Source organism: Rhodopseudomonas boonkerdii (genome assembly GCF_021184025.1).
In the GTDB taxonomy this organism is placed as follows: Bacteria; Pseudomonadota; Alphaproteobacteria; order Rhizobiales; family Xanthobacteraceae; genus Tardiphaga; species Tardiphaga boonkerdii.
On the sequence record NZ_CP036537.1, the window covers coordinates 513,281 to 743,966 of the forward strand.

The 230,686-nt window shown below is 62.7% G+C and carries 214 protein-coding genes, 1 tRNA gene, 1 pseudogene and 1 riboswitch (2 of these 217 cut by a window edge); of the genes and pseudogenes, 132 read left to right on the forward strand and 84 right to left on the reverse strand.

All coding sequences use genetic code 11. The features are described 5' to 3' along the window. Positions 1-191, forward strand: the final stretch of a protein-coding gene (locus tag E0H22_RS02415) for an MFS transporter (protein ID WP_233024172.1). It extends 1,000 nt beyond the left edge of the window; only the last 191 of its 1,191 coding nucleotides appear in the window; its start codon lies beyond the left edge, outside the window; the stop codon is at positions 189-191. Positions 192-209: 18 nt separating this feature from the next. Beyond that, positions 210-665, forward strand: a complete 456-nt coding sequence (locus E0H22_RS02420; RefSeq protein WP_233024173.1) for a hypothetical protein — start codon at positions 210-212, stop codon at positions 663-665. A 22-nt stretch (positions 666-687) separates the two neighbouring features. Here E0H22_RS02420 and E0H22_RS02425 read toward each other — a convergent pair whose 3' ends face one another. Continuing rightward, positions 688-1,347, reverse strand: a complete 660-nt coding sequence (locus E0H22_RS02425) for a cation efflux transmembrane domain-containing protein (protein WP_233026073.1) — start codon at positions 1,345-1,347, stop codon at positions 688-690. Here E0H22_RS02425 and E0H22_RS02430 point away from each other — a divergent pair. Together E0H22_RS02430 and E0H22_RS02435 are read left to right on the forward strand one after the other, a co-directional pair. Next, positions 1,301-1,450 (forward strand): hypothetical protein, encoded by a 150-nt coding sequence (locus E0H22_RS02430; protein WP_233026624.1) that lies wholly within the window; start codon positions 1,301-1,303, stop codon positions 1,448-1,450. The two genes, E0H22_RS02425 and E0H22_RS02430, sit on opposite strands and share 47 nt — an antisense overlap. A 37-nt stretch (positions 1,451-1,487) precedes the next feature. Then, on the forward strand, positions 1,488-1,892 hold the full coding sequence (locus E0H22_RS02435) for a MerR family transcriptional regulator (RefSeq protein WP_233024174.1): 405 nt from the start codon (positions 1,488-1,490) through the stop codon (positions 1,890-1,892). Between the two features lie 141 nt (positions 1,893-2,033). On the opposite strand, the gene E0H22_RS02440 is transcribed toward E0H22_RS02435, so the two are convergent. Continuing rightward, complete coding sequence (locus E0H22_RS02440; RefSeq protein WP_233026075.1) at positions 2,034-4,538, reverse strand: heavy metal translocating P-type ATPase; 2,505 nt, start codon at positions 4,536-4,538, stop codon at positions 2,034-2,036. Between the two features lie 413 nt (positions 4,539-4,951). Between E0H22_RS02440 and E0H22_RS02445 the strand changes: the two genes are divergently transcribed. The 34 genes from E0H22_RS02445 to E0H22_RS02615 all read left to right on the forward strand — a co-directional run bounded on the left by E0H22_RS02445 (position 4,952) and on the right by E0H22_RS02615 (position 40,003). After that, on the forward strand, positions 4,952-5,227 hold the full coding sequence (locus tag E0H22_RS02445) for a metal-sensitive transcriptional regulator (RefSeq protein WP_233024175.1): 276 nt from the start codon (positions 4,952-4,954) through the stop codon (positions 5,225-5,227). Positions 5,228-5,316: 89 nt separating this feature from the next. Then, on the forward strand, positions 5,317-5,823 hold the full coding sequence (locus tag E0H22_RS02450) for a hypothetical protein (protein ID WP_233024176.1): 507 nt from the start codon (positions 5,317-5,319) through the stop codon (positions 5,821-5,823). 386 nt (positions 5,824-6,209) lie between these two features. Then, positions 6,210-7,658, forward strand: coding sequence for a TolC family protein (locus tag E0H22_RS02460; protein ID WP_233026076.1), 1,449 nt, complete (start codon positions 6,210-6,212; stop codon positions 7,656-7,658). 8 nt (positions 7,659-7,666) lie between these two features. After that, positions 7,667-9,037 carry a multicopper oxidase family protein gene (locus E0H22_RS02465; protein ID WP_233026077.1) on the forward strand — a complete coding sequence of 457 codons (1,371 nt, stop codon included), beginning with the start codon at positions 7,667-7,669 and terminating at the stop codon, positions 9,035-9,037. A gap of 29 nt (positions 9,038-9,066) precedes the next feature. Continuing rightward, entirely contained in the window at positions 9,067-9,555 is a 489-nt protein-coding gene (locus E0H22_RS02470; RefSeq protein WP_233024178.1) for a cupredoxin domain-containing protein, read from the forward strand. Between the two features lie 18 nt (positions 9,556-9,573). Beyond that, entirely contained in the window at positions 9,574-9,879 is a 306-nt protein-coding gene (locus E0H22_RS02475) for a copper-binding protein (protein WP_233024179.1), read from the forward strand. Positions 9,880-9,946: 67 nt separating this feature from the next. Further along, on the forward strand, positions 9,947-10,933 hold the full coding sequence (locus E0H22_RS02480; RefSeq protein WP_233024180.1) for an FkbM family methyltransferase: 987 nt from the start codon (positions 9,947-9,949) through the stop codon (positions 10,931-10,933). Further along, complete coding sequence (locus E0H22_RS02485; protein WP_233024181.1) at positions 10,930-12,798, forward strand: DUF4396 domain-containing protein; 1,869 nt, start codon at positions 10,930-10,932, stop codon at positions 12,796-12,798. The genes E0H22_RS02480 and E0H22_RS02485 overlap by 4 nt, the downstream gene beginning before the upstream one ends. Before the next feature lie 58 nt (positions 12,799-12,856). Then, positions 12,857-13,222: a copper homeostasis periplasmic binding protein CopC gene (copC, locus tag E0H22_RS02490; RefSeq protein ID WP_233024182.1), complete on the forward strand. Its 366-nt coding sequence runs from the start codon at positions 12,857-12,859 to the stop codon at positions 13,220-13,222. Beyond that, complete coding sequence (gene copD, locus E0H22_RS02495; RefSeq protein ID WP_233024183.1) at positions 13,222-14,154, forward strand: copper homeostasis membrane protein CopD; 933 nt, start codon at positions 13,222-13,224, stop codon at positions 14,152-14,154. The genes copC (E0H22_RS02490) and copD (E0H22_RS02495) overlap by 1 nt, the downstream gene beginning before the upstream one ends. A gap of 50 nt (positions 14,155-14,204) precedes the next feature. After that, a complete protein-coding gene (locus E0H22_RS02500) occupies positions 14,205-15,371 on the forward strand; it encodes an OpgC family protein (RefSeq protein ID WP_233026078.1) in 1,167 nt (388 codons plus the stop codon). Between the two features lie 8 nt (positions 15,372-15,379). After that, positions 15,380-15,979: a c-type cytochrome gene (locus E0H22_RS02505; RefSeq protein WP_233024184.1), complete on the forward strand. Its 600-nt coding sequence runs from the start codon at positions 15,380-15,382 to the stop codon at positions 15,977-15,979. A 50-nt stretch (positions 15,980-16,029) separates the two neighbouring features. Continuing rightward, entirely contained in the window at positions 16,030-17,304 is a 1,275-nt protein-coding gene (locus tag E0H22_RS02510; RefSeq protein WP_233024185.1) for a type II restriction endonuclease, read from the forward strand. A 67-nt stretch (positions 17,305-17,371) separates the two neighbouring features. Continuing rightward, positions 17,372-17,851, forward strand: a complete 480-nt coding sequence (locus E0H22_RS02515; RefSeq protein WP_233024186.1) for a DUF411 domain-containing protein — start codon at positions 17,372-17,374, stop codon at positions 17,849-17,851. Between the two features lie 101 nt (positions 17,852-17,952). Then, positions 17,953-18,309, forward strand: coding sequence for a hypothetical protein (locus tag E0H22_RS02520; protein WP_233024187.1), 357 nt, complete (start codon positions 17,953-17,955; stop codon positions 18,307-18,309). A 100-nt stretch (positions 18,310-18,409) separates the two neighbouring features. Next, positions 18,410-18,814, forward strand: a complete 405-nt coding sequence (locus E0H22_RS02525; protein WP_233024188.1) for a FixH family protein — start codon at positions 18,410-18,412, stop codon at positions 18,812-18,814. After that, positions 18,811-20,055, forward strand: a complete 1,245-nt coding sequence (locus E0H22_RS02530) for a TolC family protein (RefSeq protein WP_233024189.1) — start codon at positions 18,811-18,813, stop codon at positions 20,053-20,055. The genes E0H22_RS02525 and E0H22_RS02530 overlap by 4 nt, the downstream gene beginning before the upstream one ends. After that, entirely contained in the window at positions 20,052-21,482 is a 1,431-nt protein-coding gene (locus tag E0H22_RS02535) for an efflux RND transporter periplasmic adaptor subunit (protein ID WP_233024190.1), read from the forward strand. Before E0H22_RS02530 ends, E0H22_RS02535 begins: the two co-directional genes overlap by 4 nt. Then, a complete protein-coding gene (locus tag E0H22_RS02540) occupies positions 21,479-24,676 on the forward strand; it encodes an efflux RND transporter permease subunit (RefSeq protein ID WP_233024191.1) in 3,198 nt (1,065 codons plus the stop codon). Before E0H22_RS02535 ends, E0H22_RS02540 begins: the two co-directional genes overlap by 4 nt. 103 nt (positions 24,677-24,779) lie before the next feature. Continuing rightward, positions 24,780-25,337, forward strand: coding sequence for a sigma-70 family RNA polymerase sigma factor (locus E0H22_RS02545; protein WP_233024192.1), 558 nt, complete (start codon positions 24,780-24,782; stop codon positions 25,335-25,337). Next, positions 25,334-25,975, forward strand: a complete 642-nt coding sequence (locus tag E0H22_RS02550) for an NrsF family protein (protein ID WP_233024193.1) — start codon at positions 25,334-25,336, stop codon at positions 25,973-25,975. The genes E0H22_RS02545 and E0H22_RS02550 overlap by 4 nt, the downstream gene beginning before the upstream one ends. A 107-nt stretch (positions 25,976-26,082) precedes the next feature. Beyond that, positions 26,083-26,343: a hypothetical protein gene (locus E0H22_RS02555; RefSeq protein ID WP_233024194.1), complete on the forward strand. Its 261-nt coding sequence runs from the start codon at positions 26,083-26,085 to the stop codon at positions 26,341-26,343. Positions 26,344-26,787: 444 nt separating this feature from the next. Next, positions 26,788-27,087, forward strand: coding sequence for a hypothetical protein (locus E0H22_RS02560; protein ID WP_233024195.1), 300 nt, complete (start codon positions 26,788-26,790; stop codon positions 27,085-27,087). Between the two features lie 55 nt (positions 27,088-27,142). After that, on the forward strand, positions 27,143-28,420 hold the full coding sequence (ihpA, locus tag E0H22_RS02565; RefSeq protein ID WP_233024196.1) for a divalent metal ion exporter subunit IhpA: 1,278 nt from the start codon (positions 27,143-27,145) through the stop codon (positions 28,418-28,420). Further along, positions 28,417-29,361, forward strand: a complete 945-nt coding sequence (ihpB, locus tag E0H22_RS02570) for a divalent metal ion exporter adaptor subunit IhpB (RefSeq protein WP_233024197.1) — start codon at positions 28,417-28,419, stop codon at positions 29,359-29,361. The genes ihpA and ihpB overlap by 4 nt, the downstream gene beginning before the upstream one ends. Then, complete coding sequence (locus tag E0H22_RS02575; RefSeq protein WP_233024198.1) at positions 29,354-29,719, forward strand: P-II family nitrogen regulator; 366 nt, start codon at positions 29,354-29,356, stop codon at positions 29,717-29,719. Before ihpB ends, E0H22_RS02575 begins: the two co-directional genes overlap by 8 nt. Then, entirely contained in the window at positions 29,712-32,921 is a 3,210-nt protein-coding gene (locus E0H22_RS02580) for an efflux RND transporter permease subunit (protein WP_233024199.1), read from the forward strand. The genes E0H22_RS02575 and E0H22_RS02580 overlap by 8 nt, the downstream gene beginning before the upstream one ends. After that, positions 32,918-33,289, forward strand: a complete 372-nt coding sequence (locus E0H22_RS02585) for a hypothetical protein (RefSeq protein ID WP_233024200.1) — start codon at positions 32,918-32,920, stop codon at positions 33,287-33,289. Before E0H22_RS02580 ends, E0H22_RS02585 begins: the two co-directional genes overlap by 4 nt. Positions 33,290-33,326: 37 nt before the next feature. Next, complete coding sequence (locus tag E0H22_RS02590; protein WP_233024201.1) at positions 33,327-33,785, forward strand: hypothetical protein; 459 nt, start codon at positions 33,327-33,329, stop codon at positions 33,783-33,785. A 138-nt stretch (positions 33,786-33,923) separates the two neighbouring features. Beyond that, a complete protein-coding gene (locus tag E0H22_RS02595) occupies positions 33,924-35,066 on the forward strand; it encodes an OpgC family protein (protein ID WP_233024202.1) in 1,143 nt (380 codons plus the stop codon). Between the two features lie 26 nt (positions 35,067-35,092). Next, the gene (locus tag E0H22_RS02600; protein ID WP_233024203.1) at positions 35,093-37,312 is read left to right on the forward strand and encodes a heavy metal translocating P-type ATPase; all 2,220 of its coding nucleotides are present in this window, start codon (positions 35,093-35,095) and stop codon (positions 37,310-37,312) included. A gap of 23 nt (positions 37,313-37,335) precedes the next feature. Next, positions 37,336-37,929: an MgtC/SapB family protein gene (locus tag E0H22_RS02605; protein ID WP_233024204.1), complete on the forward strand. Its 594-nt coding sequence runs from the start codon at positions 37,336-37,338 to the stop codon at positions 37,927-37,929. A gap of 39 nt (positions 37,930-37,968) precedes the next feature. After that, positions 37,969-39,228: a sodium:proton exchanger gene (locus E0H22_RS02610; RefSeq protein ID WP_233024205.1), complete on the forward strand. Its 1,260-nt coding sequence runs from the start codon at positions 37,969-37,971 to the stop codon at positions 39,226-39,228. A gap of 301 nt (positions 39,229-39,529) precedes the next feature. After that, positions 39,530-40,003 carry a hypothetical protein gene (locus E0H22_RS02615; RefSeq protein ID WP_233024206.1) on the forward strand — a complete coding sequence of 158 codons (474 nt, stop codon included), beginning with the start codon at positions 39,530-39,532 and terminating at the stop codon, positions 40,001-40,003. Between the two features lie 71 nt (positions 40,004-40,074). Here the strand turns inward: E0H22_RS02615 and E0H22_RS02620 are convergent, their stop codons facing one another. From E0H22_RS02620 to E0H22_RS02630, 3 genes are all read right to left on the reverse strand, one after another. Beyond that, positions 40,075-40,542 carry a 2'-5' RNA ligase family protein gene (locus E0H22_RS02620; protein WP_233024207.1) on the reverse strand — a complete coding sequence of 156 codons (468 nt, stop codon included), beginning with the start codon at positions 40,540-40,542 and terminating at the stop codon, positions 40,075-40,077. A gap of 113 nt (positions 40,543-40,655) precedes the next feature. Next, positions 40,656-41,867 carry an RES family NAD+ phosphorylase gene (locus tag E0H22_RS02625; protein WP_233024208.1) on the reverse strand — a complete coding sequence of 404 codons (1,212 nt, stop codon included), beginning with the start codon at positions 41,865-41,867 and terminating at the stop codon, positions 40,656-40,658. A 6-nt stretch (positions 41,868-41,873) separates the two neighbouring features. Next, entirely contained in the window at positions 41,874-42,599 is a 726-nt protein-coding gene (locus E0H22_RS02630; RefSeq protein WP_233024209.1) for an SOS response-associated peptidase, read from the reverse strand. 175 nt (positions 42,600-42,774) lie between these two features. Here E0H22_RS02630 and E0H22_RS02635 point away from each other — a divergent pair, with 175 nt between their 5' ends. The 4 genes from E0H22_RS02635 to E0H22_RS02650 all read left to right on the forward strand — a co-directional run bounded on the left by E0H22_RS02635 (position 42,775) and on the right by E0H22_RS02650 (position 50,995). After that, positions 42,775-43,527, forward strand: coding sequence for an ImuA family protein (locus E0H22_RS02635; RefSeq protein WP_233024210.1), 753 nt, complete (start codon positions 42,775-42,777; stop codon positions 43,525-43,527). Continuing rightward, a complete protein-coding gene (locus E0H22_RS02640) occupies positions 43,448-44,968 on the forward strand; it encodes a Y-family DNA polymerase (protein ID WP_233024211.1) in 1,521 nt (506 codons plus the stop codon). Before E0H22_RS02635 ends, E0H22_RS02640 begins: the two co-directional genes overlap by 80 nt. Next, on the forward strand, positions 44,965-48,231 hold the full coding sequence (locus tag E0H22_RS02645) for an error-prone DNA polymerase (protein WP_233024212.1): 3,267 nt from the start codon (positions 44,965-44,967) through the stop codon (positions 48,229-48,231). Before E0H22_RS02640 ends, E0H22_RS02645 begins: the two co-directional genes overlap by 4 nt. Positions 48,232-48,511: 280 nt before the next feature. Beyond that, a complete protein-coding gene (locus E0H22_RS02650) occupies positions 48,512-50,995 on the forward strand; it encodes a DEAD/DEAH box helicase family protein (protein ID WP_233024213.1) in 2,484 nt (827 codons plus the stop codon). Positions 50,996-51,170: 175 nt separating this feature from the next. On the opposite strand, the gene E0H22_RS02655 is transcribed toward E0H22_RS02650, so the two are convergent. The 9 genes from E0H22_RS02655 to E0H22_RS02695 form a co-directional block, all read right to left on the reverse strand. Beyond that, on the reverse strand, positions 51,171-52,616 hold the full coding sequence (locus tag E0H22_RS02655) for an argonaute/piwi family protein (RefSeq protein WP_233024214.1): 1,446 nt from the start codon (positions 52,614-52,616) through the stop codon (positions 51,171-51,173). Positions 52,617-52,618: 2 nt separating this feature from the next. Further along, positions 52,619-53,965, reverse strand: a complete 1,347-nt coding sequence (locus E0H22_RS02660) for a DUF4365 domain-containing protein (protein ID WP_233024215.1) — start codon at positions 53,963-53,965, stop codon at positions 52,619-52,621. 297 nt (positions 53,966-54,262) lie between these two features. Continuing rightward, positions 54,263-54,586, reverse strand: coding sequence for a hypothetical protein (locus E0H22_RS02665; RefSeq protein ID WP_233024216.1), 324 nt, complete (start codon positions 54,584-54,586; stop codon positions 54,263-54,265). Positions 54,587-54,931: 345 nt separating this feature from the next. Further along, positions 54,932-55,930, reverse strand: coding sequence for a TIR domain-containing protein (locus tag E0H22_RS02670; RefSeq protein ID WP_233024217.1), 999 nt, complete (start codon positions 55,928-55,930; stop codon positions 54,932-54,934). After that, positions 55,920-56,351 (reverse strand): hypothetical protein, encoded by a 432-nt coding sequence (locus E0H22_RS02675; protein ID WP_233024218.1) that lies wholly within the window; start codon positions 56,349-56,351, stop codon positions 55,920-55,922. The genes E0H22_RS02670 and E0H22_RS02675 overlap by 11 nt, the downstream gene beginning before the upstream one ends. A gap of 100 nt (positions 56,352-56,451) precedes the next feature. Next, positions 56,452-57,138, reverse strand: coding sequence for a recombinase family protein (locus tag E0H22_RS02680; protein WP_233024219.1), 687 nt, complete (start codon positions 57,136-57,138; stop codon positions 56,452-56,454). A gap of 493 nt (positions 57,139-57,631) precedes the next feature. Next, positions 57,632-57,931 carry a hypothetical protein gene (locus tag E0H22_RS02685; RefSeq protein ID WP_233024220.1) on the reverse strand — a complete coding sequence of 100 codons (300 nt, stop codon included), beginning with the start codon at positions 57,929-57,931 and terminating at the stop codon, positions 57,632-57,634. A gap of 87 nt (positions 57,932-58,018) precedes the next feature. Beyond that, positions 58,019-59,482 (reverse strand): tyrosine-type recombinase/integrase, encoded by a 1,464-nt coding sequence (locus E0H22_RS02690; RefSeq protein ID WP_233024221.1) that lies wholly within the window; start codon positions 59,480-59,482, stop codon positions 58,019-58,021. Between the two features lie 661 nt (positions 59,483-60,143). Beyond that, a protein-coding gene (locus E0H22_RS02695) for an IS3 family transposase (protein WP_151612149.1) occupies positions 60,144-61,495 on the reverse strand; the annotation gives its coding sequence in 2 pieces (ribosomal slippage) (positions 60,144-61,159 and positions 61,159-61,495; 1,353 coding nt in all). A 187-nt stretch (positions 61,496-61,682) separates the two neighbouring features. On the opposite strand from E0H22_RS02695, the gene E0H22_RS02700 reads away from it, so the two are divergent. Both E0H22_RS02700 and E0H22_RS02705 read left to right on the forward strand, forming a co-directional pair. After that, positions 61,683-62,291 (forward strand): hypothetical protein, encoded by a 609-nt coding sequence (locus tag E0H22_RS02700; protein WP_233024222.1) that lies wholly within the window; start codon positions 61,683-61,685, stop codon positions 62,289-62,291. After that, positions 62,288-63,088, forward strand: a complete 801-nt coding sequence (locus tag E0H22_RS02705; protein ID WP_233024223.1) for a pPIWI-associating nuclease domain-containing protein — start codon at positions 62,288-62,290, stop codon at positions 63,086-63,088. The genes E0H22_RS02700 and E0H22_RS02705 overlap by 4 nt, the downstream gene beginning before the upstream one ends. A 59-nt stretch (positions 63,089-63,147) precedes the next feature. On the opposite strand, the gene E0H22_RS02710 is transcribed toward E0H22_RS02705, so the two are convergent. Continuing rightward, complete coding sequence (locus E0H22_RS02710) at positions 63,148-63,690, reverse strand: recombinase family protein (protein ID WP_347340819.1); 543 nt, start codon at positions 63,688-63,690, stop codon at positions 63,148-63,150. A 27-nt stretch (positions 63,691-63,717) separates the two neighbouring features. On the opposite strand from E0H22_RS02710, the pseudogene E0H22_RS02715 reads away from it, so the two are divergent. The 10 genes and pseudogenes from E0H22_RS02715 to E0H22_RS02760 all read left to right on the forward strand — a co-directional run. Then, positions 63,718-63,943 (forward strand): annotated as a pseudogene (locus E0H22_RS02715) (integrase core domain-containing protein); the annotation flags it as partial. 355 nt (positions 63,944-64,298) lie between these two features. Beyond that, positions 64,299-64,937: an STN domain-containing protein gene (locus tag E0H22_RS02720; protein ID WP_233024224.1), complete on the forward strand. Its 639-nt coding sequence runs from the start codon at positions 64,299-64,301 to the stop codon at positions 64,935-64,937. Then, complete coding sequence (locus tag E0H22_RS02725) at positions 64,934-65,491, forward strand: RNA polymerase sigma factor (protein WP_233024225.1); 558 nt, start codon at positions 64,934-64,936, stop codon at positions 65,489-65,491. Before E0H22_RS02720 ends, E0H22_RS02725 begins: the two co-directional genes overlap by 4 nt. Before the next feature lie 54 nt (positions 65,492-65,545). Then, positions 65,546-66,523, forward strand: coding sequence for a FecR family protein (locus E0H22_RS02730; RefSeq protein WP_233024226.1), 978 nt, complete (start codon positions 65,546-65,548; stop codon positions 66,521-66,523). Between the two features lie 133 nt (positions 66,524-66,656). Beyond that, positions 66,657-79,853, forward strand: coding sequence for a filamentous hemagglutinin family protein (locus E0H22_RS02735; RefSeq protein WP_233024227.1), 13,197 nt, complete (start codon positions 66,657-66,659; stop codon positions 79,851-79,853). Between the two features lie 26 nt (positions 79,854-79,879). Beyond that, positions 79,880-80,101 (forward strand): hypothetical protein, encoded by a 222-nt coding sequence (locus tag E0H22_RS02740; protein WP_233024228.1) that lies wholly within the window; start codon positions 79,880-79,882, stop codon positions 80,099-80,101. A 395-nt stretch (positions 80,102-80,496) separates the two neighbouring features. Beyond that, entirely contained in the window at positions 80,497-80,763 is a 267-nt protein-coding gene (locus E0H22_RS02745; RefSeq protein WP_233024229.1) for a hypothetical protein, read from the forward strand. Positions 80,764-80,955: 192 nt separating this feature from the next. Then, positions 80,956-81,525: a phosphatase PAP2 family protein gene (locus tag E0H22_RS02750; protein WP_233024230.1), complete on the forward strand. Its 570-nt coding sequence runs from the start codon at positions 80,956-80,958 to the stop codon at positions 81,523-81,525. Next, on the forward strand, positions 81,518-81,856 hold the full coding sequence (locus E0H22_RS02755) for a DUF3147 family protein (RefSeq protein WP_233024231.1): 339 nt from the start codon (positions 81,518-81,520) through the stop codon (positions 81,854-81,856). Before E0H22_RS02750 ends, E0H22_RS02755 begins: the two co-directional genes overlap by 8 nt. Then, positions 81,805-82,320 carry a DUF3147 family protein gene (locus E0H22_RS02760; protein ID WP_430715205.1) on the forward strand — a complete coding sequence of 172 codons (516 nt, stop codon included), beginning with the start codon at positions 81,805-81,807 and terminating at the stop codon, positions 82,318-82,320. Before E0H22_RS02755 ends, E0H22_RS02760 begins: the two co-directional genes overlap by 52 nt. Here the strand turns inward: E0H22_RS02760 and E0H22_RS02765 are convergent. Both E0H22_RS02765 and E0H22_RS02770 read right to left on the reverse strand, forming a co-directional pair. After that, positions 82,287-83,177, reverse strand: coding sequence for an SDR family oxidoreductase (locus tag E0H22_RS02765; protein ID WP_283818783.1), 891 nt, complete (start codon positions 83,175-83,177; stop codon positions 82,287-82,289). The genes E0H22_RS02760 and E0H22_RS02765 overlap by 34 nt on opposite strands. 247 nt (positions 83,178-83,424) lie before the next feature. Then, positions 83,425-84,051 (reverse strand): cysteine hydrolase family protein, encoded by a 627-nt coding sequence (locus E0H22_RS02770; RefSeq protein WP_233024232.1) that lies wholly within the window; start codon positions 84,049-84,051, stop codon positions 83,425-83,427. Positions 84,052-84,190: 139 nt separating this feature from the next. On the opposite strand from E0H22_RS02770, the gene E0H22_RS02775 reads away from it, so the two are divergent. Next, the gene (locus tag E0H22_RS02775; protein ID WP_233024233.1) at positions 84,191-84,364 is read left to right on the forward strand and encodes a DUF3606 domain-containing protein; all 174 of its coding nucleotides are present in this window, start codon (positions 84,191-84,193) and stop codon (positions 84,362-84,364) included. A 60-nt stretch (positions 84,365-84,424) separates the two neighbouring features. Continuing rightward, positions 84,425-85,168, forward strand: a complete 744-nt coding sequence (locus tag E0H22_RS02780) for a DUF72 domain-containing protein (protein ID WP_233024234.1) — start codon at positions 84,425-84,427, stop codon at positions 85,166-85,168. 65 nt (positions 85,169-85,233) lie between these two features. Here E0H22_RS02780 and E0H22_RS02785 read toward each other — a convergent pair whose 3' ends face one another. Continuing rightward, a complete protein-coding gene (locus E0H22_RS02785; protein WP_233024235.1) occupies positions 85,234-85,662 on the reverse strand; it encodes a CBS domain-containing protein in 429 nt (142 codons plus the stop codon). A 333-nt stretch (positions 85,663-85,995) separates the two neighbouring features. On the opposite strand from E0H22_RS02785, the gene E0H22_RS02790 reads away from it, so the two are divergent. Beyond that, a complete protein-coding gene (locus tag E0H22_RS02790) occupies positions 85,996-86,154 on the forward strand; it encodes a hypothetical protein (protein ID WP_233024236.1) in 159 nt (52 codons plus the stop codon). An 89-nt stretch (positions 86,155-86,243) separates the two neighbouring features. On the opposite strand, the gene E0H22_RS02795 is transcribed toward E0H22_RS02790, so the two are convergent. The 4 genes from E0H22_RS02795 to E0H22_RS02810 form a co-directional block, all read right to left on the reverse strand. Continuing rightward, a complete protein-coding gene (locus E0H22_RS02795) occupies positions 86,244-86,438 on the reverse strand; it encodes a hypothetical protein (protein WP_233024237.1) in 195 nt (64 codons plus the stop codon). Positions 86,439-86,660: 222 nt separating this feature from the next. Continuing rightward, on the reverse strand, positions 86,661-87,149 hold the full coding sequence (locus tag E0H22_RS02800; protein WP_233024238.1) for a YciE/YciF ferroxidase family protein: 489 nt from the start codon (positions 87,147-87,149) through the stop codon (positions 86,661-86,663). A gap of 235 nt (positions 87,150-87,384) precedes the next feature. After that, entirely contained in the window at positions 87,385-87,741 is a 357-nt protein-coding gene (locus E0H22_RS02805; RefSeq protein ID WP_233024239.1) for a PRC-barrel domain-containing protein, read from the reverse strand. Between the two features lie 119 nt (positions 87,742-87,860). Beyond that, on the reverse strand, positions 87,861-88,058 hold the full coding sequence (locus E0H22_RS02810) for a con-10 family general stress protein (protein ID WP_233024240.1): 198 nt from the start codon (positions 88,056-88,058) through the stop codon (positions 87,861-87,863). A 597-nt stretch (positions 88,059-88,655) separates the two neighbouring features. On the opposite strand from E0H22_RS02810, the gene E0H22_RS02815 reads away from it, so the two are divergent. Beyond that, positions 88,656-88,793: a hypothetical protein gene (locus E0H22_RS02815; RefSeq protein ID WP_233024241.1), complete on the forward strand. Its 138-nt coding sequence runs from the start codon at positions 88,656-88,658 to the stop codon at positions 88,791-88,793. Positions 88,794-88,890: 97 nt separating this feature from the next. Here the strand turns inward: E0H22_RS02815 and E0H22_RS02820 are convergent, their stop codons facing one another. The 4 genes from E0H22_RS02820 to E0H22_RS02835 form a co-directional block, all read right to left on the reverse strand. Then, positions 88,891-89,106, reverse strand: coding sequence for a hypothetical protein (locus E0H22_RS02820; RefSeq protein WP_233026089.1), 216 nt, complete (start codon positions 89,104-89,106; stop codon positions 88,891-88,893). Positions 89,107-89,288: 182 nt separating this feature from the next. Beyond that, positions 89,289-92,846: a molybdopterin cofactor-binding domain-containing protein gene (locus E0H22_RS02825; protein ID WP_430715206.1), complete on the reverse strand. Its 3,558-nt coding sequence runs from the start codon at positions 92,844-92,846 to the stop codon at positions 89,289-89,291. Then, the gene (locus E0H22_RS02830) at positions 92,843-93,349 is read right to left on the reverse strand and encodes a (2Fe-2S)-binding protein (protein WP_430715257.1); all 507 of its coding nucleotides are present in this window, start codon (positions 93,347-93,349) and stop codon (positions 92,843-92,845) included. The genes E0H22_RS02825 and E0H22_RS02830 overlap by 4 nt, the downstream gene beginning before the upstream one ends. A 52-nt stretch (positions 93,350-93,401) precedes the next feature. Next, positions 93,402-93,863: a MarR family winged helix-turn-helix transcriptional regulator gene (locus E0H22_RS02835; protein WP_233024243.1), complete on the reverse strand. Its 462-nt coding sequence runs from the start codon at positions 93,861-93,863 to the stop codon at positions 93,402-93,404. A gap of 421 nt (positions 93,864-94,284) precedes the next feature. On the opposite strand from E0H22_RS02835, the gene E0H22_RS02840 reads away from it, so the two are divergent. From E0H22_RS02840 to E0H22_RS02865, 6 genes are all read left to right on the forward strand, one after another. After that, entirely contained in the window at positions 94,285-95,433 is a 1,149-nt protein-coding gene (locus E0H22_RS02840; RefSeq protein WP_233024244.1) for an FAD-dependent monooxygenase, read from the forward strand. Continuing rightward, positions 95,430-96,248, forward strand: coding sequence for an alpha/beta fold hydrolase (locus tag E0H22_RS02845; protein ID WP_233024245.1), 819 nt, complete (start codon positions 95,430-95,432; stop codon positions 96,246-96,248). The genes E0H22_RS02840 and E0H22_RS02845 overlap by 4 nt, the downstream gene beginning before the upstream one ends. Then, positions 96,248-97,003, forward strand: coding sequence for a maleate cis-trans isomerase family protein (locus E0H22_RS02850; protein WP_488267562.1), 756 nt, complete (start codon positions 96,248-96,250; stop codon positions 97,001-97,003). Before E0H22_RS02845 ends, E0H22_RS02850 begins: the two co-directional genes overlap by 1 nt. A gap of 11 nt (positions 97,004-97,014) precedes the next feature. Beyond that, positions 97,015-97,653, forward strand: a complete 639-nt coding sequence (locus tag E0H22_RS02855) for an N-carbamoylsarcosine amidohydrolase (protein ID WP_233024246.1) — start codon at positions 97,015-97,017, stop codon at positions 97,651-97,653. Positions 97,654-97,708: 55 nt separating this feature from the next. Continuing rightward, positions 97,709-98,737, forward strand: a complete 1,029-nt coding sequence (locus tag E0H22_RS02860; protein ID WP_233024247.1) for a 2,5-dihydroxypyridine 5,6-dioxygenase NicX family protein — start codon at positions 97,709-97,711, stop codon at positions 98,735-98,737. Between the two features lie 168 nt (positions 98,738-98,905). Beyond that, the gene (locus E0H22_RS02865) at positions 98,906-100,225 is read left to right on the forward strand and encodes an MFS transporter (protein ID WP_233024248.1); all 1,320 of its coding nucleotides are present in this window, start codon (positions 98,906-98,908) and stop codon (positions 100,223-100,225) included. Positions 100,226-100,400: 175 nt separating this feature from the next. Here the strand turns inward: E0H22_RS02865 and E0H22_RS02870 are convergent, their stop codons facing one another. Both E0H22_RS02870 and E0H22_RS02875 read right to left on the reverse strand, forming a co-directional pair. Continuing rightward, positions 100,401-100,646 (reverse strand): hypothetical protein, encoded by a 246-nt coding sequence (locus tag E0H22_RS02870; protein WP_233024249.1) that lies wholly within the window; start codon positions 100,644-100,646, stop codon positions 100,401-100,403. Between the two features lie 76 nt (positions 100,647-100,722). After that, entirely contained in the window at positions 100,723-101,625 is a 903-nt protein-coding gene (locus E0H22_RS02875; RefSeq protein ID WP_233024250.1) for a LysR family transcriptional regulator, read from the reverse strand. Between the two features lie 95 nt (positions 101,626-101,720). Here E0H22_RS02875 and E0H22_RS02880 point away from each other — a divergent pair, with 95 nt between their 5' ends. From E0H22_RS02880 to E0H22_RS02890, 3 genes are all read left to right on the forward strand, one after another. Then, on the forward strand, positions 101,721-102,722 hold the full coding sequence (locus tag E0H22_RS02880; protein WP_233024251.1) for a YeiH family protein: 1,002 nt from the start codon (positions 101,721-101,723) through the stop codon (positions 102,720-102,722). A gap of 120 nt (positions 102,723-102,842) precedes the next feature. Beyond that, the gene (locus E0H22_RS02885) at positions 102,843-104,876 is read left to right on the forward strand and encodes a YgiQ family radical SAM protein (RefSeq protein ID WP_347340820.1); all 2,034 of its coding nucleotides are present in this window, start codon (positions 102,843-102,845) and stop codon (positions 104,874-104,876) included. Between the two features lie 332 nt (positions 104,877-105,208). Beyond that, positions 105,209-105,379, forward strand: a complete 171-nt coding sequence (locus E0H22_RS02890; protein ID WP_233024252.1) for a hypothetical protein — start codon at positions 105,209-105,211, stop codon at positions 105,377-105,379. An 88-nt stretch (positions 105,380-105,467) separates the two neighbouring features. Here the strand turns inward: E0H22_RS02890 and E0H22_RS02895 are convergent, their stop codons facing one another. Beyond that, a complete protein-coding gene (locus tag E0H22_RS02895; RefSeq protein ID WP_233024253.1) occupies positions 105,468-106,415 on the reverse strand; it encodes an acetamidase/formamidase family protein in 948 nt (315 codons plus the stop codon). Positions 106,416-106,551: 136 nt separating this feature from the next. Here E0H22_RS02895 and E0H22_RS02900 point away from each other — a divergent pair, with 136 nt between their 5' ends. Then, positions 106,552-108,177 carry an ABC-F family ATP-binding cassette domain-containing protein gene (locus E0H22_RS02900; RefSeq protein ID WP_233024254.1) on the forward strand — a complete coding sequence of 542 codons (1,626 nt, stop codon included), beginning with the start codon at positions 106,552-106,554 and terminating at the stop codon, positions 108,175-108,177. A 135-nt stretch (positions 108,178-108,312) separates the two neighbouring features. Here the strand turns inward: E0H22_RS02900 and E0H22_RS02905 are convergent, their stop codons facing one another. Further along, complete coding sequence (locus E0H22_RS02905; RefSeq protein ID WP_233024255.1) at positions 108,313-108,789, reverse strand: Lrp/AsnC family transcriptional regulator; 477 nt, start codon at positions 108,787-108,789, stop codon at positions 108,313-108,315. A gap of 151 nt (positions 108,790-108,940) precedes the next feature. Between E0H22_RS02905 and alr the strand changes: the two genes are divergently transcribed. After that, positions 108,941-110,104 carry an alanine racemase gene (gene alr / locus E0H22_RS02910; RefSeq protein WP_233024256.1) on the forward strand — a complete coding sequence of 388 codons (1,164 nt, stop codon included), beginning with the start codon at positions 108,941-108,943 and terminating at the stop codon, positions 110,102-110,104. Next, positions 110,101-111,354, forward strand: coding sequence for a D-amino acid dehydrogenase (locus E0H22_RS02915; RefSeq protein ID WP_233024257.1), 1,254 nt, complete (start codon positions 110,101-110,103; stop codon positions 111,352-111,354). The genes alr and E0H22_RS02915 overlap by 4 nt, the downstream gene beginning before the upstream one ends. Positions 111,355-111,519: 165 nt before the next feature. On the opposite strand, the gene E0H22_RS02920 is transcribed toward E0H22_RS02915, so the two are convergent. From E0H22_RS02920 to E0H22_RS02930, 3 genes are all read right to left on the reverse strand, one after another. Then, positions 111,520-112,320 carry an FAD binding domain-containing protein gene (locus tag E0H22_RS02920; protein WP_233024258.1) on the reverse strand — a complete coding sequence of 267 codons (801 nt, stop codon included), beginning with the start codon at positions 112,318-112,320 and terminating at the stop codon, positions 111,520-111,522. Between the two features lie 12 nt (positions 112,321-112,332). Then, on the reverse strand, positions 112,333-114,687 hold the full coding sequence (locus tag E0H22_RS02925; RefSeq protein ID WP_233024259.1) for a xanthine dehydrogenase family protein molybdopterin-binding subunit: 2,355 nt from the start codon (positions 114,685-114,687) through the stop codon (positions 112,333-112,335). 88 nt (positions 114,688-114,775) lie between these two features. Next, positions 114,776-115,261 (reverse strand): (2Fe-2S)-binding protein, encoded by a 486-nt coding sequence (locus E0H22_RS02930; protein ID WP_233024260.1) that lies wholly within the window; start codon positions 115,259-115,261, stop codon positions 114,776-114,778. Positions 115,262-115,489: 228 nt separating this feature from the next. Between E0H22_RS02930 and E0H22_RS02935 the strand changes: the two genes are divergently transcribed. The 3 genes from E0H22_RS02935 (at position 115,490) to E0H22_RS02945 (ending at position 119,105) form a co-directional block, all read left to right on the forward strand. Next, positions 115,490-116,158 (forward strand): 3-oxoacid CoA-transferase subunit A, encoded by a 669-nt coding sequence (locus E0H22_RS02935; protein ID WP_249782243.1) that lies wholly within the window; start codon positions 115,490-115,492, stop codon positions 116,156-116,158. After that, positions 116,155-116,844, forward strand: coding sequence for a 3-oxoacid CoA-transferase subunit B (locus tag E0H22_RS02940; RefSeq protein ID WP_233024262.1), 690 nt, complete (start codon positions 116,155-116,157; stop codon positions 116,842-116,844). Before E0H22_RS02935 ends, E0H22_RS02940 begins: the two co-directional genes overlap by 4 nt. Positions 116,845-117,059: 215 nt before the next feature. Further along, positions 117,060-119,105 (forward strand): methyl-accepting chemotaxis protein, encoded by a 2,046-nt coding sequence (locus tag E0H22_RS02945; protein WP_233024263.1) that lies wholly within the window; start codon positions 117,060-117,062, stop codon positions 119,103-119,105. A gap of 358 nt (positions 119,106-119,463) precedes the next feature. Here the strand turns inward: E0H22_RS02945 and E0H22_RS02950 are convergent, their stop codons facing one another. The 4 genes from E0H22_RS02950 to E0H22_RS02965 all read right to left on the reverse strand — a co-directional run bounded on the left by E0H22_RS02950 (position 119,464) and on the right by E0H22_RS02965 (position 124,226). Next, positions 119,464-121,092: a regulator gene (locus E0H22_RS02950; protein WP_233024264.1), complete on the reverse strand. Its 1,629-nt coding sequence runs from the start codon at positions 121,090-121,092 to the stop codon at positions 119,464-119,466. Continuing rightward, positions 121,089-121,823 (reverse strand): cysteine hydrolase family protein, encoded by a 735-nt coding sequence (locus E0H22_RS02955; RefSeq protein WP_233024265.1) that lies wholly within the window; start codon positions 121,821-121,823, stop codon positions 121,089-121,091. Before E0H22_RS02955 ends, E0H22_RS02950 begins: the two co-directional genes overlap by 4 nt. A 280-nt stretch (positions 121,824-122,103) precedes the next feature. Further along, positions 122,104-122,910 (reverse strand): SDR family NAD(P)-dependent oxidoreductase, encoded by an 807-nt coding sequence (locus E0H22_RS02960; protein ID WP_233024266.1) that lies wholly within the window; start codon positions 122,908-122,910, stop codon positions 122,104-122,106. 260 nt (positions 122,911-123,170) lie between these two features. Then, positions 123,171-124,226 (reverse strand): polysaccharide deacetylase family protein, encoded by a 1,056-nt coding sequence (locus E0H22_RS02965; protein WP_233026093.1) that lies wholly within the window; start codon positions 124,224-124,226, stop codon positions 123,171-123,173. A 162-nt stretch (positions 124,227-124,388) separates the two neighbouring features. Here E0H22_RS02965 and E0H22_RS02970 point away from each other — a divergent pair, with 162 nt between their 5' ends. The 11 genes from E0H22_RS02970 (at position 124,389) to phoB (ending at position 135,058) form a co-directional block, all read left to right on the forward strand. Continuing rightward, complete coding sequence (locus tag E0H22_RS02970; RefSeq protein ID WP_233024267.1) at positions 124,389-125,792, forward strand: OmpA family protein; 1,404 nt, start codon at positions 124,389-124,391, stop codon at positions 125,790-125,792. Next, positions 125,789-126,091 (forward strand): hypothetical protein, encoded by a 303-nt coding sequence (locus E0H22_RS02975; RefSeq protein ID WP_233024268.1) that lies wholly within the window; start codon positions 125,789-125,791, stop codon positions 126,089-126,091. The genes E0H22_RS02970 and E0H22_RS02975 overlap by 4 nt, the downstream gene beginning before the upstream one ends. Before the next feature lie 20 nt (positions 126,092-126,111). Beyond that, positions 126,112-126,621: a DinB family protein gene (locus tag E0H22_RS02980; RefSeq protein ID WP_233026095.1), complete on the forward strand. Its 510-nt coding sequence runs from the start codon at positions 126,112-126,114 to the stop codon at positions 126,619-126,621. A gap of 278 nt (positions 126,622-126,899) precedes the next feature. Next, positions 126,900-127,946: a lysylphosphatidylglycerol synthase domain-containing protein gene (locus E0H22_RS02985; RefSeq protein WP_233024269.1), complete on the forward strand. Its 1,047-nt coding sequence runs from the start codon at positions 126,900-126,902 to the stop codon at positions 127,944-127,946. A 67-nt stretch (positions 127,947-128,013) separates the two neighbouring features. Continuing rightward, entirely contained in the window at positions 128,014-129,312 is a 1,299-nt protein-coding gene (locus tag E0H22_RS02990; RefSeq protein ID WP_233024270.1) for a sensor histidine kinase, read from the forward strand. A 422-nt stretch (positions 129,313-129,734) separates the two neighbouring features. Further along, on the forward strand, positions 129,735-130,745 hold the full coding sequence (pstS, locus tag E0H22_RS02995) for a phosphate ABC transporter substrate-binding protein PstS (RefSeq protein WP_233024271.1): 1,011 nt from the start codon (positions 129,735-129,737) through the stop codon (positions 130,743-130,745). 153 nt (positions 130,746-130,898) lie between these two features. Further along, positions 130,899-131,897, forward strand: a complete 999-nt coding sequence (gene pstC, locus E0H22_RS03000; RefSeq protein WP_233024272.1) for a phosphate ABC transporter permease subunit PstC — start codon at positions 130,899-130,901, stop codon at positions 131,895-131,897. Between the two features lies 1 nt (position 131,898). Next, entirely contained in the window at positions 131,899-132,750 is an 852-nt protein-coding gene (pstA, locus tag E0H22_RS03005; RefSeq protein ID WP_233024273.1) for a phosphate ABC transporter permease PstA, read from the forward strand. Beyond that, complete coding sequence (pstB, locus tag E0H22_RS03010) at positions 132,747-133,571, forward strand: phosphate ABC transporter ATP-binding protein PstB (protein ID WP_233024274.1); 825 nt, start codon at positions 132,747-132,749, stop codon at positions 133,569-133,571. Before pstA ends, pstB begins: the two co-directional genes overlap by 4 nt. A gap of 28 nt (positions 133,572-133,599) precedes the next feature. Further along, positions 133,600-134,310 (forward strand): phosphate signaling complex protein PhoU, encoded by a 711-nt coding sequence (gene phoU / locus E0H22_RS03015; RefSeq protein ID WP_233024275.1) that lies wholly within the window; start codon positions 133,600-133,602, stop codon positions 134,308-134,310. Positions 134,311-134,353: 43 nt separating this feature from the next. Beyond that, positions 134,354-135,058 carry a phosphate regulon transcriptional regulator PhoB gene (gene phoB / locus E0H22_RS03020; protein WP_233024276.1) on the forward strand — a complete coding sequence of 235 codons (705 nt, stop codon included), beginning with the start codon at positions 134,354-134,356 and terminating at the stop codon, positions 135,056-135,058. A gap of 210 nt (positions 135,059-135,268) precedes the next feature. Here the strand turns inward: phoB and E0H22_RS03025 are convergent, their stop codons facing one another. Continuing rightward, positions 135,269-135,775 carry a GcrA family cell cycle regulator gene (locus E0H22_RS03025; RefSeq protein WP_233024277.1) on the reverse strand — a complete coding sequence of 169 codons (507 nt, stop codon included), beginning with the start codon at positions 135,773-135,775 and terminating at the stop codon, positions 135,269-135,271. Positions 135,776-136,238: 463 nt separating this feature from the next. Here E0H22_RS03025 and E0H22_RS03030 point away from each other — a divergent pair, with 463 nt between their 5' ends. Together E0H22_RS03030 and argF are read left to right on the forward strand one after the other, a co-directional pair. Next, positions 136,239-137,450, forward strand: coding sequence for an aspartate aminotransferase family protein (locus tag E0H22_RS03030; RefSeq protein WP_233024278.1), 1,212 nt, complete (start codon positions 136,239-136,241; stop codon positions 137,448-137,450). Then, positions 137,450-138,379 (forward strand): ornithine carbamoyltransferase, encoded by a 930-nt coding sequence (argF, locus tag E0H22_RS03035; RefSeq protein WP_233024279.1) that lies wholly within the window; start codon positions 137,450-137,452, stop codon positions 138,377-138,379. Before E0H22_RS03030 ends, argF begins: the two co-directional genes overlap by 1 nt. A gap of 137 nt (positions 138,380-138,516) precedes the next feature. On the opposite strand, the gene E0H22_RS03040 is transcribed toward argF, so the two are convergent. From E0H22_RS03040 to E0H22_RS03055, 4 genes are all read right to left on the reverse strand, one after another. Then, positions 138,517-140,730: a 3-hydroxyacyl-CoA dehydrogenase NAD-binding domain-containing protein gene (locus E0H22_RS03040; RefSeq protein ID WP_233024280.1), complete on the reverse strand. Its 2,214-nt coding sequence runs from the start codon at positions 140,728-140,730 to the stop codon at positions 138,517-138,519. A gap of 12 nt (positions 140,731-140,742) precedes the next feature. Then, positions 140,743-141,951 (reverse strand): acetyl-CoA C-acetyltransferase, encoded by a 1,209-nt coding sequence (locus tag E0H22_RS03045; RefSeq protein ID WP_233026097.1) that lies wholly within the window; start codon positions 141,949-141,951, stop codon positions 140,743-140,745. Between the two features lie 174 nt (positions 141,952-142,125). Then, entirely contained in the window at positions 142,126-143,916 is a 1,791-nt protein-coding gene (locus E0H22_RS03050; protein ID WP_233024281.1) for an acyl-CoA dehydrogenase C-terminal domain-containing protein, read from the reverse strand. A 94-nt stretch (positions 143,917-144,010) separates the two neighbouring features. Further along, on the reverse strand, positions 144,011-144,397 hold the full coding sequence (locus E0H22_RS03055; protein WP_233024282.1) for a nuclear transport factor 2 family protein: 387 nt from the start codon (positions 144,395-144,397) through the stop codon (positions 144,011-144,013). Between the two features lie 89 nt (positions 144,398-144,486). Here E0H22_RS03055 and E0H22_RS03060 point away from each other — a divergent pair, with 89 nt between their 5' ends. The 5 genes from E0H22_RS03060 to E0H22_RS03080 all read left to right on the forward strand — a co-directional run bounded on the left by E0H22_RS03060 (position 144,487) and on the right by E0H22_RS03080 (position 151,555). Continuing rightward, complete coding sequence (locus E0H22_RS03060) at positions 144,487-145,038, forward strand: TetR/AcrR family transcriptional regulator (protein ID WP_233024283.1); 552 nt, start codon at positions 144,487-144,489, stop codon at positions 145,036-145,038. Positions 145,039-145,265: 227 nt separating this feature from the next. Continuing rightward, positions 145,266-148,673 carry a tetratricopeptide repeat protein gene (locus E0H22_RS03065; protein ID WP_233024284.1) on the forward strand — a complete coding sequence of 1,136 codons (3,408 nt, stop codon included), beginning with the start codon at positions 145,266-145,268 and terminating at the stop codon, positions 148,671-148,673. Between the two features lie 156 nt (positions 148,674-148,829). Further along, the gene (locus E0H22_RS03070; protein WP_233024285.1) at positions 148,830-149,648 is read left to right on the forward strand and encodes a COG3904 family protein; all 819 of its coding nucleotides are present in this window, start codon (positions 148,830-148,832) and stop codon (positions 149,646-149,648) included. A gap of 201 nt (positions 149,649-149,849) precedes the next feature. Continuing rightward, positions 149,850-150,782 (forward strand): sulfite exporter TauE/SafE family protein, encoded by a 933-nt coding sequence (locus E0H22_RS03075; protein WP_233024286.1) that lies wholly within the window; start codon positions 149,850-149,852, stop codon positions 150,780-150,782. Beyond that, on the forward strand, positions 150,779-151,555 hold the full coding sequence (locus tag E0H22_RS03080; RefSeq protein WP_430715207.1) for a TIGR02186 family protein: 777 nt from the start codon (positions 150,779-150,781) through the stop codon (positions 151,553-151,555). The genes E0H22_RS03075 and E0H22_RS03080 overlap by 4 nt, the downstream gene beginning before the upstream one ends. Here E0H22_RS03080 and E0H22_RS03085 read toward each other — a convergent pair. The 4 genes from E0H22_RS03085 to E0H22_RS03100 all read right to left on the reverse strand — a co-directional run bounded on the left by E0H22_RS03085 (position 151,552) and on the right by E0H22_RS03100 (position 157,576). Then, the gene (locus E0H22_RS03085; protein WP_233024287.1) at positions 151,552-152,856 is read right to left on the reverse strand and encodes an NRAMP family divalent metal transporter; all 1,305 of its coding nucleotides are present in this window, start codon (positions 152,854-152,856) and stop codon (positions 151,552-151,554) included. The genes E0H22_RS03080 and E0H22_RS03085 overlap by 4 nt on opposite strands. A 73-nt stretch (positions 152,857-152,929) precedes the next feature. After that, complete coding sequence (pdeM, locus tag E0H22_RS03090) at positions 152,930-153,622, reverse strand: ligase-associated DNA damage response endonuclease PdeM (protein ID WP_233024288.1); 693 nt, start codon at positions 153,620-153,622, stop codon at positions 152,930-152,932. A 94-nt stretch (positions 153,623-153,716) separates the two neighbouring features. Next, positions 153,717-156,263 carry a ligase-associated DNA damage response DEXH box helicase gene (locus E0H22_RS03095; protein ID WP_233024289.1) on the reverse strand — a complete coding sequence of 849 codons (2,547 nt, stop codon included), beginning with the start codon at positions 156,261-156,263 and terminating at the stop codon, positions 153,717-153,719. 140 nt (positions 156,264-156,403) lie between these two features. Then, positions 156,404-157,576 carry an ABC transporter substrate-binding protein gene (locus E0H22_RS03100; RefSeq protein WP_233026100.1) on the reverse strand — a complete coding sequence of 391 codons (1,173 nt, stop codon included), beginning with the start codon at positions 157,574-157,576 and terminating at the stop codon, positions 156,404-156,406. A gap of 383 nt (positions 157,577-157,959) precedes the next feature. Here E0H22_RS03100 and E0H22_RS03105 point away from each other — a divergent pair, with 383 nt between their 5' ends. Further along, positions 157,960-159,318, forward strand: coding sequence for an outer membrane protein (locus E0H22_RS03105; protein WP_233024290.1), 1,359 nt, complete (start codon positions 157,960-157,962; stop codon positions 159,316-159,318). Positions 159,319-159,390: 72 nt separating this feature from the next. On the opposite strand, the gene E0H22_RS03110 is transcribed toward E0H22_RS03105, so the two are convergent. After that, positions 159,391-160,305, reverse strand: coding sequence for a class I SAM-dependent methyltransferase (locus tag E0H22_RS03110; protein WP_347340822.1), 915 nt, complete (start codon positions 160,303-160,305; stop codon positions 159,391-159,393). An 81-nt stretch (positions 160,306-160,386) separates the two neighbouring features. On the opposite strand from E0H22_RS03110, the gene E0H22_RS03115 reads away from it, so the two are divergent. The 4 genes from E0H22_RS03115 to E0H22_RS03130 all read left to right on the forward strand — a co-directional run bounded on the left by E0H22_RS03115 (position 160,387) and on the right by E0H22_RS03130 (position 165,132). Beyond that, complete coding sequence (locus E0H22_RS03115) at positions 160,387-161,427, forward strand: ligase-associated DNA damage response exonuclease (protein WP_233026101.1); 1,041 nt, start codon at positions 160,387-160,389, stop codon at positions 161,425-161,427. Beyond that, positions 161,424-163,160, forward strand: a complete 1,737-nt coding sequence (locus E0H22_RS03120; protein ID WP_233024292.1) for a cisplatin damage response ATP-dependent DNA ligase — start codon at positions 161,424-161,426, stop codon at positions 163,158-163,160. The genes E0H22_RS03115 and E0H22_RS03120 overlap by 4 nt, the downstream gene beginning before the upstream one ends. A gap of 175 nt (positions 163,161-163,335) precedes the next feature. Further along, a complete protein-coding gene (locus E0H22_RS03125) occupies positions 163,336-163,668 on the forward strand; it encodes a DUF6460 domain-containing protein (RefSeq protein WP_233024293.1) in 333 nt (110 codons plus the stop codon). A 129-nt stretch (positions 163,669-163,797) separates the two neighbouring features. Next, positions 163,798-165,132, forward strand: a complete 1,335-nt coding sequence (locus tag E0H22_RS03130; RefSeq protein WP_233024294.1) for an MATE family efflux transporter — start codon at positions 163,798-163,800, stop codon at positions 165,130-165,132. A 160-nt stretch (positions 165,133-165,292) separates the two neighbouring features. Here E0H22_RS03130 and E0H22_RS03135 read toward each other — a convergent pair whose 3' ends face one another. Beyond that, positions 165,293-166,387: a quinone-dependent dihydroorotate dehydrogenase gene (locus E0H22_RS03135; protein ID WP_233024295.1), complete on the reverse strand. Its 1,095-nt coding sequence runs from the start codon at positions 166,385-166,387 to the stop codon at positions 165,293-165,295. Continuing rightward, on the reverse strand, positions 166,388-166,729 hold the full coding sequence (locus E0H22_RS03140) for a DUF952 domain-containing protein (protein ID WP_233024296.1): 342 nt from the start codon (positions 166,727-166,729) through the stop codon (positions 166,388-166,390). Positions 166,730-166,971: 242 nt separating this feature from the next. Between E0H22_RS03140 and E0H22_RS03145 the strand changes: the two genes are divergently transcribed. Further along, entirely contained in the window at positions 166,972-167,601 is a 630-nt protein-coding gene (locus E0H22_RS03145) for a S24 family peptidase (protein ID WP_233024297.1), read from the forward strand. A 62-nt stretch (positions 167,602-167,663) separates the two neighbouring features. On the opposite strand, the gene E0H22_RS03150 is transcribed toward E0H22_RS03145, so the two are convergent. Both E0H22_RS03150 and E0H22_RS03155 read right to left on the reverse strand, forming a co-directional pair. Then, positions 167,664-169,307, reverse strand: a complete 1,644-nt coding sequence (locus E0H22_RS03150; RefSeq protein ID WP_233026103.1) for a lysine--tRNA ligase — start codon at positions 169,305-169,307, stop codon at positions 167,664-167,666. Positions 169,308-169,379: 72 nt separating this feature from the next. Continuing rightward, positions 169,380-170,330 carry an ABC transporter substrate-binding protein gene (locus E0H22_RS03155; RefSeq protein ID WP_233024298.1) on the reverse strand — a complete coding sequence of 317 codons (951 nt, stop codon included), beginning with the start codon at positions 170,328-170,330 and terminating at the stop codon, positions 169,380-169,382. Positions 170,331-170,420: 90 nt separating this feature from the next. On the opposite strand from E0H22_RS03155, the gene E0H22_RS03160 reads away from it, so the two are divergent. Then, positions 170,421-172,400, forward strand: coding sequence for a glycosyltransferase family 2 protein (locus E0H22_RS03160; RefSeq protein ID WP_233024299.1), 1,980 nt, complete (start codon positions 170,421-170,423; stop codon positions 172,398-172,400). Here E0H22_RS03160 and E0H22_RS03165 read toward each other — a convergent pair. The 3 genes from E0H22_RS03165 to E0H22_RS03175 all read right to left on the reverse strand — a co-directional run bounded on the left by E0H22_RS03165 (position 172,391) and on the right by E0H22_RS03175 (position 173,759). Next, on the reverse strand, positions 172,391-172,981 hold the full coding sequence (locus E0H22_RS03165) for an SCO family protein (RefSeq protein WP_233024300.1): 591 nt from the start codon (positions 172,979-172,981) through the stop codon (positions 172,391-172,393). The genes E0H22_RS03160 and E0H22_RS03165 overlap by 10 nt on opposite strands. Positions 172,982-172,998: 17 nt before the next feature. Then, the gene (locus E0H22_RS03170; protein ID WP_233024301.1) at positions 172,999-173,178 is read right to left on the reverse strand and encodes a hypothetical protein; all 180 of its coding nucleotides are present in this window, start codon (positions 173,176-173,178) and stop codon (positions 172,999-173,001) included. 125 nt (positions 173,179-173,303) lie between these two features. After that, the gene (locus E0H22_RS03175; protein ID WP_233024302.1) at positions 173,304-173,759 is read right to left on the reverse strand and encodes a Clp protease/crotonase-like domain-containing protein; all 456 of its coding nucleotides are present in this window, start codon (positions 173,757-173,759) and stop codon (positions 173,304-173,306) included. A 246-nt stretch (positions 173,760-174,005) separates the two neighbouring features. Here E0H22_RS03175 and E0H22_RS03180 point away from each other — a divergent pair, with 246 nt between their 5' ends. Next, positions 174,006-175,661: an FAD-binding dehydrogenase gene (locus E0H22_RS03180; protein WP_233024303.1), complete on the forward strand. Its 1,656-nt coding sequence runs from the start codon at positions 174,006-174,008 to the stop codon at positions 175,659-175,661. A 155-nt stretch (positions 175,662-175,816) separates the two neighbouring features. Here E0H22_RS03180 and E0H22_RS03185 read toward each other — a convergent pair whose 3' ends face one another. The 10 genes from E0H22_RS03185 to E0H22_RS03230 all read right to left on the reverse strand — a co-directional run bounded on the left by E0H22_RS03185 (position 175,817) and on the right by E0H22_RS03230 (position 183,246). Continuing rightward, entirely contained in the window at positions 175,817-176,293 is a 477-nt protein-coding gene (locus E0H22_RS03185) for a DUF411 domain-containing protein (RefSeq protein WP_233024304.1), read from the reverse strand. A gap of 159 nt (positions 176,294-176,452) precedes the next feature. Continuing rightward, a complete protein-coding gene (copD, locus tag E0H22_RS03190) occupies positions 176,453-177,376 on the reverse strand; it encodes a copper homeostasis membrane protein CopD (RefSeq protein WP_233024305.1) in 924 nt (307 codons plus the stop codon). Beyond that, entirely contained in the window at positions 177,376-177,735 is a 360-nt protein-coding gene (copC, locus tag E0H22_RS03195; protein ID WP_233024306.1) for a copper homeostasis periplasmic binding protein CopC, read from the reverse strand. Before copC (E0H22_RS03195) ends, copD (E0H22_RS03190) begins: the two co-directional genes overlap by 1 nt. 107 nt (positions 177,736-177,842) lie before the next feature. Beyond that, positions 177,843-178,145 carry a copper-binding protein gene (locus E0H22_RS03200; protein WP_233026105.1) on the reverse strand — a complete coding sequence of 101 codons (303 nt, stop codon included), beginning with the start codon at positions 178,143-178,145 and terminating at the stop codon, positions 177,843-177,845. Between the two features lie 95 nt (positions 178,146-178,240). Beyond that, positions 178,241-179,614: a multicopper oxidase family protein gene (locus E0H22_RS03205; protein WP_233026107.1), complete on the reverse strand. Its 1,374-nt coding sequence runs from the start codon at positions 179,612-179,614 to the stop codon at positions 178,241-178,243. 11 nt (positions 179,615-179,625) lie between these two features. Beyond that, positions 179,626-181,068: a TolC family protein gene (locus E0H22_RS03210; RefSeq protein WP_233026109.1), complete on the reverse strand. Its 1,443-nt coding sequence runs from the start codon at positions 181,066-181,068 to the stop codon at positions 179,626-179,628. 17 nt (positions 181,069-181,085) lie between these two features. Continuing rightward, positions 181,086-181,376: a hypothetical protein gene (locus E0H22_RS03215; RefSeq protein ID WP_233024307.1), complete on the reverse strand. Its 291-nt coding sequence runs from the start codon at positions 181,374-181,376 to the stop codon at positions 181,086-181,088. Between the two features lie 75 nt (positions 181,377-181,451). Further along, positions 181,452-181,931, reverse strand: coding sequence for a hypothetical protein (locus E0H22_RS03220; protein ID WP_233024308.1), 480 nt, complete (start codon positions 181,929-181,931; stop codon positions 181,452-181,454). Between the two features lie 92 nt (positions 181,932-182,023). Beyond that, positions 182,024-182,299, reverse strand: coding sequence for a metal-sensitive transcriptional regulator (locus tag E0H22_RS03225; protein ID WP_233024309.1), 276 nt, complete (start codon positions 182,297-182,299; stop codon positions 182,024-182,026). A gap of 50 nt (positions 182,300-182,349) precedes the next feature. Further along, positions 182,350-183,246 (reverse strand): AraC family transcriptional regulator, encoded by an 897-nt coding sequence (locus E0H22_RS03230; RefSeq protein WP_233024310.1) that lies wholly within the window; start codon positions 183,244-183,246, stop codon positions 182,350-182,352. Between the two features lie 174 nt (positions 183,247-183,420). On the opposite strand from E0H22_RS03230, the gene E0H22_RS03235 reads away from it, so the two are divergent. From E0H22_RS03235 to E0H22_RS03260, 6 genes are all read left to right on the forward strand, one after another. Beyond that, on the forward strand, positions 183,421-184,659 hold the full coding sequence (locus E0H22_RS03235; protein ID WP_347340823.1) for an amino acid ABC transporter substrate-binding protein: 1,239 nt from the start codon (positions 183,421-183,423) through the stop codon (positions 184,657-184,659). A gap of 65 nt (positions 184,660-184,724) precedes the next feature. Continuing rightward, complete coding sequence (locus E0H22_RS03240; protein ID WP_233024311.1) at positions 184,725-185,594, forward strand: branched-chain amino acid ABC transporter permease; 870 nt, start codon at positions 184,725-184,727, stop codon at positions 185,592-185,594. Further along, positions 185,591-186,535: a branched-chain amino acid ABC transporter permease gene (locus E0H22_RS03245; RefSeq protein ID WP_233024312.1), complete on the forward strand. Its 945-nt coding sequence runs from the start codon at positions 185,591-185,593 to the stop codon at positions 186,533-186,535. Before E0H22_RS03240 ends, E0H22_RS03245 begins: the two co-directional genes overlap by 4 nt. Then, complete coding sequence (locus E0H22_RS03250) at positions 186,532-187,269, forward strand: ABC transporter ATP-binding protein (RefSeq protein ID WP_233024313.1); 738 nt, start codon at positions 186,532-186,534, stop codon at positions 187,267-187,269. The genes E0H22_RS03245 and E0H22_RS03250 overlap by 4 nt, the downstream gene beginning before the upstream one ends. Next, the gene (locus tag E0H22_RS03255; protein WP_233024314.1) at positions 187,262-187,975 is read left to right on the forward strand and encodes an ABC transporter ATP-binding protein; all 714 of its coding nucleotides are present in this window, start codon (positions 187,262-187,264) and stop codon (positions 187,973-187,975) included. Before E0H22_RS03250 ends, E0H22_RS03255 begins: the two co-directional genes overlap by 8 nt. A gap of 43 nt (positions 187,976-188,018) precedes the next feature. Further along, on the forward strand, positions 188,019-189,470 hold the full coding sequence (locus E0H22_RS03260; protein ID WP_233024315.1) for an aldehyde dehydrogenase: 1,452 nt from the start codon (positions 188,019-188,021) through the stop codon (positions 189,468-189,470). A 16-nt stretch (positions 189,471-189,486) separates the two neighbouring features. On the opposite strand, the gene E0H22_RS03265 is transcribed toward E0H22_RS03260, so the two are convergent. Further along, positions 189,487-189,560: transfer RNA gene (locus tag E0H22_RS03265), tRNA-Gly, on the reverse strand. Between the two features lie 182 nt (positions 189,561-189,742). Between E0H22_RS03265 and E0H22_RS03270 the strand changes: the two genes are divergently transcribed. Further along, entirely contained in the window at positions 189,743-190,321 is a 579-nt protein-coding gene (locus E0H22_RS03270; RefSeq protein WP_233024316.1) for a methylated-DNA--[protein]-cysteine S-methyltransferase, read from the forward strand. Here the strand turns inward: E0H22_RS03270 and E0H22_RS03275 are convergent, their stop codons facing one another. Together E0H22_RS03275 and E0H22_RS03280 are read right to left on the reverse strand one after the other, a co-directional pair. Then, on the reverse strand, positions 190,322-191,767 hold the full coding sequence (locus E0H22_RS03275; protein ID WP_233024317.1) for an MATE family efflux transporter: 1,446 nt from the start codon (positions 191,765-191,767) through the stop codon (positions 190,322-190,324). Positions 191,768-191,890: 123 nt separating this feature from the next. Further along, positions 191,891-192,934 carry a hypothetical protein gene (locus E0H22_RS03280; RefSeq protein WP_233024318.1) on the reverse strand — a complete coding sequence of 348 codons (1,044 nt, stop codon included), beginning with the start codon at positions 192,932-192,934 and terminating at the stop codon, positions 191,891-191,893. A gap of 128 nt (positions 192,935-193,062) precedes the next feature. Between E0H22_RS03280 and E0H22_RS03285 the strand changes: the two genes are divergently transcribed. Next, complete coding sequence (locus E0H22_RS03285) at positions 193,063-194,397, forward strand: PQQ-dependent sugar dehydrogenase (RefSeq protein ID WP_233024319.1); 1,335 nt, start codon at positions 193,063-193,065, stop codon at positions 194,395-194,397. Positions 194,398-194,455: 58 nt separating this feature from the next. Here the strand turns inward: E0H22_RS03285 and garD are convergent, their stop codons facing one another. Beyond that, positions 194,456-196,012: a galactarate dehydratase gene (gene garD / locus E0H22_RS03290; RefSeq protein WP_233024320.1), complete on the reverse strand. Its 1,557-nt coding sequence runs from the start codon at positions 196,010-196,012 to the stop codon at positions 194,456-194,458. A 279-nt stretch (positions 196,013-196,291) separates the two neighbouring features. On the opposite strand from garD, the gene E0H22_RS03295 reads away from it, so the two are divergent. Continuing rightward, on the forward strand, positions 196,292-196,951 hold the full coding sequence (locus E0H22_RS03295; protein WP_233024321.1) for an outer membrane protein: 660 nt from the start codon (positions 196,292-196,294) through the stop codon (positions 196,949-196,951). Between the two features lie 110 nt (positions 196,952-197,061). Here the strand turns inward: E0H22_RS03295 and E0H22_RS03300 are convergent, their stop codons facing one another. Next, positions 197,062-198,168: a 2'-deoxycytidine 5'-triphosphate deaminase gene (locus tag E0H22_RS03300; RefSeq protein WP_233024322.1), complete on the reverse strand. Its 1,107-nt coding sequence runs from the start codon at positions 198,166-198,168 to the stop codon at positions 197,062-197,064. A gap of 106 nt (positions 198,169-198,274) precedes the next feature. After that, positions 198,275-198,354: riboswitch (SAM riboswitch) on the forward strand. Positions 198,355-198,437: 83 nt separating this feature from the next. On the opposite strand from E0H22_RS03300, the gene E0H22_RS03305 reads away from it, so the two are divergent. After that, positions 198,438-199,619: an O-succinylhomoserine sulfhydrylase gene (locus E0H22_RS03305; protein WP_233024323.1), complete on the forward strand. Its 1,182-nt coding sequence runs from the start codon at positions 198,438-198,440 to the stop codon at positions 199,617-199,619. Positions 199,620-199,759: 140 nt separating this feature from the next. Here E0H22_RS03305 and E0H22_RS03310 read toward each other — a convergent pair whose 3' ends face one another. The 3 genes from E0H22_RS03310 to E0H22_RS03320 are packed head-to-tail and all read right to left on the reverse strand — an operon-like array spanning position 199,760 to position 202,712. Further along, complete coding sequence (locus E0H22_RS03310; protein WP_233024324.1) at positions 199,760-200,680, reverse strand: SGNH/GDSL hydrolase family protein; 921 nt, start codon at positions 200,678-200,680, stop codon at positions 199,760-199,762. Beyond that, positions 200,680-201,453: an SGNH/GDSL hydrolase family protein gene (locus tag E0H22_RS03315; RefSeq protein ID WP_430715208.1), complete on the reverse strand. Its 774-nt coding sequence runs from the start codon at positions 201,451-201,453 to the stop codon at positions 200,680-200,682. The genes E0H22_RS03310 and E0H22_RS03315 overlap by 1 nt, the downstream gene beginning before the upstream one ends. After that, positions 201,450-202,712, reverse strand: a complete 1,263-nt coding sequence (locus E0H22_RS03320) for an OpgC domain-containing protein (RefSeq protein ID WP_233024325.1) — start codon at positions 202,710-202,712, stop codon at positions 201,450-201,452. The genes E0H22_RS03315 and E0H22_RS03320 overlap by 4 nt, the downstream gene beginning before the upstream one ends. A 228-nt stretch (positions 202,713-202,940) precedes the next feature. On the opposite strand from E0H22_RS03320, the gene apaG reads away from it, so the two are divergent. Then, positions 202,941-203,333, forward strand: a complete 393-nt coding sequence (gene apaG, locus E0H22_RS03325; RefSeq protein WP_233024326.1) for a Co2+/Mg2+ efflux protein ApaG — start codon at positions 202,941-202,943, stop codon at positions 203,331-203,333. Positions 203,334-203,464: 131 nt separating this feature from the next. Here the strand turns inward: apaG and E0H22_RS03330 are convergent, their stop codons facing one another. Continuing rightward, complete coding sequence (locus tag E0H22_RS03330; RefSeq protein WP_233024327.1) at positions 203,465-204,463, reverse strand: Hsp33 family molecular chaperone; 999 nt, start codon at positions 204,461-204,463, stop codon at positions 203,465-203,467. A 127-nt stretch (positions 204,464-204,590) separates the two neighbouring features. Beyond that, positions 204,591-205,205, reverse strand: a complete 615-nt coding sequence (gene gstA / locus E0H22_RS03335; protein WP_233024328.1) for a glutathione transferase GstA — start codon at positions 205,203-205,205, stop codon at positions 204,591-204,593. Between the two features lie 123 nt (positions 205,206-205,328). Between gstA and E0H22_RS03340 the strand changes: the two genes are divergently transcribed. From E0H22_RS03340 to E0H22_RS03360, 5 genes are all read left to right on the forward strand, one after another. Beyond that, positions 205,329-205,826 carry a MarR family winged helix-turn-helix transcriptional regulator gene (locus tag E0H22_RS03340; RefSeq protein WP_233026115.1) on the forward strand — a complete coding sequence of 166 codons (498 nt, stop codon included), beginning with the start codon at positions 205,329-205,331 and terminating at the stop codon, positions 205,824-205,826. Positions 205,827-205,922: 96 nt separating this feature from the next. Beyond that, positions 205,923-207,293, forward strand: a complete 1,371-nt coding sequence (locus E0H22_RS03345; protein ID WP_233024329.1) for a glutamate--cysteine ligase — start codon at positions 205,923-205,925, stop codon at positions 207,291-207,293. Positions 207,294-207,414: 121 nt separating this feature from the next. Then, positions 207,415-207,975: a PAN domain-containing protein gene (locus E0H22_RS03350; protein WP_430715209.1), complete on the forward strand. Its 561-nt coding sequence runs from the start codon at positions 207,415-207,417 to the stop codon at positions 207,973-207,975. Between the two features lie 35 nt (positions 207,976-208,010). Continuing rightward, positions 208,011-208,370 carry a DUF6152 family protein gene (locus E0H22_RS03355; protein ID WP_233024330.1) on the forward strand — a complete coding sequence of 120 codons (360 nt, stop codon included), beginning with the start codon at positions 208,011-208,013 and terminating at the stop codon, positions 208,368-208,370. Positions 208,371-208,382: 12 nt separating this feature from the next. Next, positions 208,383-208,874 carry a DUF6644 family protein gene (locus E0H22_RS03360; RefSeq protein ID WP_233024331.1) on the forward strand — a complete coding sequence of 164 codons (492 nt, stop codon included), beginning with the start codon at positions 208,383-208,385 and terminating at the stop codon, positions 208,872-208,874. Here E0H22_RS03360 and E0H22_RS03365 read toward each other — a convergent pair. The 3 genes from E0H22_RS03365 to tldD are packed head-to-tail and all read right to left on the reverse strand — an operon-like array spanning position 208,865 to position 211,424. Next, entirely contained in the window at positions 208,865-209,212 is a 348-nt protein-coding gene (locus tag E0H22_RS03365) for an MmcQ/YjbR family DNA-binding protein (RefSeq protein WP_233024332.1), read from the reverse strand. The genes E0H22_RS03360 and E0H22_RS03365 overlap by 10 nt on opposite strands. Positions 209,213-209,217: 5 nt before the next feature. After that, the gene (gene lepB, locus E0H22_RS03370) at positions 209,218-210,000 is read right to left on the reverse strand and encodes a signal peptidase I (protein WP_233024333.1); all 783 of its coding nucleotides are present in this window, start codon (positions 209,998-210,000) and stop codon (positions 209,218-209,220) included. Then, on the reverse strand, positions 209,997-211,424 hold the full coding sequence (gene tldD, locus E0H22_RS03375; protein ID WP_233024334.1) for a metalloprotease TldD: 1,428 nt from the start codon (positions 211,422-211,424) through the stop codon (positions 209,997-209,999). Before tldD ends, lepB begins: the two co-directional genes overlap by 4 nt. Before the next feature lie 302 nt (positions 211,425-211,726). On the opposite strand from tldD, the gene E0H22_RS03380 reads away from it, so the two are divergent. After that, positions 211,727-212,911: a PepSY-associated TM helix domain-containing protein gene (locus E0H22_RS03380; protein ID WP_233024335.1), complete on the forward strand. Its 1,185-nt coding sequence runs from the start codon at positions 211,727-211,729 to the stop codon at positions 212,909-212,911. Between the two features lie 17 nt (positions 212,912-212,928). Here E0H22_RS03380 and E0H22_RS03385 read toward each other — a convergent pair whose 3' ends face one another. Next, positions 212,929-213,345 (reverse strand): winged helix-turn-helix transcriptional regulator, encoded by a 417-nt coding sequence (locus E0H22_RS03385; RefSeq protein ID WP_233026119.1) that lies wholly within the window; start codon positions 213,343-213,345, stop codon positions 212,929-212,931. Between the two features lie 147 nt (positions 213,346-213,492). Between E0H22_RS03385 and E0H22_RS03390 the strand changes: the two genes are divergently transcribed. From E0H22_RS03390 to E0H22_RS03400, 3 genes are all read left to right on the forward strand, one after another. Then, a complete protein-coding gene (locus E0H22_RS03390; protein ID WP_233024336.1) occupies positions 213,493-213,879 on the forward strand; it encodes a DoxX family protein in 387 nt (128 codons plus the stop codon). Between the two features lie 76 nt (positions 213,880-213,955). Beyond that, on the forward strand, positions 213,956-214,477 hold the full coding sequence (locus E0H22_RS03395; RefSeq protein ID WP_233024337.1) for a DsrE family protein: 522 nt from the start codon (positions 213,956-213,958) through the stop codon (positions 214,475-214,477). 44 nt (positions 214,478-214,521) lie between these two features. Continuing rightward, positions 214,522-215,154 carry a TlpA family protein disulfide reductase gene (locus tag E0H22_RS03400; protein ID WP_233024338.1) on the forward strand — a complete coding sequence of 211 codons (633 nt, stop codon included), beginning with the start codon at positions 214,522-214,524 and terminating at the stop codon, positions 215,152-215,154. A 17-nt stretch (positions 215,155-215,171) separates the two neighbouring features. On the opposite strand, the gene E0H22_RS03405 is transcribed toward E0H22_RS03400, so the two are convergent. Continuing rightward, positions 215,172-215,708: an invasion associated locus B family protein gene (locus E0H22_RS03405; protein ID WP_430715258.1), complete on the reverse strand. Its 537-nt coding sequence runs from the start codon at positions 215,706-215,708 to the stop codon at positions 215,172-215,174. Between the two features lie 531 nt (positions 215,709-216,239). On the opposite strand from E0H22_RS03405, the gene coxB reads away from it, so the two are divergent. The 12 genes from coxB (at position 216,240) to E0H22_RS03465 (ending at position 227,330) form a co-directional block, all read left to right on the forward strand. After that, positions 216,240-217,085 (forward strand): cytochrome c oxidase subunit II, encoded by an 846-nt coding sequence (gene coxB / locus E0H22_RS03410; protein ID WP_233024340.1) that lies wholly within the window; start codon positions 216,240-216,242, stop codon positions 217,083-217,085. Positions 217,086-217,189: 104 nt separating this feature from the next. Then, positions 217,190-218,815, forward strand: a complete 1,626-nt coding sequence (ctaD, locus tag E0H22_RS03415; RefSeq protein WP_233024341.1) for a cytochrome c oxidase subunit I — start codon at positions 217,190-217,192, stop codon at positions 218,813-218,815. Between the two features lie 84 nt (positions 218,816-218,899). After that, entirely contained in the window at positions 218,900-219,841 is a 942-nt protein-coding gene (locus tag E0H22_RS03420) for a heme o synthase (RefSeq protein ID WP_233024342.1), read from the forward strand. A 15-nt stretch (positions 219,842-219,856) separates the two neighbouring features. Continuing rightward, the gene (locus E0H22_RS03425) at positions 219,857-220,030 is read left to right on the forward strand and encodes a CoxF protein (RefSeq protein ID WP_233024343.1); all 174 of its coding nucleotides are present in this window, start codon (positions 219,857-219,859) and stop codon (positions 220,028-220,030) included. A gap of 10 nt (positions 220,031-220,040) precedes the next feature. Beyond that, positions 220,041-220,661, forward strand: coding sequence for a cytochrome c oxidase assembly protein (locus tag E0H22_RS03430; RefSeq protein ID WP_233024344.1), 621 nt, complete (start codon positions 220,041-220,043; stop codon positions 220,659-220,661). 69 nt (positions 220,662-220,730) lie between these two features. Beyond that, positions 220,731-221,600 carry a cytochrome c oxidase subunit 3 gene (locus E0H22_RS03435; RefSeq protein WP_233024345.1) on the forward strand — a complete coding sequence of 290 codons (870 nt, stop codon included), beginning with the start codon at positions 220,731-220,733 and terminating at the stop codon, positions 221,598-221,600. A 292-nt stretch (positions 221,601-221,892) separates the two neighbouring features. Further along, a complete protein-coding gene (locus tag E0H22_RS03440; RefSeq protein WP_233024346.1) occupies positions 221,893-222,285 on the forward strand; it encodes a DUF983 domain-containing protein in 393 nt (130 codons plus the stop codon). After that, positions 222,282-223,037, forward strand: coding sequence for an SURF1 family protein (locus E0H22_RS03445; protein ID WP_233024347.1), 756 nt, complete (start codon positions 222,282-222,284; stop codon positions 223,035-223,037). The genes E0H22_RS03440 and E0H22_RS03445 overlap by 4 nt, the downstream gene beginning before the upstream one ends. A gap of 131 nt (positions 223,038-223,168) precedes the next feature. Next, positions 223,169-224,584, forward strand: a complete 1,416-nt coding sequence (thrC, locus tag E0H22_RS03450; RefSeq protein WP_233024348.1) for a threonine synthase — start codon at positions 223,169-223,171, stop codon at positions 224,582-224,584. Beyond that, a complete protein-coding gene (locus E0H22_RS03455) occupies positions 224,584-225,873 on the forward strand; it encodes a M16 family metallopeptidase (protein ID WP_233024349.1) in 1,290 nt (429 codons plus the stop codon). Before thrC ends, E0H22_RS03455 begins: the two co-directional genes overlap by 1 nt. 35 nt (positions 225,874-225,908) lie before the next feature. Next, on the forward strand, positions 225,909-226,496 hold the full coding sequence (locus tag E0H22_RS03460) for a GNAT family N-acetyltransferase (RefSeq protein ID WP_233024350.1): 588 nt from the start codon (positions 225,909-225,911) through the stop codon (positions 226,494-226,496). Positions 226,497-226,637: 141 nt separating this feature from the next. Next, entirely contained in the window at positions 226,638-227,330 is a 693-nt protein-coding gene (locus E0H22_RS03465) for a hypothetical protein (protein ID WP_233024351.1), read from the forward strand. 179 nt (positions 227,331-227,509) lie between these two features. On the opposite strand, the gene E0H22_RS03470 is transcribed toward E0H22_RS03465, so the two are convergent. From E0H22_RS03470 to E0H22_RS03490, 5 genes are all read right to left on the reverse strand, one after another. Next, entirely contained in the window at positions 227,510-227,998 is a 489-nt protein-coding gene (locus E0H22_RS03470) for a F0F1 ATP synthase subunit B family protein (RefSeq protein ID WP_233024352.1), read from the reverse strand. Between the two features lie 3 nt (positions 227,999-228,001). Then, positions 228,002-228,544: a F0F1 ATP synthase subunit B family protein gene (locus tag E0H22_RS03475; RefSeq protein ID WP_233024353.1), complete on the reverse strand. Its 543-nt coding sequence runs from the start codon at positions 228,542-228,544 to the stop codon at positions 228,002-228,004. Positions 228,545-228,613: 69 nt separating this feature from the next. After that, positions 228,614-228,841: a F0F1 ATP synthase subunit C gene (locus E0H22_RS03480; protein ID WP_006022884.1), complete on the reverse strand. Its 228-nt coding sequence runs from the start codon at positions 228,839-228,841 to the stop codon at positions 228,614-228,616. 66 nt (positions 228,842-228,907) lie between these two features. After that, positions 228,908-229,657 carry a F0F1 ATP synthase subunit A gene (locus E0H22_RS03485; RefSeq protein ID WP_233024354.1) on the reverse strand — a complete coding sequence of 250 codons (750 nt, stop codon included), beginning with the start codon at positions 229,655-229,657 and terminating at the stop codon, positions 228,908-228,910. A 91-nt stretch (positions 229,658-229,748) separates the two neighbouring features. Beyond that, entirely contained in the window at positions 229,749-230,123 is a 375-nt protein-coding gene (locus tag E0H22_RS03490; RefSeq protein WP_233024355.1) for an AtpZ/AtpI family protein, read from the reverse strand. Positions 230,124-230,605: 482 nt separating this feature from the next. On the opposite strand from E0H22_RS03490, the gene E0H22_RS03495 reads away from it, so the two are divergent. Continuing rightward, on the forward strand, positions 230,606-230,686 hold the 5' portion of the coding sequence (locus E0H22_RS03495; RefSeq protein ID WP_233024356.1) for a 2-hydroxychromene-2-carboxylate isomerase. Its footprint extends 540 nt past the window's final position; only the first 81 of its 621 coding nucleotides appear in the window; its start codon is at positions 230,606-230,608; its stop codon lies beyond the right edge, outside the window.

The window sequence follows — 230,686 nt, forward strand, 5'->3', positions numbered from 1 at the left end:
GACTGCTCGGGGCACCGTCGCGCATCTGCCAGGCCCTCGCTCCCGTCGCGTTCGGCGTGCTGATCGAGATCATGAGCGGGCGGGTGCTGATCATCACCTCGCTGCTGAGCCTCGCCGCACTGTCCGCCCTTCTCCTGCTGTCGAAGCGTCCCCGCCCCGCAGGCGAGACGGCCGCAGCACGCGCGGGCTGAAGGTGGTCGCGGCGATCGATGGCCAAGGCCGGACCCAAGGAGCATGCCTCCAGGCTGCCTGAGATAGACCCGGGCCGGTGGCGCGGCGAGATCCTCGGACGCTGCACCGTCAATTTCGGGCACATCGTCCAGCCCGGCGAGCCGCGCCGGTCGGTCGAGTTCACCTACATGGTCATGCCGGCTGCGTTCACCGGCCCCGGCAAGAGGTTCGTGTGGCCAGGCGCGATCATGATCTTCGCTCCGACACCCATGCAGCCCGAAACGCCGGATTCGGGATACCTGTTCGCGACGGAACGGCTGCCCTCGCTGCACGTGTCGCTCTCGGTCACGCGCGCGCAGTTCTCCGACATGTTGCCGAGACTCGAGGCCGGACGGCTCAAAGATTTCCGTTTCGCCGTCGAGACGAAGGTCGAGGAAACCTGGCCGATCTCCAGTTGGGGGATGTCCACGGACGCGAGCGATGAAGCGATCTGATCGAAGGGCTTGCAACCTTCGACTAGCGTGCGGCCTCGATCTGACGTTGGTCTGTCGAATATTCGGCCCACGCTTGTCGCAGTATCTGGAACGACGACGTGAGGAAGATACCCGCCATTACGGCGGCGACTGCCAAGTCGGGCCACGCACTGGAAGAACCCCAGACGCCCAGCGCAGCGAACATGACGATGACGTTCCCTATCGCGTCGTTGCGCGAGCAAAGCCAGACCGAGCGGACGTTGGCGTCGCCGTCCTTGTAGCGCATCAGCAGGAGCACCGAAGCGAGGTTGGCCGTCAGTGCCAACATGCCGATGCCGCCCATGACCTCGGCACTGGGGATGCCCAAGATGAGCGTGTTGTAAACGGTTGATCCGAAGACCCACAGCGCCATGATGCTGAGCGAGAGCCCCTTGAAAAGTGCCGCCATCGACCGCGTCGGGACACTCGATCCAATGACTGCGAGGCTCAGACCGTAAGTGATCGTATCACCGAGGAAGTCCAGGGCGTCCGCCTTCAAGGCCTGTGAGCCGGCAAGCTGTCCGGCAGCCATTTCAACGAGAAACATGACGCCGTTGATGGCTATCACTGTCCAGAGGACGCGCTTGTAGCGCGGGTCTACGCCATCGAAGACCGGCATGCCGCCAGAGCACCCGCAGGCTTGCGATCCGCAAGAACTCTCCATGGACGGCTTCGGAGCCTCTTTCGCGAAGTCGATCGGCGGTGGTTGGCAGCAGCTATCGCTGGAGCAGCAGTTGGACATCGGTCTTCCCTTCGAAACGCCATAAGCGTACAACCTCTAGCGACTAGAGGTTCAAGGAAAAAATGAACTACGGGATCGGAGAAGCGTCGCGGGCGACGGGTATCAAGGTGCCAACCATCCGCTACTACGAAGGGGTCGGATTGCTGTCCCCTCCGACGAGAAGCGAGGGAAAGCAGAGGCGCTATCAACCCGCGGACATCGCACGGCTGAACTTCATTCGCCACGCGCGCGATCTCGGCTTCGAGATCGGCGATATTCGAGAGCTCCTGACGCTCAGCACGCGGCCCGATCAGTCGTGCGATCAAGTCGACGTCATCACGCGCCGCCATCTGTCCGATGTGGAGCGGCGCATCGCCCAGCTCTCGGCTCTCCGTGTCGAACTGCTTCGGATGGTGAACGAGTGCACACACGGTAGAATCTACGAATGCCGAGTCATCGAATCCATTCAGGAAGCAGGTGGCGCATAGGTCTTCGACCTCATTTGGAGTGTGGCACGAAGGCCTCCCGCGGCGACTGAGCGATTGTCGCCAAGTTGACCCAGGAGCTCGAGGCGCAAAAGAAGATCCTTACGTGCGCGCTGAACGGTGGCCGTGCGTCAAGTCGGGCGCCTAAAGTCCTGCGGACCTCAGGCGCAGCGCATTGCCCACGACCGTCACCGACGAGAGCGCCATCGCCGCGGCGGCGATGATTGGCGACAGCAGCATCCCGAAGGTCGGATAGAGCACCCCGGCCGCGATCGGAATTCCTGCGGCGTTGTAGACAAACGCGAAGAACAGGTTCTGCCGGATGTTGCTCATGGTCGCCTGCGAGAGCCGGCGGGCGCGGACGATGCCGTTGAGATCGCCCTTCAGTAACGTGACGCCCGCGCTCTCCATGGCCACATCGGTGCCGGTGCCCATCGCGATCCCCACGTCCGCGGCGGCGAGAGCGGGCGCGTCGTTGACGCCGTCGCCGGCCATCGCGACGATGCGCCCCGCCTTCTGCAGCTTCGTGACGACCGCGCTCTTCTGGTCTGGCAGCACTTCGGCCTCGACCTCCGAGATGCCGAGGCGCCGGGCGACCGCATCGGCGGTGGTCCGGTTGTCGCCCGTCAGCATGATGACCTTGATGCCTTCGGCCGCCAGCGCCCTCAGTGCGTCCGGTGTGGTGGCCTTCACGGGGTCGGCGATGGCGAAAATCCCAGCGAGCCTGCCGTCAACCGACATGTTCACCACCGTTGCGCCTTCGCCGCGCAAAGTCTCCGCCGCGCCTTCCATGGACGAGGTTTCGACGCCGGCGGCGTTCATGAATTTTCCGTTGCCGAGCATCACGGCCAGGCCGTCCACGCTGCCGGTCGCCCCCTTGCCGGTCGGAGAATCGAAGTCCGTGACGGGCGCGAGGTCGACGCTTCGCTCCTTGGCCGCGTTAACGATCGCGTCAGCCAGCGGATGCTCGCTCGAGCGCTCCACGCTCGCGGCGAGCCGCAGTATTTCGTCTTCCTGGAATCCTTGGGCCGGCACGATCGACACGACCTTGGGCTTGCCTTCGGTGAGCGTGCCGGTCTTGTCGACGACGAGCGTGTCGATCTTCTCCATGCGTTCCAAGGCTTCGGCGTTCTTGATCAGGACGCCCGCGGCGGCGCCGCGGCCGACGCCGACCATGATCGACATAGGCGTCGCGAGGCCGAGCGCGCACGGGCAGGCGATGATCAGGACGCTGACCGCGGCGACCAGGCCGAACGCGAGACGCGGCTCCGGGCCGAACCACGCCCACGCCGCGAAAGCCGCGACGGCGACCACGATCACCGCCGGCACGAACCATCCGGCCACCTGGTCGGCGAGGCGCTGGATGGGCGCGCGCGACCGCTGGGCCTGCGCGACCATCTGCACGATCTGCGACAGCAGCGTGTCGCGGCCGACCTTTTCCGCCCGCATGACGAAGCCGCCCGACTGGTTCAGCGAGCCGGCGACGACCTTCGCCCCCGGCTCTTTGGTGACCGGCATGGATTCGCCCGTGACCAGCGATTCGTCGATGGAGGACCGTCCCTCGATCATGATTCCGTCGACCGGGACCTTCTCGCCCGGGCGCACGCGCAGCCTGTCGCCGACGTGCAGGCTGTCCAGCGCGACCTCATGGTCCTCGCCCGCGTCGTCCACCAGCCTTGCGGTCTTCGGGGCGAGGTCGAGCAGCGCCTTGATGGCGCCCGACGTCGCCTCCCGGGCGCGCAATTCGAGGACCTGGCCGAGCAGGACGAGGACGGTGATCACGGCAGCCGCCTCGAAATACACCGCGACGGCACCGCCATGTCCTCTGAACGCCGGCGGGAAAACTCCCGGCAGCACCGTGGCCACCAGGCTGTAGACGTAGGCGACGCCGGTACCCATGGCGACAAGGGTGAACATGTTCAGATTGCGGGTGACGAGCGACTGCCAGCCGCGCACGAAGAACGGCCATCCGGCCCACAGGACAACGGGCGTCGCGAAGGCGAGCTGGATCCAGTTCGACAAGGTCGGATCGACCAGACCGTGACCGCCGACGAGATGGCCACCCATCTCCAGAACGATCGCCGGGGATGCCAGCGCAAGTCCGACCCAGAACCGCCGCGTCATGTCGGCGAGCTCGGGGTTCGGGGCATCGTCGAGCGACACCACCTCGGGCTCAAGCGCCATGCCGCAGATCGGGCAGCTACCCGGCCCGACCTGCCGGACCTCCGGATGCATCGGACAGGTGTATACCGTTCCCGCGGGCACGGAGGCCTCCGCTGCAGCCTTCCGGGACGGGTCGAGGTAGCGCTCCGGATCGGCCGCGAACTTGGTGCGGCAGCCCGCCGAGCAGAAATGATGCGTCTCGCCGGCGAGTGCGAACCTGTGCGGGGTCGTAGCGGGATCGACGGTCATGCCGCAGACGGGATCGATGGTGCCGGCGGCGGCGTGGGCATGATCCCTACGGGAATGATGGCCGTGATTGGCGTGCCCGGCCCCGCCGCAGCAGGCTCCGGCGCCAGGCGCAGCCGCTTCCGCCAGAAAGGATTCGGGCGCGGCGGCGAACTTGGCTCGGCAGCCCTCCGAGCAGAAGTGGTACCGCTGGCCGTCGTGTTCGAAGGTGTGCTTGGCTGTGGCCGGATCGACCGACATGCCGCATACCGGATCGACCGCTTTGCCAGTACCGGCTTGATCCGCATTGCCGCTTCCATGTGCTTGGGCGGCGTCATGCGCTCCGCCGCAGCAGCCGGATGCCGCCTGGGCCGTCTCCTTCTTGGAGCCACAACCGCAATCGCCCGAACCCTGCTTCTTCGCATCCGACATGCCATCCTCCAGCAAGACCAAAACCCATACCCTGTAGGGGTATATGAAACGGTCGGACGGAGAAATCAAGGCGGTCCCGAGCAAATCCCGAAAACAGCCGATAAACCTCGAACGCAACGCATGTCACTGCCACACACGGGCTGCGAAGATTCCGTGGGTGGACGGGGATCGGAAGAGAGGCGCCCAGCGCAAGCCGTCAACTTGCCGCTTGCAACCCTTACCCAGTAGGGGTATCATGGCGTATGCGCGCAGACATCAAGTCATCGGTGAAGAAACGCCTCGGCAGGATCGAAGGGCAGGTCCGTGGTCTGTCGAAGATGGTCGACGAGGACCGCTACTGCATCGACGTCGTCACGCAGATCTCCGCCGTCCGCGCCGCGCTTCGCCGCGTCGAGGAAGAAATTCTGAAAGATCACGTGTCGCATTGCGTCGAACACGCCATCGCCAGCGGCGACAAAGACGAGCAGCGGCAGAAGATCGCCGAACTCATGGCGGTGGTAGGCAGGGCGGAACGATGAGAGTGTCTCCTTTTTCATTCTTGGCGTCGCTCGTTTTCGCGCATATGGTGCCGGGATCGACTCGCGCGTTCGAAGGCAATCGATAGGCAATGCTCGTTAGGCTCACCAGGAACCAGCGGAAGAAGGCGGGGTGGATCGTCGCCATCGTCTATCTGCTGTGCGTCATGGCGCCGACACTGTCCTACGCCCTGCCCGGGCAGCATGCCGTCGTCGACTGCATGACCATCGAGGGCGTCGCATCGGGATCGATGCACATGCACGGGCAGCCTGATACTGCGGGAGACCGCACCGGAGCCCAAGTGTCCGGCGACGCGTCGATCCAGGATTCCGGCCATGACGCGCATGTGCGGATGGCGTCCATGTCAGACGACGACGCCTCCATGTCCGGGGCGATGTCCGACGAGGAAGCGCCAATCAAGAAGGGACCGCACACGACCAGCGGTCAGTGCTGCGCTCTGATGTGCATCGGTGCGATGCCAGCGACCATCGCGGAAATCGCGTCGCCTTCCGTGCCTACGCCCGTCCGCGCGACGACGGAATACCGCGCCACGGCCGACAACGCGCCGGACGTCCACTACCGCCCCCCCATCGCCTGATCTGACCGTTTAGATGCGGCGTCGCCCCCGGGGAGGGTGCGCGCGCCTGTGATCCATCGTCAGTTCAGGAAACAAGCATGTTCGCGCATATTGGGGCGAAGATCGCCGCCGTTCGCTCGGTGGCAACGAGACTATTCGACAGGAGAAAGTGGGCATTCGCCGCAGCAGCGGCCGGGACGCTGGCGCTCGGAGGTTGCCTTCCGGTGACCGTCCCGATGCGCGCCGACCCGGCCGATCCGACGGTCCCCGTGGCGCCCGTGAGCTACCGCTCGACGGTGGCCCCGTACGCGTCGATGCGCCCGGTGTCGCCATCCGGCTGGAGACAGCGGAACGACGATGTCTCTCCCGCCTCCAAGTCCGGAAGATAGGAGGGCGGCATGTCGAACATGAAAACATCGCCGCGCATCGATCGCCGGTATCGGAGCCTGTTGCGCTCGGGCTCGGCCGTGATCGCGCTCGTTCTTCTCGCAGGTTGCGCCAGCTTCTCGCCTGACAAGGGCATGAGTGTGGTCGCCGGCGTGGCGGACGCGGCGATCCGCAAGGACGTCATCGCCATCCGGTCCGAGGACGACGCGCGCTTCGCCGAGGAAACCGTGGCGAAACTCAAGTCGCGGGTGCTGACGGTCGAGTCTTCCGTGCAGATAGCGCTCCTGAACAATCGCGGCCTTCAGGCTGCCTATAACGAGCTCGCGCTCGCCGAAGCCGACATGGTGGCCGACAGCCTGCCGCCCAATCCGTCGTTCTCCGTGTCGCGGAGCGTCAGCGGCGGATCCGTCGAGGTGTCGCGGCAGGTCGCCGGCGACATCCTCGCGATCGCCACGCTGCCTTTCCGTTCGGAAATCGCCCGGGAGCGCTTCAAGCGGGCGCAGCTCGCCGCCGCCGAACAGACGCTCCGTCTCGCCGCGGACGTCCGCGACGCCTTCTACCGCGCCACCGGGGCGAACGAGCTCGTTGCCGTCCTGACGGAAGCCAAGACGATCGCCGAGACGACCGCGCAGCTCGCCACCAAGCTCGGAGAGACGGGCTCCCTGAACAAGCTGGATCAGGCGCGCCAGCAGGCGTTCTACGCCGAAACTACGGCCGATCTGGCGTCTGCCAGGCAGGACGCCTCAAGCTCGCGCGAGCGGCTGATCCGCCTTCTCGGCCTTTGGGGCCGCGACACGGACATCAGGATTCCCGGCCGGCTTCCGCAGCTTCCCCGCAGACCCGACACGTTGCCGCTGATCGAGGTCCAGGCGGTGGAGCGCCGCCTCGATCTGCAGATGGCGCGGATCGACCTGCTCGCGCTCGCCAAGTCGCTCGAGCTCACGCAGGCCACGCGCTTCGTGACGCTGCTCGACATGTCCGCGTCGCAGAGCAAGGAGCTAGGGACGCCGAACCGCAGCCGCAGCGTCGGGATCGACTTCCAGATCCCGATCTTCGACGGCGGCGAAGTGCGCGTTCGGCAATCGGCTGAGATCTACAATCAGGCCTTCAACCTGCTGACGGAGAAGGCGGTCAACGTCCGCTCCGAGGCGCGCGACGCCTTCCGGACCTACCGCTCCGCCTACGATATCGCGCTCCAGTATCAGCGCGAGGTCCTTCCGCTCCGCAAGGTCATCTCCGACGAACTGCAACTGCGCTACTCGAGCATGCAGATCGACGTGTTCGCGCTGGTGGTCGAAGCCACGGCGCGCATCGCGGCCCAACGCGCCGGCGTCGCCGCCAAGCGCGATTTCTGGCTCGCCAATTCCACTTTGCTGACCGCCGTGAACGGAGGCGGACGCGGCGAATCCCAATCCCAGACGACAGGCACGACGACCGCGCAGGCGTCGGCCGGCGGAGGTCAACGATGAGCGAACCGATCCTTTCTCGACGCAACTTCCTCGGTACCGCGACGGCACTCGCCGGTGCCGCGGCGATCTCGGGGCGCGCGCAGGCGGCGTCCATTCCGGAAGCGCCGACGATGGAGAAGACCTCCATGCAGCCGCCGCTGCATCCCTCGTCCGGTCCCGACTACAATCCCGTCGTGACCCTGAACGGTTGGACGCTCCCTTGGCGCATGAACGGCGACTGGAAGGAATTCCACCTCGTCGCCGAGCCGGTCGAGCGCGAGTTCGCCGAAGGCATGAAGGCGCACCTCTGGGGCTACAACGGCCAGTCTCCGGGTCCGACGATCGAATGCGTCGAAGGGGACAAGTTGCGGATCTTCGTGACCAACAAGCTGCCGGAGGCGACCACCGTGCATTGGCACGGCGTCATCCTGCCTTGCGGCATGGACGGCGTCGGCGGCCTGTCGCAACCGCACATCCCCGTCGGAAAGACCTTCGTCTACGAATTCGAGATGAAGCATAGCGGCACCTTCATGTACCACCCGCACTCGGACGAGATGGTCCAGATGGCGATGGGCATGATGGGCATGATCGTCGTGCATCCGCGGGACCGCAGCTTCCGAGCCGTCGACCGCGATTTCGTCTTCATCATGAGCAGCTACCTCATCGACCCCGGCACGTTCCTGCCGAAGGTCACCGAGATGACCAACTTCAACATGTGGACGTGGAACAGCCGCGTGTTTCCCGGAATCGACGTCATGCCGGTGCGGCTCGGCGACAAGGTGCGCGTACGGATCGGCAACCTGACCATGACCAACCACCCGATCCATCTGCACGGACACAAGTTCGCCGTGAGCTGCACCGACGGCGGATGGGTGCCGGAAAGCGCCGCGTGGCCGGAGACGACGACCGACGTGCCGGTCGGCGCCATCCGCGCATTCGACTTCCTCGCCGACAATCCCGGCGACTGGGCGTTCCACTGCCACAAGTCCCACCACACCATGAACGCCATGGGGCACGACATGGTGAACCTGATCGGCGTGTCGAAGAAGGACATCGCGAAGGCGCTCGGCAAGGTTGCGCCCGACGGCATGGCGATGGGATCGACGGGCATGGCCATGGGCGAGATGGAGATGCCCATGCCCGACAACACGCTGCCGATGATGACCGGCAGCGGCCAATTCGGGCCGATCGAGATGGGCGGCATGTTCACCGTCGTCAAGATCAGGGACGGGCTCGCGCGTGACGACTACCGGGATCCGGGTCCCTATCAGTTCCCGAAGGGTACCGTCGCCTGGGAAGTGCAGACGCCGCAGGCCACTCCCGCGCGTCAGGACGGCGGAAAGCCGCCCGCCAAGCAGATGCCGAAGACGATGAACCACAAGGGAATGAAGGGGATGTGATGGTCCGCCCGGATAAAAAGGAGACACTTATGAGAAGACTGAAGGTTTCGGTGGTGGTCGTCGCGGCAGCGCTCGCCTCCGCGGGTACGGCGCTCGCGGCCGGCGAGCACGCCGGTCACGCGCAGCATGCCGAGACGTACGCGACCGGCGAGCCCGGCGACGCGAAGAAGGCTGCCCGCATCGTTCAGGTCTCGCTGACGGAAGCGAACGGCAAGATGCTGTTCGTCCCGGCGGAGATCGAGGTCCGCAAGGACGAGCAGATCCGGTTCGTGCTCCGCAACGGCGGACAGCTCGACCACGAATTCGTCCTCGGGACGACCGAGGAGAATCTGAGGCACGGGGCATCCATGGCGAAGAATCCCGACATGGAGCACGACGACCCGAACGCCAGAAGGCTGGCTCCGAGCAAGACGGGCGATCTCGTCTGGCGGTTCAGCAAGGCGGGCGAGTTCGAATACGCGTGTCTCATACCCGGCCACCGCGAAGCGGGAATGGTCGGTACCGTCGTCGTCAAATAGCAATCGAAAGGAAGAAAGATGATCAAGACCAACAAGCTCGCCGCGGCCGTCGTCGCTCTCTCGCTTCTCGCTCCTTCTCTCGGCCTCGCGCAGGAGGCGATGGTCGCCGGCGAGGTCAAGAAGGTCGACGAGGCGGCGAAGAAGATCACGCTCAAGCACGGCCCGATCAAGAACCTCGGCATGGACGAGGACGGCATGACGATGGTCTTCAAGGTGCAGGATCCGGCGATGCTCAAGCAGGTCAAGGCCGGCGACAAGGTGCAGTTCGTCGCCGAGCGCGGCAACGACGGCATCGCAATCACCAAGATCCAGAAGAGCAAGTGAGCCTGCTGCGGCGTCCCCGGCCACCGAGGGGACGCTGCAGACGTCGCCGACCGGCGGAGGGGACATCATGGCTTTCGAAGCGGAAGTGCGGACGACGGGGCGCGGTCAGGCCGATGACGTTCTCGTCTTCGACCGCGCGGCGGACCGGCTGACGGGCGCGGGCGCCGCGGAGCGGATGGCCTTCGCGGTCCTCCGCCTCGGCTCGGTGCTGACGATGCCCTTCGGGCATCGCGGCTATCGGCTCGGATGCGCGGTCGTCGCCGGCGGCATCAAGACCCGCGACGTCAGGGTTCGGCTGAACGGCGACGCCGTGTTCTCGATTCCCTTCGGCGACGGCTATTGGAGCCGTCTCCTCAATCCGGCCTACCGTTACGAAGACGAGATCGAGATGTTCCTCCGCGAAGTCTCGGACATCGACTATGCTTTCGTCGATTGCGGCGCCAATTTCGGCTACTGGTCGGTACTCGTCTCGAGCAGGCCCTTCGGCTCCAAGCAGGCCCTCGCCATCGAGGCCGCGCCCGCCAACATGCGGCGCCTGGCGCTGAACTACGCGCTCAACGGCGGCCGGTTCGAATGCCTGCATGCCGCGATCGGCAGCTCGGAGGGTCTCGTCCGGATCGTGGGCGACCGCCACGAGGCGCTCGCGACCGAGGAGACGGACACGGCCGACGGATCGGTGCGAAGGGTCTCGCTTGACGGTCTCGCGGCCGCCGGAGCCATCGAGCGCGGCAGGCCCGTCGTGGTCAAGCTCGACGTCGAGGGCGTGGAGATCGACGCACTCGAAGGCGCGCGGAGCCTCATGGCCGCCGACGCCCTGTTCGTCTGCGAGGAGCACGGCAACGATCCCAACCACACTGTGTCTAGACATCTGCTCGGCAGCACCCCTTTGGCAGTCCACGCGTTCGATCCAACCGCCGGCCGGTTCGTCGCCGTGAACGACCCCTCGGTCCTGGACGGGATCAAGCGGCATCCGTGGGTCGGCTACAACGTGTTCGCCACGGCGAGCCCGATGTGGCGCGACGCTCTGGACCGGATCAACGGGAGGTCCGCATGATCGCGTTGCCCTACGACTACTACTTGATCGCCTGGTTCGTCGTGGCCGCCGCGTCCGCGGCCTACGTCGCCTACGACCAGTTCGCCGGCAATCCCGAGCCGACGGTGATGAAGTGGGGCTTCATCCTCGTCACGCTGTACATGGGTCCCTTCGGTCTCCTGCTCTACGTGCTCGCCGACAAGGAACCGCGTCCGGGCGAGCATGAGAGCTTCACGGCGCCGCTGTGGAAGCAGGGCGTCGGCAGCACCATCCACTGCGTCGCAGGCGACGCGACGGGCATCATCCTGGCGGCGGTGGTCACCGCCTCGCTCGGATTGCCGATGTGGATCGACCTCGTCGTCGAGTACGTGGCCGGCTTCTCGTTCGGCCTCTTCATCTTCCAATCGCTGTTCATGAAGAAGATGATGGGCGGCACCTACTGGGAGAACGTGCGGAAGAGCTTCACGCCCGAATTCATCAGCATGAACGCCATGATGGCCGGCATGGCTCCCACCATGAGTCTGCTGATGATGGGACGTGACATGCGGGCGATGGACCCGCTCGAACTGGTCTTCTGGGGCGTGATGTCGCTGGGCGTGATCGTCGGCTTCGCGACGGCCTATCCGTTCAACGTCTGGATGGTGAAGAAGGGGATCAAGCACGGACTGATGACGGTGCGCGCCGGACACGGAAACGGCGGCCATGCCGAGCACCAGTCAGGTCATTCCGGACACGACGGAGCGCACGGCGGGGGCGCCGACAAGGGCGGACACGCAATGGCGGGCGAAGCGACGCGGCCTCAACTGGCGGCGTTGGCCGGCGTCACCGGGTTCATGCTGGTTTCCGGAATGGTCCTTCCGGGCTTCTCGGTCAACCTGTTCCTGAGTGCCCGCGATGTGGACGGCGCGATCATGCCGCCCGGCATGATCAACACGTTTGACCTGCCGGGCGAGGCCATGAAGGACATGGCGGCGGTGAAGCCGAGGCAGGTCACGTTCGAGGCGGCGCCGGACGCGAAGGGCGACCGTGTCCTGCAGCCGCGCATAGAAAACGGCGTGAAGATCTTCGATATCGAGGCATCGATCATACGCTGGAACATCCTGCCGGACGTCGCCGTCGAGGCCTACGCCTACAACAGACAGATTCCGGGCCCCCGTCTGCAGTTGACCGAAGGCGATCACGTGCGGATCAACTTCCGGAATGCATTGCCCGAGAGCACGACAGTGCACTGGCACGGGCTCATCGTTCCGAACGAGATGGACGGGCCGGCGAACGTCACGCAGAAGCCGGTGCCGCCGGGCGGCACCTATACCTACGAATTCGATGTCGGCCAGAGCGGCACCTATTTCTACCACAGTCACGATCATCCCGACCGCCAACAGGGCCTCGGTCTCTACGGCGCCATCCTGATCGCACCCAAGGATTCGAGCGCGGAAGTCAAAGCCGACCTCGACTACACGATCCAACTTCAGGAATGGCTCAAGAGGGAATGGCGGACGTTTCCGGCCATGATCATGGAAGGCGCGCTGCCGAACTACTTCACGATCAATGGCAAGGCCTATCCGTCCACCGACACGGTCGACATGAAGGTCGGGCAGACGATCAAGCTGCGCTTCATCGGGACGAACAACAACTTCGTCCATCCGATGCACGTGCACGGCGGCCCGTTCGAGGTCGTCGCCGTCGACGGCGTCACGCTGAACCAGAGCGCGCGATACCAGGCGGACACGGTCAATGTCGGACCGGGTCAGCGCTACGACGTCGTCTGGACCGCCAGAAGGCCCGGCAAGTGGCTCGTCCACTGCCACATCCCGCATCACACCGCCAACAACAACGTCGAACGCGACGGCGGCGGAGGCCTGATGCTCGTTCTCGACGTGAAGTGACGTCCGGACCGATCGATCCATCCATCACTTCGACCCAAGTCAAGCCAGAGGACCACCAATGCCCAAGACCATCATCGCAGCCGCCGCCTTCGTGGCGGCCACGCTCGCAACCGGCGCGGCGCTCGCCCATCCGGAATTCCAGTCGGCCGAGCCGCCTGCCGGAAAGACCTCGGCCGCACCGAAGCAGATCCGCATCCTGTTCAACGAAAGCGTCATTCCGCAGTTCTCCGGCATCGAGCTGAAGGATCAGGCGGGCAAGCCCGTCGCGACTGGCAAGACGACCGTCGATCCGGCCAACAAGAAGTTGATGATCGTTCCGCTGAAGGACCAGTTGGCGCCGGGCGACTACAAGGTCGAATGGCACGCGGTGTCGGACGACACCCACAAGGTCAAGGGCACGTACTCCTTCGGCGTGGCGCGCTGATGATCGAGTTCGGTCTCGTCCTGTCCCGCTTCCTCCACTACATCGCGACGACGTCGCTCGCCGGGGCGGCATTCTTCCCTCTGTACGCCTATGCGGGGACGGAGCCCGAAAGGCTGGCCCGTTGGCGTGGCAGGGTGCTGGCCTGGTCGGCCGTCCTCGCGCTCGCCGCGGGGCTCGGTTGGTTCGCCTTCGCGGTGGCCAACATGAGCGGAGCGCTGACCGACGTCGCCGACACGGAGGTCGTCGGCGCCGTCGTCCGCGAAACCGGCTTCGGTGCCGTATGGACGGCTCGCACCGCCATCGCCGTCCTGCTCGTCGGTCTCACGCTGCTGCTGCCGTCGCGGACGTCCGTTGGCCGGGATCTGCTGACCTCGTTTCTCGCAGCCGGACTCCTCGCCTCCCTCGCCGGAGCCGGTCATGCGCAGATGGAGGAAGGCTGGCCCGGGGCGCTGCACGTCGCGGCGGATGCGGCCCACCTCCTCGCCGCCGGTGCGTGGCTCGGAGGCCTGATCCCTCTTGGATTCATTCTGCTGGGCTACGACGGCAGGAGGACGGACGGCGCTGCGCTCGACGTCGACGGGGTGCTGATGCGCTTCTCCGGCATGGGCTACATCGCCGTCGCGACGCTGGTTGGAACGGGTCTGGTCAATAGCTGGTTCCTGGTCGGGTCCGTCTCCAGCCTCCTTGCCAGCGCCTACGGATGGATCCTCATCGTCAAGCTGGCGTGCTTCGCCGGAATGCTGGGTCTGGCGGCGGCGAACCGCTTCTGGCTGGTGCCCGCGCTCGAGGCCGCCGGTCGGAAGGCACCGCCTGAGAGCGCCGTCTGGAAACGTAAGCTGCGAATCCACGTGCTGAGCGAGCAGGTCCTCGGTCTGTTCGTCCTGTTGTGCGTGAGCATCATCGGCACGATCCGGCCGGCGATCGGACAGTAGGGACGTCGAACGGGACGCCGAGCGCGTCCCGTTCGACGCAGGAGACCACGATGAGCACTTCGACCGACAAGCCTGCCGACACCCGCGACCTCCGCCTCGACCTGTTCCGCGGTCTCGCGAACTGGGCGATCTTCCTCGACCACATTCCGAACAACGCCATCGCGTGGCTGACGACACGGAACTACGGCTTCAGCGACGCCGCCGACATCTTCGTTTTCATCTCGGGATATACGGCGGCGTTCGTCTACGCGCGGAGGATGGAGGTGCAGGGCGTCGTCGCCGGCGCCGCTCTCCTGCTGCGCCGGGTGTGGCAGCTCTACGTCGCCCACATTCTCCTATTCGTGTTCTACGCCGCGGCGATCGGCTTCATCGCCCAGCGCGGACATTCTCACCTGCTCGACGAGTTCAACGTCAAATGGCTCATCGAACAGCCGGTGGCGACACTGACGCAGGGACTGGCCTTGAAGTTCAAGCCGCTGAACCTCGACGTGCTGCCGCTCTACATCGTGTTGATGGCATGCTTCCCGCCGTTGCTGGCGGTCATGAGGCGCTTCCCCGATCCGGCGCTGGCGGCATCCGCCATCCTCTACCTGACGGCCCGTTGGCTGGGATGGAACCTGCCGGCCTGGCCGTCGGGCGACTGGTACTTCAACCCCTTCGCCTGGCAGCTTCTCTTCGTCATCGGAGCGTGGGTCGCGATGGGCGGCGGCGGTCGGGTGAAGGCGGTCGTCCTTTCGGCGCCGATGGTCGCGCTAGGCGCCGCCTATTTGGCCTTCGCGATGGCCGTCACGCTGGCCGTCCGCATCGACGCGACGTGGATATTCCCGTCCGCGCTGATCGATCTGTTCGACCCCAACGACAAGACCAACCTGGCACCCTACCGGATCCTTCACCTGCTGGCGCTCATGATCATCCTGGTACGTCTCGTTCCAAAGGACTCGATCGTCTTGCGCTCCGCCATGGCGAGACCGCTCGTCGTCTGCGGACAGCGTTCGCTGGAGGTGTTCTGCGTCGGTATCTTCCTGTCGTTCGTCGGTCACTTCATCCTCGAAATGTGGTCGAACGCCTTCGTCACCCAGGTCGCCGTGAGCCTCGCCGGCATCTCGCTGATGACCCTCGTCGCCTCATACCGGACCTGGTCCCGCGCTTTGGATTCCCGGCCTGCCTCCCGTAGACCGCCGCGCGCCGGACGCGCCGAAGAAGGAATGACGAGATGAAGGGGAGGTTGATCGCGGGTACCGCGGCAATCTTGGCCGCGCTTGGGGCATCGAGCTTCTACGTCGTCTCCGGAGCCTACGACTTCGGAGCGGACACGCCCCATTGGGCCCTCACGCGCGTGGTGATCGAGACGTTCCGCGACCATTCGATCGCGGTGAGGACCCGTGACATCGTCGTCCCAGACTTCGGCGACGAGAAGCTGGTGCTGAAGGGCGCCGGCCAGTACGCCGCGATGTGCGTCAACTGTCACCTCGCGCCGGGCATGAAGGATTCAGAAATACGGCCGGGCCTCTATCCGCAACCGCCCAACCTTTCCGAGAAGCGGGTGGATCCCGCACGGGCCTTCTGGATCGTGAAGCACGGCCTGAAGATGAGCGGCATGCCGGCTTGGGGGCTCGGTCACGACGACGCCGCCATCTGGAGCATCGTCGCCTTCGTGACCAAGCTGCCCGGACTGTCCGAGGAACACTACAAGCAGATGGTCGCCGACGCCCCGCCGGACGAGGAGATGGGCGGGATGAAGATGGATGGCGACAAGGCAGGGACGGGCGGCAATCCGGCTCAGGACAAAGGTGGCGCGAAGCCCGTGGGCGGTCACCAGCATTGATGGCCCAGGAAGCGATGGTCGGCACCTGACGGCGGAAGGACGAGAGACGTATGGTATCGCAGGGGAGCGAGGAACGACTGAGGACTTCGATAGAGGCGTGGCGGGCGGATCCCGGCGCGACCTATCGGACGTGGTTCCTGTGGGAGGAGCGCTTGAAGAACTTCCGCTCCATCCGCCGCGGCATCGAGCAGGTCGTAAGGCAGATCGAGTGCGGGTCGTTCGGGAACGTCTACAAGGGTTCCTCGCTCGAGGTCGCCGTGAGGTCCGTCGCCGAGCAGCGGCAGATATTCAAGGGCGCGGATCACGCGTTCTTGTGGAAGCCGAAGCTGCGGATTCCCGACATATACGAAGACCCCGACAACCAGCGCGCCTTCGGCCGTTTCCTCGACGCCTGCTGCTGCTGTTCGACGGAGGAGCAGGTGCTGCACGCCGTGACGACCCTCGACGCCCGCCGCATCAAGGGACTGGGTCCCGCGGCGGCGAACCTGCTTTACTTCCTGCATCCCACGATCGCCGTGCCCTTCAATACGGCTATCGTCAGGGGGTACAACGCGGTCACCGGGTCTCGGACGAAGCTCGGGAGCTGGCCGGACTATCTTGCGATGCGTGCCGGAACGCTGCGGCTCAATGAGCGCCACCGGGACCTGCTCTCGAACGATCTCGGGGCCATCGCCGGATTCCTGTTCGACGTCGGAACGGGCCGATATCCCGCACCGCCGCTAGACGAGGCCGACGCGGTCGCGGTCTGGGAGCGCGATCTGGCCGCTGTACGCGAGAGGGCCGTCGAACTTCTGCCGACACGCGAACCGGAGAGTGACCGGTCCCACACCGATATGCAGGGCCTGTTGCGCGATATCGGCCTCGGGCTCGGATACGACGTCTGGATCGCCGCCAACGACCGTAACCGCCCGTATGGCGGAGGGCGGCTGTCCGACGGATGCGCCGGCGACTTGCGGCCATTCGACGGGTCCGCCGGCATCGACGCCGTACGGCTGATTGACGTGCTCTGGCTGGACAAGCGGGACGGCGCCATCCATGCGGCCTTCGAGGTGGAGCACTCGACCTCCATCTATTCCGGAATCGTGAGGATGCTCGACCTCGCGCTCGGCCCGTGCGGCAATCTCTTGAAGGGCATCTTCCTGGTGGCGCCGGATGCCCGCGAGAGCGAGGTCCGCGCGCAGATGGCGAGGCCCGCCTTCGCCGCGGTCGTAGGCTTGGACGTCCGCTATCTCGCCTACGGCGAACTCGAACGACATCGGGACTCGATCATCCGTTTCGGCGAGGGGCTGAAAGCGATCAGGTCGATCTCGAAGTGCTTGCCATGATTCAGACGCGGCGGGTCGGTTAGTGCCCTGCGCGATACCCACAGTCACGAAACCAGAGGAGTGTGCGATGCATGAGATATTCGAATCCGTCACGCGCCGGCGCGCGCTGGCCCTGCTTGCCGCCGGCATCGCGGTGTCGCCGGGGCTGGCCCGCGCAGAGGCGCCGGCCGTCCTTGTCCACAAGGATCCGGACTGCGGCTGCTGCGGCGGCTGGGTGAAGCACATGCAGGCCGCGGGGTTTGCGGTGACTGTCGATGAGACGGCCGATCTGAGGGCGGTCCGGACGCGGCTTCGTGTGCCGCCATCGTTGGCCTCCTGCCACACCGCGGAAGTGTCCGGCTTCGTCGTCGAGGGCCACGTGCCCGCGCAGGCGATCCGACGGCTCCTCGCACAGCGCCCGGCCGTCCTGGGACTTGCGGTCCCGGGCATGCCCGCCGGATCGCCCGGTATGGAAGGTGGAACGCCGAGGGCGTACGATGTCCTGACCTTCGGAGCCGACGGCCAGAAGCCGTTCATGCGGTTTCTGGGCACGGAAATCGCGACCTGAGCCGACGCGGTTAACCAGATCGGCCGTTTCGTTGGCGCCGCTGGCGAAGACGTGAACCGACGGCCCTTCCCTGTAGCCGCCGCCCATGTGATGGTCCTGCCATGGATATTCGACGTACCATCGGTCGTCTGCTCGCGGTCTTCGTGATCGCAGGGCTCGCGTTCGCGCCGATGGTGACGCCGGCGACCGCAAAAGGCGCGGCCTCCGCCGTGACGGTCGACATGTCCGCGATGTCGGCAGACATGCCGTGTTGTCCCGACGAGCAGAAGAGCGACGGCTGCAAGGATTGTCCGTTGCTCGCCTTGTGCATGCTGACGGTCGCACAGGCGGATCTGTCGGCGGCGAACGGCATCCGGATATCCTTCCAGGTCGGCCGTCTCTCGTTCGCGTTCGACGACCTTGCGGCCGACGGCCTCGTCGGCGACCCTCCGGACCATCCTCCTCGAACCTCGACCTGATCGGCGTCAAAACGCCGTCTGCTGCCGTTCCGGCCCAAGGCCGTGCGGTTGAACATGCATGCCGCTATCCGCGGTACATCAGGACATCGAGGATCTCATCATGAAGAGCTGCAAATCCACGCGCGCCCTCCGGGCCGCGGCGGTCTGCCTTGGCTTGGCCGTCGGAGCCACGACAGCACGCGCCGACGTCAAGGACTACGAATTCCAACTCGTCGACAAGACCGTCAAGAAGGGCGAAGCGGTCATCGCCGTCCGCCTCGTCCACAAGCCGGACGGCAAACCGGTCCCGGACGCCGTCATCTTCGCCAAGCGGCTGGACATGGCTCCGGACGGCATGGAGTCGATGAAGACCACCATAGATGCGATGCCTAGCACAGAGCCGGGAGTCTACAAGTTCAAGGCCGCCGTGACGATGGAAGGCGGCTGGCAGTTGTCGCTTGGCGCCAAGGTCCAGGGCGAGACGGGAACGGTCGAGAACAAGCTCGTCCTGAAGGCGACGCCGTGACAGCGGCGGCCTCCATCGCGCGTTTTGCGATTGTAGGAGCGACCACAGCATTGCTGTGGTCGTATCCCGCCGCCGCTGCCGAGCGGAACGAGCTCGGTGCCACGGTGGAAAGCGTCGTCGCTTTCGCCCGGCGTCTCAATCCGACGGTTGCCGCCGCGTCGCTCGATTTCGACGCGGCGGTGCACAGGATCGGAACGATGGGCGTCGTAGCCGATCCGACGCTCATCCTCGAAGCATGGGACGTCAACCGGCAGGGCGTCGGTCAGCGCCGCGTCGGTTTCGATCAGGAGATCAAGCTTTGGGGAAAATACGGCCTGGAACGCGACATCGCGCGTTCGGACGCGGATGCCGCGAAATTCCAGGGGCGCGCGACCGTGATCGAATTGGTCGCGCAGGTCGTGGCCGCGCACGGCGAATACAACGCCGCCTATGAAGCCATCGGCATCGCGACCGACATCAGGCGACGCTACGACGAGATCCTCGGCCTGCTGCGCTCCCGCTACGGCACGACATCGGTTGACCGGCAGGACGTCATCAAGGCCGAGATCGAGGCCGCCTCCGCCGAGGGTGATCTCGTCCGGCGGCAGGGCGAACTGAAATCCGCCGCGGCGCGGCTGAACGCGTTGATCGGCCGACCGTCCCTGGCGCCTCTGGCGGCACCGACGGGCTTCCGGATGCTCAAGGTGGTCGGCCTTGCCCAGGTTCAGACGCTCGGGCGGTCGGCGAACCCGATGTTGGCGCTCGCAGGGGCCCAGAGCAGTGCGGCGGCCCAAGCCAAATCGCTGACCGATCTGAACTACTATCCCGACGTCAACGTCGGTGCGAAGTACGTGCAACGACCGGCAGCGGAGTCGACTGGCGAGTTCACGCTGGGGGTCAAGCTACCGCTGCACTACGACGTGAAGGACGCCGAACAGCGCGCGGCCGGCGCACGCCTCTCTGCCGCTCAGGCTCGAAACGAGGCGCTTCGGCTGCGGATCGACGGACAGATCGCGGACGCCTGGTTCGGCGTCGATGCTTTGCGCAAGGTCGTCCAGATCTACGCGTCCCGCCAACTGCCGCCCGCGCGCTCCTCGGTGGAGAACGCCCGCAACGGCTTCCAGGCCGGCTCCTCGGATCTCTCGCTGCTCTTCGACTCGGAGCGCCGTTTCCGGGCCGTCCAGCTCGACCTGCTCAAGCTCAAGGTCGAATTGCAATCGAAGTATGCCGAGCTCGAGCGGCTCGCGGGAGGTTCGCTATGAAGCGTTCGTCGACCTTGATCCTGATCGCTGCCGTGGCGACGACCGCCGGCGGCGCCGGCTTGGCGTTCGGTAGGTTGAACCATCCGCTGCCGGCCTGGCTGTCGGCCGTGCTGCCTGCGGCCGCCGACATGAGCCCCGCTCGCCCATCGCCGACCGGACCGGTCGTGTACTACCGCGACCCGGACGGGAAACCGAAATACTCGCCGGCGCCGGCGAAGACCGCTTCGGGCAAGGAATACTTACCCGTACGCAGCAGCGAGGACCTGAGCTTCGAGGAGGCGCCGCAGCCCGTGGCCGAGAAGGGTGCCGAGCCCAGACGCATCAAGTTCTACCGCAATCCTATGGGGCTTCCGGATACCTCGCCGGTCCCGAAGAAGGACTCGATGGGGATGGACTACCTGCCGGTCTACGACGGCGAGCAGGACGACGACGCCTCGGTGAAGGTCAGCGCGGGCAAGCTTCAGAAGGCGGGCGTGCGGACGGAAACGGCGGAGCTCCGCACGCTCAACACGATGGTCAGGGCGCCGGGGACGCTGCAGCAGGACGAGCGGCGCGTGTCGGTCGTGTCGCTCCGCTTCGAAGGATTCATCGACACCGTCGCGGACGTCACCACCGGCTCGCATGTCCGCAAGGGGCAGCCCCTGATGCGGATCTACGGGCCGAACCTGTCGAGCGCCGCCGCCGAATATCTGTCGGCGCTGAACGCCCGGAGCGACGTCGGCATCGGCGGCCAGGCACTGAAGGGCGCGCGCCGCCGTCTCGAGAATCTCGGTGCTCCGGACGGCTTCATAGCGGACATCGAACGCACCCGGGAGGTGCCGGTCTATCTGGACTGGCCCGCGCCTCAGGACGGCGAGATCGTGGACCGGACCGCCGTCAACGGCATGCGGGCCGCACCCGGCGACATCCTGTTCCGGATCGTCGACCGCGGTGTGGTGTGGGTGATGGTCGACGTCTCGGAGCGGGATCTGGCACTGCTGGAGGTTGGTCAGAAGGCCGTCGTGCGGCCCCGGGCCTATCCCGACCGGCGCTTCGCCGGAAAGGTGACGGTGATCTATCCGAACCTGAGACCCGAGACGCGCACCGCGCGGGTCAGGATCGAACTTCCCAATCCGGACGAGGTGCTGCGGCCGGACATGTACGCCGACGTGGAGATCGCCACTGGGACGGAAGCGCCCGTCGTGACCGTGTCGAGCAGCGCCGTCATCGACAGCGGCGAGCGCCAATTGGTGCTGCTGGACAAGGGGGAAGGCCGGTTCGAACCGCGCGCAGTCAGGCTCGGACGCCGCGGAGAAGGCCGGGTGGAGATTAAGGAGGGGCTTGCCGAACACGACAAGGTCGTCGTTTCCGCGAACTTCCTGATCGACGCCGAAAGCAACCTGAAGGCCGCACTCTCAGGCCTCGATACGGGAGAGAAAACGCAATGATCGCGCGTCTCATCGACTGGTCGGCCCGCAACCTGATGCTGATCCTGATCGGAACGGTCTTCGTCGTCGCGGGCGGTCTATACGCCTTGAAGCACTCGGCCTTGGACGCGATACCGGACCTCTCCGACACCCAGGTGATCGTCTATACCGAGTACAAGGGGCAGGCGCCCCAGGTCATCGAGGACCAGGTGACCTATCCCCTGACGACGGCCATGCTGACGGTGCCGAAATCGAAGGTCGTCCGCGGCTTCTCCTTCTTCGGCGTGTCGTTCGTCTACATCATCTTCGAGGACGGTACCGATATCTACTGGGCACGCTCGCGCGTGCTCGAATATCTCAACGCCGCGGCGCGCAGGCTTCCGGCCGGCGTCACGCCGACATTGGGGCCCGACGCCACCGGCGTCGGTTGGGTCTATCAATACGCACTACAGTCGAAGGACAGGTCTCTGGCGGACCTACGGTCCATCCAGGACTGGACCATCCGTTACGGCGTCTCCAAGGCCGAGGGCGTCGCCGAAGTCGCAAGCGTCGGCGGCTTCGTCAAGCAGTACAACATCGTGGTCGATCCGAACCGGCTGAGGTCGCTCGACATCCCGCTCGCCAAGGTGCGGGACGCGGTCCGCGGCAGCAACATGGACGTGGGAGGCCGCACCGTCGAACTGTCGGAATTCGAGTTCATCGTGCGGGGCAGAGGCTACGTCAAAAGCCTGTCCGACCTATCGAACATCGTGCTCAAGGTCGACAAAGGGACCCCGGTGCTGCTGAAGGACGTCGCGCGGATCGAGATCGGGCCCGACGAGCGTCGCGGCATAACCGAGCTCAACGGTGAGGGCGAGGTCGCCAGCGGCATCGCGCTGCAGCGCTTCGGCCAAAACGCGCTCGACGTCATCGACAATGTGAAGTCGCGGTTGGCCGAGATGGCGTCGGCACTGCCGAAGGGCGTCGAGATCATACCGGTCTACGACCGCTCCGATCTGATCCACAACGCGATCGGGACCCTGAAGCGGACGCTGACCGAAGAGAGCGTCGTGGTCGCTATCGTCTGCATCGTGTTCCTGCTGCACGTGCGCAGCGCGCTCGTCGCCATCGTCATGCTGCCGGTCGGGATCCTGATGGCGTTCGGCGCCATGAAGCTCCTCGGCATCGGATCCAACATCATGAGCCTGGGCGGCATCGCGATCGCGATCGGCGCCATGATCGACGGCGCCATCGTCATGATCGAGAACGCCCATAAACACCTGGAACGGGCCCCGTCCGACAAGCCCCGGTTGGAGGTGCTGATCGAAGCCGCGAGCGAGGTCGGCCCGGCGCTGTTCTTCAGCCTGCTGATCATCACGGTGTCGTTCCTGCCTATCTTCACCATGGAGTCGCAGGAAGGCCGGCTGTTCAGCCCGCTGGCGTTCACGAAGACGTTCTCGATGGCGGCTGCCGCCCTCCTGTCCATCACCCTGGTGCCGGCGCTGATGGTGCTGTTCGTGCGCGGCAGGATCGTTCCTGAGAACAGGAATCCTATCAACCGCTTCCTGATCTGGAGCTACCGGCCACTGATCCGCGGCGTGCTGAAGGCCAAGATCCTGACGATCGTCCTCGCGGTCGTTGCCCTGGCGGTCAGCGTGTGGCCCGCGCGTCAGCTCGGGACGGAGTTCATGCCGAGCCTGAACGAAGGCACGTTGATGTACATGCCGACCACGTTGCCGGGCCTGTCGGTGACCAAGGCGGCGGAGATTCTGCAGACCCAGAACAGGATTATCAAGACGTTCCCCGAGGTGGCTTCGGTCTACGGCAAGGCCGGCCGCGCCGAGACCGCCACCGATCCCGCGCCGACCGAGATGTTCGAGACGATCGTCAATCTCAAGCCGAAGGAGCAGTGGCGGCCGGGAATGACGGTCGACGGCCTGATCGCCGATCTGGACAAGGCGCTGCAGTTTCCCGGCGTGTCCAATGCCTGGACCATGCCCATCAAGGCCCGCACCGACATGCTTGCGACCGGCATACGCACCCCGATAGGTATCAAGGTGCTGGGCACCGATCTGGTCGAGATGGAGAAGCTCGCGCGGCAGATCGAAACGGTCGTGAAGGCGGTCCCCGGAACGTCGAGCGCGTATGCCGAGCGCGTCATCGGCGGGTACTATCTCGACGTCGTTCCGGACCGGCAGGCGCTTGCGCGGTACGGCCTGATGATCAGCGATGTGCAGGATACGGTATCGTCCGCCCTGGGTGGCGAAACGATCACGACGACCGTGGAAGGTCGCGAGCGCTACGGCGTCAATCTGCGGTATCCGCGCGACCTGCGCAGCGATCCGCAGTCGATCGCCCGGGACGTCCTGGTCGGGCTTCCGGGCGGCGGCACCGTGCCCTTGGGCGAGGTCGCGGCCATCAAGCTGACGCGGGGCCCGACGTCGATCCGGACCGAGAACGGGCAGCTCGCGGTCTACATCTTCGTCGACATCCGGGACCGCGATCTCGGCGGCTACGTCGCCGACGCCAAGGCGGCCGTGGCCGCCAGCGTCCAGTTTCCGCCTGGAAACTACGTGGTCTGGAGCGGCCAGTTCGAATATCTGGAGCGCGCGACGGCACGGCTCAAGATCGTCGTGCCCGTCACGCTGCTGATCATCTTCCTGCTGCTCTACCTGAACTTCCGACGCTTGACCGAGACGTTGATCGTGATGCTGTCGCTTCCGTTCGCGCTCGTCGGCGGGCTGTGGCTGATGTGGTGGCTCGGCTTCAACTTCTCCGTCGCCGTCGCCGTCGGCTTCATCGCGCTGGCCGGCGTCGCGGCCGAGACCGGCGTCATCATGCTGATCTATCTCGATCACGCGATGAAGGAGATCCAGGCGGCGCGGGCCGTCGAAGGCAAGCCGTTCACGCGTTCCGACCTGAACGCGGCGATCATGCTGGGCGCTGTCGAGCGGGTCCGCCCGAAGATGATGACCGTCGTGGCCATCATGGCCGGCCTGATCCCGATCCTGTGGAGTACAGGGACGGGATCGGAAGTCATGCAGCGCATCGCGGTGCCGATGATCGGCGGCATGATCTCGTCGACCATCCTGACGCTCATCGTGATTCCGGCCGTCTACGCCCTCATCAAGGGCTTCGGGCTGCCCCGAGGCCCGGAGGCCGAGGTGCCTGAAGCAAAGGCCGACGGTGCCGCCGGGCTGATGGATCGGTCCGACCGACCACAGGCGGCCGAATGAGGCCCTGCGGGCTCACCGTACATCTTCGTCGGATTCCGGCTTTTTTCTCGGTCGCCTGTAACCGGTATTCTCGGTTTTGCGAACTCATGGGAATGGACCCGTCATGATCTCCCCTGAGACCGAGCTTAGAAAGCTCATGCTTGCGAGCCTGGACGGCAACGCGGTCGCGCATCGCGCGCTGCTTAGCCGCCTGAGCGGGCATCTGCGCGCGTATTACAGAAGCAAGCTCGCCCGGGCCGGACGGTCGGTCGGCGACGCGGAGGATCTCGTCCAGGAGGCGGTGCTGGCGATCCACCTCAAGCGGCACACCTATGATCCGACCGAGCCGTTGACACCGTGGGTGCATGCGATCGCGCGGTTCAAGCTGATCGACTTCCTGCGCCGGACGCGGAGGTCCACGACCGACCTGCCCATCGACGCGGCGGAGGATGTGACCGCGGGAGACGACCGGTCGGGCGCCGAAAGCAGCCTCGACTTGGCGCGTCTGATGGAACTGCTGCCGGAGAAAATGCGATGTTCCATCGTCGCGGTGAAGCTCGACGGCAGGAGCGTCGCGGAGGCCGCCGCGCGATGCGGCGTTTCCGAGTCTTCCGTGAAGATCAACATCCACCGCGGCCTGAAGAGATTGGCCGCTTCGATTGCGAAGGAGTCGCGCGCATGAAGACGGAAGAGCTTCTGGACTTGCTGAGCACGGGCGACGTCGGCGTCGATCGGACGCCGCACTCATGGACGATCGGCGCAGCGGTCGTGATCGGGGCCGTGGCCGCGCTGATCGGCGTGGCCTTCGTTCTCGGCTTCCGTCCGGATCTCGCCGATTCGCGCGCCGCCGGTTTTCTCGTCCTGAAGCTCTCGTTCACGATAGCGGTCGTCGTGCTCGCATCCTTCTTACTAACGAAGCTCGCGCGTCCGGGTGGCGAGCGCAGGACGAGGCCGATCCTCATCGTCCTGCCGTTCGCCGTCATCGCGGCCCTCGGCCTGGTCAACCTTTCCTTCGCGCCGCCCGCCCATTGGGAGGCGATGATCGTCGGAGATCAGTGGTTGGAATGTCTGCTGTCGATACCGCTCATCGCGATCGTTCCTTTCGCCGCCACGATCTGGGCCGTGCGAAAGGGGGCGCCGACGAATCTCAGGCTCGCCGGGGCCGTGGCAGGACTGTTCGCCGGCGGCGTGAGCGCGATGGCCTACGCGCTGCACTGCATGGACGACTTGCTACCCTTCGTGACTGTCTGGTACGGAGGAACGATCCTGTTGTGCGCGCTCGCCGGAGCCGCTCTGGGCCCGCGTCTGCTGAGGTGGTGAACGATCGTCATCACGTCGGTGTGAGCCTGTAACCGGCACTCGCTCGGCTCCGTACTCATCGTTGAAAGTGCGATGAAGCCGCTTTCGTAACCAGATGGAGTTGGACCATGTTGCGCAATGCGATTTTTCTTTCTGCTATCCTGACGTCGGCCGTCGTGTTTTCGGCCGCGGCGAATGCGGGCTCGACGATCACCGATAAGAGCTACTGGCCGAACGAGGCGCGACGAAGCGCTCAGTCCAGGGTCGCGACTCGCCCCGATCCGAATTCTGCGCTTGCCTATGACGGCGCAAGTCTCGCCGGCCCGTCTGACGCGGCGGACCGCGCGCCCACTTCGTGGCGCTACCACGGCGGCCCGAAGGGGCGCTAGGTCCGAGACTGTGCTTGTTGCGGATACAGAAACGGGCGGGCGGTAGCGAGGCGCGTCCGCCCGCCCCACCGCCGCTCTCGTCCGATCGACCGGCACGGCGACATTTTTGAGATGGTCGGGGCAAGTCGCGAGGGGCTCCTCATCGCTCTTCCGCTGCACCCCGACTCCCGAAGCGTCGTCGTCGGCACTTTATGCGTTCGTTCATGATGGCGACCGACGTCATCACCCTGACCGACTCGATCATGAAGAGGCTTGTGCCGGACGATTGGCGAGGGCAATCTGCCGCAGCGAAGTCGGAGTTCGCCCGCGATCGCTGATCGGCGGCAATCCGCATCCGATTTCGTGATGGTGTTGGCGATAGAAATTTGCTATCCAGCGAGCATGAACCGAAAAGCCGGCCCAAAGCTGCCAAGATCGCGAGCAACGCCCGTTAGGCGGCTGCTTTTGGCGATTCTAGCGGCGGCGTATCTGGTGGTCGGGTTTGCCGGCGAGATTGCGTGTGCGGAAGACCTTTCCACGTCCGTTCCTGTCGGCATCAGCACGGCGGAAAAAACCGACGAGGGTTCCAAGAAGACCCCGACGGTGGTCGATCATTGCTACTCCTGCGTCCCTCTCACCGTGCCTGCGGCGGTTGCGGTGTACGAGCCGTTGAGCATGTCGGCGCAGATTTCGTTTCCGAACGAGACGGTTCTCGTCCTAGAGGCGCGCCTACCGGACCCGCCGCCCCCCAAATTTCTGACCTGAGCTATCAGCGCGCGCGAATGACTTCGCGCAACCGTCTCATTTTCAGGTCACACCTATGTCACGCCTGCCTGTCGTCGCGCTCGTCTTTTGCGCGTTGCTTCCCTATTCGGCTCCGTCCTTCGCAGCAGACGGAGCGTCTCGCGCGATTTCCCTGCCTCAGGCACTCCAGCGAGCCCTGGCCGCCAACCCGCGCCTGACGGCTGCGGAACGCGATGTCGGCGTCGCGGGTGGGCTCCGCATTCAGGCCGGAGCGCTTCCCAATCCGGAGGCCTCGTTCGAACTCGATAATGCGTTCGGGTCGGGACCCTACAAGGGTGTCCGTTCGGCCGAGACCAATCTGCAGCTTAGTCAACTCGTCGAACTGGGCGGCAAGCGGGAAGCGCGCGTCGCGGCCGGCGAGGCCGGCATCGGCACGGCCGTCTGGCAGCGGCGGGCGACGCGGTTGGAAGTCCTCTCAGAGACCGCGATCGCGTTCATTACCATCATCAGCGCGCAGCGGCGCATCGAGATATTCGACGAGCAGATCGCAAGTTTCGATCCCCTGATTCCGTTGTTGCAAAAACGCGTCCAGGAGGGGGCGTCCTCGCCGGCCGAGACCCTGCGCGCGCAGGTGGCCGCCGACCTTTTCCGCGTCGAACGGGAACGCAGCAAGACATTGTTGGCGACCGCGCGCCGCGATCTTGCGATCCTGATGGGCGACGCCAGTCCGAGGTTCGGCGAAGCCGTGGGTCGATTGGCCACCACCGGCCAGCCCCCGCCGTTCAAGGCGGTACTCCAGGCGATCGACGCCAATCCGCAATTGGCGCGCTGGACCGCCGTCACGGCGCAGCGCAACGCCGAACTGCTTATCGCGCGGCTGAAGGCCATTCCCGACCCCCGGATTTCGGCGGGTTGGCGGCATTTCCAGGAGACCAACGACAACGCGGTGCGTCTCGGCGTCTCGATTCCGATTCCGGTCTTCGACCAGAACACCGGCAACATCATCGCAGCACAGGAGACGCTGGCGAAGACGGATGCCGAGCGGGCCATCAACAAGCTCGTCCTGCTCAGCATCGCCGGCCGGGCCTACGACGCCCTGACCGGCGCTTTGGCCGAACTCAAGCTGCTGCGGTCGTCGGTCATTCTCAACGCCCGCAGCGCGGCGGAGACCATCCTCAGCGGCTACTCGCAAGGCCGTTTCACCCTTCTCGAACTGCTCGACGTCCGGGGGTCGTTGTTGCAGGCGCTGCTTCGCGAGCAGGAAGCGCTGCAGAATTTCCACATCGCCGTGGCGACGATCGAAGGTCTCGTCGGTAACCCGTTTTCGCTCACCCGCGAGAGTTCAAGGCAATGAAAGCATTCGTTCGCTATTCGGTATTCATCGTGGTCGCTCTGGGTCTTGCCTATGGCGGCTACCGGATGCTTGCCCCGGCGGCCACGAAACCGGCTCCGTCGGAAAAGGCCGAGAAGGAGGAGCACGCCGACAGCGTGACGTTGAGCGACGCCAAGATCGAGACCGCAGGAATCGAGCTTGCAACAGCTTCGGCGGGTGTGCTGCGAGACAGTCTGTTGCTGAACGGTATCGTGCAGCCGAATCAGGAATCGCTGGTCCAGGTCACGCCCCGCTTTCCCGGCATCGTGCGAGACGTGCGGAAGCGGATCGGCGATCGCGTTCAAAAGAACGATGTCCTTGCGCTCATCGAAAGCAACCAAAGCCTGACGCAATACGAATTGAAAGCCGTGCTCGCGGGGACGGTGATCGATCGTCAGACCACCTTAGGAGAATATGTATCCGAGCAGAAACCGGCGTTCGTCATCGCCGACTTGTCGACGGTGTGGATCGACTTCTCCGTCTATCGACGCGATCTGAAGCGGGTCAGCATCGGCGATCAGGTCTTCATCGACCCCGCCGATGGAGGATCTCCGATCGAGGCCAAGGTTTCGTATCTGTCGCCGGTCGGCAGCAGCGACACGCAGAGCGCGATTGCGCGTGCAGTGGTCACGAATTCCGAGCAGCGGCTGCGCCCCGGGTTGTTCATCACGGCGAGGCTGACCTTGTCCGAAAAGAAAGTAACCGTGGCGGTGAAATCGTCGGCGCTGCAGATCTGGGAAAACCGCACCGTCGTCTTCGTCCGCAACGGCGAGAAATTCGATGCTCGGGACGTCGAGATAGGCGCGCGGGATCCGGACCTCGTCGAGATCACCTTTGGCGTCCTGGAAGGTGACGTCTATGCGGCGCGGAATAGTTTCATCGTCAAGGCGGAACTGGGGAAAGGATCGGGAGACAATGACTGATGACGCTGCAATGACGATGGTCACCGCTCTGATCAGGCCGCACATGGAAGGCCACGTGGTGCGCGTGCTGCACGACCTGCCGGATTTCCCGGGCTTCACATTTGATGAAGTGCGGGGACAAGGAAGGGGTCGTGGACAAGGAGGCGCCTACGTCTCGGCCGATTCGGATCTGACCTGGCACCGGTTCCTCGAGCTGCGGCTAGTATGCCGGTCCGAATTGGCCGATGAGATTTGCGATCGCATCGCTGCTGCCGCCTGGACCGGCCGTAAGGGCGACGGCGTCGTGTTTACGACGCCTGTCCGTGCATTTGGTCGCATCAGGGAAATCGGGCGACGTACGGAGAAGCGCGATGCTTGATGCAATTCTTTCCTTCGCCATCCGCCAACGATGGCTGGTGATGATCGGCGTCCTGGTCATGAGCGCCTTCGGCGCGTGGAATTTCACGCGACTGCCGATTGACGCCGTTCCCGACATCACCAACGTCCAGATCCAGATCAACAGCCGGGCCCCCGGCTACTCGCCCCTTGAGGTCGAACAGCGCATCACGTTTCCGGTCGAGACCGCGATGGGAGGGCTGCCCCATCTCGACAGCACCCGCTCCCAGTCGCGCTACGGCCTGAGCCAGGTGACCGTCATCTTCAAGGACGGCACCGACATCTATTTCGCCAGACAATTGGTCAACGAGCGGATCCAGCAGGTCAAGGACCAGCTTCCCCCCAGTATCGAAACCGCGATGGGCCCGGTCTCCACGGGTCTGGGCGAAATCTATCTGTTCACGGTCGAAGCAAAGCCGGAGGCCCGTAAAGCGGGCGGCGATCCTTACACTCCCAGCGACCTGCGCACGATCCAGGACTGGATCATCAAGCCGCAATTGCGGAACGTGCCCGGAGTCATCGAGGTGAACACCGTCGGAGGCTTCGAGAAACAATTCCACGTGTTGCCGGATCCGGCCCAGTTGATGGCGTACAAGCTCAGTTTCCGCGACGTCATGACGGCGCTTTCATCGAACAATGCAAACGTCGGCGCCGGCTACATCGAGCGCAATGGCGAGCAATATCTCGTCCGTACGCCGGGGCAGGTCGCAAACATCGATGAGATCAGGGAAATCGTCATCGGATCCAGGAACGGCGTGCCGGTTCGGGTTTCGGATGTCGCCGACGTCAAGGAAGGCAAGGATCTGCGCACCGGCGCGGCCACTCTGAACGGCAAGGAGGTCGTGCTCGGAACCGCCATGCTGCTGATCGGCGAGAACAGCCGGACAGTCGCCCAGCGGGTCGCAACCAAAATCAAGGAGATAAGCCGTTCGTTGCCGGATGGCGTGGTCGCCCGGGCCATCTACGACCGGACGCGCCTCGTCGAAGCGACCGTTGCGACCGTCGAGAAGAATCTGGTCGAAGGTGCTCTTCTTGTGATCGTGATCCTGTTCATGATCCTCGGAAACTTCAGGGCGGCGATAGCGACGGCGCTCGTCATCCCGCTTTCCATGCTCTTCACGATCACGGGAATGGTGGAAAACAAGGTCAGCGCCAATCTCATGAGTCTGGGTGCCATCGATTTCGGCATCATCATCGACGGTGCCGTCATCATCGTCGAGAACTGTTTGCGCCTTTTGGCGGTAGAGCAGCATCGGTTGGGCCGGGTTCTCGAACGCCAGGAGAGATTTGAGACGATCCTGACGGCGTCCCGGGAAGTCATCGGTCCGAGTCTGTTCGGAACGCTGATCATCGGGGTCGTCTACATCCCGATCCTGACCCTCACCGGTGTCGAGGGTAAGATGTTCACGCCGATGGCCCTGACCGTGCTGATGGCGTTGACCGGCGCCAGCATTCTCTCCCTGACGTTCGTGCCGGCGGCCGTTGCCCTCCTCGTCACCGGCAAGGTTTCCGAGCATGAGAATATTTTCATGCGGGGAGCACGTCATATCTACACACCGCTGCTCGCTGCCTCCATCCGCAACAGGTTCGGCGTCGCCTTGATCGCGGCTCTGCTGGTCGTTGTCTGCGGTATCGCGGCTTCCCGAATGGGGGGTGAATTCATTCCAAGCCTGGATGAAGGCGACGTGTCCATGGAGGTGGTGCGTATCCCGGGAACGAGCTTGACCCAGTCGGTGGAGATGCAGGCGATGCTGGAGAGGCGACTGCTCAAACTGCCCGAGGTCAAGGAAGTGTTCGCCCGCACCGGCACGGCGGAAGTCGCCACCGACCTGATGCCGCCATCGACGTCGGACTGCTATGTGATGCTGAAGCCGAGGAAGGAATGGCCCGATCCCCTCAAGTCGAAAGCGACCGTCGTTTCCGACATCCAGCAGGCGTCTGCGGACGTCCCGGGAAGCATCTATGGCATTTCGCAGCCGATCCAACAGCGCATGAACGAGCTGATATCCGGCGTCCGAAGCGACGTCGGCGTCAAGATATTCGGAGACGATCTCGACGTATTGGTCCAGTCCGCGGCCCGTGTGCAGGCGGTGCTGCAAAACGTGCAAGGGGCGGCCGACGTCAAGACCGAGCAGGCCGCAGGCTTGCCGGTGCTTACCGTCAAGCTGAACCGCCAGGCGCTGTCGCGCTACGGGATCAATGTCGGCGACGTCCAGAACCTGGTCGAGATCGCCGTCGGAGGAAAGAACTCCGGGATGTTGTTCGAGGGCGACCGGCGCTTCAGCATCGTCGTCAGGCTTCCGGAGCATTTGCGCTCGGACATCGAGGCGATCAGATCGTTGCCGATCCCGTTGCCGCCGCTTGAGAACCAGGCAAAGGCGACGCACGTCCTATGGGGCAATTCGCCCCTCGCACAAATCCGCTACGTCCCGTTGTCGGAACTGGCCAAGATCGATCTGGCACCCGGGCCCAACCAGATCAGCCGCGAAGACGGCAAGCGGCGCATCGTCGTGACGGCGAACGTGAGAGGCCGCGATCTCGGATCGTTCGTCGCCGATGCCCAAAGACAGGTCGAGCAAAAGGTGAAGCTGCCGGCAGGTTATTGGATCGGGTGGGGCGGCCAGTTCGAACAGCTGGTGTCCGCTACGCAGCGCCTTACGATCGTCGTTCCGATCGCGCTGCTGCTGATCTTTCTGCTGCTTTTCATCAGCTTGGGCTCGATGCCCGACGCGCTGCTGGTCTTCAGCGGTGTGCCGCTCGCCTTGACCGGCGGAATTGTCGCGCTTCTGCTCCGAGGAATACCTTTGTCGATCAGCGCGGGCATCGGCTTCATCGCGCTCTCCGGCGTGGCTGTGCTCAACGGCCTGGTCATCATCACTTTCATAGAACGACTGCGCCGAGAGGGACGCCCGCTCGTCGAAGCCGTCAGCGAAGGTGCGCTTACCCGTCTGCGTCCGGTGTTGATGACCGCGCTCGTCGCCTCGCTGGGCTTCGTCCCGATGGCAATTGCAACGGGCGCCGGCGCGGAGGTTCAGAGACCTTTGGCGACCGTCGTGATCGGCGGAATCATCTCGTCGACGATTCTTACCTTGTTGGTACTACCGGTACTCTACGTCCTTTTTAGAAGAGAGGATCTCGAGAAAAGCGAAGCGAAATCACCCGCGACCCAAGGAGCGAAATCATGAAATACGCGCTGTTGTTGATTGCCACCATTCTGTTCGCCGCCCCGGCTTCCGCCGAAGAATACGAAAAAGGACCCAACGGGGGTCAGATGCTCGACGTCGCTGGCGTCGACGCCGAACTTTTGACGGCCGGGAATACGATCACGATCAATGTGTTCGTTCCCAACACGCCCAAGCCGGTCCCGACGAAAGGCTTCACTGCGGCGGCGCTCATCGTCGGCGGCGGCGGTCGCGAGACTCTTCCGCTTGTCCCCCAGGGCGAGAATTCGCTGAAGGGAGACGCGAAGACACCCATAGCAGCGGGCGCGACGATCACGCTCACCCTCAAGACCGCAGAGGGAAAATCGGGGCAGGCGAAATTCAAAAAATAGGAACCTAGACCATGGCGCGAATTCTTTGACCGGTCGGATGCCGATCGAACTAACTGCACCGCGCGGCTACCTCGGCCATGCGCCCCGCCCCTTCGCCCGCGGTGCGGGCCGCAGCGTTGGCCGTTCACTCGGTCTGCTGACCCTGTCGTCGATTGCCTTGCTTGCAGCCGACGCAGGACGGGAACTGCGGGCGGAACCGCCAAAGGCCAGAATCGTCGGTTTGGGCGCAGCGACGTGCCGGCAGTTCAACGATGAAGTCAAAACCAATCCTTTGGTCAGGCGGGACTATCTGGCGTGGGCTCAAGGGTTCATGAGCGGCATCTTGTTGAGCAGGCCACCCGGTGTAGACGAGGGTCTCGATCTCAATCCCCCGAGCTTCGGCCTCATCGTTCAACTGCGCTTCATGGAAGATCGGTGCGCGATGAGCCCGTCGCTCGATTTTTCCGATGCTGTCGAAGCGCTTTACAAGCGGCTCCGTCAGGAGGGCAAAACGTGAAATTGAAACAATGCGTCGAGCCGCGCCGGCTGCGGCCAAGGAAACGATCATGAGCGACGACTCACAAGCCTTAAAGATGCACTTCCGCACCGAATCTTCGGATGGGCGCGCCCCGGTCGCGAAGCTCCGGTAGATGATATGAACACAGTGATTGCCAAGAACGGCTCGGGTCGAGACCTGAGGTTGGACCTTTTTCGCGGGCTGGCGAATTGGGCGATCTTTCTCGACCACATTCCCAATAACGTGGTCGCCTGGATCACGATGAAGAACTACGGGTTCAGCGACGCAGCCGACCTGTTCGTCTTCATCTCCGGCTACACTGTCGCACTCGTCTATTCGCGGACGATGGCCGCCGATGGCTTTGTCGTGGCCGCGGTCGGCATGCTGGCTCGGGCCTGGAAGCTATACGTTGCGCATATCCTGCTGTTCGTCGTCTACGTCGCCGCGATCGGCTACGTGGCCCAGAATTACGGTCACGCCTATCTGCTCGACGAATTCAACATCCGGCGTCTGATCGCCGATCCGATCGAATTTCTGAAGCACGGGCTGCTGCTCGAGTTCAAGCCGCTTAATCTGGACGTCCTTCCTCTCTACACCGCGCTGATGGCCACGTTCCCGCCGTTCCTCTGGCTATTGAAGCGGACGCCGGGTCTGGCGCTCGCGGCTTCGTTCGCGATCTATGTGGCGGCCCGGACCTTCGAGTGGAACCTCGCGAGCTATCCCGATGGCGCGTGGTATTTCAATCCCTTCGCCTGGCAGTTTCTATTCGTGATCGGCGCCTGGATCTCGCTCCATGGATCCGGCCTGGTGACGCGGTTGACCGCATCCCGCCCGGCCCTGTGGTCGGCCGTGCTTTACCTGTTGCTCAGTTTCGCCGTCATGCTCGCTGCGCATTTCGGTTTCTCATCGGCGATGCCGGCACCGATCGCCGATCTGTTTCTTCCGAACGACAAGACGAACCTGGCACCGTATCGGATCCTGCATTTCCTCGCGCTTGCGCTGGTCGTCGCGAGATTGGTGCCGCGCAGCGCGATGGCGTTGAAGCTACCCGTCCTGCGTCCCGCGATAATCTGCGGCGAGCGCTCCCTCGATGTATTTTGCGTCGGAATATTCCTGTCGTTCGCCGGCTGCTTCCTCATCGAATTGGTTTCCGACTCTATCGTCTTTCAGTTGCTCGTCAGCCTATCTGGCATCGCCTTGATGACGGCCGTCGCCTACTTCCGAACGTGGACCAAGAACCTCCGACCCGCATCGGTGCCGGACAGATTGAGGGCCGTATGATGTCAGAGCCCCTTGGAGCGAAACCGATGGCGCCGGCGGCTTCGATTACCACGCGCTTGCGGGTTGAAGGGATGGACTGCGCCTCCTGTGCAACCAAAATCCAAAACGCGCTGCAGCGCATGCTTGGCATCAGCGAGGTGAACGTCTCCGTAACCGGCGGAACGGTGACGGTCAGACGCGATCCCAACGGTGTGGGTGATGACACCATCCGGGACCAGATCTCAGCTCTGGGCTACGGGGTGGCTCGCTCGGAGACCTATCGGAACGATGTTCAGGGCGAAGGCGAGGACTCGCCGCCGGCGCAGCATGACTCCCATTCGCATCTGGAAGAAGCCTTCGGCCAGCATTGGTGGCAAACCCGCAAGGGCCGGTTGACGATCGCATCCGGATTAGCTCTCGCGGTCGCTTTCGCCGTAGGAAAAGCCCTTCCGGCCACCGAGCAGTGGGCATTTTTACTGGCGATGATGGTCGGTTTGATCCCGATCGCCAAGCGCGCGATTTCCGCTGCGATGGCAGGCACGCCGTTCTCGATCGAAATGCTTATGACGACTGCAGCCGCTGGTGCGGTGTTCATCGGGGCGACGGAGGAAGCGGCGACGGTGGTCTTCCTGTTTCTGATCGGCGAACTGCTTGAGGGCGTCGCCGCGAGCCGAGCGCGCGCCAGCATCCAGGACCTGACCAAGCTGGTACCGAAGACCGCCCGGGTCGAGGAAGACGGTCGGGTCCGCGAGGTCCCAGCGGACTCCCTTTCTGTGGGGGCCACGATCCAGGTGCGTCCCGGCGACCGCGTTCCGGCGGACGGGGCCATCCTTTCCGGAGAGAGTTCGATCGACGAAGCGCCGGTCACGGGTGAAAGCACGCCCGTCCGGAAGGGGCGCGATGCGATCCTGTTCGCCGGCACCGTCAACGGCGACGGACTGCTCCGGGTGCGCGTGACGGCTGCCGCGGCGGACAATACGATCGCGCGCGTGGTGAAGCTCGTCGAAGAGGCGCAGGAGTCCAAGGCTCCGACCGAGCGCTTCATCGACCGCTTCTCTCGGTACTACACGCCCGGCGTGGTAGCGGTGGCGGCCCTGGTGGCCATCGTCCCGCCGCTGTTGTTCGGGGGAGCATGGAACGCCTGGATCTACAAGGGCCTGGCCATTCTCTTGATCGGATGTCCTTGCGCCCTGGTCATCTCGGTGCCTGCGGCGATCGCGGCCAGCTTGTCTGCCGGCGCGCGTCGGGGACTATTGCTGAAGGGGGGCGCCGTACTCGAACAGATCGGCAAGATCACCATCGCCTGTTTCGACAAGACGGGCACGCTCACCGCGGGCAAGCCCCAGGTCACGGACATCATCGGTTTCGGGCACAGCGAGGGTGACGTCCTGCGTTTCGCAGCAGCGCTCGAGTCCGGATCCAGTCACCCGCTTGCGACCGCGATCCTGTCAAAGGCGGCGGAGCAGCAGATGTCGGTGCCGCCGACTTCCGATTCCAAGGCGATCGGCGGCAAGGGCGTCCAGGCGACGGTGGAGGGCATGCGGATATTCCTCGGCTCGCCCAACGCGGTCGTCGAACTTGCTCCCGTCACCGCCGACCAAAATGCCCGGATCTCGGCGCTCAACGACGAAGGCAAGACGGTTTCCTTGCTCGTCATGGACGGCAGGATCGCCGGAGCCATCGCCATGCGAGACGAGCCTCGTCCGGATGCCAAGTATGGGCTGAAACTGTTGTCGGACGCAGGGATCCGGACGGTGATGCTCACCGGCGACAACCGCCGCACTGCCACCGCCATCGGCAAGCAATTAGGAATCGACGTCGAAGCGGAACTGTTGCCCCAGGACAAGCTGCGGATCGTCGGCCAATTCCAGAACGAAGGTTTTGTGGTCGCCAAGGTTGGTGACGGCATCAACGACGCGCCCGCGTTGGCGGCAGCCGACGTCGGCATCGCGATGGGCGGCGGAGCCGACGTCGCGCTGGAGACGGCCGACGCTGCCGTGCTGCACGGGCGCGTGTCCGACGTGGCCGCGATGGTCGTCCTGTCCAAGCGGACCATGGCCAACATCCGTCAGAACATCGCCGTCGCGCTGGGCCTGAAGGCCGTCTTTCTCGTCACCACGGTCGTCGGACTGACCGGCTTATGGCCTGCCATTCTAGCCGACACCGGTGCGACGGTTCTGGTGACGATGAACGCATTGCGCCTGCTCCGCCTGCCCCGAGGGCCCGTTTACGGTGGAAAAAAATCGACGACGAAATTTTTCGCGTAGCTTGAACACCGAAAAGGACGCCCATGTTTTCTCCCTTCAGCCGAATGGTCGTCGAGGGCCGCTTGCGTCGAGCGTTGTTGCAAGTGGCGGTGATCTCCATCGCCTGTGGGCCGCCGACGGCGGCTTTGGCAGCTACCGGGGACGGCGGCGGGACCACGCGTTTCGACCTCACATTGCTCGTCCGGATCGTGGTTGCCGTCGTGCTGGCCTTTCCGATCGGATGGGAACGCGAATTCCGCGGCTCCGAGGCCGGCGACCGCACGTTCATGCTGGTCAGCTTGGGAGCAGCGGCATTCACTGCCGTTGGCGTCGAAAACTTTCCGGCGACCGCGGAGAAGATAATGGCCGGTGTCGTCACAGGCGTCGGCTTTCTCGGCGGCGGCATGATCCTCAAGGACGGCGGCAACGTGCGGGGACTGACCACGGCCGCTGCGATCTGGGCGGCGTCGGCGGTCGGCATGCTCGCTGGGATCGGCGAGCTTCTGATCGCCGCACTGGTGACCGTTCTGGTCATTCTGATCCTGGAATTGCAGTTCCTGCCCGTGATCGGGAGGCTCGATGCGCGGCGCTGGAGGCCGAAGGACGCCAGTCGCGATTCGAACGGCAATGAATTCTGACCCAGCAGGCGAAGCCTGCCCTGAACGGAGTGAACGTCGTTGAAGCGCTTTTCGATCCTCATCGCGATAGCGGTGCTTGCCGCGCTACCGGCGTTGGCCCTGAGAGCGGTCGCTTGGCAGCCTGGCCCGATCGTTGAAACCGCGATCTTCGGCGTCGCGATACTCGCGGCCGGCTTCCTCTTGTCTTGGGGGGCGGAAGCGGCAGAAAGCCATATCGCGCAAGGCCTGATCCTCGCGGCCGTCGCGCTGGTCACGGTGCTTCCGGAATATGCTGTGGACATGTACTACGCGTTTCAGGCCGGGCAGGCCGGTCCGGAGTCTCCGTACGTCCACTACGCAGCCGCCAACATGACCGGTGCGAACCGGCTGCTTGTCGGTGTCGCATGGCCGCTTTTGGCGCTGCTGCACTGGATCAAGGCCCGGCATCGCGCCATCGAACTGACGAACGACAACGCGGTCGAGATCTCCTTCCTTTTGCTCGCCAGCATCTATGCATTCGTCATCCTCGTCAAAGGCAGCATCACGCTTTTCGATTTCGCGATGTTGGTGGCGATCTATGGGGGATATGTCTGGCGGGTCCGCAACGTCCTGAAGAGCGAAACTACAGACGAAGACGAAGAGCCCGGGCCTGCCGCTGCCCTGAATGAACTGCCCGTTCGGCTCCAATGGATGGTTATGGCGGGGCTCGGGCTCGTTGCCTGCGCAATCATCCTGCGCAGCGCAGAACCCTTCGCGGAAGCGATGGTCGATGCAGGCCGCGCCCTCGGCATCAACGAATTCCTGCTGATCCAGTGGTTGGCGCCACTCGCGAGCGAAGCACCCGCGGTATCTGTCGCCATCCTGTTCGTTCTGAAGGGTCGGGCGTCTGGTGGCCTGGTCACCATGATCAGCGACAAGATCAATCAGTGGACGCTCCTGGTCGGCATGCTGCCACTGGCCGTGAGCATCGGCGCGGGCAGTGCAAGCCCGCTGGCGTTGGATGCGCGCCAGATCGAGGAGTTTTTTCTGACCGCGTCGCAATCCCTGTTCGGCGTCGCGCTGCTGATGCGGCTTCGCTTCAGTCTCCTATCGGCAGGGGCACTGGCGTCGCTTTTTGCGGTACAGGTGGGTTTGGCGTACTACTTCAAGGACGATGAACCGCGTCTGATTGCCACTCTGACCGGCTTGGCGTGGATCTACCTGGCGCTTGCCGCCATCCTCTTCATGCGAAACCGCCGCCGACTGCTGGGGATTATTCGATTTACCGTCCGGCCGTCTGCCGCGTCGGCCAGTTCGATCAGTCGGTCCGGCCCCGCGTGAGCGCGACGTCGCAAAACCAAACCATGCAACAACGAAAAACGTATCTCAAGCAAATGCCTTGGCGCTTGGAGACCGTCGTCATTTCCGAGAAAAGGTCGATCCCGCGGATGAGGGTGCTCAGGTCCGGAACGATTTCCTTCGGCCGAAGCGCGATCGGCGGCATCGTCCGAAATCTGGTAGCTTTCGGCATAGTGGAAGTGGGGAGTTCGGTCGGTATTTCACATCGCTTCGACGGAAAGGGCGAGGCCGCGCCGAGGCATACAGAAGGGAGCGCCTGATGAGACGGCCTCGAGGAATTTCCATGACGCGTGTACTTCTGGTGCTTTGTTCATTGTTCGCATCCGGGCAGTCGATCGCCCGCGGCAGCATGGCGACGGAAAGGCCGTGGGCATCCGAGCACGTCGAGGGGCTTCCGGCCGACATACGCAGGGAAGTCGTTGCGCGCGGGCGCGCGTGCGGCAACGCTGCGGCCGCGGCCCATTACTTTTCGGTATCGATCGAAGCCGGTGGCCGGCGCTTCGTGTCGTTGCATTTCGAGGATTTGGCGTGCACGAACCGGGCGGCGGTGTGCGACGGCGGCGGCTGCCTTCACGAAATCTATCTGGAATCCGGCGGCCGCCATCGGCTCGTTTTCAGCGTGCGCACGCGCGACGTGAGGTTGAGGAAGGAAGGCGGCGTCGCCGGCATCGAAGTGGACTACGGTACAACGCACAAGATATTCAGATGGAACGGAGCGCGTTTCGTGTCGGTATCGGCAGGGTTGTTGGCAAAGTAGGCAGCGAGCATCGAAACGGCGTGAGGTGCCTTGTTCTGGACCGTCACGTGAGGCTTCCATTTTTGGCCGTCCTACCGCGACAACTCGCCGCCGACCGCTTCTGCAACTTCGACCCGCAACCTTTCCAAATCGGGTGATCTGACGTTGATTGCCACGCCGGCTCCCAGAAACCGGACCTCGTCGAATTCGAGCTCTATCGCTTCGTGCGTAAGCTCCATGGCGCATAGGCATCTGACCTGCTGCGCCGAAAGGCGGTGAAACATCGTGAGGTGAGCAGACAACACGTTGCGCTCCGGCGGAAAGCGAAGCCTGCGCAGGCCGTCGAGCCAGGCGAAACTGTCGCCGTCCATCTCGGCGGTCACGATGTATGTCGTGTCGTCCATCTCCGCAGCCGCTTCGACGGCTCGCCAATCAATGAAGACGGTCCAGTCGGCGGCGACCTCATACATACCGACGCCCATCGGGGAACCGGAAATTCTCTCGGTTCTGACTGTGTGCTGCGGAATGTCCTGCGCCGAGGCGATGGCGGGCGACACCACAGCAAAGGCGACGGTCCATAGTATTCGCATGGTTTCGCTCCCTCGAAGGTGGTTGGCCGTACGCGGCCGACGGGTTCGACGATCGGTTTGGCCGCTACATGGCCACATCGCTTCTAGAATACCAATCCATCCACCGTCGTGTACCGCACGTCGGTCACTTCCTGCATCGACCAGCCCGTGTACGCAAGCACGCATGGATCGGCATCGCCCACAAAGCCGTCTCGGTTGAGGATGACGATATTGCGGTTGTCATCAGCCTTGTCGCGCTGCATGGACGAGCGATAGATGATCGCGTCGCAGCCGAAGTACGACTTGAGATATTCGGCCACTATCTGCGTCGCGATGTATTCACGCTGGCGTTCATGGGGACGGACCGGTCTGCTGATTTCCGCCTGCAACTGGGTGATGAAATCGTATCGGCTGTGCTTCACGAAATGGCGACGGTCCGTCGCTCGTTGATCGAAGACGGTGAAGTCGAAGACCTTCAGCGGTGCCCGGGTCCGGAACGTGCCGATCGCGATGGAATCACCGATGCTGGGTCGCAGTTCGCCTACGACCGTGGCCTTCGAAAATGCGGCGTAGAACACCGGAATGAACTCGACGTTCATTCTGCCGCCCTGGGTCCGTTCGGACGGCGGTGGGCCCAACTTGGCCGCGCCGTTCGCGTTCAGGACCGCTTCCGTCAGATCGTCGCGCATCAAGCGGGCGCGGTAGAGCGTTTGGGGGGCTGCGAGATCGTACAGCGGCTTCACCGGCCCTTCTCCATACTCGGCGGGTTCGCCGAAAAGCTCGTCCAGCTTCTGTTTGATTCCGAAGAAGCGCGAGGAGAACTGAACCCGTTTGCAGAAGTCCTCCCATTCGAACGCGTATCTGTTCGCAAACCAGTATTCGTCCTGGTCGGCCTTCTCGCGCGCCCGAGCGGCCTCTATGGGTTCGAAATTGTGCGCGTCCGTGTAATAGGCCTCGTCGCCGTCGGCGATATCCCTGTCCGAGACGTCGGGGAGAGCGTCCATCACCGCACGGACGACGTCGTCGGAGGCGCCGAGTTCGTCCGAAAATATTTCTTCGAAAGGCTGCCCCTCGGTCCCATGGTAGACGCGATCGCTATCGGGGTTCCCATCCACCTCGATCGTCTCGCCGCCCGGTTGATAGTTCTCCTGAAACCACCGATCGGCCTCTTCCGCCAACTGGTCGACGGTGACGAATGCGACAGCAACATGTTCCGGGTCGAAGTCGCAGTCGTCCTCTGTCCCGGTCTGCTCAAGCCAAGTTCGCAACGTGCCGTCCGAAAGACAATCCGCGCAAATTTTCCGATCGTCCGCCATCTCGCGTTACTGGTCCCCTGCCACTTGGTCGAGCTTCTTACCGCGGGCGACGATTTTGAGCGAGCCGTCGGAAAGCTTCCGCTGCAGGTTTTTGGCTTCGTTCCAAGGCGCGTTCATCCAGACGTCGACTTCCTCGGTCGTCGTCATAATAGCCGGCGTCGCCTTCGGATGGACCGCGAAGACTTCGGCATTCGCATCCGTAGTGAGGAAGGCGAACAGGTCGTTGGTCGTCTCGCCTTCCTTGATGATCCGGACCGACGTCCAATTGGTCCAGAGGCCAGCGAAGCAGGCGAGAGGGCGGCTTTCGTCGAGCGCAAACCAGATGTCGCCGCCCGCGTCCTTATTGAATTCGCTGAACGAGGAGAACGGCACGACGCAGCGGTGCTCGAGACCGGTCCAGCGCGTCCAGTGTTTGCTTTCGAGCCTGCGGATGTTGGTAGTGCCCTTGTCGGGCTCCTTCCGGAGCAGTTCCTTGAAATCGACCGGCTTTCCTTTGGCTTCCAGTTTCTCGGCCCGCGTCTTCGCCCTCTTGAAGATCGCCTGCGAAGACGACGGCATGCCCCACCGCAGCATCGCGAGTTCACGGCCACCCTCCGCATTCCGGACGACGGGCGCCATCCTGTCCGGAAAGATGCCCGGCATCGGAGGCAGGTTGCCGGTGCGGTCGAACATCGCGGCGGTCATCTCCCGGATGGCCTGCTGCCCTTTGGTCATCGAATAGAGGTTGCACACCTGCGGTATCCTTTGGCCGTCGATCGGACCTGAAAAATTCAGGTCAGCGCAATTCGCCAGCGGATTCAATCGAATGATCGAAAACAGCTATTTGAGGTCGTGACCACCCCGTTGACTCTCGCAGACCTGTAAGAACATATCATGAACACTTATTCCAGATGCGGGTTGAAGGTGAATGAAGGGATCCGCTGCGGAAATTCTCGATGACCTGCGTGCGCAGGTTGGACGGCTGGAAAGCCAGCCGACGCGCGAGCGACCGACGTTGCCTTTCGGCGTGCGAGCGATCGACGATCGGCTGCCCGGCGGCGGCTTGGCGATGGGGGCGCTGCACGAAGTCGCCGGCGGTGGAAACAGCGCCGTGGATGGCGCCGCGGCGGCGCTGTTCGCCGCCGGCATCGCGGCCCGGACGGCGGGTCAGGTGCTCTGGTGCGTGACCCGGCAGGACCTGTTCGCGGCGGCGCTTGCTCAGGCGGGCCTGGCGGCGGACCGGGTGATCTACGTCGAGACCGGCGACGAGAAGGCGCTGCTGGCGAGCTTCGAGGAGGGGGCGCGGCACGGCGGACTCGGCGCGGTGGTCGCGGAAGTCTCGCGCCTGTCGATGACATCGTCGCGGCGTCTGCATCTGGCTGCGGAGGCATCGGGAACGATGGCGATCGCGGTCAGACGCTGGAGACGTCAGACCGAAGCCGCGGACTTCGGGCAACCGACGGCATCAGTGACCCGGTGGCGGGTATCCGCGCTGCCATCGGAGGCGTTGCCGGTTCCCGGTGTCGGGCGCGCCCGATGGCTGCTCGAACTGATCCGATGCCGCGCCGGAGAGAGTGCGGATTTCGTCGTGGAAGCCTGTAATGCCGAGGGTCGTCTCCATATTCCTGCCGACCTGGCCCATCGATCGCATGATGCGCGCGATGGGCGCCGCCGCGCCTGATGGCACCAGGCCGCTCGTCCTCGTCGGCCAGCACGGCCGCCGGCGCATCGTGACCGCAGCCAACATCGTGGCCGCCGAACTCGGGCTCCGGTCGGGCATGCCGGCCACGAAGGCGCAGGCCATGGTGCCGGACCTGATCGTGCAGCACGCCGATCCGGAAGCCGACGCCAAGGCGCTCGATCGACTTGCGGTCTGGGCGCTGCGCTATTCGCCGGTGGTGGCGGCGGATGCGCCGGATGGCATCGTGATGGACACTGCCGGCGCTGATCATCTGCACGGCGGTGAAGTGGCCATGGCCGCTGACGTCGGCAGGCGACTTCGCCAAGCAGGCATCTCTGCCAAAGTCGCTATCTCGGACGCTTGGGGCGCTTCGCATGCTCTGGCACGCTTCTCAGCCGACGAGAGCGTGGTCTCGCCACGAGGTGCCACGAGAGAAGGGGTCGAGCGGCTCTCGATTGCAGCGCTGCGGCTGCCGGCGGACATCGTCCATGACCTGCGCAAGCTGGGCTTCGAGAGGATATGGGCCTTGCTGGAGACACCGAGGGCGCCGCTCGCGCTGCGCTTCGGACCGCTGGTCGGCCGCCGGCTCGACCAGGCCGTCGGGCAGGCCTCGGAGCCCATCGATCCGATCCGGCCGGCGGAGATGATCGAGGTAGGGCGCACCTTCGTCGAGCCGATCGGCGCGGCGGAGACCATCGCGCGCTACATCGGAAAGCTGGTGGTCACGCTGTGCGCCGAACTCGAAGAGCGGGGGCTCGGCGCGCTCCGGGTCGATCTCGTCTGCCATCTCGTCGACAACCGGATCCAGGTGGCGCGCGTCGGCACGGCTGTGCCGATCCGCGACGCGAAGCGCCTGACGCGTCTGTTGTGCGGCAAGATCGAGACGATCGACCCGGGATTCGGCATCGAGGTGCTGCGCGTCGCCGCCACGCTGGTGCAGCCGTTCGCGACCGTGCAGACGATGTCGTCGCTGATCGATGCGGCGCCCGCCGACGTGACGGGGCTCGTCGACATACTCGCCAACCGGTTGGGCGTGTCCTCGCTTTACCGGATGGCGCCGGCGCAGAGCGACGTTCCGGAACGATCCTTCGTCCGGGTCGGGGCGACCGCCCCGAACTCGGAGACGGTCTGGCCGATCGAGTGGCCGAGACCGTCCCGGTTGCTCGCTTCGCCGGAGCCGATCGAGACGGTCGCCTTGCTGCCGGATCACCCGCCGGTGAATTTCACGTGGCGCGGCGTGCGCAGGCGGGTGAAGCGCGCCGACGGACCCGAGCGGGTCTTCGGCGAGTGGTGGAAGCGCGACGCCGAGCTCGTCGCCGTCCGCGATTACTTCCGGGTCGAGGACGAGGCCGGTGAACGCTTCTGGATCTTCCGCGCCGGCGACGGCGAGGATGCCGCGACCGGGTCCCACCGATGGTACCTGCATGGCATCTTCGGATGAGTGCGCGCTACGCCGAACTTCAGTGCACGTCGCACTTCAGCTTCCTCCGCGGGGCGAGCTCTGCGGACGAACTGTTCGCGACGGCGGCGTTGCTCGGCATCGAGGCGCTGGCGGTGGTCGACCGCAACAGCGTCGCCGGCATCGTGCGGGCGCTTGAGGCTGCAAAGGTCACCGGCGTCCGACTGATCGTCGGTTGCCGTCTCGATCTGGCCGACGGCATGTCGCTTCTGGTCTACCCGACCGATCGGCCGGCATATTCGAGGCTCTGCCGCCTGCTGTCGGTCGGCAAGAAACGCGGCGGCAAGGCGAAGTGCATCCTCGATTGGGCCGACGTCGTCGATTGGAACGAGGGCCTGGTCGCGGTGCTCGTTCCGGACCAGGCGGACGACGTCTGCCTGCTGCGGCTGCGGAAGCTGCGCGACGTGTTCGGAGACCGCGCCTACGTCGCGCTGACGCTGCGGCGCCGGCCCAACGACCAGATGCGTCTCCACGAACTCTCGAACCTCGCGCACCGGTTCGGCGTGCCGGCGGTGGTCACCAACGACGTGCTCTTCCACGAACCCGCGCGCCGCATCCTCCAGGACGTGGTGACCTGCATCCGGCACAACGTCACGATCGACCAGGCCGGCTTCCGTCGCGAGCGGCATGCCGACCGCTATCTCAAGCCGCCCGAGGAAATGGCGCGGCTGTTCCCGCGCCATCCGGAGGCGGTCGCCCGGACCATGGAAATCGCCGACCGCTGTCAGTTCAGCCTCGACGAACTCGCCTACCAGTACCCGGAAGAGCGGACCATGCCCGGCCTGACGCCGCAGCAGGCGCTGGAGAAACTGACCTGGGAGGGCGCCGAGCAGCGCTATCCGGAAGGCGTCCCGGACGACGTGGTGCCGAAGCTGCGGCATGAGCTCCGGCTGATTGAGCGGCTGCAGTACGCGCCGTACTTCCTGACCGTGAACGCGATCGTCCGCTTCGCGCGCAGCCGGGACATCCTGTGCCAGGGGCGCGGGTCCGCCGCCAACTCGGCCGTATGTTTCGTGCTCGGCATCACCTCGATCGACCCCGGCCGCAACGACCTGCTGTTCGAGCGCTTCGTGTCGGAGGAACGCCGCGAACCGCCGGACATCGACGTCGATTTCGAGCATGAACGCCGCGAGATCGTGATGCAGTGGGTCTTTGATACGTATGGCCGCAACCACGCCGCGCTATGCTCCACCGTGATCCGGTACCGGGCCAAGGGCGCGCTGCGCGACGTCGGCAAGGCCCTGGGTCTGACCGAGGACCTCATCAAGATGCTGTCGTCGCAGGTTTGGGGCTGGTCGGAGGAGGGCGTCGAGCCCAAGCACGCGGAGGAGCTCAACCTTAACCTGTCGGATCGCCGGCTCCGGCTGGCGTTGGATCTCGCCCGCGAACTGATCGGCACGCCGCGGCACCTGTCGCAGCACCCGGGCGGCTTCGTGCTGACGCACGACCGGCTCGACGAGCTGGTGCCGATCGAGCCCGCTGCGATGGTGGATCGCCAGGTCATCGAATGGGACAAGGATGACATCGATTCCTTGAAGTTCATGAAGGTCGACTGCCTGGCGCTCGGCATGCTCACCTGCATGAAGCGCGCCTTCGATTTCCTGGCAGAGGCCAAGAGCATCGAGCTCGACCTGGCGACGATTCCGGCGGAGGATCCGCGGACCTACGCCATGATCCGGAAGGCGGACACGCTCGGCACCTTCCAGATCGAATCCCGCGCGCAGATGTCGATGCTGCCGCGCATGAAGCCGCGGACCTTCTACGACCTCGTCATCGAGGTCGCCATCGTCCGGCCCGGTCCGATCCAGGGCGACATGGTGCATCCCTATCTGCGCCGGCGCGAAGGCAAGGAAGCCGTCGTCTATCCGAAGCCCGAACTGGAGAAGGTGCTCGGAAAGACCCTAGGCGTCCCGCTGTTCCAGGAGCAGGCGATGCGGGTGGCCATCGAATGCGCGGGCTTCACGCCGGGCGAAGCCGACCAGTTGCGCCGGGCGATGGCCACGTTCAAGTTCACCGGCGGTGTCTCGAAGTTCAAGGACAAGCTCGTCGACGGCATGGTCGAGCGCGGCTACGACAAGGAATTCGCCGAGAAGACCTTCAGCCAGCTCGAAGGATTCGGTAGCTACGGCTTTCCGGAAAGCCACGCGGCGTCCTTCGCGCTGATCGCCTATGCCTCGTCGTGGATGAAATGCCACCATCCCGAGGTGTTCTGCGCCTCGCTGCTGAACGCGCAGCCGATGGGCTTCTACGCGCCGGCGCAGATCGTGCGCGATGCCCGCGACCATGGTGTCGAGATCCGACCGGTCTGCGTCAACGCCTCCCGGTGGGACTGCACCCTCGAGCCTATGGAGGACGAGCGGTTCGCCGTTCGTCTCGGACTGCGGATGGTCCGCGGGCTGCAGAATCGGCAGGCGGCCGACATCGTCGCCGCCCGGGCGGACCAGCCGTTCGCCGGCGTCGACGACCTGTGGCGCCGGGCTGGCGTCTCGGTCTCGTCGCTGGTGATGATCGCGGAGGCCGACGGCATGCGGGAATCCTTCGAGTTGGCCAGGCGCGAAGCTCTTTGGGCGATCAAGGCGCTGCGCGACGAGCCGCTCGAACTGTTCGCTGCGGCGACGGCGCGCGAGCAGCGCACGATCGCCGAGATCAACGAGCCGGAAGTGGCGCTGCGGCCGATGACAGGAGGGAGCGAGGTCGTCGAAGACTATCGCCACGTCGGCCTGACGTTGCGGCACCATCCGCTGACGTTCTTGCGCGAGGACCTGAAGCGCCGGCGCATGGTGACCTGCTTCGAGGCCATGACCGCTCGGGATGGCCGATGGCTCACGATCGCTGGTCTGGTGTTGGTGCGACAGAAACCGAGCTCCGCCAAGGGCGTCATGTTCATCACGATCGAGGACGAGTCCGGCATCGCAAACCTCGTCGTCTGGACGTCGCTGTACGAACGGCAACGACGCGTGATCCTCGGCGCAAGCATGATGGCCGTCCACGGGCGCGTGCAGAGGGAAGGCGAGGTAGTCCACCTGATAGCGAACCAACTGACCGACATGTCGGCCGAACTCGCCGGCGTTGGCGAACGAGATCAAAGCTTCCCGCTGCCGCATGGACGCGGCGACGAATTCCACCACGGAAGTCCTGGAGCCGACCCAAGGGGTTTGCCGCCGAAGGGACTTCGGACGCGTGACATCTACATTCCCGACCTTCACATCGACACCCTCAAGGTGAAGACGCGGGATTTCAGGTGAAGTGATAACGGAACGTTCTCAGCCGCCATACCCAGAAAAATAGGCGAGGCTCAAACTTGGCACTGAGCCAGACGATCAAGCCTACATTCCTAGTGCCTAATTCGGCCAAAATTTGCAGGCGATCGGCGTCTGAATCGATCAGGCCGGACAGAGGCTTACAGCTTCTGTAAACGCGCTTGCGCATTTACCGTCGCTATACTACTTCCCCGAGCATAAGACTTTGTCGCGGCTTGCCGAGCGTCATCGGTTCTGCGGCGCAAAATGCGTCCAAGGAGGAATGATGGCTCTCGACTACAAAAAGCTTCAGTCCGGAATCTCGAGCCTGAAGCAGACCGATCCGCGCAGGATCTTCACAACCCTTAAGCGCGATACCGGCAAATTCAAAAGACCGTCCGACGAACAGGGCGACGTGCTCGACAACTGGTTCGCGAAGCGTGATCGTGCCGACAACACACTGAAAATGAACACTGGTTCGGGAAAGACGGTGGTGGGGCTGCTTTGTCTGCAGAGCAGTCTCAACGAGGGAGTCGCACCTGCGGTCTACGTTGCTCCCGATAACTACCTGGTGAAGCAGGTCGTCGCGGAGGCTGCGGCGCTGGGTATCTCTGTCACCGAAAACGAACATGATCCGGGCTTCATCGCAGGAACGTCCATCCTCGTCATCAACATTAAGAAGCTGGTGAACGGGCGTTCTGTATTTGGCGTCGCCCGCGACGGGGTCAAGATCTCCATCGGAAGTCTGGTCATAGACGACGCCCACGCATGCCTTGCAACCGTAGCGGAACAGTTCAGGATCGGTCTGACGGCAACGCACCCGGCTTATCTTCCACTCCTCGAGTTGTTCCGGCACGATCTGGCGAGTCAGTCGGCATCGGGGTTCCTTGACGTCCAATCTGCTGATCCGCGCATTGCCATGGTGGTGCCGTACTGGGCTTGGAAGGACAAGCAGGCCTCGGTATTGGGGATACTGCACCCCCTCCGACAGGATGACACGCTCCAATGGCCGTGGCGTCTCGTAGAGAACGTGCTTCCGCTATGCCAATGCGCTTTCGGCGGCGGCCGCCTCGAGATCGCCCCCCGGTTCATCCCGATCGACAACATTCCAGCTTTCCGCAACGCCAAGCGGCGCATCTACATGACGGCAACGTTGGCCGACGACGGCATCCTCGTTAGCCATTTCCAGGCCGATCCGAAGGAAGTCGCCGATCCGATCCGCCCGAAGGGCGGTGGCGACATCGGCGACCGTATGATCCTGGCTCCTCAAGAGATAAACCCGCAAATCACCACCGACGAGATCAAAGCGTTAATGGCGCTGGCCGCGCAGCACGTGAACGTCTCGGTGATCGTGCCCTCGCGCGCGCGCGCGGAATATTGGAGGGACATCGCCCAGCAGACGCTTACGGCGGACAACATGGAGGCCGGCACCGACCGCCTGCGCGCCGGTCATGTCGGCTTGACGGTCTTCGTAAACAAGTACGACGGCGTCGATCTGCCGGGTAAGGCATGCGAGATTATGGTGATCGACGGCCTTCCTGAAGTCTACGGTTTGCTCGAACGCATCGAGCAGGAAGCCATCGACGGGACCCGGCGGCAACTGCTGCGCCAAGTCCAGCGGATCGAGCAGGGCATGGGTCGTGGCGTCCGGTCCAGTCAGGATCACTGCGTCGTGGTGCTTGTCGGATCTAGATTGACATCGCGCCTGCACAATCAGGATGCGCGCGCCATGTTCTCGCCGGCGACGAGGGCGCAACTGGACCTCGGTCGCGAAGTGACGTCGCAGTTGAAAGGGCAACCGATCGGCGAGATTGCCAAGGTCATGGGCGACTGCTTGAACGCCCGAGACGACTGGCTCGATCTGAGCCGATCAGCTGTCGTGAACGCGGACCCTGGAAAGCCAAGCAACGTCGAGGAATCCGTCGTCGCGTTGCGGAGCGCCTTTGATTCCGCCCGACTGGGCCGTTTCGACCTGGCGGAGAAAGCCGTACAATCCGTCATCGACAAGACCGCCGAGAAGAACAATCGCGGCTATCTGATGCAGCAGCGCGCGGAATATCTGCATCATCTGGACCCGGTGAGAGCTCAGGAAACCCAACTCGCTGCCGTCCAGGCGAACATGGCCATGGTCCGCCCGATCAAGGGGATCGGATATAGGAAGCTCGACGTCCCTAAGGACGGGCAAGCTGCCGCCGCAGTCGCGTTCATGCAAAGGTTCTTGGAGAAAAACGAGCTCGTCATTTGGGTGAACGCGCTGAAGGAAGCGCTTGCTTGGGGCGAAGAGAACAGCGGCAGGTTCGAAATAGCGATGCGTGACCTCGGGCTTTTCCTAGGCTTCGGATCGCAGCAGCCCGAAAAGGAGGTCGGAAAGGGGCCGGACAATCTGTGGGCAGTCGGCGGGCTTAAGTATTTCGTCATCGAGTGCAAAAGCGGGGCGACGCAGGCGCCCGCCATCAGCAAGCACGATTGCAATCAACTGACCGGCTCGATGACCTGGTTCTCGGCACAATATGACAACACGTGCTCGGCGACGCCGGTCATGGTGCATCCGCGGACGAACCATGAGTTCGCCGCGACGCTGCACCCCGACACCCGGATCATCGAGCGCGACCGGCTCGCCAGACTGCTTGGCGCGTTGACGGACTATGCGGCTGCTCTAGGTCAGAACAACGGTTTCGCCGATGCCAAGACCGTCGCGACGCAACAGCACCATTTCGGCCTGACACCCAGCGAGTTTTTGGCTCGATATACCGTGAAGCCTTTGAAATAGGCGGATGCCGCGCGACTGCGGATATATCGGTGCTCAACTGACCTTCCGAAGATACTGCAAGGCCGGAAGGCCGGAGATTTTGTCCGTGATCGCCTTCGGCGGAAAGCGTTGCTGCCGAAACGCGTTGGGAGGCGACGTTGTCTGCGCCGACTATCGCCTCAAGTTGGGACGCCCGTCACATGTAGAAGCTGTATCGCGCTGCGATCTCCTGTCCCTCGGGCACGTATTTCAACACGTCACCTACGTGCTTGGCGGCGGCGATCGTGATCGGCATGCCGTTGTCGAACTGTGTGTTATTCCAGTTCATCTTCGTGAGCGCTAGTGTCTCTTCCGCCACGTGCTGCAGCGGCTGCCCCTGGACCTGACATCGCAACTGCAGAGGACGCGGCACGTACATGCCGGGATAGGTGCGGAAAAAATCGACACTGCCACGGGTGTAGAGAAGCGCCTGGTCCTTGTCGAAGCGCAACAACGTCCCCCGCAGCGGCGGGTAGACGCCAAGCCGGTACAGCCGGGTCATCGACTTCTGGATCCAGACGAAATCGGCGTAATCGATGTCGCGTTCGTCGATGGCCGTGTGAAAGCCGTCCAGTTCGTTGCGGTCGAACTTCGAAGTCTTGTGCAGGACCACGCGGGCAGGCCAATGTCCGTGTTGATCCCGAAACACCTTCAGCGAGCCCTTGAGCAGTTCGTAGGCATCGATGGCGGTCAGATGCGGTCGGCGATCTTCTTCGCTTTCGACCATGCGGCCGCCCCGCAGGATCAGTCCTTCGCCACGTTCGTCGAACATCTGAGCGGTGCTGGTGTGCACCTGCTCCCCGTCCACCGAACGATAAAAGCTCAGCCCGACGAAGGATGTCCGGAGCTGACGCGCGTCGCGCGCTAGGCGCCAGGGCAGACCGCCGGCTTTGTAATAGGTTGCCGTCAGCAGATTCCATGCGATCGTCGCCGGGTCTTGGGTCCGGCGTTCGCTGGTCTCCTTCAGCTTGCGTGGGATCCGAGCCGTCGGGTCGTATGTCGTCGGCCAAAGAAGCTGGATTGGCAACCTCAACCGCATGCAAGACGCCTTCAGCATCCCGCGGAAGTCGAGCGCGGGACCGGCCTCGACTTCATCGTCCTCTTCTCCGCCGCTCGCGTCGCGGGCGTTGTAGGTCCGCTCTATGATCTCGACCGGCAACGCGATCAGAACCACATCCGGTTTCACCGTCTGCTCGGCCAATGCCGCTATCTCGTTGGTGATGGTCTCCACGATCTGCTTCGTCACTTCCCGTTGGCCCGCTACCGCGACGAGACGCGCGATCTCGCGTGTCGGCAGGACTCTCTGGATCTCGTCGGACGTGACAAACTCGCATCTGAACGTGGTTTCGAAATCGACCCCCGGAAACGGAGGAAAGAGGTTTGGTTGTCGGCTCTGTTTGGCGGCGAAACCCTTCGTGCACTTTTCGATCCAGCGAGCTGTGCCTTCGACGGTCTCGGCACTGCCGATAACGCCCAGCTTGATGCGCTTGGGCGCGCTCTCCATTCCCAAATCCAGCGGGCCGTAGTCCATGATGCCGAACCGGATGTCGGTATGGCGAAAAGCGTGTGCAAACTCCAGGTCCGGTTCTGTCAGATGGGTCAATCTCAAGTGACGTTCTCGACCGTTTCGCCGGCAAGGGCGTATTCGAACAACGGAGACGAGGGATCGATCTCCTGTGACTTCCAGAGATCGTCCGGAACGCCGACGTCGAGCTCGAGCGGGTCGACCGCGCTGAACGACAGGAACGGGTACGTTTTCGTCAGAAGGTCCTCTGCACCGTGCGTCGTCAGGAAGTCCCGCCACATCACGAACTGACCCATAACAGCCGCGTTGTTCTCGATTTCTTTAATCTTTTTCAAGCGCTCGCCGGCGTAGCCATCCGCATCCTGTCCGTTGTGCGTGAAGTGGTAGGTCGGCGTGATTTCGACATACCACTTGCCGGCGAGTCGAACGAAGCGGTAGAGGAAAGCCGAGTGCCGCCAATAGGCGAATTTCTTCGGGTCACTTTTCTTCTTGCCGTACGGCCCGACCACGCGTCGGGTGGTGGTGTTCTGCAGGCTTCGATAGGCGTAATTCAGACTGTCCCTCGCGTTCGGCTTGCGGAAGAAGAACACGCCGCTGTCTCGGTCTCTGTACAGTTCTGGCCTGACGAACTCTCCGATCGCCCTGTTGAGGAGGGCCACGAAGTCTCTTTGCCGATCCTCGTCGTCACTATTCGCCCATTCCGTCGTGTCGAATTCTTCCATCGCCTCCCAGTCGCAGAGCTTTTTCCAGGGAAACTCGTCCAAGGGATGAAAAGAGAGTACCGACTTCGACCGGACGATCCATTCTCCGCGGGAGGGCTTCACGATCTCGCCAAGCGCCCCGCCGAACGATTTGTCCGTTCCGTGAGATGTCGGCGCCCAGAACAGCCGTGGTGCGAACCGGATCTCCAGCAGGTTCACCAGGATCTGCTCGCTTTTCTTGACGGTCGGGCCCGTCGCGCCGGGACGGACGGCAGTCGCGACCGAGATCAAGGCTGCCTTGGCCTCTCGCGTCAGTTCGTCTTTCGCCTTGTCGAAGACGACCTTGCGTGACTTGCGTCGTTCTGGATCCGCGAACCACTCCTTGAGCGACTTCCAGTAGGCCTTCCGCGACTTCAGAGCCACGACTATCAGAAGGACTGGAGCCGTACCTTTGGTCCAGTATTCGATATCGGCGTCAACGCACGGGAATTCGAACGCTTGCTCGGTCTCGCCTTGGAGGCGTTCGCGCTCGGTCGCTTTGCCCTGGACCTGCAGAAGCAGGTTGCCGACCTCGCCCGTCTCGGCATCTCGCAGTTCAACGAAGCCATCGATGCCCGCCTCGACGCCGCCTGTCGGATAGAACATGAACCCCATCGAGAGAACGATGCCCTCGATAATGGACATCCCCTGCTGTCCAATAACGTCGCTTTTCCCGATCTTCTTCATGGCCTTATCCTGGCGCGGGATGTGATTCCTGTCCATCGTCGAAGCCGGTTGTGCCCGCTTGTCGTCCGTTGGCGATTGACAAGTCTCGCGTCTTGCGCGGGGCGGTCCGCCCCAATTTCGCCGCCCGCCCGCCTGCCCCCGGCGAGCCGGGCTCCGAGACCCCGTGCTGACGCGCCGGCGCCAGACGTGTGCTTCCAGAAAATCTAAAATCGCCCCACAAGTTTCAAGGATTCGATCGATGCTGACGAATCCTTGAAAAATCGATTTCAAACGAGTCCTTGAGAAATTTCCAAGGATTCATTCTTCAAGGATTCGAAATTCGAGGACTGGATTATTTTCGAATCCTTGAAAAATCGCATATTCAATTTCGAAGGACTCGTTTGCCAGATTTGAAAGACGGCGCCGGGGTCCGTACGGCCGGCGGCGGCCCACGCCGGTGTGGCCGGGGCCGAGCGCCAACGTGCCCACGGACTGCCCGACTGAGACGGCAAATCGGACCAATTCTGCCGGCAGCTGCTGCGGCGGCTCCGACAGGGTCTCGGCCGCCGTCATCAGCAGGATCAGGACCCCCACGCGCTGAATCAGTCTCGACGGTGGCCCGGCGTCCACCAGCTCGGCCATCCGCCTCATGGGTTCGCTATCGGCTCGGTGGCTTCACGTGGCTGAGGTGCGCCGGGATGTCGGTGGGCGGCCGCCGTCGACGCGTCCGATCGCTCGATCAAGGTTGAGGTGTTTGAGTGTTGAAAAATCCACGAGTGGTGGTACACAGCGGTGGTCACAAAACTTCACCGGTCGTTTTGGAAATGCCCTATTTTACGGGTTTTTGCGGGTGACGGCGGCCACTGGCGGGGAGTCCCCCCCTCTCCGCCACTACGCCGCGGCCTAAAACAACCCTGTGTAGTCAATGACTTAGGCAGGCGCTAAGGCGCGGTGTCCCCCACTGTGCACCCCAATGTGTCCCCCACTTTATCGTCCTGAACGCCTCGCCGCTCTGTCCAGCCAAGCGCCGATCTCCCGTGAACCGTTTGAGGCCATGTAGTCGTACTCGTCTGCGCCATCTGACAGTGCCACGAGGGTGCCGACTTCCAACTCCGCGATCCAGCGGGGGCGTGGGACATGCAACGTGTAGTCCCCGTACCGCCGCCATTCCCATTTGACGCCCCCGAAGCCATCCCCGAACGGCAGAAGCTCATAGAGGTAGTACCGAGCAGGCATGCCCGGCTGCGGCACAGGTCTGCCAATAGCCATGTAGTCCAGCGGGTTAGGGCCTCGCGTGTGGGGCGTTAGCGTGTGATGGTGTTTGATGCTGTTTAAGTGGACCGCGAGAAGGCCGCGTTTGTCGATGATTGATCTCGCGATCTCGTACCTGACCCACCGTCGCGACCACGTCTCCGATCCGACCAGAACACAAACAGCCGAGGTGCTGCTGACGCCGTAGCGTATGAGGTTCTTGATCGTCGTCTCGTCCTTGATCTTTCTCTTCTCCCACAGGCTGCTATCGAAGAAGCTCCGCATGGTGGCACTGTCGCGATGGGCGATCTTCCATGCGTTACGCACTACGTTGACGCGCATGGCGTCGTCGTAATGGAATGAGAAGAACGCCTTCCGCTTAATGGCAGGCTGAACCGGCGGTGGTGGCGGTGCGGGGCGAACCGGCGGGGCAATCAAGCTATCAAGAAGCCCTCCACCAAAAGACGGGGGCGGAGCGACCAGATCGGCCAGTAGTCCCCCTCCGAACTTGGGCGAGGCTGGTGGCCCTTTCAGCAGATCAGCAAGGGCATTCCGAGGCGATACAGGCACCGCGTGGGCTTTCGGCTGGGACATGAGCGCGTCCACGATGGCCCGCATCGCAGGGCTAAGTGGTGGTGAAGGAGGTGGCGGCGATGGAGTGTAAGGCTCAACCGGCAGTGCGCCGCCAAGTCCGAAAAGTGCGCCGAAGCGGTTCTCGAAGGGATCATTTGCCATAAGCGTATCTCGCTCCGATCACTGCTATGATGACGCCCACGGCCAGCGGGCCGTAGAAGTTGACAATCGACCAGCTACCCAGCGCCCGCCAGTACGGGACTTTGGGGGCAACTTTTAGGTTGATCTCGAACGAGGGCGCTGCATCCCAAGGCTGCTGCCTGATCTCGTCGAATAACGCCCTGAACCTGCGTTCAACGCGGAGATACTGGGCGTCCAGAAGTGCGAAAGTGATTAGGGGAAGCAACGCGAGGGCGGCAACTGCAGGACGCTGTAGCGTGAAAGAGAAGCCGAGGACTGCCGTCACAACTGTGATACAGTAGCTCTTAATCGACACGCCGTAGCCCGCCATGCGGGTCACGAGGCTCTGCAGCATCTCCAGATACTTCAAGCGCAAGTCAGCGGTCTTCTCAGGTGTCAGCATAGCTCCTCACAACCTGACATGCACTTAATGTCGATTGGAACCTGTACAAGGGCCGACGTTGGGGGGGACTACAAAAACACTGATCAGGAGATGCAGGCCCTCATGTCCCTCTCGCGACCACGCGAAGCACCTGCAGTGCCGTCCACTTGGTCCCCCCGCGAGCAGTCGGGATGCCACGCTCGGTCAATACTCGTGCCATCGCACTGGCTGAGGTGATGCCCTCAGACCTGAGCTTCGACAACACCGGTGCAAGGTCGATGGCTCGCTGCTTCGCTCTGTCAGCCTGTGCGGCGCGTCCTGCAGCCTGCGACTGCTTGGACAGCTTGATCCCCCGGTGACCACCGAGACGCGTGCCACGGGCCTTCGCTGCGGCGAGAGCGGCCTTCGTGCGCGACGAGATCAGACCGGCTTCCAGTTCTGCCACGGACGCCATCTGCTGCAGCATGAAGCGACCGGTCGGCCCCTCGATAGACGGTAGATCGGCGAACCGGACATCAACGCCAGCTTCGAGCAGCCTCGACAGGAAGGCCACCGAGCGCGTGAGACGGTCCACCTTGGCGACAACGAGCGGGCCCTGATGAACACGAGCCGCTGCAAGGGCTTCTTCGAGTGCCGGGCGATCACTGCGCCGTCCGCTCTCGACCTCGGTGAACTCCGCGACGATCTTCCATGATCCGCCGTTTAGGTAGCTCTCGACTGCGGCCCGCTGCGCCTCCAGCCCGAGACCAGATGCGCCCTGCTTGCGCGTGGACACCCGATAGTAGGCGACGAACTTCTTCACGGTCATGGTGGCAGCCCTTACATCTCACTCAACGTGCGTTGACACAGATGTAACGGGCTTGTCGGCCGAGGGCAAGAAGCAAGCAAGGTGTCATCTCCAGCGAACACGAAAGCTGGCGCTGCGTATTGGCGCGACGGGTGCCGAGGGGGATCGCTCGCTGGCCTTCCCCTTCAAAATGCCCTCTCAGATTTGTCACCAAACATTCGCGAGATGACGGGCCACCTCACGGCAGGGAGCTTAGGTGCAACTGAGGGGCCACTGTGATGATCACCCACTCGATCAGCCCATCCTAACGGTCCCCATCATAGGGTTCTCCTTAGGGTCTTGGATCGACACATGGCACCCTAAGTCCAACAGCCCCCAACCCGCCGTTCAACCATAGTCGGCCTAAGTGGCCTGTTAAGTGAACGGAGGGAGGGGGTAGGGCTAGACGGGCAACCTATTTCAGCAGAGGTTGTGGCGGGGTCTGCCAGACAACTCCGGGATTGTCATCAGAGGATCAGGGGTTGGCCGGGTAGAACTCACGCAGCAGCCAGACGGGGAAGGCAGGCACATCGCCCCGCCGATACGCGATGCCCTGTCGTTCACATGCGGCGATCAGGTGCGCTGCATCTTCACTGAAGGTGGCCCGAGGGTCTTCCAGAAGGTCGATAGGTTCGCCGAACTCGACCCAGTAGTCCGCGACAGAGAGCAGTCTCAGTGGATCGTGAGCGGCCTTCAGCGCGACGGTGAGGGCTTCAGCGGACAGGCGATGATGGTGGTGGTGATGCACAATGGTCCCCTTGATGATGGTTGCCATTCGTAGACACTCTACGTTTGGCAGGGGATCGTGTCCTCACACAGAGTTCCAGCATGCAGCGGTGCTGTCAACGTCGATCAAGTCGTTCTATTCCGCTGCCTCCTGAAGTGTCACGCGGGGCTTCACCTTGCGCCGCCTGATCGTGCTCTGGCCTTCGAAGTCATCGCGGACATTCGACACGCCCTTCGGGAGCGCCACGGCGTTTACGCAGGCGGTCATGGCCTCCCATGAAGAACTCCCCGCGTAGGTGCTCATGGTCAACCCCAGCGGCAACTTCACGCCATCGAGTTCGCCATCTTCGACTTTGTGCCCGACCACGTTAGGAATGGTCCACATGCTGTAGCCCGTTGCGCCGTTCAGTGACGCCTCTCGTGCGCTGCGAATGAACCACCGTCGCCAACTGTGGAAGTCTACGTTGGACTGCCGTTGTCCCTTGCTGGCACGTTCATCGACACCCAGCCGGACACGCTCGCGACTGAACGACTGCGTAACGGGAGCTGACCGACCACGCTTCGATCCAGGTTTCTGCTCGGGCAGTTCGTCGAACAGGTAGGCGGTAGGGGGCTTGCCGATAGTGCGCTCTGCGATCAAGGGGGCGAGAGCAGGGTGAGCGGGGATAGTCCGTTTGCCTGCCGGGGTCTTCGACTTGGCCACCACGATCTTGCCGTCCACACAGTCCTTGACCCGTAGGCTGCCGATCTCGTCGATCCGCAAGCCACTGAGGGCAGCCATTAGGGAGAACTGCCAATCCCGCTTGGTTTTGATCCCCTGCAGGAGGGTGCGAACCTCGTCATCGTAGAATGGGCGTTTGCGCTTGTCGCCCTCTCCCGTGTCGTGTCGCTGGCTCGGCGCTGTCACGTTCTGCTCACGCCACGGGTTAGGCTTGATGCCCTTCCTCTTGCCCATCCATTGCCAGTAGGCGCGAAGGCACGAGATGTCCTTGTTGGCGGTGGTGTGGTTCACCTTCGGGCGGATGTAGTTCTCATGCACGAAGTCGCCAGCGACAGCCTCATTGATGGCTTCGATCGACTGCATGGTCGCGGTGGAAGCGCACCAATTGTCCAACCGACCGACCATGCGACGAATGTCGTTCTGATAGCCGATAGAGAATGCGCCCTCCTCGAACCATTGATCGAGCAAGGCGGTGAACGGCGTGGCTGTCCCGCTCGCTATAGCGGCGAACCGTCTTGCCTCTGTTTCACCATGCAGTGCCATGATGCGGTTCACACGGTCATCGAGAGCTTCAGCGACGGTGGTCTGATGGTCGGTGAGTTGCTTCGCGACTGTTTCTTCCTTCGCAGCCTGCCGCCACCGCAAGGCTTCCTCGATCAGAGGGTTTCGCGTCTCTGCGATCTTCTGTCCCCGGAGCTTGGCCCTGAGGCGGCGGACGACCGGCACCTTCTCGCTGTCAGCTTCAAGCGGATTGCGGGTTACGAGCACCTCGCGGAGCTTCGAGCCGAACTGGCCCTTCAGCTTGGGCGGAACGCGGACGACGACGCGGATACGGTTGCCGTGCCACTCAAGGTGGGGGCCGAGCTTTGGCTTCTTCATGGATCAGTTCGGATGGGTCTTCATTGCGAGGTGTCCCCCACAATGTCCCCCGATCTGTCCCCCAAATCAAGGCGGTTTTCTTCAGTCGCATCAAGAGCTTCAGTAGCTTAGACGGATTGTAGCGTAGTGTCCCCCCCTCTCCGCCAGCCAGACGAAAAGCTCTTATCTTTCAATTAGATTGATGAATCTTCTCGTTGCGGGCCATACTTCGCGTTCGATGATGTCGGGTATCTGCCCCGCGACCGCGGTAGCTGAATTGATCGGCGATTTGAGCCTGCCCTAAATCCGCGGCGCATCATCGGGAACGACATCGCTGTCACAAAACTTTCGTCGGGCTGCGAATAGGGTGCGCTGAAATCTTTGTCTGGACCGCATGGACCCGGCACAGGCTGTCGGATCAATCCGCCGCAGCGCTGTCCGCGGAGTTCACGCGAGTGGCAAGCGACGACGAGCGCAATTTTAGTGAGCCGGTTCTGCAAGTGGTCTGCCGCGTCTGTCCTGGCCATCGGCTGTCTGCTGGCCGGCCAGATCTCCGCGTTTGCCCAGGCAGCATCGCCGGCCTCCGAAGTTCAATTCGATATTCCGGTTGTTCGTCGTCAGATAATTTGAGACCGCTCAGGCATTTCGAGAAGGGAGGATCTGGCTCATCTAGGGTTAAAGTTTAAGCGGCTTGCAATCGATGCTGCAAGCGGCGGTTTGCAATGGTTTCACGTTTGATGCGCGCACGCTCAGTCAGGATGGTTTCGGCTCGGCCGAAGTAAACATCCGCAGGCGTGAGGTTGTCGATGCTCTCATGATAGCGGTGATGGTTGTAGTGTTCGACGAAGCCGCTGACCTGACGTTCGAGGTCCCTCGGTAAATGGTAATTCTCGAGCAGGATGCGGTTCTTCAAGGTCTGATGCCAGCGCTCGATCTTGCCTTGGGTCTGGGGATGATACGGCGCACCGCGCACATGCTGCATATCCTTGCCCTTGAGCCAGGTGGCCAGATCTTCCGCGACGTAACTTGATCCGTTGTCGCTCAGAAGCCGTGGCCGCTGCTTTATATTGACGTGGTCCAGGCCTGAGGCGGCAAGCGCCTGATCGAGCGTGGCCGTGACGTCGGAGGCGCACATGGTGGGACCAAGCCTCCAGGCCACAATGTAACGAGAGAAGTCGTCGAGCACCGTCGATAGATAGTACCAGCCCCAGCCAGTGATCTTGAGGTAGGTGAAGTCGGTCTGCCAAAGCTGGTTGATCGCCGTGGTCTTGTCCTTGAACTCATTAGCCGCCTTGATCACCACATAGGCGGGGCTGGTGATCAGGTCGTGCGCCTTCAGCAGCCGATAGACCGAAGCCTCGGAGACAAAGTATTTTCTCTCGTCGGTGAAGCGCACCGCCAGCTCTCGCGGCGACAGCTCGGGGTGTTCCAGTGCCAGATCGACGATCTGACCGCGGACATCGTCCGGGATGCGATTCCAGACCCGGTCCGGCTTGGAGCGGTGATCGGCCAGCGCCTCGATGCCACCCTCGCGATAGCGATCGTACCATCTATAAAAGGTGGCTCGCGGGATGCCGAGCTTTTCCAACGTGCGCCTGGCAGGCAGATGCGATTGCTCGACCAGCGCGATTATTTCGGATTTCTCGGATGCTGGATACCTCATGCCTCGTTTTCCCCAGCCCCGTTCATGCTTTTTTTGAGCAGGCGGTTCTCCAGGGTCAGGTCGGCCACCACCTCCTTCAATTCGGAGGCTTCGCGGCGAAGGTCTTTCACCTCACCGGACGTGGCGGAACGGGCCGTGTCACCCGCCAGGCGGCGTTTGCCGGCCTCCAGAAACTCCTTCGACCAACCGTAATACATCGAGGCGGCAATGCCTTCGCGGCGGCACAGCTCGGAGATGTTCTCCTCGCCGCGCAGTCCTTCCAGCACGATACGGATCTTCTCTTCCGCCGAATACTGCCGACGCGTCTGCCGCCGGATATCTTTTAGCACTTGTTCTGCGGGCGCTTTGCCCAGTTCGGATTTCTGCTTCATCTTCGCTCCTGACGGCTACGATGAACCAGAAATCCTCCTTTCGTGAAGTCCCTCATTTGGTCTCAGAGGCGATGACGCCGAACACCCCAACTCCGATCAGTTGTGATCAATCGCCGCGGGCTACCAGCATCAGCTTTACTCCCGGCGCAACGCAACTCACATTAGCATTCCAATAAGGGGAACTGCTGTGGCGGACGACATTGAAGTTGAATTGCAGGCGATCAAGACGCTTCAGGAAACACTTGAGCCGCTCAAGGATGAGGTAAGAGAACGGGTTCTCGACTACGTGTTTCGGGTGCTTGGCATAGCCTCTCCTGTAGGATCGCAGACAGCCAATCCCGCTTTTGCAGCCCCTCCGGTCGTTCTGCCGCCACCGCCAGCCGCGCATGTCGCTGCGCCGTCGCCGGGGGCTGTGACCGACGTGCTTACTCTTACAGAGCAGAAGAAGCCTACGACCGCTGGGCAGATGATTGCTGTTGTTGGGTACTACCTGCTGCATCATGCGCCGGAGGCCGAACGGCAGAACTTCATCACAGTTGATGAGATCCAGAAGTATTTCGTACAGGCGCGATACCCTCTGCCGGAGGTGCCGTCGATGGCATTGGTGCATGCGAAGAACGCCGGGTATCTTGATGTTGTCGAGAAGGGCAAGTACCGGCTGAACTCAGTTGGCCACAACCTCGTCGCCCACAAGATGCCCAAGGACACCGCCAATTCGGCTTCAACGCCTCGGCGAGCTTCCCGGAATTCGAGCAAGAAGACGGTGAAGAAGGTGGCCAAGAAGGCGAAGCGATGACGGAAGTGCCGCTCGCGGCTTGGCACGGGTTCTGCTCCGACTTCGTCAAGGTCGCTGGGACGATCACGAGATCAACGTCGGTCAATCTGAATGCAGCTTCCGTTCGTGATGAATTGAAGACAGTTGTCCGTCACTACATGCACCACGCGAGGCCGCTGCTTCTGGCCTCGGGCATAGATGTTGCGCAGCTCGACAGTAATCTGCAGAGACTACGAGAGCTTGCCGAGGGCAAGAACGCAACTTCATCGTACAAGAAGCCGATCGTCTTGGTGCGTAAGATGTTGCCCGGTCTGACCTCTCGGCTTGAGATGCATGCTGCTTCGGGTAACGGAGAAACGGCGACAACAGCTGAGAGGGAGCTTGCTGACGCCATCGGCGCATTGGTGCCGACTGCGGGTCTGTCGTACCAGCAGGCAATCCGTGACCTCGGCGACAATGGCCGCATTTCCTTTCGCGGAACGGCAACGGAGCTTCGAGAGGTTCTTCGCGAAGTCCTTGATCATTTAGCCCCTGACGCTGATGTGACTGCCGCTCCCGGCTTCAAGCTGGAGAAGGATCGTGATCGACCCACGATGAAGCAGAAGGTGAGGTTCGTTCTGAAAGCCCGAGATCAGGGCGACACTACTCGCGCGATGTCGGAGCGAGCTGCTGAAGCCGTCGAGACAATCGTGGGCGGACTGACAAGATCAGTCTACGACTACGGTTCTCTCGTGACCCATGTTGCTGGAGAGCGTCAAGCTGTCGTGCATCTCAAGCGGTACGTAGAGGCTGTTCTCTCTCATTTGCTTGAGTTGTGAAGCCCGACAAAAACACTGATCGGGAGGGACAGATCAGGTTGCCGCGAACTCGATACGGTTCAGACTTCTGCGCGTGCTGTGACGCGAAGCACCTGCAAGGCCGTCCACTTGGTGCCGCCACGGGCTGTCGGGATGCCGCGCTCGGTCAATGCTCGTGCCATTGCGCTGGCTGACGTGATGCCCTCGGAGCTGAGCCGCGACAGGATGGGTGCAAGGTCCGTGGCTCGCTGCTTCGCCCTGTCAGCCTGTGCGGTGCGCCCTGCAACCTGCGACTGTTCGGACAGCTTGATCCCCCGGTGATCGCCGAGGCGCTTGCCACGGGCCTTCGCTGCGGCGAGAGCAGCCTTCGTGCGCGACGAGATCAGTCCAGCTTCCAGTTCTGCCACCGAGGCCATCTGCTGCAGCATGAAGCGCCCTGTCGGTCCCTCGATAGACGGCAGATCGGCGAACCGAACGTCAACGCCAGCTTCCAGCAGCTTGGACAGGAACGCGACCGAGCGTGTCAGCCGGTCCACCTTGGCCACGACGAGCGGAGCTTGATGGACGCGAGCTGCCGCAAGGGCCTCCTCCAGCGCCGGGCGATCACTGCGCCGCCCTCGCAAGTTGCTTCGTCTATAGGTGCGCTAGCCTCAGGCAGTCCGTGGGAGAAGGGCCACTGCGGTCATTCAACGGAAAGCCGCGCGACGAGTGCCTGGGCGGCGAAATCTTCTACAGTTTGAAGGAACGGGCGGTCGTCATCGAGCAATGGCGCAACGACTACGGTCCGATCGGCCGCATTCATCGTTGAACTATCGATGGCCCGAACCGTCGACGTCTGAAGCCTACCATCGAGATCGGAGCGTCGCGATGCTGTAGTCTCTATCCCGCTGGTCCAAATATCCGGCAGATCAATTCCCGATACCGGAACCTCTGCTGCAGACCCGAATAACGGCTTGTGGCGGGCCTGAAGCGGATCGCATGTCCTCTCCGCCGCTACATGACAACGCAGTTGGCCTTGCATTGTCGTCCAACCGTAACAATTGCACTCTAAGAGAAATGGTCGAGGCTGGCGCGCTCGGGCGGATTGGTCTTGTCATCAAAGCAGCCGGCCTGAGTTGCTCGTAATCGTGTCCTCATGTCCGGAAATCAGATCGCACAGCATAAGCTGGAAGCGTGGCGGCGGATTAGGCGTCCACGCGCGCTTGGATTAGTCCAACGGGCAGCCGCTGTGATGGCCTTGTTCTCGTTTGCCGCGCATGCGGACGCCAAGGACGGTCGCCTCAAATTTGATATTCCCGCACAGCCACTTGCATTTGCGCTCGATGCTTACGCGACCGGGACGGGCATCGAAACCTTCTATGACAGCGAGTCCACGCAGGGGCGGCGGTCGACGGCGGTCAAGGGCGTTCTTGCGGCGGATGTGGCCTTGCGGATTTTGCTGGAGGGGACCGGCCTGGCGGAAGTGTCGAGCGGCAATGCCTTTGCGGTCGTTGCTTCGCCCGGGAAAGCTCAATATGGCGGCGCGCGGCTGAGCGAATTTGGTTCGTACTACAGCGTCCTGCAAGCAGGCGTGGCACAGGCATTCTGTCGTCATGCCGAGACGGTTCCTGGAGATTTCCGTGCGATCATTCGCTTCTCCATCGGGTCGTTAGGCGAACTGCAGGACTTCAGACTTCTCAATTCCACCGGTGATCTGCGGCGCGACGCGATCATCGTCGATGAGTTGCGCGACGTGAACTTCGATACACCGCCGCCGAGGTTGCCGCAGCCGGTCACAATGATGGTCGCGCCGCGGCCGGCCGAGCGGACCGGTGACTGCGATGTTGCTCCGGGACGACAAACCACGCGCGCCCGAGCGGTTCGGCCATGACCGATCCAGCCTGGGTGGGACTTCGCCAGTTGCTGGCGGATCGCTATGAGGACTTGCGGAAGCGGCTCACCCAGCGCCTGGGGTCTGCTGAGCTTGCCCGAGAAACGCTGCACGAAACCTGGCTGCATCTGCACCGCGATGGGCCGACGGGGACGATTGCCAGTCCGCCGAGCTATCTGCTGCGGATCGCATTCAACATCGCGACCGACCGTGGCCGCAAGCAGTCGCGGCTCGCTCGCCGCACCGAGGTCATGGCCGTGCTCGACATGGCTGACGATGCGCCCTCACCGGAGCGGGAGATCGCCGCACGGCAGGAGATCTCCGAGTTGGAGACAGCGTTGGAGGAGCTCACGCCACGACGGCGGATGATCCTTCTGGCGTCACGGATCGAGGAGGTGACCTTGCAGGAAATCGCCGGCCGGCTCGGTATCTCGCAGCGGCTTGTGGAACTTGAATTGAAACATGCGCTGGATCACTGTGCCGAGCGCCTGCAACGTCAGGTCGTCAGGCGATTCGGTCCGAAGCCGAGAGAAACGTCTATAGACTCGGCGTAGATTTTCTCGGACTCCATCCTGGACGTTTCCTGCCGTTTCGGAACGATAGCTGTCGTGACTCCACCGCTTCAAAACAACGAAGAACTTGCCGACCTGCAAAGCCAAGCGCTCGACAGGATGCGTCGGCTCGTCTCGGGCGCGGCCACGGTCGCGGACGTCGAGGATATCCGGCGATGGCAGGCGCAAAGCTCGCAGCACGCGGAAGCCTTTGCATTCGCAAGCCGGCTGTGGGGGCAGCTTGGTCCCGCCGGCGAGAACGTTCTCGCACGTAGTGATGAAAGACTTCCAGCATCCGCGCCACCGCCCTACCGCCCGACCCGTCGATTGCTTATCGGCGGCGCATTGGCAGCCAGCGCGGCCTATGTCGTGGTCCGGCCGCCGCTGCAGCTCTGGCCATCGATGTCGGAACTTGCGGCCGATTACAGAACATCAGCAGGTGAGCAAAAAAGCGTCAAGCTGGTCGATGGCGCGTCAATGGAATTGAACACTCGGACGAGTGTATCGCTCGCGAGATCGGATGCCGCGAACTCCATCGAACTGATTGATGGAGAGGCCTTGATCAATACCGGCCGCCAGTTGACCAGTCCTCTCACAGTGATCGCGGGCAATGGGCGGGTCAGTGCGACGGGCGCACGCTTCAATGTCCGCTACGACGGAATGCTCTCCTGTGTCACTTGCATCGAGGGGGCCGTCGAGATTTCGCGCCTCGGTGTGAGGCACCAGCTGGAGGCGCCTCAACAATACACTTATGGGGACCAAGGACCTGGAGCGTCTGCTATGGCGGACTTGTCGGCAGTGACAGCCTGGCAAGACGGACTCCTGATGTTCCATCAAACTCCGTTGGCCAAGGTCGTCGCCGAGATCAACCGCTACCGGCCCGGCAAGATCGTGCTGATGAATGCGCGTCTTGGCGAGCGCACCGTCAATGCCCGGTTTCGCGTGCAGAATGTCGATGAAATCATGACACTGGCGCAACAGGTGTTTGGTGCCAAGGTGACGTCCCTGCCCGGTGGGCTGGTGATCCTGAGCTGACCCGCAGACTTTCCGAACTCCTGAAATTTTTTTCGGTCTCGCGCGGCGGCGAACGTCCTTACCGGTTGAGAGAATGTCCGGCGCGCAGACGCGGCGTTCTTTTCATCAACGTCGTTTGCGCCGAAGGCCCGCCATGTCCATCTCTCGTTCCGCTCAAGGTTTTGCTGCCACTGCACTTCTGTTGGCGGGAACGAGCTTTCTGGCATTGACCGCGAACGCTCCGGCAGCGTTGGCCCGTGCGCTCAACGGCGGTAGCGGCGGTTCGCCCGCACCTGCCATCGCCTCTGAGGCGGCGGCGCAGGCCGCGCAGCAGGCTGTGGCAGCGACGCGGCAGACGCAGGAATCGCTCGCACGCGCGGCGCGCGCCATGCAGGACATTCAGGGTGTCCAGGCCGCGGCACGCGCAGCAGCGGCGGCCGCCCAGATGTCAACGACGGCCCCCGTCGCCGTGCCCAACGGTCTCGGGGCCGGCGGTCTGCTGCCGAACGCACCGCAAAATTGGCTCAATGCCAATGCGCCGACCCAGAGCGTCGATGGCAATGGCCAGACCCAGGTCGGCATCCGCCAGACCGGTGCGCAGGCGATCCTCAATTGGACAAGCTTCAATGTCGGCGCCCGCACCACGCTGACCTTCGACCAGCAGGGCAGGGCCGACTGGGTCGCTCTCAACCGCGTCGACCGGACCATGGGTCCGAGCCAGATCCTCGGCAATATCACGGCCGACGGTCATGTCTATGTGGTCAATCAGAGCGGCATCATCTTCGGCGGCAACAGCCAGGTGAATGTCGGGTCGCTGATCGCCTCGACGGCCGGCATCACCGACAGCCAGTTCGTTAACAACGGCATCTATGGCGTGCAGACCGGCACGAGCTTTGCCCCAAGCTTCCTGGCCGCAGGCGGCAAGGTCGTGGTGGAGGCGGGTGCCTCGATCTCCACGAATGCGCCTGCTTCGGCGACTGCGGGTGGCGGTTATGTGCTGATGATCGGCTCGCAGGTCGAGAATGCCGGCGCGATCACGACTCCGAAGGGTCAGGCCATTCTTGCTGCCGGCGACGATTTCGTGCTGCGCCGCGGCTTCGGCACCGATTTCAATCAGTCGTCGACGACCCGCGGCAGCGAAATCGCGCCGATCATCCGCAATGCGACCAGCGGTGGCGTCATCAACACCGGCCAGATCTTCTCACCGCAGGGCGATATCACGCTGGCCGGCCGTGCATTGACGCAGGACGGCGTGCTGGTGTCGACGGCCTCGGTCAATCAGCGCGGTACGATCCATCTGATCAATTCCGCCAGTGACGCGGTTGGCAGCGTCACGCTCACCGGTCGCAGCTTCAGCGCCATCATGCCGGAACTGGACTCGAAGGACACTGCACTGAATTCGCAGCGCGACGCGCTGATTGCGGCATCGGGTCGCAATCCGCTGGCCGTCGATCAGTTCGACAATCTGTCCAAGCTGGCGGATCGCCGCGACCAGTCGCGCGTCGAGATCGTCACCGGCGGCATCGTGGATTTCCAGAGCGGCTCGCTGACCATGGCGCAAGGCGGACAGGTGTCGGTCAGCGCCGGCAAGCGCGTCTTCACAGAGAGCGGTGCGGTGATCGATGTCTCCGGCGTCACCGGCGCGCGGCTGGCGATGTCGGCCAATCAGGTTCAGGTCAACGTCCAGGGCAACGAACTCAGGGACTCCCCGATCAATCGCGACAGCGGCGCGCTGGTCAACAAGAATGTCTGGATCGACATCCGCGATCTCATCTATGTCGCAGCCGGTACGGGCGGCTACGCCGGCGAACGTTACTACACCCAAGGCGGTCTGCTCGAAGTCGGAGGTTATCTCGCCAATACGCCGCACAAGATCGGCGAATGGGCGGCCGTCGGCGGCACCATTACGCTGGCGGGCCCGGAAGTGGTCGCGCAGCAGGGAGCGAAGTTCAACATCTCCGGCGGCGCGGTCAGCTATGACGGCGGCTATATCTATTCGACCAAGCTGATCGGCACCGACGGCCGCCTCTACAGCTTCGACGATGCGCCGGCCAGCATGAAGTTCATCGGCGCCGCCGGCGGCTTCGTGCGCACGCACAATATTCAAGGCAAGGTCTCCGATCAGCTCACCGAAGTCTGGAGCACGCTGTTCGACCGCTCGATATCGCGCCGCTGGGAAGACGGTTACACGGTCGGCCGCGATGCCGGCCGGCTCAATCTTGCGACGCCGACGCCGCTGGTCGAGGCTGACATCATTGCCGAGGTCATCAAGGGCGAGCGGCAGGCCAGTGCGCGTGCCGCCAATGTGGCCGATGGCTACAAGCAGGTGCAGAATGCCACGCCGCTGCAGGGCACGCTCGGCCTCGGCCGCTATGATGCGACCGGTACCACCGACATCGGCTTCTACGGCTCCGATGTCCGCTTCGGCGATTTTGCCGCGATCACGGCCGGCATGAAGGCCGGCGATGCGCTGCCGTCGATACGCAGGAATACGGCCTGGTTCGACGCCGGCTACATCAATTCCCTGAAACTCGGCGGCCTCGATTTCGGCACGCTCGAAACCATCACCTTCGAGCGCCCGGTCGCACTTGCCGATGGCGGCCGGATCACGCTGGTGGCGCCTGTGGTGGACTTCAAGGCGAATGTCACCGCGCGCGGCGGCGCGTTGAGCGTGGACAACTACATTCGCGACAATATCCTGGCGGGGCGCGGTATCGCGGCTGTGCTGCTGAAGGACGGCAAGGCATCGATCACGGTCCGCGAAGGCGTGACGCTCGATCTCAGCGGCCAGTGGGTGAATGCGGCGAACGAGCCGGCTGATCTCAACGGTCAGGCCTATATCAATGGCGGTTCGGTCACGCTGAAATCGACCCATGACGTGACGCTGCAGAAGGGTAGCACGATTGACGTGTCGTCTGGCAGTGCCGTGCTTGCGAATGGCAAGTTCAGGGGCGGTCGCGGCGGCGACGTCGCGCTGATTGCCGATCAACAGGTTTTGAGCACGCAGGCCGACGGATTGCTCACGCTCGACGGCGACGTCCGCGGCTACGGTGCCTCCGGCAGCGGCACGTTGAAGCTGGAATCGGGAACGTCGATCTCCATCGGCGGCAAGATTCTCAAGACCGACGGCGTGCTCGGCGCCGGCGAGAAGGCGCCAGCCGATCTGGTGCTGCTGCAGGATTACTTCGTCAAGGCCGGCGAGATGTTGCCGGGCGACTATACGTATCAGGCCGACCGGTTCATGGGCGGCGATCGGCTGATCGCCGTGGCAACCAATAGGATCGTTCCCAGGTTCAGAAACGTCGTGCTGGCTGCGGACTGGACGGTGCCGTTCGGAAACGGAAATACTATCTACACCATTGAAACACCCGGTAGGCAGTACACCATTACGGGTAAGCTCAATGCGGCCAGCGGAGGTATAGCGCCGACCGTTATTCCCGCGGGCACGATCGTCTCGATCAACGAAGGTGTCGTGACCGCGATCGACGGGTATATCCTGCCGGGCGATGTCTTTCCCAATGGCATTCCCGCGATGAGATATGTCGACGGGCCGAATGACTGGTTTCCGGTGACCTTTGCCAAAACGATCCTGGCCGGAACGGTTGCGCCGAACGATCTCACGCTGGCGGCAGGCGCGCGGATCGTTGCGGGGGCGGTGGCGGAGCGGGCCGCGAGCGTCAAGCCGATCCTGCAGTTGCAGGCGTCGTTGTTCCAGAGCGGTTTCTCGAACTACGACATCAATGGTCGCCATGGGGTCGTGGTGACCGAGAACACGCGGCTCGATCTCGCGATGCCGGTCTATCGGCTGGGCGAGAACGCCCTCGGTCTGGCGACCGGCACGGCGCCATCGCGCGCGCTGGATGTCTGGACGCCGCCCGAATGGACCGAGGACGGCCGCAATGCGCGCCTGACCCAGCGCGGCGGCGCCAGCATTTCGCTGCGTTCGACCGAGGTGACCACCGGCGAATTGCCCAGCGCGCCGGTCGAGATTCGTGCGGGCGCAACCATCCGCGTGGATCAGGGCCAGTCGATCACCTTGCAGGGCAGGGACATGATCGTCGACGGCGCGCTCACCGCGCCGAGCGGAACCATCAGTCTGACCCAGCCGGTCGATGCGGCACATCCGGGCCGCGGCCGCCAGCCGGGCGTCATCTGGATCGGCGAGAAGGGCGTGCTCGATGTGGCCGCGCGTGCCATTACCGCGACGGATGCGCGCGGGCGGACCTATGGCGTGGTCGCCAATGGCGGTTCGATCCTGATCGGCGGCGCGCGTGACTGGGACCAGACCGGCCAGGGCATCGCGCCGATCGCCTTCGTCGTGGTTCGCACCGGTGCAGTGCTCGATGCCTCGGGTACCAGCGCGGTGCTGGATATCCCGGCCGGCGGTCAGCAGCAGACAAGTGCGCCGCTCGAGGTCGCCAGCAATGGCGGCTCCATCGTTCTCAAATCGAGCCATGGTCTCTATCTCGACGGAACGATGCGCGCCGCGGCTGGGGGCGCCCATGTGGCTGGCGGCACGCTGGCGCTGGCGCTCGAAGCGCCGATCTATGCGCCGCGCACAATGGCCGGCGATGTGCTGCGCCATCGCGAATTCGTCATCGCCAATGAGCAGGGCGACAGCCCGATCGCCGGGGCGACGTCGCTGGCGGCGGCACGCGCCGGTCTCGTCACCGGCACTGCACGCCTCGGTGTCGATCGTATCCGGGCCGGCGGCTTCGACGATCTGTCGGTGCTGGTCAATGGCGTGCTGTCCTTCGATGGCAGCGTCGCACTGTCGATGCGCCAGAGCATCAGTCTCTATGCCGGCGCCTATGCGATGACCGACGCTGCGAGCGCCGATGCGCGCGTTGCGCTCGCGGCCCCCTATGTGCGATTGGCAGCAAGCACACGTATTCCCGACATGGACACATACATCGTCCCTGCCGTGCGCTGGGCCGATGGTTACGGCGTGCCGACAACGCGATCCAGCAATTCTATGTTCGGCGTCACCGCAGATCTCATCGACATCCGCGACCGCGTCAGCTTCGGCGTGCGCCAAGACATCGATGTCGATGACGTCAAACGGAACTATACGGTCGATCGCCGCGGCTTCGCGCTTGTTGACCTCACGAGCCGCGGCGATATCCGTCTGCTCGCACAGACGCCGACCATTTCCACGATAACCGGGCTGTTGTCGCCGGGCAGTATCGGCCTGACCGCCGCGCAGATCTATCCCGCGACCGGCGCGTTCGCATCGATCCGTGCCGGCTACATGACCGGCACCGACCAAACGCTGGTGGCCGGGAGCGTGCTCGACATCCGCCGCTACGACACCGTTCCCGACATGCCATATTCCGTATTCGGTAGCCTGGAACTCGCGGCGGAAACCGTCAATCAGGGTGGCATCGTGCGCGCCCCGTTAGGTACGCTCCAGTTCGCCACCACCAATAATACAGCACGTGTTGATATGGTCCATCTGCTGCCGGGCAGCGTCGCGTCGGTGAGCGGCGATGGGCTGACGATGCCCTATGGCGGCACTGTGGACGGCATCGCCTATAACTATAACGGCGCCGCCGCTAAACTGGCCGGGGCGGGCAATCTCGGCATCTTGCGCTTCTTCGCGCGTCATCTCGATGTCCAGTCCGGCGCAGTTCTCGATCTGTCGGGCGGCGGCGAATTGACGGGCGCAGGATTCCTGTCGGGGCGCGGCGGTTCGGTGAACGTCCTCACGACGCCCTTCGTCAATTCCAATCCCGGCTACACCTACAGCGCCAGGGGCAATCAGGTTTACGCCATCGTTCCCGGCAAGGCCGGCGCCTATGCGCCGGTCGTGCAGGAAGCGGGCTTCGGCCTGCCCAAGGTCGGCCAGCAGATCACCATTCCCGAAGGCGTGCCGGGCCTTGCTGCTGGCACCTATACGTTGATGCCGGCGACCTATGCGCTGTTGCCCGGCGCCTATCGCGTCGAGATCGGCGCCAGCATGTTGCCGAATGCGGCCGGTGTCGTTGCCACCGGCAACGGCTCCTACATCGCCAGCGGATATCTCGGCACCGCCAATACAGATATTCGCGCCTCGCTGCCGAACCGGTTGATCGTCTCGCCGGGCAGCGTCGTGCGCAGCCATTCGTTCTATAATGAGACGGGCTACAATGCCTTCGTGCTGGCCGACGCGGTGCGCATCGGCGTGCCGCGCGCGGCGATGACCGTCGATGCACTCAAACTCGACATCCAGCTCGGCGATATGCGCAGCGGTGACAACCGGTCGGCTTTCGTCTTCGATGGCGATCTGCGTATCGGCGCAAAGCAAGGATCGGGTGGTTATGATGGCACCGTGCAATTGCGCGGTGTCAGCGAAATCATGGCCGCCGGTACGAGCGCTACACCGGCTCCGCGCGGGTCATCGGTATATGCGGACGAAATCAACAAGCTCGATGCGCCGCGTCTGGTCATCAATGCCACAATCGGCGTCAGCTACGGTCAGGACGGGCGTCGCGCCTTCATTGAATCTGACGGCATTGACACCGTTCTGCGCAGCGGCGCGCATCTCTCGGCGGCGGAAGTCATCCTGGGAAGTAAGGGATATTTTGCTGAAACAGCCGGACGCCTGACCATTGAGGAGGGCGCATCGATCAGCACCATCGGCCGCGGCCGTGGCAGCTACGACTCGCGCGACGGCTATGTCTTCGTCGGCAATGGCGTCCTGATCGTATCGAATGGTTTGATCAACCTGGTGCAGGCCGAGCTGAAGCCGATCAACGAATCCGACCGGGTTGTGATGTCGATCGGCAGCTGCGTTACCATGGACTGCGCCAGGACGACGACGCTTGTCTCCGAAGGCACCATCGCAGCGGCCACCGCCGGTTCCTTCTCCATTGCGAGCAACGTGGTCTACGGGACGCGCAATCTCGTGCTGGCGATGTCCGGCATCAATCTCGGCGACGACGCGGCGCTCGCTGCCGCGGCTGCAGCGGGCCGTCTCGCGCCGGGGCTGGCGCTCAACCAGACGGTGCTCGCGAGTCTCCTTGCGGGCAACCGGGCGATCGGCGCCCCCGCGCTGGAGACCCTCGTACTTAATGCGCGCAATTCCGTGAACGTCTACGGCGCGGTCGATCTCGATGCGTCCAAGGTCGGCCGTCTCGTCTTCGGCACGCCGGCGATCTATGGCTATGGCGCCAGCGGCGACGTCGCGACCATCCGCGCCGGCGAATTCGTCTGGACCGGCCTCGCCGATGCACCGGCTGCGCCGATCGCCGATCTGCTGGGCGATAGCCGGCTGAATATCGCGGCCAATCGTGTCGTGCTGGGCTATGGCCCGAACGCCCAGCCCAATAACCAGGTCGCCGACAACCGCATCGCGCTGGGCTTCACCGATGTGAACATCTCGGCGAGCGAATATGTTACGGCCAACAACAAGAGTACGCTCGGCGTCTATCACCGTCGCGGCGCCTATGTGACCGGTGAGGGCTATCAATACACCGGTGGCAACCTCACCGTGGCTGCGCCGTTGGTCACCGGTGCGGCTGGCTCGGTCAATACGATCACCGCGGGTGGCGATATCCGTATTGTCGGAACCGGAGCTGCTGCCGCACAGTTCGATCAGCTCGGCGGAACGCTGGCGCTGAAGGGTACCAATGTCACGATCGACAGCAGCGTCGTTCTGCCGTCGGGAAGGCTCGTCGTCACCGCGATCGGCGATATCGTGCTTGGCTCGGGCTCGCGCATCGACCTGTCGGGTCGCTCGGTCGCGATGTTCGACGTCACCAAATATAGCTGGGGCGGCGATCTCGTCCTCTCCAGCAGCGCCGGCAATATCCGCCAGGATGCGGGCTCGGTCATCGATCTTTCGGCGCGGAACAATCGCGGCGGTACGGCAACGGTGACGGCGATGGGCAGCAGCGCCGGGCAGGTGGCGCTCAATGGCGCCATCCGCGGCGGCGCTTCCGGCCGATACGATGCCAGCGGCACGCTGGTGCCTTACGACGCAGCCGAACTCACCATGCAGGCGCAGACGATTGCCGATTTCGCCGGCCTCAACGCGCGGCTCAATGCCGGCGAAGTGTTCGGCGCCCGCCGCTTCCAGATCAAGCAGGGCAATCTCGTCGTCGGCAGTGAGGTCAAGGCACGCAATGTCGAGATCGTCGTCGACGGCGGCAGCCTCACGGTGAACGGCACCATCGACGCCAGCGGCACGCAGGTCGGCGCGATCCGCCTCGCGGCGATGAACGATCTCGTCATCAATGGTCTGCTCGACGCGCACGCCACAGGCATGCGCTTCGACAGCTACGGCCTTATTATCGATGCATCGAACCGCGCCAGTGTCGAACTCACCGCGCGGACCGGCACGCTCACGCTGACCGGCAATGCGGCGGTCGATCTGCGCGCCGGCACCGATGTTGCGACTGGCTCGGGCCGGTACCAGAACGACGGCGTTGCCCGCGGTACGCTCGCGCTCAACGCGCCCCGTGTCGGCGGCAATGACATCGCGATCAATGTGCAGGGCGCGACGCCGATCTCGGGCGCGCGAACCATCGCGGTCTATGGCTATCGCACCTATGACGACGCGCTGGAGGCGGCAGTTCCCGATGTCACCGGCCACACGCCACAGGAGATCACGCAAACCTATCTCGACAGCATTCACGGCGACAGCACGGCCTTCATCAATGCGGCGCTCGGCAACAACGCGCTGAGCGCGCGCCTTGCCGGCCTTGGCAGCTATCACCTGCGCCCCGGCGTGGATATCGTCAGCAAGGTCACCGCGACCAATCCGAACGGCGACCTCACCATTGCCGGCGATCTCGATCTGTCTGGTTATCGCTACGGTCCGAACGCAAACGCACCTTCGCGCGGCTTCGGCGAGCCCGGCGCGATCAATTTCCGCGCCAGCGGCAATCTCAACATCCGCGGCTCCGTCAATGACGGTTTCGCACCGCCGCCGGCCACGACCGGCGACAATGGCTGGATCCTCGATCAGGGCGTGCTGGCCTATGGCGGCGACCTCACGCTACCCATTGCGATCACGCTCGAGGCCGATTCAAAATTCCGGGCGGGTGCTACGCTCAATTACGATTTGCCGGTCAAATTCCTGGACTCTTTCGGTCGGGCGATCCCATTTCCAGCCGGCACGGTTCTGCCGGCACGCGCGACGCTCGGAGCTTTCCCTGGCGATGCGACGGGTAGATTGCAGCTGTCGGCAGGAACGGTCATCGATGCCAACATCTACAATGTCGATGGCTCGCTTGCTTACGCGGCCGGCACCGTCCTCGTCGCGAATGTGACGCTTACCGAAGGCATGCAGCTCGATGCCGGGACAGTGCTGCGAACAGCGGCGACTTTCGCGCCGATGCTGTGGCCGAAGGGCGTGCCGCTACCGGTCGCAGCGGTCACCACAAGCGCAGTCTCGCTCGCGGCAGGTTCTTTGATTCCATCCTTGACGGATGTGAAGCTACCCGGCGGCACAAGCATAGAGTTGCGTGCATCGTCTGGTGGCCGGCAGGGGAATAATTGGGCCGTGGCGCCGATGCTCGGCGCCGGAGCAACGTCATGGGACATGCAGTTCACGGCTGGCGCCGATCTTGGTTCGGCGGATGTGCGTGCGCGCAATACGCTCGGCAAGGGCAACATCGTGCTTGCGGATACGCATTATGCCTCGCGCACCAGTTCGGGCGGCACGTTCATCAATCTCAGCGATGCGGGTGCGGCGGCGCTGTGGGCGGCGCTCGGTTTCGATTATCCCCAACTCAGCGTCAACGATCTGGTTGGAAAGTCGCAGGCGGAGATCATCAACCTGCTCGCTCCAGGTGCCAGCTGGCAGGACTTCGTCGACGCCTACGGTCTGTCTTCCAATTTCTGGGACGTATCGACCGGTCATATCGAACTCGGTCTTACCAGACGAGGCGTGGACATCGTCGTGGGGTTCAATGGTCTGCCGTCCGGAATCAGCGATAGCAGTCAGTTGCTCAACTTGACACGAAGGCAGCTCGCGACTCTCTACGGGGATCCGAACTTTACGTGGGCCGACATCACCAACGATCCCGACTTCGGCGATCCGAGCAAGCTCAATCTCGGGCTCATCAGCATGCCGCCAACCACGGTGCATGCTGGGCCATCTTTCAGCGTGGTGCGTACCGGCACCGGCAATCTCGCACTCAGCGCCGCCGGCGATATCCGCATGGACTCGCTCTACGGCATCTACACCGCCGGAACAGCCACGACGGTCGATCCTGCCTATAACCGGCCGCGTGGCACAATGGCGGATGGCACGCTGCTCGGTCCGTCGTCGGGCGACTATGCCAGCGCGACAAATCTCTATCAGGCCTGGTATCCGGAGCAGGGCGGTAATGTACTGATCGCCGCCGGTGGCAATCTGATGGGCGACATTTACGGCGTGTCCAAGCAGGACACCCCATCGAGCGTGCTCACCGGCAACTGGCTGTGGCGCCAGGGCACTGGCAGCACGGCGGTGGACGAAGCGATCCCGACGGCGTGGTGGATCAATTTCGGCGCCTATGTCGCGAATTCGCACGGCGCGAATCCGACGAAGCTGGCCGATCTCGTCGGCTTCACCGGCATCGGCGCGCTCGGCGGCGGCAATGTGGCGATCCGTGTCGGCGGCGAGGCGGGCGCGATCGCGTTGCGCGGCAGCCAGGGCGTTACCGATGCGGGTCTGCATCGCAGCCAGGGGCTGTTGGTGGCTGTCGGCAGCACAGGCCGTGTCGGCGCCGATGGATCGCTGACCCTCACCGGCGGCGGCGATATCGACATGCAGATCGCTGGTGCGCTCAATCCGCAGCTCTCCCTGATGGCGGGCTACAACGAGCGGCACGCGTTGACGGGCTCGCTGATCGACCTGCGCGGCGACCTGCATCTGTCCGCCCAGGCGATCGGTGGCCTCAAGCTCGCCTATGGCGGCTTTGTCTATCCGTACGATCCGCGCGGCCTCGATCTGTTCATCGCGCCGTCCTCCGAAGCGCGCTCCGGCATCACCTTGGTGCCCGGCGACGCGACCATGACGGTGCAGACCCGCGGCGACCTCGTGCTCGGCGGTGCGGGCGATCCCGGCCGTTCGGTGCTCCTGAACGATGCGCCCTACAAGGCCGGCGGTGGCGTATATAATGGCGGCGGCCAGAGCTGGTTCTCACTGTGGACCGAACACACCGCGATCAATCTGATCTCGGCTGGTGGCAATCTCACACCGTCCACCTCGGCGGCAGAGCAGATCTTCAATCAGGATCGCAATCTGCAAACCGATCAAAGCCTGCTCGATGGCAGCTATCTCTATCCGCCGACCTTGCGGGCCGCAGCGCTTGGCGGCAGCATCTATTACGGTCAGAATGCTCTGCCCCAATATCTGAATTTCAATCGCAGCGAAAATGCGTATCCGCTCGTGACTCTCGCGCCATCGCAACACGGCACGCTGGAAATGATGGCGGGCACGACGATCTTCGGCGGCCAATACGGCTTCACCCTGTCCGGCGCGGGCGGCGTCGCGCCGACGCCGTTCAATCCGGCCTTCATGAGCGCCCAGAGCGATAATGTGAACGGAAAGCCGGTCTACCGGTTTACCAACGGCTCTGCCACGGGCACCGTCGATAGCAACGGCAATGCGGTTGCGCTATCCTATTTCTTCTTCGGTCCGAACAGCTCGGCGATGCCGGTGGGCCGCGCGGCTGATGCAGATCCGGTCCGCTTCTATGCGCTCACGGGGGATGTCATCGGTCTCGTGACGGGCGAGGTCATCACGAATATGGGTGGCGCCCGTACATGGTATAGCGGTTCGGGACCGCTAATGGTGCGCGCCGGCCGCGACATCGTCGGCGCCGGCCTCGCGCCGGGCGCGATCGAGGCGAGCTATTATCTCGGCAGCAAGTCGCGCGGCGATCTGATCGTGCACAGCAACCCGAACGACGTGTCGGTGATTTCGGCCGGCCGCGACATCATCTATGCCAATTTCGATATCGCCGGCCCCGGCGCGATCGAAATCTCCGCCGGCCGCAATCTGTATCAGGGTGACAGGGGCGCCATCACCAGCATCGGTTCGATCACCGGTGACAAGCGCCCCGGCGCGAGCGTCGCCATGCTCGCCGGTGTCGGTGCGTCCGGTCCGGACTACAATGCGTTCGCCGCGCGCTATCTCGATCCGGCCAATCTGGCCGTCAGCGGTACGCCGCTGGCAGAGCAACCGGGCAAGGTTGCCATGACCTATGAGAAGGACCTCATGTCCTGGCTCAAGGAACGTTACGGCTTCGCCGGCACCGATGCGGAGGCGCGTGCCTATTTCGCCGCGCTAGCGCCGGAGCAGCGAAACATCTTCCTGCGCAAGGTGTATTTCACCGAACTCACCGAGGGCGGCCGCGAATACAACAATGCGAGCAGCCCGCGTTACGGCAGCTATCTGCGCGGACGCCAGGCAATCGCGACGCTGTTCCCCGAAAGCGGTGCTGCAGGCAACCGGATCGCGCGGAGCGGCGACATCACGATGTTCAGCGGCACCTACACCGATGGTGAAAAGGATCCGGTCACGAACAAGGAGATCGTCAAGACACGCGACGGCGCGGTCCGCACGGAGTCGGGCGGCGACATCCAGATGATGGCACCCGGCGGGCAGATCGTGGTCGGCGTCGAGAGCCTCGTGCCAACCGACAAAGCTGGTCTTGTCACCCAGGGGAAGGGCGACATCCAGATCTATGCGCAACGCAGCCTGTTGCTTGGCCTGTCGCGCATCATGACGACCTATGGCGGCAGCATTCTCGGCTGGTCTGCGGAGGGCGACATCAATGCTGGCCGTGGATCGAAGACCACGACCGTCTATACGCCGCCGAAGCGTCGCTATGACAAATATGGCGCCGTCGAGTTGTCTCCGGACGCAACCTCTTCCGGCGCCGGCATTGCGACGCTCAATCCGCTGCCGGAAGTGTCGCCCGGCGATATCGATCTGATCGCGCCGCTCGGTACCATCGATGCGGGCGAGGCGGGAATCCGCGTCTCCGGCAACGTCAATCTTGCCGCGCTGCAGATCCTGAATGCTGCGAACATTCAGGTGCAGGGGACCAGCACAGGTATTCCCACCGTGCAGGCGCCGAGCATCAGCGCGGCGCTCTCGACCTCGAATGCGACGGCTGCGTCGCAACAGGCGGCGACGCCGAACCAGGGCGCGGGCAATGCGCAGCCGTCGGTGATCATCGTCGAAGTACTTGGCTATGGCGGGGGAGACGGATCGGCGCCGTCCGAGAGCGATGAGAACTGGCGATCGAAGCGAAGCGAGCGTAGCTACAACCACAATAGTGCGTTCCAGGTCGTTGGCGTGGGTGAACTCAACGAGACGGAGAAGCAGGCCCTGTCCGCATCCGAACGCCGGGCGCTTGTGGATCGGTAGGGGCTGCTGTTGCGCTCACCATCGGTATGGAGAGCGTAACGGCTGCCGATCTGGCCTGCGACTATTCCACTGTCGGCCGCGATCACGAAACCAATGACGATACTTATGTGCAGGTGTGCGGGCAACACGACCATCATCGCACCGAGAGTCTCGGGCTACTTCGCGGAAGTCTTGATCAGCACGAGAGTGTAAGGACCGATCAGGTGCTGGTACAAATCGATGAACGTGATTTCCGCACTGCGCTGTAGCTGGGTCAAGCGGCCGTTGCGGCGGCAAACGCAGCCATTCGTAATCTCGACTCCCAGATTCAGTTCCCATATTTCCAACCAAACCCAATCTTCCATCGAACGTTTTAGCCCATATGTGAGTGCAGATTTGTCGCGCGTTACGGCGAACCCGCCTGACGTCCGCTGCACAATTCGTGCCTGCAGTGCAGGCTTTTTATGAGCATCGGCGAAGGCGGGCGATCGAAGGCAATATAGGCAGATTTGGTCCCCCTCTCCGCCAGCCAGATGAAAATCGCAATAGAATCAAAACGTCTTTGAAGGCACGGCTTTCTGTCGCCGGGTGGGGCGCGATTGCGCATTCGCGCGGAACCAAGCGCCCGTACGCGAATTGAAGCGCAAAAATGCTGGAGGTTTCGATGAAGATGCAGAACGTTCGAGGCGCCAGGAACGAACAGGATGGTCTCATCGCCGAGAGCTTCGACCCCGGCACTCGTTTCGACATGGAGCGCGCTCTCGACAAAGCCTGCGCTGCTCTTCCAGGCAAACTCAACAACCATGACTTCCGCAGGAGAGTTGCGGTCAAACTTGCAGACCGTGTCCGCAAAGGTCCGTGCTCGGCAGACGTGTTGAACTCTGCCGCGCTCGATGAGGTCGAGAACCTGAGACGGCGGCGCGGCCGTTAAGGGCCTGCGCTAGCGGGCCTTCTGCAGCGTTCTCATGCTTGGCAAGACAGACACGCGCCTATCGATGCATTCGCGTTCACGCGCCGCGTCATCATGATCGCCCGTCAGGAGTCGCGCTGACCGCTTCCGGAACCCGGCCTCTCGCGCGGGGTTGTCGATCACCTGCAATCCGTCGTCGTGTCTGGAACTGCGATGAAGCCGCTCCGTATACCGCCTACGCTTGTCGATCGCGAGATTGCCGGGAAAGTTGCCCGGCACACGCGCCCCGGCGCCGAGCGCGTGGCGGAGACGCTGACATGGGGCGCGGATGAGCATCTGGTCATCGCCTGCGCCGCGGCATTCTGGCTGTTGTCGCGCGGAGGATCTGATCGGCTGCGCATGTGCGGCACGCATCTCCTCGCGGTGTCCGTCGCGACCAGCGTGCTGCCGCATGCTTTGAAGTACATCTTCAACCAGCGCCGGCCGGACAGACTCACCGTGATCGGACACCTTCATGGCATTCCGGTTTCGGGACGCCCCAACGATGCATTCCCATCGGGACATGCGATGCATATGGGGGCCCTGGCGGGCGCGGCATCGGCATTACCACTGCCATACAGGGCCGCGACCTGGATCGCCAGCATTGGCCTTTCATTCACCCGGATCGTCGTGCTCGCGCATTGGACCAGCGATGTCGTCGCCGGATATCTCGGTGGCTTTCTGGTCGAACGGATTTTTCGGCGATGGACCGGATATGGCCGCGGCCGGTGCGGCCATGGCTGAGAGCTTGATCCGGTTCGTGCTGGGAGGCGCGGTGGTTTCGATATTCGCGCTGACGGCCGATATCCTCCGCCCGAAGTCCTTCGCCGGCCTGTTCGGCGCCGCGCCGTCGGTCGCATTGGTGTCGCTGTCGCTTGCGATCGTCAAGCACGGGCAGGCCGATCTCTCCGTCGAAGCCGTTTCGATGATCGCTGGCGCCGCAGCCTTGCTCGTATTCAGCGTGGTCACCTGCCATCTCATCAAGAGGTGGGGCTTGTCGGCGCTACCGGCGACGTTGCTGGCATGTCCGGTCTGGCTGCTGGTGGCGTTCAGCCTTCACGCCATGGTGGAATGATGCTGGTCCGGCTGTCATTCTCGTCACTGGGCGATGGTCGGTGGTACGAATATGTCGTGCGCTTCGTGCTGGGCGGGAGCGCCACGGTCATCACCGGCCTGATCGGCGCATGGTACGGTCCGGGTGTCGGCGGGCTCTTTCTGGCTTTTCCGGCGATGCTATGCGCCAGCGCGACGCTGCTGCAGTCGCATGAACGCCGCCGCAAAAAGGACGCCGGGCTGGATGGGCAGCAGCGCGGCAAGGACGCGGCAGCGCTCGACGCGACCGGAGCAGCGCTTGGCAGCATCGGCCTGGCCGCATTCGCAGCCGTCGTTCTGACGGTCGCAGCCCGGTCGCCATGGGGCAGCCTGGCATTGGCGTCGCTGGTCTGGGCAGTGGTGGTCTGTTGCTGCTGGTGGGTCTACAAGCGCCGCCACTTTGGCAAGGTGACTCAGGGCTGTCCTGCCCCGCCTGCCGATCCATAGACCTGACCGGTTGCATAGCTTGCATCGGCTGCTGCGAGCTGGACGTAGATCGATCCGAGCTCAGCCGGCTGCCCCGGCCGCCCCAGGGGAGTCATGCCGCCGAATTTTTCCAGCTTTTCCATGGTGGCGCCCCCAGAGACCTGAATCGGTGTCCAGATGGGACCGGGTGCGACGGCGTTGACGCGAATGCCGCGGGGCGCGAGCTGCTTGGCGAGCGATTTGACATAGTTGGTCGTCGCCGCCTTGGTCTGCGCGTAGTCATAAAGCTCTGGCGACGGGTCTGTCGCCTGTTCAGAGGACGTGCCGATGATCGCGGATCCGGGCTTCAGGTGGGGCAACGTGGCCTTGATGATCCAGAACGGCGCATAGACATTGGTCTTCATGGTCGCATCGAAATCCTCGGACGACACGTCCATGATGGATTCTCGCGTCTGCTGTCGCGCGGCGTTGTTGACGACGATATCGAGGCCGCCAAGGTCCCGAACAGCGCGGGCGACGAGGCTGCGGCAGAACTCTTCGTCCTTGAGGTCGCCGGGCACGCCAATGCCGATACGGCCTTCGGCCTCGATCAACTGCAGCACCTCGTCCGCATCGGGCTGTTCCGCGGGCAGGTAGTTGATAAGCACATCCGCTCCCTCGCGCGCGAAGGCGATCGCAGCGGCGCGACCCATGCCGGAATCGCCGCCGGTCACGAGTGCCTTGCGTCCAAGCAACCGGCCCGAGCCCTTGTAACTATGCTCACCATGGTCCGGCCTCGGATCCATGTCGCGGGCGAGGCCAGGCCAGGGCTGCGACTGACGCTTGAATGGCGGTTGGGGATATTTCGCGCGGGGATCGTTCATCGAGACGGAAGACATCGAATTTCCTCCTTGGCGATGACCTGCGGCGCGGTACCAATTGTCACCGTGCGCAACGTCGCTGATGTCATGGAGCGTTCCTGCATCGTCCGCTCCGACAAGCCTTTGTTCGTTGCAACGTTCCGCGCGAGATGGGCCGAAAGCGGTGGAGGCCGCCGCATCTCACCGGAATGGTTGTTCACCATCGTTACCCGATGTCGGGACCGGAACCGCACGATGCCGAAGTGATCAGGCCGAGCTGTGATGCTCAGTGGTCGTCGCGCCAGAGGTCCGGAATATGGGCGGACTGCAGGACCTCGATCTGTTCCGAATAGCGCGTGCGATACATCTGCATCAGTGAGTCATGTCCTTCGTCCGAAGAACTGCAGAGTGCGTCCTCGACGATGATCGTGCGAAAACCCAGATCGACCGCGCTCAGCGCCGTCGAAAGAACGCAGACATCTGTCTCGGCGCCCGACAGAATGATTGTATCGATGCCTTTCTCCATCAAGAAGGCGTATAGCGGCGTACCGGAAAATGCCGAATAGCGGGTCTTCTCGAGGCTGATGCCGGGTGGGATCATCGTTGCGAGCGGGGCGACTAGATCGAGCTGCGCCAATGGAAGCACGCCGGTCGTCACGCTACGCCATCTCTCGAAATATTGTCGCCAGCGACCTTGCCGGTCGTCCGGATGCTCTGGCGGGATGAACTTCGTAAAGATGTTGCGGCTCGGCCTCAGTTCGGCGAGGCGAACGACTGTGGGGAGAACCCGTTCCATCCACGCGGTTTCCCATACTCCGCCGTAGGCAAACAGCCGTTGCATGTCGACGCAGAGATGAACGGCATTTTCAATCGGAACGGAATTCTCGGGCTTTTGCATGGAAACCGCCGCCATAAGCAGGCCTTCAGCTTCTGTTCAGGCTCTCGTCAGTGAGCAAACAAGTCCGGCATCGCCGGTGCGGTTCCAGCAGACGTGACCCCGGAACAAGGCTGATCCAACCGCGTTCACGCGAGTGGAAATCATGGAGGCCGTTATGGACAATCTGCAGAATCGCGGACAGCCGGATCGCAGCAAGATCAACATGCATGAGCCCCACGAGGTCAAATACTGGACGCACCAGCTTGGCGTATCTCAAGACCAGCTGAAGAAAGTCATCGAGAAAGTGGGGAATTCCGCTGCAGCGGTTCGCAAAGAACTCGCTTCCTGATCCGGTCCGTCGGTCGCGTTCACCGCGAGATGAAGGCGGACGATACGACGGAGCGTAACCATGGCGCGTGTTCTGGTCGGCACGTCGGGCTGGCACTATCAATCGTGGCGCGGCCCGTTCTTCCCGGATGGTCTGCCGCTCAAACTGCAGCTTCGCTATTACGCCAGCCAGCTGGAGACCACGGAGCTCAACGGTGTCTTCTACCGCACGCCGACGCCGAAAGCGGTGAAAGGCTGGGCGGCGGAAACCGGCAAGGATTTCATTTTCACCTGGAAAGCGTCGAAATTCATCACCCATTGGAAGCGGCTGTCGGCCGCCTCCGAAAACAGTCTCGATCTCATGGAAGATCGTATCGCACTGCTCGGCCGCAAGGCCGGACCGATCCTGTTTCAGCTGCCGCCGCAATTTCCCGCCGATCCAGATCGCTTGTCCGCCTTCGTCCGTCTGCTGTCGAAGAAGCGGCGTTACTGTTTCGAGTTCCGTCACCCCAGCTGGTACCAGCCAACGGTGCTTCGCATCCTGAAGGATCGCAATATCGCGCTGTGCCTGTCGGATCATCACGACGCACCGGCGCCGTGGCGGCGCACAGCGGATTTCGTCTATGTCCGCGGTCACGGTCCCGGTGGACGCTATCGCGGGCACTACACCGCGAGGACGCTCCGGCAATGGGCCGAGCGGATCACGTCCTGGCGCAAGCAGGGTTGCGACGTATTCGTCTATTTCGACAACGATCAAAAAAGCGCTGCGCCTGCCGATGCCTTGAAGCTCCGCCAGTTGCTGAAGCCGGCGCGCGCCCGCTCCTGACGGGCCGGAAGCTTTTCTCGAAAAGCAATGCGGCCCGCCGGATCGTGCGCATATGAGGTCGGCGATCAAATCTGGGTATGCTGGCCGCCAGGCCGCGAGATGCTGCTGAGCGCTTGGCCGGCGCTGTCCCATGTCTCTCGCGCGACATCGCCCAAGGCAATGATTCCGACCAGACGCTTGTCGCGATCGAGGACGGGCAGGCGCCTCACCTGGAGATCGGCCATGTTCTGGCAGATATCCTCGAGTTCATCGTCTTCGAAGCAGTATCTGACTTCCTCTGTCATTGCTTCTCCGACCGGCGTGTCGGGGCCGCGGCCCTTGGCGACGGCACGCACCGCAATATCGCGGTCGGCGATCATCCCGACCAGGCGATCATTCTCCCCGACCGGCAGCAAGCCGATGCCTTGCGTCGCCATCGCCTCCGCGGCCATCTGGACGGTTTCGGACGGGTTCACGATACATACGTTCGGGGTCATGACTTCACTGATCCGCATGTCAGGCTCCTTCGCGGGTTGCATGCGCGTAGGACGGATCAAAGCCGACCTTGTTCCTCGACGACGATCGGTTTTTGCCTTGGTGATAGAACGCGCGGATGATTTCCGCGCATCGCCCGACAGGAAGATTGTAGCCGACGCTGCTCTCAGCCGAGGCGGAACAGGGTGCAATGATAGCTGTTTTAGGGACATGCGGAGCGAGATGGCCGTGAGATCAGATTGTTCCTTCGAACTCCAATTTCCATGACGCACGACGGAAGGGATGGGCGGGATTTGCCGATCACGGTCGACAAGATTTTGAACGTGCAGCACCTGGCGTGAGAGGAGGATAACATGAGCAAGGAAACACCGAAGGACGATCCCCGGCAGCGGACCGACTGGGGCTCTCAAAAGCAGACCGAGGAGCCTTGGAATGGGCCGCCGGAAAAGGATCAGTTCGATCCCAAGAGCAAGCCGGACCTCGAGAAGTGGAAAGATACAAAGACACACTAGGCAGGATTTGAGGACGAGTAGCGTTGTCGTGCCGGGAGCTTGCAGATGGCAAGGCATCAATGCGGTGTAATTCCCGTCCGGTTCGTCGATTACGCGATTGCGGTCGGCTTTGGCGGATGCGCCGTCCGGGGATGACGGTCATGCAGAGCAGTTGCCAGCATATTTGCACTTACGGCGTCGCCGGTGGCGGCCTTGAACAACAATCTTTGCGCATCGGGCGGCAGGTCGGGCCAGACCTCGAGGGCGGCCCGTCCGAGAAGAGCTGCGATCTGTATGTCGTTCATCCGTATCTCCAGCTGCAAAAAGGCACCCGAACGCCGAGGAGGTTTTCCATCGCTTGAAAATCAGCGGCTCGACACCGAAGGTTTGAATGACCGCCTGATATGATCGGATGAAATTCCGACACGGTTCGGGGTTGCGATGCGATGTAGATAAAAAGACGGGCGGATCGGCACGATCCGCTCGTCTTCATGTCCGCTGTTCACGTAGAGGTCTGATCGGTCTCTTTAGGCCGCCTGAGCATTGAGAGCCGAAGTCGCGAGCTTCGATAGCGCGTCGTCGGTCTTCTTTTCCTCGGCGAGGGTCAGATCGATGAGCTTGATTGCATCCTTGTGGCCGAGGGTTGCGGCCCACGTCTTCAACGTGCCGTAACGGGAGATTTCGTAATGTTCGACCGCCTGGGCCGCGGCCAGCAGGCCCGGATCGAGGGCCGGCGTATCGGCATATTCCTCCATGATCTCTTTGCCCTCGTCGAGAATGCCTTCGATCGCGTCGCACTTCTTGCCGCGGGCTGCCTTTCCGAGCGCTTCAAAGATCTGTTCGAGCCGATCGATCTGCTCTTCTGTCTCGACATGATGCTTTTCGAAGGCGGCGCGAAGCTGGTCCGAACTCGCCGCCTTTGCCATTCTTGGCAGCGCTTTGTAGATCTGTTTTTCGGCGTAATAGATATCCTTGAGCGTGTCGAGGAAGAGATCGTTCAGGTCTTTGTCGGCCATGGCTGTAATCCTTGAAGTGTGAGAAGGGTTTTTCAATGCTGACTTTCGCGCGGTGTTCCAGAACACATCGGTAGCGTCTGTAATGTTCGGCGGAACATCACCCGTTTCGAGAAGATGCGGTTGATCGAGGGGCCCTGCTTCAGATTGGGCAATCCGCCTAGTCGCGGGGGCTCTCGCTAACTGAGTTCGCCGCACGCCTTCCAAACAAAGTCCGGCGAGGCGCGGCAGCGGAATGTCAAACCCATGGGGTTCCGTAATAGTCGTAGACTGATCGCGAGCGCCTCGTGTCCGACCAATCCCAGCTGTCATTCACGCCGTATTTCGGCGCACCATCGAGCTGGGCCCTGGTGATATTGGTGACGTAGCCTTCCAAGTCCGTGTTGTACTTCAATGTCTGCCACGGCAGGGGATAGTGGTCGTTGCCGATGCCGAGGAAACCGCCAAAGCTGAGGACCGCAAAGCCCACCTCGCCGCTCACCTTGTCGATCATCACCCGCTCGATAGATCCGATCTTCTCGCTGTCGGGGCCGTAAACCGCAGTGCCCTCGACCTTGTCGCTGCCAATCAGATTTCCAATCTCGTCATTCGCCATTTCAGTCTCCCTCGGTTTGTGCCCGGTAAACCGGAAGTATCGGGTGTTGTTCCGGAGCAAATTGTTGCACGAGAAAAGCCCGGCCGAAGCCGGGCTTTTCCGCTTGCATCGCGCGGCGATTACCGCTGACCGCCCTTGCGACCTGCCTCGCTGGCACGATCGGGATTCTGAGCGAAGTTGCCTCCGCCCTGCTGACCCTTGCTGCTACCGCTTTGGGACTGTTGATGGCTATGTTCGCCACCCTTGTGTCCTGCTTCCGATGCGCGCTCGCGGTCGTTCGCGAAATTACCCGAGCCGCCACGTTCCGTATTTGCCATGTTTGTCTCCATCGGCTGTTTTCCTGCCTTGCACGTCAATCACTGAAATTCGGATTGGTTGTCCCACATTGGTGGAGAATCGATGGCGTTATCAGGACGCCAGTTGCGGGCGCATCAGAAACGCCGCTTGTTGTCCGGCATCCCGCCCGAGAAACGGAACATAGACGTGTGGTTGTTGTTCTTCGCACGAAACTGAACGCATGAAGGACACTCCCATGACGGCGCTCTGTTGGAATGACAGGAATAAGAAGGGGACTGACGCTTCACAGCGGGCAAACACATGTAAAGCGCTATATGGAGCCGCTAACCAGTCTGACTCAGGAAGGGAAAAGTCGATACGACCTTCCTGGTGACCCATCGCAGTACACATCTCGAAGAAGGTCCGGACCTTTACAACCCTTCAAGGAAAAGAAGGACGGCTGTGTAAAGGTTGTTTTCCATCCCGCCGGATAGTCGCCGGCTCCGCGCCGGCGCAGTCATTCGCACATGATCTGGCAAGCTCGAATACGATAGGGTTCCATGTCGACTGATCAATCAAATCCCCCGCCCAAGGGAGCTGCAAGATTTGCGGCTATCGCAGCCGTGATCGTGGCTTTCATGATTGTCGCGATCTTCGTCGGAATGAATGTGCAGCACGCGAAAACGCTGCGCGAAGAACAGGCGGGGCAGATCAAGCCGCAGGATAAGCCAATGCATGAAAAGGATCTGTCGAAGTCGCCGCCTGATCGGAGGTGACATTCGACGGTTCAGTTTCGCACGATGACCCACGAACGCGAAAACTATCGGCGGGATTGGAAATACGCGCTATGGCCGCGAGGCTGACTCGTGAAAATCAGTTTGTAGCGGCGCCAAGCGCTGTTCGATTGCCCGCCTCGTGACCGGGCGCGCTGACATGAACCTCATGACCTTGCCGAATCGCGAGCGATGCTGCGGTGACGGCTGCTTCAAAGGCAGCCTCCTTCGTATCGTATTTGCCCTCGACATTTCCGTCGTGAAGGATGCTCCATTGGCCGCTGTGATCGATCACCGCATAGTTTGCCAGTCCCATTTTCTTGTCCTCCAGCGTCGGGAAACCATCTCGATCATTTCCAAAGCAGCAGAAGCGGCGTTGTTCCGTTCCTGCGGTCGTCTGAGGCACAGCGGAGGGGCTGGTGCGAACCCAACTATTCCGTTAAAAGTATTCCGATCATGTCGGATCGCAGGCATGTTCAACGAGCGGCGGTTCGTCGTTCAGTGTGCTTGCGCTGTGTGAGGGGCAGAGGACGCCGATTGACTGGCGGCGACCGCTTGCTCGACGTGTTGCCAGGGGGCTTTGTCCGGGGCGAAACGTGCGCGCAGGTAGCGCACGAGAGCGGCGGTCGTGTCGCTATGGAGCGATCCTGCAAAGGCCGGCATCGCCATGGTTTCATCCCGTGTACCGACGGGAAGGGGAATCCCCTGATGAATGGCGCTGATCACATTGGTGGGCGACACAGCGTGAAGATTGGTGTTGAGAGCCAGCGACGCGATCCGGCTATCGCCGCCGTGACAGGCTGCACATGCACCTTCGAACACCCGCGCGCCGACCGGCTCCAGCAGGCTCGCATTCAGCGCGGCCTTGTCGGAAGCAGCGACAATGGCTTCCGGGCTGTTGGCTGTAGAAGATGGTTCGTTAAAGCTGGCCAGATAAGTTGCCATCGCCCGAATATCTGAATCCGGAAGCGGCTGTAGCGATTCTATCACATGAGCCATGGGGCCGGCTGCACCACCGTGGTGATGCGACCGGCCTGTGCGCAGATAGTCGTAGAGCGCCTGCTCGGTCCAGCCGACGGGCGAAAGCGATGCGGTCGTCAGCGCGGGGGCGTCCCAGCCATCTGCAAAGCCGCCGGCAAGATGCGCTGCGCCTTTTGCTTCGGCACCCACGGCATTGCGCGGCGAATGGCAGGCCGAGCAATGGCCCAGTCCTTCGACAAGCTCGGCGCCGCGATTCCATTCCGGCGACCGGCTCGCATCGACCGGCGCCGGCGAGCTCGACAGGAACAGGGCATTCCATCCGGCCATCAAGGAGCGGATGTTGAATGGAAACTTCAGTTCGGTGCGCGGCGTGACGGCATTGGATGGGCTTTGCGTCATCAGGAACGCATAGAGCGCCTGCAGATCCGTTTCGCTGGCCTTGGCGAAGGATGTGTAGGGGTGCGCGGGATAGAGGTGATGGCCGTCGCGCGATACACCCTGTCGCATGGCGCGCTCGAACGCCGGATAGCTCCAGCTGCCGATCCCGGCTGCACTGTCCGGCGTGATGTTGCTGGCATAGACCGTGCCGAACGGCGTTTCCAAAGCGCGTCCGCCGCCGAATGGCCTGCCGTCATTGCCGACATGGCAGACGTTGCAGGCGCCGATGGCTGCGGCGAGGCGGCCGCGCTCGATCGTCGCCTGCGAATAGGTGTCCGTTGCCGGTCGGGCGATCGGCGAAATGGCCGATGCCCAGGGCAGGATCGCAGCGCCAGTCGCCAATGCGCCTGCGAAGGCGCCAGCGAGCGGCCATGTCCAGCGACGTTTGGCTGCTGCAACCCGCACCTCCCTGGCATCAGGCGGTGGCAGCGGGTTCAGCGCAGCGCGAACCTTCTCCGGCGTCAGCGGCAATTCACGGAAGCGGATGCCGGTCGCATCGAAGATCGCGTTGGTGATGGCGGCGGCGCTGGGCACCGATGCGGATTCGCCGGCGCCGAGCGGCTCTTCGTCCTGGCGCGGCACGAGCAGAACATCGATATCCGGCACATCCGGAAATTTCAGGATCGGATAGGCGCCCCATTCGAGACTGGCGACGCCCGTCTGGGAGAACTGGACCTCTTCCTTCAGGACGCGGCTTGTGGACTGGATGATATTGCCGTGGATCTGGTGTTTCACCCCGTCGGGGTTGATGACCTGACCGGTGTCCTGACCACAGACGACACGCGTCACGGCGATCTCGCCGGTGACCTTGTTGACGGCGACATCGGCAACCCAGGCGGCCCAGGCCGCGGCCTTGCCCGGAAACTTGCCGTGGATATAGACCGCATAGGCAAAGCCGCGCCCATAAAGAATGTCGCCGCTGGAGCCGTGCGAGAACGGCCCAATATGCGGCTGCCAGCCGGCACGCTCGGCGACAGCCTTGACCAGATCGATGGCACGCGGATCGGTGAGATAACGCAGCCGGTATTCGATCGGATCGACCTGTGCCGCGACGGCGAGTTCGTCTATGAACGATTCATGTGCGAAGGAGTTCGGCATCGCCGACACGCCGCGAAACCACGATGCGCGCGCGATCGGCGGCATGTCGTGCACCCGCACGCGCATGTTCGAAATCATGTAAGGCGGAATCGCGGTGCGATCGCCCATCTCGGCGACATCGGCAATCGGCGGCGCCTTGCCGGTGAGAATCAGCGGCAGGCTCGGAGCAAGGTTCGACGGATACCGCGTCTCGAAATCATAGGCTGCGGGGCCGCCTTCGTCATCGAGCGCGCCGCGGACGTCGATGACCTGAGCCGCGCCTTTCGGCTCCCAGGCGTGCTCCTGCTCGCGCGTGAGCTGGACGCGTACGGGACGCTTGACCGCGCGCGAGAGCAGGGCAGCATCGAGCGTCACGTCGTCGGCGCAGTTGCGGCCATAGCACCCGGCCGCCTCCTGCCGCTCGACCACGATGCGGTCCTCGGGCATGTCCATCAGCCTGGCAAGGTCGGCGCGGACCGGAAACGGATTCTGCGTACCCGACCAGACGATCAGATGGTCGTCCTGCCAATCCGCGACGGCACAGGACGGGCCGATCGAGCCATGCATCTGATACGGCCAGATATAGGATCGTTCGAACGACGATGCGGAGCCCTTTAACGTCGTCTCGACGTCGCCTTTGTCGGTCAGGACGCGCGTCGTGGATCTGTTGTTGCGCAGGGGCATTTCCGGCGCATTGAGATCGGGAATGATGGGCGGCGCGCGCCACACCACCTTGAGGGCCTTCATGGCCCGGATCGCATGTTCCTCGCGCTCGGCGACGACGCCGACGAAATCGCCGAGGACGACGACACCGATCAGGCCGGGAATTCCTGCTACGGAAGATTCATCGACGCTGATCAGGCTGTGCCCGACATGGGGACCGGCATCGAAGCCCATATATGGAGGACGAATGACGCGTCCATGGGCCATTCCGGGCACGCGAACATCGTGCACATAATGGAAGTCGCCGGTGGCTTTCTGTGGAATGTCGGTGCGGGCCTGTCTGTGACCGACGATCGTATAGTCTTCAGTCGGCTTGAGTTTCACCTCGGGATCGAGCGGCAGTCTTAGCGCGCGGCCTTTGATCAGATCGGCGAGCGTAACGAAGAGGTTCGCGCTCTCCGCATTCGGTTCCTTGGCCGGATCGAGGCGAAAAACGCCGTCCCTGCTCAGCTGCAGCAAACCCGGTTGCGTGCCAATGCGATCCGCAGCACGCGCGAACAGGAATTCGCGTGCGGTGGCCGCTGCCTGACGGAGTGGAACGGCCGTGATCTGGATTGTTTCGCTCGCAATCGTTGCACCCTGATTCGGTGCGACGGCCGTCGAGCCGAGAACCATGGTGACGTTGTCGAAGGGAACGTTGAGTTCTTCTGCGACGATCTGGGCCAGTGCGGTTCGAATGCCCGTTCCGAGATCGACGTGACCGTTGAAAGCGGTGACGGATCCGTCGGGATAAACGGCGATATACAGCTCTTTGACGCCTGCAGCCTCGCCATGAACGAGAAGGACGTCGCCATTCGACCAGTATTCGATGGCCGGCCGATCGTGTGGAGCGCTCACTGAAGATCCTCTCGGACGCTTTGGGCTTCGTCTCTGTAGATCGTTGCAGCCGAGCGCGCGGCAGCCAGGATCTCCATATGCGTGCCGCAACGACACAAATGATGACGAAGCGCGCCGCGGATGTCATCCTCGCTTGGCGATGGGGTTCGCTTGAGCAACGCGACGATCGCAATGATCATTCCGTTGAGGCAATAGCCACATTGGGCGGCTTGGTTCTGGATGAACGCCGTTTGAACCGGATGAGGTGCTGCGGCGGTGCCGAGCCCTTCGAGCGTGATAACCGATTTCCCCGAAAGAGCGCCGACGGGAACGGCGCAGGATCGCGCGGCATGATCGTCGATCAGAACGGCGCAGGCGCCGCATTCGCCCAGCCCGCAACCGTATTTCGGTCCGTTGAGGCGAAAATCATTTCGAAGGATATAGAGCAGCGGCGTTTCGGGCTCCGCCGTGATCCGCGTAGCTTCGCCATTGACGGTCAGATCAATCTCGATGGCGCCGTTCAGCATATCGACCCCGTCACGTTGGCCGGTGCGGATACCCTGCCTTGGCCTTCGCTTATTCCTGCAACATCTGCCGCAAAGTATAAACCAGCGCCATTCGCTCGCCGGGATTGAGTGGTCCGAAAGTCAGCTCGGTGATCTCCGCAGCGCGCGGAATCATGTGCTCCAGCATATCCGCCCCCGCCGCGGTCAGCGCGACGATGACCTTCCTGCCATCGACCGGGTCTTTCGCCAACGATACCAGACGCCGCGCCTTCAAGCGTTCGATGATGCCGCGGATCGTTGCCTGGTCGACGCCGGTCGCTTTCACCAGCTCGCCCTGGGATTGCGGACCTTTGTCGCGCAGCGCGCATAGCGTCGAAAACTGTACGCTGGTCAGCTCGGAGTCGCCCGTATTGGCCTGGAAGATCGCCAGATGGCGTTGATAGGCCCGACGCAGCAGAAAGCCGATCTGATCGGAAAAGACGTAAGCTGATTCCGGCTTGCTGACACTGCGATCCGGCGGTGGGTCTTGCATTGCGGTTCAGCCTCTCATGCTCGCCATCGTTTTCGGATGGATATGGAGTGGCTAAGGTGCCGGCATGCCTTGATGCAAGCTTCATTTTGGCGTGTCCAAAAAGTTCGAGCCGTCCGTCGTCATCCAGACCGACATCAGCAATCCGAGTTTCGGATTAGCGACCGCATCGCATCACCGTCGGCAGATCTCTCGTCCAAATTATATGTAGTGTGTGCGCTATTTATTGATGCCAAGAGACGATTGTCAATCGACAGAATGTTCTTCAGAGCTGCGCTAAAATGTTGCGACACGGCAGTTTTTTACGCACGCGCAGCATAAAAAGTGTGCGAAGGACGTATTGCGTCTCCGAATAAATAGTGTGTACGCTATAAAAATTGATTATTGGTCAGTCTCACTGATCAACACTGGAGCGAAACCTACGATGTCCAACACCCCTCGCATTGCCATTGTCGGAGCTGGTCTGGGAGGCGCCTGCGCGGCTGTCCTGCTGCAGAAAGCCGGTTTCCAGGTCGACGTGTTCGAGCAGGCGCCGGCATTCTCGCGACTCGGCGCCGGCATCCATATGGGGCCGAACGTGATGAAGATCTTCCGCCGGATGGGGATCGAGGACGCCGTCGCCAACAAGGGCTCGAAGCCTGATTTCTGGTTCAGCCGCGATGGCAATACCGGCGATTACATGTCGCGGATCAAGCTCGGCGAATTCGCGGTGAAGGAATATGGTGCGCCTTACGTGACCATTCATCGCGGCGACCTGCACGAGTTTCAGATCGCTGCATTCGGCGACGCCAGGCTGCATTACGACAAGAAGCTGGTCGAGTGTCATGACGATGGCGCCGGCGTCGACCTCGTGTTTGAGGACGGCACACGTCACCGCGCCGACATTGTCGTCGGAGCTGACGGCATCAATTCGAAGCTTCGCGAGCACCTGTTCGGCGCCGAGCGCCCGAAGGACACCGGTTGGGTCGGGCATCGCGCGCTCATTCGCGGCGATGCGCTGAAGAAGCATGCGTTTCCGTTCGAGCCTTGCGTCAAGTGGTGGACCGCCGACCGTCACCTGATGGTTTATTACACCACCGATGCACGTGACGAATATTACTTCGTGAGCGGCGTGCCGCATCCGAAGTGGGAGCACGACACGGCTTTCGTGCCTTGCAGCCGGGACGACATGTTCAAGGACTTCGAGGGCTATCACCCGGAAGTCCAGGCGCTGATCGAGGTCGCCGAAGACATCACCAAGTGGCCGCTGTTCTATCGCGATCCGTTGCCGGCCTGGAGCCAGGGCCGCATTGTTCTGCTCGGCGACGCCTGCCATCCCATGAAGCCGCACATGGCGCAGGGCGCCGCGATGGCGATCGAGGATGGCGCGATGCTGGCGCGATGCCTTGAAGAAACCGGGCTGTCGGACTTCGACACGGCGTTCAAGCTTTACGAAGGCAATCGCCGAGAGCGTGCGTCGCGGGTGCAGTCGGTGTCGAACGCAAACACGTGGCTGCGCACGCAGGAAGATCCCGCTTGGGTGTTCGGCTATGACATTTTCAATCATCCGCTGCGCAGCGAGGTCGCTGCATGAGTGCGCTGGCTCGATCCGGCTTCAACGTTGCCGCCAACGGCATCCGCCAGCACGTCCTGCGCTACGGGCACCGCGGCCAGCCACTGGTGATCGTTCCGGGCATTACCAGTCCGGCCATCACCTGGGAGTTCGTCGCTGAAGCATTGGCCGGGCAGTGCGACACCTATGTCGTCGATGTGCGCGGTCGCGGGTTGTCATCGTCGGAGCCCGAACTCGACTATGGCGTCGATGCGATGGCTGATGATCTCACCGGCCTGCTCGACGCGCTGAAACTGGACAATGCCATTGTGCTTGGCCATTCGATGGGCGCCCGTATCGCAGCGCGTGCGGCAAGCAAGCAACCTGCCCGTATGGCGCGTCTCATCCTCGTCGATCCGCCGGTCTCCGGTCCGGGTCGCCGTGCCTATCCGTCGAAGCTACCCTGGTACACGGACTCGATCCGGCTGGCGACCGCCGGTATCGATGCGGACGGCATGCGTTCTTTTTGTCCGACCTGGACGGAAGAGCAACTCGCTTTGCGCGCCGAATGGCTTCACACCTGTTACGAGCCTGCGATCGTGAAGGCCTTCAACGACTTTCACGAGACCTCCTTCCACGACGACGTACCTGGTCTCAAACTCCCGACCGCGTTGATGGTGGCGGGGAAGGGCGGCGTGATTCAGTCCGAAGATATCGCCGAACTGTCGTCGCTCAACGACAAGCTCCAGATCGTTCACGTCCCGGATGCAGGCCACATGATTCCCTGGGATGATTTCCCGGGCTTTCTCGGCGCCGTCGACAGCATCCTGGGCACTTCTCTGCGAAAGGCATCCTGATGACCTTCAAGACATTCCGCATCGGTCAGATCGTTCCGAGCTCCAACATCACGATGGAGACCGAGATCCCCGCGATGCTGACGGCTCGCCAGTTGATCCGCCCCGAGCGGTTCACATTCCATTCGGCGCGCATGCGCATGAAGCATGTGACCAAGGAAGAACTCGCGGCGATGGACGCGCAGTCGGACCGCTGTGCCCTGGAACTGTCCGACGCCCGCGTCGACGTGCTCGGCTATGCCTGTCTGGTCGCCATCATGTCGATGGGCCATGGCTATCACCGTGAAAGCCAGGCCCGCCTGCAGAAGGTGACGGCCGAGAACGGCGCTCCCGCGCCGGTGGTCACCAGCGCCGGTGCGCTGGTCGAGGCACTGGGCGTGATCGGCGCCAAGCGCATCGCCGTGGTGGCCCCTTACATGAAGCCGCTGACCAAGATGGTGATCGACTATATCGAAGCCGAAGGCGTCACCGTGGTGACCCATCGTGCGCTCGAGATTTCCGACAATCTCAAGGTCGCTGCGCATGATCCTGCCAAGCTGCCGGGGATCGTGGCCGAACTCGATACGTCGGATGTCGATGCGATCGTGCTGTCGGCTTGCGTGCAGATGCCGTCACTGGCCAGCGTGGCGAAGGTCGAAGCCATGACTGGGAAGCCGACGCTGACGGCCGCCGTTGCCACCACCTATCAGATGCTGAAGGCACTTGATCTGGAGCCGGTCGTTCCCGGCGCCGGTTGCCTGCTCTCCGGCGCCTACTGAGGAAAGCATCGATGAACGAGTCCGCGTCGCAGAACTACAAGGGCGTATGGGGCAATCGCATCGGCTTCGGTAAGCGTCCCGCCATCATCGTCGTCGATTTCATGAAGGCTTACACCACGCCGGGCGCGGCATTGTTCGCGCCGGGTGTCGTCGAGGCTGTTGCCCAAACGCCCGCGCTTCTCGACGCGGCTCGCGGCAATGGCGTGCCGGTCATTCACACCAACATCCTGTATTTCGCGAAAGATGCCGCAGATGGCGGGATCTGGGTGAAGAAGTCGCCTGTGATGGCGGCGATGGTTGCGGGAAACCCGCTTGCCGAATTCTGCGACGGCGTCGAGCCCCAAGCGGGTGAACTCATTATCACAAAGCAATATGCGAGTGCGTTTTTCGGCACCAGTCTTGCACCGACGTTGCACGCGCAATGTATCGATACTGTTGTCCTCGCCGGTTGTTCGACCAGCGGCTGTATCCGCGCTACCGCGGTCGATGCCGTTCAACACGGTTTTCGCACCATCGTGGTGCGGGACTGTGTGGGCGATCGCCACAGCGAACCACATGAGGCCAATCTGTTCGATATCGACGCAAAATATGGCGACGTCATCGGCCTGTCGGAGGCCGTGACGCGTCTTGCCGAACTAGCCGCCCGCTAAGGCATCCGTCGCATCAATATTCGGGTCCTCGAACCCACAAAAGTGAGGAAAGAGAATGGATCATTTCAGCTTCACGGAAATCTGCCTGCATCAGCTCAAGATGTCAGGCGTTCACGAGGGTGAGAAGCTCATCGTCCTGACGCAGGGCAATGATCGCCTGGATTATGCGGATGCTTTCATGGCGGCCGGTCAGCGCCTTGGCGCCAAGATGTATCATATGCGCTTGCCTGCGGTGCCGCCGGTCGGCGCCTGGGCCGTCGGCCAGACCGGGCTGGCCTCGATGCCGGAAGCCGTCGAGGCACTGAAAGCCTGCGACATGCTGATCGACTGCATCTTCCTGCTGTTCTCACCGGAGCAGATGGCTATTCAGGCTTCCGGCACACGTATCCTGACGGCGGTGGAGCCGCCGGAGTTGTTGGCCCGCATGCTGCCGACCAAGGAACTGCGTGAACGTGTCGAGGTCGGCGCAGAGCTTCTCGCCAAGGCAAAGGTGATGCGCATCACCTCGCCGCACGGCACCGACGTGACCTACAAGCTCAACACTTATCCGACGATCGCGGAATATGCGTGCACCGACAAGCCGGGCCGCTGGGATCACTGGCCGTCGGGGTTCGTCTTCACCGGTGGCGACGACGACGGTGTCGACGGCACCTTCGTGGTGGGGCCGGGCGACATTCTGCTACCGCAGAACATCTATGTGCGCGAGCCGATCACCTACACGATCGAAAAGGGTTGGGTTACCGATATCCGTGGCGGGCTCGAGGCCGAGCTAGTGAAGTCTTATATGGCGGCCTTCAACGATCCGCGCGGCATGGGCATGAGCCATGTCGGCTGGGGCCTCAATCAGAACGCCAAGTGGCACGCGATGGTGCCGGGCGAGTTCCCCGGCGGCATGGGCATGGAGCCACGGTCGTTCTACGGCAATGTGATGTTCTCGACGGGCCCGAACAACGAACTCGGCGGCCCGAACGACACCGCTTGTCACCTCGACATTCCGCTGCGTGGTTGCTCGCTGTTCCTCGATGACGAGCCGATCGTGCTGAATGGCGATATCGCCGTAAAGGAAATGCAGGTCGCGCGCTGACCTGATCCATGGGTGCCCGCACGCCAGATGCGATCTGGTGTGCGGGGCAAGGGCAGCCAAAACCGCTGCGATAGTCCTGAACTGCCGACTTGCGGGGAGAAATCCGTCCGCCAGAACGATCTCTGATTGCCTTGTGGTTCGTCATTATCTCACATAGAGGAAAACACCGTGTCTCAACCATTGATCACTGTCGAAGACGGCATCCGCCAGGCGGGCGTTGGCTGGTTTCAGCGCAAGCTGTTCGTTATTTTTGCGCTCGTCTGGGCGGCGGACGCCATGCAGGTGCTGGCGATCGGCTTCAGTGCGCCGTCCATCGCCAAGAGCTTCGGCATCACCATCCCGCAAGCGTTGCAGACCGGAACGATGTTCTTCGTCGGCATGCTGATCGGCGCCTTTGTGTTCGGTCGCATGGCAGACCGCTACGGTCGTCGTCCGGTCCTGCTCACGGCAGTTTTGATCGACGCTGCCTTCGGTGTCGCTTCGGCCTTCTCGCCGAGCTTCGAATGGTTGCTGGTCGCGCGTCTGCTGACCGGCATCGGCGTCGGCGGCACCTTGCCGGTAGACTACGCGATGATGGCGGAATTTCTGCCGTCGGATCGCCGCGGTCGCTGGTTGGTCTGGCTGGAGTCGTTTTGGGCCGTGGGTACCGTGGCGCTCGCGATCATCGCGCTGTTCGCGGGATCGCAGGGCGGCGATGCCTGGCGCACGATCTTCTTCGTGACCGGCGTTCCGGCGCTGATTGGCATATTGGTGCGGTTCTACGTGCCGGAATCACCGATGTATCTCAATCGAACCGGACGATCGGAAAAAGCGCGCGAAGTCATTCAACGCATCGCGCGCGGCAATGGCAACAATGTCGAGATCGGCCATATCAAACCGGAAGAGCAGAAGTCGCAGTCGGCCTTCGCGCTGTTCTCGCCAGAGCTGCGCCGTCGCTCGATCCTGTTGCTGATCGCATGGTTCACCATTTCGATCTCGTATTACGGTGTGTTCGTCTATCTGCCGGTCCGCCTGTCGGCTGAAGGCTACGGCTTCATGCGCGGACAGTACTTCCTCATCCTGATTGCGCTGGTTCAGATTCCGGGCTTCGCACTCGCTGCCTATGGTGTGGAACGTTGGGGCCGCAAGCCGACGCTGGTGGGCTTTCTGCTGTTGAGCGCGATCGGCTGTCTCATCTATGGCGTGGGTACGTCGTCGAGCGTGGTCGTCGTCGGCACGACGCTGCTCATGAGTTTCGCCCTGCTTGGCACCTGGGCCGGCGTCTATGCTTTCACGCCGGAAGTCTATCCGACGCGTCTGCGTGCCAGCGGCATGGGCGCAGCCGGCGCCATGGCGCGGGCTGGCGGCCTGCTGGCGCCGTCGGTGGTGGCGCCGCTTATGACGACCAATTTCACTCTGGCACTGATCGCGATCTCGGCGTTCCTCGTTGTGGCTGCCGGCAGCGTCAATCTGATGGACGTGGAAACGAAGGGGCGTCCGCTCGAGTAAGACACCAGCCGCCGACGTATTAGGTTGTCAGCAGAAGCCCGGCGGGTCAGCTTCAAAAGCTGCCTTGCAGATTAAACACAACGAGCCGGTCCAAAGCCCGGCTCGTTCATGCCCGTAACCGTGATCGCCTATTGCAGGCCTAATCGCGGCACGGTGCCATCGGGTTGATTGGGGATCACGAGGCAAGCGGCTCTTTCTTCCGTTCGCAGGCAAAGGCCTGCAGGATGGCGAAGCGGGCGAGTTCGATCGACACCGTTCCTTCGGCGGCCTCGATCAACAGATGCGTCGCTGTGCGCCATACATCGGTCTTGTATTCGCAATTGGGAAGCCGGGCGATGTAAGCGCCTGCATCGCGAAGCGTCTCGATCCGGCTGCCATCTGGAATCTGAATTGGGTCGGAAAAACGATCGGACCAGGCCATCACTTCGCAATCTTGCACACTCTCAGCGCAAGAGAACGGCGAACGACGCCAGATGTTCCGCCGATATGACGGGCCGTCAGATAAAGTGGTCTGATGTCGTGAATGACCGGCAATGTGTCTCGAAAGCCCGAGCAACGGCAGAGAGTGGGCGCTCCTTGTGACGCAAAAGCGTGAATTCGCGCAGGTCGAGCGCAAATGGCAATGCATGCAAGTCGCCATTGTGCAGGAAAGGCGCCACCACCGCTTCCGACAGGGCTGTTGCGGCAGCACTGTGGCGCACGGCGGACAGCACTGCTTCGTTCGAGGGCAGCGTCATCACCACATCCAGTCGGGCAGGGTCGACGTTGTGCGCACGCAGCGCCGCCTCGAAGACCGAGCGCGTGCCGGAGCCGGGCTCGCGCATCACCCATGACAAGGACAGGAGATCCTCGGTGCTAACGAGCGGCGTGGCGTCGTGCGGCAGCCGCGACGACGTCACGATCATCAGGCGGTCGGATGCCACGCGCTGCGATGTCAGCGCCGGTTCGTCGATTGTGCCTTCGATGAAGCCGAGCTCCGCTGCGCCCGAAATCACGGCGTCCGTCACGGTGGTCGTGTTGCCAAGCTGCAGTTTGACTTCGATGCCGGGATATTGCGCGTGAAAGCGCATCAGCCGCGGCGGCAGCCAGTAATTCGCGATGGTCTGGCTGGCCTGCAATTCGATCACGCCGCGCTCGATGCCGGCCAGTTCATCGAGCAGCCGCTCGGCACCCCTGGCGCGCAGCAGCATCTCGCGCGCCTCCGGCAGGAAACGGCGCCCTGCGGATGTCAGCTCAATGCCGCGGCCGACGCGGTGAAACAGCGCCACGCCATGCATCGTCTCCAGCGCCTTGATGGCCGAACTGACCGCCGAGGATGACAGGTTCAACGCGGCCGCCGCCTGCGTCAAATGCTGACGTTCTGCAACGGCGACAAAGGCGGCGAGCTGGTCGAGGGTCATGATCGTCCCAAAAATTCGTATAGAACAGCCTTATTTATGAGATAGATCGGGATTTATAGGAAGAATATTCTTCTCTCAAGTCCATCGAGGGAAGCATGTCCTCCACAAAGCGCATTATCGATCTCGGCCCCGGTCTGGCTCTCGCCGCTCTTGTGACGCTTGCGGCGTGGGGCGCGGAGCGACTCGAAATCCATGTGCTCGGCAATCCCTTCGTCGATGCGCTGGTTTTCGCCATCCTGCTCGGCACGGCGCTGCATACAGGCTTTGGCCTTCATGCCAGGGCGCGAGCCGGTGTGCATTTCGCCTCGAAGAGCCTGCTGGAACTGGCCATCGTGCTGCTCGGCGCCTCCATCAGCTTTGGCACCATCGAGCAGGCGGGCTTGCGGCTGATTGTGGTCGTCGCGCTCGTGGTGTTGCTCTCGCTGGTGATCAGCTACGCGCTGTCGCGGCTGCTCGGCCTGCCGGACAAGTTGGCGACGCTGGTCGCCTGCGGCAATTCCATCTGCGGCAATTCGGCGATCGTCGCCGCGGCGCCGGTGATCGACGCGCGGCCGGAAGACGTGGCGTCATCGATCTCCTTCACGGCGGCGCTCGGCATCCTGATGGTGCTGCTGTTGCCGTTGTGCGTCACGGTGCTCGGCCTGAACCAGTGGCAGTATGGCGTTACGGCGGGACTGACCGTCTATGCGGTGCCGCAGGTGCTGGCCGCCACGCATGCCATCGGCGCGGCGAGCGTGCAGATCGGCACCGTGGTCAAGCTGATGCGCGTGTTGATGCTCGGTCCCGTGGTGATCCTCCTCGGTCTGTGGAGCGGGCGAAGTAACGGAAGGCGGCCGGCGCTGCGCGACATGCTGCCATGGTTCATCGTCGGCTTTGTCATGTTGATGTGCTTGCGCACGCTCCAGCTCATCCCGGCCGCGGCGCTCGCGCCGCTGCACACGGCCTCGACGATGCTGACGATCCTGTCGATGGCGGCGCTCGGGCTGTCCGTCGACCTGCGATCGGTCATGACCGCCGGTGGCCGGGTGCTGGCCGCAGGCACGCTGTCGCTGGTCGCGCTGGGCGGCCTCAGCGCCGTCGCGCTGAAGCTGATCTGACGGCGCCGGGTACCGTTTGCGCGTCGTATTCCATCGTCGATGCGCCCGGATTGGTTCCTTTTTGCCTGAAATACTGCGCCACCGTTGTAATTGCGGCTGCGGAGTCTTATTCCACGGCGCATGAGCAACCTCGCAGTCGTCGAAAAACCCCTGATGGCCTGGGCGGGTCCAACCGTGCTGCGCAAGCCGGCGCCGTTCCTTCCCATGAGCCGCGCCGAGATGGACGAACTCGGCTGGGATGCCTGCGACATCGTGCTGGTCACCGGCGATGCCTATGTGGACCATCCCTCCTTCGGCATGGCCATCATCGGCCGCCTGCTGGAAGCGCAGGGTTTTCGCGTCGGCATCATTTCGCAACCGGACTGGCATTCGGCCGAGCCGTTCAAGGCGCTCGGCAGGCCGCTCGTGTTCTTCGGCGTCACCGGCGGCAATATGGATTCGATGGTGAACCGCTACACCGCGGATCGCCGCATCCGCAGTGACGACGCCTATACGCCGGGCGGCGAAGGCGGCAAGCGGCCGGACCGCTGCACCGTGGTCTATGCGCAGCGTTGCCGCGAGGCGTTCAAGGACGTGCCGATCATTCTTGGCGGCATCGAAGCCTCGCTCCGCCGCATCGCGCATTACGATTACTGGTCGGAGAAGGTGCGCCGTTCGATCCTCGCCGATGCGAAGGCGGATCTCCTGCTCTACGGTAATGCCGAGCGTGCCGTGGTCGAAGTCGCGCATCGCCTGGCCGATGGCGAATCGCCGCGCGATCTCGACGATATCCGCGGCGTCGCGCTGTTCCGCCGTGTGCCGGAGAACTACACCGAACTGCCGGCGGATGATCTCGATTCCGCCGATGAAGGCGCGTCACGTCAGAGCGGCGACACGGTGGTGCGGCTGCCATCCTGCGAGCAGGTCGAGCAGGACAAGGAAGCCTATGCCCGCGCCTCGCGCGTGCTGCATCGTGAAGCCAATCCCGGCAATGCGCGCGCGCTGGTGCAGAAGCACGGCGACCGCGACCTTTGGCTCAATCCGCCGCCGATCCCGCTGACATCCGACGAGATGGATGCGGTTTATGATCTGCCTTATGCGCGCGCGCCGCATCCGTCCTATGGCGATGCGAAGATTCCCGCCTGGGACATGATCAAGTTCTCGGTGACGATCATGCGTGGCTGTTTCGGCGGCTGCACCTTCTGCTCGATCACCGAGCATGAAGGCCGCATCATCCAGAACCGGTCGGAAAAATCGATCCTGCAGGAGATCGAAAAGATCCGCGACAAAACGCCGGGTTTCACGGGCGTGATCTCGGATATCGGCGGCCCGACGGCGAATATGTATCGGATGGCCTGCAAAGATCCGAAGGTCGAGAAGGCGTGCCGCCTGCCGTCCTGCGTGTTTCCGGACATCTGCCCGAATCTGAATACGTCACACGACGATCTGATCCGTTTGTATCGCAAGGTGCGCGAGACCAAGGGCATCAAGAAGGTGATGGTCGCCTCGGGCGTGCGCTACGATCTGGCGGTGCAGAGCCCGAAATATGTCGAGGAGCTCGTCACCCATCACGTCGGCGGCTATCTCAAGATCGCGCCGGAGCACACCGAGCGCGGCCCGCTCGACAAGATGATGAAGCCGGGCATCGGCACCTATAACCGCTTCAAGAAGATGTTCGACGCCGCCGTGCAGAAGGCCGGCAAGAAGTACTTCCTGATCCCGTATTTTATTGCCGCGCATCCGGGCACGACCGACGAGGATATGATGAACCTCGCATTGTGGCTGAAGAAAAATCGCTACCGCGCGGATCAGGTGCAGACCTTCCTGCCGTCACCGATGGCGACCGCGACGGCGATGTATCACACCGGCGTCAATCCGCTGCGCGGCGTGCGCCACGGTGCGAGCGAGAAGGTGGAAGCGATCAAGGGCTTGCGGCAACGTCGGCTGCACAAGGCGTTCTTGCGTTATCACGACCCGGACAACTGGCCGGTCATTCGCGAGGCGTTGAAAGCGATGGGCCGTGCGGATCTGATCGGGCCGCGGCCGGAGCAACTGGTGCCAGCGCATCAGCCGCCGGGGACAGGCAAGGCCGCGGGCACCAAGCGCCCGATGCGGCCGGGTGGTGGCAAGATGGGCAAATTCACCACCAAGGGCGTGCCGCTGATCCGCAAGTGAGCGGATTGATTCCGCGTCTTATGTGTGCGGGCGAATTGCATTTGGTTGGCGTAGCAGCTCGCGGCCATCCTTCGAGCCGCCGCTGCGACTCTTCAGGATAAGGGCAGGGTATGTTGTAGACCCTCATGGGGAGGAGACGCGACTTGTCCGCCGTAGCTCGAAGAGCGAAGGCGGAAGTGCTGTCTCGAACCACGCAGGCCGAGCACTATACTCATTCCAATCCCGCTCACGCATGTGTGACGATGCTGAGTTCCACAAAGTTCCCTCCGGGTTCCGCATGAATAGCTGATCAGCGCGGAAAACCGAGTTCCGCTCTGCTGCGTTGTTCCGGCATGACACACCGCATCGCAGAGGAACTGAAAGATCTGGCCCGTATCGCATTGCGCAAGGCCCGCGCACTGTCGCCAGGACCGGAGCGCAATGAGTTGCGACAGGTTGCACTCGCGCTGAAGACGCTTGCCGAGAACCAGGTCTGGCTGGCGGAGCAGTGGCGTGAGCGATGATCACCGCTCGTCATTGCGAGGAGCGCAGTGACGAAACAATTCAGTTCTTGGCTTTCTGAATTGCTTCGCTGCGATCGGAATGACGATCTCAGTGCTTCGCCTGCGCAATCACTTCACGCAGCATCATCACATGGATGCCCTTCTCCAGATTCACGAGTTGAGTGACCCGTACATCGGCTGCGAGGCTGCAGAGCATGTAGGCGTCCTCGCTCGAGAGCGTGGTGCGCGCTGCCACCATCGCGATCATCCGGCGCAATGCAATCCGCGCGGCCTCGTCGAGGTCGGGATCGAAAGCCATGGTGATCAGATGATCCTTCGTCTCGGCATAGGGCGCCTCAAGCTGCGCATTCTTGACGAGATCGATCCTGAAGGTCCCGGTTAGGCCGGTCTCGACAGCGGTGACGCAGACTTCGCCGTCGCCTTGCACGGCGTGACCGTCACCGCAGGAGAACAGCCCGCCGGCGGTCCAGACCGGCAGATACAGCACGCTGCCGGCGCCGAGTTCCTTGTTGTCGATATTGCCGCCGAAATGCGACGGCATAGTTGAGCTGGCGCGGCCGACTTCCGGCTTCGGCGCCGTGCCCATCACGCCGAAGAAGGGCTGCGCATTCAGCGTGATGCCCCATGGGGTCTTGACGAGGCCATTGGTGCGATCAAGCCCGATATGAACGCGGCGGAAATAATTGAAGTCATCCGGCAGCGTGCCCATGCCGGGACGGAAAAGCATGTAACCCCAGTCGTCGGCCAGCTGGATGTCCTGAATCTCGACGCGCAGCGCATCGCCTGGTTCTGCGCCGCGCACAGCGACGGGACCGGTGAGGATATGCGGCCCGAGGTCGGGCTTCACCGCGTCGATAATCGCGAGCAGTTCGGCGCGAGGGGTCATGGCAGGGTCGCTCGGCAGATGATCGCGAGTGCCGCTGACGCTGGTCATGACGACCGTCTCGCCGGGATCGATGGTGGCGATCACCGGCTGTTTGGCGTCGAAATAGCCCCAATGAACGGTTTGCGGTGTGGGTTGGATCTTCTGTGTCATTAGTGGCCCCTGATTTCAGCTTTGCCAGAACAGCATACCGGCTGAACCGGCGTTTGCAGCGCAAAATATCCTTTCGCGGGCTGGCCCGATGCCTTATTGCGAGGCCTGCCATTTTGCCCCGCGAGTCCCGCCGCCCATGATCCGCCTCGACAATATCAGCAAGCAGAACGGTCATCAGATCGTCTTCATCGAAGCCGCCGGCGCGCTGCTGAAGGGCGAGAAAATTGGCCTCGTCGGGCCCAATGGCTCCGGCAAGACCACCCTGTTCCGGCTGGTCACCGGCCGCGAGCAGCCGGACGAGGGTCAAGTCGTGGTCGAGCGCGGCGTCACCATCGGCTACTTCAGCCAGGATGTTGGCGAGATGGCCGGCCACAGCGCGGTGGCCGAAGTGATGGAGGGGGCGGGTCCTGTCAGCATCGTCGCGACGGAGCTGAAGGAACTGGAAGCGGCTATGGCCGATCCGGACCAGGCCGACAATATGGATGAGATCATCACCCGTTATGGGGAAGTGCAGGCACGGTTCGAAGAGCTCGATGGTTACGCGCTGGAAGGCCGTGCGCGCGAAGTGCTGGCCGGCCTGTCCTTCTCGCAGGAGATGATGGACGGCGATGTCGGCAAGCTCTCGGGAGGCTGGAAGATGCGCGTAGCGCTGGCGCGCATTCTTCTGATGCGCCCCGACGTGATGTTGCTCGACGAGCCGTCGAACCATCTCGATCTCGAAAGCCTGATCTGGCTCGAAGGATTTTTGAAGGGTTACGAGGGCGCGCTGCTCATGACCTCGCATGACCGCGAGTTCATGAACCGCATCGTCACCAAGATCATGGAGATCGATGGCGGCTCGCTGAATTCCTATTCGGGCGACTACGAGTTCTACGAGGCGCAGCGTGCCATGAACGAGAAGCAGCAGCAGGCGCAGTTCGAGCGCCAGCAGGCGATGCTCGCCAAGGAAATCAAGTTCATCGAGCGCTTCAAGGCGCGCGCCTCGCATGCGGCGCAGGTGCAGAGCCGCGTCAAGAAGCTCGACAAGATCGAGCGCGTCGAGCCACCGAAGCGCCGCGAGACCGTGGCCTTCGACTTCCTGCCGGCGCCACGCTCTGGCGAAGACGTCGTGGCACTGAAGGGCGTGCACAAGGCCTATGGCAGCAAGGTAATCTACGAAGGCCTCGATTTCATGGTCCGTCGCAGGGAGCGCTGGGCCATCATGGGCATCAACGGTGCCGGCAAGTCGACGTTGCTGAAGCTCGTGGCCGGTGCTTCCGAGCCGGATACGGGAAGCGTCACCATCGGCGGCAGCGTGAAAATGGGCTATTTCGCCCAGCACGCGATGGATCTTCTCGACGGCGAGCGCACCATCTTCCAGAATCTCGAAGACACCTTTCCGCAGGCGGGGCAGGGTACTTTGCGCGCGCTCGCCGGGTGCTTCGGTTTCTCAGGCGATGACGTCGAGAAGCGTTGCCGCGTGCTCTCAGGCGGCGAGAAGGCGCGTCTGGTGATGGCGAAGATGTTGTTCGATCCGCCGAATTTTCTGGTGCTCGACGAGCCGACCAACCACTTGGACATGGCCACCAAGGAAATGCTGATCAAGGCACTGGCGGATTTCGAAGGCACCATGCTGTTCGTCTCGCATGACCGTCACTTCCTGGCCGCGCTGTCGAACCGCGTGCTCGAGCTGACGCCGGAAGGCATCCATCAATATGGCGGTGGCTACACGGAATATGTCGAGCGCACCGGCCACGAGGCGCCGGGGCTGCAGCATAGCTAAAACTCCCAACTTCATGGTGAGGAGCGCGCTCTTGCGCGCGTCTCGAACCATGAGCTGGCGAAGCTCCGAGTCCGCCGACGCGCGCGTTGCGCGCTCCTCAGGATGAGGTGGGAGATTGTGGTGACGAAGGCAACGTCACCCCTTCAGCGCCGATAGCGACACGCCGCGCTTCACCACGGTCCGCATTGCGAAGCTCGAATGCAGGCGGGAGACGCCCGGCATGCGCGACAGGTGCTGTTTGTGGATGCGCTCATAATCCTGCATGTCGCGCGCCTGCACATGGACAAGATAATCGTCATTGCCCGACATCAGATAGCAGGACACCACATCCGGACATTGCGCGATGGCGCGCTCGAAGGCGGAGAGCGCGTCCTCGCTCTGCTTGTCGAGCGTGATGTGGACATGCACCGTCATCATATAACCGAGCTCGGACGCATCGATCTCCGCGGCATAGCCGCGAACGATGCCCTTTTTCTCCAGCGCGCCCAGCCGCCGGGTGCAGGCGGTGGGCGACAGGCCGACTTTTTCGGCCAGCGCCATCTGGCTGATGCGGGCGTCCTGCACGATCTCGCGAAGAATCTTTCGGTCGATGGAATCGAGGTCTGGGGCCATGGCTCCCCTCAGGGTGCAGGAATTCTCTAATGATGGGCCAGAAATCGTCGGAATTCGGCGTCTGTGATCGTAGCAGCGGCCTAAATCGCCGTAAAGCGCCGCTGATGGAGTGAGATATTGATGCCGTTGTCCTCGAGCGGAGGTGGCGGCCATGTTGGCGCGGGTGGAAGTGAATGACGGTGTTCAGCACGCCAGCGCGGTGCTGACTGTCGATCTGGCGGGGATCGGGCGCAATTACCGGCTGCTCGCCAGCAAGGTCGGACCGACCGTCGCCTGCGCAGGTGTGGTCAAGGCGGATGCCTACGGGCTTGGCGCCGACCGCGTCGCCCCGGCGCTGTATCAAGCCGGTTGCCGGTCTTTCTTCGTCGCCCATCTCGATGAAGCGCTCGATCTGCGCCATCATCTGCCGCGTGACGTGACGATCTATGTCCTCAACGGTCTGCCGCTCGGCGGTGAGGGCGATTGCGCCGCCGCCGGCATCGTGCCGGTGCTGAATTCGCTCGATCAGGCGCAGGCATGGTCGCAACAGGCGGGTGAATCGGGGCGGCCCCTCGCTGCGGTGGTGCAGGTCGATAGCGGCATGTCGCGACTGGGGATGACCGCGCGGGAAGTCACGGAGTTTGTCGAAGCGCCGTTGCCCGGGGTCGATGTCACGCTGGTGATGAGCCATCTCGCTTGCGCGGATGAAGCGGAGCATCCGGCCAATGCCTATCAGCGCGAGACGTTTGCGGCGCTCGCAAGACATTTTCCGGGTGTCCGCCGATCGCTCGCCAATTCCTCCGGCATCTTCCTCGGCAGCAGCTTTCACAACGATCTCGTCCGCTCCGGCGCCGCGCTGTATGGCATCAATCCATCGCCCGGCCAGGTCAACCCGATGCTGCCGGTGGTCAGGCTCACGGCGCAGGTCGTTCAGGTCCGTGATGTCGAGGCCGGCGCGCATGTCGGCTATGGTTGGACGATGCAGACGACTCGGCCCACGCGGCTGGCGACACTCGCGATCGGCTATGCCGACGGCTTGCAGCGGGCTTTTGGCTCGAACGGCGCGGTCTATTTCCGTGGCAAGAGGCTGCCGGTGGCAGGGCGCGTTTCGATGGACTCGCTGATCGTCGATTGCAGCGCGCTGCCCGAGGGGGCGTTGGCACGCGGTTCGCAAGTGGAGATCATCGGCGGCCATCAGACGATCGACGATCTCGCATCGGCAGCCGGCACCATCGGCTATGAGATGCTGACATCGTTGGGGCGCCGCTATGAACGAATCTATGCTGAGGAGGTCGACGCGCGCTGGCGCGGTCGTGCTGGGATGATTGCGATATGAAGGTTCTTGTTCTGGGCGCCGGCGTCATCGGCGTCACCACGTCTTACTATCTCGCCAAGGCCGGCTTCGAGGTGACGGTGATCGACCGTCAGCCCGGCCCCGCGCTGGAGACGAGCTTCGGCAATGCCGGCGAAGTGTCGCCTGGCTATGCCTCGCCATGGGCCGGGCCGGGTGTGCCCAAAAAAGCGATCGGCTGGATGATGGACAAATACGGTCCGCTGGTCGTGCGCCCGCAGGCCGATCCGTATCAGTGGCGCTGGATGCTGCAGATGCTGCGCAACTGCACCAGCGAGCGCTACGCGCTCAACAAGTCGCGCATGGTCGGCATAGCCGAATACAGCCGCGACCAGCTGCGTGCGCTGCGTGCCGAGACCGGCATCGCCTATGACGAGCGCAGCAAGGGCACGCTGCAGCTGTTCCGCAAGCAGTCGCAGCTCGATGGCGCCGGCAGCGATATCGACATTCTCAAGCAATATGGCGTGCCTTATCAGGTGCTCGACCGCGCCGGTTGCGTGCAATACGAGCCGGGCCTTGCCGGCGTGCAGCATCTGTTCATCGGCGGGCTTCGCTTGCCCGATGACGAGACCGGCGACTGCCATCTGTTCACGCAGGCACTCGAGAAGATCGCCGCCGGTCTCGGCGTGAAATTCATCTATGAGACCACGATCAAGTCCGTGGATGTCAGCGGCGGTCGTGTCGCGCAGGTGGCGACGGACAAGGGCGTGTTCACCGCGGATCGGTATGTGATGGCGCTGGGCAGTTTCTCGCCGCTGCTGCTGCGTCCGCTCGGCATCGATGCGCCGGTTTATCCGGTGAAGGGCTATTCGCTCACGGTGCCGATCGCCGATGCGAGTGTCGCACCGGAATCGACGGTCATGGACGAGACCTACAAGGTGGCCATCACCCGTCTCGGCGATCGCATTCGCGTCGGCGGCACCGCTGAGGTTGGCAACTATACACCGCGGCCTACCGCGCCGCGCCGTTTGCTGCTCGACAAATCGCTGACGGATCTGTTCCCGAAGGCAGGCGATCTCGCGCGTTCGACGTTCTGGAGTGGATTGCGGCCGATGACGCCGGATGGTCCGCCGATCGTCGGCCCGACGAAGTTCGACAATCTTCATCTCAACACCGGCCACGGCACGCTCGGCTGGACCATGGCCTGCGGCACCGCCCGCGTGTTGTCCGACCAGATCGCCGGCAAGGCGCCGGAGCTGGATGTGAACGCGCTGGCGATCGCGCGGTATAGCTGAAACTTAACCTCTCCCCGCATCTTGCGCGGGGAGAGGTCGCCACGTCTTCGCGGCGGGTGAGGGGCGTGGTATGCGCTCACCTCATCCTCAGAGCTTGCGGATCGCAAGAGCCACTCACCCCGCCCTCTCTCCGCAAAAGCGGGGCGAGGAGCGAGAGGCCGGAGTTTATCCCGCGGCTTCCACCGCGCGCTGCGCCATCACCTTGATGAGATTGGCGCGGTAAGCGGCGGAGCCGTGGATGTCGCCCATCAGGCCGTCGGCGGAGATCGACACGCCGTCGATCGCGCCGGCCGACCAGTTCGATTTCAGCGCGGCCTCGATGGCCGGCACGCGCATCACGCCGTCTTGCGCCGCGCCGGTCGCCGCGACACGAACTTCGCCGTTCTTCATCTGCGCGACGAACACGCCGGTCATCGCAAAGCGTGACGCCGGATGGCGCATCTTGGCGTAGCCGGCTTTGGCGGGGATCGGGAACGAGACCGCCGTGATGATCTCGTTGTCTTCCAGCGCCGTCGAGAACAGGCCCTGGAAGAAATCCGCGGCAGCGATGTCGCGCTTGTTGGTTTTTACCGTTGCGTTGAGCGCCAGCACCGCGGCGGGATAGTCCGCGGCCGGATCGTTGTTGGCGAGCGAACCGCCGATGGTGCCGCGATAGCGTACGGCGGGATCGCCGAGCACTTCGGTCAGATGCACGATGGCCGGAATCGCCTTCTTGGCGGCAGCGCTCTGGGTGATGTCGTAATAGGTCGTTGCAGCCTTGATGATCAGCGCGTCGGACGTCGCTTCGATGCCGATCAGGTCCTTGATCCGCGCGATGTCGATGACGTCGGACGGACCGGCGAGGCGCTGCTTCATGACCGGCAGCAGCGTATGGCCGCCGGCGAGGCATTTGGCTTCGGGGTGTTTCGCCAGCAGCGCTGCAGCTTCATCGACACTGGCGGCGCGGTGATAGGTGGTCTCGTACATGATCGCCTCCCTTTACTCAGCGGCCTGCTGCAGTTGCAGCGCTTCCCATACGCGTCCCGGCGTCGCCGGCATTTCAAGCTTGTTGTGTCCGAGCGCATCGGTGATCGCATTGATCACCGCGGGCGAGGAGCCGATGGCGCCGGCTTCGCCGCAGCCCTTGATTCCCAGCGGATTGCCCGGGCAGAGCGTGATCGAATGCGAGATCTTGAACGACGGCACGTCGTCGGCGCGGGGCATGGCGTAGTCCATGAAGGACGCCGTCACCGGCTGGCCGTTGTCGTCATAGACGGCGCTTTCCAGCATGGCCTGGCCGATGCCTTGGGCGAGACCGCCATGCACCTGGCCTTCCACGATCATCGGATTGATGAGGCGGCCGAAGTCGTCGACGGCGACGAAGTCGATGATGTCGGTCTTGCCGGTGCCGGGATCGACTTCGACCTCGCAGATATAGGTGCCGGCGGGGAAGGTGAAGTTGGTGGGATCGTAGAAGGCGCTCTCCTTCAGGCCGGGCTCCATGCCGTCAGGAAGATTATGTGCGGTATAGGCGGCAAGCGCCACCATCGGCAGGGCGATGGCCTTGTCGGTGCCGGCCACCTTGAACTCGCCATTTTCGATGACGATGTCGCCTTCGGAGGCTTCCAGCTGATGCGCGGCGATCTTCTTCGCCTTCGCCTCCATCTTCTCCATGGCTTTCAGGATCGCGCTCATGCCGACGGCACCGGAGCGCGAGCCATAGGTGCCCATGCCGAATTGCACCTTGTCGGTGTCGCCATGGACGATGGACACCTGATCGATGGAAATGCCGAGCCGATCCGCGACGAGCTGCGCGAAGGTCGTCTCATGGCCCTGACCGTGGCTGTGCGAGCCGGTGAGAATCTCGATGGTGCCGACGGGATTGACGCGCACCTCCGCGGATTCCCACAGACCGACGCCGGCGCCGAGCGAACCGACGGCTTTCGAGGGCGCGATGCCGCAGGCCTCGATATAGCAGGAGAAGCCGAGGCCGCGCAGTTTGCCGGCCGCTTTCGCCTTGGCCTTGCGGGCAGGGAAGCCCTTGTAGTCGATCGCTTCCAGCGCCTTGTCGAGTGCGGCGCCGAAATCGCCGATGTCATAGGCCATGATGACCGGCGTCTGATGCGGGAACTGGGTGATGAAGTTGGTGCGCCGCAGCTCGGCCGGATCGACCTTGAGCTGCCGCGCCGATGTCTCCATCAAACGCTCGAGCAGATAGCTTGCTTCCGGCCGTCCGGCGCCGCGATAGGCATCCACGGGCGTGGTGTTGGTGTAGACGCCCATCACCTCCGCATAGATCTGCGGGATGTTGTACTGGCCCGACAGCAGCGTGGCGTAGAGATAGGTCGGCACCGAGGACGAGAACAGCGACATATAGGCGCCGAAATTGGCGTGGGTCTTCACCCGCAGGCCCAAAATCTTGTTGTTTGCGTCGAACGCAATCTCGGCGCGCGAGGTATGGTCGCGGCCATGGGCGTCGGTAAGGAAGGCTTCGGAGCGGTCGCCGGTCCACTTCACCGGGCGTCCGGTCTTCTTGGAGGCCCACAGCGCCACCATCTCTTCGGGATAGATGAAGATCTTGGAGCCGAAACCGCCGCCGACATCGGGGGCGACGACGCGGAGTTTGTGCTCCTGTGCGATGTTGTAGAAGGCGGAGAGCACCAGCCGCGCCACATGCGGGTTCTGCGATGTGGTGTAGAGGGTGAAGTGTTCCTCGGCCTCGTCGTATTCGGCGATGGCCGCGCGCGGCTCCATCGCATTGGGGACGAGGCGGTTGTTGGTGAGTTCGAGCGAGACGACGTTCGCTGCTTTTGCAAATGCGTCGTTGGTCGCCTTCTCGTCGCCGATCGACCAGTCATAGACCACGTTGCCCGGCGCTTCCGGATGCAGTTGCGGGGCGCCCGCGGCGAGCGCTGCCTGCATCGTGGCGACGGCGGGAAGTTCCTCATACTCGACCACGACAGCTTCGGCCGCGTCCTTCGCCTGGTTCTTGGTCTCGGCGATGACGACGGCCACAGCCTGTCCGACGAAGCGTACGGTGTCCGGCGCCATCGCCGGCCATGCACCCATTTTCATGGGCGAGCCGTCTTTCGAGGTGATGGCCCAGCCGCAGATGAGATTGCCGATCTTGTCGTCCACCAGCTGTTGTGCGGTGAGCACATCCACGACGCCGGGCATGTTCTTTGCCGCCGATGCGTCGATGCCCTTCACCCTTGCGTGGGCATGAGGACTGCGGATGAAATGAGCGTAGGTCAGACCTACGAGCTTGATGTCGTCGACATAACGGCCGCGGCCGGTGATGAATCGCTTGTCTTCCTTGCGCGCAACGCGTGCGCCGATGCCTTCAACGCCCATGACATGGGTCTCCCTGCCGGAGTTATTGTTTCTCCGCGGCTTTCACCAAAGCGCGCGGTTGGCTCAGCTTGATTTCAGTCGCAGCGGCTCATTCAGCCGCTTGCGCAACCTTCATCCGTCCGGCGGCGTCGAGCACCGATTTGACGATGTTGTGATAGCCGGTGCAGCGGCAGATATTGCCTTCGAGCTCGTGACGAACCGTCTGCTCATCGAGATTGCCACCATGGCGGTTCACGATATCGATGGCCGACATGATCATGCCCGGCGTGCAGTAGCCGCACTGCAGGCCGTGATTGTCCCGGAAGGCGGCCTGCATCGGATGCAGCTGGTCGCCCTTTGCGATGCCCTCGATGGTGGTGACATTGCAGCCGTCGGCCTGGCCGGCCAGCGTGGTGCAGGATTTCACCGCCTTGCCGTCGATATGGACGATGCAGGCGCCGCACTGCGAGGTGTCGCAGCCGACATGGGTGCCGGTGAGGTTGAGGTTTTCGCGAAGCAGATGGACGAGCAACGTCCGGTCTTCGACCTGGACGGAAACGGCTTTGCCGTTGACCGTCAGTTTCACTGTGGACACGTGCAGACCTCCCGATGATTTTTAATTGGTCTAATTAGAAGCGCGGGAAGAAGGGTTTGCAACTGGGAAATTGGTAGCGGGCTTCCCCTCTCCCGCAAGCGGGAGAGGGGACCCCTCTTGCAAATTTGTGCCTTCAACTTCCTTCCCCGCGATGCTCTATTCCGACCGCATCAGGCCGCAAGCCTTTGGCGGCTAAACAAATTCCAGCCTGCGGAGTTTTCTGGAGTGATCGACAAGCGTGTAGCCAGCACGGCGGAAGCCGTGGCTGGTGTGAAAGACGGGGCGACCGTTCTGGTGGCCGGATTCGGTACCGTCGGGATTGCGGATGATCTCTTGGAGGCGCTGCACGATCAGGGCGCGACCAATCTCACCATCGTCCATAACAATGCCGGCAACGGCGATGTCGGCCTGGCCCGCCTGATCAATTCCGGCCGCGTCAGCAAGGTGATCTGCTCCTATCCGCGCTCGGGCGATTACAGCGCGTTCCTGAATGCCTATCGCAACAAGACGCTGGAACTCGAACTGGTGCCGCAGGGCATCATCAGCGAACGCATGCATTGCCACGCGGCCGGGCTCGGCGGCTTCTTTTCGCCGGTGACGGCGCATACGAAGCTTGCCGAAGGCAAGGAGACCCGCGAGATCGACGGCGTGCTGCATGTTTTCGAGAAGCCGCTCAAGGGCGATGTGGCACTGTTGCGTGCAAAAAAGGCGGATCGCTGGGGCAACCTCGTCTACAACCAGTCCGCCCGCAATTTTAATCCGATCATGGCCATGGCCGCGGATCTCAGCATCGTCCAGGTGGATGAGATGGTCGAACTCGGCAGCATGGACCCGGAAGCGGTGGTGACGCCCAGCATCTTTATCGATCGCATCGTAGTCGTAGGAGCACAGGCATGACGACAGCATACAAGCCGCTGAGCCGTGACCAGATGGCCTGGCGCGCCGCGCAGGACCTGCAGGAAGGCGCCTATGTCAATCTCGGCATCGGCATGCCCACCCGGGCCGCGAGCTATGTGCCGGACGGCCGCGAGGTGATCTTCCACAGCGAGAACGGCATTCTGGGCCTCGGCCCGAAGCCGGAGCCGGGCATGGAAGACGAAAACCTGATCGACGCCGGCAAAAACTACACGACCCTGATCAAGGGCGGCGTGTTCATGCACCACGCCGACGCCTTCCTGATGATCCGCGGCAAGCATCTCGATGTCAGCCTGCTCGGCGCGTTCGAGGTGTCGGAGGAGGGCGACCTCGCCAACTGGACCACGGAAGACCCATCCTTTCCGCCCGGTGTCGGCGGTGCGATGGATCTCGCGGTTGGTGCCAAGGAGATCCGGGTGATCATGGATCACACCGACAAGGGCGGGAAGCCGCGCATCCTCAAGAAGTGCCGCCTGCCGCTGACGGCGCCCGGCTGCGTCAAGCGCATCTATACCAATCTCGCCGTGATCGATGTGACCGAGCAGGGCCTGTTCGTGCGGGAGATGGTCGAGGGTATGACGATCGAGCAGCTGCAGGAGCTGACCGAGCCGAAGCTGCAGCTCGCCAATGACTGGCAGGCACTCGCCCCACCGGCGATCGCGGCCTGAGTTTTGGACACCGGTGGCAGGGTTTACTAGGTCGCCCGGTCAAGCCGGGCGACGACAATCGACCAAACGCCGCCCTGTCCGCCAGCCCCGCAACCTCCGGAGCTCCGGTAACCGTTTACTCGCTCTTAGCTTATCTGCCGTAGCTTTAGGCATTCGATCCGGGTGCGGGCTGCGCCGGATGCGACGTGTTGGGAGCGAGAAACGGGGGGCCACAGGTGGCAACGACGACGCTTGTCCAGAAAAAGTCTGGATCTCTGAAGTTTCCTACCCTCAGATTCCGCGCCAAGGTGACGCTCGGCTTCGCCGCAGTGCTGTTGATCTCTGCGATCAGCATGGCGCTGGCCTATTTCGGCTTCGAGCGAATCGCGAGCGGTGTGGTGTCATATCGCACCAGCGTCGCGGAATCGGGGCTCGCCCGCAACATCGACCGCGAACTCACATCCTACCAGGCTCTGACGCGCTACTATGTGCTCACCAGCGCCGAAGCCGACGCCAAGGCGGCCAAGGCTGCGGAAGCATCGCTCAAGGATGCCATCGACCAGTCGATGAAGGCCGCGACGGATTCGGCGCGTCTCGACAAGATCACGCGCCTGTCGCGCGAATTCACCACCTTCACCAAGATCTTCGCCGATATTCTCGCGGTGAAGGGCGAGAACGACCAGATCGCTGCTAATCAACTGTCGCGTACCAGCCTGATGCTGCGCAACAAGATCGACGATCTCGGTGACACCGCCATCATGGCGGGTATGGCGACCGTGCAGGACCAGGTGAAGGAAATCACCACGCAGTTCATTACCGCGACCTCGCTCGTGAACACCTATATCGGCAAAGCCGAGGACAGGACCTCGAATGCGGCATCGGCGCGCATCAAGTTCCTGCAGAACCAGTTCGCCACCGTCTATGCCAGTGACGACAAGATCACCTCCAAGGTGAAGGAGATCGTTGCTGATACCAAGCTCTATGCCGACGCCTTCACCAAATTCGTCGAGAACACCAAGAAGGTCGAGGGTCTCGCCAAGGAGATGTCGGAATCCGCGGCCGCGATCACCAAGCTGTCGAGCGAGATGAAGGCCGACATGCTGTCCGAGCAGCACCGGATGGAGACCGAATCCGACAAGACGGTCACCGACACCATGCAGCTCGTGATCATTCTCGGCATCGGCGGCTTCGTGATCGGCTCCGTACTCGCGATGCTGCTCGGCCGCGGCATCGCCAAGCCGATGACCGAGATGTGCGCGGCGATGCGCAAGCTCGCCGCCGGCGATTTCGATGTGGTGCTGCCGGGCCTCGGCCGCCGCGACGAACTCGGCGACATGGCGGGCGCCGTCGAGGAGTTCAAGGTGCAGGCAGTGGCGAAGGCCGAGCGTGATGCCGCCGCACAGGAAGAACAGAACCGTGCTGCCGATCAGCTCCGCCGCAGCGAGTTGATCCGCTTCGCCGATCAGTTCGAATCCGCGGTGGGCTCGATCGTGTCGAGCGTGTCGGTCTCGTCGGGTCAGCTCGAAAGCGCCGCCAATACGCTGACACGTACGGCCGAGACCACCGAACAGTTGTCCGGCCAGGCCGCGGCGACGTCGGACGAAGCGTCGTCGAACATGCAGTCGGTGGCGACCGCGACAGAAGAGCTGTCGCTCTCGGTCAACGAGATCGGCCGCCAGGTGCAAAACTCCAGCCGCATCGCCGACTCCGCGGTGGAGCAGGCCCGTCTGACCGACTCCCGTATCGGCGAGCTGTCGCGCGCCGCCCAGCGCATCGGCGATGTCGTCGATCTCATCACGGCGATTGCCGAGCAGACCAACCTGCTGGCGCTCAACGCGACCATCGAAGCGGCGCGTGCGGGCGATGCCGGCCGCGGCTTCGCCGTTGTCGCGTCGGAAGTGAAGTCGCTTGCGAGCCAGACGGCGAAGGCGACCGAGGAAATCTCCACGCAGATCGCCGGCATGCAGAGCGCGACGCAGGAATCAGTGGCCGCGATCAAGCAGATCGGCAACACGATCGGGGAAATCTCCGGTATCGCGTCGGAGATCGCCAGCGCCGTCGAGCAGCAGGGCGCCGCCACGCGCGAGATTGCGCAGAACGTCCAGCGCGTCGCCCATGGCACGCAGCAGGTCGCCGGCAACATCACCGAAGTCAATCGCGGCGCGTCGGAGACCGGTGCGGCCTCCGGTCAGGTGCTGAATTCGGCGCAGACGCTGTCGGCGGAAAGCACCCGCCTGCGTGCCGAACTTGACCGCTTCATGGAAAACATCCGGGCGGCGTAATAATTCCTCCCCTCCCGCCTGAACGCAGTTGCGTTCAGGCTGAGGTGAGGAGCGCGCCAAAGGCGCGCGTCTCGAACCATGAGCTGTGGAGCCCCGTCACCATCCTTCGAGACGCGCGGTGGCGCGCTCCTCGGAGTCCGACAGAAAAACCCCAAAAACCTCATCCTGAGAAGCCATTTCGTCAGAAATGGCGTCTCGAAGGATGGACCACGAGCTCCGGCGTCCTGCGAAATACCTTTTGAGACGATCTTGCAAGACCGTCTCATGGTTCGAGACGGCCCTGCGGGCCTCCTCACCATGAGGGGCTGAGTTTTCGCTCAGGCACTCAGGGTGAGGCGGGAATTCGGTTGCTCGCCTTTTATTCCGCCGGCGCCGCCACCGGCACCACCGTCATCTGCGGCGCGGCAAACTTCTCCGCCACGAACAGTCCGGCTGCCACCACCGCATAAGCCAATGCGACGCCCGGTGTGACGCCGAAGCCGATCGCTTCGCCATGCATGAAGCCGAACCAGGTCATGACGGCGCCGGCCAGCGCGAAGGCTGCGGCCTTCGCGAACTCGCGGTCGATGATGAACACGCCGATCGCCCCGAGCACGAGGCCGCCGAGGATCGAGCCGCCGCCCATCACTTCGAGGCCGTGATACAGCACGCCCTGCTGCGGCAATGATGCAATCGCCGCCGCCTTCACTTCGCCAACCTTGTCCGCAGCGAGTCCCGCCGCCTGAGCTGCGGTGACAGTGGCACCGAGCATCGTGTCGATCTGTAACTTGCCCCAGGCGGCGAGATGCGGTGTGAAGGCGAGAACGATGGCCGGAGCATGTTTCAGCGGTGTGGTCTGGAACGCCTGCGCGCCGATCAGCATGCCGATATAGAGCAGGATCGGCGAGATCGCGACGACGGGCACCAGCGCCAGCAGCGCCGCGACGATGCCGAACCATGACAGCACGACGACCATCAGGCCGGTAGCGGCGGAATAGCCGATGCGTCCGCCCATCGCCTTCCAGCCGGGATGGCCGATATAGACGGCGTTGATGAACGGGTTGCCCATCAGGCAGCCGATCAACGACACGACGCCGTCGGCGGTGAGCACCCGTGTGGTCGGATAGTCGTCGCCGGCGGCCTCCGCAGATTCCACATTGTCCATCGCCTCGACGAGATCGTAGATGCCGAACGGGATCGCCGTGACGAGGATGATGCCGAGGAACTCGAAGCCTGAGAAAACATGGTTGAAGGCCGGGATCGGCACCGAGAAACCGAAATTGGCGAAGGCATCGCCCACGCCCTTCATGCTCAGCCCGCCGATGCCGAAGCCGAACAGGTTCGATCCCCAGGCGATGATCATGCCGACGGCGATGGCGATCAGGCCGGCCGGGAGGTTACGGAAGTAAGTCACGCCGCCGAACCAGCCCAGCATGATGATGGCGAAGCAGACGAGGCCGATCTGCGGCGTCATATACATTTCCAGCGCCGGTCGCATGGCAATGAAGGTGACGGAGACGCCGGCCAGTGTGCCCAGGAGTGCGGCTCGTGGCGTGATCTTGCGGATATACGGCGCGATGAAGCCGCCGATCATCAGGATGAAGCTCTGGAAAAACACCCAGACGAGGCCGGCGGACCACCCCTTGAGTGGATCGCCGGTTTTGATGGTGATCGGCAGCATGATCACGAAGGTGACGATGAACATGTGCGGTACGCTGACGCCCGATGGCAGCGCGCAGACATCGTTGCGCCCGGTCTTCTGCGCGAGGCGGTAGGCGAGATAGGCGTAGTACAATGTCGAGAGGCACATCATCAGGCCGAGTGCCGGCAGGATGCGGCCGAACACCAGCGAGTCCGGCATCTTCAGCACGAAGCGCAGCAGGCCGGTCAGCACCAGCATGTTGACGAGGATATTGGTGCCGAAGCCGAACAGCGCGTTCCAGTCGCCCGGCGTCCAGAGTGCCGGCTTGAAATCGGATCTTCCAGCAGTCTCCGTGCTCGTATTCATCGTGATGCTCCCGCCGCTCGTTTGTTTGACGTCTCCACTGCACTTTCAAAACGGTTGATGGCGTCGTGTATGGCGGCGCTCCCGGTGACCCAGCCGAAGATGCCGCCCTGGGCCTTGATCATCTTCAGGCCCATCTCATGGAATTCGGGAAAGTAGGAGGCGCAGCCATCGGCGATGACGATGCAGCGATAGCCGCGGTCATTGGCCTCGCGCACGGTGGTGTTGACGCAGACCTCGGTGGTGACGCCACAGACCAGCAGCGTGTCGATCTCGCGCGCCTTCAAGTCTGCGCCGAGCGTCGTCGCGTAGAAGGCGCCCTTGCCCGGCTTGTCGATGACGATCTCGCCTTCGACGGGATAGAGTTCGGGAATGATGTCGTGTCCGGCCTCGCCGCGAATGAGGATGCGCCCCATCGGGCCGGGATCGCCGATCCGCAGCGAGGGGGCACCGCGTTCGATCTTGGCAGGCGGGGCATCGGAGAGGTCGGGCAGGTGTCCCTCGCGGGTATGGATCACCGTCATCCCGATGCCGCGCGCTGCGGTCAGCAGCGCCGCGATGGGCGCCACGGCGCGGGCCAGCTGCGAGACGTCGTTGCCCAGCGTCTCGCCGAAGCCACCGGGCTCCATGAAGTCGCGCTGCATGTCGATGATGAGGAGGGCGGTGGACGTGAGATCCACATCGATCGGGCCGGGCTCCGCCGCGACCGTTACTGCCCCCGTTGCATCCGCCATGGCCTGATCTCCCGGTGCACGCGCTGCTGCAGGAGATCAAGCAAGGGGTGTGCCATTGTGTACAATGCGCGGATTGTTTTAGGCTGCAAATACAGGGCTATAGATTTCAGCGAGTTAGGCGCGCGAGCTAGGTTGCCTAAGAATTAGTCGGTCTGTCCCTGCCTAAAACACAGTCCGTGTAGCCCGGATGGAGCGCAGCGCAATCCGGGGACCGGCGTTTCAAAGGCCTCGACACCCCGGGTTACGCTGCGCTCCACCCGGGCTACAGGAGAGGGCGTGCTCAATCCCAGCCGCTGCCCCTGATCCCGGCATTCGCATAGACGATGCCGCCATCCACGGCGAGCGTGGTGCCGACCACATAATCCCCCGCGCGTGAGGCGAGATAGATCGCGGCCCCGGCCATGTCCTCGTCGGTGCCGATGCGTCCTGCGGGCACCTTGGTCGCCACCTCATCCGCATGGTCGCGCGCGGCCTTGTTCATGTCGGACTGGAACGGGCCCGGCGCGATGGCTGATACCACCACATGGTCCTTGATCAGTTTGGCCGCCATGCGCCGCGTCAGGTGGATCAGGCCGGATTTGCTCGCCGCATAGGAATAGGTCTCGAGCGGATTGACGAAGATGCCGTCGATGGAGGCGATGTTGATGACCTTGGCGGGCTGTTTCGCAGAGCCCGCTGCGCGCAGCGGCGCGGCGAGCGCCTTGGTGAGAAAGAACGGCGCCTTGACGTTCAGCGTCATCACCTTGTCCCAGCCGCTTTCGGGGAATTCGTCGAAATCCGCGCCCCATGCCGCGCCAGCATTGTTGACCAGGATGTCGAGCTTCGGCTCGCGCTTCCTGATCTCGCCGGCCAGCATTTCGATGCCGGTCATGGTGGAGATATCGATCGGCAAGGCGATGCATTCGCCGGAATATGTCTCGCTCAATTCCTTTGCCGTCGCTTCGCAGGCGGCTGCTTTTCGCGCGGTGATGTAGACCTTCGCGGCGCCCTGACTCAGGAAGCCAGCGGCGATCATCTTGCCGATGCCGCGCGAGCCGCCGGTCACGAGTGCGATGCGGCCTTTGAGCGAAAACAGATCCGTGAACATGACACCTCCCGTTGTTGTGTGTTTGGGTAATCGTAGCCCGGATGGAGAGCTGCGCAAATCGGAGCTCCGCTATCTCTCCCCGCAGGCGGAGGGAAGGCCAAAAGCCAATAGCTTCAAATCAAGGTCGTCATCCGCCGTGGGCGCAGGCTTCACGCGCCGGATCGGTCCGTTGGCCCCAAGGCATGACCAGCAGGGGCTCTCGGCTGTCGCCGGCCGGGCAGCATTGATCGATTCCGGCTTTGCCGGGACGGCGAAAGGGATCAGCCCTGCCCGACGCGCTGGAAGCTGTTCCACATCGCTGTCGCAGCGCCGGAGGTCAGTACGGGCAGATAACGCGTGTCCTGATAATTCCCGTTCAGCGACACGCGGGGCAAGGCGGTGAGCTGGGTGGAATTCTCCGCGGCGATCACGCCGGGGCGCGTGGTTACGGCGGTCTGGAAGCCTGCCTTTTGCGCCAGTGCGAATTCGCGCGCGCCGGCAGCCGCGCGGTCGCCATAGGGATAGGCGAGGTGCAAAGCGGACTTTTGCAGCGCGCTCTCGATGCTGGCGCGACTGGCGGCGAGTTCATGCACCGCCACGGCCTCGGTCTGCTTGGCGAGGTTGCAATGTGTCAGCGTGTGCGCGCCGATGGTCACGAGGGGATCGGCGGCGAACGGCTTGAGTTCATCCCATGACAGGCAGAGTTCGCGGCAGATCGCTTCCTCGTCGATCCCGGCCTGTTTGCACAGCGCCGTCATTTCGCGGCGGAGATCGGTTTCGTCCAGGCTGCGCAGCCAGCCATGCAGGCGGTCGAAGCCCATTTCCTTCTCGGGCAGCGACCCGGTCGCGATGCGCGCCATGTTGCCGTCGATCGGCGCTTCCAGCCGCTCGGCACGGGCAACGATGCGTTCCAGCGCCACCCACCACAAGCGTCCTGTACCCGATGCAAAGTCGCTGGTGACGTAAACGGAGAACGGCGCGTCGAAATCCCGCATCGCCGGGAGCATATGATCGCGGTTATCCCGGTAGCCGTCGTCGCAGGTAAAACAGGCGAAACGGCGCGAAAAATCCTGCTCGTGCAGACGCCGGTGCATCTCGTCGGGCGTTACGATATCGACATCGGTGGCGCGCAGATATGCCAGCGTCGCCCGCAGGAAGTCGGGTGTGATCTCGAGATGGCGGTTGGGCTGAAACAGGCCGGTATGGGCGGGGCGCACATGGTGCAGCATGAAGATCGTGCCGACCCCGCCAAAAAAGGGACGCAGCACGCGATGCGCGCCGCTGAAATAAAGTGCATCCAGTCCGGCACGAATAATCGTGTTGCGAATCTGCTTCATCTTGTGACCCAGCACTTTGATGCGATCCACGGACATGATCAGAAACGGTTGAAGAAAGCGTTATTCCAATACCCCGCGCCACGCCAGTGGCTGGCCTTGATTAAAGTTTGACAGTCCCGCAAGGGTTTGTTTTCTCTCTGTTTCCATTCCGCAGGACGTCGAATGCACGGTTTTTACAGGTGGAGCGCCAAATGGTGGCCTGGGCTCATTCCACTTGCCATCCTCTGGGTCGCCGCCGCCTGGTTTAGCACGCCTCCGCTGGAAGCGGACTTAACGGCGCGCAGCACAGAGGCGCTGAAAAGCACCGTTCTCGATAAAACACAGATTACCGTCGCGGGCCGCGATGTGAGATTTGCCGCAGAAGCCTTCTCGGAAGAGGGGCGCCGGAGTGCCGTGGGGGCCGTCGAGGCCGTACCGGGGGTGCGTCTGGTCAATGACGCAACGCGTCTCGTGGCCGAAGCCAAGCCGTTCGTCTGGGTGGCCGAGCGGGACAATGTCCGTGTGACTTTGTGGGGCACCGCACCGCTGCCGACGAGCAAGGCGCGCATCGCCGAAGCGGCAAAGACGGCCCTCGCCGGAACCGAGGTCTCCGACCGCATGGGGCTCAAGCGCGGTGCGCCGCCGCGTTTCGATGGCGCTGCCGTGCTGTTGCTGGATCAGGTCGCCAAGCTGAAGGAGGGCAAGGCGACGATCATGGACACCAATGTCAGCATCACCGGCATGGCCCGCGACCTGGGCGGCCGCGAAGCCATCGCGGCGGCGCTGAAGAACCTGCCGGAAGGCTTCACGGTGGCCGCGAATGACGTGAAGGCGCCGCCTTACGTGTTCCAGGCCAACAAGGATCCGGTGGCGAATACGCTCACGCTGTCGGGCTATGTGCCGGACAACGCCGTCCATGCCGCGCTGGTCGCCGCCGCGCAGCGCAAATTTACGAATGACAAGATTGTCGACAATCTCAAGGCCAGCATCGGCGCACCCGCCAATTTCGCACCGGCGGTGACGGCGGCGCTCGGTGCGCTGTCGCGGCTTTCCACCGGAACGCTGGTGGTCAACGATCGCGAAGTGAAGCTGTCCGGCGATGCGCTCTACGACGTCGCCTCCGAACAGATCCGCAGCGGTCTTGGCAAGGAACTGCCGCAGGGCTGGACGGCCAAGCCCGAATTGTCCGTGAAGCCCGCCGCGGCGCCGGTGGACGCCAGCGTGTGTCAGCAGTTGTTCAAGCAAAATCTGACCAACGGCCGCATCCGCTTCGAGACGGGAAGCGCGAGCATCAATGCGGACTCGGCAGGATTGCTGGATCGTCTGGTGGAAGTCGCCATGCGTTGCCCCACGACCAAATTCGACATCGTCGGCCATACCGACGGCGATGGCGATCCGGCGTTCAATCAGACCCTGTCGGAAAAGCGCGCCGCGGCGGTCGAGGATTATCTGATCAAGGCCGGCTTGCCGGGCGACCGTTTCGAAGCCATCGGCTACGGCGCCACGCTGCCGCTTGCCAGCAATGACACGGAAGACGGCAAGGCGCAGAATCGCCGGATCGAGTTCGTTGTGAGGCCGAATCCATGACCATTCTCGCGACACTTCTCTGGGGTTGGCTGCTCGGCGCTTTCCTGATCGGTTTCTGCATGGGCTGGATTGCCGTGGTCTATCGCGGCCCATCGGTACCGCGTGTCTGGATCCGGCGGCTCGCGGCGCTCGCGGTGATCGTGATCGGGGTCGCTGCAGCGAAACTGGTGCCGGGCCGTTTTGGCTATTGGCTCGATCTCGGCCTTGCGCTGTTCGGCTTCTACCTCGTCGGTTGCGCCATCGGATCCTGGCTGCGCGACATCGTGGTAACGCGCCAGCAAGTGCGGTTTCGGCAATGACCGCGGATATCGGCAAAGCGATGCTCGATCACTACCGGGCATTCGGTCGCTACAACCGCTGGGCCAACGGCCGGCTCTACGACGCCGCGGCCGGGCTGGATGACGCCAGCTATCGCGCCGATCGCGGCGCCTTCTTCAAGTCGCTGCATGGAACGTTCAATCATCTGCTGGTCACCGACCGCATCTGGCTGAAGCGCTTCACCGGCACGGGCGATGCGCCGAGCCAGCTCGATGCCATCCTGCACGATGATTTCGCGGGTCTGCGCGCTGCCCGCGAGGCCGAGGATATGCGTATTCTCGGCTTCGTCGACGGTCTCGACGAGGCGAAGCTTGCGGGCATCATCAAATTCCGCCGGGTCTCGACGCCGGAGGAATTCGAGGAGCCGCTGATGCCGATGCTGGCGCATTGGTTCAATCACCAGACCCATCATCGCGGCCAGGCGCACGCGATTTTGACCGGCCTCACCGGCAAGGCGCCGGAATTGGATCTTTTATTTTATCAGCGCCTCGCCGCCAGATCGGCGGCCTAAAGTCACGAAAGTCTCATCACGCTATGGAAGCCTTCGTGAGGCCGGCATTTTGCCGCAGCGTTGCCGCAAGAAGTGCGGGTAGTTTGTTAGGTCTCACGCAATATCTTATGCCGAAACGGCATTGTCGGGACGACCCCGATTCCGTTTCGTGGCGAAACGCGCTACGAAAGTTATGCTGGAAACAGTGTCGTGAAATTGATGAGGTAACGGTTCCGCCAAAGCGGGTCTGACAGGGTTAGTCTGACATCCCAGAGGCTGGGATCGCATTCGAGGTTGAGATGCTGGAAGCAATACGCAGGACGGCCACGTTTCTGCGCGAGAAGCAAGTCCTGCACAAACTCGGTGTTCTCGCCAGTGTCGCGGTGATCGCTGTTGCGTGCTGGATGCTCTATCACAAGCTGCGCAACGTCGATACGGCGCGAGTCCTGAAGTTTATTGCCGAGACCGAACCGCGGCTGATCGTGCTCTCGGCGCTGTCGGTGACCGCGGCCTACTTCACGCTGACTTTCTACGATTGGTTTGCCGTCCGCACCATCGGTCGTCGCGATGTTCCGTATCGCATCAATGCGCTTGCTGCTTTCACCAGCTATTCCATCGGCCACAATGTCGGCGCGTCAGTCTTCACCGGCGGCGCGGTGCGCTATCGCATCTATTCGGCATGGAATCTTTCGGCTGTCGATGTCGCCAAGATCGTGTTTCTCGCCGGCCTCACCTTCTGGCTCGGCAATCTCGCCGTGCTCGGCATGGGCATCGCCTATCATCCGGAAGCGGCGAGCGCGATCAATCAGGTGCCGCCTGCGGTCAACCGCATCCTCGCTTACGTCGTGCTGGCTGGCCTCGCCGGCTATGTGGTCTGGGTGTGGATGAAACCGCGCAGCGTAGGCCGCGGGCCGTGGTCCGTGGTGCTGCCAGGCGGACCGCTCACACTGCTGCAGATCGTCATCGGCATTGTCGATCTGGGATTCTGTGCGCTCGCGATGTACATGCTCGTGCCAGCCACGCCCGGCGTGGATTTTGTTACGGTGGCGGTGGTGTTCGTCGCGGCGACGTTGCTCGGCTTTGCCAGCCATTCGCCGGGTGGCCTCGGCGTGTTCGATGCCGCGATGCTGGTTGGTCTGGAAATGATGGACCAGGAGCAATTGCTGGCCGGAATGCTGCTGTTCCGGGTGCTTTATTACCTTTCTCCGTTCTTTATTTCAGTCATGCTCCTGACGTTTCGTGAGCTTATTGTCGGTGCGCGATCAAAAAAGCTGCAGCCGGTCGCAGCCGAAGCTCCGTCAGCTGTCGGTCGAACGTTGAATGATCATGGCGGTTCGACCACCTGACATGAGCGAGCGCCTGCAGTCGGATGACGCTGCCAAACGAGGCGCTGCTGAAAGAGATATTGCCCAGATGGCCATCGAAGCTTCCCCTCCATCGATGTTTTCCCCCTGGCCGGACCGGTTGCGGCACGCTGCGATCATCCTGCTGGTTGCAGCGCTGGCGCTTGCCGCCCTGGTGTTCTTTGGCGAGTTGACGCCGCTGCGCGCCGGAATCGTCTTTGCTTGCATCGCCGGAGCTGCGCTGGTGCCCTGGCGCCTGCATGACAGCGACATGAAGCGCGATGAGGCGCTGATCAATCCGGTCGAACAGCCCGCGGTACGTGCGGTGGTTGGCGGCATTCCGGACCCTGCCGTGCTGCTCGATCGTGCTGGCCGCGTGATACATCTCAACGCCGCCGCCGCCCAGTTGGCGCCGGCGCTGCGCAAGGGCGAGCTGGCGCAATTCGCGCTACGCTCGCCGGAAATCATCAGCGCGCTGCGCGAGGCGATCGCCAATACCGAGCCGCGCCGCACCTCCTATGTCGATCATGTGCCCGTCGACCGCTGGATGGATCTCGTGATCACGCCGGTGTCTGTCCCCACCGCCTTCGGCGGCAGCGATACCTGCATGCTGATGACCTTTCACGATCAGACGCCGATCCGCCGCGTCGAGGAAATGCGCGCCGATTTCGTCGCCAATGCCAGTCATGAACTGCGGACGCCGCTGGCTGCGCTGTCCGGCTTTATCGATACGCTGCAGGGCCCTGCCAAGGATGACCCGCGGGCCCGCGAGCGCTTCCTGGGCATCATGCACACCCAGGCCACCCGGATGGCGCGCCTGATCGACGATCTGCTGTCGCTCTCGCGCGTCGAACTCTCTGCCCATGTCCGCCCCGACACACTGATAGACATCCTGCCGATCATTCGTCAGGTCGGTGACAGTCTGGAGTTGATGGCCACCGAGCGCGGCGTGAAGATCGAGATGCATCTGCCCGAGGGCCCGGTGACGGTCGCCGGCGATCGCGAAGAATTGCTGCGGCTGTTCGAGAACCTGATCGAAAACGCCCTGAAATATGGCGCGTCCGGCGGTCGCGTGGAGGTCACCCTGGCGCATGCCTCGACCACCGACGGCGCTTCCGAAGTCCGCATTGCGGTGCGTGATTTCGGTCCTGGCATTGCGCCGGAGCATCTTCCCCGACTGACCGAGCGCTTCTACCGGGTGGATGTCGGCGACAGCCGCGCCCAGGGCGGCACCGGGCTCGGCCTGTCCCTCGTAAAGCACATCCTGAATCGTCACCGCGGTCGCCTGCTGATCGAGAGTGTGCCGAAGAATGGAGCGACGTTCACCGCGGCGCTTCCGGAAGCGAAGCCGGTGAATCCAGACGCCTGACGGTCTCGCTGCAGCACGGCTCTCCGCCTGTGCTTTATGTTGGCTGGAAGGGGAAATCTGCGTGCCTTTTTACGCCGATTTTCGCGGCCCTAGCCCATGCGACATGGCGTCACCATGCCATGTTCGCGTGCCCTGAGCGTCGTTCTCAGGAATACCGGATTCTTCCCATGGAAACATATTGTTAACCGTTGAAGCCCGGTCTGTTGCCGCGCGCAAGCTTTGTCATGATCGGGCGCAAAAACCTCGTTTCTAATGCGGACGGCGGTATAAAAATCCGACGAACGTTAATATTATCAATGGCTTGTCGTAGTCATCCAACTGTCATCCAACTATCATAAAAGGTCAACCGACCGCACCTACATGGGCGGAGTGAGCGCAATCGGGCGCATCTGTGCATCGCTCACGGCAAATTGGAGATACCCATGAAATTCCTCAAAGCGATCGTCGCTGCGGGCCTCGTGGCCGCCTCGACCTCGGCCTTCGCCGCCGACATCACTGGTGCCGGCGCGACCTTTCCGTTCCCGGTCTATTCGAAGTGGGCCGACGCCTATAAGAAAGAAACCGGCAACGGTCTGAATTATCAGTCAATCGGTTCGGGCGCCGGCATCAAGCAAATCCAGGCCAAGACCGTGACCTTCGGCGCTACCGACGCGCCGCTCAAGGCTGAGCAGCTCGAGAAGGACGGCCTGGTTCAGTGGCCGATGGTGATGGGCGCGATCGTTCCGGTCGTGAACCTCGAAGGTATCAAGTCGGGTGAACTCGTTCTCTCTGGCGAAGTTCTCGCCGACATTTATCTCGGCAAGATCAAGAAGTGGGACGATGCCGCGATCGCCAAGCTGAATTCGAAGCTGAAGCTGCCCTCGGCCGATATCACCGTCGTTCGTCGTTCGGACGGTTCGGGCACCACCTTCAACTTCACGGACTATCTCTCGAAGGCTTCGGCTGACTGGAAGTCCAAGGTCGGCACCGGCACCGCGGTCGAATGGCCGGTCGGCGTTGGCGCCAAGGGCAACGAAGGCGTTGCCGGCAACGTTGGCCAGACCAAGAACGCCATCGGTTACGTCGAATACGCCTATGCCAAGCAGAACAAGCTGACCTATGCCGGTCTGATCAACAAGGCTGGCAAGCCGGTGCAGCCGACCGTCGCCGCCTTCCAGGCTGCTGCTTCCAATGCTGACTGGGCCAAGGCTCCAGGTTACTACGTGATCCTGACCGATCAGCCGGGCGATGCTTCGTGGCCGATCACCGCTGCGACCTTCATTCTCATGCACAAGACCCCGACCGACAAGGCGGCGTCGGCTGAAGCGCTGAAGTTCTTTAAGTGGTCGTTCGAGAAGGGCGGCAAGGCCGCCGAAGAACTCGATTACATCCCGATGCCGGACTCGGTCGTCAAGCTGATCGAGAAGACCTGGTCTTCGGACATCAAGAGCTAAGCTGTGGCTCTTCGGCGGAGGAGAGGGGCATCTCTCCTCCGCTTCTTTCCAATTGATTTATTTCGTCTCTTTTCTTGATCGGACTTCGCGCCCTGGCAGGCCCATTCAGGGTGTCATGTTTCGGGTATCAGGTAGTAACTTAGGGGACTGGGCGTGGCAGATATGGCCGTACAGAGCTCTTCGATGGACGCCGCTGGACCGTATGATCGCGCCAAGGCGCTCAATGCATTCAAGACCGGCGACCAGGTTTTCTATTGGCTGACGCGCATTTCAGCGCTCTCGGTTCTGTTCATTCTCGGCGGTATCATCCTGTCGTTGATTGCCGGCGCATGGCCGGCGCTCAAGGAGTTCGGCTTTTCCTTTCTGTTCACGCAGCGCTGGGCGCCGTCCGCAGATCCGCCAGTGCTCGGCGCGCTCGGCCCGATCTACGGTACGCTTGTCACCTCGGTGATCGCCATGGCGATCGCCATCCCGGTCGGCATCGGCATCGCTATCTTCCTTACCGAATTGTGCCCGCAGTGGCTGCGTCGCCCGATCGGCATGGCCGTCGAACTGCTCGCCGGCATTCCCTCGATCATTTACGGCATGTGGGGCTTCTTCGTGCTTGGCCCGTTCCTGGCCAATCATTTTCAGCCCTTCATGATCGCGACCTTCGAAGGCGTACCAGTGCTTGGCACTATCTTCGCCGGTCCGCCGTCCTATCTCTCGCTGTTCAATGCTTCGCTGATCCTTGCCATCATGGTGCTGCCCTTCATTACCTCGATCTCGGTCGATGTATTCAAGACGGTGCCGCCGGTGCTGAAGGAGGCGGCTTACGGCGTCGGCTGCACCACCTGGGAAGTCGTCCGCAATGTCGTCATCCCCTATACCCGCGTCGGCGTGATCGGTGGCGTCATGCTGGCGCTCGGCCGTGCACTCGGTGAGACAATGGCGGTGACCTTCATCATCGGTAACTCGTTCCGTATCACCGGCTCGTTGTTCGGTCCCGGCACGACGATCTCCGCGGCCATCGCCTCGGAATTCGCGGAATCCGATGGCTTGCATCAGTCCGGCTTGATCCTGCTCGGCCTGCTGCTGTTCATCCTCACCTTCCTGGTGCTCTCAGCTGCTCGGCTGATGCTGCTGCGCCTCGAAAAGAAGGCTGGTAAGTAACATGAGCCTCAATCCGATTTACGTTTCGCGGCGTCGCAACGACAAGATCGTTCGCATTCTCTGCCTGGGTGCCGCTGTGTTCGGCGTTACCTGGCTGGCTCTGATTCTGTTCACGCTTTTCTATAATGGTATCGCGGGCCTCAGCGTCCAGATCTTCACCCAGAACACGCCGCCTCCCGGTTCGACCGAGGGCGGCCTGCTCAACGCGATCGTCGGTTCGGTCATCATGACCGTGATCGGCGTCGGCATCGGTGCGCCGCTTGGTCTGTTCGCTGGTACCTACCTCGCGGAATATGGCAAGCACGACAAGCTCACCTCGGTGATCCGTTTCATCAACGACGTGTTGCTGTCGGCGCCCTCGATCATCATCGGCCTGTTCATCTATGGCGCGGTGGTGGTGCCGATGCGGGGTTTCTCGGCCATCGCAGGCGCGCTGGCGCTTGCCGTGATCGTGATCCCGGTCGTGGTCCGCACCACCGAGGACATGCTCGGTCTCGTGCCCAACCCGCTGCGCGAAGCGGCTTCGGCGCTTGGGCTGCCGCGCTCGCTGGTGATCAAGCGGATCGCCTATCGTGCGGCACGTGCCGGCCTTATCACCGGCGTGCTGCTGGCGACTGCCCGCGTCGCTGGTGAAACCGCGCCGCTGCTGTTCACTGCCTTGAGCAACCAGTTCTTCAGCCTGGATCTCTCACGCACGATGGCCAACCTGCCGGTGACCATCAACAACTTCGTCCAGAGCCCCTACGAATACTGGAAGCAGCTCGCCTGGAGCGGTGCGCTGATCATCACCCTGACCGTCCTTGCCCTGAACATTGGCGCGCGCATTCTCGGCGCCGAGAGGAAAGCAAAATGAGTGATCTCTCTCTTTCCGCCGGCAATCCCGGCGTCTCGATGCCGTCGCTCATGCCGCAGACCGATGCGCGTCCCAAGGTCAGCGTGCGCGATCTGAATTTCTACTACGGCGAACACCACGCCCTGAAGAAGATCAACCTGAATCTCGCCACCAACCGCGTCACCGCCTTCATCGGGCCGTCGGGCTGCGGCAAGTCCACGTTGTTGCGCATTTTCAACCGCATGTATGACCTCTATCCGGGGCAGCGCGCGGAAGGCCAGGTCATGCTGGACAGCCAGAACATTCTGGATCCGAAGCTCGATCTCAACCTGCTGCGCGCCCGTATCGGCATGGTGTTCCAGAAGCCGACCCCGTTCCCGATGACGATCTATGAAAACATCGCCTTCGGTATCCGCCTGTATGAGAAGATTTCCAAGGCGGAGATGGATGTACGCGTCGAGAAGGCGCTGCGTGGCGGTGCGCTCTGGAACGAGGTCAAGGACAAGCTGAACGCCTCGGGCCTCAGCCTGTCGGGCGGCCAGCAGCAGCGTCTGTGCATCGCGCGCACCATCGCGGTGCGTCCGGAAGTGATCCTGTTCGACGAACCTTGCTCGGCGCTCGATCCGATCTCGACCGCCAAGGTCGAAGAACTGATCGACGAACTCAAGGATCAGTACACGATCGCCATTGTGACCCATAACATGCAGCAGGCGGCGCGCGTCTCCGACACCACCGCCTTCATGTATCTCGGTGAGCTGGTCGAATTCGATCAGACCAACAAGATCTTCACCTCGCCGAGCGACCGCCGCACTCAGGATTACATCACCGGCCGTTTCGGCTGACGCGATCAACTCGCGAGAGGATTGAGCTATGGCTTTTGAACATACGACTAAGGCCTTCGACGACGATCTTCAAGAACTGACCCGTCTCGTCGCCGAGATGGGAGGCCTCGCCGAGCGTCAAATCGTCGAATCCGTCGACGCCCTGATCCGCCGTGACGTAGCCCTGGGCGCGCGCGTGGTGGCGACCGACGCGGAAATCGACCAGCTGCAACGGATGATCGAAGAGCGTGCCGTTCTCACCATCGCCAAGCGTCAGCCGATGGCGGTGGACCTGCGCGAGATCGTCGGCGCGCTTCGCGTTGCCACGGATCTCGAGCGCATCGGCGATCTCAGCAAGAATATCGGCAAGCGTGTCAATGCGCTGGATAGCGATTTCCACCCGCTGAAGCTGATCCGCGGCCTCGAGCATATGACCGATCTGGTGAATACCCAGGTCAAGGCGGTGCTTGACGCCTATGCCGCGCATGACCTGCCGGCAGCGATGAGCGTATGGAAGGGCGATGAGGAAATCGACGCGATCTGTACGTCGCTATTCCGCGAGCTTCTCACTTACATGATGGAAGATCCGCGCAACATTTCGTTCTGCATCCATCTGATGTTCTGCGCCAAGAACATCGAACGGATTGGCGATCACGCGACCAATATCGCCGAGACCGTATTCTACATGATCGAAGGTCAGCAGATGGTCGACAAGCGTCCGAAGGGCGACATGACCAACTTTGCGACACCGGCGAGCTGAGGCTCGCCGCGACGTCCCTGAACGAAAGATAGGAACGAGCCATATGAACGCGCGCATTCTGGTAGTGGAAGACGAGGAAGCTCTGACCACACTGCTGCGCTACAATCTCGACGCCGAAGGTTACGATGTCGAGACGGTTGCCCGCGGCGACGATGCCGACACCCGCTTGAAAGAGCGCGTACCGGACCTCGTGGTCCTCGACTGGATGCTGCCGGGGTTGTCCGGCATCGAACTCTGCCGTCGCTTGCGGGCGCGGCCGGAAACCAAGGCGCTGCCGATCATCATGCTCACCGCCCGCGGTGAGGAGAGCGAGCGCGTTCGTGGCCTCGCCACCGGCGCGGACGATTACATCGTCAAGCCATTCTCCGTCCCGGAGTTGCTGGCCCGTGTGAAGGGTCTCTTGCGTCGTGCGGCACCGGAACGTCTTGCCACCGTACTTGCCTTCGGCGATATCGAACTCGACCGCGACAAGCGCCGGGTCGTCCGTGCGTCGCGTCCGATCGATCTTGGTCCGACCGAATATCGGCTGCTTGAGTTCTTCCTCGAGCATCCCGGCCGCGTGTTCAGCCGCGAACAGCTGCTCGACAGTGTCTGGGGCCGCGACATCTATATCGATGAGCGCACGGTCGACGTTCACATCGGTCGTCTGCGCAAGCTGCTCAATCCGGCCGGCGAGCCCGATCCGATCCGCACCGTTCGCGGCGCCGGCTATGCGCTCGATGATCGTTTCGACAAGGCGGCGGAGTAACTCTGCTTCCATACGGTTCGCCCTCATCCAGAGGAGCGGCCGTAGGCCGCGTCTCGAAGGATGGATACGGAACGCCCACAACTCATGGTTCGAGACGGCGCTGCGCGCCTCCTCACTATGAGGGCGGAGATGATGGCTCTTCCCGATAGCAAAATACGAAAAATGCCCGGCTCGTCGCCGGGCATTTTTGTTAGCTCATTACTCTTTCGCTTACCGCGGCGGCTTCGGTGCAGTGCGACGGCGATCCGCTGCCGGCTGATAGGCGATGCGCGAATGGTGCGCGCAGTAAGGAGCGCCCGCCACGGCCTTGCCGCCGCAGAAATAGAAATCGGAACTGGCCGGATCGCCGACCGGCCAGTGGCAGGTGGCGTCGCTGAGTTCGACGAGCTGCAGGCGTTGGCTGATCGGGATCACATTGTCGACCGCGATCGGATCCGGCTCCATCTCGACGTCGTAGTTGTGCGCCAGCGCAGTGTTGCCACGGGCCACGGGGCGCGGCATTCGCACCATTTGGGCCGGTCGCGGCTTGCGCGGGCGCGGCGCGGCGGACGAAGGGCTCTTGGCGCGGCCGGACAGGCCGAGCCGATGCACCTTGCCGATCACGGCGTTACGGGTGACGTTACCGAGTTCCGCTGCAATCTGGCTGGCGGAAAGGCCGCCCTCCCAGAGTTTCTTCAGCTGTTCGACGCGATCGTCGGTCCAAGTGATTACCGTCATCGCCAAATCCCTTCGTAGGCGTCGGGCCGGATCGGCTCCGACGCTGCGACTTGAAATCGTCAAAAACCTCGCTGTCAGAATCCCTTAGCGCTCACCGGATGCATGACTGCTTCCGGCCTTACGCCGTACCGATAGTGTATAAGGGTCTACTGCCGCACGAGATGTCGTATCCGACAAGCCAAAAACTACATGATGCCGCGACTCACGCGCAAGAGTCGGCCGAGTCACATCCACATGCTTTGTGTCAACCAAGCAGAAAAAGCGGCTTTTTGTGCGCCCCGGGGTGGCTTGAAAGCCACTATGCGCGGTTGACACCCCGGGTGGCCCCCATAGAATATCGCGCGCGTGCCGCCCGAGAAGGGCGGCACGTTTCGTTTTGAGGGTCCGCTGCCCCGTGTCGCACTGTTGTCATCGATAGTGCCCGACATCGGTGGGGGCCACAGGCTGATTGATCGGAACCGTTATGACCAGCAACGCACCATCCTCGCAAATTTCTCAGGCTCACCTTCTGCCTGTCTTCGCGCGCGCAGATGTGGCGTTCGAGCGCGGTGAGGGGGCCTGGCTGATCTCGACGACCGGCGAGCGCTATCTCGATTTTACCAGCGGTGTTGCGGTCAATTCGCTCGGTCACGCGCATCCGCATATGGTCGCAGCGCTGCAGGAGCAGGCCACCAAATTGTGGCACATGTCGAACCTGTTCAAGAGCCCGGATGGTGAGCGCCTCGCCGCGCGGCTTTGCGAAAATTCGTTCGCTGATTTCGTGTTCTTCGCCAATTCGGGTGCGGAAGCGATGGAGTGCGCGTTGAAAGTGACGCGGCACTATCATTTCTCCAAGGGGCATCCCGAGCGCACGCGCATCATCACCTTTGAAGGCGCGTTCCACGGCCGCACGCTCGGCACGCTCGCCGCGACCGGCGCCGCCAAGTATCTCGAAGGCTACGGGAAACCGCTGGAAGGCTTCGACCAGGTGCCGCTTGGCGATCTCGATGCGGTGAAGGCGGTGATCGGTCCGGAGACCGCCGGCATCCTCATCGAGCCGCTGCAGGGCGAAGGCGGCGTGCGGGCTGCGTCCAATGTGTTCTTCAAGGCGCTGCGCGAGCTGTGCGACAAGAATGGCATCCTTTTGATCTTCGACGAGGTGCAGACCGGCATGGGCCGCACCGGCACGCTGTTCGCCTACCAGCGTCTTGGCGTGACGCCGGATGTGATGTCGCTGGCCAAAGCACTCGGTGGCGGTTTCCCGATAGGTGCTTGCCTTGTCACCGCCGCTGCGGCTGAAGGCATGGCGCCGGGCTCGCATGGCTCCACCTTCGGCGGCAATCCGCTCGCCGTCGCGGCGGCGAACTCCGTGCTCGATGTGATGCTGAAGCCCGGTTTCTTCGATCAGGTGACGAAGATGGCGCTGTTGCTGAAACAGAAACTCGCCGGCGTGGTGGATCGTTATCCTACTGTGCTGTCAGAAGTGCGCGGCGAAGGCATGCTGGTCGGCCTCAAGGCCGTGGTGCCTGCTGCTGACCTCGTCGGTGCGCTGCGCGATGCCAAGCTGCTCACCGTGGGCGCGGGCGACAATGTCGTGCGCTTCCTGCCGCCGCTGATCGTGACCGAGTCCGATATCGACGAAGCCGTGCAGCGCCTGGAGCAGGCCTGCGTCGTGCTCGCAAAGGGAGCCGTGTGATGAGCACGACTCCACGGCACTTCCTCGATCTCACGGCTGTCCCGGCCAACGAACTCCGCAACATTCTCAACGCAGCCGGTGCCATGAAGGCGAGGTTGAAGAGCAATGGTGCAGATCCCGATCGCCCGCTGAAGAACAAGACGCTCGCGATGATCTTTGAAAAGCCCTCGACGCGCACGCGTGTGTCTTTCGAGGTCGGCATGCGTCAACTCGGCGGCGAAGTCGTCATGCTCACCGGTGCCGAAATGCAGCTCGGCCGCGGCGAGACGATTGCCGACACGGCGCGCGTGCTGTCGCGCTTCGTCGACATCATCATGATCCGCATCCTCAATCATGACGCGTTGATGGAGCTGGCGAACAACGCCACCGTGCCCGTCATCAACGGCCTGACGCGTTTCTCGCATCCGTGCCAGGTGATGGCCGATGTGATGACCTACGAGGAGCATCGCGGTTCCATCAAGGGCCGTACTGTGGCCTGGGTCGGCGACGACAACAATGTGCTGATGTCCTGGGCCCATGCCGCCGAGCGCTTCCAGTTCAAGCTCAACATCGCGACTCCGCCGCAACTCTCGCCGAAGAAGGCGTTCAAGGACTGGGCGAAGGCATCCGGTGCAAATATCACCTTCTCCAACGATCCCGATGCCATGGTGAAGGGCGTCGATTGCGTCGTCACCGATACCTGGGTGTCCATGGGCGACAAGGAAGGCGAGACGCGCCACAACCTGCTGCGCCCGTATCAGGTCAATGAGCGCTTGATGGGTTTCGCGAACAAGGACGCGCTGTTCATGCACTGCCTGCCCGCCCATCGCGGCGAGGAAGTCACTGACGAAGTGATCGACGGACCGCAGTCGGTGGTGTTCGACGAAGCCGAGAACCGTCTGCATGCGCAGAAGGGGATTCTGGCGTGGTGTCTGGGCGCGGTGGGGTGAAAGCACCCGCTCACTGTCATCGCCCGGCTTGACCGGGCGATCCAATACATTCTGACATCAGCGATAGACCCATAGTACTTGATACTGGATGTCTACTGGATTCCCCGCTTTCGCGGGGGATGACAGTCATTGTGTGCTCAGGCGGCTGCCTTCTTCGGCGCGAACCGTCCGTAGAACGTCTCGCCCTTCGCCGCCATTTCCTCCAGCAGTTTGGGCGGCGTGAACCGCGAGCCGTACTTCTTCTCCAGCTTGTGGCAGAGCTCGACGAATTTCTTGGTGCCCATGAAGTCGATATAGCTCAGCGTGCCGCCGGTGAACGGTGCGAAGCCGAAGCCGAGGATGGAGCCCACGTCGGCCTCGCGCGGGTCGACGATCACATTGTCCTCGACCGTGCGGGCGGCTTCCACCGCCTGCACCACCAGGAAACGCTGCTTCAGCTCCTCGACATCGAGCGTGTCGGGATCGAGCGCCTTCGGCAGCAACGGTGCGATCCCTTTCCATAGCGCTTTCGAGCCCTTGCCCTTCGGCGGATACTCGTAAAAGCCCTTGCCGTTCTTGCGGCCAAAACGCTCCTGCTTTTCCACCATCTCGACGATCAGCTTCTTCTGCGCTTGATCGACCGCCTGCGAGCCGAGATCGGCTTCGGTGGCCTTCATGATCTTCAGCACCAAGTCGAGCGCGATCTCGTCCGACAGCGACAGCGGACCGACCGGCATGCCGGCCATTTTGGCGGTGTTTTCGATCATCGCCGGCGGCACACCTTCGAGCAGCATTTCGAGGCCTTCGGCCGTGAAACGCAGCACGCAGCGATTGGCGAAGAAGCCGCGGCTATCATTCACGACGATCGGGGTCTTGCCGATGACGCGGACATAATCGAGCGCGGTGGCGAGCGCGACATCGCCGGTGTTCTTGCCGACGATGATCTCTACCAGCATCATCTTCTCGACCGGCGAGAAGAAGTGGATGCCGATGAATTTCGACTGGTCGGTGAATTCCTCGGCCAGCGAGTTGATCGGCAGGGTCGAGGTGTTGGAGGCGATGATCGCGCCTTCCTTCAGCAGCGGTTGCACCTTCTTGTAGATCTCGGCCTTGACGGAGCGATCCTCGAACACCGCTTCGATGACCAGGTCGCATTCGCGGATCACTTCGAAATCGGCCGTCGCGGTGATGCGCGACATCAGCGCGTCGCGATCGGCTTCCTTGGCGCGGCCCTTGGCGATCAGCCCGTCGATGACAGACTGGCAATGCGTGCGGCCCTTATCGGCCGAGGCTTGATCACGATCGATCAGCACCACCTCGATGCCACCCTTGGCTGAGACATAGCCGACCGACGCGCCCATGAAGCCGGCGCCGATGATGGCGAGTTTCTTGACCTTGGTCGGCGGCACGTTCTGCGGACGGCGTGCGCCTTTGTTGAGCTCCTGCATGGAGAGGAACAGGCTGCGGATCATCGCCGCCGCTTCCTTCGTCTGCAGGATATGGGCGAAATAGCGCGACTCCACGCGCAGCGCGGCGTCCATCGGCAGCTGCAGGCCTTCATAGACACACTGCATGATCGCGCGGGCGGCCGGATAGTTGTCGAAGGTCTCGCGGCGATAGATGGCGTTGCCGGCCGGGAACATCATCATGCCCTGCTTGGAATAGACGGGGCCGCCAGGCAGCTTGAAGCCCTTCTCGTCCCACGGCGCGACGGGCTTGCCGCCGGCCTTGATCCATTCCTTCGAGGTCTTGATCAGATCAGCAGCTGGCACCACGGCACCGACGATGTTCATCGCCTTGGCCTTGGCGAGATTGACCTGATCGCCTTTCAGCAGCATCTGCATCGTGTCCTGCGGCTGCAGCATGCGCGCGAGGCGCTGGGTGCCTCCGCCGCCGGGGAACAGGCCGACCTTGATCTCGGGCAGGCCGAGCTTCGTCTTCGGGTTCTCCGCAGCTACGCGATAATGGCAGGCGAGGGTGAGCTCGAACGCACCGCCGAGGGCGAGACCGTTGATGGCCGCGACCCACGGCTTGCCGGCGGTCTCGATCTTGCGCAGCGTGAGCGAGAGCTTGCGGCTCTCGTGGAACAGCATCTGCTGGGCGGCTTCCTCGCCCTTTGCCTTCTTCGTCTCGGCAAAAATCTTGTTCATGCCTTCCAGCATGGAGAGATCGGCGCCGGCCGAGAATGCGTCCTTGCCGGAGGTGACGACGACGCCCTTCACGGAGGCATCCGCCGTGGTCTGATCGACGATGGCGCCGAGTTCTTCGATCGTCGTGGTGTCGAGCACGTTCATCGAACGGCCCGGAATGTCCCAGGTGACGAGGGCGATGCCGTCGGCGTCGGTCTCAACCTTGAAATTCTTGAAGGTCATGTTGGCCGCTCCTTACACGCGTTCGATGATGGTGGCGGTGCCCATGCCGCCGCCGATGCAGAGGGTGACGAGGGCCGTGGACTTGTTGGTGCGCTCGAGTTCGTCGAGCACGGTGCCGAGGATCATCGCGCCGGTAGCACCGAGCGGATGGCCCATGGCAATGGCGCCGCCGCAGACATTGATCTTCTCATTGTCGATGTCGAAGGCCTGGATGAAGCGCAGCACCACCGAGGCAAAGGCCTCGTTGAGCTCGAACAGGTCGATGTCCGACAGCTTCATGCCGGAGCGCTCCAGCACCTTCTTCGTCACATCCACTGGACCGGTGAGCATCATCGCGGGCTCGGAGCCGATATTGGCGAAAGCGCGAATTTTTGCACGCGGCTTCAGGCCGTTCTTCTTGCCGGCTTCGGCGCTGCCGAGCAGAACGGCGGCGGCACCATCGACGATGCCCGAGGAATTACCGGCGTGGTGGACGTAGTTCACTGCCTCGATTTCCGGATGCGACTGGATCGCGACGCCATCGAACCCGCCCATCTGCGCTACGGTCGCGAAAGACGGCTGCAGCGCGGCCAGCGACTGCATCGTGGTGGACGGGCGCATGTGCTCGTCCTTGGCCAGGATAGTGAGGCCGTTGATGTCCTTGACCGGGACGATCGAGTTCTTGAAACGTCCTTCCTCCCAAGCCTTGGCAGCGCGCTGCTGGCTCTGCACGGAATAGGCGTCGACGTCATCGCGGGAGAAGCCATACTTCGTTGCGATGAGATCGGCCGAGACGCCCTGCGGCATGAAATAGGCGGGCACGGCGATCGACGGATCCACCGGCCACGCACCGCCGGAAGCGCCGATACCGACACGGCTCATGCTTTCGGCGCCGCCGCCGATGGTGAGTTCGTGCTGGCCGGCCATCACCTGCGCGGCTGCAAAGTTCACGGCATCGAGGCCGGAGGCGCAGAAGCGGTTGATCTGGATACCGGGGACATCATTGCCATAGCCGGCCGAGAGTGCAGCCATGCGGGCGATGTCGCCGCCGGCTTCGCCGACGGGATCGACGACGCCGAGTACGACGTCATCGACGCTGCCGGGCTTGAGATTGTTGCGCTCCTTGAGCGCCTTCAGCGGCGTGGTGGCGAGGGCGAGCGCCGTCACCTCATGCAGCGAACCATCGGACTTGCCGCGGCCGCGCGGCGTGCGAACGTGATCGTAGATATAGGCCTCGGGCATGGTGTCTCCCTTCGGATTAACTTTGGCTGTCATCGCCCGCCTTGACCGGGCGATCCAGTAAACTCGATTATCGGAATTCTATCTGTGGGGTCTGTGTTTACTGGCTCCCCGCTCCGCGCGCACCTCCGGTGCGCTAGGCGGGGATGACAGTCACGTGTGTGGTCGTAGCTATGATTAAAATGCTTCCGCCGGAAGCTCCATCGTCGTTGCAGCTCCCGTCTGGATGCGCGCGAGATGCAATGCCGTCTCCGGCAGCATCCGCTCCATGAAGAAACGACCGGTGACGAGCTTCGTGGTCAGATAAGGCGTTGCGCCGGACGCGGCGATCTTGTCCTGCGCTACCTTGGCCATCTTCGCCCACATATAGGCAAACGCTGTGAGGCCGAACAGCTGCATGTAGTCCGTCGCGCCGGCGCCGGCATTGTCGGGCTTGGCCATGGCATTGTTCATCAGCCACATGGTGGCCTGCTGCAAATGGCCGAGCGCATTTGATAGCGGTCCGACATAGGGCTTCATCGCCTCGTCCGCGCCATGCTCCTTTGCGAACGCCGCGACCTCGCCGAAGAAAGCCATCGCGGCGCGACCGCCGTCGCGCGGCAGCTTGCGGCCGACGAGGTCGAGCGCCTGGATGCCGTTGGCGCCTTCATAGATCATGGCGATGCGCGCATCGCGCACGAATTGCTCCATGCCCCATTCGGCGATATAGCCGTGGCCGCCGAACATCTGCTGTGCCGCTACGGCATTGGCAAAGCCGCCATCGGTGAGCACACCCTTCAGCACCGGCGTCATCAGACCCATGTGATCGTCGGCGGCCTGGCGTTCCTTCGGATCGTCCGAGCGATGCGCGACGTCGCTCTTCAGCGCGGTCCACACCACCATGGCGCGGGCAGCTTCGTTGAACGCGCGGATGGTGAGCAGCGTGCGGCGCACGTCCGGATGCACCATGATCGAATCCGCCGGCTTGTCCGGCGACTTCGGGCCGGTGAGCGAGCGGCCCTGCAGGCGGTCCTTCGCATAGGCGACGGCGTTCTGATAAGCGACTTCCGACTGCGCGAGGCCCTGTACGGCAACGCCGAGGCGGGCTTCGTTCATCATCACGAACATGCCTTGCATGCCCTTGTTTTCTTCGCCGATCAGCCAGCCAGTGGCATTGTCGTAGTTCATCACGCAGGTGGAATTACCGTGGATGCCCATCTTGTGCTCGATGGAGCCGCAGACGACGCCGTTGCGCGCGCCCAGCGAGCCATCGTCATTCACCAGCACCTTCGGCACCACGAAGAGCGACACGCCCTTGATGCCGGCGGGTGCACCTTCGATCCGCGCGAGCACGAGATGGATGATATTGTCGGCTAGGTCGTGTTCACCGGCCGAAATGAAGATCTTTGTGCCGGAGATCTTGTAGCTGCCATCATCCTGCTTCACCGCCTTGGTGCGGAGCAGGCCGAGATCGGTGCCGCAATGCGGCTCGGTGAGGTTCATGGTGCCGGTCCATTCCCCGGCGATCATCTTCGGCAGATATTTGCTCTTCTGCTGATCATTTCCATGCACGACCAGCGCCGCCGTGGCGCCCATGGTGAGGCCGCCATACATCGAGAAGGCCATGTTCGCGGAGATCTGGAATTCGGCAACGGTTTGCGACAGCGTCACCGGAAGGCCCTGGCCGCCATATTCCACCGGTGCTGAGAGGCCGAGCCAGCCGCCTTCGGTTACCTGCTTGAAGGCATCCTTGAAACCCTTAGGCGTGGTGACGCTGCCGTCGTCGTTGCGCTTGCAGCCCTCGAGATCGCCGACGCGGTTCAGCGGTTGCAGCACGTTCTCGCTGAGCTTTGCCGCTTCACTGATGATCGCCTCGCGCACATCTGCCGAGGCATCGCTGAAACCGGGGAGATTGTTGTAGCGATCGAACTGAAACACGTCGTTGAGCAGAAAGCCGACGTCTTCGAGCGGCGCTTTGTAACTGGGCATGGATTCCTCCCGGTTGGAATACGTTGTTCAGTCGCGGCGACGTGCTGCAGTCTACAGCATCGCCGTGTGATGGTGACTTGATTCTGCAGGTGCCTTATTGCCGCGCCAGCATTTCACCCATGAGACGGTGCAGCAAATTGATGGCCTTCAGGGGCCGGACCATCACCTTGAAATGCGTGATGCGCCCATCGACATCGAAAGTGATCATGTCGATCCCATTTATCTTGATGCCCTCGATTTCGTTCTCGAATTCGAGCACGGCGGACGTTTCGTTGCGCCACTCGCCGATGTAAGTGAAGCCGGGGCCGCCAAGCACCTTCTCGGCAGCGGTGAGATATTTGAAGACGATCTCGCGGCCGCGCTGCGGCGAATGCACTACCGGGCTTTCGAACACGGCATCGGGATGCAGCAATTCCCATAGCGCCACTTGGTCATGCGACTTCATGAAGCCGTACCATGTGTCGAGGCCGCTCATGCCCATCGGAGCTTCTCCGCGTTTCCATACACCCTTGCATGGAAGCCTACTCCCGGTGCATGGATTTCGTCAATACACTTGTGTATGGTTGTGGCATGGACGAGCAAGCGACCAAAGACAGGCTGACCCGTACCGCGTGGCTCGATCACGGCCTTCGCATTCTGGCGCGGCAGGGCGCAGCCGCGCTCAAGGTTGGCGATCTAGCCGCGGGACTGAGCGTCTCGCGCGGAAGTTTCTATTGGCACTTCAAGGACATCGGCGAATTCCGCCTGCGGCTCCTGGAGCGCTGGCAGGAGCGGACAACCGATCAGGTATTGGAACAGACCGATGCCTCGACCACCGGCGCCGCGCGCCTGACCCACCTCATGAAGCTCGCCTTCAACGAGGACCGCAGTCTGGACCGCTCCATCCGCGCCATGGCCTCCACCGATCCGGCGGTGGCCGAGATGGTCGCCGCCGTCGACGCCCGCCGTATCGCCTATATGGCGAAGGTGCTGGTCGAGGCCGGTGTCGAGAGTCGGCGCGCACGTCCCCGCGCCGAATTCCTGTATTGGGCCTATATCGGCCAATCCACGGTGATGGCCCCGCATCATAGCTCGATGACCGAACGGGACATCGATGAGCTGGGTGCACTGTTCACGCGGTGAAGCGCCCCTGCGAACGCCTCATCCTACCTATGAAACGGCGCAAGTGTATCGTTCGATTAACATTTAAGGCACCGGGGCGGGCATCCTTAACCCGTTATTTACCCTAACCCTGAAAAGTCCGGAGTGAGGCAGACCGCACCGCTCCCGTATCGAATTTCTTCATCTTGGGACGCGCGGCGGAAGCTGCAGGCGCGGGTAATGCGCCAGGCTCGTAACCGGACCAAAGCATGAATTCGCGCGTATCGTGGAGTGTTGAGGGGATGGACCCATCGGTTCGCGAACGGGCCGAAGCCGCCGCGCGCCGCGCCGGCATGTCTCTTACGGACTGGCTGAACACCACCATCGGCGAATCCCCGATCACTTCGGCGGTGGATGACCATGTCGATCATGGGGCAGCCGCAGCCGCGCCGCAGCCTCCGCGTTACCAGGCACGTCCGGGCCATTCGTTGCGTCCGGCGATGCCCTCTCGTCCGGCAATGCCGCAGCGCGAGGTTGCCGAAGTTGCCGATATTCACGAGCGCCTCGATGCGATTGCCCGTCAGATCGAGGCGTTCTCGCGCCCGAGTCAGCGGGGCAGCAACGAGCCTGGCGTCGCGCGTCAGCTCAACGACGCCATTTCGCGCCTCGACGCGCGGTTGTCGCAGATCAACGAACAACCGCGTCATCCGGCCCCGTCCTATGGGCATTACGATCCGCGTCCGAATCCCGATATGGTCGAGCATGCGGCCAATCAGGTTTACAGCTCGGCGCCACAGTCCGATCCGCTGTCGCTTGATTTCGCCGTTGCGGAGATCACAGCACGCCAGGGCGAGCTCGATGGCCCGCCGCGGATGGCGCCGCGCTACGCGCCACCCATCGCCCCATATGCCACGCCGTCGCCTGCTATGCCCGACATGTCCGGGCTGGAGCGTCAGCTCTCGCAAATCACCAGCAAGATCGACGCGTTGCAGCGACCGAACGCAAGCATTGAGCAGTCGATAGCGACCTTCCGCAGCGAACTCGCCGAGATTCGCAATGCGGTAACCGAGGCGCTGCCGCGGCGTGCCATCGAGTCGATCGAAAGTGAAGTCCGTGCGCTGTCGCGCCGTATCGATGAGAACAGGCAGAGCGGCATCGATGCCGATGTGCTCGCCAATCTCGAAACCGCGCTCGGCGATATCCACAAGACCCTAAAGATGCTGACGCCGGCCGAGCAGCTTGCCGGCTTCGACGAGGCGCTCCGCAATCTCGGCGGCAAGATCGACCAGATCGTGCGTTCAAGCGACAATCCCGGTACGCTGGAGCAGCTCGAAGGCGCCGTCACCGCGCTGCGCGCCATTGTTTCCAATGTCGCGTCTAACGAGACCGTCGGTCGTCTCAGTGAGGATCTTCAAAGACTGTCGGCCAAGGTCGACCAGCTCGCGCAGAACAGCGACAGCAGCATGTTCGCCGCGCTCGAGCAGCGCATTGTCACGCTCACCGCGACACTCGAAAATCGTGATCGTCCGCAGGTCGCGGGCTCGGATCATCTGGAGAGCGCCTTGGCGGCGCTGGCGCAGCGGTTGGATCACCTGCCGGTCGGCAACGATCAGTCGTCCGCCTTCACGCATCTTGAGCAGCGCGTGTCCTATCTGCTTGAGCGGATGGAGAGTATCAGCGATCCGCGCGCCAACAATCTCGGCCGTGTCGAGGATGGTCTGCAGGACATCCTGCGTCATCTCGAACGTCAGCAGTCGGTGTTTGCTGCGGCGCTGAACGAGACCCGGAACTCCTCCGCTGATGCCGGTGTCGTCGATTCCCTGAAGCGCGAATTGTCCGACATGCGCTTCAGCCAGTCGGAAACTGACCGTCATATGCAGGATTCGCTGGAGGTCGTGCATTCGACTCTCGGGCATGTGGTTGATCGTCTGGCCAAAATCGAAGGCGATCTGCGCACGGCGAGCGCACGTCCAGCTCCGCAGCAGCCTGCATCGGCTACAGCGATCCAGTCCGCTCCGATGCAGGCGGCGCCTATGCAGCACACATCGCCGCGCCCGCAACTGTCCAATCCGGTCAAACCGCAGGCGACGGCACCGTCGCAAATCGATGTGCGCCCGCCGCAGGCGCATTTCGATGCCGCACCACGCGATTTTGCGGCGACCGCGATTTCCAGCGAACCTGCGCCCGCCTTCCAGGTGCCGAAGGCCATCAGCGACATTCTCGACCCGAAGTCGGCGTCGAAACCCACCGCGCCGCCGGTTACCGTGGAGCGTCCATCGTCGCCGCGTCCGATGGTCGATCCGCAATTGCCGCCGGACCATCCGCTCGAGCCCGGTACGCGTCCGCTGGGACGCGGTGCTTCGCCATCGGAACGCATTGCTGCATCGGAAGAAGCGATTAGCGAGATTGCCGGCGCTGCCCCGGAGCCGGCGAGCGCATCCAGCTTCATTGCGGCGGCGCGTCGAGCCGCGCAGGCTGCTGCCGTGACGGGCGAGACCCCCAAGGGGGCAAAAGCCGCAAAAGCGTCGCCGCAAGCCCAGGGCGACAAGGCACCATCGACACTTGGATCGAAGATCCGTTCCCTGCTGGTGGGCGCGAGCGTGGTCGTGGTCGTGCTCGGCTCGTTCAAGATGGCAATGACGCTGCTGGACGACGGTGGTTCGCAGCCGCCCGTGGCGACCAACAGCCATTCGCCGCCGCTCTATCTCGACGCGCCAAAGGCGGCAGATTCCCCGCCGCAGCCGCCGGCCTCGTCCATCGGCACGCCGGCTCCTCTCAGCAAGCAGTCGCTGGTCGCGCCGCAGCCGGCGCCTGACGTCGCACCTGCTTCGCAGTCTGCACCGGTGCCGCAGGCGGCGCCGGTTCCCTATATATCGCCGGATGTCACCGGCAGCATTGCCGCGCCGCAGTCGAGCGCACCTGCCGCACCGTCGCTGCTGCCGCCCAGCGGCCAGAAGCTTGGTGCGGTCGCAATTCCTGCCGGCGAAAAGCTGCCCGAGGGCATTGGCAGCGAGGCGCTGCGCAATGCCGCGATCAAGGGCGATGCCACTGCCGCCTTCGAGGTCGGGGTGCGTTATGCCGAAGGCCGCGGTGTGCCGCAGAGCTATGAGGAAGCCGCCAAGTGGTACGATCGGGCCGCGCAGGCCGGCGTCGTGCCCGGCATGTTCCGCCTGGGCACGCTTTACGAGAAGGGCCTCGGCCTGAAAAAGGACTGGGAAGTCGCGCGTCGCTACTACATGCAGGCAGCGGAACGCGGCAACGCCAAGGCGATGCATAACCTTGCGGTACTCGATGCCGATGGCGGTACGCGTGGCGCGAACTACAAGAGCGCGTCACTCTGGTTCCGCAAGGCCGCAGATCATGGTGTCGCCGACAGTCAGTTCAATCTCGGCATTCTCTATGCCCGAGGCATCGGTGTCGATCAGAACCTCGCTGAAAGCTTCAAATGGTTCAGCCTTGCCGCCGCCCAAGGCGATGTCGATGCCGGCAAGAAGCGTGACGATGTGGCGAAGCGCCTCGATCCGCAGTCGCTGGCTGCGGCGAAGCTCGCAATCCAAACCTTTGTGCCGGAAGGTCAGCCGGAAGACGCGGTCAACGTGGCCGCTCCTGCCGGTGGCTGGGATGCTGCGCCGGCGCAGGCCGTCAAATCCGCGACCACCAGGCGGGCGTCCCGCTGATTTCGGAGGCCAGGGGTTGCTGCGCTTCAGCCGGGACGCCGCTGTGCGCAACTGACCGGCCTCGAGCTCGAACCTGCGGTCTTATTTCCTCAACAAAGCTTCATCAGATTGGCACGTGACCGCGTGTCGGAAATCCTGGAGCGTGAGGAAATCGATTTGTCTTTGCAAGGTGACGACCCGCAGTCGCGGCAATCCGTTCCGTCTGCGGGCCCCTGGAGCACTCCGCGCGTTGCGGCGCCGCTGCCGCAGCGTCCATCGCATCCGTTTCCGCCCGATCCCAAACCGTTGCGCCGCTGGCGGCCAAGCCTCACTACCATCGCTTTCGCGGTGCTTCTGTTCGGCGGCCTCGGCATTCGTGCCTATAACGACCTGTCGTCTCCGGAAGCGTGGTCCTACTGGAAGGATCTCTACGTCTCGCCGAGCATGAGCGCCGAGGTGATCGAGAATGTCGATCCCGACTACTTCGGCCGCGGCCGGAAGGCGCTGGCGATCTCCGGCAAGATCGGCGCCGCCAGTGCGACCTGGTTTCGCGAACAACTCGATCAGGCCAAGCTGCAACCCGGCGATATCGTGCTGATGTCGTCGCCGGGCGGCAACCTGAGCCAGTCCATGATCATGGGCGAGACCATTCGCGCCCGCAGTCTCTCGACCGCCGTGGGGACCGCGGATGCCGATGGCAGAATCAAGCCATCCTTCTGCGCCAGTGCTTGCGTGACGGCCTATGCCGGCGGCAAGGCTCGTATCGGCATCGAAGGCTCGCGCCTCGGCGTGCACCGCTTCACGTCGCCGAAGTCGGGCGACGATCCGGTCGCCTCTGCGCAGCGCACCATGGGCTTCGTGCTCAGCTATATGACCAAGATGGGCGTATCCTCGTCGGTGGTGGAGGCGATGTCGGCGACCGACAAGATTCACTGGCTGAGCAGCGGTGAGGCATCGGCCATGAATCTGGTGACCGTCCCCGTACAAAGGAGTTGAGATCAAGCTTTGCACCCAAGGCATTTACCACTGCGGAAAATGCCGGGCCGGATCGGGTGAAAACGGGGCATTGCCGGAATCTTTGATCCCATCGACTGGCGATTTCGTCTAAGAGAAACTGCGGCCCACATCCGCGCCGCCTCAAGAACATGCCGCGCGTGGTTTCGGCCCGAAGCGGCGCCAATCTCGAAGCGAACGCGCGTGCAACTGTACCTCCCGATCGCCGACCTTCCGATCAACGTGCTGCTCATTCTGGCGATGGGCGCCGCGGTGGGCTTCGTCTCGGGCATGTTCGGCGTCGGCGGTGGCTTCCTCATGACGCCCCTGCTGATCTTCGTCGGTATCTCGCCGGCGGTCTCGGTGGCTTCGGTGGCCAGCCATATCGCCGCCTCGTCGTTCTCCGGCGCGCTGTCCTATTGGCGCCGCCGTGCCATCGATCCTGCGCTGGCCACGGTATTGCTCACCGGTGGCATTGCCGGCACAGCTCTTGGCGTCTGGGTCTTCACCGTGCTGCGCAGTCTGGGCCAGCTCGATCTCACAATCTCGCTGTCCTACGTGATCCTGCTCACCGGCGTCGGCAGCGCCATGTTCTGGGAGGGGCTGCGTGCGCTGATGCGGCTTCGGCGCGGCGATCCGGTCTCGTTCCGGCGCTCCGGCAGCCACAGTTGGGTGCACGGCCTCCCGCTGAAGATGCGCTTCAAACGCTCGAAGATCTATCTTTCGGTGCTTCCGGTCGTGGCCGTCGGTCTCGTCATCGGCTTTATCGGCGCAGTGATGGGTATCGGCGGCAGCTTCATCCTGATCCCGATCCTGATCTATTGGCTGCGCGTACCCACCGCGACGGTGATCGGCACATCCATGGTGCTGACCCTCGTCACCATGGTCATCGCCACCATGCTGCATGCGATGACCAATCATCTCGTCGATGCCGTACTCGCGTTGATCCTGATGATCGGCGGTGTCACCGGCGCTCAGTTCGGCGCCCGCGCCGGACAGAAGATCCGTGGCGAGCATCTGCGCCTGTTGCTCGGCCTCCTGATCCTGGCCGTCGGCATCCGCTTCGCGGCGCAGCTCGTCATTCAGCCGGAGGATCTGTTCACCATCCGCGACCTGGCCGGGGGCGGTGGGTCATGATGTGGACCTGGGCGATCGCGATCCTCGTGCTAATGCTTGACGCCGCGACGCCTTTGCGGGCCGAGCGGCTGATCGTCTCGGTTTCGAACCACCGCGTCACGGTGACGCCGAACTATGCCGGCGAGGAGCTTGTTCTGTTCGGTTCCGTCGAGAAGGATGACAAGACGCCGCCGGCGCGCGCCAACTACAACCTTGTCGTCACGGTCTCCGGTCCGCGCACCGATCTCGTCACCTGGCGCAAGCAGCGCCGCTTCGGCATCTGGATCAATACGGAATCGCGCGAGTTCCTGCAGGTGCCGTCTTATCTTGCGGTGTTCTCGAATCGTCCCATCGATGCCATCGCGCCGGTGGACGTGCAGCGCCGTCAACAGCTCGGCATCAACAACGTGCTGTTGACCCAGCGCGTAGGTACCGACTTTGCCGACGTCGTCTCCACCGATCCGTTCCGCAGCTCCTTCGTGCGCCTGCGCAAGGAGCATGGTCTTTATCGCGAGGAGACCTCGGCGGTAACTTTCCTCACTCCGACACTGTTCCGCACCACGATCCCGTTGCCCGCAGAAGTGCCCATCGGCACCTATAATGTCGAGATCGAGCTGTTCGCGGATGGTGCATTCATCACCAAGACCGAAACCGCCTTCGATATCGTCAAGGTCGGCTTCGAGCAGTTCGTTGCCAACGCCGCCCGCAATCATGGTTTCGTCTACGGCGTCATGACCGCCATCATGGCGCTGCTGTCAGGCTGGGCGGCGTCCATCGTGTTCCGGCGGGACTAGAACAAGACGCCCACAGCCATCGCGACCACTGCAACGCTCATGACCGCGGTGGCCAGCCAGCCGAGCCAATATAGCGGACCAGAAATCTTGAAGCTGCCCATCACATCGGCGCTATGCGACATCGTCATCAGCAGGATCATGACCGGGACCGCCAGCACGCCATTGATAACGGCGCTCCAATACAGCGCCTCGATGGGATTGATCGCTGTGAAATTCAGGGCGATGCCGATCGCTGCGGACAAGGCCAGCACGCCGTAGAATGCCACGGCTTCGCGCGGTTTGCGATCGAGGCCGACCAGCCACCGCTGGCCTTCGCCGACAGCATAGGCCGTCGAGCCTGCCAGAACCGGAATCGCCAGCAAGCCCGTACCGACGATGCCGAGCGCAAAGATGATCTCCGCGAAGGCGCCAGCGATCGGGCGCAATGCTTCTGCAGCCTGTGCGGAAGTCTGGATATCGGTCTTGCCAGCGACATTCAGCGTCGCCGCGGCGGTGGTGATGATGGATAGGGCGATCAGATTGGAGAAAGCCATGCCGACGATCGTATCGGCACGGATTCGGGAAAATTCCATCGCGGCGCCGAGCGGCTTTTCGATCAACGGGGCCTTGTCGGGATCGATCCGTTCATCCTCGGCTTCCTGCGAAGCCTGCCAGAAGAACAGATAGGGTGAGATGGTGGTGCCCAAAATTGCCACCACTGTCGTCAGATAGTCGCCGCTCCATGTGATCCGTGGCATTAGGAGGCCGCTCAGGGCTGCATGCCAGTCGACCTTCACGACCGCCAGCGCCGCGACATAGGCGAACAGACACAATGTGAGCCATTTCAGCACGGCGACATAACGGCGATAGTCGAAGAAAATCTGCGCACCGATCGATAACACGCCGAAGCCCACCACATAGAGCATGCCGGGACCGCCGATCAGCAGTTTGGTGGCGTCGGCCATGGCGCCGAGATCGGCGGCGATGTTGATCGTGTTGGCGAGGAACAGCAGCGCCACGATGCCGTGCAACAATGCCGGTGGATAGTGGCAACGGACATTGCCGGAAATACCGAGACCGGTGACCCGTCCGACCCGGGCTGAAATCTCCTGGATGGCGACCATGAGAGGAAAGGTCAGCAGCATGGTCCAGCCGATGCCGTAACCCAGCTGGGCGCCGGCCTGGCTGTAGGTGCCGATGCCCGACGGATCGTCATCGGAGGCGCCGGTGATCAGGCCCGGGCCGAGAGCCCTGAGAAATTTCCTTGGTGAAGACTTTCCGGGTGCTTGGTCGTCGGCTTTTGATTGGGACGTGTCCGACATCTCGCTCCGCCTGTCCGGTCACCTTACCGTGCAATAGCTAGCCGGCAGCCTGAAGGCCGGGCAAGCGGTTTCGTTAGCGGCAGCGCGACGCCGCGATGGCGTGCATGCGATGATCGCCGAGCACATGGGCCACGAAGCCGAGTGTCCGGAAAATCTTTGCGAAAGCAGCGTCGCGGATGCTGAGGCCGCCTGTATAGGCGCCGAAGGACGGCATCACGGCACGTAGTCCATCAGTTGCGAAACAGCGCCGTTCCATGGCGCGGCCGCGTGCGTTGATCCGGGCTTTCGGATGCAGGTGTCCGGCGATTTCGCCCACGGCACCGGTCGGTTCATGGCGAAACGTGATCGCCCCGATCGCGACTTCATTCGCAACCGTGCCGCCAAGATCGCTCGGCAGCACCGGATCGTGGTTCCCGGAGATCCAGATCCAGTCGCGCCGGGTCTGCAGGGCGCCGAGCATGTCTCGATTCGCGGGCGACAGGCGCTCATGCGCGTCGCGATCGTGAAAGCTGTCGCCAAGGGCGATCACGGTCCTCGGATCGTGCCGCGCGATGACAGCGCCGAGACGGCCGAGGGTGGCGATGGTGTCGTAGGGTGGTAGCAGGACGCCGCGCAGGGCGTAGCTCGAGCCTTTTTCGAGATGCAGGTCGGAGACCACCAGCAGCCGTTGTTCGTCCCAGTAGAGCGCGCCCGACAGGTCCGCGGCCAGCGTGACGCCAGCAACGGTGACGGAACTCGTGTCGATGGGAAGCGACTCAGTAAGCATGGCTTGTTGTAGGATGGGTCGCGCGTTGGCGAAACCCATCATCTTCAGAGCGCGAAATTAAGGAGTTGATGGGTTTCGCTTCGCTCTGCCCATCCTACGACTCCATCGCTTCCTTCACGAGTTCCTCGGCTGCTTCTGCCAGCAGCGCGTCGGAGGCCTCGCCATAGACCTGCTCGCGGCCGATCTCCAGCATCACGGGAACCGCGAGCGGTGAAACGCGATCGAGTTCCCGATAGACGATGTGACCTTGGATGCGGGTCAGCATATCGCTCAAGCGTCGGAGATCAAGCAGGCCGGTCGCGGCGTCCGCACGCGCGGCGCGCAGCAGCAGGTGATCGGGCTGATGTTTCCGCAGCACGTCATAGATCAGGTCCGTCGAGAACAGGACCTGCCGGCGTGACTTCTCCGCATCGGTGAAGCGCGTGTGGATCAGGCCGGAGACGACGGCGCAGGTGCGGAATGTACGCTTCATCAGCGCAGACTCGGCAAGCCACGCTTCTAGATCGTCACCCAGCATGTCCGGGTCGAACAACGCTGCGAGATCGAGACGGCCCTGTCGGATCATGTGCGCGACATCGCCGAGCCCCCAGACTGCCAGTGCATATTCATTGGCGACGAAGCCGAGCGGCCGCGCCCGCGCCCGCTCCAACCGGCGTGTCAGCAACATGCCCAATGTCTGATGCGCGAGCCGGCCTTCGAACGGATAGCAGGCGAGGTAAAATTTATTGGCACGCGGAAAGGTTTCCACCATCAGCTCGCGCACGCCCGGCACATGGGAGACATGCGCCTGCAAAGACAGCCATTCGCGCACCTGATCGGGCAGGGCCTTCCACGCCCGTTCATCGTCGAGCAGTTTTCGTACGCGTTCGGCGAGATAGGTCGAGAGCGGGAACTTGCCGCCCATGTAGGACGGCACTTTCGGATCACTGTCGTTGGAGCGCGAGACATAGACCTGATCCTCGACCAGAGCTTCATAACGCACCACCTCGCCGCCGAACACGAAAGTATCGCCGAGCAAGAGATTCTCGATGAAATACTCCTCGATCTGCCCGAGCATTCGTCCGCCGCGCGCGATGGTGCCGGTCGATCCCTTGCCGGTGCCGCGCGCGCGTACCAGCCGGACCTTGAGCATCGCTTCCTCGACAATGGTGCCGACATTCATGCGATACATCTGGCGCACCTTCGGATTGGCGACACGCCATTTGCCAGATTTGTCCTGCTTGATCCGCGCAAAACGCTCATAGGTCTTCAGCGCATAGCCGCCGGTAGCGACGAAATCGACGGTGTCGTCGAAGTCGGTCCGCGAGAGTTCCGAATAGGGAGCCACCGAGCGCACTTCGTCATAGAGTTCATCCGCGAGGAAGGGGGCTCCGCAGGCGCAGCCGAGCACATGCTGTGCGAGGACATCGAGCGCGCCGGTGCGCAGCGGCGGCGTATCCTGCGCATTCTCCGCCACGGCATCGATGGCGGCGCGGCATTCCAGCACTTCGAAGCGATTCGCCGGCACCAGCACCGCGCGCGAGGGGACGTCGATGCGGTGATTGGCACGGCCGATCCGCTGCATCAACCGCGACGAGCCTTTGGGCGCGCCGACATTGACCACGAGATCGACGTCGCCCCAGTCGATGCCAAGATCGAGCGAGGAGGTGCACACCACGCCGCGCAGCCTGCCGGCGGTCATGGCATCCTCCACCTTGCGGCGCTGCCCGACGTCGAGCGAGCCGTGATGCAGGGCGATGGCGAGGCCGTCATCATTCACGCGCCAGAGATCCTGGAACAGCATCTCGGCCTGGCTGCGGGTATTGACGAAGACGAGGGTGGTCTTGTTGGCCTTGATGAGGTCGTAGATCTCGCCAAGCGCATGGCGCGCGGAATGCCCGGCCCAGGGCAGGCGCTCCTTGGTGTCGAGCATCTCCACCACGGGCTCGGCTGCGCCGCCGGCCACGACGATGTCGGCGGAGACGCTTTCGCCGACGGGTTGCGGCACGAGGAAACGCGCCAGCGACTCCGGTTCGGCGACCGTGGCGGAAAGACCAATGGCGCGCATGTCGGGCGCCAGTTTCCATAGTCGTGCGAGGCCGAGCGACAGCAGGTCGCCGCGCTTGGATGTTACGAGCGCATGCAGCTCGTCGAGCACCACACGCTTCAGCGACGAGAACAGGAAAGGAGCATCGTCCGATGACAACAGCAGCGCCAGTTGCTCCGGCGTCGTGAGCAGGATGTCCGGCGGATATTTCCGCTGCCGTGTGCGACGTGACACCGGCGTGTCGCCGGTGCGGGTCTCCACCTTGATGGGCAGTTTCATCTCGGCAATCGGCGTTTCCAGATTGCGTGCGATATCGACGGCGAGAGCCTTGAGCGGGGAGATGTAGAGCGTATGCAATCCGGCGGTTCGCTGCACATCGCGGCCGGCGGGACGGACGGCGTTTGCCCTGTCGCTCAGCTCCACCAATGTCGGCAGAAAACCTGCCAGCGTCTTGCCGGCGCCGGTCGGAGCGATCAGCAGGACGGAACGATCGGCGTGGGCTTTCTCCAGCAACGCAATTTGATGGGTACGCGGCGACCAGCCCCGCTGGGTGAACCAGCGGGTGAAGGTCGGTGGCAGGAGATCGGTTTTGGCTATGGATTGACGCGGCGACACAAGACCAATCTAGGTGCTCAGCGCCGTCATTGCGAGCAGCCGTAGGGCGGATGAGCGAAGCGTAATCCGCCTGCCGAATTCATGGCGGAGGCTCCGCGGCGGATTACGGCTTTGCCTCATCCGCCCTACGGGCGTGTCCGTTACTCCGTCATCGGCTTCTCGGAGATATCCCAGTCCTTGCCGTTGAAGATCGAAATATAGAGTGTCTTCATCGGCGTATAGTTGTCCGGCGTGTAGCTGTAGGTGATGCCGTCCAGCATATAGGGAGAGTGGAAGCCGGCGAGGGTCTGCGCCTGCTTCAGCACGTTCTCGCGCGTCAGGTTGTCGCCGCAGCGGCGCAGGATCTCGGCCATTGTCACCGCCTGACCGTAGCCGGCATAGGCGATTGTGTTGTCGGGATCCACATTCGGCAGATATTTCTTGCGCAGTTCCTCGAAGGCCATCACTTCCGGATCCTTCTCGAACTGCGGCGTGCCGACTTCCTTCGCGTACCGGATCGCGACGATGCCTTTGGCATTCTCGATGCCGGCGGCATTGAGGATCGAGCGTCCGGTCGAGCCAGCGGACAGCAGATGCAGCGGCTTCCAGCCAAGTTCGGCGACCTTGCGGATCGATTGCGATGTCGCCTTGCCGGTGGTGATGTTGTAGAAAACGTCCGCGCCCGACTTCGCCAGATTGATGAGTTGCGAATCGATGGTCGGATCGGTGAGGTCATAGGTGACTTCCGCGATCACTTTCGCTGTGCCGCCAGCCTTGGCGAGTTCGTCCTTGAAGGGGGCAAGGAAGTCACGCCCGAAGTCGTCGTTTTGATAGAGGATGCCGACCTTGGCATTCGGCTTCACGCTGACGACATGCTTGGCGAGGATGCGGGCTTCGGTCGGATAGAGCGGCAATCCGGCCATGGTCCATTTGAAGTTCTTCGGGTCATTCCACTTCGAGGCGCCGGTATTGAGCAGCAGCTGCGGCACGCCCTTGGAATTGAGATATTTGTGCACGGCCGTCTGCGGGGCAGTCCCGAGCGAGCCATAGAGTGCGAGCACTTCCTCCTGTTCGACGAGACGGCGTGTGGCCTCCACCGCCTTTGGCGCACTATAGGCGTCGTCCAAGGTCAGGAACTTGACCTTGCGTCCGTTGATGCCCCCTTTCTCGTTCAGCATCTGGAAATAGGCTTCGCCGACGCGGCCGAGCACGCCATAGAGCGAGCCCGGCCCGCTATGCGGCACGGTTTGGCCGAGCTTGATTTCGGTGTCGCTGGCGCCGGGATCGTATTTCTTGTCCGCCCCGAGGGCTGCGGAGGTCACGGCCGAGAGCATCGCGGCACCGGCCGCGAGCGCGAGGACGGAATGGTGGCGTGGAGGCATTTCGTTGTTTCTCCCCTTGTGCCCGCCTCTTGCGGGCATTTTTGAGCCGCCGCGTATGTTCGCGGTCTATCGGCCGGAGAGCATCCTGTGCGGGGTCGCCAGGCTTGGCAATCCCTCGACGATTGCAGGTGTCGTTCGCGAGCGAGGCCGGGGAAGTCTCATCGACGGTCGCATGTGTATCGCGCAATGCCGGCTAACCATCGCTAAACGCTTACTTAACCGCGCTTTTTGCGTCCCGGGCCATCTGCTGCAATCTGATCAGGTGTGGCTGCCGGGATACAGCCAGACGGAGCCGACTCCCCTATCCTGCCAGAATAATTCAAATGGGGTCCACCATGAAACGTATCCTCCTCGCCAGCGCCGCGCTGATCGGAACCGCCGTCACCGCGCAGGCCGCTGACCTGGCCGTGAAGGCCCCTTACTACAAGGCTCCGGTCGTTGCGGTTTACAACTGGACCGGCTTCTATATCGGCGTGAACGCTGGCGTCGGCATCGGTCGCGATCGCATCACCCACAGCTACACGGGCGATTCCATCTACCGCTCGCCGCAGGGTGGTTTCGGCGGCGCTCAGATCGGCTGGAACTGGCAGACCGATTCGTTGCTCGGTCCGATCGTTTACGGCCTTGAAGCCGACTTCCAGGGCAGCGGCCTGACCGGCGGCGGCGCTAATGTTGTTGGTCCGCTCGGCGCGAACACCGTTCAGTACAACACCAGCTCCGATTGGTTCGGCACCGTACGCGGTCGCGTCGGTCTCGCCAGCGGCCCGGTTCTGAGCTACTTCACCGGTGGTTTCGCTTACGGCAACGTCAAGAGCACCATCACCGAAGCTGGCGCCGGCACCTTTACGTCAGATCGGACGGCAACCGGCTGGACTATCGGCAGCGGCGTCGAAGCTGCGCTGGGCGGCAACTGGACCGGCAAGATCGAATATCTCTACCTCAACCTTGGCAACCGCTATGGCACCGCTATTGGCGCTACCGGCCAGGTCGCTAACACCGAGCTGCGCGACAACCTGTTCCGCGTCGGTCTGAACTACCGCATCGGCGGCAACAGCACCTATACTCCGGTGGCTGCGGCCAACTGGACCGGTTGGTACCTCGGCGGCAACGTCGGCTCCGGCACCGGTCGTGATCGCACCTATCTCGGACCGGTGGGCGGCCCTGGCGAACAGTTCAGCCTGAATCCGGATGGCGTCAACGGCGGCGGCCAGATCGGTTATAACTGGCAGGCAGCCAACTGGGTGTACGGCCTCGAAGCTGACATTCAGGCCTCCAGCCAGCGTGACCAGAAGACGGCTGTCGTTCTCGGCACCGTCAATTACGATCACAAGCTGCCCTGGTTCGGCACCGTTCGTGGTCGTCTCGGTTACTCGGTCGGTTCTTCCCTGTTCTATGTCACCGGCGGTTATGCCTATGGCGGCGTGAAGACCGCGCTGAATACCGGAGTTGGCTCTGTCAGCTTTTCGAACACCCAGAGCGGCTGGACTGCCGGTGCGGGCATCGAGACTCCGTTCAAGCTGCTTGGCCTGTTCGGACCGAACTGGACCAGCAAGACCGAATATCTCTATGTCGATCTCGGCCGCAAGACCGACACGGTTATCCCGGGCATCGTCACCAGCACCAGCGTGACCGAGCACATCTTCCGCACCGGCCTGAACTATCACTTCAACACTCCGGTCGTTGCGAAGTACTGATTACGATAACAAAGCGTCAAACGATAAAACCCCGACCGAAAGGTCGGGGTTTTTCCTTGTACGCAGGCTGGATCAGGATTTCGACGCCACGATCACGAGACTTGGCACCGGCGCTTTGCGTTCGGTGCGGATCGAAGCGTTGTCGATGTGTTCGATGCTGAGGCCCGCATCGCGCAGCAGGCAGCGCAGATGCGTCTCGCTTTGCGCAAAGCGGAGGCTGGCCCCGAGCGCGACACCGTCGCTATCATGCGTTTCTGCCGTGAAGGCGAACAGGCCGCTTGGCCGCAACACGCGTGCGGCTTCGCAGAACAGCGGCGCGAGATCGTGGATATAGATCATCATGTCGGCAGCCAGCACGAGATCGGCGCTCGCATCGGGGTGATGACGAAGGCCTTCGACGGCGTCGGCGGTTTCGAGTGTCTCGTAGAGGCCTGTCGCATGCGCGCGCTTGATCATCTCGGCGGATAGATCAATGCCGATGAATTCTCGGGTACAGTTTGCGAATGCCCGCGCGGCGAGCCCAGTGCCGCAGCCGAGATCGATGGCGCGGTCAAAAGTCATTGGCCGTCCGGTTGTCTCGCATGTGCGAGTCACCGCATCGAACAGGAGTGCAGGCCCGCGATAGCTGAGTTCGCCGACCAGGGATTGCTCGAATTTCGGGGCGTATTGATCGTAAAGCGTGGTGACGTAGTGCCGCGACATGGCCGCAAGATTGCCACCGGTCAGCCGCAACAGCCGCAAGTCTGCCCCAAGAAAATCGACACCATTTGCCGCTTTTGCGCGCCGAAAAGCGTCAATTGCGCCGGTTTTGTCACCCTGCCGTTCGCGGACGTCGCCGAGCGCGAACCAGGCGGAGGCGAAATCCGGCACAAGCTCGATTGCTTGCGTGAACAGATCGGCAGCTCCGGCAAGATCGCCGCGGAGTTCCAGATCGCGTCCATAATCGAAACGACGATCGGCGATCATTTCGCCGGATGATATGAACATATGCGCCATAGGGAACCGGATAAAGCGAGAGGCGTTCGCACGAAGACTCCAATCGGCCCCGCTCGGGCCTATATCATGAACATGCGCCCGCACGACATCCTGATCCCGGAGCCGGCCGGTCTTCTCTGCAGGCCGGGCGGTTTCCATATCGATCCGGTGAGGCCTGTCAATCGCGCGGTCATCACCCACGGCCATTCCGATCATGCCCGTCCCGGCCATGGCGCGGTGCTGGCGACGCGGGAGACGCTGGACATGATGCGGCTGCGCTACGGCGAGAATTTCGCCGGCAGCACGCAGGAGATTTCCTACGGCGAAATGCTGAAGCTCGGCGATGTCACGATCTCATGCCACCCCGCCGGTCATGTGCTCGGGTCCGCGCAGATTGCGGTAACCTGCAAGGGCATCCGCATCGTGGCGTCCGGCGATTACAAGGACGCATACGACCCGACCTGCACGCCGTTCGAGGTCGTGCCCTGCGATATCTTCATCACCGAAGCGACATTCGGTCTGCCCGTGTTCCGGCATGGCGATGCCGCAGATGAAGTGCGGAAGCTGCTGGCCTCGGTCGCGCTGTTTCCGGAGCGCGCACATCTGGTCGGCGCCTATTCGCTGGGGAAGGCGCAGCGGGTGATCAAGCTGATCCGCGACGCTGGCTATGACACGCCGATCTATCTGCATGGCGCGATGGAGAATATCACTTCCTATTATCAGCAGCGCGGCATCGATCTTGGCGAATTGCGCCCGGTGAAGGGCGTGAAGAAGGCCGAGCTTGCGGGCACCATCACACTGGCGCCGCCATCTGCGACATCCGATTTGTGGACGCGGCGCTTTCCCGATCCGGTCACCGCTTTTGCCTCCGGCTGGATGCGCGTGCGTGCGCGCGCGCGGCAGCGCGGGGTCGAACTGCCGCTGGTGATATCCGATCATGCCGATTGGGACGGGCTTTGTGCCACCATCGGCGCGACGGGCGCCGGGGAGATCTGGGTGACGCATGGGCAGGAGGATGCGCTGGTGCATTGGTGCCAGAGCAGGGGCCTGATCGCGCGACCGCTGGCGCTGGTGGGCTATAGCGATGAGGAGGACGAGGAAGCGCTGCCGCCCGGCGAGAGCGAGGACGCATGAATCGCTTCGCCGAGTTGCTCGATCGCTTAGCTTACGAGCCCGGCCGCAACAACAAGCTGCGACTGCTGGTGGGTTATTTTCGCGAAGTGCCCGATCCCGACCGTGGTTACGCGCTGGCGGCTTTGACGGGGGCGCTGTCGTTCAAACATGCAAAACCGGGATTGATCCGCGATCTCATCGCATCGCGCGCCGATCCGGTGCTGTTCGAGCTGTCTTACGATTATGTCGGCGATCTCTCGGAGACGGTTGCGTTGATGTGGCCGAAGGGAGAGAGCGGAGCTTGGAGTTCCCCTCTCCCCAACCCTCCCCCCAACGGGGGGAGGGTTGGGGAGAGGGGGAGCCCCACGCGCGAAACCATCGACGCACTCCACAACAACCCGCCGCCACCCACGCTCACCGAAGTCGTCACCACGCTTCGCGCCCTCGGCAAATCCGAACTCCCCACCCAGCTCATGCGCTGGCTCGATGAACTCGACGAGACCGGGCGCTGGGCTCTGCTGAAGCTGGTCACCGGCGCGTTGCGCATCGGCATTTCGGCGCGGCTCGCCAAGACCGCGGCCGCGATGCTCGGCGACAAGGATCCCCATGAGGTCGAACTGATCTGGCCCGGCCTCGTGCCGCCCTATGGCGAATTGTTCGCCTGGCTCGAAGGACGGGCCGAGAAGCCGGTCAATCGCGATCCCGCGCCGTTCCGGCCGGTGATGTTGGCGCATGCGGTCGAGGATGGGGATCTCGCCTCGCTCGATGCCGCCGATTTTACGGCCGAATGGAAATGGGATGGCATACGCGTGCAGGCGACCTCGGGCCTTGGGGATGACGGTAGACTCGTCACGCGAATGTATTCGCGTAGCGGTGAGGATATCACCGCGAGCTTTCCCGATCTTGTGCCTTCGCTACGTCTGCCCGGCGCCATCGATGGCGAGCTGCTGGTGCTGCGGGACAAGCGCGTGCAGTCGTTCAACGTGTTGCAGCAGCGCCTCAACCGCAAGAGCGTCACGCCGAAACTGATGAAGGACTATCCGATCCATCTGCGCGCCTATGACCTGCTCAGCGATGGCGAAAGCGACCTGCGCGAGCTGCCGTTCGAGGAGCGACGCAAAAAGCTTGAGGCGTTCGTCGCGAAGCTGGATGATGATCGCATCGACCTGTCCGGGCAGATCGTGTTCGCCGATTGGGATGCGCTCACCGCAGCCCGCGCCGATCCTGCCATTGCAGGCGCCGGCGCCGATGCGGAAGCTGTCGAGGGCGTGATGTTGAAACGTCGCGACAGCGTCTATCTGCCCGGCCGGCCGAAGGGCCAGTGGTGGAAGTGGAAGCGCGATCCGCACATCATCGATGCCGTGCTGATGTATGCGCAGCGTGGCCACGGCAAGCGCTCGTCCTATTATTCCGACTATACGTTTGGGGTCTGGACCGATGGCGAGGAGGGCGACCGGCTGGTGCCGGTGGGCAAGGCGTATTTCGGTTTCACGGATGAGGAGCTTTTGCAGATCGATCGCTTCGTGCGCCGTCATACCACCGAGAAATTCGGTCCGGTCCGCCATGTCACTCATGAACCGGACAAAGGGCTGGTGCTGGAAGTCGCTTTCGAGGGGTTGGCGCGGTCGTCGCGGCACAAGTCTGGCGTTGCGATGCGTTTTCCGCGCATCAGTCGCCTGCGCTGGGACAAGCCACCGCGCGAGGCGGATCGGCTGGAGACGCTGGAGCGGATGTTGAAGGTGGACGTCGAATAATGTGTAGGGCGGATGAGCGAAGGGTAATCCGCCGACCGACCTCACAGTGGAAACTCTGCGGCGGATTACGGCTTCGCCGAATCCGCCCTACGGGATCGCATCTTGACGCCCCAAACGGGTTCCCCATCTGCCCCATACCCACTATGATATCGGCGCCCCCGCGCAGGAGACCACGATGCAGCCAAATGAGACCCGCGACGCTTCGGGAAATGCCGCGCCGGAACGAAGCCTGCCATCCGCTCAGGACGGCCTGTCACGTTTCCTCGGCGGGTCGCCAGTCGCCGTGTTCGGGCGCCTCGTGCTGCTGTCGATACTCGTTGGCGTCGTGCTCGCCGCCATCGGCTTCGATCCGTGGAACATCGTCACCAGCATCCGACGCCTGTTCCAGTGGATTTATGATTTCGGCTACGATGCCATCAACGGGCTGTGGCGCTATTTCCTGCTCGGCGCCGTGATCGTGGTGCCGATCTGGTTCATCTCGCGGCTGTTCGCCTCGCCCCGGCGCTGATAGCCGTCTGTCGTTACCCGCGAAAGCGGGTAACCCAGTAAACACTGGCGCCAGCGCGCCGTTACTCCCGTCGCCATGTACTGGGTTGCCCGGTCAAGCCGGGCAACGACAGAAGTAGTTTGCCACTCGATGACAGACCCTGCCGCTGCTTCCCCGACCTTCCATCCCGCCACCACACGCGACATCTTCGCCATCGCGGGGCCGGCGATGCTGGCCAACCTGACCACGCCGATGCTCGGCATCGTCGCCACCATGGCGATCGGCCGGCTCGGCGATGCCACGCTGCTCGGCGGCGTCGCCATGGCGTCGGTATTGTTCGATTGCGTGTTCTGGCTGTTCGGTTTTCTGCGCATGAGCACAGTGGCCTTCACCGCGCAGGCCCTGGGGGCCGGTGACAAGCAGGAGTTGCGGGCATTGCTGCCACGCGGCTTCATCATTGCAGGCGTTATCGGCAGTAGTTTGATCCTGCTGCAGATGCCGATCGCTTTCGCACTGTTGACCGCAATGGGGGGCAGCGATGGCGTGACCGATGCGGCACATCGCTATTTCACCATTCGCATCTGGTCGGCGCCGCTGGTGCTGTCGAATTTCGTCATGGTCGGCTGGCTGGTCGGGCAGGCGCGCGCAGGTCTCGCGCTGGCGGTGCAGATCGTCATCAATGTCGTGAGCATGGCGACGACACTGCTGCTCGTGCTGGTGTTCGACATGGGCATTCCGGGCGCGGCGCTGGCGGCCATTGTCGCCGAAGGCACAGGCTTCGTGCTGGGCGTTGCGATTGCATGGCGCATCACTGGCGGCAAACTCACCATGCCATGGTCCGTGCTGCTGGAGCACGACAAGCTCAAGCACACCGTGGCGGTCAATCGCGACATCATGATCCGTACCGCGGCGCTGATCGCGGCGTTCCTGTTCTTCACGGCGCAGGGCGCGCGGGCCGGCGATCAGATCCTCGCGGCGAATGCAGTGCTCAACAACTTCCTCTTGATCTCTTCGTTCTTTCTCGACGGTCTCGCCACGGCGGCGGAGCAACTCTGCGGCAGGGCCTACGGTGCGCGCAATCGCATCGGATTTGCGAGTGCTGTCAGGCTGGTGGTGCAGTGGGGCTTCGGATTCGCGGTGGTGCTGAGCGCGATCTATGCGCTGGGCGGCGCTGCGCTGATCGATGCGATGACGGCGAGCGCGGATGTGCGCATGCTGGCGCGCGAATTTCTCTGGCTGGTGGCCTTGGCGCCGGTTCTCGGCGTATTCGCCTTCGCCTATGACGGCGTGTTCATCGGCGCCACCTGGGCGCGCGACATGCGCAATCTGATGGTATTGTCGCTGTTGTGCTTTCTGGCGGCGTGGTTCGCGCTGCGGTCGTGGGGCAATGCGGGGTTATGGGCGGCATTGCTGGTGCATTACATCGCGCGCGGCGGGTTGCAGGCGATCAGGTATCCGGCGTTGCTGAGGAAGACGTTTTCGTAGGATGGGTAGAGCGAAGCGAAACCCATCGACGGAGCTTGCCGCAACGACGGAATGATGGGTTTCGCTCCGGCGCTATGCGCCTGCGCTCTACACATCCTACAGGCCAGCTCATGGTTCGAGACGCGCGCAAGTGCGCGCTCCTCACCATGAGGGGTGGAGTTTAGACCGGCCAGTCTTCGGCCGTGATCGTCGCGGCGTCGGCGCCGACGATCTCCGACAGCGAATCCCGTCCCGTGCGGAGCAGTGTCGATGAAAGGTCGGCCTTGATCGCATCGACCAGCCCAAGCCCTTTATAGATCAGCGACGAATAGACCTGGATCAGGCTCGCGCCCGCGCGGATTTTAGTGAGCGCGGCGCCGCCGCTGTCGATGCCGCCGGCGCCGATCAGCGGGAAGGCCCCTTCCACGCGCACGAAGGTTTCGGCGACCATGCGGGTCGAGAGCCGGAACAGCGGTCGGCCGGACAGGCCCCCGGTCTCCTTCGCCTTCGTTTGCTCGCGCAAGGTCGGCGGTCGGCCGATGGTGGTATTGGCGACGATCATGCCATCGACGCTGCGGGAGCGGGCGACATGAACGACATCGTCGAGATCGGCGAGGCTGAGATCGGGAGCGATCTTCAGCAGCACCGGCGAATCGCCGGAGGTCTTGCGAACGCGGTCGCGCGCCTCGATGACGCGGGCGAGGAGATCGTCGAGTTCGCTCGCCTGCTGCAGGTTGCGCAGGCCCGGCGTGTTCGGCGACGAGACATTGACGGTGAAGTAGCTCGCCACCGGCGCGAAGGTCTCAATCAGCTTCACGTAGTCCTGGGTACGATCGCTGGAATCCTTGTTGGCGCCGACATTGACGCCGACGATGCCGCCGCGCTGCGCTCGCGCCGCAAGGCGTGCCAGCACGGGCTCGGCGCCCTCGCTGTTGAAGCCGAAACGGTTGATGACAGCCTCGTCGCGCTCGAGCCGGAACAAACGGGGGCGCGGATTGCCGGGCTGCGGTTTCGGCGTGACCGTGCCGATTTCGGCAAAGCCGAAGCCAAGGCGCAGCAGCGCGTCGGGCGCTTCTGCGTGCTTGTCGAAGCCGGCGGCGATCCCGATGGGATTGGGAAAATTCAGGCCGAAGGCGCGCACGGCGAGTTTCGCATCGTCAGGTCGCGGCTTGGCATAGGGCAGCAGTTTCAGGCCGCGAATGGCGAGGCGGTGGGCGTCTTCCGGATCCAGCATGCGCAGCATCGGCAGGGAGAAGGCATCGAAGGCACGGATCACTTAAGACAACTCCGGGATGACATGGCTGCCGTCGGCGCGCAGGCGCAGGTCCATGACGGCGGTGACGGCGCCGAGATCGAGTGCACCATAGAGATGCGGAAACAGGTCGCCGCCGCGGGAGGGCTCCCAGCGCAGCTCGTCGCCGAATGCGTCCCTGTCCACGGCGATCAGGAACAGGCCGCTCTGGCCAGCGTAGTGCTTGGCGAGGGTGCCTTCGAGCTGCTCTTTTGTGGAGAAATGGATGAAGCCGTCCCGGATGTCGTCGGCGCTGCCGCGATAAGTGCCCTGGCGCTCGGCTTCGCGCCATTGCGGCGCTGGACAGATTTTATAGATGCTGCGCAATCGCTCAGACTTTCCGGGTTGTTCCTGGAGGCATACGGACAGCTCCCACTGTGTCTTCTGGCGCGTGTCGGCGGCAGACCGTATCGACGGCGCCCCCTCAACTCAAGGCCGCACATTTTTTTCGGATGTCGGTTGCGCAAATCGCGGAACCACGGCAATAATTCCTAGTTTCTGCCACGATTCAGTGCGCCCGCGGCATGCCAGGCCAAGAGCATCGCCAAGGGCCGAGAAGGGACGAGATCATGCTGACCCACGCCCAGATCTGGAATGCGCTCGACCTGCTCGCCGAACGCAACGGCATGACGCCGTCGGCGCTGGCCAAGAAAGCGGGACTGGATGCAACCACTTTCAACAAATCCAAGCGCATCACCCATGAGGGGCGCGAGCGCTGGCCGTCCACCGAGTCGGTATCGAAGGCGCTGGCTGCGACCAATGTGCCGATCGACACCTTCGTGTCGCTGATCGAAGGCACGCGCAAGATCGTGCAGTCAGTGCCGCTGCTGGGCTTCGCGCAAGCGGGCCAAGGCGGGTTCTTCGACGATGCCGGTTTCCCGGTGGGCAGCAAGGGCTGGGACGAGGTCGGACTGCCGTCGGTGAATGACGAGCATGCCTATGCGCTGACGATCTCCGGCGATTCGATGCGGCCGGCCTATCGCGACGGCGACATCATCGTCGTCTCGCCGAGCGCGCAGATCCGCAAGGGCGATCGCGTGGTGGTCAAGACCAAGGACGGCGAGGTGATGGCGAAGGAGCTGAAGCGGCGCACCACCAAGCTGCTGGAACTGCAGTCACTGAATCCCGGCCACGCGGACCGGAGCTTTGCCGTGCAGGACATCGAATGGATCGCGCGGATCGTGTGGGCTAGTCAGTAAAGGGCGTTTCGGAACCACGCAGTGGTCATCGCCCGGTCGAGCCGGGTGACGACGGTGAGAGGTCACGCGCTCCGCGCCAGCGCACCGTCGATCATGTTGATCGCATTCTGCACGCCATAGACCGCGACGAACGATCCGAAGCGCGGGCCCTTCTCCTGGCCGAGCAGCACCTGGTACAGCATGTTGAACCAGTCCAGCGACACACCCGGTCGGCCGTCCTTGGCCGGCTTCTTGTGATCGAGGAACGGCTCGCGGCGACCGATCTCGTAGACGGTGTTCTGGATGTCCTCGGCGCTTGCATCGGCCGCCAGGCGTGACAGCGCATCACGCAGGTCCTGCAGCGCCACGCGCTCGATCTCGGTCGGCTCGCGGAACGTCTTGGTCGGCGCGACGAAATCGCGGTAGTAGTTGATGGCATAGCCGACCATCGCATCCAGCTTCGGATGCGTCTGCGCGGTGACGCCGGGACGATAGCGGCCGATGAAACCCCACAGTGTGTCGGCATTCTCGGCGTTCGATGACGACACCAGCGTCAGCAGGAGCTGGAACGTGACCGGCATGTCGACGACCGGTGGATTGCCGGCATGCAGATGCCAGACCGGATTGGACAGGCGCTGCTTGGCATCCTGGCGGTTATAGCCGTCGAGGAACTGCTGATATTCATCCACATTGCGCGGGATCACGTCGAAGAACAGGCGCTTCGCCGCCTTCGGCTCGCGATACATGAACAGAGACAGCGATTCCGGTGAGGCATAGCGCAGCCATTCGTCGATGGTCAGGCCGTTGCCCTTCGACTTCGAGATCTTGCCGCCATGCTCGTCGAGGAAGAGCTCGTAGTTGAAGCCTTCCGGCGGCGTGCCGCCGAGGGCCGCGCAGATCTTGCCCGAGAGCTTGACGCTGTCGATCAGATCCTTGCCGGCCATCTCATAGTCGACGCCGAGCGCGGCCCAGCGCAGAGCCCAGTCGGCCTTCCACTGGCACTTCACGGCGCCGCCGGTGACCGTCGTCTCGACTTCCTCATTCGTATCGGGATCGACATAGGTGACCGTGCCGGCTTTCACATCGCGGCGGATCATCGGCACCTGCAGCACCACGCCGGTGGTCTTGCTGATCGGTAGGAACGGCGAGTAGGTGGCTCGGCGGTCCGGGCCGAGGGTCGGCAGGATGATGCCCATCACCTTGTCGTAGACTTCCAGCATCTTCAGCAGCGTGGCGTCGAAGCGGCCGGATGCGTAATAGTCGGTGCTTGAGGCGAATTCGTAGTCGAAGCCGAAATGGTCGAGGAAGGCGCGCAGACGCGCGTTGTTGGCCGCACCGAAGGACGGATATTCGTTCGAGAACGGATCCGGCACCCGGGTCAATGGCTTGCCGAGATGGGCGGCCAGCATGTCCTTGTTAGGCACATTGTCCGGCACCTTGCGAAAACCGTCCATGTCGTCCGAGAAGGCAAGCAGGCGGGTCTTGATCTTGTCTTCAGTCAGTACGCGGAAGGCATGGCGCACCATGGTGGTGCGGGCGACCTCGCCAAAGGTGCCGATGTGCGGCAGGCCCGAGGGACCGTAACCGGTTTCGAACAGCACTTCATCTTTGGGATTTTTCTTCAGCCGTGCCACCAGCGCCTTCGCCTGCTCGAACGGCCAGGCGTTGGAATTCTCGGCGAGCGCGCGCAGCTCGCTCGGGCTCATGGTGGTCTCAGCAGTCGACATGGTCATTTGGCCTCCGAGCCGCGGAACCTAGCGGCTCCGCACGAAAATGCCAAACCGCCGGGACGTGAAAAATCAGAATGGGCTGACCGAGAAATATTTCAGCCACAGATCGGTGTAGCGGCCTTTCTCCCAGGTGCGGAACAGCGCCCAGTTCAAGGCCTGGCGCAAGGTGTCGTTGCCCTTGCGCACGGCGATGCCGATACCTTCGCCGAAGAAGCGGCTCTCGATGAAGGGGCCGCCGCTAAAGGCGCAGCAATCGCCGGAATCGGTGCCGTTGATCCACAGAGCCAGAGAGATGGCGTCGCCGAAGATGACATCGACCTCGCTCTTCCGGAGCGCCTGCCGCAGGGCGTCGTCGCTCTGGAACGTGACCAGCGTCGCGTCGGTGAACATCGCCTTGAGAAAGGCTTCGTGCGCAGTGCCGGCGATGACGCCGATCTTCTTGCCTTCGAGATATTCCGGCCGCATTTCCTTCAGCGTTGCGTCTTTGCGCGCCACAAAGCGGCCGGGGGCGCGGTAATACGGGTCGGTGAAATCGACGCGGGCGCGGATCGCCGGCGTCACCGCCATCGATGCGATGATGGCGTCACCGCGATTGCTTGCAATGGCATCCAGCAGCGTCTCGAAGCGGCGCATCTGGATGGTGCAGGTGACCTTGATCTCCTCGCAGAGCGCGCGCGCGAGATCGACATTGAAGCCGGCCGGATTGCCATCGGGACCGGTATAGTTGAACGGCGGATAGTCAGTCTCGGTGAGGAAGCGGATCACCGTGAGGCGCGCCAGGTCCGGGCGCTCCGGCCGACGCCGCGGATCCCAGAAGCCTGGAACGGCCTGCGCACCGGGCTGGTTGCCGGATTGCAGTGACAGATTCGGCGCCAGCGGTGGCACGGGTGGCTGGGACTGGGCCAAGGCCCGCTGCACCGTCCATGGCTGTAACGCGCCCACGAGGCACAGCACCCACAAGATCGAGCGCTTGGCTCGATGCGGTATTTGGTTGCCGAGATTATCTATCTGTGGTTGCATGTAGGCGTGTCCGGACGCGGGTCTTATAGACCATCCCGCCGGAGACGCGAGGGGGCGTTTCTAACCTGGTTAGTAGCGTGGGGGCGTAGCATGGCCCTGTTGGACCGTGGCGGACATCCGGAGCCGTTTGTCAGTGCATATGTTTTGGGTCCCGAGCGCCGGCGTCGGCTGCTGGAGTACGATCCTCGTCGTCCCGAACCGAGCTCGCCGATTGCGGTGGAACTCGAATGCCTGCGCGGCATCATCCCGGCGTTGACGTTGCAGGCGGCCACCAATCGTAGCCGCAGGATCGGGATGGGAGCCGACCGGGTCCTGATCGAGTGGGGCATTATCGACGAGACCGCCTATCTCAGGCGATTGGCTATGCAGCTGGGCATCCGCCTGATCGCGCCGCAAGAGGACGATTGGAGCCGTTGTCTGTCATCGCCTTCGCGGTATGCCCAGGCGGCGACACTCGGCATCTTTCGAATTCAGCGCGACAACGGTGTGCGGTTCGTTGTCGCATCGCGTTGCCTGTCAGCGCGCATGCTGAGCGAGCTTGCAACGGCGCGGCCTGAACTGGTCGCTCAATTCGAACTCGCGACCACGGATGACTTCAATCGCTTCCTCACGGAGCGTGCAGGCGACGCGCTCGCGCGGCAGGCTGCAGAGAACCTCTCGCAATGCTGGCCCGAACTGTCTGCTGCATCGCGCGCGGAAACATGGTGGCAGCAATTTCGACGCTCGGCGATCATTCTTGGCATTGCCGGCGCCGTCTCCATCCCTTCGTTATTCGGCGAGGTCATCTGGACCGCTGTCCTGACGACCGCTTTCCTTGCTTTCGCGGGCTTTCGCTTTCTCGGTGGTTTCGTGCCGCGTTCACCGGAGCCGAAGCGCCGGTATCAGCCGGATGCGGAGCTGCCGATTTATACGGTAATGATCGCACTCTACCGCGAAGCCACCTCGGTGGCGCCACTGCTGCAGGCGATCGACGATCTCGATTATCCTCGCGAAAAGCTCGATGTCATTCTCGTCACCGAGGCGGATGACGACATGACCCGGCAGGCGATTGCGCGGCTGCAGCCGATGCCGCATGTGCAGGTGCTCACCGTCCCGGCCATCGGTCCGCAAACCAAGCCGAAGGCATTGAACTACGCGCTGCCGTTCGCGCGCGGCAGTTATGTCGCGGTGTTCGATGCGGAGGACCGGCCCGAGCCGGGGCAGCTGCGCGCCGCGCTGGATGCGTTCGACCATCACGGCCAGCGCATCGCCTGCGTGCAGGCGAGCCTGTGCATCGACAATGCATCGGAAAGCCTGCTGTCGCGCATGTTTGCGGCGGAATATGCCGGGCAATTCGATGTTTTGCTGCCCGGCCTCTCGGCGCTACATCTGCCGCTGCCGCTCGGCGGGTCGTCGAACCATTTTCGCACCCATGTCCTGCGCGACGTCGGCGGCTGGGATGCTTATAACGTCACCGAGGATGCCGATCTTGGTATCCGCCTGGCGCGATTTGGATATCGCTGCACCACCTTCTCCTCGACGACCTATGAAGAAGCGCCGGTGCGTTTCAGTGCGTGGCTGCGGCAGCGGTCGCGCTGGATGAAGGGGTGGATGCAAACGAGCGGCGTGCATCTGCGCAGGCCGTGGCGCCTGAGGCGCGATGTGGGGACGGCGAAGTCGCTCGGCGTCGTGCTTATTGCCGGTGGCAATGTACTGACGGCACTTGCTTACCCGTTGCTGCTCGTCGAGATCGCGCTGTTCATGGTACAAGCCGGCGTGATGGGGAGCGCGGCCGACCTTCGGCAGGATATGCTGATGCCGCTACATCTTGCAGCGATCTCCGCAGGCTATCTCTCGACCATTGTCATCGGCCTGATGGGTCTCGCCCGACGCGGGCAGATGCGGCACGCCTGGATTCTGCTGCTGGCGCCCCTCTATTGGGGCGTGCTGTCGATTGCGGCGTGGCGCGCGCTATGGCAGCTGCTGCGCGAGCCGCATCGGTGGGAAAAGACGCAACATGCGGTGTCGCGCCGAAGCAAGGCCATGCGGACGGAATTGGGCAGGAATAATAATCGACGCTCTCACAGGTAGCGTTTCAGATCCGTCGCCGCTTCTTCTGGTGTGCGCTTGAGATTGAAGGGGGCGACGAAATTGCCGTCCTTGTCCATCAGATAGATCAACGCAGTGTGATCCATGGTGTAATCGCCGTCCTTGGTCGGGATCTTCTTGGCATAAACGCGGTAGCCGGCGATCATTTTCGCCACTTCCTCGGGCGTGCCGGTAAGCCCCTTCAGATGCGGATCGAAGCTGGATAGATAGTCCTTCATGATCGGCGCGGTGTCGCGCTCTGGATCGACAGAGACGAAATAGGTGTTGAGCTTGTCTGCATCCTTTCCAAGGGCGCGCAGCACTTCGGACATCTCGAACAGGGACGTCGGACAGATATCCGGGCAATGGGTGAAGCCGAAGAAGATCAGCGATGGCTTGCCCTTCAGATTTTGCTCGGTTACCCGCGCGCCGGATTGATCGGTGAGCTGGAACGGTCCGCCGATGGCCGCCGGAGCGGTCACGCCGCGGAATCCGCCGGACAGCCACAGCACCAGCAGCAGACCTGCGGCGAGGCTGCCGGCGAAAGCCGCGATGATGACCAGCGGGCGGGTGGAGCTATTCATTGGATTGTTCCCAGAAATCACATGCAGGCGGCGATGCCCGTCTTCACCATCTCGAAAAAGACGGCGGTGCCGTACCATGCCCATAAACCGATGGCGCCGACCACGAGCAGGCCGACGAAGCTCGCCGCCGCACCGACAATCAGCGTCGTTGCGCGCGAGGACGATGCCATGTGGTCAGGGGTATGTGCCGGCTGCATGGATGACCTCAATCCGCAGGCACCCGCGCAATGGGGCTGCAGTCAGGTTCCAGATAGGCCGAGTTGCGGGCGCGGGCAAGCGTCGGCGGGGTCGCAGAGATCAAGTGATGGGGAGCGAGCGCACCTCACCGCGCCGAGGCGCGGGCATCCATGTAACAGGGCTTGTACATGCCGGCGAGCTGATGGCCGCGAAGAAAAATCATCTGCGGCTTGAGGCCACCGCGCTTGGCGATCCAGCGGCGGATATTCGACGGATACATGGAATACAGCATCCGCGTCGCTTCGCGGTTGGTAACGGCGCGGCCATTATCGCCCATGTCCCAGGCTGCATGGAAGCCGAGAGTGGCATTCGGGGTCACGCAGATGCGGTCATGCGGAACGGCACCGAGCACGATGGTGCAGGCCGAGGCGCACAAACCGTCGATGACCACGGTTTCACCAGAGGAACGCAGGCCCTGATATCTGTCGACATAGGTTCCGATGCGACCGCCGCGATCATCGGCGATACGCACCACAGCATGGCTCGTGCCGATACCTGCAGCCAACAGAACAGCCGCCAGCAAACCTGTCACGAACTTCATGCTCTGCCCCGAAAACTGTGATGCCGAATCCGTTCGCCCTGATGATGCAGGACCATGTCAGCGTGTTGGCGAAACGGTTTTTTGTCTAGCAAGACCTCGCGGCGGCAGGACGATTCGAAGCGAGTGTTGCGCGCCGGATGCAGTGTTCGCCGCTCTGGAACAAACGAATGTGAATTCCGCAATTTTCGTTGACCAAAGTTCCGGCGCCCCATTCAATCTCTCTTAACGAAACGACGGGAGGGGACGATGGCTGTCGACGCGGATGTCATCGTGGTGGGCGCTGGCCTAGCCGGGCTCGTGGCTGCAACAGAAGTTGCCGATGCCGGCAAGCGCGTGATCGTGCTCGATCAGGAAGGTGAACAGAACCTCGGCGGCCAGGCGTTCTGGTCGTTCGGCGGTTTGTTCTTTATCGATTCGCCGGAACAGCGCCGGCTCGGCATCAAGGACAGCTTCGATCTCGCGCATCAGGACTGGATGGGCTCGGCCGGGTTCGACCGCGAGGAGGATCATTGGCCGCGCCGCTGGGCGGAAGCGTATCTTGCTTTTGCCGCCGGCGAGAAACGCGCGTGGCTGCGCGCGATGGGGCATCGCGTGTTTCCGATCGTCGGCTGGGCGGAACGCGGCGGCTATGACGCCATGGGCCATGGCAATTCGGTGCCACGCTTTCACATCACTTGGGGCACGGGGCCCGGCATTGTCGAGCCGTTCGAACGTCGCGCCCGCGAGGCTGTTGCGAAGGGATTGCTCAGCTTCAGGTTCCGGCATCGCGTCGATGCGCTCAGCATGACCGATGGAACGGTCGATGGCGTCAGCGGCGTCGTGCTCGGGCCGGCGAACAACGAGCGCGGCGAGAGCTCGTCGCGCAATATCGTCGGCGAGTTCTCGCTGCGCGCGCAGGCGGTGATCGTCGCCTCCGGTGGCATCGGCGGCAATCACGATCTGGTGCGGCAAAACTGGCCGCAGCGTCTGGGCGCACCGCCGCAGCGCATGATCTCCGGCGTGCCTGCCCATGTGGACGGGCGCATGATCGGGATTACGGAAGCCGCTGGCGCGCGGCTGATCAATCGTGACCGTATGTGGCACTATGTGGAGGGCATCGAGAACTGGAGCCCTATCTGGCCGAAGCACGGCATCCGGATTCTGCCAGGGCCGTCGTCCATGTGGTTCGACGCAACGGGCGAGCGGTTGCCGGCACCGCTGTTTCCGGGCTCGGATACGCTCGGGCAACTGCAATACATCCAATCCACCGGTTACGATTATTCCTGGTTCATCCTGACGCAGGCGATCATCAAGAAGGAATTCGCGCTGTCAGGCTCCGAACAGAATCCTGACCTCACCGGCAAGAGCTGGCTGCAGACCGCGCGCCGCGCGACGAATAAGGGAGCGCCGGCTCCGGTGGAGGCCTTCAAGGAACACGGCGCCGATTTCATCGTGCGCGATAATCTCGGCGATCTCATCAAGGCGATGAACGAGCTCGCCGGCAGCGATCTGCTCAAGCTCGATCGCATCAAGGAGCAGATCGAGGCGCGCGACCGTACGCTGGCCAATCCCTATGTGAAGGACGCGCAGGTGATGAACCTGCACAATGCGCGCAAATACATCGGCGACAGGTTGATCCGCACCGCCAGGCCGCATCGCATTCTCGATCCTTCGATGGGTCCGTTGATCGCCGTGCGATTGAATATCCTGACGCGCAAGACGCTGGGCGGGTTCGAGACCGATCTCGATGCGCGCGTGTTCGGCGCAGGCCAGCGGATCATTCCTGGTCTCTATGCTGTCGGCGAAGCGGCCGGCTTCGGTGGGGGCGGCATGCATGGCTACCGCTCGCTGGAAGGGACGTTTCTTGGCGGCTGCCTGTTTTCGGGCAGAACGGCGGGAAGAGCGGCGGCGAAGGCGGTGTAGCTGCAATGTCTGCGCACCGATATCGGCAAAAAGCCGTCCGGGCATGACGCCGGACGGCCCTTCGATGCGACTGCCGGTCCCCAAAGTCGTCCGGTTCCGTCCCACATTCAAAGGCTGAACCCGGATGGTTAAGAGTGGGTTAATCGCCGGCGACGTCAGCCGACGCTTTTCGTGCCCACGAACCGCATGAAGGGGCTCTGCCCGCTGGCCGCAAAGAGGATCACGTCATAGGCCACCGGGTTGCCGCCCTCCATGCCGGGAGAGCCCGCAGGCATGCCGGGCACCGCTAGCCCCAGCGCCGTTGGACGTGTTTCCAGAAGTCGACGTATCGCGTCGGCGGGCACATGCCCTTCAATCGCGTATCCGGAAACTTCCGCCGTGTGGCAGGACCACAGCGTGGGCGGGACCCGAAGCCGCATACGGATCGTCGAGAGATCCGACGTCTCATCGACGGTCACGGCGAAGCCGGCGCTTCGGAGGTGATCCACCCATCCCCCGCAACAGCCACAGTCCGGATCTTTGTGAACGTGCACGGTCGGGGCCTCGGCACGGAGCGACCGCGACGGTAGCACGAGGCCGGCTGCGAGCAGGGCCAATATGCTCCGGCGTGTCGGAAGATCGGTCTTGAGCATGGAAAACTCCTGTTGCTGAATGCGCCGATGAAGGAACAGCACGCCGGCGCTCTATAACGGATCAGGCCGCTATCGGTACGACTTGATCATGGCAAGTTCGTCGCCGCGTCGTCGTCTGAATTTGTCATCGAAGCCTCCTCGGGTTTGCTAGGTTATCTCTCATTGTCCGATCGCCGGACGGATCGTTCCGATGACGCTTACGCAGAGCAGGACGAGCAGGCCGAGGCCCTGCTCGCTCAGCACATGGATACGCAACTGTTTCTTCCAGGCGTCCGTGCCGCTGTGTCCGGCGGCCTCCAGCGCCGGCATTAGCCAAAGGCGGTTGGCCGCCGCGAGAGCAAGCATTCCCGCGAAGCAGACCAACTTAACCATCAATATCCATCCGTAGGTGGAAACGAACAGGCTGGACACCGATCCGACCAGGAACCAGCTATTGACCAGACCGGTGCCGATGAGCGTCGCCACGGCCGCATAGCCCATTCCCGAGAAACGCGTCAGCACACTCTCGACATCGATGGTGGCGGCGTCCATGCGCGTTGCGCGGTCGCGGAGCAGAATAATCCCGAGCGGGAGCAGCCCGCCGAGCCATGCTCCGGCGGCGAGCAGATGCGCGGCGTCGGCGGTGACATGCAACGCGCCCTCCCAACCATCTTTCATTTGCGCATGGCCGGCGCCGGCGAGGGAGGCGAGCAGTCCGGCGCCGAGGACGGCGATAGGCAGATCGCGTCCCACTGAGGATCGCGACGGCAATACGACCATGATGGCGACAAGCCCCGCCGCGACGGCCATGCGGATCATCCACACCACGCCGAAGCCGGTGTGGTGGACGACGGTCCCGACGACCTCGGGATCGATCACATCCGCAATCCCGCCGCTCATCCGGGCCACCGAAAAGGCGAACCATCCGAGGCAGCTGATCAAAGCGACGATCGCCGAGCAGAACAGGACTCGTCCGCGCCATCGGACCAGCCTGTCGGGCTCGGTAGCTGCATAGGCGTAGAGGGGGAAGAACGCCACGCCGGCAAGCGTCGTCGACGCCGCGTAGTGCAGGAAGCGGGACAGAACGAGGCCGAATTCGATCATCAGTGCGTCACGCCGAAAGAGTAACTGCCCTTGACCTTGTGGGTGTCGTCGGACACCGCGTACCACTCGACCCTGTAGTCGCCGGGAGCCAACTGGTCCGCGAGGGGGACGATCATCATCTTCTTGTTGGATGGATCGACCGTCGCCTTGCCCGTCGGGATCGTCTTGCCCGATTGGTCCTTGAGTGCGATTCCGGAGAATTGCGGAATGACGCTTTCATTGAACAGGATGCGGATCTGGCTGGGGGCAGTCGAAGCCTTGCCGGCGGGCGGTTCGGCAGACTGGAATTCGGGATGGGCGAGCGCCACATTGGAGGCGAGTAGTGCAGCCACGAGTGCGGAGATGGAGATCTTCGACATCGATCTTCCTTGATCGGATGGAGATGAGGGAGCTCGGTTGAGCATGTCGCATCACGCCGAGGACGATAACGAGGCATCCCCGCCAAGCGGGGATGCCGGGAATCGGTTCATTTGCTCTTCTGGATCTTCGTGATGGCGATGCCGTCACTGCCGCGCTCGGCGACGAACTGCACCTTGTCGCCGGCCTTGACCTGCTTGAGCAGAGCCGGGTCCTGAACGCGGAAGACCATGGTCATGCTGTCATCGTCCATGCCCAGACTCTTGATCGGGCCGTGCTTCAGCGTGATCTTCCTGGCCGCCTCGTCGACCTTCTTCACCTCACCCTTGACCATCGCGTCCTGAGCGAAGCCGGCCGAGATGGCCAGAATCGAGAACGCGACGAACGCTGCCGCGAGCTTGCTGGTGTTCATCATCTTTCATCCTTTCAGTTGCCAATTGACGGTGACGATCGCCGCCTGCAGTTCAAGTCGTCGTTTCACAGGTCTCCTTCTCGCTCGGGCGAGCATCACATCCCCTTCATGCCCTTGTGTTTCGTGGCCTTGGGCACGTCCTTTGCGGCTGCTGGCTTCCCGGTTTCCTGCCGCGCGGGTGCGGCTTGCGGTGCCTCGACTTCGTAGGCCACCGTTCCCTTCGGAAACTGATAGGGGCCGGGGTCGCGGTAATCGTCTCGTGCAAGGCCCTCGCGGATCTTCACCACGGTGAACATGCCGCCCATCTCGATCGGCCCGAACTGGCCGCTGCCGGTCATCATTGGAAGCGTGTTGTCAGGCAGCGGCATCTCCATCTCGCCCATGGCCATGCCGGTCGATCCCATCGCCATCCCGTCGGGCGCGACCTTGCCAAGCGCTTTTGCGATGTCTTTCTTGGACACACCGATCAGGTTCACCATGTCGTGGCCCATAGCGTTCATCGTGTGATGCGACTTGTGGCAGTGGAATGCCCAGTCACCGGGATTGTCGGCACCGAAATCGAAGGCGCGGATTGCGCCGACCGGGATGTCGGTCGTCGTCTCGGGCCACGCGGCGCTCTCCGGCACCCAGCCCCCGTCGGTGCAACTGACGGAGAATTTGTGCCCGTGCAGATGGATCGGATGGTTGGTCATCGTCAGATTGCCGATCCTGACACGCACCTTGTCGCCAAGACGCACCGGAAGCACGTCGATCCCGGGAAACACGCGGCTGTTCCAGGTCCACATATTGAAGTCGGTCATCTCGGTGACCTTCGGCAGATAGGTGCCGGGATCGATGAGATAGCTGCTCATGATGAAGACGAAATCGCGATCCACGGGTCTGAAGCTGCGGTCGCGCGGATGCACGACGATCATGCCCATCATGCCCATCGCCATCTGGACCATTTCGTCCGAATGCGGGTGGTACATGAAGGTTCCGCTATGCTTCATCTCGAATTCGTAGACGCAGGTCTTCCCGACCGGGATGTGAGGCTGGGTCAGTCCGCCGACACCGTCCATGCCGCATGGCAGGATGACGCCGTGCCAATGCACGGTGGTCGCCTCCGGCAGCTTGTTGGTCACGAAGATGCGCACCTTGTCGCCTTCGACGACTTCGATCGTGGGGCCCGGAGACTGACCGTTGTAGCCCCAGAGATGAGCCTTCATGCCCTCGGCGAATTCGCGCACAACCGGCTCGGCAACGAGATGAAACTCCTTCCAGTCGCCATTCATGCGCCACGGCAGCGTCCAGCCGTTCAGGGTGACGACGGGGTTGTAATCCGGTCCGGAGGAGGGATGCAGCGGCGGCTGCATCGACGTCTTCTCCATCGTCGGGGCTTCCGGAATGCTGGCAGCCTGGGCGCGGCCGGAGATCGCCGCTGCGCTGGCGAGAGCCGTCGCGGTGCCGAGGAAGTTGCGTCTGGACAGGATCGGATCGCTCATCAGTGACCTCCGCCGGCCGACGCCTGTGCGGTCGTGCCCGTCGTTTGGGATGGGGATTCGTCGCGGCCGCCGCCATTCACGGCGGTCTGCAGCGCGGAGTTTGCGAGCCAGAAGTCGCGCTTGGCGGCGACCCCTGCGCGCTGGGCTGCGATTCTCGCGGTGGCCTCGACCACCAGCGCGAATACGTCGATCTGCATGCTCGAATAGCGAAGCTGCATCTCTTCGGAGATGACCTGACGAAGCGGCAACACTTCGCGCTGATACTGAAGCGCGATGTCGTAGGTCGACCGATACACCTGGAAGGCGTTTCTCGCCTCTGAGCGGACGTTGATCGCCTTCTCCGTCAGCAGGTTGAACGCCTGATTGTAGATCTCGGCAGATTGCCGCACGCGCACCTCGCCGCCGTCGAAGATTGGAATCTGGAAGTCGATGCCGACGCTGCGGCTGCGGTTCGGGCTTCCAAGTTCCTTGCTCTGCGAACCCGACATGTCGAGCAGCGTCACGAAGCGCGTGGCCTGCGTGAGTTCGAGCGATTTGGCGAGCGCCAGAAGGTCGATGCGCGCCATCTGGAGATCGAGCCTGCGCTCCACGGCCTGCACCTCGATGAGCGGCAGCGTCTGCGGCTTGCGCGGAAGCTGCGGCAGGGTGCCGGGCAGCTTGATGTTGGTGTCGCGCCCCCACAGACCGAGCAGCCGTATCAGACGTTCGCGCGAACTCGCGGCCTCCTGTTTGGCCGACGCCAGATCTGCCGTGGTCTCGGCATAGAAGGCCTGCTGGCGGGCCTGATCCAGCTTGTTGAGCGAACCTGTTTCGCCGAGCTTCGTCGCGAGCTGCGCGGTGGTTTCGGCGATCGTTTTCGCCTCTGTCAGAACAGCGACAAGTTCGTTCGCAGCCGCGGCGCGATAGAAGGCGTCTCTGACATCGGCCGCCAGACGCAATGTCTGTTCGGCGGCGGTGAGTTGCGCCTTCTTGAAGCGCTCGCGCGCGATTTCGGAACGGAACGGCAGCGTGGCGATGGCGAGGATGTCGCCGGCGACCTGGCGCGAGACTTCAACGGTTCCGCCGCTGACGCTGCGCGACACGGAGAACGACGGATTGGGTGGCAGGCTGTCTGCGACCATGTCCGCTTCGGCGAGTGCAAGCTCGTTATAGGCGGCCTGAAGTCCCCGATTGTTGAGAAGGGCGATCTGCACGGCGGTGTCTACCGTGAGCGTGCGGGCTTTCAGCTTTTCAATAGTCTGTTCGGCGATGCGCGCGTCGTCGCCGGAGCGGATGGAAATGACATCTTTGCGGATCGCTGCGTCGGTGACGCCGGCAACGACGCTCATGCCCTTGTCCGGCGAGAAGCTGGCGCAACCGGAGAGCAGCAGAAGCGCTGCTATCGTGACGCTCGGACGCAACAGGCTGCGACCTACGGAATGGATCCGAAACGACCGGTTCATGTTCAGCATGTCACCCTCTACCTGCTGGACTTCGAAGAGGGAGAGACGTCGTCATTGCGCTGCCGCCATGCGGACGGCGAGACCGGCCGCATCGACGTATAGGGAGCCACCGTCGAACGGTAGCTCATCGGCGCGACGGGAACGCTCGGATCGGCCGGATCGGCGCGGAGCGGTGCCGTGACCGGCAGACAACCCCCGAGAGCCAGCGTTGCTGCCACAGTCGCAGCCAAGGCCACCGGTCTCATGTCGACGAGTCTCGTTGCCACCGAACGAACGGCGGCGATTTTCGCCCCAATAAGCGCAAACATGCTGATTTCCTGAACTGACGAGGGACCACAGGCGCACGCACGCTCCCGGCGCGGCGCCGCGTCTAGGCGATCAGATCAGGCGATGGGGGGACGGTAGTGGACGTCCGGCGCGTTGTCGGCCGTGGCACGGTAGCTCGTCGTCATGCGGACGACGGTCGGGATCGACGGAGACGTGATCTCCAGGAGCGGAGCCGGCATGGTTCCAATGCACATCAGCACGCAGCACTGGCCGCTGGTTGTGTGCGGCCCCTTTTGAGGAGAGGGGTCCTCGCTCGGCATGGCGATCGATGGATAGTCGTCGCCGGCTATCGCTGCCGGCTGGGCCTGCGCATGATCGTGGGCTGTTCCGTGGCCATGTGCGAGAATCGTCGGGTCCGACTGATCGTGGTCATGCATCGATCCCGTCGCGGCACCTTTCATTGTCATGCAGTGCGATGAGGCATCCTTGCCAGGCGCGGCGTAGGACAGCGTCGGTGCCATGATGCACAGCAGATAGACCCAGGCGATGATCCACCCTGCCTTCTTCCGCTGGTTCCTGGTGAGCCTGACGAGCATTGCCTATCGATTGCCTTCGCTCATGCTGATCGGTGCGCAGACCATATGCGCGAAATTCCCGGATGCTCGGTCGGAGCTGTCGGGAGGGCACCTCATCGCTCGGCCCTTCCGACCACTGCCATGAGCTCGGCGATCTTCTGCCGCTGCTCGGCCTTGTCGCCGCTCGCAATGGCGTGCTCGACGCAGTGCGACACATGATCCTTGAGAACCTCCTCCTCGACGCGGCGGAGTGCCGCACGCACCGCGGAGATCTGGGTTACAACGTCGATGCAGTAGCGGTCCTCGTCGACCATCTTGGACAAACCGCGTACCTGGCCCTCGATCCTGCCGAGGCGCTTCTTCACGGATGTCTTGATATCTGCACGCATGCGGCTCATATACCCCTACACGGTATAGGTTGCAACCCTCTCCGTGGCGATCACGGCCAGGCTGCATAAGACGGTCCATGGCGACCCGGACTGAGCCTCGCCCGCCGCCGGTAGGTGCCGGGCGATTCGTTCTGATGCTTGCGGAAAAAGCGATTGAAATAGCCGGGGTCGTGGAAGCCGAGGCCGTAGGCGATCTGTTCGACCGGTAGATCGAGTTGGCGCAGACGGGTACAGGCTTCACGGATCAAACGTTGATGCACGATGGCGCGCGGGCTGACGCCGGTTTCCCGTTTGCAATGAGCATGGAGCTTGTCATCGGTGACGCCGAGTGCCGCTGCATAGCGCGCGATCGGCCAGCCGTCGCGATAGTGCAATTCGACCATCTGCATGAAATTGCCGACCAGCCGCGGGCCGTCGCCGCGCAGCGCGACGTCATCGACCGGTTCTTCCGCGATGAGCGAGCGCCACAGATGCAGGCACATCAGCAGCACGTGGGCCGACAGCATAGTGGCGCTGCCACGACCCGGCGTGGCGAGTTCGCCCGCGAGCATGTTGCATGATGCTGCGATGGCAGCGAAACCTTCCGATGTCTTGGCGCCTTCCAGCAGCACCAGCCGATCGATGGTACGACGAAGATGCAGCGCTTCAGCCGACCCGGCGATGGTTTGCGTGAGCAGATCGTCGGTTATGGCTACCAGATAGCCCTGCGCGCCAGCCTCGATGTGCAGGCTTCCATCGTAGTCGCAGGGCAACCACAACAAGGCGGGCGACTGGAATGCGATCACGGTCCCCTGCAGGGTCGCTGTGCCGCTGCGGCTTTCCAAGATGAGCAGATGTGACCGGCGAAGATCGGGCTGGCGTATCGACCAGATGCGCGGCGACAGGCCAGACGTGAAGCGCTCGACATGGAGCGCGACGGATTTTTCGATCAGATCTCGAGTGTCCACGTCTATCCTTCTGCTTTGTCCTGGGACAATCCGTCGCGTGAATTCAATCGCGTTGCACGGATAGATGCAATCTTTCCCCGAATACGTCCAATTCCCAGCCCCGAGCGCTCCACTAGTCTCCGGCCATCGAGCGCTGCAAAGGCGTCGTGCAAATCATCTCCGGGGAGGGCAGACATGGGTTCAGTAACCAAGCAACGGGCAGTGGGATGGGCCGCCGGTCTGGCCATGATGGCGGGCGTGGCGACGTTCGGCTGGGGGGATGCGGCGCAGGCGCAGACCTCCGTCAAGATTGGCTATGCGATCTCACGTACGGGGCCAGCTGCCGGCGGTGCCGCGGTAACCACGATTCCCAATTACGAATTGTGGGTCAAGGAAGTGAATGCCGCAGGCGGCATCAAGCTCGGCGACAAGCGCGTCCCCGTTGAGGTCGTGCAATATGACGACCGTTCGAGCGCCGAGGAAGCCGCGAAGGCGCTGGAGCGGCTGATCAATCAGGACAAGGTGGATTTCATCCTGCCGCCCTGGGGCACCGGCCTGAACCTCGCGGTCGGCCCGATCCTCAACAAGGCCGGCTATCCGCATCTCGCTTCCACCGCCGTCACCGATCGCGCGCCCGAACTCGCAAAACGCTGGCCAAACAGCTTCTGGCTGCTCGGAACGAGCGCCGATGCCTCCAAGACCTTGGTGGAGCTGTTGGTGAAACTGCGCGGCGAGGGCAAGATCGGCGATACCGTGGCCATGGTCAGCATCGCCGACGGTTTTGGCATCGATCTCTCGGCCGCAGCGCGGCCGGCATTGGCAGCGGCAAAGTTCAAGCTCGCTTATGACAAAACCTATCCGGTCGGCACGCAGGATCTGGGTCCGATCGTGAATGAGGTGAAGGCGCTCAATCCGGACACCTTCATCGCCTTCAGCTATCCGCCGGACACGATTGCCATCACAGAACAGGCGCGCATCTCCGGCTTCAATCCGAAGGTTTATTACACCGGCGTCGGCACCGCCTTTCCGCTGTTCAAGCAGAAATTCGGCGCCAATGCGGAAGGCGTGATGGGCATCGGCGGCTGGAGCGGCGACAGCCCGGCCATCAAGGATTATCTCGCCCGCCACAAGGCCTCTGCTGCGAACGGCGCCGAGCCGGATCGCTGGGCCAGCGCCGTCACCTATGCCAGCCTGCAGATGCTGCAGCAGGCCATCGAGCGGGTCGGCAAAGTGGATCGCGCCGCTGTGATCAAGGATCTGCAGACCGGCAGTTTCGACACCGTAATCGGCAAGGTGAAGCTCGAGAACAACATGCCGACCAATTACTGGTGGGTGGGCCAATGGCAGGACGGCGAGTTCTATGGCGTCGCGCCTGCGGCCAATCAGGGTGCCCGCCAGCCGATCCTGCCGAAACCGGCCTGGAAGGCGCCGTAATCGCTGCACGCTTGATCGGAGCATGATCCCGCCGGGGTCATGCTCCTGCAATCCGGAATGATGGAATGACGAACGCGGTGCTCACCGGCCTCGTGCTGGGCGGAATGTATGCGCTGATCGCCATGGGGCTGACGCTCCAATATGGCGTAGCGCGGATCATGAATCTCGCTTACGGCGAATTCCTGATCGGCTCGGCCTTTGCGTCCTATTGGCTGTTCACCGGCTGGGCGGTGAGCCCGCTGGTCGGGCTGGCGGTGGTCGTTCCCATCAGCTTCCTGGTGAGCCTGTTGCTCTACAAGATTTTGCTGACCCCCTTGGTGCGCCGCGCCCGCACGCGCGATGCGCTGGAAGTGGACAGCATTCTCGCCACCTTCGGTCTGATGTTCATCGTGCAGGGCGTGCTGCTGACAATGTTCGGCGGGGCCTATTTCAGCTACTCTTTCCTCGCCATCCCGGTCACCCTCGTCGGCGAAGTGCTGGCGATGAATCGTCTTGTGGCGTTCCTTCTCGCTGTTGTGCTCGGCACGGTGCTCTATCTGCTGCTCACGCGCACGCGCATCGGCACATCGATCCGCGCGGTGGCTGTCGATCCCGCCTCGGCGCCGCTGGTGGCGATCAATGTGCCGCAACTCTCGGCGCTGGCCTTTGCAGCGGGTGGTGCGCTGGTCGCCGCGGCAGGCGTGCTGATCAGCATGTTCCTCACCTTCAGCGCCACCTCCGGCGTCGTCTTCACGATGAAGGCGCTGATCGTCGTCGTGATGGGCGGCATCGGCAATCTGATGGGCTGCCTCGTCGCCGGCCTGTTACTCGGCCTCAGCGAGGCGCTGGTCGCAACCTATATCGATCCTGGCCTCACCATTGCCGTCAATTTTGCATTGTTCCTCACGGTGCTGCTGGTCAGGCCTGCCGGCATTTTCGGGAGTGCGCGCCGGTGACCGCATCTCCGTTCCTGATCGGAGGCGTCGGTCTCGCCATCGTCGCCGGCCTTGCCTGCCTGCCGTTGCTTGTCGATGCCTATCATCTCGCGCTCGGCATCACGCTGCTGCAATTCACGGTGCTCGCCACCGCCTGGGGCATGTTTTCCGGCCCGACACGCTACGTCTCACTGGCGACGACGGCGTTCTTCGGCGTCGGTGCGTATACGGTGGCGGTGCTCGGGGAGCAGATGGCATGGCCGCTGGTGCTGGCTGTAGCGGCGCTGATCGGCGCGGCGACGTCGGCTATCGTCGGCCTCTCGACCCTGCGGCTGAGCGGCGTACATTTCGTGATCTTCACCTTCGGCCTGGCCGAGCTGGTGCGCCAGCTCGTAGTTTGGTTCGAGGTCAACAAGAGCCGTGTGCTCGGCCGCTATATTTTCCTCGATATCAGCCAACAGGACATCTACTGGCAGTTGCTGGTGCTGGCGGTCATCGTGTTCGCGACAGGTTGGCTGATCGCAAGGTCGCGCCTCGGTTTCGCGCTCCGTATCATCGGCGAGGATGAGACGGTCGCCCGGCATTGCGGCATCAATGTCACCTTTGCCAAGGTCGCGCTGTTCGTCATCTCGGCGGTGTTCATGACGCTGGTCGGCGCGATCATGGCGCCGCGCTGGACCTATATCGAGCCATCCATCGCCTTCAACGCGACGATTTCGTTTGAAGTCGTGATCATGGCGTTGCTCGGCGGCGCGCACCGGTTCTGGGGGCCGGCGCTGGGGGCCGTTCCGCTCACATTGCTGTTTGAATTCCTGGCGGCGCGCTTCCCCAGCACGTCCACGTTGATCATGGGCGTGGTGTTCCTGCTTATCGTCTATGCCTTGCCGGCCGGTGTCGTCGGCCTCATCGACAGGATCAGGATGCCCCGGCGTGACTCCCTCGTGAAAGGGAGCAACGCATGACGTCGGCAGGCACGCCCGTTCTCAAGGTCGAAGGCCTCACGCGCAGCTTTGGTGGCCTCGTCGCCGTCAACGGCGTGGACCTCACCATTCAATCCGGCGAGATCATCGGCTTGCTCGGGCCGAACGGATCGGGGAAGACGACGGCAATCAATCTGATCTCCGGCGTGCTGCGTCCCAATGCGGGCCGTATCATGCTCGACGGCACCGATATCGCAGGATGGCCGACTTTCAGGATCGCGCAGCTTGGCGTTGCGCGTACTTTCCAGTTAGTGCGTGTTCTCGATGGCATGACCTGCGGTGACAATGTGAGGGCCGGGCTTGCGTTCAATCGCCGTCCACGCAAGGAGAATGGCGCAGCGGTCGAAGATTTGCTCGCGCGCGTCGGCCTTGCCAATTGCAGCGCGCGTCCGGCTGCCGAACTCACTTACATCGATCGCAAGCGGCTGGAACTGGCGCGTGCGTTGGCATTGCAGCCGCGCCTGCTGTTGCTGGACGAATGGCTCGCTGGCCTCAATCCATCCGAGCTTTTGATCGGTATCGCGCTGATCCGTTCGCTCAAGGAAGAAGGGCTTTCCATCCTGATGGTCGAGCATGTGATGGAAGCTATCCGTTCGCTCTGCAGCCGCTGCGTGGTCATGAGCAGCGGGCGCCGTATCGCGGAAGGTGCCACCGATGCCGTACTGAACGATCCCTCCGTGATCGAGGCCTATCTCGGAGCGCCCGACCATGCTTGAGGTCTCCGGCATCAATGTCAGTTTCGGGCAGCATCGCGCGCTCAACGATGCTGCGCTAGCGGCTTCGCGCGGGGAGATCGTGGTCATTCTCGGCGCCAACGGCGCTGGCAAGTCGTCGCTGCTGAAAGCGATTGCGGGCCTCGTCGAATGTGGTCCGGGCAAGCAGGTGACGCTGGACGGACAGGATCTGTCTTCGCTGCCTCCGCATCGGATTGTCGAGAGCGGGTTGGCGCTGGTACCTGAGGGTCGTGGCGTGTTCGGGGAACTGACGGTCGCCGAGAATCTAATGCTTGGCGCCAATCCGGAGCGGGCGCGTTCCGTCGAGGCGGAGCAGCGTGAGAAAGTTCTGACGCTGTTCCCGCGGCTCGGCGAACGGCTGAAGCAGGTGGTGCGCACCATGAGCGGCGGCGAGCAGCAGATGGTCGCGATTGGCCGCGCGCTGATGTCGAATCCGGAAATGCTGTTACTGGACGAGCCTTCGCTCGGTCTTTCACCGCTGTTGGTGAAGGAGCTTTTCGCCGCGATCGGCCGTATTCGCGAGACCGGCATGGGGTTGCTGATGGTCGAGCAGAATGCGCGCGAAAGTCTGCGCATCGCCGATCGCGGCTATGTCATCGCCAATGGCAAGGTCTCCGGCAGCCGCTCCGCCGTTGAGCTGCAATCCGACGATTCCGTGCGTCGCGCCTATCTCGGCGGTCTCGCCTAGCGCGCCGTCTTCATCCATTCGCCAAGCAACAGAGGACATGACCATGAACATCATCAACCTCCTGATCGAGAACGAAGACGTGCAAGCGACAGGCGGCGCGACCTTCGACCGCCTCAATCCGATCACCGGTGCCGTCGCCTCGCGTGCAGCTGCCGCAACGATCGCAGATGCCAAGCGCGCCGCGGATGCGGCTGCGGCGGCTTTCCCCGCTTGGTCGGCGACCGGCCCGGCAATGCGCCGTGCCATCCTGCTGAAGGCCGCCGACACCCTGGCGAGCCGGGCGTCCGAATTCATCGCGCTGATGGCCGCCGAAACAGGGGCAACGGCCGCATGGGCCGGCTTCAACGTGCATCTCGCCACGGGCATGTTGCGCGAAGCGGCGGCGATGACGACGCAGATCTCGGGCGAGGTGATTCCGTCGGACAAGCCCGGCTGTATTTCGATGGCGGTCCGCCAGCCGGCCGGTGTTGTGCTCAGCATCGCCCCCTGGAATGCACCGGTCATTCTTGGCGCACGCGCGGTTGCCCTGCCGCTCGCCTGCGGGAACCCCGTCATCTTGAAGGCCTCGGAAATCTGCCCAGGGACGCATCGCTTGATCGCCGAATGTCTCCGCGAGGCGGGCTTGCCGCCTGGCGTGATGAATGTGATCACCAATGCACCGGAAGATGCGCCGGCGCTGATCGAGGCGTTGGTCGCACATCCTGCCGTGCGCCGGATCAATTTCACGGGGTCGACGCGCGTCGGTCGGCTCATTGCGCAGACGGCGGCGACACATCTCAAGCCCGTGCTGCTCGAACTCGGCGGCAAGGCGCCGCTGGTCGTGCTGGAGGATGCCGATCTTGATGCGGCCGTCGCCGCTTCGGCATTCGGCGCGTTCATGAATCAGGGGCAGATCTGCATGTCCACCGAACGTCTCGTCGTCGATCGCAAGGTCGCCGAGCCGTTTGTTGCCAAGCTTGCTGTCAAAGCCGAGCAGCTCGTGGCCGGCGATCCGCGCCGGGGCAATGCGCCGCTGGGCTCGTTGATCGACGCCAGCGCTGCCGACCGCATGCAGGCGCTGATCAAGGATGCCGTGAGCAAGGGCGCGCGGGTTGTTGCTGGCGGGCGCGTGGAGGGCACTTTGATGTCCGCGACGGTGCTCGACCACGTCACGTCGTCGATGCGGATCTATGGCGAGGAATCGTTCGGTCCGATTGTCACCGTGGTCCGGGTGGACGGTGTCGATGAAGCCGTAAGGGTGGCCAACGATACCGAATATGGGTTGTCGGCCGCTGTGTTCGGACGCGACATCGCCGGCGCGCTGGCTGTGGCGAAGCGGATCGAATCCGGCATCTGTCACGTCAACGGCGCCACGGTGCACGACGAGGCGCAGATGCCATTCGGTGGCACCAAGTCGTCGGGTTATGGCCGCTTCGGCGGTAAAGCGGGGATCGCTGAGTTCACGGAACTGCGCTGGATCACCATCGAGACCGGTCCGCAGGCGTATCCGATTTGAGGCAATCGGGAGGAACTGGAGCGGGCGAAGGGAATCGAACCCTCGTATGCAGCTTGGGAAGCTGCCGTTCTACCATTGAACTACGCCCGCACGTCCTTTGATCTAGCCGAGACCGGGCGATCCGCCAAGCGCTCTCTGAGGCGCCATGCCTGGTCTCGTGCCTTGCCTGGTGGAAGTCAGGGCGATGTCCGGTCGTGACAAAGAGGAGAGCAGGAGTAGCTCCGCAATTTCCGGTTGGCGATTGCCATTTGCCTGCTAACATCCCGCCCAGGATGGCAGGGCTGGGATACACGACTTTCGATACGTCGGTAGGCCGGTGCGGTATCGCATGGAGCCAGGCCGGGATCGTCGGCGTCCGGTTGCCGGAGGTACGGGAGCTGGAGACGTGCCGGCGCCTGTTGCAGCAATATCCCGATGCGCGCGAATGGCGACCGCCGACCGATGTGCAATATGCCATTGAGGGCATCGTGGCGCTGCTCAATGGCAAAACCGTCGATCTCTCCGACATCGTGCTCGACACATTTGACATCCCGGAATTCAATTGCCGGGTCTATGATGCAATCCGACGGATCCCTCGCGGCGAAACGCGCACCTATGCGGAGATAGCGATCCACCTTTACGTGAGCGGTGCGATCAATGCTGTGTCCAATGCCGTCGCGCGCAATCCGTTTGCGATCATTGTGCCTTGCCATCGCGCGCTGGCGGCGCCGGGGCAGACCTCAGGCTTCGCGGGCAATGCGGGGATCGTCACCAGATCCCGGCTGTTGTCGATAGAGGGTGCGTTGTCGGGACGGGGCACCAATCTGTTCGACGCGTTGCTCTCGGGTTCTCCACCGTCGCATGAAGCGTGATCACAACAGCACAGGCCGAACCTCGGGCACCGGCCCGGATTTCGGCCCCCAGCGCGTCAGCATCACGCTGAGCACGGAGAGCAGGCCGAGCAGCACCATGGACGCGGCGGCGAGCCAGAAGAAGCTGGTGGCCGCGGCATCGATGGACAGCAAGTACCAGCCCCCGGTGCAGACGAAACCGAGCCGCGCCGTCTGCGCCAGCACGGGGCCGAGCACTTTCGCGGCGCCCTGCGATGAGAAGTAACTCACCGTGGCGAGGCCGAGAAAGGCGTACATGGGGGCACAGGTGGCGAGATAGGTCCGGCTCGCCTCGCGCACCCCGGGGTCACTGGTGAACAGATTGACCCACACATGCGGAAAGATCGCGATCAGCGTGCCGAGCAGGCCGACGACCACGAAAGCCAAGGCGCAGCCGGTCCAGGCAATGCGCCGCGCACGGTCGATGCGGCCAGCGCCGATCGCCATGCCGACGGCGGGCACCGAGGCGATGCCCACTGCAAAAGCGAGCGTCGTCAGCATGAACTCAAGCCTTGCGCCGATGCCGTAGCCCGCCAGTACCTCGGTGCCGTAATGCGCCAGCATATGCGTGAATATCAGAAGGGTCAGCACGCCTTGCAGGGGATTGAAACATGCGATGGCGCCGACCTTGAGGATGTCGAGAAACATGTCGCGCCGAATCCGAAAGCCTTTCAGCATGGGCCGCACCCGCGCGCGGCCGGAGAAGACATACCAGGCCATGACGCCGGTGCCGACGGAGAATGCGGTGAGCGTTCCCGCTGCCACGCCGGCCATGCCGAATTGTGGAATCGGGCCCAGGCCGAGGCCGAGCGTGCCGCCAAGCACGATTTGCAGTCCTGCCGATGTGGTCTGCATGGCGGAGGGCACTTTCATATTGCCGGTGCCGCGCAGGATGGCCGCAAAGGTGTTCATCAGCCACGGAATGACGCCGCCGGCAAAGAAAATGGTGATGTAGGCGAGGGCCTGATTCAACACATTGCCCCGGCCGCCGAGCAGTTGCAGCAGTGCGGAGCCAAAGCTCAGCATCGCGACGGTGAAAGTGAGGCCGAAGCAGATGGCGATCAGCAATGCGTGGCCCGCCAGCGTATCGGCACGTTCCCGGTCGCCGGCGCCGAGGGCGCGTGCGATGGCCGAGGACACGCCGCCGCCCATGGCGCCGCCGGACATGGTCATGGTCAGCATTACAAAGGGAAATACCAGCGCCATCGCTGCCAGCGCCTCGGTGCCAAGGCGGCCGATATAGGTGGTCTCGAAGATGACGACGATCGTGCCGGCCGAGAGCGCGACGACATTCGGCCAGGCGAGGCGCAGCAGTGTTGGGAGGATCGCGTGATCGAGCAGCGGGTTCCGGGCGGGAGCAGTCAGTTCGGGGAGCGGTTGTTTCTCGCCATCGACCAGCGGGCGTTCGGCAAGCGCGATCTCGGACATGCAGTCTCCCTGACCGCCCGGTCTTGGGTGCCGGACATCGTCTTTCCTAGCATCGTTCAACGGCAGCGCCATACGCGCCTGATGCATGGGCGCTGCTCGAATTGCACTGCAGTATGAGAATGCTCAGCCGATGGTCCAGATGAACGGTGGCGCACCGTTTCGCTCTGCCGTCATGGCGATGGGAATGTTGCGCCCGCAGCCGGCGGCGAGGCCTTCAACAAGGCCGAGCAGAATGTCCGCGCAGGCGGAGTGCGCATCGGCAACACCACTCATGAGCTTCCAGGTGGTCTGCCGGATGACGACGGTCCCAGCGTATTTCTCGACCGTGAACTCGTCGTCCTGAGCGGCAAGCAGTGCGGTGAAGAAGTCCGCGAATGTCGTGGCATCCCCCCGCGTCATGCCGAAGCTTGCCGCGACTTCGTCGTAATACTGCATGCCGATCAACTTGCCGGTGAGGCGCAACAGATAGCCGGCGTCGGCGGGGCCGAACAACTGCACCGCAACGGGCGCAGCGGTGCGCACATATTCCATGGCGTAGTTGCGATAAGCTTTTTCGAGACGTGGCCTCGGCCAGCTGTCTATCGGCAGTGCAGGTGCCCTGGCCGGATCGAAGGGCGGCGCTTCCAGATGCCTGGCGAAGACAAGGCGCTCATCGATGTCGAGATCCCGGTCGTATTCGCAGTAGTAACCCTCCAATCCGTCCTGTCCGTCGACACTTTGTTTGGTGCAGACGAAGCCGAGCTTGAGATTGCCGAGCGCGACGCCATTGTTGGCGTGCCAGCCGCGCAGCATCGCGCGCGAGACTTCGCCGGGAATCCCGCAGATGGCGGTGCCGCGCCAGATCCAGCGCGGCGGCGGGTAGCGAATCCAGGCCTTGCGGTCGCTCTCATACATGTATTCGACCGAGACGCCGCCGATCCAGTTGGAAAGATAGTGATACTGCGCGGCGGCGACCGCGGGTGGCAGATGCGACAGTCCCAGCTTGTCCAAACCAGCGATGAAGCGCTCCCGCTGCTGGCGGCGGAAGATGCGAAACATGAATTCCGCAGCATCGGATGTGCCGCGACGTGCCACCGCTGTGAGGATCAGGCCGGTGAAAGTTGCGTGATAGAGGTCGGCAACGCCGCGCCAACGTTTCCATGTGGCTTCGTCGTTCGTGTCGTTCATCGCTTCCCCCTTTTTAATCGTTGGCGTCACCTTAGCGGCGCATGGCTTAGGGATCACATGAATTTCATGCAGAGAGACCGAACGCTTCTGCATCTCGCGCATTGAGTTCCGTCATCGAAGGAAATTCCATGCGCCAAAAATTCCCGCTCTCAGCCGTCCTTCTCATCGTGACGCTGCCGCTCGCCAGCTGTAATGAGAAATCGACAATCGCTTCGGGCGAGGACTTCGGACCGGCGCCGAAACTGGTCGAACCTAACAAGACATTCCTGCCGACTGTGAATGTCTCCAAAGCAGTGGGCTGGCAAGACGGGGCCAAGCCAAAAGCGGCGGAGGGGATGGTCGTCACCGCCTTCGCCAGTGGCCTCGATCATCCGCGCACGGTTTACACGCTGCCGAATGGCGATGTGCTGGTGGCTGAGAGCAATGCGCCGTCGAAGCCGGATAGCGGCTTCAGTATTCGCGGCTTCGTGATGAACAAGGTGATGGGTTATGCCGGCGCACGCGCGCCCTCGGCCAATCGTATCACGTTGCTGCGTGATGCTGACGGTGACGGCGTGGCAGAGATGAAGGCGCCGTTCCTGGAAGGGTTGAGTTCGCCTTTCGGTATGGTGCTCGTGGGCGATCGCTTTTATGTCGCTAATGCCGATGGGATTGTCGTTTTCCCGTACAACGAAGGTGACACGCGGATCACCGCAGCGGCGACCAAGGTTATGGACCTGCCGGCGGGCCTTAATCACCACTGGACCAAGGATCTCATCGCCAGCGCCGATGGCAGCAAGCTTTATGCGACCGTCGGATCGAACAGCAATATCGGCGAGAACGGCATGGACATCGAAAAAGATCGCGCTGCGATCCTCGAGATCGATCGCGTCAACGGCACGTCGCGGCTGTTCGCATCGGGCTTGCGCAATCCGAATGGCCCTGCGTGGAATCCGCAGAGCGGCGCATTATGGGTGGTCGTCAATGAACGTGACGAGATCGGCAGCGATCTCGTGCCGGATTACATGACCTCGGTGAAGGATGGCGGCTTTTACGGCTGGCCTTACAGCTATTACGGCCAGCACGTGGACGTCCGCGTTCAACCGCAGAAGCCGGAACTCGTCGCGAAGGCAATTGTCCCGGACTATGCGCTCGGCGCGCATACGGCTTCGCTAGGCCTTGCTTTCAACACCAGTGAACTGTTTCCGGAGAACATGAAGAACGGTGCTTTCATCGGTCAGCACGGTTCGTGGAATCGTAGGCCGCAGAGCGGCTATAAGGTGATCTTCGTGCCGTTCACCGACGGCAAGCCATCGGGCAAGCCGCAGGATGTATTGACTGGTTTCCTGAACGAGAAGGGCGAAGCACAGGGGCGGCCGGTCGGTGTGCGGCTCGACAGCAAGGGTGCGCTGCTGGTGGCGGATGACGTCGGCAATATAATCTGGCGCGTCGCGCCGACGGGCGCGAAGGCGGCGGCGTTGTGACTTGCTCGGCCGTAGGGCGGATTACGGCTAAGCCTAATACAACCTGCGGCTCAGTGCTTCACGTCACCGGAGCAGGATTGAACAGCACCAGATCGTTGTGCAGCCCCCATTTATCCGCCCACACCTGTTTGCGGCCGCTGGCCACATCGAGGATCAGCTGGAACAGCTCCCAGCCGGCTTCCTCGATGGTCATTTCGCCTGACGCGATGCGGCCGGCGTCGAAGTCGATCAGGTCCGCCCAACGCTTTGCGAGTTCGGTCCGCGTGGACACCTTGATAACCGGCGCCTGCGCGAGGCCGTATGGTGTGCCGCGGCCGGTGGTGAAGATCTGCATCTGCATGCCTGCGGCGAGTTGCAATGTACCGCAGATGAAATCGCTCGCAGGTGTTGCGGCAAATAGCAGACCCTTCGTGGTCGCGCGTTCGCCGGGCCCGATTACGCCTGATATCGCCGACGATCCGGACTTCACGATGGAGCCGAGTGATTTCTCGACGATGTTTGCGAGGCCGCCTTTTTTATTGCCCGGGGTCGTATTGGCGCTGCGGTCGGCGCCGCCGCGGGCCAGATATGAATCATACCAGTCCATCTCGCGCACCAGCGCGCGACCGACATCCTCGTTCACAGCCCGGCGTGTCAGCAATTCGATGGCGTCGCGCACTTCGGTGACTTCGGAGAACATCACCGTCGCGCCGGCCCGCACCAACAGATCGCTGGCGAAACCGAGCGCGGGATTTGCCGTGACGCCGGAAAATGCGTCGCTGCCGCCGCATTGCAGACCGATCACCAATTCTGATGCCGGCACGGTTTCGCGCTTGCGATTGTTCAGCACCTTCAGGCGCGCATCAGCCATGGTGTAGATGGTGTCCACCATGTCGCCAAAGCTCTGATTGCCTTCGTCCTGCAGGCGCATCATGTTGGCGGAATCATTGGTCGGCAGCAGTCGCTCCGGCGCGAGTTTCTCGCAGCCGAGGCCGACCACCATCACTTCGCCGCCGAAATTCGGATTCTGCGCGATGTTCTGCAGCGTGCGGATCGGGATATAGGCGTCCGGCGCGTTGATGGCGACGCCGCAACCATAGCCATGGGTGACAGCAACGACGTCGTCGACATTTGAGTAGCGCGGCAACAGCTCGGCTTTGATCTTCTTGATCGCGAATTCGAGCGTTCCGGCGACACATTGCACGGACGTGCTGATGGCGAGAATGTTCTTCACGCCGACAGAACCGTCGGGATTGCGGAAGCCTTCGAACGTGTAGCCGGTCAACGGCTCCTGCGCGGCAGGAATTGCGGTGGCGATATCGAGGCGATCGAGTTCAGGCGCATCGGGCATATGGATGCGCGCTTCCTCGACCCAGTCGCCTGCGGCGATCGTGTCGATCGCGTAACCGATGATCTCTCCGTAACGGATGATCGGTTGATCCTTCGCGATCTCGGTGAGTGCGAGCTTGTGGCCTTGTGGAACAAATTTTCTCAGCGTGATCCCATCAGGGAACCGGGTTCCAGCCGGAAGTCCGAAATCATTTACCACGATCGCGACATTGTCATGCGCATTCAATTTGATGGTGCGCGGCGCATATGCGTCAGCTGCCGTCGGGGAGGGCATCGCCTCGTTCATTTCCTCGAATCCTCGTTCGCGGGCATCGTTTTTGCGGCTACAATACAGTAGCACATCGCGACTTCGTGTTGCACAGGTTGAAATTTACCCGGCGTTATGCACGTTTCCTAACACATCGATGTCGCACGCCGTCCGAATGAGGCGAGCATGTGTCAGAAGCGCGACGCGAAAGAAAAACTCGCCACACTCGTTTGAGGCGTTGTTGCACGGCTGTGACAGCATTCGTCGCGTAATCGTCTAGGTTCGGCTCAATCCAGTTTGGGATTGAGAGGAATATCTATGAAGAAGTATCTGCTTTCGACCGCAGCCGTTGCCATGGTCGCGCTGGCTGCTCCGGCATCGGCCGCCGATCTGGCAGCTCGTCCGTACACCAAGGCTCCGGCCTATCAGGCTCCGGCTACGCCGATCTACAACTGGACCGGTTTCTACATCGGTGGTCACATCGGCGGTGGCTTCCCGGGCGAAGACAACGTGCTCGCTGGCAGCCGTGACGGCACGTTCCTCGGCGGTGTCCAGGGCGGTTACGACCTGCAGTTCGCGCCGAATTGGGTGCTTGGTCTCGAAGCCAGCTACAGCTTCCTTTCGACCAACAGCAACATCGACAATCGTGGCCTCGGTTCGGTGACCGGCCGCCTCGGCTACGCCTGGGGCCCGACCCTGCTGTACGCCAAGGGCGGTTACGCCTGGGCTGACACCCGCTTCTCGAACGGTTTCGGCGGTGACGGTGGTCGCGATGGTTACACCGTCGGTGGCGGTCTCGAATACCTGTTCACTCAGAACTGGTCGGGCAAGATCGAATATCAGTATTACGACTTCGGCACCGTCAACTTCATCGCGCCGGGCGGCTTCGGCAGCTTCAAGAACGACCAGCATTCGATCAAGGCCGGTCTGAACTACCGCTTCAACCTCGGCAATCTGGGCGGCGGTTTCGTTCAGTAAGCTTGCGATAAGCGACGCCGGTTACGACTGGCGTCGCGACTTCTGATGATCGACTTGGACTCCGGAAAACCTGGCCCGCACTTCCATGCGGGCCTTTTTTCATTGGCGGTTCAGACCTTGAAGTGCTTCGACAGTTTCAGGTTCTGGCCCTGATAATTCGAGCCGATGCGCTGGCCGTAGAGTGAGTCCGGCCGATCCAGCATGCGCTCATAGACGAGGCGGCCGACGATCTGGCCGTGCTCGAGAATGAACGGTACTTCGCGCGAACGCACTTCGAGCACCGCGCGCGATCCCTTGCCGCCGGCGCCGTCATGGCCGAAGCCGGGATCGAAGAAGCCGGCGTAATGCACGCGAAATTCGCCGACCAGCGGATCGAACGGCACCATCTCCGCCGCGTAGTCCGGCGGCACCTGCACGGCTTCCTTGGAGGCGAGAATGTAGAACTCGCCGGGATCGAGGATCAGCGTGCGATCCGGGCGCGCATGGATCGGCTCCCAGAAATCCTCCACCGCATAGCCGCCGCGGCGATCCACATCGACCACACCGGTGTGTCGCTTGGCGCGATACCCGACGAAGCCGGAAGCATTCTCGCCGGAGAGATCGACGGAGACCGCGAGGCCGTTGGTCAGATCGGCATCGTCGATATCAACCAGAGGCTCCTGTGCATGCAGGTCTTCCAGCGCCTCGGTGTCGAGCACGGCATCACCGACGCGGAAGCGCACCTGTGACAATCGCGAACCTTCGCGCAGCAGCACCGGGAAGGTCTTGGGGCTGATCTCGGCATAGAGCGGGCCGTGATAGCCCGCGCCGATCACATCGAAGCGGCGCGTGCCATCGGCGATGACGCGGGTGAAGACGTCGAGCCGGCCGGTGGAGCTCTTCGGATTGGCAGATGCGAAGATATGCGGCGGCAGCGCGAGGCTTTCCAGCAGCGGCACGATGTAGACGCAATTTGTCTCAAGCACCGCGCCTTCGGACAGATCGATCTCATGCAGCTTGAGTTCGTCGATACGCTCGGCGACCGTGACCTTCGGCCCCGGCAGGAAGCTGGCACGGACGCGATAGGCAATCGGGCCGAGGCGGAGATCGAGGCTGGCGGGCTGGATCTGGCTTTCGACGAAGTCGTATTCGGGCAGGATCAGCCCGGCCTCAGCCATTGCCTCGATCATGCTGTCGGGCAGGATTCCATCGGCATCGGGGGCGAGGGTGAACGGCACAGTCAGGTCCTTCGGTCGGCTTTCCGGGACAATACCCTGAAAAATCGCAACTTTACCGGCTATCTCAAGCGCGCCTTGACGGAAAGGGCAAGCGGGAATAGGAACACCGTTATCCCGTGGTGATTTGGGCCGGCCGGCTTGCAGCCACGTAAAATAAGTCGCTAAACAGGCCGCGGATCATGCCCTTCCAGCATGTGAACCCGGCTTGTGGACGCCCGTCCAGGCCGGTTTTTTTGTGCCTACCGCTGGTAAGGCACGTTGGAGGTCCTATGTCCGTGAAGTCCTATCGCCCCGAAACCCGCCTCGTTCATTCCAGCGCCCTGCGCTCGCAGTATAACGAGACCTCGGAAGCCCTCTTTCTGACCCAGGGCTTCATCTACGAGACCGCCGAAGCCTGCGAGGCGCGGTTCAAGGGCGAAGATCCCGGCTTTATCTATTCGCGCTTTTCGAATCCGAACACTGCGATGTTCGAGAATCGCATGATCGACCTCGAGGGTGCGGAAGCTGCGCGCGCCACGGCCACCGGCATGGCTGCCGTCACCACCGCCATCCTTGCGCCGCTGCGCCAGGGAGACCATGTGGTCGCCGCGAAGGCGCTGTTTGGATCGTGTCGCTACGTGATCGAGGAACTGCTGCCGCGCTACGGCATCGAATTTACGCTCGTCGACGGTCTCGATCTCGATCAGTGGCAGAAGGCGATGAGGCCGAACACCAAGTCGCTGTTCCTGGAAAGTCCGACCAATCCGACACTGGACGTGCTCGACATCGGCGCCATCGCCGAGATCGCCCATGCTGGCGGCGCACGGCTGATCGTGGACAACGTGTTCGCGACGCCGATCTGGCAGAGCCCGCTTGCGCTCGGTGCCGATGTGGTCGTGTATTCGGCGACGAAGCATATCGACGGGCAGGGGCGCTGCCTCGGCGGCATCATCCTGTCGTCGAAGGATTTCATCGACGAACACATTCACAACTATCTGCGCCAGACCGGCCCGTCGATTTCGCCGTTCAATGCGTGGACGCTGGTGAAGGGACTGGAGACGCTGGGGATCCGCGTCGAGCGGCAGACGCAAACCGCGGCGGCGATCGCCGACGTGCTGGCTCAACACCCGAAAGTGTCGCGGCTGATCTATCCGGGCCGCGAGGATCATCCGCAGGCGGCGACCGTCAAGAAGCAGATGCGCGCGGGCTCGACGTTGATCGGCTTCGAGGTGAAAGGTGGCAAGGAAGCTGCGTTCCGCGTGCTCAATGCGCTGAAGGTTGCGCGCATCTCGAACAATCTCGGCGATGCGAAGAGCCTCGTGACGCATCCGGCGACCACAACGCATCAGCGCCTGCCGCTGGAGGCGCGGCTGGAGCTCGGGATCACGGAAGGCTTCATCCGTTTCTCGGCGGGTCTCGAGCATCGTGACGATCTGATCGAGGATTTCGACGCAGCGCTGGCGAAGGCGTAATTCTCGCTGTCATTGCGAGGAGCGAAGCGACGAAGCAATCCGGTTTTTAGGTGATCGAAGAAAGACTGGATGGCTGCGCCCAAACGAACTGGCTTTGCCAATTCGTCAGGGCTCGCAATGGTGGCTGATAAATTCTGCCTTTACAGCGGCCGTTGGGCCTGCTGCTGCGGCGGCTCGTTGGTGCCCATCTGGATGGTGCCGACCGACTTGATGATGTTGTCGCCAAGCAATTGCGCGAAGCAGGCGTAGCCCCAATCGTTCATGTGCAGGCCGTCGGCGATGACGAAGGAGTCAAAGGCCATCCGCTGGCCTTCGTGCCATTCCTTCATCACTTCAAAGCGCGGGAAAATGCCGACCTTGCGCAGTTCGGCTACCTTGTGCATCAGCGACAGCATCTTGCTGGTGCCTTCCGGCTTGGACGTTGTGGCCGGCGAATATTGCGGATCGATCAGCACCACGTCGGAGCCCGCGGCCTGAATGCGGCCGACGCCATCCTCGATCATCTTGCCGGTCTCGGCTGGATCGAGATTGCGGAGCACCGCATTGGTGCCGACCTGCCAGATCACCAGATCTGGCTTCACGTCGATCACCTGAGTCTGCAGCCGCTTCATCATTTCCGGTGCGTCCTCGCCGCCGACGCCGCGATTGAGCACGGTGATGTTCGCGCCGGGATAGGCGCGGTGCAGCTGCGCCGCAAGGCGATTGGGATAGGTGAATTCCGGTGCGGACGAACCCCAGCCCTGGGTTGAGGACGAGCCGAATGCGATGATGGTGACGGGCTGATGCGCCGCGAGCTTGCCGGCCACGTGTGGCAGTGCACCAAGTGCCTTCATCCCGCCTTTTGGCTGGCGGCATGGCACGCGGCTGAGAATGTCCGTCGCGGTCTTGGCGACGTCTTTCACCTTGTCGATTGTCTTGCCGGCAACGCTTCTCGAGTCGTCGGTCTGCCCCTGCGCGGCGCCCTGAGACCCTTCGGCATGCGCCATGGAAGTAAATGCGGGAATCGTGACGGCAAGAGCTGCGACGACAACAAGGCGGGACAAGGTACCTTCGAAACTCATTAACGCTGAATCCTCAAATCCTCTGTCTTGATATGCGCCGTTTCGATCACGAAAGCGGATAGCGCGCGGCCGAGACAGTCGTGCACCCGCTTCGCAAGCTCCATGCCAGGTGCGGGGTTGAACAGGTCGAAATCGCCATTCTCATTCCACTGGCGCATGATGGCGAAACGATCGAACAGCGGAATGTCGTGCTGCTGAGCCACCACACGCATATTATCTAGGTAGGCCGAGCCCGAAATCATGGACTCGGTGCGTGGACTGTACTGCAGGTTCATTAAAATGACGTCAGTTCCGGCCTTTTGCATGACACTAACGCCGTCTTCCAATGCATTGCGGAAGTCGTCGCCATCCACCTGGCGCATGGCATCGACGGTTCCGGTCTGCCAGATGACGAGATCCGGCTTCTTGTCCTCCACCAGTTTTCCGAGGACGGGGGCCATTTCTTCGGCGGTTTTTTTCACCTGTAGTTCCAGATTCACATTGACGGTGACGCCCGGAAGCTTTTCGGCGAGATAGGCTTGCAGCCGGTTGGGAAACGCCGCTGACTGGTCGGACAGCCCGATGACAGCAGAGCGGCTGCCAATCACCAGAATGTCGAGTTTGCCGCCTGGTTTTGTGGCCGCCTTTACTTTCGGCAGCGAGCTTTCGCTGGTGAGAAGATAGGCAGGGACAGCACAGGCCTGCTTGGCCGGCTCGGCCTGCGCCGGACCTGCCATGAGCAGGGCCAGTAGCAGCGTGTGTCGCCATGGCGCCCGGTGCAGCAAGGTCATCATGCTCCCCCTCCCGCGAGGTCGGCATCGGTCGCGTCCCGGGATGGCTTCCTGGCGCGCGTGCCGCCCTTCGCGGTGACGCGCTTGTACCATGAAAACACCCAGGCGGCGGCGGACATGATGACGATCCCGACCAGGCTGACCAGACCGTGCATGATTGCACCGCCTGCGATCTCGCCCAGGAAAAACTGACCTGCAAAAGCCAGAAACACGCCTATGCAGAAAATCTCAAGCGAATGCTGGCCACAAAGCACCATCGGTCGCAGCCAGATCGACTTCAAGGCCGGCCAATCCTTCGGCAGGAATCGGACGGTGAGTGCCGCCAGCGCCAGGAAGTGGGCAAAACGGAGCACATCCAGATCCGGCTTGTTGATCGGATACATCCACTGTTCAAGCAGCTTGGGCAGCAGATGATGGATCTGCGGGATGTGCCAGGTCAGCGTCACCCAGAACGCCCCCAATAGATAGGCGACGCATGTCCAGAGTGTAATGGGTGAATTCAGGATACGCGTCATCCTGACGGCGCCGCCCAGCGCGCACCATGCCCCGAACACGAACAGCAGCTGCCACGCGAATGGATTGAACGCCCATGCGCCGTTCGGATAGGCAGTGAGATGCAGGTCGAATTCCCATGTCAACACATAGAGCAGTACCGACAGGCCAAGCGTGAGATCGGCATGTCGGCGCATCAGCCACAGGATCAGCGGCAGGAACAGCATCAGAACGATATAGAGCGGCAGCACATCCATATTGACCGGGCGAAAACGCAGCAGCAGCGCCTGGACGATGGTGACATCGGGTTCCTTGAGAAAGTCGAGGATGCCCATTTCTTCCGTGTAGAGAGGATTCTGGAAGCGCGTGGCAACGTAGGAGATTTCCGCAAGGAAGATCGTGAACAGGAAGACGTGCGCCACATAGATTTGCCAGACGCGCTTGAGGATGCGCGCGCTGGCGATCACCGTGCCCTGCTCCTGCATCGTGCGGCCGTACACGAAAGCAGCGGTATAGCCGGAAATGAAAATGAAGATCTCGGTGGCGTCGCTGAAGCCGTAATTGCGGATGGTCAGCCAGGTGAGCAGGTTTTGCGGCAGGTGATCGATGAAGATCAGCCACAATGCGAGGCCGCGAAACAGATCGAGACGCAGTTCGCGCTCGTTCACAGCTGTCACGATCGGCGGCGCCTCCGCAGTAGCTACGCGGGACGATGCCGTGGACGTATCGGTATGTGCAGGTCCGGCGATCGGATCGGCAACAGAGGTCATTCAACACCGCATAAAATGGATCGATTGAGAAGAAAGACCCGCTTCGCAGGGGGGCTGCAAGTCAATTCATGGCGAGACGATTTCGTGAGGCGATCCGCCGCGGACGGGACGGCGATAGGTACCAATTGTGGTCAAACGGGAACGGCAATTTTGCGTGGCATCGGTATTTGGCCGCTTCGTCGTTTTTCGTTATGTTGCCGGTCCAGCCTCACGCAGCGATGATGCCCCATGTACCGCGCCGTCACCCGTCATATCGAAGTTACCGTCGAACCGAATTTCATGCCGGATCGTTCGTCCGCCGAAAAGCAGCAGTTCTTCTGGTCCTATACGATCGTCATCACCAATGCAGGCAAGGAAACCGTGCAGCTGAAGACGCGGCGCTGGATCATTACCGACGCGTCGGGTCGCATGCAGGAAGTGCGTGGTGAAGGGGTGGTCGGGGAGCAGCCGGTGCTCGGGCCGGGCGAACGGTTCGAATACACCTCGGGTGTGCCGCTGCCGACGTCGTCGGGCTTCATGGAAGGCACCTATCAGATGGTGACCGATCAGGGCGAACCGTTTGAAATCGACGTGCCGTTGTTTTCGCTGGATGGGCCGGAAAGCAAGCGGGTGCTGAACTAGGTCCCGGTCATTCCGAGGCGCTCGCGAAGCGAGCGGACCCGGAATCTGAATGTGAGAGCCTCAGACGCTTGCAAAGCCGTATCGAGGTTCCGGATTCGCGCGTACTGCGCGCTCCGGAACGACGGGTGGAGCTATTCGACGCCAGCTTCCGCCGGCGTGAATTCATAGACCGATGAACAGAACTCGCAGGTCACGACGACCTTGTTGTTCTCCACCATGTCCTCGCGGTCCTTCTGATCGAAGCGCTTCAGCATGCCGGACACCGCTTCACGCGAGCACGAGCACTGCGCGCGCAGCGGCGTCGGCGCAAAGACGCGTACGCCGCGTTCGTGAAAGAGGCGGAACAACAGCCGCTCGCCGGATAGATCGGGATCGATCAGCTCAACATCCTCGACAGTGGAGATCAGCGACTGGCCTTCGACCCACGCGTCATCTTCGGGCACCGCATGGATTTCGGCACCATCCGGAACATCGCCGGCATCGAGATCGCGTTGAGCGCGATCGGATGCCTTGGGAAGGAATTGCAGCAGCATGCCGCCGCCGCGCCAGCCATGGGTCGGGCCGCCATCGCCGCCGCGCCACTCCTCGCCGACGGCAAGGCGCACCTTGGTCGGAATCTGTTCGGAGCGCAGGAAATATTCGTGTGCGGCGTCTTCCAGCGTCCCGCCATCGAGCGCGACGAGGCCCTGGTAACGGCTCATGTCGGGACCTTGATCGACGGTCATCGCCAGATGCCCCTTACCCAGCAGTTCTGCGGACGACAATCCATCTTTCAGGCGCTCGACATCGAAGCGCGCGTAAGCGCGCATGCGGTCCGGTGCGCGAAAATCGACGATCATCAGCGATACCGGACCGTCGGTCTGGGTTTGCAAAATGAAGCGGCCGTCGAATTTCAGCGCCGAGCCGAGCAACGTGGTCAGCACGACGGCCTCGCCGAGCAGCTTTGCCACTGGCGTCGGATAATCGTGCTTGGACAGGAGTTCATCAAGGGCAGGTCCGAGCCGGGTCAGTCGCCCACGCAGATCGAGCGTCGCGACGTCGAACGGCAGCACCGCATCGTCCACCGGAATGGATGATGGCGCGCGCATCGGAGTGTCGGGCTGGAGACTGTAATCGGGGGATGAGGTCATGGGGCCTATGTGGGGGCAAAAGGCGCAAAATGAAAGGGTTTTGGCGGAACCCTGGGGGCGTCAGGTAGCAGAACAAAAAGGGCCGGCTGATTGCCGACCCTTTCAAAAATCGCTTGGCGGAGCCGTTTTACGCGGCCTTCATCAGGCCTTCCTTCGCCAACGCCTCCTGCACCTTCGGGCGCGCGGCGACACGGTCCTTATAGGCCATCAGGTTCTTGAACATGGAGAGATCGAGTTTGTGGGCGTCGGCCCAGCGCAGCATGGTGAAGAGATAGCCATCGGCCACGCTGAAGTTGTTGCCGAGCAGGTAGCCGTTACCGGTCAGCAGGCCGTCGAGATATTTGAACTTGGCGGTCAGGCGGGTACGGAAAAACTCTTTCGTCTCATCGCTGAAGACCGGCTGGAATAGCGGCGAGAAATTCTTGTGCACTTCGCCATTGATGAAGGTGAGAAGCTCCTGCAGCTTGCGGCGCTCATCGCTGCCATGGGCAGGTGCGAGGTTCTTTTCGGCGGCACGGTCGGCGATGTATTGCACGATTACCGGCCCCTCGGTGACAAGCTCGCCGCTGTCGAGGCCCAGCGCCGGGACCTGACCTTTCGGATTGACGGCGAGGAAATCGTCGCCGTTCTCCAGCTTCTTGGCCCGCAGATCGACCTTGACCAGGTCGTAGGGCAGGCCGGCTTCGAGAAGTGCGATATGCGGCGACAGCGAGCAGGCGCCGGGCGAATAATACAGCTTCATCGAAATTTCTCCTTAAGGACGTTGGGGTAACGCCGGGGCGTGACTAAATGCATCGGCATGGAATAGTCAAGATTGATGCAGATGCATCGAGTGGCTAGGATAGGCCGCCATTTGGACTGTATGATGAAACGTAAACCTTCCACCGAGGCCGCCGCCGCCTGGATCCGCCTGATGCGGGTGCAGAGTCGTGTGCTGGACGGCGTCGAGCAGGATCTGAAGCGGGCCGGTTTTCCGCCGCTCGCCTGGTATGATGCCCTGATGGAGCTGTCGCGCTCGCCGAATGGCGAGCTGCGTCCGGTCGAGCTCGAAAAGCAGATGTTGATACCGCAATATTCGACCTCGCGGCTGATCGACCGGCTGGTCGATGAGGGGCTTGCGATCAGGCGCGAATGCAAGATGGACAAGCGGGGGTTGTTCGTAGAGATCACTCCGGCGGGGCGTGAGATGCACAAGAAGATGGGCAGCGCCTATGCGGTGGCCATTGAGAAGCATGTCGGCTCCAAGCTCACCGACGCAGATGCAGCAAAGCTGTGTGGCCTGCTGGACCGGCTCGGTTGCGCATGCCATGACACACCGGCCGTTTCTGCGCCGGTCGCCAAAGACGCCGCTCCGGCGCGATGACGTTTCAAATTCCCTCTGCGTTGGTGTCCCGATCGGGCGGCCGGCGTTCCCGACACTGCGCGCACCATATTGCAGCGCCTTTCGACTGGACTTCTCATGGCGCGTGACCAACTCGATATGACGCCGCTGCAGTCGCGCGACGAACTCGTGGCGTGGCTGGAAGCGGGCGTGAAGCCAGCGTCGGAATTCCGCATCGGTACGGAACATGAGAAGACGCCGTTTACGCTCGATGGCCACAATCCCGTGCCCTATGAAGGCCCGCGCGGCATTGGCGCGCTGCTGGATGGTATGAAGCACCTGCTCGGCTGGGAGCCGATCATGGAGGGAGCGAACATCATCGGCCTCTATGACGTCACCGGTGGTGGCGCCATATCGCTGGAGCCCGGTGGGCAGTTCGAGCTCTCCGGCGCGCCGCTGGAGACCGTGCATCAGACACAGGCCGAGCTGATGGCGCATCTGGCGCAGGTGCGTGAAATCGCGACGCCGCTCGGGATTGGCTTCCTCGGGCTCGGTCTCACGCCGTCATGGTCGCGGGCACAGATCCCGGTGATGCCGAAGGGCCGCTACAAGATCATGACCAGCTACATGCCGAAGGTTGGCAGCTATGGTCTCGACATGATGTACCGGACCTGTACGGTCCAGACCAATCTCGATTTCTCCTCTGAAGCTGACATGGTAAAGAAGCTGCGCGTTTCGTTGGCGCTTCAGCCGGTGGCGACCGCACTGTTCGCCAATTCACCTTTTACCGAAGGCAAGCCGAACGGCTTCCTGTCGTTCCGCTCCGAGATCTGGCGTGACACCGACAACGCCCGTTCCGGCATGCTGCCCTGGACGTTCGAATCCGGCATGGGCTTCGAACGCTGGGTCGACTACGCCCTCGACGTGCCGATGTATTTCGTGAAGCGCGGCGACTGTTACATCGATGTCTCCGGCTCCTCGTTCCGCGCTTTCTTCGAAGGCAAGAACGACAAGATGCCTGGCGAGCGGCCGACGCTGTCGGACTGGGCCAATCATCTCTCCACCATCTTCCCGGAAGTCCGTCTCAAACGTTATCTGGAGATGCGCGGCGCCGACGGCGTGACGTCGGACCGTCTGCCGGCGCTGTCCGCGTTCTGGGTTGGGCTGCTGTACGACGACGCCGCGCTCGACGCGGCATGGGATATCGCCAAGCACTGGACCGCATCCGAACGTCAGGCCTTGCGCGACGACGTGCCGCGCTTTGGCTTCAAGGCGCGGATCAAGGATCGCTATCTGTTCGAAATCGCGAAGGAGTGTCTGGCCATCGCTCATGGTGGCCTGCGTCGCCGCGCGAAGCTCGATGCCAACGGCCGCGACGAAACGCGTCACCTTATGTCGCTTGATCGCATCGTCGACAGCGGCAAAACACCGGCTGAGGAAATGCTCGCCAAGTTCAATGGTGCCTGGGGTGGCTCGGTGACGCCGGTCTACAAGGAATATTGCTTCTAGCTCAAGCGCTTGTGAGTTGGATGGGCGATTTCTGTCAATTCGTTCATCGGGCGTACAGGTGGCAAGCGTTCCAATGCCGGTTCGTCGATCCCGTCTTGCAGCCAGCTGGAAACCCGATTGCATGTTGAGGAGCCGCCTGTTCGGAGCATGTCTGGTCGCGCTTGCCATGCTGGTGCTGGCGGCATCCGCGCCCGTGCAGGCGCAAACCAATTTCGACCGGCCAGGCAACGACTATCAACGCTCGGTGTCGCTGTCAGGCGATCCGGCCGAATGTGCGCTGATCTGCGAGCGCGACAGGAAGTGCCGGGCCTGGAGCTTCAACTATCCCAGTGACAATTCGGAAAATGCCGTGTGCTGGCTCAAGGACAAGGTGCCTCCGCGCATCCAGAGCTATTGCTGTGTCTCAGGCGTACGTGGTGCCGGCGTGATCGAGCCGCGGAGCGGGCCGGTTGAAATCTCGACCGATCGCTATGGCGGCGACTATCGCTCCTTCGAGGTGAAGAACGACGACAAGGCCGAGCGCGGCGATGTCTGCCGCGATGCCTGCGAGGGCGACAACAAATGTCGCGCCTGGACGTTTGCGCGGCCCGGCTATGCCGGCAAGAGTGCACGCTGTTTCCTGAAAAACGACATTAAGCCGCCACGGCGTAAACCGGGTTTCGTCTCGGGCGTTGTCAGGTGAAGCCAAACGACACTCGCCAGCAATGGAGCTGACAGATGACGCGTATTCTTCGCACTGCGATTGGCGGCATGTTCCTGATTGCTCTCACCACGGCTGCAGCCGTCGCCCATCACGGCTGGGGCAGTTACGACGCCGCGAAGCCGGTCACGGTGACCGGCCCCATCGAAAGCCTGAAGTTTGAAAACCCGCATGCCACCGTCGTCATCAAGGGCAGCGACAAGTCCTGGACCGTGACGTTGGCGCCGACCTCCCGCATGACATCGCGAGGCGCTTCGGCTGATGTGGTCGCCGTTGGCAAGACGGCGTCCGCCTATGGCTATCCATCCACGGTCGAGAAGGATGAGATGCGCGCCGAGCGCATCACGGTTGACGGCAAGACCTACGAACTCCGTTAGCGGCGTCGTCCGATGACGGAAGCCGCTCCCGCATTGTTCGTAGCGATCGAGGCCTCGGCCGTAGGCGCCATGATCTGGCAGTCGCGCTGGCTCTATATGGTCGCCAATGTCGGCCACATCGTCGCGCTGCTGTGCTTCGCCGGCGCCATTGCGGTGATGGATACCCGTCTCGCAGGCGGACTGTCAGCGACAGCACCGGGCCCGTTGCTGCGCAAAGCGCGGCAGCTCGCGGTCGCTGCCTTTGTTGGCCTGATCGTCACCGGCCTCGTGCTATTCACCGCCGAAGCCAGCCATGTCGTGCTCAATCGTGTATTTCAGATCAAGGTCGGGCTGATTGTCCTCGGTTTGCTCAACGTCCTCTGGGTCGAGCGGACCATCATGCCGAAAGTCGCGGGGTTGCCGCCGCTAGTGCCGATGCCTGCCGGTGCGCGGCAAGGTGCATTGGCGTCTCTGACGATCTGGCTCAGTGTCGCGATCTGCGGTCGCGCCATCGCTTATTTCTGATCGCCTGTATCGCAGGCTTTGCGTGCCGTCTTCGAGGCCAGCGCCAGCCACTGTCGCCGCAACAGCGGTTCGACGTGCGCGTGCGTGGCTTTGGAAAGGCTGATCAATACGATCGGATAGTCGCGATAGTGGTCGGTGAAAGAAAAGACTTTTGGCTGGCGAGCGACCAGCATCTCGCGCTCCTCGGGGGGCACGCCGGGCATCACCAGCGTCTCACCGTCTTCCTTCAGGCGCGCGAGCAGCTTTTTCCGCACCTTAAGCGCAGGGGTGCCGTAGGATGTGCCATCCGCGACCTCGGGCCATGTCAGCGCGATTGCACGGACATCGTCGAAGGTCATTGCGTTCAATGCACGCCGGTGAAGAACCGCGCGAAGCGGAGGCCGGACCACCAGCTCGTCATCGGCTGGCTGCGCACACCGAGGTCCCACGAGCCGACGATGGCATCGACGCGACCGACGAGATTGTCCATCGGCAGCAGGCCGACCCCGCCCTGATTGACCGGTACACGGCTGTCGGCGGAGTTGTCGCGATTGTCACCCATCACGAACAGATGGCCGGGCGGCACGGTGACGTCGGGCGTGTTGTCGAGCCGGCCATTGCTCCGCAGCTTGAAGATCGGATGCGCGACGCCGCCGGGCAGCGTCTCCACATAGCGCTGCGCCGGCTCGGAGCCACCGCTGTCATCTTCGGCAGCGCCGATGCCGTCGGGCCGGACTGCCGCAGCCTTGCCGTTGATCCACACCTGGCCGCCGCGCAGCTCCACATGATCGCCGGGCAGGCCGATCACGCGCTTGACCCAGACCTGTGAACGATCGCCGGGCCAGCGAAACACCACGACATCGCCACGCTTCGGCGTCGAGGCGAACACGCGGCCGGTCTCGGGAAAGGCGACATGGATCGGCAGTGAAGCGGTGGAATAGCCGTAGGGAAATTTCGTCGCCAGAAGCGCATCGCCGATCAGCAGCGTTGGTTCCATCGATGCGGATGGGACATAGAACGGCTCGGCCAGCGCGCCCTTGCCGAGGAACACGATGCCGACAATGGCGGCGACCTGCGCGAGCTGGCTGCCCCAGCGTTTGGCCGTCGAAGGCAGCGTTGCTGCCTGCGTCTCCGTTTCGGTGCTCACGAGCCCGTTCCTCCGATCGTCACCTTGTCCATGCGCAGCGTCGGCTGGCCGACCCCCACCGGCACGCCCTGGCCGTGCTTGCCGCACGTGCCGATGCCGTCATCAAGGGCGAGGTCGTTGCCGATCATGCTGATGCGGTGCAGGTCGGTGGGGCCGTTGCCGATCATCATCGCACCCTTCAGCGGTGCGCCGATCTTGCCGTTCTCGATCTTATAGGCCTCGGTGCATTGGAAAACATACTTGCCGGAGGTGATGTCGACCTGACCGCCGCCGAAGTTCACGGCATAGATACCGTTCTTCACCGACGCCAGAATCTCCGCAGGATCGCGCTGGCCGGCCAGCATGTAGGTGTTGGTCATGCGTGGCATCGGCACATGGGCATAACCCTGCCGGCGGCCGTTGCCGGTGGGCTTCATGCCCATCAGGCGCGCGTTCTGGCGATCCTGCATATAGCCGACGAGGATGCCGTCCTCGATCAGCACGGTGCGGTTTGTCGGCGTGCCCTCGTCGTCGATGGAGAGCGAGCCGCGGCGCGACGAGATGGTGCCGTCGTCCACGACGGTGACGCCCTTGGCAGCGACTTGCTGACCGAGCAGGCCGGCAAAGGCCGAGGTCTTCTTGCGGTTGAAGTCGCCTTCGAGCCCGTGGCCGACGGCCTCATGCAGCATCACGCCGGGCCAGCCGGGCCCGAGCACCACGTCCATTTCGCCCGCGGGGGCAGGGATGGATTCGAGATTGACCAGCGCCTCGCGCAGCGCGCCGTCCGCCGCCGCGCGCCAGTTCGCGCTTTCGATGAAGCGGGCATAGCCCTCACGGCCGCCATAGCCCTTGCTGCCACTTTCCTGCCGGTCGCCCTGACCGGCGACCACGGTGATGTTCACCCGCACCAGCGGGCGGATGTCGCGATAGCTTTCGCCGTCCGGACGAATAATCTCCACCACTTGCCATGACGCACCGAGCGAGACGGAGACCTGGCGCACGCGCGGGTCCTTGTCGCGCACATAGGCGTCGATCTCGGCGAGCAGCTTCACCTTGGTTTCGAAGCCCGGCGCATCGAGCGGATTGTCGTCGTTGTAGAGCTTCACATTGGTGTGGGAAGGCGCCGCGGCGAAGGTGCCGTGATAGCCGCCGCGCACCGCATTGACCGCGTCGGCCGCACGAACCAGCGCCGCTATCGAAACATCCGAGGAATGCGCATAGCCGACCGCGTCGTCCTTCACCGCGCGAAGGCCAAAACCTTGCGCGGTGTCATAGGTCGCCTGCTTCAGCCGGCCGTTATCGAAACCGAGTGCCTCGCTCTGGCTGTATTCGAGAAACAGCTCGCCATCGTCGGCTCCCTGCAGCCCCCGCAGCAATTCGCGGCGGACGTCGTCGCGGTCGAGATTGGCGCGGTCGAGCAGGGAAGTGGTCACGAGGCTGATCATGCAGGCTCCAATACGGCGGGGCATTGCTGCACCGGAAGGCGGTTTCACCTTGTAACGGTAACCCGAGGTCGGGTCGCCTTACATTGGCGTAATCTCAAACGATACATGGGTTCGCATAGGAAGATAGGTACCGGGTTACAAATTGGGAGAGGCAGGCGGACAGCGCTCCGGTTCCAGTTTGGAGAGATTACAAACTGCGGCTGTGGTTCGCGTTGTGGCGGTACGGTAAGCGTGGGCCCGATGCCGCAGCGGGCGCTGAGACCCGACGCAGTTCGTCCTCCAGCTCCGTATCTCGCCGCCCTATGGCCTCCCCCTTCAAATCCGCCGTCCTGCAGGCCCACTCTCTCATCGGCCTCACAATTGCGCTGGTGCTCGCTGTGATGGGCTTGACCGGCGCGATGTTGTCTTTCGAGGACGAGATCGTGGCCGTGCTCAATCGCGATGTCACCAGGGTTGAGCTGCGATCGGCGCCCGTGCTGACGCCGGACGGGATCGTCGCGCGGCTGCAAGGCCAGCCCGGCGCCGGCAAGGTGCAGTTGATGATGCTGTCCAGCGAGCCCGGCACCACGGTGCGCGTGCGCTTTGCGCGCAATGAGAACGGCGAGCGCTCCTCCGTTTTTGTCGATCCCTATGATGGCCGGATCGTCGCGTCGGTGAGCGGCGAGGGCTTTTTCGCCACGCTGCGCAACCTGCACCGCTTCCTGCTGCTGCCCGGCAATGGCAACGGCTACGGCCGCCTGATCACCGGCGTTTCGGCCATCGGCCTGCTGGTGTTGCTGATCTCCGGCATGGTGCTGCGCTGGCCGCGCCGTGTGCGCAGCATCAAGATGTGGTTGAAGCCGAATTTGGCGATGTCCGGCCGCGCCTTTCACTGGTCGCTGCACAGCGTCGTGGGCACCTGGGTGTTTCCGATCTACGTGATCGTGATCCTCACAGGCCTATGGTGGTCGTTCGACTGGTACCGCGCCAGCGCCATGTGGCTGCTGTCAAGCAAGCCCCCCGCCGTTGCCAAGGCGCCTGCGAAGGCCAAGGGTGGTGCAAAGGCCGGTGATGCAGCCGAGAGCGCGGCTGCGCCGTTGCTGGATCGTGCCTGGGCCACTTTCCTCGCTGACCAAGGCAACCAGTACGCCAATGTCTATCTGCAAGTGCCGAACGGGCCAGGCCCCGTGCGCCTGCGGTCGCTGGCGAAGGATGCGCCGCACGATGTCGCCCGCGACGATTTCCGCATCGATGGCGCCACCGGCCGTGTCGTTGCCGCCGAGCGCTATGCCGACAAGTCGGTCGGCGACAGCATCCTGCAGAGGGTTTTACAGATCCACACCGGCGCGGCATTCGGATTGGTCGGCCGTATCCTGTTCATGGTCGCGGCTGCGCTGATGCCGCTGTTCACCGTCACCGGCTTCATCCTGTATCTCTCGCGCCGACGGCTGCGCGCGGCGTCGAAATCCAAGCGTCGTCACGCGATCGGGCTGGTGCCGGGGGAGTGAGATGCACGGCCGGCGGATTAAGGGTGAGCCCCAGGGGGTGTGCGCTCGTCCGAGTCGGGCAAGGTCGTGGATAGGGCACGCAGCGTGGAGAAATGGGCCTGAGACCATCGGAACAGCTCGTCATAGACCGGCCTTAGCGCTCTCGCCGCTTCCGTGATTTCGTACTCCACTCTCGGAGGAATCTCGGGATACGCCGTGCGTTTGACGAGTCCGTTCGCCTCGAGGTCACGCAACTGTGTCGTCAGCATGTGCTGGGTGACGCCGGGAATCGCTCGGAGCAGTTCGCCAAAACGATGCTTGCGCTGAACGAGTTGCCAGAGAATCTCACCCTTCCACTTGCCGGTAATCATCCCCAACGCCCGATGGAAATCTTCTATCGCCCGGCCCTGCTGACATTCGGGGAGCTGAGTATCGTCTGTTTTCCAATTAGTCATGTTTTTCATACTATCCCAGAAAAAGCATTCTACTTGTCTTTTTCATCTTACGGCCGAAATTTGCCTTTCGAAAGCGCATCGCGGATCTGACTCAGACCTTGCAACCGGCCGCGCTGCCGAAATCGTTCGATCAATTTCGGAGTTGCCATGTCATCGCTGTCCGTCATTTCGTCAGCGCCGCGGCGCTGGAGTTCCATCGGTCTCTGGACCGCCAGGACCTTGCTCGCTCTCGTCTTCGTGGCTGCAGGCGCAGCCAAGATCTACGGCGTGCCGATGCTCGTCGCGGAGTTCGAGCATATCGGCCTTGGACAATGGTTCCGCTATCTGACCGGCGGTCTGGAAGTCGCCGGAGCAGCCCTGATCATCATCCCGTCAACAGTCGTGTTTGGTGCTGTCCTCTTGTGCTGCATCATGATCGGTGCGGTTTTTACGCATCTATTTGTCATTGGCGGCTCGGCGATTCCGGCAATCGTGCTGCTCGTCCTGAGCGTGATCGTGGCTTACGCCAAGCGCAGCACGATCCTCAGGTCATAAATCCCGATTGCTCTCCCGGTTGTCCACGAATGGCCGTTGGAGAGGCAGGGCGTTTCAGTATCTTCGGGTGCAGGTGATGGTGTCGATGCCGAATTACAGTCGCAAGGTTTGGGCTGCGGTGATGTTTGCTCTGGCATTTGCGGTGCCGTTGTTCGTCACGCTGGCTTTGACGGATGCGGGGGACGCCGTTTCCAAGCCGCGAGAGTCAGAAGCGAAACCTGCGCCAACCAAAGCACATCGTCTCGTCTTGCAGATCAACACCGACGACCCGACCGTCATGCGCGCGGTGATTTCGACGTCGCTGAACCTGCCGAAACACTACCGGGAAACGAAGCAGGATTTCTCGATTGAAATCGTCGCCTACAATGCCGGCATTCACATGTTCAGAGTGGATACGTCGCCGGTGAAGGAGCTGTTGAAAGTTGTTCAGGGTCTCACCCCGGACATTCGTTTTGTTGTTTGCGAAGCGACCAAGCTCGGTATGGAGCGAGGCGAGGGCCATCCGATTTCGTTTATCGACAATGTCCAGTTGGTCCCGAGTGGCCCTGGACGGATCATCGAGTTACAAGAAGCCGGTTGGTCCTATATCCGATCCTGAGCGACACCCTGGCCATCCCTTTTATGCCTATCGGAGGATGGACCGTGACATCACATCACCGCGGACGGAGTGTTGTTCGCTCGCCGATCTCGCGACGTGCGCTGCTCAAAGGGGCGCTGGCCAGCGCGGCCGCATCGGTTGCGGGGCGGACTGATGCAGTTGCGCGACCCGATGGCCCGCCGCCTTTTGGCACTGCCCGGCATCAGTTCACCATCATCCGAGGGGCGCGGCCGATTCCGTCCGTTGCGGTGCCACGCCTGGACGGCAAGTCGATCCATCTGACTGCGTTTCCAGGAAAGCTCGTGCTGGTCAATTTCTGGGCGACATGGTGTGCGGCCTGCAAGATCGAGCTGCCGATTCTTGATCGGCTGCAGGAGATCGAGAGATCAGCCAATCTGCAGGTGATCGCGATTGCCACCGATCGCGCGGATGTGGCTTTGTTCGTGCGCAAGTTGAAGCTGAGACACCTCGACGTCGGCACCGATCCCGGTGGACTGGTCGCGCGCGCCGGCGAGGTTGCCGGTCCGGATACGCCGTTCAGCCTCTACGCAATGCCGATCACATACCTGATCGGAACGACGGGGCAGGTCGAAGGCTATCTTGCCGGAGAGGCCGACTGGACGTCTGACGACGCCCGGCGATTGCTCGACTATTACCGGGGGCGTCGTTCCGGCTAATGTGTTGGCTTAAGGGCCTACGGGAGCTTGTCGTAGCCTTCGCCAAGACCGTTCAGGCTGAGCGGGAAGCCAATGCCCTCTTCCGGCGTCTCGAAGATGATGAAGGTTGCGGTCTTGGCGGTGCGCAACTGGCCGAGTAGCTTGTCGTCCATCACAACTTCCGCAACACAGCCGTTGGGCAAGCAGCGCACGAAGCCGGCGCGGCCGACATCCTGATTGTCGAGCTTGAGACCGAGACCGGACGGCAGCAGCACGCCGAGCGGCGCGACCACGCGCATCAGCTTGCTCTTCTGGTCGGCGGTCTTCAGCACGATCACCGTGAGGCCGGCATTGGAGCGGTCTTCGGCCACCACACTCTGGATCAGGGCGCATTGTTCGGCCTGGGCGCCGGGCGGGGTATCGCAGCGAATCTGCCAGTCACCATGGGTCGATTTGACAGCGCCCTGGGCGCTGGCGGCCGCGGGTAGCGCCAGCAAGGCTGCAAATGTCAGAAAACCGAGCGTGAGGCGGCGCCAACTGGAGGCCGGCTGCTGCTGCGATGTCGAAAGCCTCATCCGGATCGATCCTTGGGCGTAGGTGGTTTGGGCGTGGTTCGTGGTCGCGGTCATGATCAGTGGTCTCTGCAATGGGTTTGGCAGCACTGTGAACGCTGAAGAATTCCAGAGCGCGGAATGATACTGCAATGACGGCGCCTTGAAGGCGGCCACAACAGCTGCTTGCGCGCCGATTGTGGCGAATCAGTTGCCTGATCATCGCATATTTCGTGCCTAAAGCGGGCGCCGCCGGTGTCAAGCGCCATCGATGGCGACTGACATTTGTCATTGATGTGATGCGGGAAATACGACCTTCGTGCAATTCGGTCGAATGCATTCCCGGTTACCGCACTCCTGCATTGCGACAGGTCAAGAATTATGGTTTGAGAGGCTGGATTTCGACGCATTCTAACGAGCGGGCCCAGATGCCCTCCGGTCGATTGCGCCAGGCGAATGCCTTGGTCAATTTGTCCGTTTGTTCGGAAGGGGAGTCGGACCGCATACTCGGGCAATACCGAGATGCGTAAGATTTTACATGGGAGCGCACGCGGCATGAGGATGCTGAGGGGCCTGTTTGGCCACCGGTTGCTGGGGTTAGCGGTTGTTGGGGCCGGTCTCGCTGTTAGCGGCGCTGCCTTTGCTCAGGTGATGGGTCAGCCCGCACCCTGGGAATACAAGCTTCAGGAAGCGGCAACGCCGGTGATGGAAAACATCACCTGGTTTCACAATTTCATGCTCTGGCTGATCACCGGCATCACGCTGTTCGTGCTGGCGCTGCTCGTCATCGTGGTGGTGAAGTTCAACGCCAAAGCCAATCCGGTTCCGTCGAAGACGACCCACAACACGCTGATCGAAGTGGCGTGGACGATCATCCCGGTGCTGATTCTGGTTGCGGTCGCGGTGCCGTCGTTCCGGTTGCTGTTTCTGCAGCTCGATATTCCGAAGGCCGATCTGACCATCAAGGCCACCGGCAAGCAGTGGTTCTGGACTTACTCCTATCCGGACAATGGTCCGTTCGAATTCGACTCGCTGATGGCCGCCGACAAGCAGCCGCGCCTCCTTGCAGTCGATAACGAGGTGGTGGTGCCGGTGAACAAGGTGGTCCGCGTGCAGACCACGGCGGCGGACGTGATCCACTCCTTCGCTGTGCCATCCTTCGGCATCAAGATCGATGCGATCCCGGGTCGTCTGAACGAGACTTGGTTCAAGGCGACCAAGACCGGCATGTTCTACGGCCAGTGCTCGGAACTGTGCGGCAAGGATCATGCCTTCATGCCGATCGCGATCCGCGTGGTTACCGATCAGGAATTCACCGCTTGGGTCGAGCAGGCCAAGAAGAAGTTCGCCAGCAACCCGTCGAGCACGTTTGCTTCGGCGGCAACCACGCAGGCGCAGTGAGGCCCGCGGAGCTGCAAGGCTCCGCGCCGATCTGATTTGAGGAATTGGGCGAGGGGACCGCGAGGTCCGAAAAGACTGCCAAGACGACGAAGCAGGATTTGAAAATGGCAACGACCGCGGCAACACCGGCTCACAACGATCACGCTCACGACGATCATGCGCATGCGCATCCGACCGGGTGGCGTCGTTACGTCTATTCGACGAACCATAAGGACATCGGCACGATGTACCTTATCTTCGCGATCGTGGCCGGTGTCATCGGTGGCCTGATGTCGATCCTGATTCGCATCGAGCTGATGTATCCAGGCGTGCAGATCTTCCACGAGGCGCACACCTACAATGTCTTCGTCACCTCGCATGGTCTGATCATGATCTTCTTCATGGTCATGCCTGCCATGATCGGCGGTTTCGGCAACTGGATGGTGCCGCTGATGATCGGCGCGCCGGACATGGCATTTCCGCGCATGAACAATGTGTCGTTCTGGCTGCTGCCGGCGGCTTTCGCGCTGCTCATCATCTCCACCTTCGTGGAGGGCGAGCCCGGCGCCAACGGCGTCGGCGCCGGCTGGACCATGTATGCGCCGCTCTCGACCTCGGGCCATCCCGGCCCGGCCGTCGACTTCGCGATCCTGGCGCTGCACATCGCCGGTGCATCGTCGATCCTCGGCGCCATCAACTTCATCACCACCATCTTCAACATGCGCGCCCCGGGCATGACCCTGCACAAGATGCCGCTGTTCGTGTGGTCGATCCTGGTCACCGTGTTCCTGCTGCTGCTCTCGCTGCCGGTTCTGGCAGGCGCCATCACCATGCTGTTGACGGATCGCAATTTCGGCACGACGTTCTTCGCGGCCGAAGGCGGCGGCGATCCCGTGCTGTTCCAGCATCTGTTCTGGTTCTTCGGTCACCCCGAAGTGTACATCCTGATCCTGCCCGGTTTCGGCATGATCTCGCAGATCATCTCCACCTTCTCAAAGAAGCCGGTGTTCGGCTATCTCGGCATGGCCTATGCGATGGTCGCCATCGGCGGCATCGGCTTCGTCGTCTGGGCGCATCACATGTACACCGTGGGCATGTCGTCTGCGACGCAGGCCTACTTCGTGGCCGCCACCATGGTCATCGCGGTGCCGACGGGCGTGAAGATTTTCTCTTGGATCGCGACCATGTGGGGCGGTTCCATCGAGTTCAAGGCGCCGATGGTCTGGGCCACCGGCTTTATCTTCCTGTTCACTCTCGGCGGCGTGACCGGCGTGGTGCTCGCCAATGCCGGCGTCGACCGCGTGCTGCAGGATACCTATTACGTGGTGGCGCACTTCCACTACGTGCTGTCGCTCGGCGCCGTGTTCGCCATTTTCGCCGGCTGGTACTACTGGTTCCCGAAGATGTTCGGCTACATGTATTCGGAAACCATCGCCAAGGCGCATTTCTGGGTCACCTTCATCGGCGTCAACCTGGTGTTCTTCCCGCAGCACTTCCTCGGCCTGTCTGGCATGCCGCGCCGCTATATCGACTACCCCGATGCCTTTGCCGGCTGGAACCTGGTGTCGTCGATCGGTTCCTATATCTCGGGTTTCGCCGTGCTGATCTTCATCTATGGCGTGATCGATGCTTTCGTCCGCAAGGAAAAGGCCGCGAACAACCCGTGGGGCGTCGGCGCCACCACGCTGGAATGGACCCTGACCTCGCCGCCGCCCTTCCATCAGTTTGAAGTGTTGCCGCGTATCAAGTAAGTGTGCTGCGGCGCACAATAGTCCGCCGCATGACAGATTGCCTCCGACGGTATCTGCGGAGGCTGTGACCAAGTGAGACCGATCTTGTCCGTCCTCGACCAAAACGCCATCGACCTCTCCGCCCCCCGCATTTCCGAAGCGGGCGTGCGGGATTATCTCGCGCTGCTGAAGCCGCGGGTCATGTCGCTGGTCGTGTTCACGGCGATGGTCGGTTACTTCCTCGCTCCAGGCGATCACCATCCGGTGCTGGCCATCACCTCGATCCTCTGCATCGCCATCGGCGGCGGCGCCTCCGGCGCGCTGAACATGTGGTACGAGGGCGATATCGATGCGCTGATGACGCGCACCGCCAACCGCCCGATCCCGCGCGGCCGCATCACCCGTCCGGAAGCGCTCACCTTCGGCATCGTGCTGGCGTTCTTCTCGGTGATGACGCTGGGCATTCTGGTGAACTGGCTGGCCGGCGCGCTACTCGCTTTCACCATCTTCTTCTATGTCGTCATATACACCATCGGCCTGAAGCGCTGGACGGCGCAGAACATCGTCATCGGCGGCGCCGCAGGGGCGTTGCCGCCTGTGGTCGCCTGGGCTGCGGCATCGGGATCGCTCTCCATGGAGCCGATCCTGCTGTTCCTGATCATCTTCTTCTGGACCCCGCCGCATTTCTGGGCGCTCGCGCTATTCCGCAACGACGACTACGCCCGCGCCGGCGTGCCGATGCTGCCGGTGGTCGCCGGTCCCGATGCGACCCGTCTGCAGATCCTGCTCTACACGGTCGTGCTGGTGGCGACGGCTGTTGCGCCGTGGCCGCTTGGCTACTTCTCCGCGGTCTACGGCGTTGCGTCGCTGATCCTTGGCGCCGGCATGATGTTTCTGGCCGTGCAGGTCTATCGCCTTCGTGAAGGCAAGCCGGCCACCAAGGCCACGCGCCAGCTGTTCGCGTTCTCGATTCTGTATCTCTTCGCTTTGTTTGCGATCCTGTTGCTTGAGGTGGTCGTGAAGGCCATCCTGCCGCTGGTCTGGTAGAGGGCGCATGATCCGATGGACAACGACCGCAAGCCTCAAGAGCCGGACGGCATCGTCCTCACCGATGCGCAGAAGAAGCGTCAGCGCGAGCGCTCTATCGCGATCGCCTGGGCGCTCGGCATTCTCGTGGTGCTGTTCTTCGCCGTCACTATGGTCAAAGGGCCGGCCGTCCTCGTCCGGCCGCTGTAAGTGAGGTGATATGACCGAACCGCAGTCCTATCAGCCAGCTTCTAAGTCACGCCTCGGGCGTGATGCGGTCGTGGCATCGGTTTGCGGTCTCGTGGTTGCCTTCATGGTCGGCGCGTCCTATGCGGCGGTGCCGTTCTACAACTGGTTCTGTCGCGTCACCGGCTTCAACGGCACCACCATGGTGGCGGCCGGTGCGCCTGCCTCCGGCCCGATTGGCCGCAAGATCGCCGTCCGCTTCGATGCCAATGTCGCGCCGGGCCTGCCATGGAAATTCGTCCCCGAGCAGAGCGAGATCGAGGTCCGCATCGGTGAGGTGGTCACCGTCTTCTACACCGTGACCAATCAGTCCGCCCGCACCACCTATGCCCAGGCCGCCTATAACGTGGCGCCGCTCACGGTGGGGGCATACTTCCAGAAGATCAACTGCTTCTGCTTCACCGATCAGACGCTCGGGCCGGGTGAGAAGCGCGAAATGCCGGTCGTGTTCTATGTCGATCCGAAGCTCGCGGCCGACAGCGAGAATGACGGGCTGAACTCGATCACATTGTCCTATACGTTCTATCCCCAGCGCGATCCCGCGCCGAAGCCGGTCGCGGCAACGGAGACGGGAGTCCGCAAGGGCAATCTCTGAGCTTTTGCGTTATAAGGTTTGAAATAACACGCGCCGGCATCAACTGGCGCAACTGACGGAGAGAGACACATGGCGACGGCAGAGGCGGGCACCGCGCACGCCAAGCATCACGATTATCATCTCGTCGATCCCTCGCCGTGGCCGGCGGTCGGCTCGCTGTTTGCTTTCATCATGGCGGTCGGCGCGGTCAGCTGGATGCACAAGATGTATGCCGCTGCACCGCTCGTCTTCGGTGTCGGCACTATCGGCGTGCTCTACACTTTTGCCGCTTGGTGGACCGATGTGGTGAAGGAGGCCCAGCGCGGCGATCATACCCGCGTGGTGCAGCTGCACCACCGTTACGGCATGATTCTGTTCATCGCCTCGGAGGTGATGTTCTTCGTCGCCTGGTTCTGGGCTTATTTCAACGCTGCGCTGTTTCCGGCCGATCCGGTGCACGCCACCCGCGAAGTGCTGTTCGGTGGCGTGTGGCCGCCGAAGGACATCCAGACCTTCGACCCCTGGCACCTTCCGCTGTTCAACACGCTGATCCTGCTGACCTCGGGCACCACGGTCACCTGGGCTCATCACGCGCTGCTGGAAGGCGATCGCAAGGGTCTGAAATATGGTCTGATGCTGACCATTGCGCTCGGTATCCTGTTTTCCTTCGTGCAGGCTTACGAATACAGCCACGCTGCTTTTGCCTTTAAGGGCCATGTCTATGGCGCGACCTTCTTCATGGCCACCGGCTTCCACGGTTTCCATGTTCTGGTTGGCACCATCTTCCTGATCGTCTGCCTGTTCCGCGTCTATGCCGGCCACTTCACGCCGAAGCAGCATCTCGGCTTCGAATTCGCTGCTTGGTACTGGCATTTCGTGGACGTGGTCTGGCTGTTTCTGTTCGTCACGATCTATGTCTGGGGTTATGGCGGCGTGGTCGCCGGCGCCGCCGCGCATTGATCGGACGCTGATGCTAGAAAGGGCGGCCGTAAGGCCGCCCTTTCTCTTTCCTCTTCTGTTGACGGGTAAAGGGGCTATGATCGCCCAAACAGTCTTGGACCATCTCTTGCGAATGGCTGCGCCATTCGCTGGGACACGCGGCCGAAGGCGGCCGCTCCTCAGGATGAGGGCTGAGTGTGGCGCTGTAGAAGACCCTCTCGACTGAACGCAATTGCGTTCAGTCTGGGTGAGGAGCCCGCGAAGCGGGCGTCTCGAACCAAGTAGGCCGAGCACCATCCGCATTGAATGTCCCATGCAAGAACAAGCCTCACCAGTCAGCCTCACCCAAACTGTCACTCGCGGCCTCGCCTGCAAGTGTCCGCGCTGCGGCGAGGGTAAGCTCTATGGTGGCTTCATCACCCTGCGCCCGAATTGCGGGCGCTGCGGGCTCGACTACGCCTTCATCGACACCGGCGACGGGCCGGCGATCTTTATCATTATGATTGCCGGTGCCATCGTTGTCGGCGCGGCGCTGATCGTCGAAGTGAAGTACCAGCCGCCTTTCTGGGTCCACGCCGCCCTATGGCTGCCGCTCATTCTGGCGACCACACTGTTGCCGTTGCGGTCGATGAAGTCGCTGCTGATCGCCCTGCAATTCCATCATAAGGCCTCCGAAGGCCAGTTGATCGCGCGCAACCCCAAATGAATGACGTCACCGCGCGCCGGCGCGGCATCACCGGCTTCGGCATCGCGACCCTGATCATCGTTGCCACATTGCTCGGTCTCGGTTTCTGGCAGCTACAGCGCCGCACCGAGAAGCACGCTCTGATCGCGGCCCTCGATGCGCGCCTCGCGGAGGCGCCGGTCGCTCTGGCATCGCCCGATCGCTGGAGCGGGATGAACGCCGCGGCCGACGAATTCCGCCGCGTCATCTTTACCGCTACCTACAAGCCGCTGCCCGACGCCATGGTCTACAGCTCGGGCTCCGGCGTTCGTCCGGACGTCCCCGGCGCGGTCACCTGGGTGTTCCTGCCGGCAGCTCTCCCGAATGGCGCGACAGTCGTCATCAATGCGGGCTTCGTGCAGAACACGATGCAGGATCGCGCGCAGCAGGATCGCGTGGTCAAAACTCTGCTCACCGGCGCTCCGGTGACTATGACCGGCTATCTCCGTTACCCCGAAGCGGCGGGCACGCTGACCCCGCATGACGACGTCGCCAAGCGTCTCTGGTTCAACCGCGACCAGCGCGCCATGGCCACAGCCCTCGGCTGGGGCGATGTCGCGCCGTTCTATGTCGACCTGGAAACCCCGATGCCGGCGAACGGTATCCCCAAGCCCGGTTCGCTGGTCGTCCGCCTGAAGGACGACCACATGCAATACGCCATCACCTGGTTCAGCCTGGCTGCGGCCGTGGTGATTGCGTTTGGCGTGTGGACGCGGGGGCAGAAACGAGGCTAAACGGCCTCTGAATGCCGGTTTCCCCATTCGCCCAAAAAGCTTATGGTGCGCCTTCGTTTCCATCCGACTGACGTGTTAACCTCTTTCAGATCAAAGGCTTGGCGGGGCTGCCCGCGCCTTTGGAGGACGCCTTGACGACCTATATCTCGACGCGGGGTGAGGCCCCGAAACTCGGCTTCTGTGATGTCATGCTGACCGGCCTTGCCCGGGACGGCGGTCTCTACATTCCCGAGGTCTGGCCGCAACTCTCCGAAGGCACCATCGCGTCGCTGTTCGGCCGGCCCTATTGGGAAGTCGCTGTGGAGGTGATCCGTCCCTTCGTGGCTGGCGAGATTTCCGACGAGGATCTCGGTCGGATGGCCAATGAAGCCTATGCCACCTTCCGCCATCCCGCAGTGGTGCCGCTCGACCAGCGCGCGCCGAACCAGTTCGTGCTTGAGCTGTTCCATGGGCCCACGCTGGCGTTCAAGGACGTGGCGATGCAGCTCATCGCGCGACTGATGGATCATGTGCTGGCGACGCGTAACCAGCGCACCACCATTGTCGTCGCCACCTCGGGCGACACCGGCGGCGCCGCCGTCGACGCCTTTGCCGGGCGCGACAATGTCGATCTGATCGTGCTGTTCCCGAACGGCCGTATTTCCGACGTGCAGCGCCGGATGATGACCACGACCGGCGCCTCGAATGTCCACGCGCTCGCGGTGGAAGGTCATTTCGATGACTGCCAGGCCATCGTGAAGGGCCTGTTCAACAATCACAAATTCCGCGATGCCGTCTCGCTCTCGGGCGTCAATTCGATCAACTGGGCGCGGATCGTCGCACAGGTTGTCTATTACTTCACTTCGGCGGTTGCCGTCGGCGCGCCCGGTCGCGCCGTCGATTTCACCGTACCGACCGGTAATTTCGGCGATATCTTTGCAGGTTACGTCGCCAAGCGCATGGGCTTGCCGGTGCGCAAGCTGCGCATTGCCGCGAACGTCAACGACATCCTCGACCGCACGCTGAAGACCGGCATCTATGAGGTGCGTGAGGTTCACGCTTCGTCGTCGCCGTCCATGGATATCCAGGTCTCGTCGAATTTTGAACGCCTGCTGTTCGAGGCGTCTGGCCGCGATTCCGCGCTGGTACGGGGGCTGATGGATTCGCTCAAGCAGTCCGGCCGCTTCGTGTTGCCGGAGAAACTGCTCACCGCGATTCGGGCCGATTTCGAATCCGGCCGTGCCGATGAGGACGAGACCGCTGCGACCATTCGCACGGCCTGGCGCGAGAGCGGCGATCTGATCGACCCGCATACCGCCGTGGCGTTGGCCGTTGCCGATCGCGACACCACCGAGCTGCATGTGCCGAATATCGTGCTGTCCACCGCGCATGCGGCGAAATTCCCCGATGCTGTGGAAGCTGCCTGCGGCAAGCGTCCGGATTTGCCGGCTTATCTCGGCGACCTGATGACAAGGTCGGAAGCGATCAAGGTCGTGAAGAACGATCAGAGCGAGATCGAGCAGTTCGTGCTGTCTGTCAGCCGTGCCGCGAAGCAGGGAGCTGCCTGATGGCCGTCGAAGTCACCAAGCTACCGTCGGGTCTCACCGTCGTCACCGACTCCATGCCGCATCTCGAAACCGCAGCGCTCGGCGTCTGGGCCGGTGTCGGCGGGCGTGACGAGAAGGCGAACGAGCACGGTATCTCGCATCTGCTCGAACATATGGCCTTCAAGGGCACCAAGACGCGTTCGTCCCGCCAGATCGTCGAGGAAATCGAGGCGGTCGGCGGCGATCTCAATGCCGCGACCTCGACCGAGACCACGGCCTATTACGCGCGCGTGCTGAAGGCCGATGTGCCGCTCGGCCTCGAAGTGCTCAGCGACATCCTGGCTAATCCCACCTTCGAACCCGAAGAACTCGAGCGCGAGAAGAGCGTCATCGTGCAGGAGATCGGCGCGGCGCAGGATACGCCGGACGATGTCGTGTTCGAGCATCTCAACGAGCTCTGCTATCCCGACCAACCGATGGGGCGTTCGCTGCTTGGCACCGCCAAGACGCTGAAGGGCTTCGATCGCGACATGCTGCAGTCCTATCTGACCATGCATTATCGCGGGCCGGATATGGTGATCGCAGCGGCGGGCGCAGTGAATCATCGTCAGGTCGTTGAGCAGGCGCATAAGCACTTCGCCAGCTTCGCAGGCTCGGCCGGGCCGAAGCCGCAGGCGGCGTCTTTTGGCAAGGGCGGCTCCAAGGTCGTGCATCGCGATCTCGAGCAGGCGCATCTCACCCTGGCGCTGGAAGGCTTGCCGCAGGCTCATCCGGAGCTGTTCAGCCTTCAGGTGTTCACCAATGTGCTGGGTGGCGGCATGTCCTCACGCCTGTTTCAGGAAGTTCGCGAGAAGCGCGGCCTCTGCTATTCGATCTATTCCTTCCACGCGCCCTATAGCGACACCGGTTTCTTCGGCATCTATACGGGCACCGATCCGAATGACGCGCCGGAGATGATGGAAGTAATCGTCGATGTCGTCCGTGAATCCGTGGAGACGCTGACGGAAGCCGAGATCGCCCGCGCCAAGGCCCAGATGAAAGCGGGCCTCCTGATGGCGCTGGAAAGCTGTAGCTCCCGCGCCGAACAGCTCGCACGCCATATGCTCGCTTACGGCCGCCCGCTGACGGCGGAAGAGCTCATCAAGCGTATCGACGAGGTCAGCGTCGAATCCGCCCGCGACGCGGCGCGCAGCCTGCTCACGCGCAGCCGGCCGGCGGTGGCCGCGCTCGGCGGCGGCCGGGGGCTGGACACGGCGGTGGCTTTTGCGGAAGGATTGACCGGCGTGCGGGACAAGACGCTTTTGCATTGATGCTGTCTCGTTCTGCTGCGTCGGAGACTGATCCTATGGCTCTGTTTCGACTTCCCATGAGTGCGCCGGCCGCGCTTGCGCCGCGCGGCTATGGGTTGTCGTTGCGCGCGCCCGTGATGTCGGACTTTTCACAGTGGGCCGATCTGCGCGAGCGCAGCCGGGCCTATCTCACGCCATGGGAGCCGATCTGGCCGTCCGACGATCTCACCCGCTCGGGCTTTCGCCGACGGCTGCGGCGCTATGCCGAGGATATCTCGGCCGATCGCGCCTATCCCTTTCTGGTGTTTCGCGAATCCGACGACACGCTGGTCGGCGGCATCACGCTCGCCAACGTCCGGCGCGGCATCGTGCAGGCGGGGACGATCGGCTACTGGGTCGGCCAGCAATTCACCGGGCAGGGCATGATGACCACGGCGCTGCGGGTCCTGCTGCCGACCTTGTTCGGCGAACTCGGCCTGCATCGCATTGAAGCGGCTTGCATTCCCACCAATACGCCGTCGGTGCGGGTGCTGGAAAAATGCGGTTTCACGCGCGAGGGACTGGCGCGGCGGTATCTATGCATCAACGGGGTCTGGCAGGATCACCTGCTGTTCGGGATGCTGCACGAGGATTTCCGGGGGTGATTGCCGCACGAATTGCGCAGGGGTGCCGCCCTGCGGCCTCAACGGCCTTTGGTTTGCCGCAAGTCGCCTGCTATAACGCCCGCGCATGGCCTTGGGGGTGAGGCGGCGCTAACTATCTGACGATCCGGGGATATTCTCATCATGCCACAATTCGGACGCAAGCCCGCGCGTGATTTTCGCGTGCTGAAAAACGTGCTTTTCGTCACCGTTTCGAGCGTGTTTCTCGCCAATTGCGGTGGCGGCAGCATGTTCGGCAGCGACGCATCGGGCGGTAGCAGCAGCCCATCCTTCGGCGACCGGTTCACCCAGCTGTTTTCCGGCAAATCCAGCGAGGTGGGTGGTCCGCAGGCGACCCAGGCGACGACGTCGGGTGGCGCCGATAGCGAACTGACCTGTCCGATGGTCAGCATTCGTCCGGGCGCGGCAACCTATGCGGTGGGTGCGCAGGGCAAGCCGGCCGTGGGCAACGATCTGGCTTATCAGGCGACCATTACCCGCACCGCGAGGTCGTGCGATCTCACCAACGGTCAGGTGTCAGTCAAGATCGGCATCCAGGGACGCGTTATCGTTGGGCCGGCCGGTGCGCCGGAGACGGTGGAAGTGCCGCTGCGCGTGGCGGTGGTGCAGGAGGGTGTCAATCCGAAGCCGATCGCCACCAAGGTGTTCACAACGGCGGTGTCGATGGGCGGGTTGACCAATGTGGAATACAGCCTGGTGGGCGAGGACTTCAGCTACCCAGCGCCAAGCGCAGCGGCGAATGACTCGTATGTGTTCTATATCGGCTTCGATCCGCAGGCGCTGAAGCCGCAGCCGGCGTCGCGCAAGCGGCGGTGAGCTTCAGTCCCTCATCTCGAGGAGCCGCGTAGCAGCGTCCCGAAGGATGGCCGCACGCTCGGAGCTCCGACATCTCATGGTTCGAGGCGCGCACAAGGGCGCGCTCCTCACCATGAGGGGCTGACAAAAAAGCCGGCGCGATCATCTCGCGCCGGCTTTTTGTTTTGCATGCGTCTTGCTTAGTTCAGCTTCGCGCGGACTTCGCCGATGCCTTTTTCGATCAGGTTGTCGGCAACGTTACCCTTCACCGACTGCGACAGCACTTGCGTCGCAGCGGTCACCGCAGCTTCGGCAGCAGCGGCGCGGACGTCGGCGAGAGCCTGGGCTTCCGCCATCGCGATCTTGCTCTCCGCGGCCTTGGTACGACGGGCGACGAAATCTTCCATCTTCACCTTGGCTTCGGCCGCAATACGTTCGGCGTCTTCCTTGGCGGAGGTGATGATGTCCTGCGCCTCGCGTTCAGCAGAAGCATGGCGCTTCTTGTAGTCCGCGAGCAGAGCGGCGGCCTCGTCGCGCAGGCGACGGGCGTCGTCGAGCTCCTGCTTGATGCGGTCGCGGCGATGATCGAGCGCGGTCAGGATGGTGCGGTGAACGCCCATATAACCGAACAGCGCGAGCAGCAGAAAGAACGCTACGGCAACCCAGAATTCAGCTTCCAAACCGAACATCGTTTATCCTTTCAGCGACGCGTCGAGCGCGGCGTTGACGGCGCCAGCATCCGGCGTGATGCCGGTGAGACGTTCGACGATGGCGGATGCCGTATCCGAAGCGATGCCGCGGACATTGCTCATCGCCGTCGCGCGGGTCGATGCGATGGTCTGTTCTGCCGATGCGAGCTTGGCATTCAGGCTCTCTTCGAGCTTGGCCTTGGCCGCATCCTGTTCCGCATTGAGCTTCTCACGCACTTCGCTGGCCATCGCCTGCGCCTTGGCGCGGGCATTGGCGAGTTCGGTTTCGTAAGACTTCAGGGCGGCGTCGGAATCGGCCTTTAGCTTGGCAGCTTCGGCCAGGTCGGTGTCGAGAACCTGCTTGCGGGCGGCGAGAATGCCGCCAACGCGCGGCAGCGCCAGACGCGAGACGATCAGATAGAGCAGACCGAAAGCGATCGCGAGCGACACCAGCTGCGAAGCGAAGGTGCTGCTCTCGAAGGGCGGGAACGAAGCCTTGTGCCCACCATCGGCCTGGGTATGGGATGTGCTCTGACCTTGCGCCACAGCAGTCTCCTTTTCGATCGACTACGCGTCTCCGGGATTGGAGAGCGCGCAGCCAGATCAGGTGTCAGCTTAGACGGCGAACAGCAGCAGCAGAGCGATCAGCAGCGAGAAGATGCCGAGCGCTTCGGTCACGGCGAAGCCGAAGATCAGGTTAGCGAACTGGCCCTGCGAGGCCGACGGATTGCGCAGCGCGCCGTTCAGGAACTGCGAGAAGATCATGCCGACGCCGATGCCTGCGCCGCCCATGCCGAGGCAAGCGATACCGGCACCGATGTACTTAGCTGCAACTGGATCCATGGTAGAACTCCTTCTTGGATAGGTAGATTTGAGAAAGTCGGTTGAGGGTGGGTTTCGCGCCCGGCCTTAGTGGCCGGGGTGAAGGGCGTCGTTGAGATAAATGCAGGTCAGGATCGTGAAGACATAGGCCTGCAGGAAGGCAACGAGCAGTTCGAGGCCGGTCAGCGCCGTGGTCATGGCCAGCGGCAGCAGGGCGCCGGCGGCGCCGACGGCACCGAGCGCGCTGAGCGAGGTCACGAAGCCCGCGAACACCTTCAGGGTGATGTGGCCGGCCAGCATGTTGGCGAACAGACGCACCGAATGCGAAACCGGACGGGAGAGGAAGGAGATGACTTCGATCACCATGATCAGCGGCAGGATGTAGATCGGAATGCCGTGGGGGACGAAGAGCTTGAAGAACTTCAGGCCGTTCTTGTAGAGGCCATAGAGGAACACCGTGAGGAACACCAGCAGCGCCAGCGCGACCGTAACGATCAGGTGGCTGGTGGTGGTGAAGGTATAGGGGATGATGCCGATCATGTTCGCCGTGAGGATGAACATGAAGAGCGAGAACACGAGCGGGAAGAACCGCATGCCTTCTTCGCCGATACTGCTTTTCAGCGTGTTGGCGACGAACTCGTAGGACAGCTCCGCCATCGATTGGAAACGGGTCGGGATCAGGTGACGGCCGGCGCTGCCGCCGAGCATCAGGATCGACACGACGGCGACGGCGCCGAACATGTAGGCCGAGGAATTGGTGAAGGCGATTTCCTGGTTGCCGATATGGCCCAGGGTGAAGATCTTGTGGATCTCAAATTGGTGGATCGGATCGGCCATCCAGCTCGGTCTCTCATCTCAGCCGGATTGCCCGGCGTTTCCCCGCCGGGGAGCCCGGCAATCGACTGCTGCGCCGCGAGGCGCACGAAAATCAACTCTTCTTCCCGACGCCGGCCGATCGCATCACATTCATGACGCCGGCGACGAAGCCGAGCAGCATGAACACGATCAGCCCCCACGGCGATGTCGACAGCAAACGATCGAAGACCCAGCCCAAGATCGTTCCGACGACGACACCCGCGACCAATTCCGAAGAGAGGCGGAGACCCACGGCCATGGCAGATGCCCTGGCCTGCGCGTTTCCGCTTCCACTGTCGGACTGATCAGCCTGCAATTTGCGATCGCCCAAGGTTTTGGACAGTCGTTCATTAAGGCTTCCGAGTCGTGCGGAAAGCGCAGCTTCGTCGAGGTCGGGTAAGCTGCCGGTTCCCTGATTGCTGCTGTCTTTTTTTGTGCCGTCACTCATATTCCGACACCCGAAAAACGCTGCAATTCCCGGAAAATAACGCCCCGTCGCCCTTTGAAAGCCGCGCGGACCATACTTAGCGTGTTCTGCCAAGTCAAGATTCGCTGATCGGTGTTTAGTGCTTTGATTCACTTGATTTTATTGGCGAAATTCGAATCCGGCTGTGCGCCGGTGACGCAGCGCGGAAGCGACTTTCAACATGATCTAGAGCGAGGCTCCGTCCTCATCCAGAAATCTCCGTCCCTCATACCGAGGAGCGCGCCCTTGTGCGCGTCTCGAGGGATGGTTGTACGCTCTGCGCCGGGCCATTCATGGTTCGAGACGGCGCTACGCGCCTCCTCACCATGAGGGCGGAGTGGGGTGGCGCGGATCCCATGACGAGTTTCGCTGAGTTTATCATCGGGCGCGCTTCGCGCGACCCGTTGGCTCTACCTATCCGACAGGCTACGCTTACGACCATTGTTTTCGTTGCCGGAGCCTTCATGTCGCAATCCATCGATTACTATTTCTCGCTGCCTTCGCCCTGGGCCTATATCGGCCACAAACCCTTCATGGATCTCGTA

Coding starts and splice junctions, on each gene's coding strand:
- E0H22_RS02420 (WP_233024173.1), top strand. CDS start 210: ATGGCCAAGGCCGGACCCAAGGAGCATGCCTCCAGGCTGCCTGAGATA.
- E0H22_RS02430 (WP_233026624.1), top strand. CDS start 1,301: ATGCCGCCAGAGCACCCGCAGGCTTGCGATCCGCAAGAACTCTCCATG.
- E0H22_RS02425 (WP_233026073.1), bottom strand. CDS start 1,347: ATGGAGAGTTCTTGCGGATCGCAAGCCTGCGGGTGCTCTGGCGGCATG.
- E0H22_RS02435 (WP_233024174.1), top strand. CDS start 1,488: ATGAACTACGGGATCGGAGAAGCGTCGCGGGCGACGGGTATCAAGGTG.
- E0H22_RS02440 (WP_233026075.1), bottom strand. CDS start 4,538: ATGTCGGTCGATCCGGCCACAGCCAAGCACACCTTCGAACACGACGGC.
- E0H22_RS02445 (WP_233024175.1), top strand. CDS start 4,952: ATGCGCGCAGACATCAAGTCATCGGTGAAGAAACGCCTCGGCAGGATC.
- E0H22_RS02450 (WP_233024176.1), top strand. CDS start 5,317: ATGCTCGTTAGGCTCACCAGGAACCAGCGGAAGAAGGCGGGGTGGATC.
- E0H22_RS02460 (WP_233026076.1), top strand. CDS start 6,210: ATGAAAACATCGCCGCGCATCGATCGCCGGTATCGGAGCCTGTTGCGC.
- E0H22_RS02470 (WP_233024178.1), top strand. CDS start 9,067: ATGAGAAGACTGAAGGTTTCGGTGGTGGTCGTCGCGGCAGCGCTCGCC.
- E0H22_RS02475 (WP_233024179.1), top strand. CDS start 9,574: ATGATCAAGACCAACAAGCTCGCCGCGGCCGTCGTCGCTCTCTCGCTT.
- E0H22_RS02480 (WP_233024180.1), top strand. CDS start 9,947: ATGGCTTTCGAAGCGGAAGTGCGGACGACGGGGCGCGGTCAGGCCGAT.
- E0H22_RS02485 (WP_233024181.1), top strand. CDS start 10,930: ATGATCGCGTTGCCCTACGACTACTACTTGATCGCCTGGTTCGTCGTG.
- copC (WP_233024182.1), top strand. CDS start 12,857: ATGCCCAAGACCATCATCGCAGCCGCCGCCTTCGTGGCGGCCACGCTC.
- copD (WP_233024183.1), top strand. CDS start 13,222: ATGATCGAGTTCGGTCTCGTCCTGTCCCGCTTCCTCCACTACATCGCG.
- E0H22_RS02500 (WP_233026078.1), top strand. CDS start 14,205: ATGAGCACTTCGACCGACAAGCCTGCCGACACCCGCGACCTCCGCCTC.
- E0H22_RS02510 (WP_233024185.1), top strand. CDS start 16,030: ATGGTATCGCAGGGGAGCGAGGAACGACTGAGGACTTCGATAGAGGCG.
- E0H22_RS02515 (WP_233024186.1), top strand. CDS start 17,372: ATGCATGAGATATTCGAATCCGTCACGCGCCGGCGCGCGCTGGCCCTG.
- E0H22_RS02520 (WP_233024187.1), top strand. CDS start 17,953: ATGGATATTCGACGTACCATCGGTCGTCTGCTCGCGGTCTTCGTGATC.
- E0H22_RS02525 (WP_233024188.1), top strand. CDS start 18,410: ATGAAGAGCTGCAAATCCACGCGCGCCCTCCGGGCCGCGGCGGTCTGC.
- E0H22_RS02535 (WP_233024190.1), top strand. CDS start 20,052: ATGAAGCGTTCGTCGACCTTGATCCTGATCGCTGCCGTGGCGACGACC.
- E0H22_RS02540 (WP_233024191.1), top strand. CDS start 21,479: ATGATCGCGCGTCTCATCGACTGGTCGGCCCGCAACCTGATGCTGATC.
- E0H22_RS02545 (WP_233024192.1), top strand. CDS start 24,780: ATGATCTCCCCTGAGACCGAGCTTAGAAAGCTCATGCTTGCGAGCCTG.
- E0H22_RS02550 (WP_233024193.1), top strand. CDS start 25,334: ATGAAGACGGAAGAGCTTCTGGACTTGCTGAGCACGGGCGACGTCGGC.
- E0H22_RS02555 (WP_233024194.1), top strand. CDS start 26,083: ATGTTGCGCAATGCGATTTTTCTTTCTGCTATCCTGACGTCGGCCGTC.
- ihpA (WP_233024196.1), top strand. CDS start 27,143: ATGTCACGCCTGCCTGTCGTCGCGCTCGTCTTTTGCGCGTTGCTTCCC.
- ihpB (WP_233024197.1), top strand. CDS start 28,417: ATGAAAGCATTCGTTCGCTATTCGGTATTCATCGTGGTCGCTCTGGGT.
- E0H22_RS02575 (WP_233024198.1), top strand. CDS start 29,354: ATGACTGATGACGCTGCAATGACGATGGTCACCGCTCTGATCAGGCCG.
- E0H22_RS02580 (WP_233024199.1), top strand. CDS start 29,712: ATGCTTGATGCAATTCTTTCCTTCGCCATCCGCCAACGATGGCTGGTG.
- E0H22_RS02585 (WP_233024200.1), top strand. CDS start 32,918: ATGAAATACGCGCTGTTGTTGATTGCCACCATTCTGTTCGCCGCCCCG.
- E0H22_RS02590 (WP_233024201.1), top strand. CDS start 33,327: ATGCCGATCGAACTAACTGCACCGCGCGGCTACCTCGGCCATGCGCCC.
- E0H22_RS02595 (WP_233024202.1), top strand. CDS start 33,924: ATGAACACAGTGATTGCCAAGAACGGCTCGGGTCGAGACCTGAGGTTG.
- E0H22_RS02600 (WP_233024203.1), top strand. CDS start 35,093: ATGGCGCCGGCGGCTTCGATTACCACGCGCTTGCGGGTTGAAGGGATG.
- E0H22_RS02605 (WP_233024204.1), top strand. CDS start 37,336: ATGTTTTCTCCCTTCAGCCGAATGGTCGTCGAGGGCCGCTTGCGTCGA.
- E0H22_RS02615 (WP_233024206.1), top strand. CDS start 39,530: ATGACGCGTGTACTTCTGGTGCTTTGTTCATTGTTCGCATCCGGGCAG.
- E0H22_RS02625 (WP_233024208.1), bottom strand. CDS start 41,867: ATGGCGGACGATCGGAAAATTTGCGCGGATTGTCTTTCGGACGGCACG.
- E0H22_RS02635 (WP_233024210.1), top strand. CDS start 42,775: ATGAAGGGATCCGCTGCGGAAATTCTCGATGACCTGCGTGCGCAGGTT.
- E0H22_RS02640 (WP_233024211.1), top strand. CDS start 43,448: ATGCCGAGGGTCGTCTCCATATTCCTGCCGACCTGGCCCATCGATCGC.
- E0H22_RS02645 (WP_233024212.1), top strand. CDS start 44,965: ATGAGTGCGCGCTACGCCGAACTTCAGTGCACGTCGCACTTCAGCTTC.
- E0H22_RS02650 (WP_233024213.1), top strand. CDS start 48,512: ATGGCTCTCGACTACAAAAAGCTTCAGTCCGGAATCTCGAGCCTGAAG.
- E0H22_RS02660 (WP_233024215.1), bottom strand. CDS start 53,965: ATGAAGAAGATCGGGAAAAGCGACGTTATTGGACAGCAGGGGATGTCC.
- E0H22_RS02665 (WP_233024216.1), bottom strand. CDS start 54,586: ATGGCCGAGCTGGTGGACGCCGGGCCACCGTCGAGACTGATTCAGCGC.
- E0H22_RS02670 (WP_233024217.1), bottom strand. CDS start 55,930: ATGGCAAATGATCCCTTCGAGAACCGCTTCGGCGCACTTTTCGGACTT.
- E0H22_RS02675 (WP_233024218.1), bottom strand. CDS start 56,351: ATGCTGACACCTGAGAAGACCGCTGACTTGCGCTTGAAGTATCTGGAG.
- E0H22_RS02680 (WP_233024219.1), bottom strand. CDS start 57,138: ATGACCGTGAAGAAGTTCGTCGCCTACTATCGGGTGTCCACGCGCAAG.
- E0H22_RS02685 (WP_233024220.1), bottom strand. CDS start 57,931: ATGGCAACCATCATCAAGGGGACCATTGTGCATCACCACCACCATCAT.
- E0H22_RS02690 (WP_233024221.1), bottom strand. CDS start 59,482: ATGAAGAAGCCAAAGCTCGGCCCCCACCTTGAGTGGCACGGCAACCGT.
- E0H22_RS02705 (WP_233024223.1), top strand. CDS start 62,288: ATGACGGAAGTGCCGCTCGCGGCTTGGCACGGGTTCTGCTCCGACTTC.
- E0H22_RS02720 (WP_233024224.1), top strand. CDS start 64,299: ATGGCCTTGTTCTCGTTTGCCGCGCATGCGGACGCCAAGGACGGTCGC.
- E0H22_RS02725 (WP_233024225.1), top strand. CDS start 64,934: ATGACCGATCCAGCCTGGGTGGGACTTCGCCAGTTGCTGGCGGATCGC.
- E0H22_RS02735 (WP_233024227.1), top strand. CDS start 66,657: ATGTCCATCTCTCGTTCCGCTCAAGGTTTTGCTGCCACTGCACTTCTG.
- E0H22_RS02740 (WP_233024228.1), top strand. CDS start 79,880: ATGGAGAGCGTAACGGCTGCCGATCTGGCCTGCGACTATTCCACTGTC.
- E0H22_RS02745 (WP_233024229.1), top strand. CDS start 80,497: ATGAAGATGCAGAACGTTCGAGGCGCCAGGAACGAACAGGATGGTCTC.
- E0H22_RS02750 (WP_233024230.1), top strand. CDS start 80,956: ATGAAGCCGCTCCGTATACCGCCTACGCTTGTCGATCGCGAGATTGCC.
- E0H22_RS02755 (WP_233024231.1), top strand. CDS start 81,518: ATGGCTGAGAGCTTGATCCGGTTCGTGCTGGGAGGCGCGGTGGTTTCG.
- E0H22_RS02760 (WP_430715205.1), top strand. CDS start 81,805: ATGTCCGGTCTGGCTGCTGGTGGCGTTCAGCCTTCACGCCATGGTGGA.
- E0H22_RS02765 (WP_283818783.1), bottom strand. CDS start 83,177: ATGTCTTCCGTCTCGATGAACGATCCCCGCGCGAAATATCCCCAACCG.
- E0H22_RS02770 (WP_233024232.1), bottom strand. CDS start 84,051: ATGGCGGCGGTTTCCATGCAAAAGCCCGAGAATTCCGTTCCGATTGAA.
- E0H22_RS02775 (WP_233024233.1), top strand. CDS start 84,191: ATGGACAATCTGCAGAATCGCGGACAGCCGGATCGCAGCAAGATCAAC.
- E0H22_RS02780 (WP_233024234.1), top strand. CDS start 84,425: ATGGCGCGTGTTCTGGTCGGCACGTCGGGCTGGCACTATCAATCGTGG.
- E0H22_RS02785 (WP_233024235.1), bottom strand. CDS start 85,662: ATGCGGATCAGTGAAGTCATGACCCCGAACGTATGTATCGTGAACCCG.
- E0H22_RS02790 (WP_233024236.1), top strand. CDS start 85,996: ATGAGCAAGGAAACACCGAAGGACGATCCCCGGCAGCGGACCGACTGG.
- E0H22_RS02795 (WP_233024237.1), bottom strand. CDS start 86,438: ATGAACGACATACAGATCGCAGCTCTTCTCGGACGGGCCGCCCTCGAG.
- E0H22_RS02800 (WP_233024238.1), bottom strand. CDS start 87,149: ATGGCCGACAAAGACCTGAACGATCTCTTCCTCGACACGCTCAAGGAT.
- E0H22_RS02805 (WP_233024239.1), bottom strand. CDS start 87,741: ATGGCGAATGACGAGATTGGAAATCTGATTGGCAGCGACAAGGTCGAG.
- E0H22_RS02810 (WP_233024240.1), bottom strand. CDS start 88,058: ATGGCAAATACGGAACGTGGCGGCTCGGGTAATTTCGCGAACGACCGC.
- E0H22_RS02815 (WP_233024241.1), top strand. CDS start 88,656: ATGATTGTCGCGATCTTCGTCGGAATGAATGTGCAGCACGCGAAAACG.
- E0H22_RS02820 (WP_233026089.1), bottom strand. CDS start 89,106: ATGGGACTGGCAAACTATGCGGTGATCGATCACAGCGGCCAATGGAGC.
- E0H22_RS02835 (WP_233024243.1), bottom strand. CDS start 93,863: ATGCAAGACCCACCGCCGGATCGCAGTGTCAGCAAGCCGGAATCAGCT.
- E0H22_RS02840 (WP_233024244.1), top strand. CDS start 94,285: ATGTCCAACACCCCTCGCATTGCCATTGTCGGAGCTGGTCTGGGAGGC.
- E0H22_RS02845 (WP_233024245.1), top strand. CDS start 95,430: ATGAGTGCGCTGGCTCGATCCGGCTTCAACGTTGCCGCCAACGGCATC.
- E0H22_RS02850 (WP_488267562.1), top strand. CDS start 96,248: ATGACCTTCAAGACATTCCGCATCGGTCAGATCGTTCCGAGCTCCAAC.
- E0H22_RS02855 (WP_233024246.1), top strand. CDS start 97,015: ATGAACGAGTCCGCGTCGCAGAACTACAAGGGCGTATGGGGCAATCGC.
- E0H22_RS02860 (WP_233024247.1), top strand. CDS start 97,709: ATGGATCATTTCAGCTTCACGGAAATCTGCCTGCATCAGCTCAAGATG.
- E0H22_RS02870 (WP_233024249.1), bottom strand. CDS start 100,646: ATGGCCTGGTCCGATCGTTTTTCCGACCCAATTCAGATTCCAGATGGC.
- E0H22_RS02875 (WP_233024250.1), bottom strand. CDS start 101,625: ATGACCCTCGACCAGCTCGCCGCCTTTGTCGCCGTTGCAGAACGTCAG.
- E0H22_RS02880 (WP_233024251.1), top strand. CDS start 101,721: ATGTCCTCCACAAAGCGCATTATCGATCTCGGCCCCGGTCTGGCTCTC.
- E0H22_RS02885 (WP_347340820.1), top strand. CDS start 102,843: ATGAGCAACCTCGCAGTCGTCGAAAAACCCCTGATGGCCTGGGCGGGT.
- E0H22_RS02890 (WP_233024252.1), top strand. CDS start 105,209: ATGACACACCGCATCGCAGAGGAACTGAAAGATCTGGCCCGTATCGCA.
- E0H22_RS02895 (WP_233024253.1), bottom strand. CDS start 106,415: ATGACACAGAAGATCCAACCCACACCGCAAACCGTTCATTGGGGCTAT.
- E0H22_RS02900 (WP_233024254.1), top strand. CDS start 106,552: ATGATCCGCCTCGACAATATCAGCAAGCAGAACGGTCATCAGATCGTC.
- E0H22_RS02905 (WP_233024255.1), bottom strand. CDS start 108,789: ATGGCCCCAGACCTCGATTCCATCGACCGAAAGATTCTTCGCGAGATC.
- alr (WP_233024256.1), top strand. CDS start 108,941: ATGTTGGCGCGGGTGGAAGTGAATGACGGTGTTCAGCACGCCAGCGCG.
- E0H22_RS02915 (WP_233024257.1), top strand. CDS start 110,101: ATGAAGGTTCTTGTTCTGGGCGCCGGCGTCATCGGCGTCACCACGTCT.
- E0H22_RS02920 (WP_233024258.1), bottom strand. CDS start 112,320: ATGTACGAGACCACCTATCACCGCGCCGCCAGTGTCGATGAAGCTGCA.
- E0H22_RS02925 (WP_233024259.1), bottom strand. CDS start 114,687: ATGGGCGTTGAAGGCATCGGCGCACGCGTTGCGCGCAAGGAAGACAAG.
- E0H22_RS02940 (WP_233024262.1), top strand. CDS start 116,155: ATGACGACAGCATACAAGCCGCTGAGCCGTGACCAGATGGCCTGGCGC.
- E0H22_RS02950 (WP_233024264.1), bottom strand. CDS start 121,092: ATGAATACGAGCACGGAGACTGCTGGAAGATCCGATTTCAAGCCGGCA.
- E0H22_RS02955 (WP_233024265.1), bottom strand. CDS start 121,823: ATGGCGGATGCAACGGGGGCAGTAACGGTCGCGGCGGAGCCCGGCCCG.
- E0H22_RS02960 (WP_233024266.1), bottom strand. CDS start 122,910: ATGTTCACGGATCTGTTTTCGCTCAAAGGCCGCATCGCACTCGTGACC.
- E0H22_RS02965 (WP_233026093.1), bottom strand. CDS start 124,226: ATGAAGCAGATTCGCAACACGATTATTCGTGCCGGACTGGATGCACTT.
- E0H22_RS02970 (WP_233024267.1), top strand. CDS start 124,389: ATGCACGGTTTTTACAGGTGGAGCGCCAAATGGTGGCCTGGGCTCATT.
- E0H22_RS02975 (WP_233024268.1), top strand. CDS start 125,789: ATGACCATTCTCGCGACACTTCTCTGGGGTTGGCTGCTCGGCGCTTTC.
- E0H22_RS02980 (WP_233026095.1), top strand. CDS start 126,112: ATGCTCGATCACTACCGGGCATTCGGTCGCTACAACCGCTGGGCCAAC.
- E0H22_RS02985 (WP_233024269.1), top strand. CDS start 126,900: ATGCTGGAAGCAATACGCAGGACGGCCACGTTTCTGCGCGAGAAGCAA.
- E0H22_RS02990 (WP_233024270.1), top strand. CDS start 128,014: ATGGCCATCGAAGCTTCCCCTCCATCGATGTTTTCCCCCTGGCCGGAC.
- pstS (WP_233024271.1), top strand. CDS start 129,735: ATGAAATTCCTCAAAGCGATCGTCGCTGCGGGCCTCGTGGCCGCCTCG.
- pstA (WP_233024273.1), top strand. CDS start 131,899: ATGAGCCTCAATCCGATTTACGTTTCGCGGCGTCGCAACGACAAGATC.
- pstB (WP_233024274.1), top strand. CDS start 132,747: ATGAGTGATCTCTCTCTTTCCGCCGGCAATCCCGGCGTCTCGATGCCG.
- phoU (WP_233024275.1), top strand. CDS start 133,600: ATGGCTTTTGAACATACGACTAAGGCCTTCGACGACGATCTTCAAGAA.
- phoB (WP_233024276.1), top strand. CDS start 134,354: ATGAACGCGCGCATTCTGGTAGTGGAAGACGAGGAAGCTCTGACCACA.
- E0H22_RS03025 (WP_233024277.1), bottom strand. CDS start 135,775: ATGACGGTAATCACTTGGACCGACGATCGCGTCGAACAGCTGAAGAAA.
- E0H22_RS03030 (WP_233024278.1), top strand. CDS start 136,239: ATGACCAGCAACGCACCATCCTCGCAAATTTCTCAGGCTCACCTTCTG.
- argF (WP_233024279.1), top strand. CDS start 137,450: ATGAGCACGACTCCACGGCACTTCCTCGATCTCACGGCTGTCCCGGCC.
- E0H22_RS03040 (WP_233024280.1), bottom strand. CDS start 140,730: ATGACCTTCAAGAATTTCAAGGTTGAGACCGACGCCGACGGCATCGCC.
- E0H22_RS03045 (WP_233026097.1), bottom strand. CDS start 141,951: ATGCCCGAGGCCTATATCTACGATCACGTTCGCACGCCGCGCGGCCGC.
- E0H22_RS03050 (WP_233024281.1), bottom strand. CDS start 143,916: ATGCCCAGTTACAAAGCGCCGCTCGAAGACGTCGGCTTTCTGCTCAAC.
- E0H22_RS03055 (WP_233024282.1), bottom strand. CDS start 144,397: ATGGGCATGAGCGGCCTCGACACATGGTACGGCTTCATGAAGTCGCAT.
- E0H22_RS03060 (WP_233024283.1), top strand. CDS start 144,487: ATGGACGAGCAAGCGACCAAAGACAGGCTGACCCGTACCGCGTGGCTC.
- E0H22_RS03065 (WP_233024284.1), top strand. CDS start 145,266: ATGAATTCGCGCGTATCGTGGAGTGTTGAGGGGATGGACCCATCGGTT.
- E0H22_RS03080 (WP_430715207.1), top strand. CDS start 150,779: ATGATGTGGACCTGGGCGATCGCGATCCTCGTGCTAATGCTTGACGCC.
- E0H22_RS03085 (WP_233024287.1), bottom strand. CDS start 152,856: ATGTCGGACACGTCCCAATCAAAAGCCGACGACCAAGCACCCGGAAAG.
- pdeM (WP_233024288.1), bottom strand. CDS start 153,622: ATGCTTACTGAGTCGCTTCCCATCGACACGAGTTCCGTCACCGTTGCT.
- E0H22_RS03100 (WP_233026100.1), bottom strand. CDS start 157,576: ATGCTCTCGGCCGTGACCTCCGCAGCCCTCGGGGCGGACAAGAAATAC.
- E0H22_RS03105 (WP_233024290.1), top strand. CDS start 157,960: ATGAAACGTATCCTCCTCGCCAGCGCCGCGCTGATCGGAACCGCCGTC.
- E0H22_RS03110 (WP_347340822.1), bottom strand. CDS start 160,305: ATGTTCATATCATCCGGCGAAATGATCGCCGATCGTCGTTTCGATTAT.
- E0H22_RS03115 (WP_233026101.1), top strand. CDS start 160,387: ATGCGCCCGCACGACATCCTGATCCCGGAGCCGGCCGGTCTTCTCTGC.
- E0H22_RS03120 (WP_233024292.1), top strand. CDS start 161,424: ATGAATCGCTTCGCCGAGTTGCTCGATCGCTTAGCTTACGAGCCCGGC.
- E0H22_RS03125 (WP_233024293.1), top strand. CDS start 163,336: ATGCAGCCAAATGAGACCCGCGACGCTTCGGGAAATGCCGCGCCGGAA.
- E0H22_RS03130 (WP_233024294.1), top strand. CDS start 163,798: ATGACAGACCCTGCCGCTGCTTCCCCGACCTTCCATCCCGCCACCACA.
- E0H22_RS03145 (WP_233024297.1), top strand. CDS start 166,972: ATGCTGACCCACGCCCAGATCTGGAATGCGCTCGACCTGCTCGCCGAA.
- E0H22_RS03150 (WP_233026103.1), bottom strand. CDS start 169,307: ATGTCGACTGCTGAGACCACCATGAGCCCGAGCGAGCTGCGCGCGCTC.
- E0H22_RS03155 (WP_233024298.1), bottom strand. CDS start 170,330: ATGCAACCACAGATAGATAATCTCGGCAACCAAATACCGCATCGAGCC.
- E0H22_RS03160 (WP_233024299.1), top strand. CDS start 170,421: ATGGCCCTGTTGGACCGTGGCGGACATCCGGAGCCGTTTGTCAGTGCA.
- E0H22_RS03165 (WP_233024300.1), bottom strand. CDS start 172,981: ATGAATAGCTCCACCCGCCCGCTGGTCATCATCGCGGCTTTCGCCGGC.
- E0H22_RS03170 (WP_233024301.1), bottom strand. CDS start 173,178: ATGCAGCCGGCACATACCCCTGACCACATGGCATCGTCCTCGCGCGCA.
- E0H22_RS03175 (WP_233024302.1), bottom strand. CDS start 173,759: ATGAAGTTCGTGACAGGTTTGCTGGCGGCTGTTCTGTTGGCTGCAGGT.
- E0H22_RS03180 (WP_233024303.1), top strand. CDS start 174,006: ATGGCTGTCGACGCGGATGTCATCGTGGTGGGCGCTGGCCTAGCCGGG.
- E0H22_RS03185 (WP_233024304.1), bottom strand. CDS start 176,293: ATGCTCAAGACCGATCTTCCGACACGCCGGAGCATATTGGCCCTGCTC.
- copD (WP_233024305.1), bottom strand. CDS start 177,376: ATGATCGAATTCGGCCTCGTTCTGTCCCGCTTCCTGCACTACGCGGCG.
- copC (WP_233024306.1), bottom strand. CDS start 177,735: ATGTCGAAGATCTCCATCTCCGCACTCGTGGCTGCACTACTCGCCTCC.
- E0H22_RS03200 (WP_233026105.1), bottom strand. CDS start 178,145: ATGAACACCAGCAAGCTCGCGGCAGCGTTCGTCGCGTTCTCGATTCTG.
- E0H22_RS03210 (WP_233026109.1), bottom strand. CDS start 181,068: ATGAACCGGTCGTTTCGGATCCATTCCGTAGGTCGCAGCCTGTTGCGT.
- E0H22_RS03215 (WP_233024307.1), bottom strand. CDS start 181,376: ATGTTTGCGCTTATTGGGGCGAAAATCGCCGCCGTTCGTTCGGTGGCA.
- E0H22_RS03220 (WP_233024308.1), bottom strand. CDS start 181,931: ATGCTCGTCAGGCTCACCAGGAACCAGCGGAAGAAGGCAGGGTGGATC.
- E0H22_RS03225 (WP_233024309.1), bottom strand. CDS start 182,299: ATGCGTGCAGATATCAAGACATCCGTGAAGAAGCGCCTCGGCAGGATC.
- E0H22_RS03235 (WP_347340823.1), top strand. CDS start 183,421: ATGGGTTCAGTAACCAAGCAACGGGCAGTGGGATGGGCCGCCGGTCTG.
- E0H22_RS03240 (WP_233024311.1), top strand. CDS start 184,725: ATGACGAACGCGGTGCTCACCGGCCTCGTGCTGGGCGGAATGTATGCG.
- E0H22_RS03250 (WP_233024313.1), top strand. CDS start 186,532: ATGACGTCGGCAGGCACGCCCGTTCTCAAGGTCGAAGGCCTCACGCGC.
- E0H22_RS03255 (WP_233024314.1), top strand. CDS start 187,262: ATGCTTGAGGTCTCCGGCATCAATGTCAGTTTCGGGCAGCATCGCGCG.
- E0H22_RS03260 (WP_233024315.1), top strand. CDS start 188,019: ATGAACATCATCAACCTCCTGATCGAGAACGAAGACGTGCAAGCGACA.
- E0H22_RS03270 (WP_233024316.1), top strand. CDS start 189,743: ATGGCAGGGCTGGGATACACGACTTTCGATACGTCGGTAGGCCGGTGC.
- E0H22_RS03275 (WP_233024317.1), bottom strand. CDS start 191,767: ATGTCCGAGATCGCGCTTGCCGAACGCCCGCTGGTCGATGGCGAGAAA.
- E0H22_RS03280 (WP_233024318.1), bottom strand. CDS start 192,934: ATGAACGACACGAACGACGAAGCCACATGGAAACGTTGGCGCGGCGTT.
- E0H22_RS03285 (WP_233024319.1), top strand. CDS start 193,063: ATGCGCCAAAAATTCCCGCTCTCAGCCGTCCTTCTCATCGTGACGCTG.
- garD (WP_233024320.1), bottom strand. CDS start 196,012: ATGAACGAGGCGATGCCCTCCCCGACGGCAGCTGACGCATATGCGCCG.
- E0H22_RS03295 (WP_233024321.1), top strand. CDS start 196,292: ATGAAGAAGTATCTGCTTTCGACCGCAGCCGTTGCCATGGTCGCGCTG.
- E0H22_RS03305 (WP_233024323.1), top strand. CDS start 198,438: ATGTCCGTGAAGTCCTATCGCCCCGAAACCCGCCTCGTTCATTCCAGC.
- E0H22_RS03310 (WP_233024324.1), bottom strand. CDS start 200,680: ATGAGTTTCGAAGGTACCTTGTCCCGCCTTGTTGTCGTCGCAGCTCTT.
- E0H22_RS03315 (WP_430715208.1), bottom strand. CDS start 201,453: ATGATGACCTTGCTGCACCGGGCGCCATGGCGACACACGCTGCTACTG.
- E0H22_RS03320 (WP_233024325.1), bottom strand. CDS start 202,712: ATGACCTCTGTTGCCGATCCGATCGCCGGACCTGCACATACCGATACG.
- apaG (WP_233024326.1), top strand. CDS start 202,941: ATGTACCGCGCCGTCACCCGTCATATCGAAGTTACCGTCGAACCGAAT.
- E0H22_RS03330 (WP_233024327.1), bottom strand. CDS start 204,463: ATGACCTCATCCCCCGATTACAGTCTCCAGCCCGACACTCCGATGCGC.
- gstA (WP_233024328.1), bottom strand. CDS start 205,205: ATGAAGCTGTATTATTCGCCCGGCGCCTGCTCGCTGTCGCCGCATATC.
- E0H22_RS03340 (WP_233026115.1), top strand. CDS start 205,329: ATGAAACGTAAACCTTCCACCGAGGCCGCCGCCGCCTGGATCCGCCTG.
- E0H22_RS03345 (WP_233024329.1), top strand. CDS start 205,923: ATGGCGCGTGACCAACTCGATATGACGCCGCTGCAGTCGCGCGACGAA.
- E0H22_RS03350 (WP_430715209.1), top strand. CDS start 207,415: ATGTTGAGGAGCCGCCTGTTCGGAGCATGTCTGGTCGCGCTTGCCATG.
- E0H22_RS03355 (WP_233024330.1), top strand. CDS start 208,011: ATGACGCGTATTCTTCGCACTGCGATTGGCGGCATGTTCCTGATTGCT.
- E0H22_RS03360 (WP_233024331.1), top strand. CDS start 208,383: ATGACGGAAGCCGCTCCCGCATTGTTCGTAGCGATCGAGGCCTCGGCC.
- E0H22_RS03365 (WP_233024332.1), bottom strand. CDS start 209,212: ATGACCTTCGACGATGTCCGTGCAATCGCGCTGACATGGCCCGAGGTC.
- tldD (WP_233024334.1), bottom strand. CDS start 211,424: ATGATCAGCCTCGTGACCACTTCCCTGCTCGACCGCGCCAATCTCGAC.
- E0H22_RS03380 (WP_233024335.1), top strand. CDS start 211,727: ATGGCCTCCCCCTTCAAATCCGCCGTCCTGCAGGCCCACTCTCTCATC.
- E0H22_RS03385 (WP_233026119.1), bottom strand. CDS start 213,345: ATGACTAATTGGAAAACAGACGATACTCAGCTCCCCGAATGTCAGCAG.
- E0H22_RS03390 (WP_233024336.1), top strand. CDS start 213,493: ATGTCATCGCTGTCCGTCATTTCGTCAGCGCCGCGGCGCTGGAGTTCC.
- E0H22_RS03395 (WP_233024337.1), top strand. CDS start 213,956: ATGGTGTCGATGCCGAATTACAGTCGCAAGGTTTGGGCTGCGGTGATG.
- E0H22_RS03405 (WP_430715258.1), bottom strand. CDS start 215,708: ATGAGGCTTTCGACATCGCAGCAGCAGCCGGCCTCCAGTTGGCGCCGC.
- coxB (WP_233024340.1), top strand. CDS start 216,240: ATGAGGATGCTGAGGGGCCTGTTTGGCCACCGGTTGCTGGGGTTAGCG.
- ctaD (WP_233024341.1), top strand. CDS start 217,190: ATGGCAACGACCGCGGCAACACCGGCTCACAACGATCACGCTCACGAC.
- E0H22_RS03425 (WP_233024343.1), top strand. CDS start 219,857: ATGGACAACGACCGCAAGCCTCAAGAGCCGGACGGCATCGTCCTCACC.
- E0H22_RS03430 (WP_233024344.1), top strand. CDS start 220,041: ATGACCGAACCGCAGTCCTATCAGCCAGCTTCTAAGTCACGCCTCGGG.
- E0H22_RS03435 (WP_233024345.1), top strand. CDS start 220,731: ATGGCGACGGCAGAGGCGGGCACCGCGCACGCCAAGCATCACGATTAT.
- E0H22_RS03440 (WP_233024346.1), top strand. CDS start 221,893: ATGCAAGAACAAGCCTCACCAGTCAGCCTCACCCAAACTGTCACTCGC.
- E0H22_RS03445 (WP_233024347.1), top strand. CDS start 222,282: ATGAATGACGTCACCGCGCGCCGGCGCGGCATCACCGGCTTCGGCATC.
- E0H22_RS03455 (WP_233024349.1), top strand. CDS start 224,584: ATGGCCGTCGAAGTCACCAAGCTACCGTCGGGTCTCACCGTCGTCACC.
- E0H22_RS03460 (WP_233024350.1), top strand. CDS start 225,909: ATGGCTCTGTTTCGACTTCCCATGAGTGCGCCGGCCGCGCTTGCGCCG.
- E0H22_RS03465 (WP_233024351.1), top strand. CDS start 226,638: ATGCCACAATTCGGACGCAAGCCCGCGCGTGATTTTCGCGTGCTGAAA.
- E0H22_RS03470 (WP_233024352.1), bottom strand. CDS start 227,998: ATGTTCGGTTTGGAAGCTGAATTCTGGGTTGCCGTAGCGTTCTTTCTG.
- E0H22_RS03480 (WP_006022884.1), bottom strand. CDS start 228,841: ATGGATCCAGTTGCAGCTAAGTACATCGGTGCCGGTATCGCTTGCCTC.
- E0H22_RS03485 (WP_233024354.1), bottom strand. CDS start 229,657: ATGGCCGATCCGATCCACCAATTTGAGATCCACAAGATCTTCACCCTG.
- E0H22_RS03490 (WP_233024355.1), bottom strand. CDS start 230,123: ATGAGTGACGGCACAAAAAAAGACAGCAGCAATCAGGGAACCGGCAGC.